203 protein-coding genes, 3 tRNA genes and 3 pseudogenes (2 of these 209 only partly in view) are annotated in these 228,437 nt (G+C 59.0%); 120 read left to right on the top strand and 89 right to left on the bottom strand.

The annotated features are described in order from the left end of the window. From KFS80_RS04915 to KFS80_RS04905, 3 genes are all read right to left on the bottom strand, one after another. Positions 1 to 1,299, bottom strand: the 5' portion of a protein-coding gene (locus tag KFS80_RS04915) for a LutB/LldF family L-lactate oxidation iron-sulfur protein (protein WP_212544107.1). 156 nt of this gene lie to the left of the window's left edge; the window shows 1,299 of its 1,455 coding nt (coding positions 1-1,299); it begins with the start codon at positions 1,297 to 1,299; its stop codon lies beyond the left edge, outside the window. Beyond that, positions 1,296 to 2,120: a (Fe-S)-binding protein gene (locus tag KFS80_RS04910; protein WP_212544106.1), complete on the bottom strand. Its 825-nt coding sequence runs from the start codon at positions 2,118 to 2,120 to the stop codon at positions 1,296 to 1,298. The genes KFS80_RS04915 and KFS80_RS04910 overlap by 4 nt, the downstream gene beginning before the upstream one ends. Before the next feature lie 150 nt (positions 2,121 to 2,270). Continuing rightward, positions 2,271 to 3,965 (bottom strand): lactate permease LctP family transporter, encoded by a 1,695-nt coding sequence (locus KFS80_RS04905; protein ID WP_159812888.1) that lies wholly within the window; start codon positions 3,963 to 3,965, stop codon positions 2,271 to 2,273. Between the two features lie 262 nt (positions 3,966 to 4,227). On the opposite strand from KFS80_RS04905, the gene KFS80_RS04900 reads away from it, so the two are divergent. Continuing rightward, positions 4,228 to 4,995, top strand: coding sequence for an FCD domain-containing protein (locus KFS80_RS04900; RefSeq protein ID WP_212544105.1), 768 nt, complete (start codon positions 4,228 to 4,230; stop codon positions 4,993 to 4,995). Positions 4,996 to 5,114: 119 nt separating this feature from the next. Here KFS80_RS04900 and smpB read toward each other — a convergent pair whose 3' ends face one another. Then, positions 5,115 to 5,597, bottom strand: coding sequence for an SsrA-binding protein SmpB (gene smpB, locus KFS80_RS04895; RefSeq protein ID WP_008088297.1), 483 nt, complete (start codon positions 5,595 to 5,597; stop codon positions 5,115 to 5,117). A gap of 119 nt (positions 5,598 to 5,716) precedes the next feature. On the opposite strand from smpB, the gene KFS80_RS04890 reads away from it, so the two are divergent. From KFS80_RS04890 to KFS80_RS04880, 3 genes are read left to right on the top strand one after another with little or no spacing between them, the layout of a single operon-like run. After that, positions 5,717 to 7,120: a sodium-dependent transporter gene (locus tag KFS80_RS04890; RefSeq protein ID WP_212544104.1), complete on the top strand. Its 1,404-nt coding sequence runs from the start codon at positions 5,717 to 5,719 to the stop codon at positions 7,118 to 7,120. A 7-nt stretch (positions 7,121 to 7,127) separates the two neighbouring features. After that, entirely contained in the window at positions 7,128 to 7,562 is a 435-nt protein-coding gene (locus tag KFS80_RS04885; protein ID WP_007915213.1) for a type II toxin-antitoxin system RatA family toxin, read from the top strand. Continuing rightward, the gene (locus tag KFS80_RS04880) at positions 7,555 to 7,869 is read left to right on the top strand and encodes an RnfH family protein (protein ID WP_212544103.1); all 315 of its coding nucleotides are present in this window, start codon (positions 7,555 to 7,557) and stop codon (positions 7,867 to 7,869) included. Before KFS80_RS04885 ends, KFS80_RS04880 begins: the two co-directional genes overlap by 8 nt. Before the next feature lie 60 nt (positions 7,870 to 7,929). Here the strand turns inward: KFS80_RS04880 and KFS80_RS04875 are convergent, their stop codons facing one another. After that, positions 7,930 to 8,457 carry an outer membrane protein assembly factor BamE gene (locus KFS80_RS04875; RefSeq protein WP_053117016.1) on the bottom strand — a complete coding sequence of 176 codons (528 nt, stop codon included), beginning with the start codon at positions 8,455 to 8,457 and terminating at the stop codon, positions 7,930 to 7,932. 97 nt (positions 8,458 to 8,554) lie between these two features. On the opposite strand from KFS80_RS04875, the gene fur reads away from it, so the two are divergent. Beyond that, on the top strand, positions 8,555 to 8,959 hold the full coding sequence (fur, locus tag KFS80_RS04870; protein ID WP_008088309.1) for a ferric iron uptake transcriptional regulator: 405 nt from the start codon (positions 8,555 to 8,557) through the stop codon (positions 8,957 to 8,959). An 81-nt stretch (positions 8,960 to 9,040) separates the two neighbouring features. Here the strand turns inward: fur and recN are convergent, their stop codons facing one another. Then, on the bottom strand, positions 9,041 to 10,714 hold the full coding sequence (recN, locus tag KFS80_RS04865) for a DNA repair protein RecN (protein ID WP_212544102.1): 1,674 nt from the start codon (positions 10,712 to 10,714) through the stop codon (positions 9,041 to 9,043). A 240-nt stretch (positions 10,715 to 10,954) separates the two neighbouring features. Here recN and grpE point away from each other — a divergent pair, with 240 nt between their 5' ends. From grpE to KFS80_RS04840, 5 genes are all read left to right on the top strand, one after another. Continuing rightward, entirely contained in the window at positions 10,955 to 11,521 is a 567-nt protein-coding gene (gene grpE / locus KFS80_RS04860; RefSeq protein WP_053117018.1) for a nucleotide exchange factor GrpE, read from the top strand. Positions 11,522 to 11,623: 102 nt separating this feature from the next. After that, the gene (gene dnaK / locus KFS80_RS04855) at positions 11,624 to 13,540 is read left to right on the top strand and encodes a molecular chaperone DnaK (RefSeq protein ID WP_158830202.1); all 1,917 of its coding nucleotides are present in this window, start codon (positions 11,624 to 11,626) and stop codon (positions 13,538 to 13,540) included. 296 nt (positions 13,541 to 13,836) lie between these two features. Then, complete coding sequence (gene dnaJ / locus KFS80_RS04850) at positions 13,837 to 14,961, top strand: molecular chaperone DnaJ (protein WP_053117020.1); 1,125 nt, start codon at positions 13,837 to 13,839, stop codon at positions 14,959 to 14,961. A gap of 9 nt (positions 14,962 to 14,970) precedes the next feature. Beyond that, positions 14,971 to 15,777, top strand: a complete 807-nt coding sequence (gene dapB, locus KFS80_RS04845; protein WP_053117021.1) for a 4-hydroxy-tetrahydrodipicolinate reductase — start codon at positions 14,971 to 14,973, stop codon at positions 15,775 to 15,777. Positions 15,778 to 15,855: 78 nt separating this feature from the next. Further along, positions 15,856 to 16,593 carry a PmeII family type II restriction endonuclease gene (locus KFS80_RS04840; protein WP_212544101.1) on the top strand — a complete coding sequence of 246 codons (738 nt, stop codon included), beginning with the start codon at positions 15,856 to 15,858 and terminating at the stop codon, positions 16,591 to 16,593. Positions 16,594 to 16,634: 41 nt separating this feature from the next. Here KFS80_RS04840 and KFS80_RS04835 read toward each other — a convergent pair whose 3' ends face one another. Then, positions 16,635 to 18,050: a DNA cytosine methyltransferase gene (locus tag KFS80_RS04835; protein WP_053117023.1), complete on the bottom strand. Its 1,416-nt coding sequence runs from the start codon at positions 18,048 to 18,050 to the stop codon at positions 16,635 to 16,637. A 288-nt stretch (positions 18,051 to 18,338) separates the two neighbouring features. Between KFS80_RS04835 and carA the strand changes: the two genes are divergently transcribed. From carA to KFS80_RS04815, 4 genes are all read left to right on the top strand, one after another. Continuing rightward, positions 18,339 to 19,475: a glutamine-hydrolyzing carbamoyl-phosphate synthase small subunit gene (carA, locus tag KFS80_RS04830; protein ID WP_053117024.1), complete on the top strand. Its 1,137-nt coding sequence runs from the start codon at positions 18,339 to 18,341 to the stop codon at positions 19,473 to 19,475. A gap of 126 nt (positions 19,476 to 19,601) precedes the next feature. Then, positions 19,602 to 22,823, top strand: coding sequence for a carbamoyl-phosphate synthase large subunit (carB, locus tag KFS80_RS04825; protein ID WP_053117025.1), 3,222 nt, complete (start codon positions 19,602 to 19,604; stop codon positions 22,821 to 22,823). A gap of 2 nt (positions 22,824 to 22,825) precedes the next feature. Further along, complete coding sequence (gene greA, locus KFS80_RS04820; protein WP_053117947.1) at positions 22,826 to 23,302, top strand: transcription elongation factor GreA; 477 nt, start codon at positions 22,826 to 22,828, stop codon at positions 23,300 to 23,302. Positions 23,303 to 23,330: 28 nt separating this feature from the next. Beyond that, positions 23,331 to 23,735: a hypothetical protein gene (locus KFS80_RS04815; RefSeq protein WP_053117026.1), complete on the top strand. Its 405-nt coding sequence runs from the start codon at positions 23,331 to 23,333 to the stop codon at positions 23,733 to 23,735. A 9-nt stretch (positions 23,736 to 23,744) separates the two neighbouring features. Here KFS80_RS04815 and KFS80_RS04810 read toward each other — a convergent pair whose 3' ends face one another. After that, positions 23,745 to 24,053, bottom strand: coding sequence for a YhbY family RNA-binding protein (locus KFS80_RS04810; RefSeq protein ID WP_053117027.1), 309 nt, complete (start codon positions 24,051 to 24,053; stop codon positions 23,745 to 23,747). 101 nt (positions 24,054 to 24,154) lie between these two features. Between KFS80_RS04810 and rlmE the strand changes: the two genes are divergently transcribed. From rlmE to KFS80_RS04725, 17 genes are all read left to right on the top strand, one after another. Then, positions 24,155 to 24,784, top strand: a complete 630-nt coding sequence (rlmE, locus tag KFS80_RS04805; RefSeq protein WP_053117028.1) for a 23S rRNA (uridine(2552)-2'-O)-methyltransferase RlmE — start codon at positions 24,155 to 24,157, stop codon at positions 24,782 to 24,784. A gap of 203 nt (positions 24,785 to 24,987) precedes the next feature. Next, the gene (gene ftsH / locus KFS80_RS04800; RefSeq protein ID WP_053117029.1) at positions 24,988 to 26,898 is read left to right on the top strand and encodes an ATP-dependent zinc metalloprotease FtsH; all 1,911 of its coding nucleotides are present in this window, start codon (positions 24,988 to 24,990) and stop codon (positions 26,896 to 26,898) included. A gap of 8 nt (positions 26,899 to 26,906) precedes the next feature. Then, positions 26,907 to 27,758, top strand: coding sequence for a dihydropteroate synthase (gene folP, locus KFS80_RS04795; RefSeq protein ID WP_212544100.1), 852 nt, complete (start codon positions 26,907 to 26,909; stop codon positions 27,756 to 27,758). 16 nt (positions 27,759 to 27,774) lie between these two features. Continuing rightward, on the top strand, positions 27,775 to 29,112 hold the full coding sequence (gene glmM, locus KFS80_RS04790; protein ID WP_053117031.1) for a phosphoglucosamine mutase: 1,338 nt from the start codon (positions 27,775 to 27,777) through the stop codon (positions 29,110 to 29,112). Between the two features lie 65 nt (positions 29,113 to 29,177). After that, positions 29,178 to 29,933: a triose-phosphate isomerase gene (gene tpiA / locus KFS80_RS04785; protein WP_053117032.1), complete on the top strand. Its 756-nt coding sequence runs from the start codon at positions 29,178 to 29,180 to the stop codon at positions 29,931 to 29,933. A 4-nt stretch (positions 29,934 to 29,937) separates the two neighbouring features. After that, on the top strand, positions 29,938 to 30,324 hold the full coding sequence (gene secG / locus KFS80_RS04780; RefSeq protein WP_016986497.1) for a preprotein translocase subunit SecG: 387 nt from the start codon (positions 29,938 to 29,940) through the stop codon (positions 30,322 to 30,324). A 22-nt stretch (positions 30,325 to 30,346) separates the two neighbouring features. After that, positions 30,347 to 30,432: transfer RNA gene (locus KFS80_RS04775), tRNA-Leu, on the top strand. Positions 30,433 to 30,529: 97 nt separating this feature from the next. Next, positions 30,530 to 30,606, top strand: a tRNA-Met gene (locus tag KFS80_RS04770). Positions 30,607 to 30,745: 139 nt separating this feature from the next. Then, the gene (rimP, locus tag KFS80_RS04765) at positions 30,746 to 31,204 is read left to right on the top strand and encodes a ribosome maturation factor RimP (protein WP_008088338.1); all 459 of its coding nucleotides are present in this window, start codon (positions 30,746 to 30,748) and stop codon (positions 31,202 to 31,204) included. A 47-nt stretch (positions 31,205 to 31,251) separates the two neighbouring features. After that, positions 31,252 to 32,733 carry a transcription termination factor NusA gene (gene nusA / locus KFS80_RS04760; protein WP_053117033.1) on the top strand — a complete coding sequence of 494 codons (1,482 nt, stop codon included), beginning with the start codon at positions 31,252 to 31,254 and terminating at the stop codon, positions 32,731 to 32,733. Positions 32,734 to 32,760: 27 nt separating this feature from the next. Continuing rightward, positions 32,761 to 35,292 carry a translation initiation factor IF-2 gene (infB, locus tag KFS80_RS04755; protein WP_159812897.1) on the top strand — a complete coding sequence of 844 codons (2,532 nt, stop codon included), beginning with the start codon at positions 32,761 to 32,763 and terminating at the stop codon, positions 35,290 to 35,292. A gap of 160 nt (positions 35,293 to 35,452) precedes the next feature. Beyond that, positions 35,453 to 35,854, top strand: coding sequence for a 30S ribosome-binding factor RbfA (gene rbfA / locus KFS80_RS04750; RefSeq protein ID WP_007915259.1), 402 nt, complete (start codon positions 35,453 to 35,455; stop codon positions 35,852 to 35,854). 4 nt (positions 35,855 to 35,858) lie between these two features. Further along, on the top strand, positions 35,859 to 36,776 hold the full coding sequence (truB, locus tag KFS80_RS04745; RefSeq protein ID WP_053117035.1) for a tRNA pseudouridine(55) synthase TruB: 918 nt from the start codon (positions 35,859 to 35,861) through the stop codon (positions 36,774 to 36,776). Between the two features lie 142 nt (positions 36,777 to 36,918). Beyond that, positions 36,919 to 37,188: a 30S ribosomal protein S15 gene (rpsO, locus tag KFS80_RS04740; protein ID WP_003177875.1), complete on the top strand. Its 270-nt coding sequence runs from the start codon at positions 36,919 to 36,921 to the stop codon at positions 37,186 to 37,188. A gap of 193 nt (positions 37,189 to 37,381) precedes the next feature. Continuing rightward, entirely contained in the window at positions 37,382 to 39,487 is a 2,106-nt protein-coding gene (gene pnp, locus KFS80_RS04735) for a polyribonucleotide nucleotidyltransferase (RefSeq protein WP_053117036.1), read from the top strand. A gap of 289 nt (positions 39,488 to 39,776) precedes the next feature. Beyond that, positions 39,777 to 39,852: transfer RNA gene (locus KFS80_RS04730), tRNA-Thr, on the top strand. Between the two features lie 229 nt (positions 39,853 to 40,081). Beyond that, a complete protein-coding gene (locus KFS80_RS04725; protein WP_159812909.1) occupies positions 40,082 to 40,381 on the top strand; it encodes a DUF6388 family protein in 300 nt (99 codons plus the stop codon). Positions 40,382 to 40,476: 95 nt separating this feature from the next. On the opposite strand, the gene nadC is transcribed toward KFS80_RS04725, so the two are convergent. Next, positions 40,477 to 41,325 (bottom strand): carboxylating nicotinate-nucleotide diphosphorylase, encoded by an 849-nt coding sequence (gene nadC, locus KFS80_RS04720; protein ID WP_053117039.1) that lies wholly within the window; start codon positions 41,323 to 41,325, stop codon positions 40,477 to 40,479. Positions 41,326 to 41,711: 386 nt separating this feature from the next. On the opposite strand from nadC, the gene KFS80_RS04715 reads away from it, so the two are divergent. From KFS80_RS04715 to KFS80_RS27245, 5 genes and pseudogenes are all read left to right on the top strand, one after another. Beyond that, positions 41,712 to 43,883: a DUF1631 domain-containing protein gene (locus KFS80_RS04715; RefSeq protein WP_212544099.1), complete on the top strand. Its 2,172-nt coding sequence runs from the start codon at positions 41,712 to 41,714 to the stop codon at positions 43,881 to 43,883. A 64-nt stretch (positions 43,884 to 43,947) separates the two neighbouring features. Beyond that, a complete protein-coding gene (gene ampD, locus KFS80_RS04710; protein WP_053117041.1) occupies positions 43,948 to 44,508 on the top strand; it encodes a 1,6-anhydro-N-acetylmuramyl-L-alanine amidase AmpD in 561 nt (186 codons plus the stop codon). After that, positions 44,505 to 45,344, top strand: coding sequence for a regulatory signaling modulator protein AmpE (ampE, locus tag KFS80_RS04705; RefSeq protein WP_053117042.1), 840 nt, complete (start codon positions 44,505 to 44,507; stop codon positions 45,342 to 45,344). The genes ampD and ampE overlap by 4 nt, the downstream gene beginning before the upstream one ends. 333 nt (positions 45,345 to 45,677) lie before the next feature. Further along, positions 45,678 to 46,796: pseudogene (locus KFS80_RS27250) on the top strand (HAMP domain-containing protein); the annotation flags it as partial. 165 nt (positions 46,797 to 46,961) lie between these two features. Next, positions 46,962 to 47,675 (top strand): methyl-accepting chemotaxis protein, encoded by a 714-nt coding sequence (locus KFS80_RS27245; RefSeq protein ID WP_420851020.1) that lies wholly within the window; start codon positions 46,962 to 46,964, stop codon positions 47,673 to 47,675. A gap of 188 nt (positions 47,676 to 47,863) precedes the next feature. Here KFS80_RS27245 and KFS80_RS04695 read toward each other — a convergent pair whose 3' ends face one another. Together KFS80_RS04695 and cra are read right to left on the bottom strand one after the other, a co-directional pair. After that, positions 47,864 to 48,640, bottom strand: a complete 777-nt coding sequence (locus KFS80_RS04695; protein ID WP_212544097.1) for a TatD family hydrolase — start codon at positions 48,638 to 48,640, stop codon at positions 47,864 to 47,866. A gap of 3 nt (positions 48,641 to 48,643) precedes the next feature. After that, a complete protein-coding gene (gene cra, locus KFS80_RS04690; RefSeq protein WP_212544096.1) occupies positions 48,644 to 49,639 on the bottom strand; it encodes a catabolite repressor/activator in 996 nt (331 codons plus the stop codon). A 305-nt stretch (positions 49,640 to 49,944) separates the two neighbouring features. Between cra and ptsP the strand changes: the two genes are divergently transcribed. The 4 genes from ptsP (at position 49,945) to KFS80_RS04670 (ending at position 57,612) form a co-directional block, all read left to right on the top strand. Beyond that, positions 49,945 to 52,806, top strand: a complete 2,862-nt coding sequence (ptsP, locus tag KFS80_RS04685; RefSeq protein WP_212544095.1) for a phosphoenolpyruvate--protein phosphotransferase — start codon at positions 49,945 to 49,947, stop codon at positions 52,804 to 52,806. Continuing rightward, on the top strand, positions 52,806 to 53,747 hold the full coding sequence (gene pfkB, locus KFS80_RS04680; RefSeq protein ID WP_212544094.1) for a 1-phosphofructokinase: 942 nt from the start codon (positions 52,806 to 52,808) through the stop codon (positions 53,745 to 53,747). Before ptsP ends, pfkB begins: the two co-directional genes overlap by 1 nt. 11 nt (positions 53,748 to 53,758) lie before the next feature. Continuing rightward, entirely contained in the window at positions 53,759 to 55,492 is a 1,734-nt protein-coding gene (locus tag KFS80_RS04675; protein ID WP_212544093.1) for a PTS fructose-like transporter subunit IIB, read from the top strand. Positions 55,493 to 56,070: 578 nt separating this feature from the next. Beyond that, complete coding sequence (locus tag KFS80_RS04670; protein ID WP_212544092.1) at positions 56,071 to 57,612, top strand: alkaline phosphatase D family protein; 1,542 nt, start codon at positions 56,071 to 56,073, stop codon at positions 57,610 to 57,612. Between the two features lie 194 nt (positions 57,613 to 57,806). Here the strand turns inward: KFS80_RS04670 and KFS80_RS04665 are convergent, their stop codons facing one another. After that, positions 57,807 to 60,335, bottom strand: a complete 2,529-nt coding sequence (locus tag KFS80_RS04665; RefSeq protein WP_212544204.1) for a PepSY domain-containing protein — start codon at positions 60,333 to 60,335, stop codon at positions 57,807 to 57,809. A gap of 234 nt (positions 60,336 to 60,569) precedes the next feature. Continuing rightward, the gene (locus KFS80_RS04660; RefSeq protein WP_212544091.1) at positions 60,570 to 62,885 is read right to left on the bottom strand and encodes a TonB-dependent receptor; all 2,316 of its coding nucleotides are present in this window, start codon (positions 62,883 to 62,885) and stop codon (positions 60,570 to 60,572) included. 207 nt (positions 62,886 to 63,092) lie between these two features. Here KFS80_RS04660 and KFS80_RS04655 point away from each other — a divergent pair, with 207 nt between their 5' ends. The 4 genes from KFS80_RS04655 (at position 63,093) to KFS80_RS04640 (ending at position 67,992) form a co-directional block, all read left to right on the top strand. Next, on the top strand, positions 63,093 to 63,773 hold the full coding sequence (locus KFS80_RS04655; protein WP_212544090.1) for a Fe2+-dependent dioxygenase: 681 nt from the start codon (positions 63,093 to 63,095) through the stop codon (positions 63,771 to 63,773). After that, the gene (locus KFS80_RS04650; RefSeq protein WP_212544089.1) at positions 63,770 to 64,522 is read left to right on the top strand and encodes a tetratricopeptide repeat protein; all 753 of its coding nucleotides are present in this window, start codon (positions 63,770 to 63,772) and stop codon (positions 64,520 to 64,522) included. Before KFS80_RS04655 ends, KFS80_RS04650 begins: the two co-directional genes overlap by 4 nt. Positions 64,523 to 64,717: 195 nt before the next feature. Then, on the top strand, positions 64,718 to 66,985 hold the full coding sequence (locus KFS80_RS04645; RefSeq protein ID WP_212544088.1) for an alpha-xenorhabdolysin family binary toxin subunit A: 2,268 nt from the start codon (positions 64,718 to 64,720) through the stop codon (positions 66,983 to 66,985). A gap of 164 nt (positions 66,986 to 67,149) precedes the next feature. Then, the gene (locus tag KFS80_RS04640; protein WP_338109583.1) at positions 67,150 to 67,992 is read left to right on the top strand and encodes a hypothetical protein; all 843 of its coding nucleotides are present in this window, start codon (positions 67,150 to 67,152) and stop codon (positions 67,990 to 67,992) included. Positions 67,993 to 68,043: 51 nt separating this feature from the next. Here the strand turns inward: KFS80_RS04640 and KFS80_RS04635 are convergent, their stop codons facing one another. The 5 genes from KFS80_RS04635 to KFS80_RS04615 form a co-directional block, all read right to left on the bottom strand. Beyond that, positions 68,044 to 69,207 carry a type III PLP-dependent enzyme gene (locus tag KFS80_RS04635; protein WP_053117055.1) on the bottom strand — a complete coding sequence of 388 codons (1,164 nt, stop codon included), beginning with the start codon at positions 69,205 to 69,207 and terminating at the stop codon, positions 68,044 to 68,046. A gap of 647 nt (positions 69,208 to 69,854) precedes the next feature. Beyond that, complete coding sequence (locus KFS80_RS04630; RefSeq protein WP_053117057.1) at positions 69,855 to 71,012, bottom strand: osmoprotectant ABC transporter ATP-binding protein OsmV; 1,158 nt, start codon at positions 71,010 to 71,012, stop codon at positions 69,855 to 69,857. After that, positions 71,009 to 71,662: an ABC transporter permease gene (locus tag KFS80_RS04625; protein ID WP_053117058.1), complete on the bottom strand. Its 654-nt coding sequence runs from the start codon at positions 71,660 to 71,662 to the stop codon at positions 71,009 to 71,011. The genes KFS80_RS04630 and KFS80_RS04625 overlap by 4 nt, the downstream gene beginning before the upstream one ends. Before the next feature lie 13 nt (positions 71,663 to 71,675). After that, positions 71,676 to 72,581, bottom strand: coding sequence for a glycine betaine ABC transporter substrate-binding protein (locus KFS80_RS04620; RefSeq protein ID WP_053117059.1), 906 nt, complete (start codon positions 72,579 to 72,581; stop codon positions 71,676 to 71,678). A 21-nt stretch (positions 72,582 to 72,602) separates the two neighbouring features. Continuing rightward, positions 72,603 to 73,319 (bottom strand): ABC transporter permease, encoded by a 717-nt coding sequence (locus tag KFS80_RS04615; protein ID WP_053117060.1) that lies wholly within the window; start codon positions 73,317 to 73,319, stop codon positions 72,603 to 72,605. Positions 73,320 to 73,739: 420 nt separating this feature from the next. On the opposite strand from KFS80_RS04615, the gene KFS80_RS04610 reads away from it, so the two are divergent. The 3 genes from KFS80_RS04610 to KFS80_RS04600 all read left to right on the top strand — a co-directional run bounded on the left by KFS80_RS04610 (position 73,740) and on the right by KFS80_RS04600 (position 77,208). Then, a complete protein-coding gene (locus KFS80_RS04610; protein ID WP_159815349.1) occupies positions 73,740 to 75,323 on the top strand; it encodes a peptide chain release factor 3 in 1,584 nt (527 codons plus the stop codon). A 904-nt stretch (positions 75,324 to 76,227) separates the two neighbouring features. Next, positions 76,228 to 76,488, top strand: coding sequence for a hypothetical protein (locus KFS80_RS04605; protein ID WP_159815350.1), 261 nt, complete (start codon positions 76,228 to 76,230; stop codon positions 76,486 to 76,488). Positions 76,489 to 76,788: 300 nt separating this feature from the next. Continuing rightward, entirely contained in the window at positions 76,789 to 77,208 is a 420-nt protein-coding gene (locus KFS80_RS04600; RefSeq protein ID WP_212544086.1) for a hypothetical protein, read from the top strand. A 234-nt stretch (positions 77,209 to 77,442) separates the two neighbouring features. Here the strand turns inward: KFS80_RS04600 and KFS80_RS04595 are convergent, their stop codons facing one another. The 8 genes from KFS80_RS04595 to KFS80_RS04560 all read right to left on the bottom strand — a co-directional run bounded on the left by KFS80_RS04595 (position 77,443) and on the right by KFS80_RS04560 (position 88,212). Continuing rightward, positions 77,443 to 78,423, bottom strand: a complete 981-nt coding sequence (locus KFS80_RS04595) for a peptide ABC transporter ATP-binding protein (protein WP_053117064.1) — start codon at positions 78,421 to 78,423, stop codon at positions 77,443 to 77,445. Beyond that, entirely contained in the window at positions 78,423 to 79,391 is a 969-nt protein-coding gene (locus tag KFS80_RS04590) for an ABC transporter ATP-binding protein (RefSeq protein WP_129389065.1), read from the bottom strand. The genes KFS80_RS04595 and KFS80_RS04590 overlap by 1 nt, the downstream gene beginning before the upstream one ends. A gap of 10 nt (positions 79,392 to 79,401) precedes the next feature. Further along, a complete protein-coding gene (locus KFS80_RS04585; RefSeq protein ID WP_212544085.1) occupies positions 79,402 to 80,328 on the bottom strand; it encodes an ABC transporter permease subunit in 927 nt (308 codons plus the stop codon). Between the two features lie 11 nt (positions 80,329 to 80,339). Continuing rightward, positions 80,340 to 81,350 (bottom strand): ABC transporter permease subunit, encoded by a 1,011-nt coding sequence (locus KFS80_RS04580; protein ID WP_053117067.1) that lies wholly within the window; start codon positions 81,348 to 81,350, stop codon positions 80,340 to 80,342. A 73-nt stretch (positions 81,351 to 81,423) separates the two neighbouring features. Beyond that, entirely contained in the window at positions 81,424 to 83,019 is a 1,596-nt protein-coding gene (locus KFS80_RS04575) for an ABC transporter substrate-binding protein (protein WP_212544084.1), read from the bottom strand. 76 nt (positions 83,020 to 83,095) lie between these two features. Next, the gene (locus KFS80_RS04570; RefSeq protein WP_212544083.1) at positions 83,096 to 84,514 is read right to left on the bottom strand and encodes an OprD family porin; all 1,419 of its coding nucleotides are present in this window, start codon (positions 84,512 to 84,514) and stop codon (positions 83,096 to 83,098) included. Between the two features lie 174 nt (positions 84,515 to 84,688). After that, positions 84,689 to 86,287 (bottom strand): ABC transporter substrate-binding protein, encoded by a 1,599-nt coding sequence (locus KFS80_RS04565; protein ID WP_212544082.1) that lies wholly within the window; start codon positions 86,285 to 86,287, stop codon positions 84,689 to 84,691. A 299-nt stretch (positions 86,288 to 86,586) separates the two neighbouring features. Continuing rightward, positions 86,587 to 88,212 (bottom strand): ABC transporter substrate-binding protein, encoded by a 1,626-nt coding sequence (locus tag KFS80_RS04560; protein WP_159815357.1) that lies wholly within the window; start codon positions 88,210 to 88,212, stop codon positions 86,587 to 86,589. Positions 88,213 to 89,349: 1,137 nt separating this feature from the next. Between KFS80_RS04560 and KFS80_RS04555 the strand changes: the two genes are divergently transcribed. Both KFS80_RS04555 and KFS80_RS04550 read left to right on the top strand, forming a co-directional pair. Continuing rightward, the gene (locus KFS80_RS04555; protein WP_212544081.1) at positions 89,350 to 89,538 is read left to right on the top strand and encodes a hypothetical protein; all 189 of its coding nucleotides are present in this window, start codon (positions 89,350 to 89,352) and stop codon (positions 89,536 to 89,538) included. 77 nt (positions 89,539 to 89,615) lie between these two features. Beyond that, a complete protein-coding gene (locus KFS80_RS04550; RefSeq protein WP_212544080.1) occupies positions 89,616 to 89,801 on the top strand; it encodes a hypothetical protein in 186 nt (61 codons plus the stop codon). Between the two features lie 113 nt (positions 89,802 to 89,914). On the opposite strand, the gene KFS80_RS04545 is transcribed toward KFS80_RS04550, so the two are convergent. Further along, positions 89,915 to 90,631, bottom strand: coding sequence for an SIMPL domain-containing protein (locus KFS80_RS04545; protein WP_212544079.1), 717 nt, complete (start codon positions 90,629 to 90,631; stop codon positions 89,915 to 89,917). Positions 90,632 to 91,046: 415 nt separating this feature from the next. Between KFS80_RS04545 and KFS80_RS04540 the strand changes: the two genes are divergently transcribed. The 4 genes from KFS80_RS04540 (at position 91,047) to KFS80_RS04525 (ending at position 96,170) form a co-directional block, all read left to right on the top strand. Beyond that, a complete protein-coding gene (locus KFS80_RS04540; protein ID WP_053117073.1) occupies positions 91,047 to 92,309 on the top strand; it encodes an ATP-binding protein in 1,263 nt (420 codons plus the stop codon). After that, positions 92,302 to 92,862: a response regulator transcription factor gene (locus KFS80_RS04535; RefSeq protein ID WP_003221630.1), complete on the top strand. Its 561-nt coding sequence runs from the start codon at positions 92,302 to 92,304 to the stop codon at positions 92,860 to 92,862. The genes KFS80_RS04540 and KFS80_RS04535 overlap by 8 nt, the downstream gene beginning before the upstream one ends. 659 nt (positions 92,863 to 93,521) lie before the next feature. Continuing rightward, positions 93,522 to 95,249 carry an ABC transporter ATP-binding protein/permease gene (locus KFS80_RS04530; RefSeq protein WP_053117074.1) on the top strand — a complete coding sequence of 576 codons (1,728 nt, stop codon included), beginning with the start codon at positions 93,522 to 93,524 and terminating at the stop codon, positions 95,247 to 95,249. A gap of 174 nt (positions 95,250 to 95,423) precedes the next feature. Continuing rightward, positions 95,424 to 96,170 (top strand): FadR/GntR family transcriptional regulator, encoded by a 747-nt coding sequence (locus KFS80_RS04525; protein ID WP_212544203.1) that lies wholly within the window; start codon positions 95,424 to 95,426, stop codon positions 96,168 to 96,170. A gap of 7 nt (positions 96,171 to 96,177) precedes the next feature. On the opposite strand, the gene KFS80_RS04520 is transcribed toward KFS80_RS04525, so the two are convergent. Then, positions 96,178 to 96,534: a hypothetical protein gene (locus tag KFS80_RS04520; protein WP_212544078.1), complete on the bottom strand. Its 357-nt coding sequence runs from the start codon at positions 96,532 to 96,534 to the stop codon at positions 96,178 to 96,180. A 508-nt stretch (positions 96,535 to 97,042) separates the two neighbouring features. Here KFS80_RS04520 and kdgD point away from each other — a divergent pair. The 5 genes and pseudogenes from kdgD (at position 97,043) to KFS80_RS04495 (ending at position 103,771) form a co-directional block, all read left to right on the top strand. Continuing rightward, positions 97,043 to 97,954, top strand: coding sequence for a 5-dehydro-4-deoxyglucarate dehydratase (gene kdgD / locus KFS80_RS04515; protein WP_093435890.1), 912 nt, complete (start codon positions 97,043 to 97,045; stop codon positions 97,952 to 97,954). Positions 97,955 to 98,016: 62 nt separating this feature from the next. Continuing rightward, entirely contained in the window at positions 98,017 to 99,462 is a 1,446-nt protein-coding gene (locus tag KFS80_RS04510; RefSeq protein WP_159812144.1) for an aldehyde dehydrogenase family protein, read from the top strand. A 157-nt stretch (positions 99,463 to 99,619) separates the two neighbouring features. Further along, positions 99,620 to 101,011, top strand: a pseudogene (locus tag KFS80_RS04505) (MFS transporter); the annotation flags it as partial. A gap of 11 nt (positions 101,012 to 101,022) precedes the next feature. Then, positions 101,023 to 102,576: a galactarate dehydratase gene (gene garD / locus KFS80_RS04500; RefSeq protein ID WP_053117079.1), complete on the top strand. Its 1,554-nt coding sequence runs from the start codon at positions 101,023 to 101,025 to the stop codon at positions 102,574 to 102,576. Positions 102,577 to 102,829: 253 nt separating this feature from the next. After that, complete coding sequence (locus KFS80_RS04495) at positions 102,830 to 103,771, top strand: AEC family transporter (protein ID WP_159812145.1); 942 nt, start codon at positions 102,830 to 102,832, stop codon at positions 103,769 to 103,771. Positions 103,772 to 103,854: 83 nt separating this feature from the next. Here KFS80_RS04495 and KFS80_RS04490 read toward each other — a convergent pair whose 3' ends face one another. From KFS80_RS04490 to gatC, 6 genes are all read right to left on the bottom strand, one after another. Further along, on the bottom strand, positions 103,855 to 104,232 hold the full coding sequence (locus tag KFS80_RS04490; RefSeq protein ID WP_187676762.1) for a carboxymuconolactone decarboxylase family protein: 378 nt from the start codon (positions 104,230 to 104,232) through the stop codon (positions 103,855 to 103,857). Beyond that, positions 104,229 to 105,290 (bottom strand): calcium/sodium antiporter, encoded by a 1,062-nt coding sequence (locus KFS80_RS04485; protein WP_212544077.1) that lies wholly within the window; start codon positions 105,288 to 105,290, stop codon positions 104,229 to 104,231. Before KFS80_RS04485 ends, KFS80_RS04490 begins: the two co-directional genes overlap by 4 nt. 46 nt (positions 105,291 to 105,336) lie before the next feature. Next, positions 105,337 to 105,708, bottom strand: a complete 372-nt coding sequence (locus KFS80_RS04480) for a septal ring lytic transglycosylase RlpA family protein (protein WP_212544076.1) — start codon at positions 105,706 to 105,708, stop codon at positions 105,337 to 105,339. 220 nt (positions 105,709 to 105,928) lie between these two features. Then, positions 105,929 to 107,374 (bottom strand): Asp-tRNA(Asn)/Glu-tRNA(Gln) amidotransferase subunit GatB, encoded by a 1,446-nt coding sequence (gene gatB / locus KFS80_RS04475; protein ID WP_008085412.1) that lies wholly within the window; start codon positions 107,372 to 107,374, stop codon positions 105,929 to 105,931. 10 nt (positions 107,375 to 107,384) lie between these two features. Beyond that, on the bottom strand, positions 107,385 to 108,836 hold the full coding sequence (gatA, locus tag KFS80_RS04470; protein WP_025109475.1) for an Asp-tRNA(Asn)/Glu-tRNA(Gln) amidotransferase subunit GatA: 1,452 nt from the start codon (positions 108,834 to 108,836) through the stop codon (positions 107,385 to 107,387). A gap of 16 nt (positions 108,837 to 108,852) precedes the next feature. Continuing rightward, a complete protein-coding gene (gene gatC, locus KFS80_RS04465) occupies positions 108,853 to 109,140 on the bottom strand; it encodes an Asp-tRNA(Asn)/Glu-tRNA(Gln) amidotransferase subunit GatC (RefSeq protein ID WP_007915356.1) in 288 nt (95 codons plus the stop codon). Positions 109,141 to 109,352: 212 nt separating this feature from the next. Between gatC and mreB the strand changes: the two genes are divergently transcribed. The 8 genes from mreB to tldD all read left to right on the top strand — a co-directional run bounded on the left by mreB (position 109,353) and on the right by tldD (position 120,654). Further along, positions 109,353 to 110,390 carry a rod shape-determining protein MreB gene (gene mreB / locus KFS80_RS04460; RefSeq protein ID WP_002555108.1) on the top strand — a complete coding sequence of 346 codons (1,038 nt, stop codon included), beginning with the start codon at positions 109,353 to 109,355 and terminating at the stop codon, positions 110,388 to 110,390. Between the two features lie 143 nt (positions 110,391 to 110,533). Continuing rightward, positions 110,534 to 111,664 (top strand): rod shape-determining protein MreC, encoded by a 1,131-nt coding sequence (gene mreC / locus KFS80_RS04455; protein ID WP_212544202.1) that lies wholly within the window; start codon positions 110,534 to 110,536, stop codon positions 111,662 to 111,664. Next, positions 111,664 to 112,155, top strand: coding sequence for a rod shape-determining protein MreD (mreD, locus tag KFS80_RS04450; RefSeq protein ID WP_212544075.1), 492 nt, complete (start codon positions 111,664 to 111,666; stop codon positions 112,153 to 112,155). The genes mreC and mreD overlap by 1 nt, the downstream gene beginning before the upstream one ends. An 86-nt stretch (positions 112,156 to 112,241) precedes the next feature. Beyond that, positions 112,242 to 112,838, top strand: a complete 597-nt coding sequence (locus tag KFS80_RS04445) for a Maf family protein (protein ID WP_212544074.1) — start codon at positions 112,242 to 112,244, stop codon at positions 112,836 to 112,838. 58 nt (positions 112,839 to 112,896) lie between these two features. Further along, a complete protein-coding gene (gene rng / locus KFS80_RS04440) occupies positions 112,897 to 114,354 on the top strand; it encodes a ribonuclease G (RefSeq protein ID WP_053117087.1) in 1,458 nt (485 codons plus the stop codon). Positions 114,355 to 114,429: 75 nt separating this feature from the next. Further along, on the top strand, positions 114,430 to 118,233 hold the full coding sequence (locus KFS80_RS04435; RefSeq protein ID WP_212544073.1) for a YhdP family protein: 3,804 nt from the start codon (positions 114,430 to 114,432) through the stop codon (positions 118,231 to 118,233). 113 nt (positions 118,234 to 118,346) lie between these two features. Continuing rightward, positions 118,347 to 119,207 (top strand): carbon-nitrogen hydrolase family protein, encoded by an 861-nt coding sequence (locus tag KFS80_RS04430; protein WP_053117089.1) that lies wholly within the window; start codon positions 118,347 to 118,349, stop codon positions 119,205 to 119,207. 4 nt (positions 119,208 to 119,211) lie between these two features. After that, positions 119,212 to 120,654, top strand: coding sequence for a metalloprotease TldD (tldD, locus tag KFS80_RS04425; RefSeq protein ID WP_159812152.1), 1,443 nt, complete (start codon positions 119,212 to 119,214; stop codon positions 120,652 to 120,654). Positions 120,655 to 120,744: 90 nt separating this feature from the next. Here tldD and yjgA read toward each other — a convergent pair whose 3' ends face one another. Then, positions 120,745 to 121,269 (bottom strand): ribosome biogenesis factor YjgA, encoded by a 525-nt coding sequence (yjgA, locus tag KFS80_RS04420; RefSeq protein ID WP_007915377.1) that lies wholly within the window; start codon positions 121,267 to 121,269, stop codon positions 120,745 to 120,747. 108 nt (positions 121,270 to 121,377) lie between these two features. Between yjgA and pmbA the strand changes: the two genes are divergently transcribed. From pmbA to KFS80_RS04390, 6 genes are all read left to right on the top strand, one after another. Next, entirely contained in the window at positions 121,378 to 122,724 is a 1,347-nt protein-coding gene (pmbA, locus tag KFS80_RS04415; protein ID WP_053117090.1) for a metalloprotease PmbA, read from the top strand. Between the two features lie 217 nt (positions 122,725 to 122,941). Then, positions 122,942 to 123,349: a FagA protein gene (locus KFS80_RS04410; RefSeq protein ID WP_212544072.1), complete on the top strand. Its 408-nt coding sequence runs from the start codon at positions 122,942 to 122,944 to the stop codon at positions 123,347 to 123,349. Further along, positions 123,330 to 124,706: a class II fumarate hydratase gene (locus KFS80_RS04405; protein ID WP_212544071.1), complete on the top strand. Its 1,377-nt coding sequence runs from the start codon at positions 123,330 to 123,332 to the stop codon at positions 124,704 to 124,706. Before KFS80_RS04410 ends, KFS80_RS04405 begins: the two co-directional genes overlap by 20 nt. Positions 124,707 to 124,733: 27 nt before the next feature. Beyond that, positions 124,734 to 125,174, top strand: a complete 441-nt coding sequence (locus KFS80_RS04400) for a hypothetical protein (RefSeq protein ID WP_016984162.1) — start codon at positions 124,734 to 124,736, stop codon at positions 125,172 to 125,174. Position 125,175: 1 nt separating this feature from the next. Further along, positions 125,176 to 125,787: a superoxide dismutase gene (locus tag KFS80_RS04395; RefSeq protein ID WP_053117092.1), complete on the top strand. Its 612-nt coding sequence runs from the start codon at positions 125,176 to 125,178 to the stop codon at positions 125,785 to 125,787. 30 nt (positions 125,788 to 125,817) lie between these two features. Next, a complete protein-coding gene (locus KFS80_RS04390; RefSeq protein ID WP_053117093.1) occupies positions 125,818 to 126,711 on the top strand; it encodes a ZIP family metal transporter in 894 nt (297 codons plus the stop codon). Positions 126,712 to 126,786: 75 nt separating this feature from the next. Here KFS80_RS04390 and KFS80_RS04385 read toward each other — a convergent pair whose 3' ends face one another. From KFS80_RS04385 to KFS80_RS04340, 10 genes are all read right to left on the bottom strand, one after another. Then, positions 126,787 to 127,062, bottom strand: a complete 276-nt coding sequence (locus tag KFS80_RS04385) for an HPr family phosphocarrier protein (protein WP_008085079.1) — start codon at positions 127,060 to 127,062, stop codon at positions 126,787 to 126,789. Between the two features lie 15 nt (positions 127,063 to 127,077). Beyond that, positions 127,078 to 127,935, bottom strand: coding sequence for an RNase adapter RapZ (gene rapZ / locus KFS80_RS04380; RefSeq protein WP_053117094.1), 858 nt, complete (start codon positions 127,933 to 127,935; stop codon positions 127,078 to 127,080). A gap of 2 nt (positions 127,936 to 127,937) precedes the next feature. Then, on the bottom strand, positions 127,938 to 128,402 hold the full coding sequence (gene ptsN / locus KFS80_RS04375) for a PTS IIA-like nitrogen regulatory protein PtsN (RefSeq protein ID WP_053117095.1): 465 nt from the start codon (positions 128,400 to 128,402) through the stop codon (positions 127,938 to 127,940). Positions 128,403 to 128,413: 11 nt separating this feature from the next. Next, positions 128,414 to 128,722: a ribosome hibernation-promoting factor, HPF/YfiA family gene (hpf, locus tag KFS80_RS04370; protein WP_007912419.1), complete on the bottom strand. Its 309-nt coding sequence runs from the start codon at positions 128,720 to 128,722 to the stop codon at positions 128,414 to 128,416. A 73-nt stretch (positions 128,723 to 128,795) separates the two neighbouring features. Further along, complete coding sequence (locus tag KFS80_RS04365; RefSeq protein WP_053117096.1) at positions 128,796 to 130,286, bottom strand: RNA polymerase factor sigma-54; 1,491 nt, start codon at positions 130,284 to 130,286, stop codon at positions 128,796 to 128,798. Positions 130,287 to 130,472: 186 nt separating this feature from the next. Then, positions 130,473 to 131,198 carry an LPS export ABC transporter ATP-binding protein gene (gene lptB / locus KFS80_RS04360; protein ID WP_053117097.1) on the bottom strand — a complete coding sequence of 242 codons (726 nt, stop codon included), beginning with the start codon at positions 131,196 to 131,198 and terminating at the stop codon, positions 130,473 to 130,475. Then, a complete protein-coding gene (gene lptA / locus KFS80_RS04355) occupies positions 131,198 to 131,743 on the bottom strand; it encodes a lipopolysaccharide transport periplasmic protein LptA (protein ID WP_053117099.1) in 546 nt (181 codons plus the stop codon). The genes lptB and lptA overlap by 1 nt, the downstream gene beginning before the upstream one ends. After that, on the bottom strand, positions 131,730 to 132,302 hold the full coding sequence (gene lptC / locus KFS80_RS04350) for an LPS export ABC transporter periplasmic protein LptC (protein WP_053117101.1): 573 nt from the start codon (positions 132,300 to 132,302) through the stop codon (positions 131,730 to 131,732). The genes lptA and lptC overlap by 14 nt, the downstream gene beginning before the upstream one ends. 8 nt (positions 132,303 to 132,310) lie before the next feature. After that, entirely contained in the window at positions 132,311 to 132,835 is a 525-nt protein-coding gene (locus KFS80_RS04345) for a KdsC family phosphatase (RefSeq protein ID WP_212544070.1), read from the bottom strand. Then, complete coding sequence (locus tag KFS80_RS04340) at positions 132,835 to 133,809, bottom strand: KpsF/GutQ family sugar-phosphate isomerase (RefSeq protein ID WP_053117105.1); 975 nt, start codon at positions 133,807 to 133,809, stop codon at positions 132,835 to 132,837. Before KFS80_RS04340 ends, KFS80_RS04345 begins: the two co-directional genes overlap by 1 nt. Positions 133,810 to 134,084: 275 nt before the next feature. Between KFS80_RS04340 and KFS80_RS04335 the strand changes: the two genes are divergently transcribed. From KFS80_RS04335 to hisC, 10 genes are all read left to right on the top strand, one after another. Further along, on the top strand, positions 134,085 to 134,894 hold the full coding sequence (locus KFS80_RS04335; RefSeq protein WP_053117107.1) for an ATP-binding cassette domain-containing protein: 810 nt from the start codon (positions 134,085 to 134,087) through the stop codon (positions 134,892 to 134,894). Next, entirely contained in the window at positions 134,894 to 135,691 is a 798-nt protein-coding gene (mlaE, locus tag KFS80_RS04330; RefSeq protein WP_053117109.1) for a lipid asymmetry maintenance ABC transporter permease subunit MlaE, read from the top strand. Before KFS80_RS04335 ends, mlaE begins: the two co-directional genes overlap by 1 nt. Further along, entirely contained in the window at positions 135,691 to 136,158 is a 468-nt protein-coding gene (gene mlaD, locus KFS80_RS04325; RefSeq protein WP_053117111.1) for an outer membrane lipid asymmetry maintenance protein MlaD, read from the top strand. The genes mlaE and mlaD overlap by 1 nt, the downstream gene beginning before the upstream one ends. Positions 136,159 to 136,168: 10 nt before the next feature. Then, positions 136,169 to 136,816 carry an MlaC/ttg2D family ABC transporter substrate-binding protein gene (locus KFS80_RS04320; protein WP_053117113.1) on the top strand — a complete coding sequence of 216 codons (648 nt, stop codon included), beginning with the start codon at positions 136,169 to 136,171 and terminating at the stop codon, positions 136,814 to 136,816. Then, entirely contained in the window at positions 136,813 to 137,118 is a 306-nt protein-coding gene (locus KFS80_RS04315) for an STAS domain-containing protein (RefSeq protein WP_053117115.1), read from the top strand. Before KFS80_RS04320 ends, KFS80_RS04315 begins: the two co-directional genes overlap by 4 nt. A gap of 115 nt (positions 137,119 to 137,233) precedes the next feature. After that, the gene (locus tag KFS80_RS04310) at positions 137,234 to 137,473 is read left to right on the top strand and encodes a BolA family protein (protein ID WP_007912386.1); all 240 of its coding nucleotides are present in this window, start codon (positions 137,234 to 137,236) and stop codon (positions 137,471 to 137,473) included. Between the two features lie 22 nt (positions 137,474 to 137,495). Next, positions 137,496 to 138,761 (top strand): UDP-N-acetylglucosamine 1-carboxyvinyltransferase, encoded by a 1,266-nt coding sequence (gene murA / locus KFS80_RS04305; protein WP_053117117.1) that lies wholly within the window; start codon positions 137,496 to 137,498, stop codon positions 138,759 to 138,761. A gap of 127 nt (positions 138,762 to 138,888) precedes the next feature. Further along, on the top strand, positions 138,889 to 139,524 hold the full coding sequence (gene hisG, locus KFS80_RS04300) for an ATP phosphoribosyltransferase (RefSeq protein ID WP_053117119.1): 636 nt from the start codon (positions 138,889 to 138,891) through the stop codon (positions 139,522 to 139,524). Positions 139,525 to 139,649: 125 nt separating this feature from the next. Further along, complete coding sequence (gene hisD / locus KFS80_RS04295) at positions 139,650 to 140,975, top strand: histidinol dehydrogenase (RefSeq protein ID WP_212544069.1); 1,326 nt, start codon at positions 139,650 to 139,652, stop codon at positions 140,973 to 140,975. A gap of 2 nt (positions 140,976 to 140,977) precedes the next feature. Further along, positions 140,978 to 142,030: a histidinol-phosphate transaminase gene (gene hisC / locus KFS80_RS04290; RefSeq protein WP_212544068.1), complete on the top strand. Its 1,053-nt coding sequence runs from the start codon at positions 140,978 to 140,980 to the stop codon at positions 142,028 to 142,030. 113 nt (positions 142,031 to 142,143) lie between these two features. Here hisC and KFS80_RS04285 read toward each other — a convergent pair whose 3' ends face one another. From KFS80_RS04285 to algW, 3 genes are all read right to left on the bottom strand, one after another. Then, complete coding sequence (locus tag KFS80_RS04285) at positions 142,144 to 142,863, bottom strand: DUF4198 domain-containing protein (protein ID WP_212544067.1); 720 nt, start codon at positions 142,861 to 142,863, stop codon at positions 142,144 to 142,146. A 12-nt stretch (positions 142,864 to 142,875) separates the two neighbouring features. Further along, positions 142,876 to 144,981: a TonB-dependent siderophore receptor gene (locus KFS80_RS04280; protein WP_212544066.1), complete on the bottom strand. Its 2,106-nt coding sequence runs from the start codon at positions 144,979 to 144,981 to the stop codon at positions 142,876 to 142,878. Between the two features lie 88 nt (positions 144,982 to 145,069). Next, entirely contained in the window at positions 145,070 to 146,227 is a 1,158-nt protein-coding gene (algW, locus tag KFS80_RS04275; RefSeq protein WP_159812161.1) for a Do family serine endopeptidase AlgW, read from the bottom strand. 103 nt (positions 146,228 to 146,330) lie between these two features. Between algW and KFS80_RS04270 the strand changes: the two genes are divergently transcribed. From KFS80_RS04270 to cysN, 3 genes are all read left to right on the top strand, one after another. Beyond that, entirely contained in the window at positions 146,331 to 147,089 is a 759-nt protein-coding gene (locus KFS80_RS04270; protein WP_053117132.1) for a Nif3-like dinuclear metal center hexameric protein, read from the top strand. Between the two features lie 235 nt (positions 147,090 to 147,324). Next, positions 147,325 to 148,242: a sulfate adenylyltransferase subunit CysD gene (gene cysD / locus KFS80_RS04265; RefSeq protein WP_008085033.1), complete on the top strand. Its 918-nt coding sequence runs from the start codon at positions 147,325 to 147,327 to the stop codon at positions 148,240 to 148,242. 9 nt (positions 148,243 to 148,251) lie between these two features. Further along, entirely contained in the window at positions 148,252 to 150,150 is a 1,899-nt protein-coding gene (gene cysN / locus KFS80_RS04260; protein ID WP_212544065.1) for a sulfate adenylyltransferase subunit CysN, read from the top strand. 153 nt (positions 150,151 to 150,303) lie between these two features. On the opposite strand, the gene KFS80_RS04255 is transcribed toward cysN, so the two are convergent. The 3 genes from KFS80_RS04255 to KFS80_RS04245 are packed head-to-tail and all read right to left on the bottom strand — an operon-like array spanning position 150,304 to position 153,693. Further along, on the bottom strand, positions 150,304 to 151,206 hold the full coding sequence (locus tag KFS80_RS04255; RefSeq protein ID WP_212544064.1) for an acyltransferase: 903 nt from the start codon (positions 151,204 to 151,206) through the stop codon (positions 150,304 to 150,306). Then, positions 151,207 to 153,306: a phosphate acetyltransferase gene (pta, locus tag KFS80_RS04250; protein WP_053117139.1), complete on the bottom strand. Its 2,100-nt coding sequence runs from the start codon at positions 153,304 to 153,306 to the stop codon at positions 151,207 to 151,209. Positions 153,307 to 153,366: 60 nt separating this feature from the next. After that, entirely contained in the window at positions 153,367 to 153,693 is a 327-nt protein-coding gene (locus KFS80_RS04245; protein WP_082341397.1) for a DUF3565 domain-containing protein, read from the bottom strand. Between KFS80_RS04245 and KFS80_RS04240 the strand changes: the two genes are divergently transcribed. The 3 genes from KFS80_RS04240 (at position 153,662) to KFS80_RS04230 (ending at position 156,081) form a co-directional block, all read left to right on the top strand. Beyond that, positions 153,662 to 154,147 (top strand): FKBP-type peptidyl-prolyl cis-trans isomerase, encoded by a 486-nt coding sequence (locus KFS80_RS04240; RefSeq protein WP_053117141.1) that lies wholly within the window; start codon positions 153,662 to 153,664, stop codon positions 154,145 to 154,147. The two genes, KFS80_RS04245 and KFS80_RS04240, sit on opposite strands and share 32 nt — an antisense overlap. Before the next feature lie 122 nt (positions 154,148 to 154,269). After that, positions 154,270 to 154,752: a glutathione peroxidase gene (locus KFS80_RS04235; protein ID WP_053117143.1), complete on the top strand. Its 483-nt coding sequence runs from the start codon at positions 154,270 to 154,272 to the stop codon at positions 154,750 to 154,752. Positions 154,753 to 154,977: 225 nt separating this feature from the next. Next, positions 154,978 to 156,081 (top strand): NADH:flavin oxidoreductase, encoded by a 1,104-nt coding sequence (locus KFS80_RS04230; RefSeq protein WP_212544063.1) that lies wholly within the window; start codon positions 154,978 to 154,980, stop codon positions 156,079 to 156,081. 121 nt (positions 156,082 to 156,202) lie between these two features. Here KFS80_RS04230 and KFS80_RS04225 read toward each other — a convergent pair whose 3' ends face one another. Both KFS80_RS04225 and cysZ read right to left on the bottom strand, forming a co-directional pair. Next, positions 156,203 to 157,402 (bottom strand): glycosyltransferase family 4 protein, encoded by a 1,200-nt coding sequence (locus KFS80_RS04225; RefSeq protein WP_212544062.1) that lies wholly within the window; start codon positions 157,400 to 157,402, stop codon positions 156,203 to 156,205. 42 nt (positions 157,403 to 157,444) lie between these two features. Next, positions 157,445 to 158,197, bottom strand: coding sequence for a sulfate transporter CysZ (gene cysZ, locus KFS80_RS04220; RefSeq protein WP_159812166.1), 753 nt, complete (start codon positions 158,195 to 158,197; stop codon positions 157,445 to 157,447). A 312-nt stretch (positions 158,198 to 158,509) separates the two neighbouring features. Between cysZ and trxB the strand changes: the two genes are divergently transcribed. Next, positions 158,510 to 159,472: a thioredoxin-disulfide reductase gene (gene trxB / locus KFS80_RS04215; protein WP_053117174.1), complete on the top strand. Its 963-nt coding sequence runs from the start codon at positions 158,510 to 158,512 to the stop codon at positions 159,470 to 159,472. A gap of 204 nt (positions 159,473 to 159,676) precedes the next feature. On the opposite strand, the gene KFS80_RS04210 is transcribed toward trxB, so the two are convergent. The 6 genes from KFS80_RS04210 to KFS80_RS04185 all read right to left on the bottom strand — a co-directional run bounded on the left by KFS80_RS04210 (position 159,677) and on the right by KFS80_RS04185 (position 162,821). After that, a complete protein-coding gene (locus KFS80_RS04210) occupies positions 159,677 to 160,015 on the bottom strand; it encodes a HopJ type III effector protein (RefSeq protein ID WP_212544061.1) in 339 nt (112 codons plus the stop codon). Then, positions 160,008 to 160,304, bottom strand: coding sequence for a DUF1244 domain-containing protein (locus KFS80_RS04205; RefSeq protein ID WP_053117177.1), 297 nt, complete (start codon positions 160,302 to 160,304; stop codon positions 160,008 to 160,010). The genes KFS80_RS04210 and KFS80_RS04205 overlap by 8 nt, the downstream gene beginning before the upstream one ends. Positions 160,305 to 160,402: 98 nt before the next feature. After that, positions 160,403 to 160,774, bottom strand: coding sequence for a dihydroneopterin triphosphate 2'-epimerase (gene folX / locus KFS80_RS04200; protein ID WP_053117178.1), 372 nt, complete (start codon positions 160,772 to 160,774; stop codon positions 160,403 to 160,405). Continuing rightward, the gene (gene folE / locus KFS80_RS04195; protein WP_053117179.1) at positions 160,775 to 161,335 is read right to left on the bottom strand and encodes a GTP cyclohydrolase I FolE; all 561 of its coding nucleotides are present in this window, start codon (positions 161,333 to 161,335) and stop codon (positions 160,775 to 160,777) included. 21 nt (positions 161,336 to 161,356) lie between these two features. After that, the gene (gene folM / locus KFS80_RS04190) at positions 161,357 to 162,067 is read right to left on the bottom strand and encodes a dihydromonapterin reductase (RefSeq protein ID WP_212544060.1); all 711 of its coding nucleotides are present in this window, start codon (positions 162,065 to 162,067) and stop codon (positions 161,357 to 161,359) included. A gap of 184 nt (positions 162,068 to 162,251) precedes the next feature. After that, a complete protein-coding gene (locus KFS80_RS04185; RefSeq protein ID WP_053117183.1) occupies positions 162,252 to 162,821 on the bottom strand; it encodes an antibiotic biosynthesis monooxygenase in 570 nt (189 codons plus the stop codon). Between the two features lie 210 nt (positions 162,822 to 163,031). Here KFS80_RS04185 and KFS80_RS04180 point away from each other — a divergent pair, with 210 nt between their 5' ends. Then, a complete protein-coding gene (locus KFS80_RS04180; protein WP_212544059.1) occupies positions 163,032 to 163,991 on the top strand; it encodes a MerR family transcriptional regulator in 960 nt (319 codons plus the stop codon). 3 nt (positions 163,992 to 163,994) lie between these two features. Here the strand turns inward: KFS80_RS04180 and KFS80_RS04175 are convergent, their stop codons facing one another. Both KFS80_RS04175 and KFS80_RS04170 read right to left on the bottom strand, forming a co-directional pair. After that, positions 163,995 to 164,600 (bottom strand): hypothetical protein, encoded by a 606-nt coding sequence (locus KFS80_RS04175; protein WP_053117187.1) that lies wholly within the window; start codon positions 164,598 to 164,600, stop codon positions 163,995 to 163,997. A 54-nt stretch (positions 164,601 to 164,654) separates the two neighbouring features. Then, positions 164,655 to 165,131, bottom strand: a complete 477-nt coding sequence (locus KFS80_RS04170; RefSeq protein ID WP_212544058.1) for a PAS domain-containing protein — start codon at positions 165,129 to 165,131, stop codon at positions 164,655 to 164,657. 153 nt (positions 165,132 to 165,284) lie between these two features. On the opposite strand from KFS80_RS04170, the gene KFS80_RS04165 reads away from it, so the two are divergent. After that, the gene (locus KFS80_RS04165; protein WP_212544057.1) at positions 165,285 to 165,740 is read left to right on the top strand and encodes a flavodoxin; all 456 of its coding nucleotides are present in this window, start codon (positions 165,285 to 165,287) and stop codon (positions 165,738 to 165,740) included. On the opposite strand, the gene KFS80_RS04160 is transcribed toward KFS80_RS04165, so the two are convergent. Beyond that, positions 165,730 to 166,617 carry a LysR family transcriptional regulator gene (locus KFS80_RS04160; protein ID WP_212544056.1) on the bottom strand — a complete coding sequence of 296 codons (888 nt, stop codon included), beginning with the start codon at positions 166,615 to 166,617 and terminating at the stop codon, positions 165,730 to 165,732. The genes KFS80_RS04165 and KFS80_RS04160 overlap by 11 nt on opposite strands. 97 nt (positions 166,618 to 166,714) lie before the next feature. On the opposite strand from KFS80_RS04160, the gene KFS80_RS04155 reads away from it, so the two are divergent. The 5 genes from KFS80_RS04155 to KFS80_RS04135 all read left to right on the top strand — a co-directional run bounded on the left by KFS80_RS04155 (position 166,715) and on the right by KFS80_RS04135 (position 170,708). Continuing rightward, positions 166,715 to 167,101 carry a CidA/LrgA family protein gene (locus KFS80_RS04155; RefSeq protein WP_053117196.1) on the top strand — a complete coding sequence of 129 codons (387 nt, stop codon included), beginning with the start codon at positions 166,715 to 166,717 and terminating at the stop codon, positions 167,099 to 167,101. Continuing rightward, the gene (locus tag KFS80_RS04150; RefSeq protein ID WP_150650110.1) at positions 167,091 to 167,777 is read left to right on the top strand and encodes an LrgB family protein; all 687 of its coding nucleotides are present in this window, start codon (positions 167,091 to 167,093) and stop codon (positions 167,775 to 167,777) included. Before KFS80_RS04155 ends, KFS80_RS04150 begins: the two co-directional genes overlap by 11 nt. Positions 167,778 to 167,909: 132 nt before the next feature. Further along, positions 167,910 to 168,692: a class II aldolase/adducin family protein gene (locus KFS80_RS04145; RefSeq protein ID WP_053117200.1), complete on the top strand. Its 783-nt coding sequence runs from the start codon at positions 167,910 to 167,912 to the stop codon at positions 168,690 to 168,692. Beyond that, on the top strand, positions 168,692 to 169,594 hold the full coding sequence (locus tag KFS80_RS04140; protein WP_212544055.1) for an alpha/beta fold hydrolase: 903 nt from the start codon (positions 168,692 to 168,694) through the stop codon (positions 169,592 to 169,594). The genes KFS80_RS04145 and KFS80_RS04140 overlap by 1 nt, the downstream gene beginning before the upstream one ends. 202 nt (positions 169,595 to 169,796) lie before the next feature. Then, entirely contained in the window at positions 169,797 to 170,708 is a 912-nt protein-coding gene (locus KFS80_RS04135) for an SDR family oxidoreductase (RefSeq protein WP_159812177.1), read from the top strand. Between the two features lie 48 nt (positions 170,709 to 170,756). Here the strand turns inward: KFS80_RS04135 and KFS80_RS26850 are convergent, their stop codons facing one another. Together KFS80_RS26850 and KFS80_RS04125 are read right to left on the bottom strand one after the other, a co-directional pair. Continuing rightward, positions 170,757 to 171,380 carry a hypothetical protein gene (locus KFS80_RS26850; protein ID WP_246541611.1) on the bottom strand — a complete coding sequence of 208 codons (624 nt, stop codon included), beginning with the start codon at positions 171,378 to 171,380 and terminating at the stop codon, positions 170,757 to 170,759. A gap of 402 nt (positions 171,381 to 171,782) precedes the next feature. Further along, on the bottom strand, positions 171,783 to 172,043 hold the full coding sequence (locus KFS80_RS04125; RefSeq protein ID WP_212544054.1) for a hypothetical protein: 261 nt from the start codon (positions 172,041 to 172,043) through the stop codon (positions 171,783 to 171,785). A 721-nt stretch (positions 172,044 to 172,764) separates the two neighbouring features. Here KFS80_RS04125 and KFS80_RS04120 point away from each other — a divergent pair. From KFS80_RS04120 to KFS80_RS04105, 4 genes are all read left to right on the top strand, one after another. Further along, positions 172,765 to 174,558 carry a DUF1302 domain-containing protein gene (locus KFS80_RS04120; protein ID WP_212544053.1) on the top strand — a complete coding sequence of 598 codons (1,794 nt, stop codon included), beginning with the start codon at positions 172,765 to 172,767 and terminating at the stop codon, positions 174,556 to 174,558. Positions 174,559 to 174,581: 23 nt separating this feature from the next. Then, positions 174,582 to 175,949: a DUF1329 domain-containing protein gene (locus tag KFS80_RS04115; RefSeq protein WP_053117210.1), complete on the top strand. Its 1,368-nt coding sequence runs from the start codon at positions 174,582 to 174,584 to the stop codon at positions 175,947 to 175,949. Between the two features lie 139 nt (positions 175,950 to 176,088). Continuing rightward, on the top strand, positions 176,089 to 178,650 hold the full coding sequence (locus tag KFS80_RS04110) for a LuxR C-terminal-related transcriptional regulator (protein WP_212544052.1): 2,562 nt from the start codon (positions 176,089 to 176,091) through the stop codon (positions 178,648 to 178,650). A 209-nt stretch (positions 178,651 to 178,859) separates the two neighbouring features. Continuing rightward, positions 178,860 to 179,642, top strand: coding sequence for a hypothetical protein (locus tag KFS80_RS04105; protein WP_212544051.1), 783 nt, complete (start codon positions 178,860 to 178,862; stop codon positions 179,640 to 179,642). Here the strand turns inward: KFS80_RS04105 and KFS80_RS04100 are convergent. Continuing rightward, complete coding sequence (locus tag KFS80_RS04100; RefSeq protein ID WP_212544050.1) at positions 179,618 to 180,412, bottom strand: IclR family transcriptional regulator; 795 nt, start codon at positions 180,410 to 180,412, stop codon at positions 179,618 to 179,620. The genes KFS80_RS04105 and KFS80_RS04100 overlap by 25 nt on opposite strands. Before the next feature lie 164 nt (positions 180,413 to 180,576). On the opposite strand from KFS80_RS04100, the gene hmgA reads away from it, so the two are divergent. The 4 genes from hmgA to KFS80_RS04080 all read left to right on the top strand — a co-directional run bounded on the left by hmgA (position 180,577) and on the right by KFS80_RS04080 (position 185,357). Further along, the gene (gene hmgA / locus KFS80_RS04095; protein ID WP_212544049.1) at positions 180,577 to 181,881 is read left to right on the top strand and encodes a homogentisate 1,2-dioxygenase; all 1,305 of its coding nucleotides are present in this window, start codon (positions 180,577 to 180,579) and stop codon (positions 181,879 to 181,881) included. Positions 181,882 to 181,884: 3 nt separating this feature from the next. Further along, entirely contained in the window at positions 181,885 to 183,189 is a 1,305-nt protein-coding gene (gene fahA, locus KFS80_RS04090; RefSeq protein WP_212544048.1) for a fumarylacetoacetase, read from the top strand. Positions 183,190 to 183,201: 12 nt separating this feature from the next. Further along, positions 183,202 to 183,837 (top strand): maleylacetoacetate isomerase, encoded by a 636-nt coding sequence (gene maiA, locus KFS80_RS04085; RefSeq protein WP_212544047.1) that lies wholly within the window; start codon positions 183,202 to 183,204, stop codon positions 183,835 to 183,837. Positions 183,838 to 184,001: 164 nt separating this feature from the next. Continuing rightward, positions 184,002 to 185,357: an MFS transporter gene (locus tag KFS80_RS04080; protein WP_212544046.1), complete on the top strand. Its 1,356-nt coding sequence runs from the start codon at positions 184,002 to 184,004 to the stop codon at positions 185,355 to 185,357. 79 nt (positions 185,358 to 185,436) lie between these two features. On the opposite strand, the gene KFS80_RS04075 is transcribed toward KFS80_RS04080, so the two are convergent. Continuing rightward, the gene (locus tag KFS80_RS04075; RefSeq protein ID WP_212544045.1) at positions 185,437 to 186,240 is read right to left on the bottom strand and encodes a transglutaminase family protein; all 804 of its coding nucleotides are present in this window, start codon (positions 186,238 to 186,240) and stop codon (positions 185,437 to 185,439) included. 185 nt (positions 186,241 to 186,425) lie between these two features. On the opposite strand from KFS80_RS04075, the gene KFS80_RS04070 reads away from it, so the two are divergent. Continuing rightward, positions 186,426 to 187,445 (top strand): Leu/Phe/Val dehydrogenase, encoded by a 1,020-nt coding sequence (locus KFS80_RS04070; RefSeq protein ID WP_053117228.1) that lies wholly within the window; start codon positions 186,426 to 186,428, stop codon positions 187,443 to 187,445. Positions 187,446 to 187,590: 145 nt separating this feature from the next. On the opposite strand, the pseudogene KFS80_RS04065 reads toward KFS80_RS04070, so the two are convergent. Next, a pseudogene (locus KFS80_RS04065) lies at positions 187,591 to 187,845 on the bottom strand (YebG family protein); the annotation flags it as partial. A gap of 337 nt (positions 187,846 to 188,182) precedes the next feature. On the opposite strand from KFS80_RS04065, the gene KFS80_RS04060 reads away from it, so the two are divergent. Next, positions 188,183 to 188,683 (top strand): phosphate-starvation-inducible protein PsiE, encoded by a 501-nt coding sequence (locus KFS80_RS04060; protein ID WP_053117232.1) that lies wholly within the window; start codon positions 188,183 to 188,185, stop codon positions 188,681 to 188,683. Here KFS80_RS04060 and KFS80_RS04055 read toward each other — a convergent pair. Both KFS80_RS04055 and KFS80_RS04050 read right to left on the bottom strand, forming a co-directional pair. Then, positions 188,680 to 188,997, bottom strand: coding sequence for a DUF3509 domain-containing protein (locus tag KFS80_RS04055; RefSeq protein WP_212544043.1), 318 nt, complete (start codon positions 188,995 to 188,997; stop codon positions 188,680 to 188,682). The genes KFS80_RS04060 and KFS80_RS04055 overlap by 4 nt on opposite strands. Positions 188,998 to 189,328: 331 nt before the next feature. Further along, a complete protein-coding gene (locus tag KFS80_RS04050) occupies positions 189,329 to 190,705 on the bottom strand; it encodes an L-serine ammonia-lyase (protein ID WP_212544042.1) in 1,377 nt (458 codons plus the stop codon). Positions 190,706 to 190,840: 135 nt separating this feature from the next. Here KFS80_RS04050 and KFS80_RS04045 point away from each other — a divergent pair, with 135 nt between their 5' ends. Both KFS80_RS04045 and KFS80_RS04040 read left to right on the top strand, forming a co-directional pair. Then, the gene (locus KFS80_RS04045; protein ID WP_159812191.1) at positions 190,841 to 191,788 is read left to right on the top strand and encodes a LysR substrate-binding domain-containing protein; all 948 of its coding nucleotides are present in this window, start codon (positions 190,841 to 190,843) and stop codon (positions 191,786 to 191,788) included. Between the two features lie 199 nt (positions 191,789 to 191,987). Beyond that, positions 191,988 to 192,395 (top strand): HPF/RaiA family ribosome-associated protein, encoded by a 408-nt coding sequence (locus tag KFS80_RS04040; protein ID WP_053117239.1) that lies wholly within the window; start codon positions 191,988 to 191,990, stop codon positions 192,393 to 192,395. 238 nt (positions 192,396 to 192,633) lie between these two features. Here KFS80_RS04040 and KFS80_RS04035 read toward each other — a convergent pair whose 3' ends face one another. From KFS80_RS04035 to KFS80_RS04020, 4 genes are all read right to left on the bottom strand, one after another. Then, positions 192,634 to 193,002: an endonuclease domain-containing protein gene (locus KFS80_RS04035; protein ID WP_212544041.1), complete on the bottom strand. Its 369-nt coding sequence runs from the start codon at positions 193,000 to 193,002 to the stop codon at positions 192,634 to 192,636. A 207-nt stretch (positions 193,003 to 193,209) separates the two neighbouring features. Further along, the gene (fecA, locus tag KFS80_RS04030) at positions 193,210 to 195,543 is read right to left on the bottom strand and encodes a TonB-dependent Fe(3+) dicitrate receptor FecA (protein WP_212544040.1); all 2,334 of its coding nucleotides are present in this window, start codon (positions 195,541 to 195,543) and stop codon (positions 193,210 to 193,212) included. A 179-nt stretch (positions 195,544 to 195,722) separates the two neighbouring features. Next, entirely contained in the window at positions 195,723 to 196,655 is a 933-nt protein-coding gene (locus tag KFS80_RS04025) for a DUF4880 domain-containing protein (protein ID WP_212544039.1), read from the bottom strand. After that, positions 196,652 to 197,140: a sigma-70 family RNA polymerase sigma factor gene (locus KFS80_RS04020; RefSeq protein WP_212544038.1), complete on the bottom strand. Its 489-nt coding sequence runs from the start codon at positions 197,138 to 197,140 to the stop codon at positions 196,652 to 196,654. The genes KFS80_RS04025 and KFS80_RS04020 overlap by 4 nt, the downstream gene beginning before the upstream one ends. A 186-nt stretch (positions 197,141 to 197,326) precedes the next feature. On the opposite strand from KFS80_RS04020, the gene KFS80_RS04015 reads away from it, so the two are divergent. The 6 genes from KFS80_RS04015 (at position 197,327) to KFS80_RS03990 (ending at position 203,735) form a co-directional block, all read left to right on the top strand. Beyond that, on the top strand, positions 197,327 to 197,632 hold the full coding sequence (locus KFS80_RS04015) for a DUF3649 domain-containing protein (RefSeq protein WP_053117249.1): 306 nt from the start codon (positions 197,327 to 197,329) through the stop codon (positions 197,630 to 197,632). Beyond that, on the top strand, positions 197,629 to 199,215 hold the full coding sequence (locus tag KFS80_RS04010) for a PepSY-associated TM helix domain-containing protein (protein ID WP_212544037.1): 1,587 nt from the start codon (positions 197,629 to 197,631) through the stop codon (positions 199,213 to 199,215). The genes KFS80_RS04015 and KFS80_RS04010 overlap by 4 nt, the downstream gene beginning before the upstream one ends. Continuing rightward, positions 199,215 to 199,541 carry a DUF3325 domain-containing protein gene (locus KFS80_RS04005; RefSeq protein WP_053117253.1) on the top strand — a complete coding sequence of 109 codons (327 nt, stop codon included), beginning with the start codon at positions 199,215 to 199,217 and terminating at the stop codon, positions 199,539 to 199,541. Before KFS80_RS04010 ends, KFS80_RS04005 begins: the two co-directional genes overlap by 1 nt. Before the next feature lies 1 nt (position 199,542). Continuing rightward, positions 199,543 to 200,109 (top strand): RNA polymerase sigma factor, encoded by a 567-nt coding sequence (locus tag KFS80_RS04000; protein WP_123595011.1) that lies wholly within the window; start codon positions 199,543 to 199,545, stop codon positions 200,107 to 200,109. Next, positions 200,106 to 201,095: a FecR family protein gene (locus KFS80_RS03995; RefSeq protein WP_212544036.1), complete on the top strand. Its 990-nt coding sequence runs from the start codon at positions 200,106 to 200,108 to the stop codon at positions 201,093 to 201,095. The genes KFS80_RS04000 and KFS80_RS03995 overlap by 4 nt, the downstream gene beginning before the upstream one ends. 210 nt (positions 201,096 to 201,305) lie before the next feature. Next, positions 201,306 to 203,735, top strand: coding sequence for a TonB-dependent siderophore receptor (locus tag KFS80_RS03990; protein WP_212544035.1), 2,430 nt, complete (start codon positions 201,306 to 201,308; stop codon positions 203,733 to 203,735). A gap of 201 nt (positions 203,736 to 203,936) precedes the next feature. On the opposite strand, the gene KFS80_RS03985 is transcribed toward KFS80_RS03990, so the two are convergent. Beyond that, positions 203,937 to 204,812 (bottom strand): helix-turn-helix domain-containing protein, encoded by an 876-nt coding sequence (locus KFS80_RS03985; RefSeq protein ID WP_212544034.1) that lies wholly within the window; start codon positions 204,810 to 204,812, stop codon positions 203,937 to 203,939. A 139-nt stretch (positions 204,813 to 204,951) separates the two neighbouring features. Here KFS80_RS03985 and KFS80_RS03980 point away from each other — a divergent pair, with 139 nt between their 5' ends. Beyond that, the gene (locus tag KFS80_RS03980) at positions 204,952 to 205,854 is read left to right on the top strand and encodes a DMT family transporter (protein WP_159812200.1); all 903 of its coding nucleotides are present in this window, start codon (positions 204,952 to 204,954) and stop codon (positions 205,852 to 205,854) included. Between the two features lie 19 nt (positions 205,855 to 205,873). Here the strand turns inward: KFS80_RS03980 and KFS80_RS03975 are convergent, their stop codons facing one another. The 4 genes from KFS80_RS03975 to KFS80_RS03960 form a co-directional block, all read right to left on the bottom strand. After that, complete coding sequence (locus tag KFS80_RS03975; protein ID WP_212544033.1) at positions 205,874 to 206,383, bottom strand: DUF2165 domain-containing protein; 510 nt, start codon at positions 206,381 to 206,383, stop codon at positions 205,874 to 205,876. 146 nt (positions 206,384 to 206,529) lie between these two features. Then, positions 206,530 to 207,504, bottom strand: a complete 975-nt coding sequence (locus KFS80_RS03970; RefSeq protein ID WP_212544032.1) for a 2-hydroxyacid dehydrogenase — start codon at positions 207,502 to 207,504, stop codon at positions 206,530 to 206,532. 624 nt (positions 207,505 to 208,128) lie between these two features. Beyond that, entirely contained in the window at positions 208,129 to 208,503 is a 375-nt protein-coding gene (locus tag KFS80_RS03965) for a DUF6124 family protein (RefSeq protein ID WP_159812203.1), read from the bottom strand. 380 nt (positions 208,504 to 208,883) lie between these two features. After that, entirely contained in the window at positions 208,884 to 209,852 is a 969-nt protein-coding gene (locus KFS80_RS03960) for a LysR family transcriptional regulator (RefSeq protein WP_008088899.1), read from the bottom strand. 275 nt (positions 209,853 to 210,127) lie between these two features. Between KFS80_RS03960 and KFS80_RS03955 the strand changes: the two genes are divergently transcribed. From KFS80_RS03955 to KFS80_RS03940, 4 genes are all read left to right on the top strand, one after another. Next, positions 210,128 to 211,627: an efflux transporter outer membrane subunit gene (locus KFS80_RS03955; protein ID WP_212544031.1), complete on the top strand. Its 1,500-nt coding sequence runs from the start codon at positions 210,128 to 210,130 to the stop codon at positions 211,625 to 211,627. A gap of 238 nt (positions 211,628 to 211,865) precedes the next feature. Beyond that, a complete protein-coding gene (locus tag KFS80_RS03950) occupies positions 211,866 to 214,058 on the top strand; it encodes an FUSC family protein (protein ID WP_212544030.1) in 2,193 nt (730 codons plus the stop codon). Continuing rightward, a complete protein-coding gene (locus KFS80_RS03945) occupies positions 214,048 to 214,248 on the top strand; it encodes a DUF1656 domain-containing protein (RefSeq protein ID WP_007914106.1) in 201 nt (66 codons plus the stop codon). The genes KFS80_RS03950 and KFS80_RS03945 overlap by 11 nt, the downstream gene beginning before the upstream one ends. Before the next feature lie 10 nt (positions 214,249 to 214,258). Then, positions 214,259 to 215,125 carry an efflux RND transporter periplasmic adaptor subunit gene (locus KFS80_RS03940; RefSeq protein WP_212544029.1) on the top strand — a complete coding sequence of 289 codons (867 nt, stop codon included), beginning with the start codon at positions 214,259 to 214,261 and terminating at the stop codon, positions 215,123 to 215,125. Between the two features lie 129 nt (positions 215,126 to 215,254). Here KFS80_RS03940 and KFS80_RS03935 read toward each other — a convergent pair whose 3' ends face one another. Then, entirely contained in the window at positions 215,255 to 215,653 is a 399-nt protein-coding gene (locus KFS80_RS03935; RefSeq protein ID WP_212544028.1) for a DUF4440 domain-containing protein, read from the bottom strand. After that, entirely contained in the window at positions 215,650 to 217,017 is a 1,368-nt protein-coding gene (locus tag KFS80_RS03930) for an MFS transporter (RefSeq protein ID WP_212544027.1), read from the bottom strand. Before KFS80_RS03930 ends, KFS80_RS03935 begins: the two co-directional genes overlap by 4 nt. Before the next feature lie 109 nt (positions 217,018 to 217,126). On the opposite strand from KFS80_RS03930, the gene KFS80_RS03925 reads away from it, so the two are divergent. Then, positions 217,127 to 218,008 (top strand): LysR family transcriptional regulator, encoded by an 882-nt coding sequence (locus tag KFS80_RS03925; protein ID WP_212544026.1) that lies wholly within the window; start codon positions 217,127 to 217,129, stop codon positions 218,006 to 218,008. A 106-nt stretch (positions 218,009 to 218,114) separates the two neighbouring features. Here KFS80_RS03925 and KFS80_RS03920 read toward each other — a convergent pair whose 3' ends face one another. From KFS80_RS03920 to algG, 9 genes are all read right to left on the bottom strand, one after another. After that, on the bottom strand, positions 218,115 to 218,939 hold the full coding sequence (locus KFS80_RS03920) for an SDR family oxidoreductase (RefSeq protein ID WP_212544025.1): 825 nt from the start codon (positions 218,937 to 218,939) through the stop codon (positions 218,115 to 218,117). A gap of 36 nt (positions 218,940 to 218,975) precedes the next feature. Beyond that, complete coding sequence (locus KFS80_RS03915; protein ID WP_053117285.1) at positions 218,976 to 219,440, bottom strand: hypothetical protein; 465 nt, start codon at positions 219,438 to 219,440, stop codon at positions 218,976 to 218,978. Between the two features lie 236 nt (positions 219,441 to 219,676). Then, on the bottom strand, positions 219,677 to 221,128 hold the full coding sequence (locus KFS80_RS03910) for a mannose-1-phosphate guanylyltransferase/mannose-6-phosphate isomerase (RefSeq protein ID WP_159812211.1): 1,452 nt from the start codon (positions 221,126 to 221,128) through the stop codon (positions 219,677 to 219,679). Positions 221,129 to 221,335: 207 nt separating this feature from the next. Beyond that, entirely contained in the window at positions 221,336 to 221,992 is a 657-nt protein-coding gene (locus tag KFS80_RS03905; RefSeq protein ID WP_003221835.1) for an alginate O-acetyltransferase AlgF, read from the bottom strand. A 14-nt stretch (positions 221,993 to 222,006) separates the two neighbouring features. Next, positions 222,007 to 223,182, bottom strand: a complete 1,176-nt coding sequence (locus tag KFS80_RS03900) for an alginate O-acetyltransferase (RefSeq protein ID WP_016985189.1) — start codon at positions 223,180 to 223,182, stop codon at positions 222,007 to 222,009. A 10-nt stretch (positions 223,183 to 223,192) separates the two neighbouring features. After that, on the bottom strand, positions 223,193 to 224,758 hold the full coding sequence (locus tag KFS80_RS03895) for an MBOAT family O-acyltransferase (protein WP_212544024.1): 1,566 nt from the start codon (positions 224,756 to 224,758) through the stop codon (positions 223,193 to 223,195). Positions 224,759 to 225,096: 338 nt separating this feature from the next. Then, on the bottom strand, positions 225,097 to 226,221 hold the full coding sequence (locus KFS80_RS03890) for a mannuronate-specific alginate lyase (protein WP_212544023.1): 1,125 nt from the start codon (positions 226,219 to 226,221) through the stop codon (positions 225,097 to 225,099). 8 nt (positions 226,222 to 226,229) lie between these two features. Then, positions 226,230 to 227,690 carry an alginate O-acetyltransferase gene (locus KFS80_RS03885; protein WP_053117297.1) on the bottom strand — a complete coding sequence of 487 codons (1,461 nt, stop codon included), beginning with the start codon at positions 227,688 to 227,690 and terminating at the stop codon, positions 226,230 to 226,232. Between the two features lie 10 nt (positions 227,691 to 227,700). Next, positions 227,701 to 228,437, bottom strand: the final stretch of a protein-coding gene (algG, locus tag KFS80_RS03880) for a mannuronan 5-epimerase AlgG (protein ID WP_053117956.1). The gene runs 850 nt beyond the window's last position; 737 of the gene's 1,587 nt are visible here — the last part of the coding sequence; its start codon lies off the right edge, out of view — the gene reads right to left on this strand; it ends in the stop codon at positions 227,701 to 227,703.

Raw genomic sequence — 228,437 nt, 5'->3', positions numbered from 1 at the left:
GGTTGGCGAGCTATTGAGCCTGGCCCAGGCGTTCCAGATAAAACGTTCCTTGCGCGAATACTTGCTGCCCTGACCGCGCATCACTTGATGGGGACTGTCCGGGGCTTTGACGTTTTCTTCGCGCAAGCGCCGCAGGATTGCCGGGATGGGAATTTTTACCGGGCAGACTTCACCGCAGGCACCGCACAGCGATGACGCGCTCGGGTGATCCGGAACCTTGGCCAGGCCAACCATGTGCGGCGTGATGATTTTGCCAATCGGCCCCGGATACACCTCGCCATAAGTGTGACCACCGACGCGGGTGTATACCGGGCAATGGTTCATGCAGGCGCCACAGCGGATGCAGTTCAAGGTCTGACGCAATTCACTGTCGGCGAATGCCTGGCTGCGACCGTTGTCGAGCAGCACAAGATGCACTTCCTGCGGGCCGTCGAGTTCGTGCTCCTTGCGCGGGCCGGAGATCATGTTGACGTAAGTGGTGATCGGAATGCCCAGCGCCGAGCGTGTCAGCAGCGACAGTAACGGCACCACGTCGCGCAAGTTTTCCACAACCTTTTCGATGCCGGTGACGGCGATGTGCACCGGCGGCACGGTGGTGGTCATACGGCCGTTGCCTTCGTTTTCCACCAGCAGCAGGGTGCCGGTTTCGGCGACGGCGAAGTTGACACCGGAGACGCCGATGTCCGCTTCGAAGAATTTCTGCCGCAGGACTCTGCGACCGATCTGAATGAGTTGGTCAACGTCCTTGGTGTATTCCACGCCAAGTTTGTCGTGGAACAAGGACGCGACCTGACCGGCATTCTTGTGGATCGCCGGCATAATGATGTGTGAAGGCTTCTCGTGGTCGAGCTGGACGATGTATTCCCCCATATCGGACTCCAGGCATTCAATGCCTTGAGCCTCGAGGAAATGGTTCATCTCCATCTCTTCGCTGACCATCGATTTGCCCTTGATCACTTGCCGCGCCTCGTGAGCACGGATGATCGATAAGACGATGCCATTGGCCTCGTCCACCGTTTCCGCCCAGTGCACTGTCACACCGTTGCGGGTCAGGTTTGTTTCCAGTTGCTCGAGCAGGTCGGGCAACTTGGAGAGCGCGCGGGCTCTGATCGAGTTGCCCAGAGCACGCAAGTGTTCTCTTTCGTGGGCATCGCTGAAAGCGGCTGCCCGTTTGGTCATCAATGAATCCATCGCAGTGCGGAAGTTGTTCCGCAACTGCTGATCGCCCAAGGCGTTGTGGGCTCGGGTGCGGAAATCTTCTTCTACGGCGACCGTAGGAATAATCGCGGAAGTGCTCATTGCGCACCTCCGGTTCGTTGCCAAAGAAAGCTGGCGAGATGTTGCCCGCGTAGCGTTTCTTTTTGTTTCTCCAATGCGCCGTTGATGTTCATCAAACAGCCACAGTCGGCGCTCAACACCTGATGCGCGCCGGAATTCTTCAGCGAGCGGGTCTTGTCAACCACCATCGCGCCGGAAATGTCTGGCATACGGACGCTGAATGTTCCGCCGAAGCCACAGCATTCGCTTTCGTGGTCGTGGTTGACCCGTTCCACGTTGCTCAACTGCGCCAACAACTCGCGACCGTGCAGGTGGGTGTTCATTTCGCGGCGTGCCGAACACGAAGTGTGCAGCGCGACTTTGACCGGTTCGCCGCTGTCCTTGAGCTGCACCTTGCAGACGAACAGCAGAAACTCGGCCAGTTCATAGGTGCGGGCCGCGAGGGCCTGAACCTGTTTCAACGTGTCCGGCTCGTCCTTGAACAAGTCGGCGTAATGCTCGCGCAGCATGCCCGCGCAGGAACCCGACGGCACCACCACCGGATAATCGCCGGCAAACAGCGCCAGTTGCGAGCGCGCTACCGTCCGCGCCTGCTCGGTGTAACCCGAGGTGTAGGCGGGTTGGCCGCAGCAGCTCTGCCCTTGCGGGTACTCGACCCGAATCCCTTCGCGCTCCAGCAAGTGGATCGCGTCCATCCCGGCTTCGGGGTAGAACAGATCAACCACGCACGTCCCGAACAGATAAACCCGCGACGGTTTCTCGCTGGGGTATTGCCGAGGTTCGGGCAGTGGCGGTGCCACGCGGGTCGCGTTCGGCACAGCGTTGTAAAAAAGCTCGCTCATCAGGCGTGTCTCCGGGTGAACCCGTTTATCCGTCCGCTGAGGCTGCTGAATATAGAGAGTGTTGCTTTCAGCAGCCTTACAGACCGGGTGGTGAATTGCTGACGCCGGCATCACGAACCGGCGTCGGTTTTTTCCGTGGTTCTTGTAGGTTTAGTGCACCAGCATGCCGGTGAACCAGTAGGCCTGAGCCAGGGTGATCAGACCGACAATCGTTGCAAAGAATAGGCTGTGCTTGAGGGTGAAGCGGAACAGATCCGATTCCTTGCCGACCAAACCGGTCGCGGCGCAGGCCACGGCGATCGATTGGGGCGAGATCATTTTGCCGGTCACGCCGCCGCTGGTGTTCGCTGCGACCAGCAGGACGTCATTGACGCCGATCTGGTGCGCGGTGGTCGCTTGCAGCGAACTGAACAGTGCGTTGGACGATGTATCGGAACCGGTCAAGAACACGCCGAGCCAGCCGAGGAACGGCGAGAAGAACGGGAACGCCGCGCCAGTGCCGGCCAGCACGAGGGCCATGGTCGAGGACATGCCGGAATAATTGGTGACGAAAGCAAACGCCAACACCATGCCGATCGACAGAATAGGCCAGCGCAGTTCGTAGAAAGTCTCTTTCAAAGTGGTCAGACCAGTTTTGAAATTGATCTTCAGCACCAGCATCGAGATCAGCGCCGAGAAGAAAATCGCCGTGCCGGTCGCGGAAATCGGATCGAGTTTGAACACCGCTGGAATCGCGGTTGGCGCAGCAACGATCGGTGCGGTCTTGATCACCAGTTGATCAAGGTGCGGAATTGCGAAGTTGAACACCCAGCTGTACATCGAGCCGCCAGCGGCGAACATCGCTTTGAAAGGCTTCAGCGTCCAGATCGTTACCAGCACGGTGAGGATCAGGAATGGTGACCACGCTTTGAAAATTTCCCCGAGGCTGTAAGGCGAAGCCACGGTGGTGCGCTTCTGGCCGAAACCACCGACGCTGGCGGTAATCGCTGCGCTGGAGGTAGCGCCTGCGATTTGTGCGCCGGCGGTGCGTTTCGGTTGCCAGACTTTGAGGAACAGGGTCAGGGAAATCAGGCTCGCCAGCGCCGAAGTGATGTCTGGCAGTTCCGGGCCGATGAAGTTCGATGTGAAGTATTGGGTGATGGCGAAGCTCAGGCCCGCGACCAATGCAGCCGGCCAGGTTTCACGAACGCCGCGCAGGCCGTCCATCATGAACACCAGCCAGAACGGCACGAACAGCGACAGCAGCGGCAGTTGGCGACCGGTCATGGCGCCGATCTTGAACGCGTCAATTCCGGTCACTTGACCGGCAACGATGATCGGGATCCCCAAGGCGCCGAACGCAACCGGTGCGGTGTTGGCGATCAGGCACAGGCCTGCGGCGTAGAGCGGGTTGAAGCCCAACCCGACAAGTAGCGCGGCGGTAATCGCCACGGGCGCGCCGAAACCGGCGGCACCTTCCAGGAACGCCCCGAAGCAGAAACCGATCAGCAGCACTTGCAGGCGCTGGTCGTCAGTAATCGATAACACCGAACTGCGAATGACCTCGAACTGACCACTTTTCACCGTCAGTTTGTAGAGGAACACCGCCGCGACAATGATCCAGGCAATCGGCCACAAACCGTAGGCGAAACCATAACCGGCGGCGGCGAAAGCCATGTCGACCGGCATTTGAAACGCGAAGATCGCCACGGCAATCGACAGGGCGAGGGTGATGCTCCCGGCCACGTGGCCCTTGAGACGGAACACCGCCAGCGCGAGGAAAAAGAACACGATGGGGATGACGGCCGCGAGTGCGGACACGCCGAGACTGCCGAGCGGGCTGTAGAGCTGTTGCCAGGTTTGCATATGGGGTGGCCCCTAATTGTTGTTGGTCAGGCACTGTCAGCGTTCTTGGTTAATTGGTAAGACCAATTTACAATCGCTGTTCGCTAGGGTAAAAGCCTTGGTGTCGGTGTGTCAATTTGTCGCCCTAAAACTTTTGTCGAACGTGCAGCGCAGATCGCGTCTGATCCGCTTTGACGAAGTGGCGTCTGGTAGGTGTCGGCAAGGCGCCGATAGGCCAGAATAGAGAGCCCGGCGAGCGGTCGGGATCGTGGAGAAGTGAGTTATGGGGTTTGATCAGATACGTCAGCGCCGTTTGTCTGACGATATTGTCGAGCGACTCGAGGGGATGATCCTTGAGGGCACGCTGAAGTCCGGTGAACGGCTTCCGGCGGAGCGCACGCTGGCCGAGCAATTTGGCGTGTCGCGTCCGTCATTGCGTGAGGCGATTCAGAAGCTCGCGGCCAAAGGCTTGCTGGTCAGCCGTCAGGGCGGCGGCAATTATGTGGTGGAAAGCCTGGGCTCGACGTTCAGCGATCCGCTGCTGCATCTGCTCGAAAATAATCCTGAAGCGCAGCGCGACTTGCTCGAGTTTCGCCACACCCTCGAGGCATCGTGTGCGTATTACGCAGCATTGCGCGCGACAGACGTCGATCGTGAACGGCTGACGGCGGCGTTCGATGAGTTGCAGGATTGCTATTCGCGCCACGATGAAGTCAGTCGGGTGGAAGAAGGCGCGGCGGATGCGAAATTCCATCTGGCGATTGCTGAAGCCAGTCATAACGCGGTGTTGCTGCACACCATTCGTGGCTTGTTTGATCTGCTCAAGCGCAACGTGGTGACCAACATTGGCGGCATGTACAAGCAGCGCACGGAAACCCGCGACATGCTGATCACCCAGCATCGGGAATTGTATCTGGCGATTATTGAAGGTCGCGCGGAGCAAGCGCGGGAAGTCTCCAGCCGACACATTCTGTATGTGCAGGAAGTGCTGGAAGAGGTGCGGCAGGAGGTTCAGCGCATGGCTCGGGCGGAGCGGCGCAAGGGCATGTGATTTTTTAAAGCAAAAGATCGCAGCCTGCGGCAGCTCCTACAGGGAAATGCGAATTCCTGTGTAGGAGCTGCCGAAGGCTCGGGCCGCGATCGGACGATCTTTGCTTTCAAAGGCGAAGACTAGTCTTCCTTGCCCTTGTTGCGCACAGCACGCTGCAGCTCACGACCGGCGTCGCGCTCGCGCTCGGTGTCACGCTTGTCGTATTCCTTCTTGCCCTTGCCCAGAGCAATCTCGCACTTGACCATGTGCTTGCTCCAGTACCAGGACAGGCAGACGCAGGCGTAACCCTTTTGCTGCACCATCGCGGCGAGCTTTTCCAGCTCGCGGCGGTTGAGCAGCAATTTGCGTGTGCGCACCGGGTCAGCGATGACGTGGGTACTTGCGGTCATCAGAGGCGTGATGTGGCTACCGAGCAGCCACGCTTCGCCATCCTTGAGCAGGACATAGCTGTCAACCAGCTGTAGCTTGCTTGCCCGCAGACTTTTTACTTCCCAGCCGGCCAGGACCAGACCAGCCTCGAACTTATGCTCGATGAAGTAATCGTGTCGCGCCTTTTTGTTCTGCGCGATGGTCCCTGTTGGGTGTTTCTTCTGTTTAGCCATAGGGGCGGCATTATATGGAGATAAACGGCCGTCGGCTACGGTGATGCTGCGTGCTTGAGCAGGTTGAGTGAATCCCGGACAATGCGGCCTCTTTTTCTAACGCTTGGGCGTGATAAACGATGTCGACAGACAAGGTTTCTGTCCACGGCAGTTGGGCTAGCCGCTGGGTATTCATACTCGCCGCGACCGGTTCGGCCGTGGGACTGGGTAGTATCTGGAAATTCCCCTACATGGTCGGGGTCTACGGCGGCGGTGCGTTTGTACTGATGTTTCTGGCGTGTATCGCCCTGATCGGCATCCCGGTCATGCTCGCTGAAACCCTGATTGGCCGCCGCGCACGGCAGAGTCCGGCGAACGCCTTGAAGGTATTGGCGCTGGAAGCCGGGCACTCGGCCAAATGGTCGTGGGGCGCGTTTGCCGGGATGATCACGGCATTGCTGATCCTGTCTTTCTATAGTGTGGTCGGCGGCTGGTCGCTGGATTACATCGTCGACATGGGGCACGGCGACTTCCAGGGCGCGACGGCCGATCAAGTCGGTGCGTATTTCGGCAATGTCATCGCCGATCCATGGCGCCTGACACTTTGGCACACGATTTTTATGCTGCTGTCCGCCTTCGTCATCGCCAAAGGCGTGGTCGCCGGGCTGGAACGCAGCCTGCGCATCATGATGCCGTTGCTGTTTGTGATGGTGCTGGTGTTGCTCGGTTACAGCATGACCACCGGGCATTTCATGGAAGGCGTGCATTTCATGTTCGACTTCCATCCGGAAAAAGTCCTCGACGGTCTGTTGCCTGCGATGGGCCACGCGTTCTTCTCGCTAAGCGTTGGCGTCGGCTCGATCATGATCTACGGCGCATACATGCCGAAGAACGCGTCGCTGTCCGGCACGGTGGTCGGCGTGGCGCTGCTTGATACCTTTGTCTCGCTGGTCGCCGGTCTGGCGTTGTTCCCGATCGTCTTCGCTGCCGGCCTGAACCCGAGCGAAGGCCCGGGCCTGATGTTCGTCAGCCTGCCATTTGCCTTTGGTAACGTAGCCTTCGGCCAATTGATGGGCGTGGTGTTCTTCGTGCTGGTCGCCGTTGCGGCCTGGAGTTCGGCGATTTCTTTGCTCGAACCGATGGTGGCGTATCTGGTTGAACGCACCAAAGTCAGCCGCGCCTGGGTGACGTTCTGGTTGGCGTTCACCTGCTGGTTCGTCGGTTTGGGCACGGTGTTTTCCTTCAATATCTGGAAGGAAGCCAAATTTTTCGTGAACGAAGACGGTCTGTTCCATCTCTACCAATGGGGTGCGAAGAGCGGTCTGGACTTCTTCGGTGTGATCGATTTCTTCACCTCGCGGATCATGTTACCGCTCGGTGGCCTGTGTTTTGTATTGTTCGCCGGATGGGTGATGGGGCGTGAAGCGGTGCGTGACGAGTTGTCGATCCGCAACCCGAAACTGTTTGCCCTGTCTCTGTTCTTGATGCGCTACGTGGCGCCAATCGGCATTGTTGTAGTGTTTGCCGCTCAGCTCTGGAAGTAACGCTTACATGACGACTCATATTCAACGCTCAGCCCTGTTGCCATACCCGGCGCAATTCCTTTACGACCTGGTCAACGACGTGGCGCGTTACCCGGAATTTCTGCCGTGGTGCTCGGCGGCCGAGGTGCTGGAAAGCTCGCCTGAGCACATGCGCGCCAGTGTTGGCGTGGCGAAGGGCGGGCTGAGTCAGCATTTCGTCACGCGCAATACGCTGGTGCCGGGGCAGTCGATCGAGATGAATCTTGAGGAAGGCCCGTTCAATCAGTTGCACGGCGTCTGGGTATTCAAAGCGTTGAACGAGAAGGCCTGCAAGATCAGCCTGGATTTATCGTTCGATTACGCCGGGCCGCTGGTGCGTGCGACGTTGGGGCCGCTGTTCAATCAGGCTGCCAACACGTTGGTGGATGCGTTCTGCCAGCGCGCCAAGCAGATGCATGGTTAAGCCGGTGATCGAGATAGAAGTGGTGTATGCCGCGGTTGATCGCCAGGTTCTGGGCACGGTCAGCGTGGCAGAGGGCACGACAGTGCGTGCTGCGGTGCTCGCTTCGGGGATTGCTGATGAGTTTCCTGAGCTGAATCTGGCGGAATGTCCGTTGGGGATTTTCGGCAAGGTCGTGCCGGATCCCAATTCGCGGGTGATTCAGGCGGGGGAGCGCATTGAGATTTACCGCCCTCTGCTCGCTGATCCGAAAGAAGTTCGACGCTTGCGTGCAGCCAAAGCGGCTGAGGCAAAAGCCCGAAATCTTTAAGATGCCAAACGCCAGACAATAAAAAACCCGGAATTTCCGGGTTTTTTATTGCGTCGCAAATTATTGCGGCGTGGTGTCCAGCGGCTCTGGTGTCGGAACCGGAACGGTTTCCACACCATCGACGTCCTTCTGGATCTGATCCAGCAAGGAACCTGGCTTGACCGGTTTTTCCGGTGCTGGCTTCTCGGTGTTTTCAGCAGGAGCAGTCACGTTAGTGCCACTGTCCTTACCGAGAATGGCTTCGTCACGGCTGACGCCCGGCATAAAATCACCGGACAAGCTGACAAGCTGGTCGTTAGAATTGAAGATAACGCTGACGCGTTCCTGTTGGCGTTCACCGCCACCCGGTTGCAGGCTATACAGGTAATCCCAGCGATCGGCATGGAACGTGTCGGTCAGCAGGGGGTTACCCATAATAAACCGTACTTGCGGCCGGGTCATTCCCGGGCGTAACTGGTCTATCATATCCTGCGTGACGACATTGCCCTGCTGGATGTCGATTTTGTAAACCCCGGGGAATGAACAACCGGCGAGTGCGAGCAGTCCCACAAAGGTGAAACTGGTTAGCAAGAGCTTGGTGTTTTGCATCGGTGGGCGACTTCCACTATCTTGGCTGGGACAACGTAAACGCCGATCATACCCGCATTAAGAGAAGCTGCGAAGCAGCATCGCGAGAAAGCTGACCATGGTTGAAAATAGCGAACTACGCAAAGCCGGCCTCAAAGTGACCCTGCCACGGGTCAAGATCCTGCAAATGCTCGACTCTACCGAGCAGCGTCACATGAGTGCCGAGGACGTCTACAAGGCGTTGATGGAAGCTGGCGAGGACGTCGGTCTGGCCACGGTTTACCGTGTTCTGACCCAGTTCGAAGCAGCTGGCCTGGTGGTCCGTCACAACTTCGACGGCGGCCACGCGGTATTCGAACTGGCTGACGGTGGCCACCACGACCATATGGTCAACGTGGAAACCGGTGAAGTGATCGAGTTCTTCGACGAAGAAATCGAAAAACTTCAGAAGTCGATCGTCGAGAAGCATGGCTTTGAGATGGTTGATCACAACCTTGTGCTGTACGTCCGCAAGAAAAAGTAAGCATGTCGCGCGAATTCAGGTTCGCGAAACGAGCGAAGGCGACCCAAGGGTCGCCTTCGTGCTTTCTATTGTTTCAAAATCTTAAACTTTCGCGGTAACCACCATTTTTTTCGCGTGAGCCAACGATTCCTTGGTCAGATCGATGCCGCCGAGCATCCGTGCGACTTCTTCTATTCGTTCGGTCTTGCTCAGCTTGGACACAGCTGTGTGGGTTGCCTCATCGCCACGCACCTTGTGCACAAACAGGTGCTGATGACCCTGCGCGGCCACCTGCGGCAAGTGCGTCACCGTCAGTACCTGCCCGCGTTCACCCAAGCGACGTAGCAACTGGCCGACAATTTCAGCCGTCGGGCCACCAATGCCCACGTCCACTTCGTCGAATACCAGCGTTGGCACCCGGGATGTCTGCGCAGTGATCACCTGAATCGCCAGGCTGATCCGCGACAGCTCACCGCCCGAGGCCACTTTCGCCAACGCCTTCAATGGTTGTCCAGGGTTGGCGCTAACCAGCAGCTCAACCTGCTCCAACCCGTTCGGCAGCAGTTCGTCACTGCTGTTGGCGCGCAGCTCGATGGTGAATCGGCCGCCGGGCATGCCCAGACGCTGAATCTCTTGTTCCACTGCACTGGCAAGGCTGCCGGCGGCCTGATGGCGCAAATCGCTCAGCTCGCGGGCCTTCTCTTGATAATGACGGGCGTAGGACGCCAGCTCATCACCCAGACGCTCGATGGATTCATCGTTGGCATTCAGGGTTTCGATTTCATCCAGCAGCTTCTGCTGCATTTCCGCGACTTCAGTCGGCTGGATTCGGTGTTTGCGCGCTAGCGTATAAATAGCGTCGAGGCGTTCTTCCAGATATTGCAGGCGTGCCGGATCGGCATCGAAGTTGTCGAGGAATCGATTGAGTTCGCCCACCGCCTCTTCAACCTGAATCTGCGCGCTGGTCAGCAAGCTGCTGGCTTCGCCCAGAGCACCGACCGAATTATTCACGCTCGACAGGCGATTGAGACTGGCGGTCAGTGCGTTCAGGACATTACCCGAGTCACTTTCGCTGCATTGCTCGACCACTTGCCGGCAAATGCCCAGCAAGGTTTCGGCGTTGGTCAGGTTTTTGTGTTCCTGCTCCAGTTGCTCCAGTTCGTTATCGCCGAGACCGAGGTTTTCCAGTTCTTCGAGCTGATAGCTGAGCAGTTGATGGCGCGCGCGTTGTTCGTCACCGGAATTGGAAAGGCGCTCCAGTTCCTGACGGGTCTGGCGCCAGCGCTGCGCAGCCAGTTGAACCTGACGGGCCAGATCGGTCGCGCCGGCGTATTCGTCGAGCAAACGGCGATGGGTATCGGTTTTCAGCAGCGACTGGTGTTCATGCTGGCTGTGGATATCGATCAGCAATTCGCCAAGGGACTTGAGGTCGCCGAGCGGGCAGGGCGTGCCGTTGATGTAGCCCCGCGAACGGCCTTCGCTGGTGATGACCCGACGGAGGATGCACGGGCCGTCGATGTCCAGATCGCGCTCGGCCAGCCAGGCGCTGGCCTCGGGGATGTCGACCAGATCGAACGTCGCGAGGATGTCGGCCTTGTCGGCGCCCGGGCGAACCACGCCGCTGTCGGCACGATCGCCCAGGGTCAGGCCGAGGGCGTCGAGCATGATCGACTTGCCGGCGCCGGTTTCCCCTGTGATCACGCTCATCCCGCGATCAAGTTCGAGATCGAGATGTTCAACGATGGCGTAGTTATGTACGGACAGGTGCACCAGCATAAAGGCCGCTCCCAGGCTTTAGGTCTGGTTATTTATACAGTGTTTTGTTTCGGCCTGACAATGCCCTCGCTTAGCTCGATTTGCTTGAACCGCAAAACTTCTTAGCGCATCAGGGAATGAGAATGCGGCACTTTTTTGTAGGGTTAATGCTTGAAGGCCCTTGAAGCCTGATTTTGCGGCCCCATATATCGGGACAGAAGCGCGGGTCAGGCTCGCGGAAGAAATTGAAAGGAGAATTCTATGGCTGACGAACAGACAGTAGATACGCAAAACCCAGATGCCCCTCAGGCGCCGGAAGGTTCGAGTGATGACCTGGCGACCCGTGTGCAAGTGCTCGAAGAGCAATTGGCCGCAGCGCAAGATCAATCTCTGCGCGTAGCTGCCGATCTGCAGAACGTCCGCCGCCGTGCCGAACTGGACGTCGAAAAGGCGCACAAATTCGCCCTGGAGAAATTCGCCAGTGACCTGCTGCCGATCGTCGACAGTCTGGAGCGAGGTCTCGAGTTGTCGAACCCGGACGACGAAAGCATCCGTCCGATGCGTGAAGGCATCGAGCTGACGCTGAAAATGTTCCACGACACCCTCAAGCGTTATCAGCTTGAAGCGATCGATCCGCATGGCGAACCGTTCAACGCTGTTTACCATCAGGCGATGGCTGCACAAGAAAGCGCCGACGTAGAACCGAACAGCGTTCTGAAGGTGTTTCAGAAGGGCTACCAGCTCAACGGTCGCCTGTTGCGCCCGGCCATGGTTGTGGTCAGCAAGGCGCCTGCGCCAATTTCGCCTTCGATTGACGAGAAGGCTTGAAATTAGCCGCAAGGCCCCCATTTAGAAGTCAAGCGTTTAAGTGCTACCGCAGTCAGCCACCACTGCTGCGGCATCCAAATCCAAAGTTTCGGGAGAGTTAACATGGGCAAAATTATCGGTATCGACCTGGGGACCACCAACTCCTGCGTCTCCGTGCTGGAAAACGGCAAAGCAAAAGTTATTGAAAACGCTGAAGGCGCGCGTACCACGCCGTCGATCATCGCTTACGCCAACGATGGCGAAATCCTGGTAGGTCAGTCGGCCAAGCGTCAGGCTGTGACCAACCCGCACAACACTCTGTACGCAGTTAAGCGTCTGATCGGTCGTCGTTTCGACGAAGAAGTTGTGCAGAAAGACATTCAGATGGTGCCGTACAAGATCGCCAAGGCTGACAACGGCGACGCTTGGGTTGAAGTGAACGGCCAGAAAATGGCGCCGCCACAAATCTCGGCTGAAATTCTGAAGAAGATGAAGAAGACCGCCGAAGACTACCTCGGCGAGCCAGTGACTGAAGCGGTCATTACCGTTCCGGCCTACTTCAACGACAGCCAGCGTCAGGCGACCAAAGACGCCGGCCGCATCGCGGGTCTGGACGTAAAACGTATCATCAACGAACCAACCGCAGCCGCTCTGGCTTACGGTATGGACAAGGCCAAGGGCGATCACACCGTGATCGTTTATGACCTGGGTGGCGGTACTTTCGACGTCTCCGTGATCGAAATCGCTGAAGTTGACGGCGAGCACCAGTTCGAAGTGTTGGCCACCAACGGTGACACGTTCCTGGGCGGTGAAGACTTTGACATTCGTCTGATCGACTACCTCGTCGACGAATTCAAGAAAGAAAGCGGCATGAACCTCAAAGGTGACCCGCTGGCGATGCAGCGCCTGAAAGAAGCCGCTGAGAAAGCCAAGATCGAACTGTCCTCGAGCCAGTCGACCGACGTTAACCTGCCGTACATCACTGCAGATGCGACCGGTCCTAAGCACCTGAACGTGAAAATCTCGCGTGCCAAGCTTGAAGCACTGGTTGAAGACCTGGTTCAGCGCACCATCGAACCTTGCCGCATCGCCATGAAAGACGCTGGTCTGGACGTTGGCGCGATCAACGACGTGATTCTGGTCGGTGGTCAGACCCGTATGCCGCTGGTACAGAAGCTGGTAACCGATTTCTTCGGTAAAGAAGCACGTAAAGACGTGAACCCGGACGAAGCTGTTGCCATGGGTGCTGCGATTCAGGGCGCTGTTCTGGCCGGTGACGTGAAAGACGTTCTGCTGCTCGACGTCAGCCCGCTGACCCTGGGTATCGAAACCATGGGTGGCGTGATGACCGCGCTGATCGAGAAAAACACCACGATTCCTACCAAGAAATCGCAAGTGTTCTCGACTGCCGACGACAACCAGGGCGCTGTGACCATTCACGTGCTGCAGGGTGAGCGTAAGCAAGCCACTCAGAACAAGTCCTTGGGCAAGTTCGACCTGGCGGACATTCCACCTGCTCCACGTGGCGTGCCACAGATCGAAGTAACCTTCGACATCGACGCCAACGGCATCCTGCACGTCGGCGCGAAAGACAAGGCTACCGGCAAGACTCAGTCGATCGTGATCAAGGCCAACTCCGGTCTGTCCGATGACGAAATTCAGCAAATGATTCGTGATGCTGAAGTCAACGCGGAAGAAGACCGCAAGTTCGAAGAACTGGCCGCTGCCCGTAACCAGGGTGATGCACTGGTTCACTCGACTCGCAAAATGGTTGCTGACGCGGGCGACAAAGTCACCGCCGAAGAGAAGACTGCGATCGAAGCGGCTGTGGTTGCTCTGGAAGCCGCTGTCAAAGGCGACGACAAGGCTGCTATCGAAGCGAAGGTTGAAGAGCTGTCGAAAGTCTCCGCTCCGGTTGCTCAGAAGATGTACGCCGAACAGGCTCAGCCAGCTGATGGCGCAGCCCCGCAAGGCGAATCGGCTGAGAAGGCTGACGACGTTGTCGATGCAGAGTTCGAAGAAGTCAAAGACCACAAGTAAGTTGTTGGTCGGCCGGTTGACTGCCTTCGGGCAGTGACTGGTAGGATGTCGCCGCGCGGGAGCTAGCTCCCGCGTTGGCGTATCTGGAATACGCGAATTTTTACAGCATGCGACAACGTTCGGATGCTGGCGGTATGGCCGGGAATGCTCCTGCTTTTCGCGCCGCAAGTACCGCAGAATCAAAGACCAGGATCGTTGAATTGACGTGAGTTGGGTCCGGGCCTGTATTGGGGCTCAACGAGTTTGGCGATCCTCAGGAGGGGTTTGCCGGACGTCCTCAAGAGTGCAGAAGACTTATGGCAAAGCGTGACTATTACGAAGTGTTGGGTGTTGAGCGTGGCTCAAGCGATGCAGACCTGAAGAAGGCCTACCGTCGTCTGGCGATGAAGCATCACCCGGACCGTAATCCCGATGACAAAGCGTCGGAAGAACTGTTCAAAGAGGCCAACGAGGCCTACGAAGTGCTGTCCGATTCCAGCAAGCGTGCGGCTTACGACCAGTACGGTCATGCCGGCGTTGACCCAAGCATGGGCGGCGGCGGTGCCGGTTTTGGCGGTCAGAACTTCTCTGACATCTTTGGCGATGTCTTCAGTGATTTCTTCGGTGGCGGTCGCGGCGGTGGTCGTGGCGGCGCTCAGCGTGGCAGTGATCTGCGCTACACCCTGGAGCTGAATCTGGAAGAAGCGGTGCGCGGCACGTCGGTGAATATCCGCGTTCCGACACTGGTCAACTGCAAGCCGTGCGACGGTTCGGGTGCCAAGAAAGGCTCCTCGCCATCGACGTGCCCGACCTGCGGCGGCATCGGTCAGGTGCGCATGCAGCAAGGCTTCTTCTCGGTGCAGCAAACCTGCCCGCGTTGCCATGGCCAAGGCAAGATCATTTCCGATCCGTGCGATTCCTGCCACGGTGACGGTCGCGTTGAAGAGTACAAAACCCTGTCGGTCAAAGTACCGGCCGGCGTCGACACCGGCGACCGCATTCGTCTGTCCGGCGAAGGCGAAGCGGGTACGCAGGGCGGCCCGACGGGCGATCTGTACGTGGTCATCAACGTGCGCGAGCACGACATCTTCCAGCGTGACGGCAAGCATCTGTTCTGCGAAGTGCCGATCAGCTTCGTCGACGCAGCATTGGGCGGTGAGCTGGAAATCCCGACCCTCGACGGTCGCGTCAAACTGAAAATCCCTGAAGGCACCCAGACCGGCAAGCAGTTCCGTGTGCGTGGCAAAGGTGTAGCGCCGGTGCGTGGCGGCGGTGCAGGCGATCTGATGTGCCGCGTTGCGGTCGAAACGCCGGTGAATCTGAACCGTCGTCAGCGCGAACTGCTGGAAGAATTCCGCAGCTCGCTGGCCGACGACAACAGCCATTCACCGAAAACCACCGGTTGGTTTGACGGTGTGAAGCGCTTCTTCGGCGATCTGTAAGGAGTCGGCATGCGACGTATAGCTGTGATGGGCGCTGCTGGGCGCATGGGTAAGATTCTGGTCGAAGCCGTGCAGCAGCGCGCGCCGCTGACCGGTTTGACCGCTGCCGTGGTGCGTCCGGGCAGCACGTTGATCGGCGTCGATGCCGGTGAGCTGGCTTCGCTGGGTCGTATTGGCGTGCCGCTGTCCGCTCATATCGAAGCCGTGGCTGAAGAGTTCGATGTATTGATCGACTTCACCCTGCCCGAAGTGATGCTGAAAAATCTGGCGTTCTGCCGCAAGGCAGGCAAAGCCATGGTCATCGGTACCACCGGGCTGGACGCGGCGCAGAAGCAATTGCTGGCCGATGCCGGGAAAGATATCCCGATCGTGTTTGCCGCCAACTTCAGCGTCGGGGTCAACCTGTCGCTGAAATTGCTCGAGATGACCGCGCGGGTGCTGGGCGATGAGGCTGACATCGAGATCATCGAAGCTCATCACCGGCACAAGATCGACGCGCCTTCGGGTACCGCGCTGCGCATGGGCGAAGTGATTGCCGATGCGCTGGATCGTGATCTGCAGAAGGTTGCGGTCTATGGGCGTGAAGGCCACACCGGTGCGCGTGAGCGGGAAACCATCGGTTTTGCCACGGTTCGCGGCGGTGATGTGGTCGGCGATCACACCGTGCTGTTTGCCTGTGAGGGCGAGCGTCTGGAAATCACCCACAAGGCTTCCAGCCGCATGACCTTCGCCAAGGGCGCGGTGCGTGCTGCGCTGTGGCTCGACGGCCGTGAGCCGGGCCTGTATGACATGCAGGATGTGCTCGATCTGAAGTAATTCGATCGTGAAAAAAACAAGGCGCGTAAAGCGCCTTTGTTTTGTCTGAAGTTTCAATTTTTGAAAGGAATGCAACGGATGCAACCATTGGATCTGGCCGATGTGGCCAAGTACGTCGAAGACAATATCGGCACGTTTCACCAGAAGCGCCTCGACAGCCTGTCGCGGTTGAAGCTCAAGAGTGTGCTCAAGCGCAAGAATCCCTACATGTTCAAAGCCAAGGACATGCAGACGGCGGAGCAGATCGTTCGCGGGATTGTTGATGCGCACGTGTCCTCTAACGAGGAAACCCTGTTCGGCGATTGGCTGGAAGGGCTGGCGATCTTCATCAATGGCAAGACCTATGGAGGCTGGAAGTCAGCGGTCGCCGGTGTTGATCTGGAGTTTGATAAAGACGGGCGCCGTCATCTGGTCGCGATCAAGTCCGGGCCGAACTGGGGCAACAGCTCGCAGATCACCCAAATGCGCACCAACTTCAAAACGGCGCAGCGGACATTGCGTACCAGCCAGTCCGGCCTGAACATCGTTGCCGTCAACGGTTGCTGCTACGGGCGTGATAACAATCCGGACAAGGGCGACTACAGCAAACTCTGCGGGCAGCGTTTCTGGGAGTTTATCTCGGGCGACCCGGATCTGTTTGTCGAGCTGATCGGGCCGCTGGGCTTTAAGGCGCACGAGCGTAATGCCCAATTCCAGGACTCGTACACGCAACTGGTCAACCAGTTCACGGAAGAATTCACCCGCGAGTTTTGCAACGATGAGGGTGCGATCCAGTGGGATCGTCTGGTACGCCTCAACTCTTCAAGCGATGAGTGAGGCGTGAGGCTTGAGGGAGCAGACGCTCCCTCGGCAGTGAATCAGGCCAGTTCCAGGTCGAATTGGAGCTTCTTCTTCTGCTGCTCGAACACTTGCAGCCAGTCGTTGTGCGACGTGGCCTGGTAGCGCGAGAAGCGGAAGTCCTGCGGCGGTGCCTGATCGGTGCCGCTGAGCAGGTCGCGAATCAACTTGCCGACCGCATGGCCGAGGCTGACCGGTACGGCGTTGCCGACCTGTTTGTATTGCTCGATCAGCGGGCCGGCCAGTTGCCAATCGTCCGGAAACTCCTGGATGCGTTTGTATTCTTGAATCGACAGCGGGCGATCCTCTTCCGGGTGCGCGAGGTCGGTGGCCGGCATGGCTGGGTGGGTGACCAGCGTCGGCGAGGGTTTTTCCCAATGCAGACGGCGCAGGAAACCGGTTTTGCCGCCGCCGGAGAAATACGACTTACCGAGGGCTTCTTGCTGCAAGTCCGGAGTCAGGCTGCGCCAGTTCTGTCCGGCGGTGAGCATGCGGTAGTACTTGAGGCGTTTTTCCGGGAAGTTCAGGTGCGTGTGCTGATCCAGACCGACCAGTGCGCCGCGCAGCTTGTTCCACACCGGCAGGCCGTGGGAGCCGTCTTCGGAGTGAGTTGGCGTCAAGAACGGCGCTTCTTTGCCATCGCGGGAGCAGACAATGATGACCCGTTCGCGAATTTGCGGCGTGCCGAAATTCGCTGAGTTGTACAGGTTGAACGTGCAGGTGTAGCCGGCACGTCGCAGCACGCTGATGACGAAGTTGAGCGCGCCGCCCTTCATTTCGTCGAGGGACAGATCGGGGAATTCGCTGCCGCGCTGATTGTGCGGGCGATGATCCATCGGGCACGACAACAGCCCGCGCACGTTCTCGATCACGATGAAGCGTGGGCGAATTTCCAGTGCCAGATCGATGTACTTGAGGAAGGCGTTGCCGCGATCATCATTGAACGCCTTGCGCTTGCCGGCGGTGCTGAAGGCCTGGCAGGGCGGGCCGCCGACGATCAGGTCGACGTCTTCGGCGCGCACCTGTGCGGCTTCCAGCACTTGCTCGGCGGTGCAGTCATTGATGTCACCGAGCAGGGCGGTGTTGGGGCGATTCAGGGTGATGGTCTGGCGGCAATGCTTGTTCGATTCGCAGGCCAGGCGGATATCGAAACCGGCCTTTTCCAGGCCGAGATCGAGGCCCATGGCGCCGGAGAAAAAGCTCAGAGCGATAGGTTTGCGCTCGCTCGACGACGTCTGCACGGCGTAAGCAGGGTGATCTTGTGCAATCATATGTGCGGTTCGGAGCCCGTAATTTTTTAAGCTGGCGTGGTCGATGATCCAGGTGTTACCGATCTTTTCGGACTGGAGGTCGCCGTTGCGGCAAAGGGTTCTGACCCGTTGCGTACTGACATTCAGCAGCGTGGCGGCGTCAGCGATGCTGATGTGGGTACTCATTCAGGGTTTCTTGCTCGAAACTTGAGATGGGTACCTATTCTAGAGAGGGGTGAAGGGGTGTCAACCGTGCCATCACCGTGGTCGCGCGTCGCCATGCCTTTATAAGGCGAGTTTGTGTGTGTTTCGCCCTTCCGAAATCGAGGTCTTTCCTGTAAGCTACAGCTTTAGTGTGTCCACTAAAAGCGCGCAGAATAATTCAGTGAAGAAGCGGGGTGACGTGTCCATACGTCACTCCGCTTTTTTACAACCTGCGATTGCCCCTTCATGCTTTATTTACGGGAGGTCTTCTTGACTAAGCCAGCCATACTCGCCCTTGCTGATGGCAGCATTTTTCGCGGCGAAGCCATTGGAGCCGACGGTCAGACCGTTGGTGAGGTGGTGTTCAACACCGCAATGACCGGCTATCAGGAAATCCTTACCGATCCTTCCTACGCCCAACAAATCGTTACCCTGACTTACCCGCACATCGGCAACACCGGCACCACGCCGGAAGACGCCGAGTCCGACCGCGTCTGGTCCGCTGGTCTGGTCATTCGTGACCTGCCGCTGGTAGCGAGCAACTGGCGTAACACGATGTCCCTGTCCGATTACCTGAAAGCCAACAACGTTGTGGCAATCGCCGGTATTGACACCCGCCGCCTGACCCGCATCCTGCGTGAAAAAGGCGCACAGAACGGCTGCATCATGGCCGGCGACAACATCTCCGAAGAAGCTGCGATCGCTGCTGCGCAAGGCTTCCCGGGCCTGAAGGGCATGGATCTGGCGAAAGTCGTCAGCACCAAGAAGCAATACGAATGGCGCTCGACTGTCTGGGATCTGAAGACCGACAGCCACGCGACCATCGAAGCCTCCGAGCTGCCTTACCACGTGGTTGCCTACGATTACGGCGTCAAGGTCAACATCCTGCGCATGCTGGTCGAGCGCGGCTGCCGCGTCACCGTCGTACCTGCCCAGACCCCAGCTGCTGATGTGCTGGCGCTGAAGCCGGACGGCGTGTTCCTGTCCAACGGCCCGGGTGACCCGGAGCCTTGCGACTACGCGATCAAGGCGATCAAGGAAGTCCTGGAAACCGAAATTCCGGTATTCGGCATCTGCCTCGGTCACCAACTGCTGGCTCTGGCCTCCGGCGCCAAGACCCTGAAAATGGGCCACGGCCACCACGGTGCCAACCACCCGGTGCAGGATCTGGACACTGGCGTTGTGATGATCACCAGCCAGAACCACGGTTTCGCGGTAGACGAAGAAACCCTGCCAGCCAACGTGCGTGCGATCCACAAATCGCTGTTCGACGGCACCCTGCAAGGCATCGAGCGCACCGACAAGAGCGCGTTCAGCTTCCAGGGTCACCCTGAAGCGAGCCCGGGCCCGAACGACGTCGCGCCACTGTTCGACCGCTTCATCAACGAGATGGCCAAGCGACGCTAAGCGTTCGCCTTGAGACTGTAGAGAGAAGCCCCTCGAGGGCGGCCCCGGCACCGGCGGCCCCCTCGGGACTTCAGAAATCGATCAAGACGGCTTGCCGACTGACCTGCGGATTTGAGTGACAAACCCATGCCAAAACGTACAGACATTAAAAGCATCCTGATTCTCGGCGCTGGCCCGATCGTTATCGGCCAGGCCTGCGAATTCGACTACTCCGGCGCCCAGGCCTGTAAAGCCCTGCGCGAAGAGGGCTACCGCGTCATCCTGGTGAACTCCAACCCGGCCACCATCATGACCGACCCGGACATGGCCGACGCGACTTACATCGAGCCGATCAAGTGGCAGACCGTTGCCAAGATCATCGAGAAAGAGCGTCCGGACGCCGTGTTGCCAACCATGGGCGGCCAGACTGCTCTGAACTGCGCCCTGGACCTGGAACGCGAAGGCATTCTGGAGAAGTTCGGCGTAGAAATGATCGGCGCCAACGCCGACACCATCGACAAGGCTGAAGACCGTTCGCGTTTCGACAAGGCGATGAAATCCATCGGCCTGGCGTGCCCGCGTTCCGGTATCGCCCACAGCATGGAAGAAGCCAACGCGGTTCTCGAAACCCTCGGCTTCCCGTGCATCATTCGTCCGTCCTTCACCATGGGCGGCACCGGTGGTGGCATCGCCTACAACCGTGAAGAGTTCGAAGAAATCTGCGCCCGCGGTCTCGACCTGTCGCCGACCAAAGAGCTGCTGATCGACGAATCGCTGATCGGCTGGAAAGAATATGAGATGGAAGTTGTCCGCGACAAAAAGGACAACTGCATCATCGTCTGCTCGATCGAAAACTTTGACCCGATGGGCGTGCACACCGGTGACTCGATCACCGTGGCTCCAGCACAAACCCTGACCGACAAGGAATACCAGATCCTGCGTAACGCCTCCCTGGCGGTACTGCGCGAGATCGGCGTCGAGACCGGCGGTTCCAACGTGCAATTCGGTATCTGCCCGGACACTGGCCGTATGGTCGTGATCGAAATGAACCCGCGCGTATCGCGTTCCTCGGCGCTGGCTTCGAAAGCCACCGGTTTCCCGATCGCCAAAGTCGCGGCCAAACTGGCTGTGGGCTACACCCTCGACGAACTGTCGAACGACATCACCGGCGGCAAAACCCCGGCGTCCTTCGAGCCGTCGATCGACTACGTCGTCACCAAGCTGCCGCGCTTCGCCTTCGAAAAATTCGCCAAGGCTGACGCGCGCCTGACCACTCAGATGAAGTCGGTCGGCGAAGTCATGGCCATCGGCCGTACCTTCCAGGAATCCCTGCAGAAAGCTCTGCGCGGTCTGGAAGTAGGCGTTTGCGGTCTGGACGAGAAGCTCGACCTGAGCAACCCGGAAAGCATGAGCGTGCTCAAGCGTGAACTGACCGTGCCGGGCGCCGAGCGCATCTGGTACGTGGCAGACGCTTTCCGCGCCGGCATGACCGTCGAAGAAATCTTCGCGATGAACATGATCGACCCTTGGTTCCTGGTACAGATCGAAGATCTGATCAAGGACGAAGAAAAGGTCAAGACTCTCGGTCTGTCCGCGATCGACCGCGACGTGATGTACAAGCTCAAGCGCAAAGGCTTCTCCGATCAGCGTCTGGCCAAGCTGCTGGGTGTGACCGAGAAGAACCTGCGGACTCACCGTCACAAGCTGGAAGTGTTCCCGGTCTACAAGCGCGTTGACACCTGCGCCGCCGAGTTCGCCACCGACACCGCTTATCTCTATTCGACTTACGAAGAAGAGTGCGAAGCCGCGCCGTCGGGTCGCGACAAGATCATGATTCTGGGCGGTGGCCCGAACCGAATCGGCCAAGGTATCGAGTTCGACTACTGCTGCGTTCACGCTGCCCTCGCACTGCGCGAAGACGGCTACGAAACCATCATGGTCAACTGCAACCCGGAAACTGTTTCCACTGACTACGACACCTCCGACCGTCTGTACTTCGAATCGGTAACCCTCGAAGACGTGCTGGAAATCTGCCGCGTCGAGAAGCCGAAAGGCGTGATCGTCCAGTACGGCGGCCAGACTCCGCTGAAACTGGCTCGCGCTCTGGAAGCCGCCGGCGTGCCAATTATCGGCACCAGCCCGGACGCGATCGACCGTGCCGAAGACCGTGAGCGTTTCCAGCAAATGGTTGAGCGCCTGAACCTGCGTCAGCCGCCAAACGCCACCGTGCGCAGCGAAGACGAAGCAATTCGTGCCGCCAGCAAGATCGGTTACCCGTTGGTCGTACGCCCATCCTATGTACTGGGTGGCCGCGCGATGGAAATCGTTTACGAAGAAGAAGAACTCAAGCGCTACCTGCGTGACGCGGTGAAAGTGTCCAACGACAGCCCGGTGCTGCTCGACCACTTCCTCAACTGCGCCATCGAAATGGACGTGGATGCAGTCTGCGACGGCAAAGACGTCGTCATCGGCGCGATCATGCAGCACATCGAACAGGCTGGCGTTCACTCCGGTGACTCCGCGTGCTCGCTGCCGCCGTACTCGCTGCCTGCGCACATCCAGGACGAGATGCGCGAACAGGTCAAGAAAATGGCCCTGGAACTGGGCGTTGTCGGCCTGATGAACGTACAGTTGGCGCTGCAAGGCGAAGACATCTACGTCATCGAAGTCAACCCGCGCGCTTCCCGTACCGTACCGTTCGTGTCGAAGTGCATCGGTGTTTCCCTGGCCATGATCGCTGCCCGCGTGATGGCTGGTAAAACCCTGAAAGAAATCGGCTTCACCAAAGAAATCATCCCGAACTTCTACAGCGTGAAAGAGGCGGTCTTCCCGTTCGCCAAATTCCCTGGCGTTGACCCGATCCTCGGCCCAGAAATGAAGTCGACCGGTGAAGTGATGGGCGTCGGCGACACCTTCGGTGAAGCATTCGCCAAAGCCCAGATGGGCGCGAGCGAAGTGCTGCCGACCGGCGGTACTGCGTTCATCAGCGTACGTGACGACGACAAGCCATTGGTTGCAGGCGTGGCCCGTGATCTGATCAACTTGGGCTTCGAAGTGGTTGCCACTGCCGGTACTGCCAAGCTGATCGAAGCCGCAGGTCTGAAAGTGCGCCGTGTGAACAAGGTGACCGAGGGTCGTCCGCACGTGGTCGACATGATCAAGAATGACGAAGTCACGCTGATCATCAACACTACCGAAGGTCGTCAGTCGATCGCTGATTCGTACTCCATTCGTCGTAATGCCTTGCAGCACAAGATCTACTGCACCACTACCATTGCTGCTGGCGAAGCTATCTGTGAAGCGCTGAAGTTCGGTCCGGAAAAGACCGTGCGCCGCTTGCAAGATCTACACGCAGGATTGAAGGCATGAGCATAACCAAATACCCAATGACTGTTCAGGGCGCCAAAGCCCTGGAAGAAGAACACACTCACCTGACCAAGGTCGTCCGTCCGAAGCTCAGCCAGGACATCGGTACGGCTCGCGAGCTGGGTGACTTGAAGGAAAACGCTGAATACCATGCCGCGCGCGAACAGCAAGGCATGGTCGAGGCGCGGATTCGTGACATTGAGGGCCGGATTCAGAATCAGGTCATCATTGATGTCACGTCGATCCCGCACACTGGCAAAGTGATTTTCGGCACGACCGTGGAAATCGCCAACGTCGAGACGGATGAGCGCGTTACTTACCACATCGTGGGTGAGGACGAGGCTGACTTCAAACTCGGCAAGATTTCCGTCGGTTCGCCACTGGCTCGCGCCTTGATTGCCAAGGAAGAGGGTGATGTGGTGGCGGTTAAAACGCCTGGTGGCGTGATCGAGTACGAGATTGTCGAAGTCCGTCACATCTGAAAAAGGGCGCCCGCTGCACGCGGGCGCCATGCTTTGGCAACTGACCCAGATGTTATGGGTCGGCGGTCTATGGCTAATTCATCTCGGTTTGCAGCCGGCACTGGGCAAAATTGGCCTGGCGCCGCTGCTGATCGATGAAGTAGCCGCTGCATTTGAAGTGCTGGTGGTGGGATTCGCTGCCGCTTGCGTGATATTTCAGGCTTTGGTGCTGGTACAGGCCGAAGGCCTTGCCAGTCTATGGCGGGATTTTCGCGGGCAGGTGCTGCTGATGGCGTTGTACGCGTGCGCGATGTTTGTCGCAGTGCGTGTCGGCTGGCCGGAGGCGCAGCGCTGGCAGGAATTCAGTTTTCTGATTCTGGGCTTTTCCGGTTTGATACTGGTAATGCAACCGGTGCCGGGGTGGAGTGTCAGGGTGCGCGAAGCACACCCTTGACCCCTGTCATCACTTGAAGCGATGAACGTTCGACAGCTGCTTGTTGGCGCTGAAGTTCTTGCGATACACCAGTGCCATCTTGCCGATGACCTGTACCAGATCCGCTTTGCCGACCTTGCACAGCTCTGCGATTTGCGCCAGGCGCGCTTCGCGATCAAGTATGGTGAGCTTGATCTTGATCAGCTCGTGATCCGCCAATGCACGTTCAAATTCGGCTAACACACCTTCAGTCAAACCATTGTCGGCTACCGTCAAAACGGGTTTCAGATGGTGGCCAATGGATTTGTACTGTTTCTTCTGCTCTTGAGTGAGCGGCATAATCTGACCCTTTCGTCTGGATTCTGTAAAATGGCGGCCATTTTACCCGAGGGCTCGTGGATCCGCCCAATTAATCACGACCCTAATTATCGAGGTGCCCAATGGCGCGTTCCAAGACAAGCCTTGGTTGGCTGAAAAGACATGTTAATGACCCGTATGTGAAGCAGGCCCAGAAGGATGGCTACCGCTCGCGTGCGAGTTACAAGCTTCTGGAAGTCCAGGAGAAGTACAAGCTGATCCGTCCCGGCATGAGCGTTGTCGACCTGGGCGCAGCGCCTGGCGGCTGGTCGCAGGTCACCAGCCGGTTGATCGGCGGTCAGGGGCGTCTGATCGCCTCGGACATTCTGGAAATGGACAGCATTCCGGACGTGACCTTCATTCAAGGTGACTTCACCGAGGATGCGGTGCTCGCGCAGATCCTTGAGGCGGTAGGTAATTCGCAGGTGGACCTTGTGATTTCCGATATGGCCCCCAATATGAGTGGTACGCCCGAAGTGGACATGCCCAAAGCCATGTTTCTTTGTGAACTGGCGCTAGACTTGGCGGAGCGAATCCTCAAGCCGGGCGGTAATTTTGTAATCAAGATTTTTCAGGGTGAAGGGTTCGATACCTACCTGAAGGATGCTCGCAAGAAGTTCGACAAGATCCAGATGATCAAGCCGGACTCTTCTCGAGGCACCTCCCGCGAGCAATACATGCTGGCTTGGGGTTACCGCGGGCGTAGTGAGTAAAACGGAGTTTTTTTGGCGAGGTGATAGGTTTTTCGTATTTCGCCCCGAGCGCATTAGCGAATATTGTGTAGAAAGTGTTTCACAAAGGGTTACAGACGGCGCCTGCCAGAGCCGTAGGTAATGTAGTAAGTTAGGCCGGTGAATATCATGCGAAGCGCGCGCCAGTAGCGGAGCTTGCTTCAGAGGGTAGTTAATTGAACGATATGGCAAAGAATCTGATCCTGTGGTTGATCATCGCGGCTGTCCTGGTGACAGTGATGAACAACTTCTCCAGCCCTAACGAGCCGCAGACCCTCAACTATTCCGACTTCATCCAGCAGGTCAAGGATGGCAAGGTCGAACGCGTAGCGGTTGATGGCTATGTGATTACCGGCAAACGCAATGACGGCGACAGCTTCAAGACCATTCGTCCGGCGATTCAGGACAATGGCCTGATCGGCGATCTGGTCGACAACCACGTTGTGGTTGAAGGCAAGCAGCCTGAACAGCAAAGCATCTGGACCCAGCTTCTGGTGGCCAGCTTCCCGATCCTGGTGATCATCGCGGTGTTCATGTTCTTCATGCGCCAGATGCAGGGCGGTGCCGGCGGCAAGGGCGGGCCGATGAGCTTCGGCAAGAGCAAGGCGCGCCTGCTCTCCGAAGATCAGGTAAAAACCACGTTGGCTGACGTTGCCGGTTGCGACGAAGCCAAGGAAGAAGTGGGCGAGCTGGTTGAATTCCTCCGTGATCCGGGCAAGTTCCAGCGCCTGGGCGGTCGTATTCCTCGCGGTGTGCTGATGGTCGGTCCTCCGGGTACCGGTAAAACCTTGCTGGCCAAGGCGATTGCCGGCGAAGCCAAAGTGCCGTTCTTCACCATTTCCGGTTCTGACTTCGTCGAGATGTTCGTCGGTGTCGGTGCCAGCCGTGTGCGTGACATGTTCGAGCAGGCGAAGAAACACGCGCCTTGCATCATCTTTATCGACGAAATCGACGCCGTCGGCCGCCATCGTGGCGCCGGCATGGGTGGCGGTCACGATGAGCGTGAGCAGACTCTCAACCAGTTGCTGGTTGAGATGGACGGCTTCGAAATGAACGACGGCATCATTGTTATCGCTGCAACCAACCGTCCTGACGTACTCGACCCTGCGCTGCTGCGTCCGGGCCGTTTCGACCGTCAGGTTGTGGTCGGTCTGCCGGATATCCGTGGTCGCGAGCAGATCCTCAAAGTACACATGCGCAAAGTGCCAATGGGTGACGACGTCGCTCCGGCCGTGATCGCACGTGGTACTCCGGGCTTCTCCGGTGCTGACCTGGCTAACCTGGTCAACGAAGCGTCGCTGTTCGCTGCACGTAGCGGCAAGCGCATCGTCGAGATGAAAGAATTCGAACTGGCCAAAGACAAGATCATGATGGGCGCCGAGCGCAAATCGATGGTCATGTCCGAGAAAGAAAAGCAGAACACTGCTTATCACGAAGCGGGCCACGCCATTGTGGGTCGCGTCGTGCCTGAGCATGATCCGGTCTACAAGGTGTCGATCATCCCGCGCGGTCGTGCGCTGGGTGTGACCATGTTCCTGCCGGAAGAAGATCGCTACAGCCTGTCCAAGCGCGCACTGATCAGTCAGATCTGCTCGCTGTACGGCGGCCGTATTGCTGAAGAAATGACCCTGGGCTTCGACGGTGTTACCACCGGTGCTTCCAACGACATCATGCGTGCCAGCCAGATTGCACGGAACATGGTGACGAAATGGGGCCTGTCGGAAAAACTCGGTCCGCTGATGTACGCCGAAGAAGAGGGCGAAGTGTTCCTCGGTCGCGGCGGTGGTGGTCAGGCTGCCAGCTTCTCTGGTGAGACTGCCAAGCTGATTGACTCCGAAGTGCGCAGCATCATTGATCAATGCTACGGCACGGCCAAGCAGATCCTCACGGACAACCGTGACAAGCTCGATGCCATGGCTGACGCTCTGATGAAGTACGAAACGATCGATGCTGAACAGATCGACGACATCATGGCCGGTCGCACACCTCGCGAACCTCGCGACTGGTCGGGTGGCACGGGTACACCGCCGCCGCCTCCGGTTGTTCAGGATGAGCGTCCGGAAACACCGATTGGCGGTCCGGCTGCTGACGTTTAAGGTTTGAAATGACTTTTGCACAGTCCCTGACCCGGTTGCCTTGCGGCAACCGGGTTCTTGATTTGGCCCATACGCATGTCATGGGCATTCTCAATGTCACTCCCGATTCCTTTTCCGATGGCGGCCGATACAGCCAGCTCGACGCGGCCCTGCGCCACGCCGAAGTCATGGTCGCCGCCGGTGCGACGCTGATCGATGTCGGCGGTGAGTCGACCCGACCCGGTGCGCGTGCAGTTTCGCCGCTGGAAGAGCTTGAGCGCGTCGCGCCGATCGTTGAGCTGATCAATCGCGAACTTGATGTAGTTATTTCAGTTGATACCTCGACGCCCGCGGTGATGCGCGAAACGGCTCGTCTCGGTGCTGGCCTGATTAACGATGTCCGTTCATTGCAGCGTGATGGTGCTCTGGATGCGGCAGCGGCAACTGGTTTGCCGGTGTGCCTGATGCATATGCTGGGTGAGCCTGGCGATATGCAGGACAATCCGCACTATCAGGATGTCACTCGGGAAGTCGGTGAGTTTCTCGCCGAGCGCATGACGCAATGTGCGGCTGCCGGTATTCCTGCCGAGCGAATCATTCTCGACCCGGGATTTGGCTTCGCCAAAACCCTGCAGCACAATCTAAGCTTGTTCAAGCACATGGAGGCCCTGCATGCGTTGGGCCGGCCGCTGCTGGTGGGCGTTTCTCGTAAAAGCATGATCGGGCAGGCGCTGAATCGTCCTGTCGGTGAGCGGCTGCACGGCGGTTTGGCACTGGCGGCACTGGCGTCGCTGAAAGGTGCGCGTATATTGCGTGTCCATGATGTGGCCGAAACGGTAGACGTGGTGCGGATGCTCGCGGCCGTGGAATCAGCTGAATAAGAATGATGGAGCACTTATGAGCAAGAAATATTTTGGTACTGACGGCATTCGTGGTCGAGTCGGTGAATACCCGATTACCCCTGACTTCATGCTCAAGCTTGGCTGGGCTGCCGGCATGGCGTTCCGCAAGATGGGTGCCTGCAAGGTGCTGGTCGGCAAGGACACGCGGATTTCCGGCTACATGTTCGAATCGGCGCTTGAAGCCGGCCTGACTTCGGCGGGTGCCGATGTGATGCTGCTGGGCCCGATGCCGACGCCCGCGATCGCTTACCTGTCGCGTACGTTCCAGGCTGAAGCAGGCATCGTGATCAGTGCGTCGCACAATCCACACGACGATAACGGCATCAAGTTCTTCTCCGGCAAAGGCACCAAGCTACCAGATGAGCTGGAGTTGATGATTGAAGAGCTGCTCGATACGCCGATGACGGTGGTTGAGTCGAGCAAGATCGGCAAGGTGTCGCGTATCAACGACGCCTCCGGTCGCTACATCGAATTCTGCAAAAGCAGTGTGCCGACCGGTACCAGCTTCTCCGGGCTGAAAATTGTTATCGACTGCGCCCACGGTGCGACCTACAAGGTAGCGCCTAGCGTGTTCCGCGAGCTGGGTGCTGAAGTGGTGGTGCTGTCGGCGCAACCTAATGGCTTGAACATCAACGACAACTGCGGCTCGACCCATATGGGCCAGTTGCAGGCGGCGGTGCTGGCTGAGCATGCTGATCTGGGTATTGCCTTCGACGGTGACGGTGACCGGGTTCTGATGGTCGATCACACCGGTGCCATCGTTGATGGTGACGAGTTGTTGTTCATCATCGCCCGTGACCTGCATGAGCGCGGCAAGCTGCAGGGCGGCGTAGTCGGTACACTGATGAGCAACCTGGGTCTTGAGTTGGCGCTGGCGGAGCTTTCAATTCCGTTTATCCGTGCCAATGTCGGTGACCGCTATGTGATTGCTGAATTGCTCGAACGCAACTGGCTGGTCGGTGGTGAAAATTCGGGGCACATCGTTTGCTTCAATCACACCACGACCGGTGATGCGATCATCGCGGCGTTGCAAGTGCTGATGGCGCTCAAGACCCGTAACGAAGGTCTGGCGCAAAGCCGTCAGGCGCTGCGCAAGTGCCCTCAAGTGCTGATCAACGTGCGTTTTGGCGGCGGCGATAATCCGCTGGAGCATCCTGCTGTCAAGGAAGCCAGTGCGCGTGTAACCCAGGCAATGGCGGGTCGTGGTCGTGTGCTTTTGCGCAAGTCCGGGACAGAGCCTCTGGTGCGCGTCATGGTCGAAGGCGAGGACGAAACCCAGGTTCGCAGCTACGCCGAAGAACTGGCAAAACTGGTAACTGAAGTTTCTGCCTGATTCGGCTTGCAAGGCATGATTGTGTTGGGTAACATCTGCGCCCACTTTGACCGACGAGGTACAGCATGCGTCGCCCTATGGTAGCTGGTAACTGGAAGATGCACGGTACCCGCGCCAGCGTCGCTGAGCTGATCAACGGCCTTCGTCATCTGGCCTTGCCAAGCGGTGTTGATGTCGCGGTATTCCCGCCTTGCTTGTATATCAACCAAGTGGTTGATGGCTTGAAAGGTAAATCGATTTCGGTCGGTGCGCAGAATTCTGCGGTGGAATCCATGCAAGGTGCATTGACCGGTGAAATTGCACCGAGTCAGTTGGTGGATGCAGGTTGTTCCCTTGTGCTTGTCGGGCACTCCGAACGCCGCCAGATCATGGGCGAGCGAGACGGGATGCTGAATCGCAAGTTCGCAGCGGCACAGGCGTGTGGCTTGATTCCGGTGTTGTGTGTAGGGGAAACCCTCGAGCAGCGCGAAGCCGGTAAAACTCTTGAGGTTGTCGGGCGTCAGCTGGGCAGCATCATCGAGGAGCTGGGTGTTGGTGCTTTTGCAAAAGCAGTCATTGCTTACGAGCCTGTCTGGGCCATTGGCACCGGACTGACTGCAACGCCGCAACAGGCGCAGGATGTGCATAAAGCCATTCGCGAGCAGTTGGCGGCAGAGAATTCTGAAGTCGCACGAGGTGTGCGGCTTCTATACGGCGGCAGCGTGAAGGCGGCCAATGCGGTCGAACTGTTCGGCATGCCGGATATCGATGGGGGGCTCATTGGTGGGGCTTCCCTGAATGCAGATGAGTTCGGTGCGATCTGTCGCGCCGCGGGAAACTGAAAAAATGCTGGAAACAGTCGTAGTCGTTTTTCATCTGCTGGGTGCATTGGGCGTAGTTGCTCTGGTTTTGCTGCAGCAGGGTAAGGGTGCGGACGCTGGCGCGTCTTTCGGAGCAGGTGCTTCAAATACTGTGTTCGGAAGCCAAGGTTCCTCTACCTTTCTTAGTAAGTTTACTGCTATACTTGCCGCCGGTTTCTTCATAACCAGCTTAGGGTTAGGTTACTTTGCTAAAGAGAAAGCTCATCAGCTGACTCAAGCAGGTTTGCCAAACCCGGCAGTGTTGGAAGTACCTAAGCAACAACAACCGGCTTCTGATGATGTCCCGGTGCTTCAAGAGCAAAAGTCGGCTACTCCAGCGACTGACGTACCTCCAGCTCAAGAGCAGAAGTAAGAAGGGTTTCAAACGTAGTTTTGCCGAGGTGGTGGAATTGGTAGACACGCAACCTTGAGGTGGTTGTGCCCATAGGGTGTAGGGGTTCGAGTCCCCTTCTCGGTACCAATTAGTCAGGAGAGCCCGCTGTTGCGGGCTTTCTTGCAGGTGGAAGGTTACATTGACCCTATAAGGGATCGGTCGTATACTTCCGCCCCAGCTTTGTCGCGGGGTGGAGCAGTCTGGTAGCTCGTCGGGCTCATAACCCGAAGGTCGTCGGTTCAAATCCGGCCCCCGCAACCAGTTTAAGGAGCCCCTTTTCAGGGGCTTTTTGTTAGCTGGACACTTTCAACGCCGCTGTTCGACGGCGTTTCAAGGATGGGCGTTTCGCCCATTTTTTTATTTTGCAAAGCATGCACATATCATGCACTAGGGGGTTCAGGTGTCGAGCAAGCTAGAAGAGTTGCAGGCCTTGCTGGCCCCGGTGGTCGTGGCCCTGGGCTATGAATGCTGGGGTATCGAGTTTTCGGCTCAGGGTCGTCACTCGATGTTGCGCGTTTATATCGATAAAGAGGGTGGCGTGCTGGTGGACGATTGCGCCATTGTCAGCCGTCAGATCAGTGGTGTGCTGGATGTTGAAGATCCAATCACCGTTGAATACACCCTTGAAGTTTCCTCGCCTGGCATGGAGCGCCCACTGTTCACTATTGAGCAGTTCGCCCAGTTTGTCGGTGAACAAGTGAAGATCAAGCTGCGCTCGCCTTTTGAAGGTCGACGCAACTTTCAGGGCCTTCTGCGCGGTGTAGAAGAACAGGATGTCGTGGTGCAGGTAGACGACCATGAATTCCTGTTGCCGATCGATATGATCGACAAGGCCAACATTATTCCCAGTTTTGACTGAGACGCGGATCCCGCGGATCCAATGGCTTGCGAAAGGCGAGGCGTACGATGAGCAAAGAAGTACTGCTGGTTGTTGAGTCGGTATCCAATGAAAAGGGCGTACCGGCAAGCGTAATTTTTGAAGCGCTGGAGCTGGCTTTGGCCACTGCTACCAAAAAGCGTTTTGAAGACGAAGTTGACCTGCGTGTGGAAATTAACCGCCACACCGGGGCATACGAAACTTTCCGTCGCTGGACGGTCGTCGAAGAGAATGATCTCGACGATCCGGCCATCGAAACCTGGCCGAGCAAGGTTGCTGAAACGCATCCGGGTGCCAACGTTGGCGACGTCGTCGAAGAAAAGATCGAATCCATCGAGTTCGGCCGCATTGCTGCACAGACTGCCAAGCAAGTCATCGTGCAGAAAGTGCGTGAAGCCGAGCGCGCTCAAGTGGTCGACGCTTATCGCGAGCGCCTGGGAGAAATCATCTCCGGCACCGTGAAAAAAGTCACCCGCGACAACGTGATCGTCGATCTGGGTAACAACGCTGAAGCGTTGCTGGCCCGTGAAGACATCATTTCTCGCGAAACCTTCCGTGTCGGCGTGCGTCTGCGTGCGCTGCTCAAGGAAATCCGCACCGAGAACCGCGGCCCGCAGCTGATCCTGTCGCGTACCGCGCCGGAAATGCTGATCGAGTTGTTCCGCATCGAAGTGCCGGAAATTGCTGAAGGCCTGATCGAAGTAATGGCAGCGTCCCGTGATCCGGGTTCGCGCGCCAAGATCGCCGTCCGCTCCAAGGACAAACGCATTGACCCACAAGGTGCTTGCATCGGTATGCGCGGTTCGCGCGTCCAGGCAGTGTCGGGTGAGTTGGGCGGTGAGCGTGTTGATATCGTTCTTTGGGACGACAACCCGGCTCAGTTCGTGATCAACGCCATGTCCCCGGCTGAGGTTGCGGCAATTATCGTTGACGAAGATGCCCACGCAATGGACATCGCCGTTGGCGCAGACAATCTGGCTCAGGCCATCGGTCGCGGTGGTCAGAACGTGCGTCTGGCCAGCCAGTTGACTGGCTGGACCCTGAACGTGATGACCGAATCGGACATCCAGGCTAAGCAGCAAGCAGAAACCGGCGACATCCTGCGCAACTTCATCGACGAGCTGGAAGTCGACGAAGACCTGGCTCAGGTGCTGGTAGATGAAGGCTTCACCAGCCTGGAAGAGATTGCCTACGTACCGGTGGAAGAAATGCTCAACATCGACGGCTTTGACGAAGATACCGTCAACGAGCTTCGCGCTCGTGCCAAGGATCGTTTGTTGACCAAAGCCATCGCTACTGAGGAAAAGCTGGCAGACGCCCATCCGGCCGAAGACCTGCTCTCGCTTGAGGGTATGGACAAGGATTTGGCGATGGAACTGGCGGTGCGCGGCGTAATTACCCGCGAAGACCTGGCCGAGCAGTCTATTGACGACCTGCTCGACATCGACGGCATTGACGATGATCGTGCCGGCAAGTTGATCATGGCCGCCCGAGCCCACTGGTTCGAGTAATTAGGCGCGGCCTGAGGAGAGAAGTGCATGACGCAAGTCACGGTGAAACAACTGGCCGATGAGGTCAAAACACCGGTAGAGCGCCTGTTGCAGCAGATGCGTGAGGCAGGTCTGCCGCACACCGCCGCCGAAGAAAATGTGACTGACAGTGAGAAGCAGTCCCTGCTGACTCACTTGAAAAGCAGCCACAAGGCGAAAGTGGAAGAACCACGCAAGATCACGCTGCAGCGTAAAACCACCAGCACCCTGCGTGTTGCTGGCAGCAAAAGCATCAGCGTTGAAGTCCGCAAAAAGAAAGTTTTCGTACAGCGCAGCCCGGAAGAAATCGAAGCCGAGCGCAAGCGTGAACTGGATGAGCGTCGCGCAGTAGAAAATGCTGCCCGTCAGAAGGCTGAAGAAGAAGCCAAGCAACGCGCCGAAGTAGAAGCGCGTAACCAGCCTGCTGCTGCGCAGAACGCTAATAGCGCCCCTGCTGCTGCGCCGGTTGCCGCTGCCGAACCTGTACGCGAAAGCGCACCGGTCGCTGCCGCTGCTCCAGCGCCGTCTGCCGAAGTTCGCAACAAGCAGAACGAACAGCGCCGTCCGGACAAGCCACGTGCTGACGATAACAATCGTCGCAGCGGTGGCGGTGATGGCGAGCGCAAAAACGCTCCGCATCGCGCCTCGGTCAAAGAAAAAGCGCCGGCTCCACGTGTGGCGCCACGCACTACCGACGAAGAAAGCGATGGCTTCCGTCGTGGTGGTCGCGGCAAGGCCAAGCTGAAGAAGCGCAACGCTCACGGTTTCCAGAGCCCAACCGGCCCTGTCGTGCGTGATGTGCAGATCGGCGAGACCATCACTGTTGGCGATCTCGCCAATCAGATGTCGGTCAAGGCTGCTGAAATCATCAAGTTCATGTTCAAACTGGGTACCCCAGCGACCATCAACCAGGTGCTTGATCAGGAAACTGCTCAGCTGGTAGCCGAAGAACTGGGCCACAAAGTGACCCTGGTCAGCGACACCGCCCTGGAAGATTCCTTGGCCGAGTCCCTGAAGTTTGAAGGTGAGTCGTTCTCCCGTGCACCAGTCGTGACCGTAATGGGCCACGTTGACCACGGTAAAACGTCCCTGCTCGACTACATCCGTCGTGCCAAGGTAGCTGCTGGCGAAGCCGGTGGTATCACCCAGCACATCGGTGCATACCACGTTGAAACCGAACGCGGCATGGTCACCTTCCTCGACACCCCGGGTCACGCTGCGTTTACCGCAATGCGTGCTCGTGGTGCCAAGGCGACTGACATCGTGATCCTGGTGGTTGCAGCGGACGACGGCGTGATGCCGCAGACCATTGAAGCTGTTCAGCACGCGGTAGCGGCTGGCGTTCCACTGGTTGTAGCGGTGAACAAAATCGACAAGCCGGGCGCCGATCTCGATCGCATCCGTAGCGAACTGTCGGTTCACGGCGTGACCTCCGAAGAGTGGGGCGGTGATACGCCGTTCGTTCCGGTTTCGGCGAAAGTCGGTACTGGCGTGGACGAGCTGCTGGAAGCCGTTCTGCTGCAAGCTGAAGTTCTCGAACTGAAAGCAACTCCATCGGCTCCTGGCCGTGGCGTTGTGGTTGAATCGCGTCTCGACAAAGGTCGTGGCCCGGTTGCAACCGTTCTGGTTCAAGACGGTACCCTGCGCCAAGGCGACATGGTCCTGGTCGGTTCGAACTATGGCCGCGTGCGCGCCATGCTCGACGAGAACGGCAAGCCAATCAAAGAAGCCGGTCCTTCCATCCCTGTCGAGATCCTCGGCCTGGACGGTACCCCGGACGCCGGCGACGAGATGAGCGTTGTTGCTGACGAGAAGAAAGCCCGTGAAGTGGCTCTGTTCCGTCAAGGCAAGTTCCGCGAAGTCAAACTGGCTCGCGCTCACGCCGGCAAGCTGGAAAACATCTTCGAAAACATGGGTCAGGCAGAGAAGAAGACGCTCAACATCGTCCTCAAATCCGACGTCCGTGGTTCGCTGGAAGCGTTGAACGGTGCCTTGAATGGCCTGGGCAACGACGAAGTACAAGTGCGCGTAGTAGGCGGCGGCGTGGGTGGTATCACCGAATCCGACGCTAACCTGGCACTGGCTTCCAACGCTGTTCTGTTCGGCTTCAACGTGCGTGCCGATGCTGGCGCACGGAAGATCGTCGAGCAGGAAGGTCTGGATATGCGTTACTACAACGTGATCTACGACATCATCGAAGACGTCAAGAAAGCCCTGACCGGTATGCTCGGCAGCGATGTTCGCGAGAACATCCTGGGTATCGCCGAAGTGCGTGACGTGTTCCGTTCGCCGAAGTTTGGCGCGATCGCTGGTTGCATGGTGATCGAAGGTGTTGTGCACCGTAACCGTCCAATCCGCGTACTGCGTGAAGACATCGTTATCTTCGAAGGCGAGCTGGAATCCCTGCGCCGCTTCAAGGATGACGCTTCCGAAGTACGTGCCGGCATGGAATGCGGTATCGGCGTTAAGAGCTACAACGACGTTAAAGTCGGCGACAAGATCGAAGTCTTCGAGAAGGTTCAGGTTGCTCGCAGCCTCTGACTCGCGCACTTCAGGAGCCGTGATGGCCGGCCGCACTCAAGGGTGTGGCGCATCACAAGGACTCTAAACGCAACGCCCGGTCTGGCATTTGTCAGGCCGGGCGTTTGCCGCTTTCAGACCTTGCGGGTTTCACCGCAGGGCAGTAACAGGTAACAAAATCATGGCAAAAGAATACAGCCGTACCCAACGTATCGGCGATCAGATGCAGCGCGAGCTGGCCCAACTGATCCGTCGTGAAGTCAAAGATCCACGTGTGGGTCTGGTCACCATTACCGCTGTTGAAGTCAGCCGTGACGTCGGTCACGCGAAGATTTTCATCACCGTGATGGGGCAGGACAACGCTGAAGACATCGCGCAAAGCATCAAGGTGCTGAATGCCGCCGCAGGTTTCCTGCGCATGCAACTGGCCCGTGAAATGAAGCTGCGCAGCGTGCCGCAACTGCACTTCCACTACGACGAATCCGTCGTGCGTGGCGCGCATTTGTCGGCGCTGATCGAGCGTGCCGTTGCTGAAGACAATCAGCACCCGGTCGCTGCTGAACCTGAAGACACCAAGGAGTAATTCGGTGGCTCAGGTCAAACGTATCCGTCGTAACGTCAGCGGCATTATCCTGCTCGACAAGCCGTTGGGGTTCACCTCCAACGCCGCGTTGCAGAAGGTTCGCTGGTTGCTCAACGCCGAGAAGGCCGGTCACACCGGCAGCCTCGACCCGCTGGCCACCGGCGTCTTGCCGTTGTGCTTTGGCGAGGCGACCAAGTTCTCGCAATACCTGCTCGATTCCGACAAGGCCTATGAAACCCTGGCGCAGCTGGGCAAGACCACCACCACGGCCGATGCCGAGGGTGAGGTTTTGCAGGAGCGTCCGGTGACCGTTGGTCGCACCGATGTCGAAGCGGCATTGCCGAAATTTCGTGGGCAAATCAGTCAGATACCGCCGATGTACTCGGCGCTCAAGCGTGATGGCCAGCCGCTGTACAAGCTGGCGCGTGCAGGCGAAGTAGTGGAGCGTGAACCGCGTTCTGTTACTATTGCGCGCTTGGAATTACTGGCCTTCGAAGGCGATACTGCGCGTCTTGCGGTGGATTGCAGCAAGGGCACCTATATCCGCACCCTGGTGGAGGATATCGGTGAGCAACTCGGTTGTGGTGCGTACGTCGCTGAATTGCGCCGTACCCAGGCCGGGCCTTTCACATTGGCGCAGACCGTGACCCTCGAAGAGCTGGAAGCGGTACATGCCGAAGGCGGCAACGAAGCGGTTGATCGCTTCCTGATGCCATCGGACAGCGGCTTGCAGGATTGGCCGCTGCTGCACTTCTCGGAAGCGAGCGCGTTCTACTGGCTCAACGGCCAGCCGGTACGTGCCCCGGATGCTCCGAAATTCGGCATGGTGCGGGTACAGGATCACAATGGTCGCTTCATCGGTATCGGTGAAGTGAGCGAAGACGGGCGCATTGCGCCACGTCGACTGATTCGGTCGGAATGACCGAAACCGGTCTGTGTCAAAGCAGGCTGGCGAGGGTGGCTGTTAACAGGCACGGTCACTACTCATTTATAGATACAGGGATTTGTCCCTGGCCTGTTGAAGCTGTTTCTTTGAAACAGTTTCCTGATAAAAGGATTGCCTCATGGCTCTCGACGTTCAAGAAAAAGCTCAAATCGTTGCTGACTATCAGCAAGCTGTTGGTGACACTGGTTCGCCAGAAGTGCAAGTTGCACTGCTGACCCACAACATCAACAAGCTGCAAGGTCACTTCAAGGCCAACGGTAAAGATCACCACTCCCGTCGTGGTCTGATCCGCATGGTAAACCAGCGTCGCAAGCTGCTGGACTACCTGAAAGGCAAGGATCTGGGTCGTTATCAGACTCTGATCGGTCGCCTGGGTCTGCGTCGCTAATCAGCGATTGCGCTATGAGGTTGGTTGTCTGTCGGACGTCTGCGGTTTACCGCCGGCGGCTTGCAGGCTCCCAGCCTCAAGTTTTATCTGGATACACGTTTTACCCTGGACAGGCGTTGGGCCGATTCCCGACATTGCCCAAGAATTCGCAAGAAACCAGTTCCCCCAAGAGCCACAAAGAAGGTAGGACACCGTGAACCCGGTAATCAAAAAATTCCAGTTCGGTCAATCGACCGTTACCCTCGAGACTGGCCGTATCGCCCGTCAGGCCTCCGGCGCAGTATTGGTCACCGTTGACGACGACGTCAGCGTATTGGTGACTGTAGTCGGTGCAAAACAAGCCGATCCAGGCAAGGGCTTCTTCCCTCTGTCGGTTCACTACCAGGAAAAGACTTACGCTGCCGGTAAGATCCCTGGCGGTTTCTTCAAGCGTGAGGGCCGTCCTTCCGAGAAAGAAACCCTGACTTCCCGACTGATCGACCGTCCGATCCGTCCGCTGTTCCCAGAAGGCTTCATGAACGAAGTGCAGGTTGTCTGCACCGTCGTTTCCACCAGCAAGAAGACCGATCCGGACATCGCTGCGATGATCGGTACCTCGGCTGCCCTGGCCATCTCGGGTATTCCGTTCGACGGCCCGATCGGCGCCGCTCGTGTAGCTTTCCACGAAAGCACCGGCTACCTGCTGAACCCGACTTACGAGCAGCAAGCTGCTTCGAGCCTGGACATGGTCGTTGCCGGTACTTCGGACGCCGTGCTGATGGTTGAATCGGAAGCCAAAGAGCTGACCGAAGACCAGATGCTGGGCGCGGTACTGTTTGCTCACGACGAATTCCAGGTGGTGATCAACGCTGTTAAAGAACTGGCCGCTGAAGCTGCCAAGCCAACCTGGAACTGGGCTCCGGCTCCAGAAGCCACCGAACTGCTGGGCGCTATCCGTGCCGAGTTCGGCGAAGCGATCTCCCAGGCTTACACCATCACCATCAAGGCCGACCGTTACGCTCGCCTGGGTGAGTTGAAGGATCAGGTTGTTGCCAAGCTGTCCGGTGAAGAAGGCCAGCCTTCGTCCAGCGAAGTCAAAGCTGCTTTCGGCGAAATCGAATACCGCACCGTTCGCGAAAACATCGTTAACGGAAAGCCACGTATCGACGGTCGCGACACCAAAACCGTACGTCCGCTGAACATCGAAGTCGGCGTTCTGCCGAAGACTCACGGTTCGGCGCTGTTCACCCGTGGTGAAACCCAGGCTCTGGTAGTCGCGACTCTGGGTACTGCCCGTGACGCACAGCTGCTGGACACCCTGGAAGGCGAGAAAAAAGACCCGTTCATGCTGCACTACAACTTCCCTCCGTTCTCGGTGGGCGAGTGTGGTCGCATGGGTGGTGCTGGTCGTCGTGAAATCGGTCACGGCCGTCTGGCCCGTCGTTCGGTTTCGGCCATGCTGCCAGCCGCTGACGTGTTCCCGTACACCATCCGCGTGGTTTCGGAAATCACCGAATCCAACGGTTCGAGCTCGATGGCTTCCGTTTGCGGTGCTTCCCTGGCTCTGATGGACGCTGGTGTGCCGATGAAGGCGCCAGTTGCCGGTATCGCCATGGGTCTGGTTAAAGAAGGCGAGAAATTCGCCGTTCTGACCGACATCCTCGGTGACGAAGACCACCTGGGCGACATGGACTTCAAAGTAGCCGGTACCGCCAAAGGTGTTACCGCGCTGCAGATGGACATCAAGATCAAAGGCATCACCGAAGAAATCATGGAAATCGCTCTGGGCCAAGCCCTGGAAGCGCGCCTGAATATCCTCGGTCAGATGAACCAGATCATTGGCCAGTCGCGTACCGAACTGTCGGCCAACGCTCCGACCATGATCGCGATGAAAATCGACACCGACAAAATCCGTGACGTTATCGGTAAAGGTGGCGCGACCATCCGTGCGATCTGCGAAGAAACCAAGGCTTCGATCGACATCGAAGACGACGGTTCGATCAAGATCTTCGGCGAAACCAAGGAAGCTGCTGAAGCTGCTCGTCAGCGCGTCCTGGGCATCACTGCAGAAGCCGAGATCGGCAAGATCTACGTGGGCAAGGTTGAGCGCATCGTCGATTTCGGCGCATTCGTCAACATCCTGCCTGGCAAGGATGGTCTGGTACACATCTCGATGCTGAGCGACGCTCGCGTAGAGAAAGTGACCGACATCCTGAAAGAAGGCCAGGAAGTGGAAGTGCTGGTACTGGACGTGGACAACCGCGGCCGTATCAAGCTGTCCATCAAAGACGTGGCAGCTGCCAAGGCTTCGGGCGTTTAATCACCCCCAGGCTTTAGCGCAATAAAAATGCCCCGCCGTGAAAACGGCGGGGCATTTTTTTGTCTGGAATAAAGCAATTGTGGCGAGGGGATTTATCCCCGTTCGGCTGCGCAGCAGTCGTAAAACCAGACACTGCGGACTGCCTGAAACACCGCGGTGCTGGATTCACGGCCGCTGCGCAGCCGAACGGGGATAAATCCCCTCGCCACAAATGGGAGTTTCAAGAGATAACCATCAGGCAACCCACAAATTTGCCGCAGCACACGACCGGTGCTAGGTTTAGCCCACCGCCCGTGTAGCTCAGCCGGTAGAGCAGCGCACTCGTAACGCGAAGGTCGCAGGTTCGATTCCTGTCTCGGGCACCATTTCCCTCATGCCCCCTCGATTTATGTCCCTCAGGTCAAAGTTTTTGTGAGAGAGATGTAAAGACCCGTGTAATTCGTCATGCAAACGTCCTATATTCGGTGCCTGCATGAGCATCGCTTAGCAGTTTTCAGATGATCCCGAATGGTTCCGAAGGCCGGAAAAAACCGCGTCAGAGAGATCCTTGATGATCCAGATCCATCCTCCATTCTTACGATCAGCGAGAACGCCATGACCGAATTAACTCAAGAGCAACGTCACGAACAAGCGCTGGAGAAATACAAACTCGACGCGCCCCAGCTGTTGGAAGAGATCAAGGACTTGAGTCCTGACGATCAGAAAGACCAGATTCAGTGGGCATTCGAAGACGAAGCCGAGGCCCAGGGCCTGCAGCCGTGGGAGCTGACGCTCAAGTACACGAGCACGCCGGAGGAGTTCGAGGCGCAGCGCCTCGTGCTGCACAAAGAGGCGGCTGAAGTGCTGGGTGTCGATTGGGAAGAGTACTGCGAGATGAATAATCTCGTCGTATAAGAGCTGCTGCGAGTTTCAAGCGGCAAGCTACAAGTCGGAGCAAAAGCGCTGTGGCTTGTAGCTTGTAGCTTGTAGCTCGCAGCTTGCCGCTGCTGTTAAAGACTCAAGCGCATCGACAGGTCGACCGCTTTGACATCCTTGGTCATCGCGCCGATCGAGATGTAATCCACTCCGGTTTCGGCGATTGGCAGCAGCGTGCTTTCGTTGATGCCACCGCTGGCTTCCAGTTTCGCCTTGCCGCCGTTCAGGCGCACGGCTTCGCGCATGTCGTCCAGGCTCAGCTCATCGAGCATGATGATGTCGGCGCCGGCTTCCAGCGCTTCTTTCAACTCCTCCAGACTCTCCACTTCGATTTCCACCGGTTTGCCCGGCGCGATCTTGTGCGCGGCCGCGATGGCCTGCGGGATTCCGCCGCTGGCAGCGATGTGGTTTTCCTTGATCAGGAACGCGTCGTAGAGGCCGATGCGATGGTTGTGGCAGCCGCCGCAGGTCACTGCGTATTTCTGCGCCAGACGCAGACCCGGCAGGGTTTTGCGGGTGTCGAGCAGCTTGACCTGAGTCTCGCCGACAAAATCCGCCAGGTACTGCGCCCGCGTCGCCACGCCGGACAGCAGTTGCAGGAAGTTCAGCGCACTGCGCTCGCCGGTCAGCAGTGAACGGGCCGGGCCTTCCAGGTGAAACAGTGGCTGGTTGGGCTTTACCCGCTGGCCATCGACCACTTGCCAATGCACCGCGACGCGCGGGTCGAGCTGACGAAAAACCGTATCAACCCACGCTGTGCCGCAGATGACCGCTTCGTCACGGGTAATGATGGTGGCTTTGGCCAGACGTTCGGCCGGGATCAGTTGCGCGGTGATGTCGCCGCTGCCGACGTCTTCGAGCAACGCACGGCGCACGTTGGCTTCGATTTCGGCGGTCAAATCGGCGAGACGTAGATTCGGCATAACGGGCTCCACAAACAAAGTGATTCGATTATAGGGGCATGGCGCGAGCCAACCCAAGGCGTGAACGTGCGTGGTTGACTGCATCCGGTCGAATTTCTTTGAGCAAAGGTCGGCCGACGTGGTCAATGCAAGGGGCGAGGTATAGGGGAAACCCTGACGGCTATAGCGGCGGTGACACCTTTTGCAAGATAATCCGCCTTGCATTTGACGTCATGGCTTTGACGATTTTGAGCGCGCCGCATCAAAACTGTGGGAGCGGGCTTGCTCGCGAAGAGGGCGTGTCAGCGACATGAATTTTTCTGACCCACCGCTTTCGCGAGCAGGCTCGCTCCCACAAGGGGCTTGCGCAGAAAGTGACCGACGAATCACCGTTTCAGGAGGCTTGGATGCACAACGACGGGAAAGTAGTGCCTTTGCACAAGGCCACTACGGATCAGGCGAACCATTCGCCGCTCGCCCGCCTGCCTGTGATTCTGCTTCAGGTTCGCGACAAGGCTGCGCAGCAACTGCGCCACGGCTTGCAGGAGTTGTTCGATAACGCCGACGACACTCTCTTCGAAATGGCGGATCGCGCACGCAATGACGTCGAACAGAACATCTTTTTCGAAGCCATGCGCGACCTGCGCCTGAAGCGCAAAAACATCGAGCGTGGTTTTCTCGAACTGTTTTTCGAGGCTTTCGTCGGCCTCACTCAATACGACGCCTCACCCAACGCCTTGCCGCCCGCACTGATGTTCGACGAGTCGGCGCCACGCACCGATGACATGGAGCGCAGCGTGGCGATTGAGACCATGGTTGGCCGGGTGCTCAAGCGCGATGGCTTTGCGCTGGATCAATTGAGTGCGCGGCTCAGCGTTTTGCTCGGCAAACCTCTCGACGCGCAGCACAACCCGCTCGCCCCGGCGATGCTCTGTGAGTACTTCTTGCAGGCCGGGCGCAACCTCGGCGTGGAGATCAAGGTCAAGCTGATCCTGCTCAAACTGTTCGAGCGCTATGTCCTCGCCGACACCGAGCAGTTGTATGCCGAAGCCAACCAACTGCTCAGCGTCACCGGCGTACTGCCCGAGCTGAAACCGGCGCCGGCGCGACGGGCGCTTGATCGCGCGATGGCCAACGTGCACAGCGAAGACAGCGACGAACCGCTGCCGGCCGACGAGGGTGTGCAAGAAGTCTTCGCCGCGTTGCAGGAATTGTTACTGCAAGTGCGCGGCAGCGTCGCGCCGACACTCGAGCCCAGCGCCGCTACGCAGCCGATCAGCACCCGCGACCTGCTGCGTCTGCTCTCGCACTTGCAACAATATGTGCCGGCACTCGCGGCGCAGGACGATTTCGATCTGCGCAATCAGCTTGAACAGTTGTTGACGCGGGTCAGCCTCAGAAGTGGCAAATCGCGGATTGTCGAGGGCGCGGACGAAGACGTGATCAACCTGATCGCCATGGTCTTCGAGTGCATTCTGGATGACCGTAATGTGCCGGATTCGCTCAAAGCGCTGATCGCGCGATTGCAGATTCCGATGCTCAAAGTGGCGGTGCTCGACAAGAGTTTCTTCAGCCGCAGCAGCCACCCGGCGCGGCGCCTGCTCAATGAAATCGCCGCTGCCGCAATGGGTTGGGGCGATAGCGACAGCGAAACTCGCGACAACCTTTATGTGCGTATCGAACAAGTGGTGCAGCGCCTGCTCACGGATTTTGTCGATGATCCAGCGATCTTCTCCGAACTGCTGGCCGACTTCCTCGCTTTCACCAGTGACGAACGCCGCCGCAGCGAACTGCTTGAACAGCGTTTGCGCGATGCCGAAGAGGGCCGGGCGAAAACCGAGCTGGCTAGGCGTCGGGTCGAACGGGCGTTGAATCAAGCGCTGTTGGGCAAGGTGTTGCCGCCGGCAGTGGTGACGTTTGTTGAGGATGCCTGGAGCAAAGTGCTGCTGCTGACCTGTCTCAAACATGGCGAGGCTTCCGCCCAGTGGCGTGACGACGTGCAGACCATGGAGCAACTGGTCTGGAGCGTGCAGCGTCACAACGACGCGGAATCCGGTCTGCGTCTGTTGGCTTTGGTGCCCGGTCTGCTCAAATCGCTGCGAGATGGCCTGACTCGTGCGGCATTCGATCCATTTGCCACCAGCGAATTTTTCAGCGAACTCGAAACCCTGCACGTGAGGGTGCTGGAGCCCGCCAGCGAGGCCGATCCGATGATCGAAGTTTCGCAGCAGATTGTTTTGCCTTCCGCCGATGAGGGCGCAATGGTGAAAAACTCTACGCATCTGCCGGACGATGCCGCTGGTCTGCGTCAGGTCGATCAATTGCGTCTGGGCAGTTGGGTGGCGTTTCAGGAAGACGAAGAACACAGCTTGCGCTGCAAACTCGCGGCAATCATCGACGCCACCGACAAATACGTTTTCGTCGACCGCACTGGCATGAAAGTCCTCGAGCGCAGTCGTGCCGCGCTGGCGGTGGAATTCCAGCGTGGCGCCGCGCGAACACTGGACGACACTTTGCTGTTCGACCGGGCGCTGGAATCGGTGCTGGGCAACCTGCGGCGACTCAATCGCTCCAAGTGATCGCGCGCCGGGTGCCGATCACGGCATACTGGACGCCAACACAGTCGGCGCTGAAGGAATCGTTATGCAGCTGGATCCCGCTAGCGGGTGGTGTCACGGGGTGCAGGTGTGCCCATCGCCCAATTTCAATGAACGCCCGGCGGGCGAAGTTTCCCTGTTGGTCATCCACAACATCAGCCTGCCACCGGCGCAATTCGCCACCGGCAAGGTGCAGGAATTTTTCCAGAACCGTCTGGATGTCACCGAACATCCCTACTTTGCAGGGATCGCCGACCTACGCGTCTCGGCGCATTTTCTGATTGAACGTGACGGCAAGGTCACCCAGTTTGTCTCCTGTCTTGAACGGGCGTGGCATGCGGGCGTGTCGATTTTTGACGGTCGCGAAACCTGTAACGATTTTTCCGTGGGCATCGAGCTCGAAGGCACCGATGATCTGCCCTTCACCGATGCGCAGTATCAAGCGCTGACCGTGCTCACCCGTCAGTTGCAAAGAGCATTTCCGGCCATCACCGGCGCCCGTATTTGCGGGCACAGCGACATCGCACCCGGGCGTAAGACCGATCCTGGCCCGGCATTCGACTGGGCGCGTTACCGCGCAGCCCTGGCACAAGAGGAAGGACAATGAGTTTTCTGGTGTTACTGCTGGCCGTCTGGATCGAGAAGTTTTCGGCCCTGCGCCATCGGGTTCAACGCGATGGCGGATGGATCCGCGAACTGAACAAACTCGAAAGCAGCGAGCGCCTGGCGGGTAAACCGTGGCTGGTGCTGACCATTCTGGTGCTGTTTCCGGTTGCGCTGCTGGCGCTGTTGCTGGTGGTGCTGGAACCGGTGGCTTACGGTCTGCTGGCGTTGCCGGTGCATCTGCTGGTGGTGATTTACAGCCTCGGGCGCGGCGATTTGCTCGGCGGGCTCGGGCCGTTCCGCGATGCCTGGCGCCGTGAAGATCTGCAAGCGGCGGCGCATGTCGCCAAACGCGATCTGAATATCTGCGCCGACAGTGGCGAAGAGCTGCTCGATCGGGTGCAGGGGCACTTGCTGTGGGAGGCCTATCAGAGCTTCTTCGCGGTGATCTTCTGGTACTTCGTGCTCGGCCCGGTGGCGGCGTTGGCGTATCGCTTGTTGGCGCTGGCTGAAGAACACGGTACGAACCCGGCGCTGGTTGAGCGCGCCGCGCAATTGCGCCATGCCTTTGATTGGGTACCGGTGCGACTGCTGGCGGCGAGTTTTGCCTTGGTCGGCAATTTCGTTGCGGTTGGCCGGGTGATGTTGCATGAGTTGCTGAACTGGAACATCAGCGCTGCGCAACTGATCAACAAGGTTGGCTTGGCAGCGGGGGAGATCCCGCCCGCTGCGGTCGGGCCGGAAGGCATTACTACCCTCGACAGTCTGTGGGAACTGCTGCTGCGCGCGGCGGTGCTGTGGTATGCCGGGTTTGCGCTGTGGACTGTTCTGATCCACTAAAAAATCAAAGTGAAATTCATTGTGGCGAGGGGATTTATCCCCGATGGGCTGTGTAGCAGCCCCTAAACCATCCACCACGATTTATCAGATACAACGCCTATTCAGCTATTGGGGCCGCTTCGCGCCCCATCGGGGATAAATCCCCTCACCACAATGGCTTTGTGTTGTCCTTGCTTCGTTAACCTTAAGTTACAAAACCTCCCGCCGATTTGAGCTATACAGTGATGGCGCCGGATAGTGGCTATCTGCTGTCGTCCCGCGCCTGCCAATAAAAACAAGAAAAACCAAGGGAGACTTCCAGTGAAGAGCTTGCTCTATCCCGCCGTCTCGCTGATGAACCGTCTGAGCTTCGGCATGAAGTTCAGCTTGATCAGCGTGCTGTTCCTGGTGCCGATGCTGGTGACCAATTTCTATCTGGTGCGCGATTCCTATCGCGAATTCCAGGGCACCCGCGTCGAGCTGCAAAGCCTCGATCTGCTGGGCAGCAGCCTGACCCTGCGCCGGGATCTGGAAACCCTCAACAATCTGGTGCAGATCAACGTCACCCTTGGCCAGTCCGGCAAGGCGGGCAACATCGAATCGAAAATCACCGCCCTTGAACAAGCCGTACTGACGCGCTTGCAAGGTCTGACGGCGATGACCGACGATCCCGAGCAGATCAAGGCTTTCGATGGCAAGCGCGATGAAATGATTGCCGCGTTCAAAGCCCAGCAAGTGGAAAGCTCCCTGCAAAGCAAAAGTGCGCTGATCGGCAAATTACTCGCCAGTGCGCAGATTTTCAGCCAGATCATCACCAGCCAGGCCGGTTTGAGCCGCGACAATCAGGGCGATATTCGTCAGCTCAGCGAGCTGGTCACCCTGATCACCCCCGGCGTCACCCAGACCCTCGGCGAAGGCCGGGCGATCGGTTCGTACTCGCTGGCGCAGGGCTTTCTCAACAGTGCCTCCAGTACGCGGTTCGACGAACTGCTGGTGAAGATCGAAAAACTCCAGGGCGAGTACGGTTTGAAACTGCAGGACGCCCTCGCTTCCAGCAAAGCCGCGCGGGACGACCTCAGCGCCGAGGCCGACAACAGCAAGGCATCGCTGAAGCAAGCCAGCGAATTGTTCGAAGAACAGGTGGTGATGGCCGACACCCTCGATGCGCCGTGGCAGGCGTTTTACGACCAGGTCACCGCGTTGATGGATAAAACCTACGCGCTCAACGAAGCTTCGCTGAAATTTCTCGACAGCCAATTGCAGCAACGTCTGGCGCATAACCGCACGCACATGATCTTGCAGGCGGTGGCGCTGTCGGTGGTGTTTGTGCTGATTTTCTATCTCTATGGCGGTTTCTACGCTTCGACCCGCACCACGCTCAAACGCCTCGGCGCGATGATGGACAAGGTCGCGGCGGGGGACATGACGGTCAACTTCAAGGCCAGTAGCCGCGATGAGTTGGGTGAGTTGGGCGAAGTGTTTAACTGCACGGTGAGGAAGATTCATGACCTGATCGAACGTGTCGGCCAGACAGTTGGCGAAGTCGAGCGTCAGGCTGGGCAGGTAGAAAACGTCTCGGCGCAGAGTAATCAGGCAGTCGCGGGGCAACGCACGCAGATCGAGCAAGTGGCGACGGCGATGAACCAGATGTCGGCGACCTCGCTGGAAGTCGCGCGCAGTGCCGCAGCGGCCGTGAACAGCGCCCACAGCGTCAACAACGAGACCCTCAGCGGTCGCGGTCTGGTCGAGTCGCAGCAGGGCAGCATTGCTGCGCTGGCCAGCGAGATCGATCAGTCGGTGCTGGTAATCAATCAACTGGCGAGCGACAGCCAGTCGATCAGCCGCATATTGGAAGTGATCAAAAGCATCGCCGAACAGACCAATTTGCTGGCGCTCAACGCCGCAATCGAAGCCGCGCGGGCTGGCGAGCAGGGCCGCGGTTTTGCGGTAGTGGCGGACGAAGTGCGCACCTTGGCTAAACGCACTCAGCAATCGACCGAAGAGATCGAGCAGATGATCGCCAAGTTGCATGGCGGTGTCGGCGCGGCGGTGAAGGCCATGGGCGTCAGCCATCAGATGGCCAATGGCACGGTCGGGCAGTCGGAAAAAGTACAGCAGGCCTTGGAAAACATCCTCGGCGCTGTGGGCATGATCGTCGATCAGAACCAGCAGATTGCGGCGGCAGTGGAGCAGCAAACGGCGGTGGCCCATGACATTGACCAGAACATCGTCGAGATCAATCGTGCCGGCGAACGCACGGCGCAAGGCGCGCACCAGACCGAAGACGCCAGTCGCGCGCTGTCTGCCCAGGTCGTCGAGCTAAAACAACTGATCAGCGCCTTCCGCGTCTGAGCCGTATCTTAAAACCTTGTGCGAACCTTTGTGGCGAGGGGATTTATCCCCGCTGGGCTGCGAAGCAGCCCCAAAATCTGATATCGAGTATCTATCTGATACACCGGGTGAAAGAATTTGCGACTGCTGCGCAGCCGAACGGGGATAAATCCCCTCGCCACAAGGTTTTGTTTCAACAGGGAGATGTGTTACCAGCCGAACACTTCGCAGCTGTTGGCGGTGCTGGCGGCGGCGAGTTGTTGTGGGGTGATCTTCATCAATTCAGCCAATGCCGCGCAAATCGCCGGCAAGTGCGCCGGTGTATTGCGGACACCTGGGAACATCGCCGGCGCCATGTCCGGTGAATCGGTTTCCAGCACGATCGAGTCCAGCGGCAAGTCCGCCAATACCCGATGCATACGCAACGCCTGCGGCCACGTCGGCGCGCCGCCCAGACCCAGTTTGAAACCGAGTTTGATGTACTCCCGAGCCTCTTCACGGCTGCCGGCAAAGGCGTGGATGATCCCCGCGCGTTTGAGCTTGAAGCGTTTGAGCGTAGCGATCACCGCCGCGTGGCTGCGGCGCACGTGGATCAACGCCGGCAATTGAAAATCCGCCGCCAGTTGCAACTGTGCTTCGAACAGCGACTGTTGGCGCTCGCGATCCAGCGTTTCGATGAAGTAATCCAGACCGATCTCGCCGACCGCGCACAACTGTCGATGACCCTTTAATCGGGTCAGCCAATCACCGAGTGCCGTCAAATCTTCAGGACGATGTTGATCGAGATACACCGGGTGCAAGCCGAACGCCGCGTGCAAATCAGCATCGCTCTGCACCAGATCCCACACCCGTTGCCAGTTGCCCTCGTACACGCCCAACACCACCATCCGCCGCACCCCGAGGGCGCGGCTCTCGGCGAGCAAGGCCGGGCGATCGGCGTCGAAGTCGGGGAAGTCGAGGTGGGTGTGGCTGTCGATCAGCTCCACGGCTCAGTCCCGGTGAATACGCTGCTTGAAGGTACGCGCAATGGCCTGCACGCCGGGCTTGTATTCCGATTGCTCGACGGCAGCGAGCGCCAGTTCCAGCGCCTTGTCGGCGATCAATTGGTGCTGCTGGGCCATGGCGTTGACCGGCAACGGCAGGAAATCCAGCAACTGCGTGTCGCCAAAGGTGCCGAGGCGCAGCGGCCGCGATTTCAACGGGAAGTCATGCAGCGCATCGAACACGCCCTGCAACAGCACGTAGGAAGTTGTCACCAACGCGTCGGGCAAATGCCCCAGACGTTGCAGGAGTTCTTCCATCAATTGCTTGCCGCACTCACGGCTGAAGGCTTCGGCGTGCTCCACGAGCACTTCGCCTTTGAAATCGGCCAAGGCTTGTTTGAAACCGGCGGCACGCTCCTGGCTGATGCTCAGCTCCGGCCGCGCGCCGAGCAGCACGATTTGCTTGAGCTGCGGTTCGAGCAGGCTTTGCGTCAGGTGCTGACTGGCCTCGCGGTCGTCACTGATCACCGAGCAGAAATGCTCCGGCTCCATGACCCGGTCGATGGCGATGATCGGCGTGCCCTTGGCCTGCAACTGCCGATAACTGTCATCACCGGCCGGCAGGCAACTGGCGACGATCAGCGCATCGCAACGACGCGCGCGGAACAGTTGCAGCAACTGGCGCTCGCTGTCTGGCGCATCGTCGGAGCTGGCGATCAGCAACTGATAGCCGCGCGCCCGCGCCCCTTGTTCCAGCAGTTTGGCGATCCGCGCGTAACTGGGGTTTTCCAGATCCGGCAGGATAAAACCCAGCGTGCGCGTATGCCGACTGCGCAGCCCGGCCGCTTGAGGATTGGGTGTAAAGCCATGCAGATCGACCACCGCCCGCACACGTTCGACGGTGGCGGTACTGATGCGCTGCTGTTCGGCCTTGCCGTTGATGACGTAGCTGGCGGTGGTCACGGACACTCCGGCCAACCGCGCGATATCACTGAGTTTCAACCCGGGATTTCCTTGTTTTTTCGAGCTTGCCGCAACATTTTCGCCAATCCTACCCGATTAGGGCAGACGACTATTGTCGCAACGCATCCGACAAGTTGGACTTCAAGGATGGGACATTATCGAGTAACGTGCCGATCAATCTAGATTAAACGTTTCAGCAAGCGTATTTTCTACGTTTTAGACGCCTTTGGCCGGTTCTGCCGTGAAACCGCCAAAACTGCCGCTGAAAAGCGAAGCAATCCAGCGCCTAAGCTGTGACCATTCAAAACAATACCTGGCGCATCCAGCGTCAAAAAGGAGATTGCATGCTCGAGCTCACTATAGAGCAGATATCCATGGGCCAATCGGCTGTGGATAAACCCGCTGCCTTGCAACTGCTGGCCGATCATCTGGTGGCGGATGGTCTGGTCGCTGACGGTTACCTCGCCGGTTTGCAGGCCCGGGAAGCGCAGGGCTCGACCTTTCTCGGTCAAGGTATTGCCATTCCCCACGGCACCCCGGAAACCCGCGATCAGGTGTTCGCCACGGGCGTGCGCCTGATGCAATTCCCTGAGGGTGTGGATTGGGGCGATGGCCAGATCGTTTATCTGGCGATCGGCATCGCGGCCAAATCCGACGAACATTTACGTCTGCTGCAATTGCTGACCCGCGCCCTCGGCGAGACCGATCTGGGCCAAGCCCTGCGTCGCGCCAGTTCGCCTGAAGCGTTGCTGAAACTGCTGCAAGGCGCGCCGCAGGAACTGGCGCTGGATGCACAGATGATCGGCCTCGGCGTGTCGGCTGACGATTTCGAAGAACTGGTCTGGCGAGGCGCGCGTTTGCTGCGTCAGGCCGATTGTGTGAGCAACGGTTTCTCGGCGGTGCTGCAACAAGTTGAAGCGCTGCCGTTGGGTGACGGTCTGTGGTGGTTGCACAGCGAGCAAACGGTGAAGCGTCCAGGCCTGGCGTTCGTCACCCCAGATAAACCGATGCGCTACCTCGGCCAGCCGCTCAGTGGTTTGTTCTGTCTGGCCAGCCTTGGCGAAGCGCACCAAGCGCTGCTCGAACGTTTGTGTGCGTTGCTGATCGAAGGTCGCGGCCATGAATTGGGCCGCGCCACCAGCAGCCGTAAAGTCCTCGAAGTGCTCGGCGGTGAATTGCCCGCCGACTGGCCAAGCGCACGCATTGCGCTGGCCAACGCCCACGGCTTGCACGCGCGCCCGGCGAAAATCCTCGCGCAATTGGCGAAGAGTTTTGACGGTGAGATTCGTGTGCGCATCGTCGACGGTCAGGACAGTGCCGTGTCGGTGAAGAGTTTGAGCAAACTGCTCAGCCTCGGCGCCCGTCGTGGTCAGGTGCTGGAGTTGATCGCCGAACCGAGCATCGCAGGCGACGCCTTGCCGGCATTGCTCGCCGCTATCGAGGAAGGCCTCGGCGAAGAAGTCGAGCCGCTGCCCGCCATCAGCGAGCACCGCGAAGTCTTTGCCGACATCGCCGAAGTGGTGATTGCCCCGGCGTCCGGCACTCAGTTGCAAGCCATCCCCGCCGCGCCCGGCATCGCCATTGGCCCGGCGCACATTCAAGTGCAGCAAACCATCGATTACCCGATGCGTGGCGAGTCCGCCGCGATCGAACGCGAGCGCCTCAAACAAGCGCTCAGCGACGTGCGCAACGACATTCAAGGTCTGATCGAACGCAGCAAGGCCAAAGCCATCCGCGAGATTTTCATCACCCATCAGGAGATGCTCGACGACCCGGAACTCACCGACGAAGTCGACACCCGCCTCAAGCAAGGCGAAAGCGCCGAAGCGGCGTGGATGGCGGTGATCGAAGCAGCGGCCAAACAACAGGAATCGCTGCAAGACGCGTTGCTCGCCGAACGTGCGGCGGATCTGCGTGACATCGGCCGCCGCGTGCTGGCGCAACTGTGTGGCGTGCAGACGCCGAGCGAGCCTGAGCAACCGTACATTCTGGTGATGGACGAGGTCGGCCCGTCCGACGTCGCGCGGCTGGATCCGGCGCGTGTGGCGGGGATTCTCACCGCGCGCGGCGGCGCCACCGCGCACAGTGCAATCGTTGCGCGAGCGCTCGGGATTCCGGCGCTGGTCGGTGCCGGCGCCGCAGTGTTGTTGCTGGCGCCGGGCACACCGTTGCTGCTCGATGGCCAGCGCGGTCGCCTGCACGTCGACGCGGATGCGGCGACTCTGCAACGCGCCACCGAAGAACGCGACACCCGCGAACAACGCTTGAAGATTGCCGCCGAACAGCGCTACCAACCGGCACACACCACTGACGGTCACGCCGTCGAAGTGTTCGCCAACATCGGTGAAAGCGCGGGCGTAATCAGCGCGGTAGAGCAGGGCGCCGAAGGCATCGGTCTGCTGCGCACCGAACTGATTTTCATGGCCCACCCGCAAGCGCCGGACGAGGCGACGCAAGAAGCTGAATACCGCCGCGTTCTCGACGGTCTGGCCGGTCGTCCGCTGGTGGTGCGCACGCTGGATGTCGGCGGCGACAAACCGCTGCCGTATTGGCCGATCGCCAAAGAAGAAAATCCGTTCCTCGGCGTGCGCGGCATTCGCCTGACCTTGCAGCGTCCGCAGATCATGGAAGCGCAATTGCGCGCCTTGCTGCGTTCGGCGGACAACCGTCCGCTGCGGATCATGTTCCCGATGGTCGGCAGCGTTGAAGAGTGGCGTCAGGCCCGCGACATGACCGAGCGTCTGCGTCTGGAAATCCCGGTCGCCGATCTGCAACTGGGGATCATGATCGAAGTGCCGTCCGCCGCGTTGCTCGCGCCGGTGCTGGCCAAGGAAGTCGACTTCTTCAGCGTCGGCACCAACGACCTCACGCAATACACCCTGGCCATCGACCGCGGTCACCCGACCCTGTCGGCGCAGGCGGATGGCTTGCACCCGGCGGTGCTGCAATTAATCGACATCACCGTGCGCGCGGCCCATGCCCATGGCAAATGGGTCGGCGTTTGCGGTGAGCTGGCGGCGGATCCGCTGGCGGTGCCGGTGCTGGTTGGTCTCGGTGTCGATGAACTCAGCGTGTCCGGGCGCAGCATTGCCGAAGTCAAGGCGCGCATCCGCGAACTCAGCCTGACCCAGGCGCAAACCCTTGCTCAACACGCCCTGGCCGTGGGCAGCGCCAACGAAGTGCGCGCATTAGTGGAGGCCCTGTAATGGCCAAGATTCTTACCCTGACCCTCAACCCGGCGCTCGACCTCACCGTCGAACTGCCACGGCTGGACGCCGGTCAGGTCAACCGCAGCGACGAGATGCACACCCACGCTGCGGGCAAAGGCGTGAACGTCGCGCAGGTGCTCGCCGACCTCGGGCATCAACTGACGGTCAGTGGCTTCCTCGGCGAAGACAACCTGCAAGCGTTCGAAACCCTGTTCGCCAAGCGCGGTTTTGTCGACGCGTTTATCCGCGTGCCGGGCGAGACGCGCAGCAACATCAAAGTCGCTGAACAGGACGGGCGCATCACCGACATCAACGGCCCGGGGCCGGTGGTCGATGCTGCCGCGCAGCAGGCGTTGCTTGATCGTTTGGTGCAGATTGCACCGGGTCATGACGCGGTGGTGGTCGCCGGCAGTTTGCCGCGTGGCGTCACGGCGCAGTGGTTGCGTGAGCTGATCGAACGGCTCAATCAGCTCGGCTTGAAAGTCGCCCTTGATTCCAGCGGCGAAGCGTTGCGCGCAGCGTTGAAAGCCAGTCCATGGCTGATCAAACCGAACACTGAAGAACTCGCTGACGCGCTCGGTTGCGAGGTGGTTTCGCACACGGCGGAAGCGCAGGCAGCGGCGCGTTTGCATGCGCAAGGCATCGAGCACGTGGTGATCTCCCACGGTGCTGACGGCGTGAACTGGTTCAGCGTCGGTTCGGCACTGCACGCCACGCCGCCGAAAGTCAGCGTCGCCAGCACGGTCGGTGCCGGTGATTCATTGCTGGCCGGCATGCTCCACGGTTTGCTCAGCGCCGACACGCCTGAACAAACCCTGCGCACAGCCACTGCGATTGCTGCGATGGCGGTGACCCAGATCGGTTTCGGCATCAACGACCGTGCGCAACTGGCGCAGCTCGAACAGGGCGTGCGCGTGCGCCCCCTGACAGAACAATAAGAGGGTTTGTCATGAAATTAGCCATTGTTACGGCTTGCCCGAACGGCATGGTCACCAGTGTGCTCTGCGCGCGATTGCTCGATGCGGCGGCGCAGCGTCAGGGCTGGAGCACCAGCGTTGAAGTGGTCGACGCGGCGCATCCGGAACGCGAATTGTCGGCGGCGACGATTGCCGCGGCGGAGTGGGTTTTGTTGGTCGCCACGGGGGCGGTCGACATGACGCGTTTTGTCGGCAAGCGGGTTTTCCAGATTGCTCCGGCACAGGCGCTACAGGATGTCGAAGCGGTGCTGCGTCGTGGTGCTGAAGAGGCATCAGTCTACGTTGCCAGCGCGGCTGAACCGGTTGCTGATGCGTCGCGTGTGCCACGCATCGTCGCCATCACCGCGTGCCCGACTGGTGTCGCCCATACCTTTATGGCCGCCGAAGCGTTGCAGCAAACTGCCAAGCGTTTGGGCTATGAGCTGCAAGTCGAAACCCAAGGCTCAGTGGGCGCAAAAACCCCGTTGAGCGCAGCGGCGATTGCTGAGGCAGACGTGGTGTTGCTGGCGGCGGACATCGAAGTCGCCACCGAGCGTTTCGCTGGTAAGAAAATCTATCGTTGCGGCACTGGCATCGCGTTGAAGCAGTCCGAAGCCACGCTGAAAAAAGCCTTGGCCGAAGGGGCTGTGGAAAGCGCGGCGAGTGACGGCAAAGCACCGGCCAGGCAAGAGAAAACCGGCGTCTATAAACACCTGCTGACCGGCGTGTCGTTCATGCTGCCGATGGTCGTGGCCGGCGGTTTGATGATCGCGCTGTCGTTCGTGTTCGGCATCACCGCGTTCAAGGAAGAGGGCACGCTGGCGGCTGCGCTGATGCAGATCGGTGGCGAGACCGCGTTCAAACTGATGGTGCCGCTGCTGGCGGGTTACATCGCTTATTCGATTGCTGACCGTCCGGGCCTGGCGCCGGGGATGATTGGCGGCTTGCTCGCGAGTACGTTGGGCGCCGGGTTTATCGGTGGCATCGTCGCCGGTTTTATCGCCGGTTATGCGGCGAAGGCGATCAGCCGTTATGTCGCGTTGCCGCAGAGTCTTGAAGCGCTGAAACCGATTCTGATCATTCCGTTGTTCGCTAGTTTGTTTACCGGGCTGGTGATGATTTACGTGGTCGGCAAACCGGTCGCCGGGATGCTGTTGGCGCTGACGAGTTTTCTCGACAGCATGGGCACCACCAACGCGATCCTGCTCGGCGTGGTGCTTGGCGGCATGATGTGCGTCGACCTCGGCGGGCCGATCAACAAAGCCGCGTACGCGTTCTCGGTGGGGCTGCTGGCGTCGCAGAGTTATGCACCGATGGCGGCAACGATGGCAGCGGGGATGGTGCCACCGATCGGGCTCGGAATCGCCACGTTTATTGCGCGGCGCAAGTTTGCTCAGACCGAACGCGAGGCGGGTAAAGCGGCGCTGGTATTGGGGTTGTGCTTTATCTCTGAAGGGGCGATTCCGTTTGCCGCGAAAGACCCGTTGCGAGTGATCCCGGCGAGCATTGCCGGTGGTGCGTTGACCGGTGCGTTGTCGATGTATTTCGGCTGCAAGTTGATGGCGCCGCACGGTGGCTTGTTTGTGTTGGCGATCCCGAATGCGATCAACCATGCGCTGTTGTATCTGCTGGCGATTGTCGCCGGTAGTTTGTTGACCGCTGTCGTCTACGCCACAGTCAAACGCCCCGAAGCCGTCGAACTGGCCCTCGAACCTGCCAAGGCTTAACTAACACCGCGAAACCTTTGTAGGAGCTGAGCTTGCTCGCGAAAGCGGTCTGGCATTCACCGAAGATGTCGACTGACATGGCCTCTTCGCGAGCAAGCTCGGCTCCTACAAAAGCAGGTGTCATTTTCGGGTCATGTGGGCGTGCTCAAGTTTTCCTTTTTTCAGGGAGAACGGCATGAGCGAGTTCATGCCAGGGCCTGACTGACACCACAAAACCTCTGTAGGAGCTGAGCTTGCTCGCGAAAGCGGTATCGCATTCAACGATGATGTTGACTGACATGGCCCCTTCGCGAGCAAGCTCGGCTCCTACAAAAGCAGGTGTCATTTTCGGGTCATGTGGGCGTGCTCAAGTTTTCCTTTTCTCAGGGAGAATGGCATGAGCGAGTTCAACGCCAAGGCCTGACTGACACCACAAAACCTCTGTAGGAGCTGAGCTTGCTCGCGAAAGCGGTCTGGCATTCACCGAAGATGTCGACTGACATGGCCTCTTCGCGAGCAAGCTCGGCTCCTACAAGGGCGGGTGTCATGTCTGTTTCATGTGGGCGTGCTTAAGTTTCCCTTTTTCCAGGGAGAACCCCATGAGCGATTTCAATCTCGGTCGCCGGCGTGTCATGCAGGGGATCGGCGCCGGGCTGTTGCTGCCGGGGCTGGCGCCGGCGGTGATTGCTTCGGTCAAGGATCGTCCGCAGTTGACCGATGGCGTGCAGTCCGGTGACCTGCTCGGCGATCGCGCGATGATCTGGAGTCGCAGCGATCGCCCCGCGCGCATGGTGGTCGAGTGGGACACCCGCAGCCTGTTCGGCAACCCGCGTAAATTCATCTCGCCACTGGCCGACGCGCGTACTGATTTCACCGCCCGCGTCGAGCTCACCGGGCTGCCCGCCAATCAGGCGATTTTCTATCGCGTGTATTTCGAAGACGCCCAGACCGGCGTCGCCAGCGAACCGTGGTTCGGCCATTTACGCAGCGTGCCGACGGCCAGACGCGATATCCGTTTTGTCTGGAGCGGCGACACTGTCGGCCAGGGCTTCGGCATCAACCCGGACATCGGCGGCATGCGCATCTACGAAGCCATGCGCCTGCGCCTGCCGGACTTCTTTATCCACAGCGGCGACACCATCTACGCCGACGGCCCGGTGCCCGCGCAACTCACCACCGAAGGCGGGCGCATCTGGCGCAACCTCACCACCGAAGCCAAGAGCAAAGTCGCGCAAACCCTTGACGATTATCGCGGCAACTATCGCTACAACCTGATGGACGAAAACATCCGCCGCTTCAACGCCGAAGTGCCGCAGATCTGGCAGTGGGACGACCATGAAGTGGTCAACAACTGGTCGCCGGGCAAGCAACTGGATGAGCGTTATCAGGAAAAAGATATCCACACCTTGGTGGGGCGCGCGCGGCAGGCGTGGCTGGAAAATGCGCCGATGCGTTTGCAGACCGCCGACGGTGGCGGACGGATTTATCGCAAACTCAGTTACGGGCCGATGCTTGATGTGTTTGTGCTGGATATGCGCAGTTATCGCGAGGCGAATGACGACAATCTGGGCGCGGAAAAACCGTTTCTCGGGCGTGAACAACTGGACTGGCTCAAGCGTGAATTGAAGGCGTCGAAGGCACAGTGGAAAGTCATTGCTGCGGACATGCCGATCGGGCTTGGCGTGCCGGACGGTGAAGTCAGTCCGGGTGTTGGGCGCTGGGAAGCGGTGGCTAACGGCGACCCGGGCCCGGCGCAGGGGCGTGAACTGGAAATCGCCGAATTGCTCGGATTCCTGCGCGCGCAGCAGGTGCGCAACTTCGTCTTCCTGACGGCGGACGTGCATTACTGCGCGGCGCATCACTATCACCCGGATCGGGCGGCGTTTCAGGATTTCGAGCCGTTCTGGGAATTTGTCGCGGGGCCGTTGAATGCCGGGAGTTTCGGGCCGAATCCGCTGGATAAAACCTTTGGGCCACAGGTGGTGTTCGAGAAGGCCCCGGCGGTGCAGAACACCTCGCCGTTTGCCGGGTTTCAGTTTTTTGGTGAGGTGAATATTGAAGGGCAGAGCGGGGAGATGAGTGTGGTGTTGCGGGATCTGGATGGGGTGGCGGTTTTCGAGCAAAAGTTGCAGCCGGTTTGAAGATCAAGCGCTTACCCTCACCCCAGCCCTCTCCCAGAGGGAGAGGGGGCCGACCGAGTTGTGTTGCGTCATACATCGACCTGAAAGATCGAGTCGATTATGGATTCGATGTAGCGCGTTCAGGTCGGCGTACTTCTCAAGCATCCCCCAATCAGTCCCCTCTCCCTCTGGGAGAGGGTTAGGGTGAGGGGCTCTTAATAAACGTCGCGCCGGTAGCGGCCCTGTTCGATCAGGCGCTCGACTTCAGCGCTGCCGAGAATGTCCTTGAGTACCTGATCCACGCCTGTGGCCATGCCCTGAAGGCTGCCGCAGATGTAGATGACAGCCCCATCCGCCAGCCACTTCTTCAATTCACCCGCCGACTCACGCAAGCGATCCTGCACATAAACCTTCTCCGCCTGATCCCGCGAAAACGCCAGATCCAGCCGTTCCAGATCGCCATTGATCAACCACTCTTCCAGCTCCGCACGACAGAGGAAATCGTGTTCACGATTACGCTCGCCAAACAGCAACCACTGGCGCTGCTGACCGTCGGCAATCCGTGCTTTGAGCAAGCTGCGCAGGCCAGCCAGACCGGTGCCGTTGCCCAGTAGAATCATCGGCACCGGCTCGTTCGGCAGGTGGAATCCGCTGTTGCGACGCACGCGCAGGCTGATGCTGCCACCGACCGGCGCATGCTCGGTCAACCAGCCAGAACCAATGCCCAGCGTGCCATCGGCGTGTTGTTCCTGACGCACGATCAGCTCCAGCACACCGTCGGCGGCAATCGAGGCGATCGAGTATTCGCGCATGGCCAGCGGCACCATCGCATCGACCAGCGACTGCGCATGCAAACCGATCAGATGCGCGCGATGCTCCGGCAATTGACGCGAAGCCAGTGCGACTTCCAGCGGCTCGTCGAGGCCGTTGATTTTCACCATGGTCTCGCCACGAATACCGAGGCCGTCGAGGAAATGTTCGATGACCCACGGGCAGTTGCGCGGCAGCACTTCGACCAGATCACCAGCCAGCCAACTGCTGGTGTTCGGTGCGCTCAGGCCCAACAGATAAACCGGCGAACCGCTGCTGTCCGGGTTCATCAGTTCGCGGCGGGTCAGCGTCCAGTTGTCGTAGCTCGGTGCTTGCCAGGTATCGACCGGCGCTTGTCCAGTGAGCAGACCAAGTTGCGTCTGCCAGTGACGCAGCGCATAAGGATCGCCGCTGTCGACTTCCACCGGCGCAAACAGTGTCTTGCCGCCGTGCTCGCCGAGCCACTGATGCAGACGTTTGGCAAAGCCGCAGAAGTGTTGGTACTGACGATCGCCGAGACCGAGTACCGCGTAGTTCAGGCTTTCCAGTGTCGAAGCTTTGCCCAGCACTTTGCGCTCGAAACCACGGGCGCTGTCCGGTGCTTCGCCGTCGCCGAACGTGCTGACGACGAACAGCGCGTTGTTCGATTCACGCAGATCCTGCTCGCTGACATTCGCCAGCGGCTGCACCCTCACCGGCAATCCGGCGGCTTGCAATTGCCCGGCGGTTTGCCACGCCAGTTGCTCGGCGAAACCGCTTTGACTGGCAAAACCGATCAGCCACGCCGACGCATCGCCGGCCGGTTGCTCGAGACCTTTGCGCGCGTCCTTGATCTGCTTTTTCTTGCGCCGACGATCGAGGTACAGCAGCCATCCAGTGATGAAAAACAGCGGCATGCATACCGCCGCGAGGGTGACGATGATCCGCCCGATCAGACCGAAATAGCTGCCGACGTGCAGTGCATAAATGCTGGTCAGCAGTTGCGCCTTGAAGCTCTTGTCGGCGTAGCGGTCGACGCGTTTGACGATGCCGGTGGCCGGGTCGAGAGTGATCTGGTTGAGCGCGCGCTCATGCGGCGAGTTTTCCAGCAGATAAAACACGGTCGCCGGTTGGCCGGCCACGGGCGGCATACGAATGTTGTAGGCAGACAGGCCAGGGCCGGCGGCGCTGTAGATGCTGCTCCACATCGCTGCGTAGTCGGCAGTCGGCGCCGGGCCCTCCGGTGCCGGGCCACGACCACCGCGCACGCGTTCGTTTTGCGGCGCATCGGAAAGCAGTTTGGTCAGGCCTTTGTTGTACCACTCGTACGACCAAGACAACCCGGTCAGCGCCAGCAGCAAATAGACCAACAGGCACCATGTACCCGCCACCGAGTGCAGATCCCAATTGAAGGCGCGGCCCTTTTTCTTCCAGTCGAGGGTCAACCATACACGCCAGCTGTTCCACTGACGCGGCCAGCGCAGGTATAGACCGGAGAGGCAGAAAAACAGCAGGATCAGCGTGCAGGCGCCGGTGATGTTGCGGCCGGTATCGCCCATCGCGAGGAAGCGGTGCAACTGCAGCATCAGGCCGAAGAAATCCTGGCCGACGGCATCGCCCATGAACTCGCCGGTGTACGGATCGAAGTAGCGCATCTCGCCGCGACGTTCACCCTTGGGCGGGGTGAAAAACACTTTCGCTGCGCTGCCGCTGTCGGTCTCGACCGAGAGCATCGAGACTTTTTTGCCGGACGCGGCTTCGATGCGCTCGACCAGTTCGACCGGTGGCAAGACGCCGGCGACTTGTTTTTCCACTTGCAGGACGGAGGGATTGATCGCCCGCAGGATTTCGTCCTGAAACGAATAAGTCGCGCCGGTGATGCCCATCAACGCCAGCACCAGGCCTGCGGTGATGCCAAAAAACCAGTGCAACTGGAACAGGGTTTTCTTCAACACGTCACTCGCCGTCCGTTCGGAAATTGTCATCACGGCGCGCATTATGCCGTGGGTTATCGAGAAGCGTTCTTTATTACGCAGAAAAGCCCCGTTCAATTGAATGAACGGGGCCAAGCCTTACGGCGCATTCCTTGTGGGAGGGGGCTTGCTCCCGAATGCATCGTGTCAGTCGATATCTATTTCTCTGACACACCGCTTTCGCGAGCAAGCCCGCTCCCACATTTACAGCATCAATCAGAAGTGGAAATTGGTGCTCAACAATGCCGTACGGCCCGCCGCCTGGTTGGCGAAATGGGTCGAGAAGGCTTTGTCGTAGTAGGTTTCGTTGGTCAGGTTCTGCACGTTGAGTTGCAGGTCGACGTTCTTGGTCAGCTTGTACGCCGCCATCGCGTCGTAACGCACATACGAATCGACCATGGTCGTATTAGCCACGCTGCCGTAAACGTCGTCGACATAGAACGCGCCACCACCGAGGGTCAGCTTCGGAGTGACCTGATAAGTAGTCCACAGGCTGGCGCTGTTTTTCGGCGTGTTAGGCAGTTCGTTGCCGTCGGTGGCGCGGTTCAGCGGGCCGCCATCAACTTGCTCGCTGTCCATGAACGCGTAACCGGCGAACACTTGCCATTTCTCGGTGATCTTGCCGCTGGCCGACAGTTCGAAACCTTGCACGCGGGTCTTGCCGGCGTTTTCGTACGAAGTGGTGTCGACTTGTACCCGAGCGTTTTCTTTCTCGGTGCGGAAGATGTCAGCGGTCAGCGACAGACGATCGTTGAGCAGATCCCATTTGGTACCGATTTCGTAGTTCTTGGTGGTTTCCGGCTCCATGTCGCTGCTCAGCAGGTTACCGGCACGGTCAGTGCTGCCGCCCAACGGGTTGCCTTCCTGACCTTCGCCCAGGGTGTTGCCCGGTGGAGTGGCCGAGGTCGCGTAAGACGCATAGATGCTGCCGTTTTCCGCTGGCTTATAAACCACGCCGAACTGACCGGTGACGAACTCGCTGGTGTCAGCACCCTTCGAAGTGGTGGTGCCGGCGTTGGTGTAAGTCTTGTAGCCGGTTTCGAAGTGGTCGTAACGCAGGCCCATATTCACCAGCCACTGCTCGGACAACTCCAGGGTGTCGAACGCATACAGCGCGTACGTATCGGACTGGGTATCAGTGCCGGCGTAGTTGCGCGAGATCGCGCCGTTCCACGGATCGTTCGGGTTCGGGTTGGACAGCGAGGTGCAGTTGTAGCCACTGGCTGCGCCGATCAGCCCCGGGTTGCAGTTAGTGGTCGCGGCGGTGGTGCGCGGCGTGGTGTCAGTGTTGACGTTGTACGAGGACTTCTGGCTCTCCTCACGGGTGTATTCCACACCGGTAGAGAAACTGTTCTTGAAGCCAGCAACGTAGAAGTTACCGAACAGATCAGTCTGGTTGGTGGTGGTTTCGGTGTTGCTCACCCGAGTGTTCGCACGACGCCAGACCGTACCGTTGTTGACGTTGCCCTTGCTGTCGTCCGGTTGGGTCAGGATGTAATCCTGCATGCTGGTGCCGTGACGCAGGGTGTTCTTGATGGTCAGCGAGTCGCTCAAATCGTGTTCGATGGCGAAGGTCGCGGTGTCGGTGCGGCCCTTGCGGAAATCGCGATCCAGACCGTAGAAGTTGCTGTGGTCGCCACCCGAGTACGGCTTGTCCGGATTGGATTTGCTGCGTGCCGCCGAGCCGCCGAGCGGAATGGTGTACGGCACGCCGGAGTCCGGAGTGTCGTTGCTTTCCAGATGGTAGTAATCGAGGTTGACGCGGGTGTCGGTACCCAGGCCAAACGCCAGGGACGGGGCGATACCCCAACGGTCGTAATCGACCTTGTCACGGCCGGCGACGTTGCTTTCGTGGCTCATCAGATTCAGACGGCCGGCGGCGGTGTCGCTGAACTGGTAGTTGCCGTCGAGGGTGTAACGCTGGGTCTGGTCGGAACCCCAGGTGAAACCACCGTCGAACGAGTTGCCGAGGTGGGCTTTCTTGCTCACCAGGTTGATGCTGCCGCCCGCTGCGCCACGACCGCCGATGGCGGAGTTCGGGCCCTTGCTGACTTCAATGTTTTCCACGGCGAAAATTTCGCGGCTCTGCGAACCGGTGTCACGGACGCCGTCGAGGTAGGTGTCGCCCTGAGCGTCGAAACCACGAATGAACGGACGGTCGCCCTGTGGGTTGCCGCCTTCACCGGCACCGAAAGTGATGCCCGGCACGGTGCGCAGCGCGTCCTGCATGTTCAGGGCGCCGGTGTCTTTGAGTACTTGTTGCGGGATCACGGTGACCGAGCGCGGCGTGTCGACCAGCGGCGCGGTGTACTTGGGCGAGGAGGCTTTTTCGACCTGGTAGGACGTCGAGTCCTGCGCTTCGCCGGTGATGGCGGTGGCGTCCAGAGCGATGGCATTGCCGGACGCTTTGCTGTCGGTTTTCTCAGCAGCGAACACCATCTGGCCAGCGGAGCCGGCGGTAATTGCGACGCCGATTGCAGAGGCGAGCAGACGTGGTGAACTGACCGGTAATTGTGCGTGTTGACGTGCCATTTTTATTCCCCTCCCCAAGGATTTGAGGCGGCGGAATATAGGGTAAACAGGTATTCGTATCAATTGCGAAACATTGTTATTCGTACTGAATTTACATTCTTTACAATTTAACCTTACGGTTTCTGCCAGTTCATTCGTCTCCCGGGTTTTACATAGACAATAAGAATCAATACCATTGCCGCCTCTTTGCCATCAGGTGACATCGCCATGCTGCTGCACATCCCCGCACTGTTCGCGAAAGACGAGGTGCAGCGCATTCGCGAGGCTTTGCAGCAGGCTGACTGGGCCGATGGCAAGATCACCGCCGGCTTCCAGTCCGCCAAGGCCAAGCACAATCTGCAACTGCCCGAAGGCCATCCGCTGGCCAAGGAAATCGGCGCGGCGATGCTCGAGCGGCTGTGGAAAAATCCGCTGTTCATGTCGGCCGCATTGCCGCACAAAGTCTTCCCACCGTTGGTGAACTGTTACACGGCCGGTGGCAGCTTCGATTTCCACATCGACAACGCCGTGCGCCAACCCAAGGGCAGCATCGAGCGCGTGCGCACCGATCTGTCGGCGACGCTGTTTTTCAGTGAGCCCGAGGATTACGACGGCGGCGAACTGGAAATCCAGGACACCTACGGCACGCAACAAGTGAAACTGCCCGCCGGCGACATGGTGTTGTACCCCGGCACCAGCCTGCACAAGGTCAACGCGGTCACTCGCGGCGCCCGCTATGCGTCGTTCTTCTGGACGCAAAGCCTGGTGCGCGAAGACAGCCAGCGCGCGCTGCTGTTCGAGATGGACGGGGCAATCCAGGAACTCACTCAAGACATGCCCGATCACCCTTCGCTGATTCGCTTAACCGGCACCTATCACAACCTGCTGCGTCGCTGGGTCGAGGTATGAGTTTTCTATTGCGTCGCGAGGAAGTCCTCAACGGCGAACAACTCAGCGCCATGCTCACTGAAAGTCCGGCCCGTGCGGCCCAAGCCATTTTGCTGGCAGCGGGCGAGGGCGAGGTTGAAGCGCAGGCGTTGCTCGGGCAGATTCTTCTGGACGGCCAAGGCATCGCCAAGGATCAAGCGCTGGCGCTGCGCTGGTTCGGCATCGCCGCCGGACGCGGGCACCTGATGGCGCGCAACATGCTCGGGCGTTGTCATGAGCATGGCTGGGGGTGTGCCGCCGATGCCGGGGTTGCCGCGCAGCATTATCGAGTCGCGGCGCAGGCAGGCCTGGATTGGGCGATGTACAACCTGGCAAATCTATTGGCGACCGGGCGCGGCGTGGCGGTCGATCAGCCGCAAGCATTGGCGCTTTATCGCCAGGCCGCCGAGTCCGGACACGCCAAGTCGATGAACCTGCTCGGGCGTTATCTTGAAGAGGGACGCCATTGTCGCGCGGACCCTGCCGCAGCCTTCGACTGGTATCGCTGCTCGGCGCAGGCCGGCGACTTCCGTGGCCAGTTCAGTTATGCCAGCGTGCTGGCCGAGCGCTCACAGATTGAAGAGGCGTCAGGCTGGTACCGCAAGGCAATGTTCGGGGGGCATGCTGCGTTTCTCGGCGTGGCTGCCCAGACTTTGGAGAGCGCAGCACACACGGCCATTCAGGCATTGGCTCAAGAGTATAAAGAGCGCGCAGGGCACATCAGCGTCTAGTTGAGTTCAAGGCGCTGTTCGCAAGTATCGAGTCGTATGTCCAGTTGTTAGTATTCTTTATAAATATATTGAAGGCATGAAACGCTTTTTTTAAGTGCGGCTTTTATGTTTAAGTCTGTCTGGCAAGTTTAAGTTCTTACGGGTTCTGAATTGTTTTTGATTTTACTTGACTTAAAACTGATTAAAGGAATGATCATGTCTTCTTCCAGCTTATGGGGCGATGCCCTGAATAATGCCTCGCCTGAACAAGTTATGCAGGTGGCGGCAGCGGCGCCAAAGTTACTAAGTGACGCATCGACGTCGGATGGCGATGATGTAGTACGCGACAGAGGGTTGCTCCTCACTAAAAAACAGATCATTGATTTGCGTAAATATGAAGCAGCCGGCCTGGCGCTGCCGCATACCCTGAAGGATGTCGAAGATTATCTGCGCTATGGCGCAGGGCAGAACGGCGGCCCAGGGTTAAATCCGACAGATTTCCTCTCGACCTTTGTAAACACCCGCAACCACGCAAGACGCTGGTCGCCGCTGCGTGAACGCATCATGATGACCGGGCAGGGGCTGAAGAGCTTTGCCAGCAGCATGCTCAATTATGGCAAGGCGATTCAGGAAGTCTTGAGCGACGATGATTCGGTCGCGTTCCTCAAGAAAAACAAGATTAAAACACTTGCCCAGCTTAAAACACTCGAAATTGAATTGGGTGACAAGTTTCCGGATATTGAAGTTGATCCGGATACCGTCGCGACGTTGGGTTACTACCTGCAGCGAATATTCGAGCGGATCAATAAAAACCTCAGCGATGTGCAAGCCATCAAGAATGACCTGGACCTGTTTGGTTATGATCTGCGCGAGCATGTTCTGCCCAATATCAAACTCAGGGTCGGTTTGATCGACAGCAGTTCGTTGGCTGCAGATATCAAAGTATTGAAGAATGACATCGATAATCGTGCCAAAGAAATCGATATCAAAAACACTGAATACAAGGCCGCTGTTCAGGAGGCATTGAAGTCTGCCGCCGGGATGAACATCGTGGGCCTGGCCATGGCTATCTACATGGGGGTGGAGGCGGAAAATATTCGTGCGGCACGCAAAGCGTTGTATGCCGAACAGGAACGGGATATCCAGGTGTTGGCGAGCAAGAACCAGACACTCGGTTCCCTTGCCCGCGTCAAACATGACCTGCAAAGTCTGATGATCGTAGCCATCGATGCCGACATCGCCACGCAGAACCTGATGCATGTCTGGAAAAGCCTCTACCTGCACATTTCCAACTCGGTCGCTGCGATGGGCCGCGTCAACGACGCCTTGAGCCTGCGGGTTTTCGGTACCGAGTTCGAAGAAGTCGTGCTGCCATGGAAAGCCATCGAGACCGACTCGGACAAGCTTATTGAGGTCTTCAAAGAGGCCGATGAAGAATACGAGCGCAACTATTCGTTCAGCACGCGAACCTCGCGTGTGATCAGTCTCAGCGCGACAGTGAGCTATCTGCCTGTGGACATGGCCACTTTGGCCTCCACTGTCGAACAGATGCGTGAAGCTCGCACTCAGGCAGAAGTCTTGAAGACTAAACTGGGTTACCTGCCTGATCTGTTTGACCGCTTCAAGCGCACTGTGAGTGGCATGGGGCAATGCCAAAACCAATTGCAGGATTCGGCCCAGACCGGAGTGAATGATCTGCAAAACTGCCTGCGACGTCTCGCCCGCAACGAGAAGGATCGGTTGAAAGAAACCGATCCTGAGGTCATTGAAGAAATCGACGATGAGCGCAAGGACATTTTGCGTTCGATTTCCTCTGCCATGACCAAGCAGGCAACTCTGGTGCGTAACGCCTTGCGCAATATTGATGCACGGTTTGATATGCGTCTGACGCAGGCTTACATCGCCGATTTCCAGCGCGACGCGCTCGTGGCCGATGCAGAAATTGCACAGCTGGACAGCAAACTTGCAGAGCTTGCGACTGATCGAAAGGTCATCATTAACGGGGTCAATCTGCTGGAAAAAAGCGGTATCGAGAATCTGGGCAAGGACGTTGAGCTGACCATCGCCAAGATCACCGAACTTGGCCTGGCTCCGCCGGAAATCAAACTGGTGATGGCGGCCATCGACCAACTGAAGCGAACCCTTATTGGCATTCGTGAGTCTGTGCGCTTCCTGGACATGGTGCGTGAGAGCGACAAGCTGAAGCTGAAAATCGATGGCGTGCAGGCCGAGATTGAACGCGCGCGCGCGGGTATCCGTGATTCGCAAGGCAAGGTCACTTACCTGAAGGCCATTCACGCCATGGAAGACTGTCGCGCCGAATATGCCGCCACCTACCGTCCTGCCGTGAATGCTTTTGAGCAGTTGCGCGATGCAATCGATGTCGAAGTGTCGGACGACTGTGATGCACTCAGTGCCGCGTTGAAACAGCATGCGCCACTGTTTATCGCTTTCCTTAATCCGCTGTCCGTTCCGCAGCGCTGAGTCTGCCGGTAGGCGTGCTCTGCATTTGTGTGTGATATCAGAGTCCGGCGCAGGATTGCCGATGGGCACGGTTCCATCGGCAATGAAAGTACGATCAGACTAAGGAGAGGCTGATGCTTGAATATTTACTGGCAGAAAAAAACTTCGCTGCATTGAAGCAGTACGTGAAGTTTCTGCAGGATCTACCCCCTGCCCTGCAGGAAATGACCGAGTTTACCGGGATCTTCGAACGGCAAAAGCACATCATGGTGCCGCCGCCGAATGTTCAAAGCCTGAGGCAGGCTGCACAAACCAGTGAAATGTGTTGGCGGGCGATACAGGTGGCCACACCGGTGCTTGGCAGCCGTTCTGCGCAGGTGTTGCGTGAGATTTTTGCCTTTATCGAAGAGTTTCAGGCAGTCGTTTCAAAGGCCGACAATCGCCGAAAGACGATCGTCACGATCGATCCGCGGCATTTTTCACTGGTGAGGTCGCCTGCCTGGGGCAATACACCTGCCGAAAGCATCATCGATGTGCTGCGCGAAATGGATCGCCGGCTTGAGCAATACCGGGGCATGGTGCTCAATTTCAAAACCCGGGTGATCGGACTGGCCGAGTCGATCCACGGCATCTTCGTGCGTTTCATCGAGTGCCTGACGATGCCGATATGCACGTGCGATAAACCGATCCCCAAGATCGAGGCCTATTACAGTCTGGGTAAAATCGGTCTGCCCGGCACGACTTATGAGCCAGACCGGTTGTATTCGCAGGAGGAGCGAATCGCGCAGTCCAAAGAACATGTCGAGTTTCTGTTCAACCTGCGCCGACGCGCTGCCAGTGCGGCGAACAACCTCAGCGATTTCTGCCATCGGATGTCGTGCATGCTGGATGAAGCGCAACAGATGCTTCGAAACCATTATCCGGCGATGACGATGGCGCGGGCGAAATCTGCGCTGCCGATGCTCAAGGGGCCGTTGAACGATGTGCAAAGCATGTCGGACCAACTGGGCAAATTGACCCGGCTGTAACGCAAAAAGCCCATGACAGGTCATGGGCTTTTTGCGTTACGGGTAAGACGCTTACACGTAATACGACTTCAGCGGTGGAAAGCCGTTGAACTCAACCGCGCTGTAACTGGTGGTGTAAGCACCAGTCGACAACCAGTACAACCGGTCACCAATCGCCAGGTTCAGCGGCAGACCGTACTTGTAGTTCTCGTACATGATGTCGGCGCTGTCGCAAGTCGGGCCGGCGATGACCACTTCTTCCATCTCGCCTTTCTTCTCGGTCCAGATCGGGAACTTGATCGCTTCGTCCATGGTTTCGATCAGGCCGGAGAACTTGCCCACATCGGTGTACACCCAGCGTTCAACAGCCGTTCGCGACTTGCGTGCGACCAGTACCACTTCGCTGACCAGAATACCGGCGTTGGCGATCAACGAACGGCCTGGCTCCAGAATGATTTCCGGCAGGTCATCACCAAAATCTTCCTTGAGGAAGCGGATGATTTCTTCGGCGTAGGTTTCCAGGCTGTTGGTGCGGGTGATGTAGTTGGCCGGGAAGCCACCGCCCATGTTGATCAGCTTGAGGTGAATGCCGTCTTCTTCTTTCAGACGCTCGAAGATCACTTTGACCTTGGCGATCGCTGCGTCCCAGACGCTGATGTCGCGCTGCTGCGAACCAACGTGGAAGGAGATGCCGTAAGGCACCAGGCCGAGGTCGCGAGCGAGGATCAGCAGATCCATGGCCATGTCGGTCTGGCAGCCGAATTTGCGCGACAGTGGCCAGTCAGCCGTGGTCGAGCCTTCGGTGAGGATTCGCACATAGACTTTCGAGCCCGGTGCAGCCTTGGCGATGTTGCGCAGGTCAGCTTCGGAGTCGGTGGAGAACAGACGCACGCCCTTCTCGTAGAAGTAGCGGATGTCCTTGGATTTCTTGATGGTGTTGCCGTAGCTGATACGGTCGGCGCTGACGCCGCGATCCATCACTTTGTCCAGCTCGTAGATCGAGGCGATGTCGAAGCTCGAACCCTTCTCTTTGAGCAGGTCGATGATCTCGACGGCCGGGTTGGCCTTGACCGCGTAGTAGACCTTGGCGAATTCGAAACCGGCGCGCAGGTCATCGTAGGCCTGGCTGATCATCGCGGTGTCGATCACCACGAACGGGGTTTCCTGTTTGTCGGCAAACGCCTTCATTTTGTCAAAAGTGGCGCGCGCGAAATAGTCTTCGACATTGATCGACATGCTGGGAACTCCTACTGGCAAACTGAATTAAACAATGGGTGCAAATGAACGTCCTCCGTATCCCCACTTTGGTTCGCCTACTTCCCAAGGCATGTCGCCGAAAGCAAAAAGGCCACGGGCGGATTTGCCCTTGGCCTTGCTGTCTCGTCGTCAGTACTTGAGCCGGATGGATCGTTTCCAGCATGGACGTTCGGCGCGAACTTTAGGGCGTGAGGGGCCTGAGATCAACTAAAAATGTCGCGTTTTTGCACGCTTCTGACGTGCGTCGCTTTGATCACTCTTTGTAGCCGACCGAGATGACGGACAGATGTTCCCCGAGAATTTCGAAGTGTTAAAAATACCTGCACGTTCGCGGATTATGTCGGCGAAGTCGTGGATAAGTGTGATGGCGGCAACATCGGCGACGTTGGCGGCGAGGGGAGGGTGTGAGGGGGAATTTGGCTGTTTCGCAGGTCGTTTTAGACAGGCTGTGCGGTTATGCAGTGTTGAGATTAATTTCCGCATGACGAATGAAGAAAAAATCACCCGGATCCTGTGGGAGCGAGTTTGCTCGCGAAGGCTTTTTCACAGTCGACATCGTTGTTGACTGATCTTGCGCTTTCGCGAGCAAGCTCGCTCTCACAGGGTTTTGTGTATTTACCGATTCATCAGGCGACTACGGCCTCAGCTGGCGAGACGATGCTGGTCTTGCCGCCGCGGGATTTGCCGGAGCTCAGATACTCGGCAATCGACTCCTGCGTCACCTCACCGAGGAACACTCGCTCGGCGTCCATCACCGGCAGCCACGAACGGTTGAACTCGTACATGCGCGACAACAGGATGCGCAGATGCTCGTCGTACGCGGCGGTGGCGTTGAATTCACGCAGGAACTGCGCGCAAGTGCCGGTCTGACGGTGCAGATCACGACGACGCACATAGCCCAGTGCCTTGTTGTCGGCGCAGGTAACCACCACGTAGCGACGGTCATGTTCGTCCATCAATTCCAGCGCATCGGCCACTGGCGTTTCCGGGCTCACCGATGGCGCGTTGTCCGCCGCATCTTCCGCTTTGACCAACAGCAGACGCTTGAGTGTGCTGTCCTGGCCGACGAAGTTGCTGACAAAGTCGTCCGCCGGGTGCGCGAGCAGCGTGTCCGGGTGATCGATCTGCAGCAGTTTGCCGGCGCGGAAAATCGCGATCTTGTCGCCGAGTTTGATCGCTTCGTCGATGTCGTGGCTGACCATGATCACGGTCTTGTTCAGCGCGCGCTGCATCTCGAAGAATTCGTTCTGGATCATCTCGCGGTTGATCGGGTCAACCGCACCGAACGGCTCGTCCATCAGCAGCAGCGGCGCATCCGCCGCCAGTGCGCGGATCACGCCGATGCGCTGTTGCTGGCCACCGGACAATTCACGCGGATAACGATGCAGATACTGCTTGGGCTCAAGCTTGATCATGCTCATCAACTCGCGGGCGCGGTCGTGGCATTTCTGTTTGTCCCAGCCCAGCAGTTTCGGCACGACAACGATGTTCTCTTCGATGGTCATGTTCGGGAACAGACCGATCTGCTGGATCACGTAACCGATGTTGCGACGCAGGGTCACTTCGTCGAGATCGGTGGTGTCTTCACCATTAATAAGGATCTTGCCCGAGGTCGGTTTGATCAGGCGGTTGATCATCTTCAGCGTGGTGCTTTTGCCGCAACCCGATGGCCCGAGGAACACACAGATCTCGCCTTCATTGACGGTCAGGCTCACCGAATCCACGGCTTTGACGTCTTTGCCGTTGCTTTGGAAAGTTTTGCTGAGGTTTTGAAGTTCGATCATTTGAGGAGTCCTTTTGGAGTCAACGAGCGTTGCAGCCATTGGAGAAACAGGTCAGCGAAAATGGCCAGAAGACTGACCAGCAGCGCGCCGACGATCAGCATCGACATGTCACTGCGGCTGATGGACGCGAGGATCAACACACCGAGACCGCCGGCGCCGATGGTCGCGGCGATGGTCATCACGCCGATGTTCATCACCACGGCGGTGCGCACGCCGGCGAGGATGACCGGCACCGCGATTGGCAGTTCGACCATGCGCAGGCGCTGGCCGAAGGTCATGCCGATGCCGCGTGCGGCTTCACGTATGCCGGGTTCGACGCCGGTGAGGGCGAGGTAGGTGTTGCGCATGATCGGCAGCAGTGAATAGAGGAACACGGCGGTGATCGCCGGCATCGGGCCGAGGCCCTGACCGAACTTCGAGTAGAACGGCAGCAGCAAACCGAACAGCGCAATCGACGGCACGGTCAGCAGCACCGTGGCGCTGGCCTGCAGCGGGCCGGCGAGGCTCGGGAAGCGCGTCATCAAAATGCCCAGCGGCACGCCGACGACAATCGCCAACGTTACAGCGATGCCGACCAGGGTGATGTGCTGCCAGGTCAGGTGCATCACCTGTTGCCAGTCGAGATGGGAAAAGGCGTTGAAGAATTCCATGACTTTTCCTCCTTTAATTCAGCGGATGTTGGCGCAGGAAATCGGCGGCAACGGACGATGGGCTTTCATGATCGACATCGACCCGCGCGTTGAGCTGGCGCATGGTTTCGTCGTCGAACAGTTCGGCCAGCGGCTTGAGTTGCTCGGCCAGTTTCGGGTTGGCGTCCAGTGTTGCCTGGCGCACTACCGGTGCGGCGGTGTAGTCGGGGAAGTAATGTTTGTCGTCTTCCAGTAGTTTCAGGCCAAAGGCGCTGAGGCGACCGTCGGTGGTGTAGACCAGACCGGCGAACACCTGACCGTTGCGCAACGCCGTGTAAACCAGCCCGGCATCCATCTGGCGGATGTTCTTGCGGGTCAGGTTCATGCCGTAGAGGTCGACCATGCCGATCAGGCCGTCGGAGCGGTTGGCGAACTCGGTGTCCAGCGCCACCAGATGATTGGTCTTGGCTTCAGCGCGCAGCACCTCGTTCAACTGGCTGATGTTGGTGATCTGCGGATATTCCTCAGCCACTTTTTTCGGCAGCGCGAGGGCGTAGGTGTTGCTGAATTTCGACGGCGTCAGCCAGATCAGGCCTTTTTTGGCGTCGAGTTCTTTCACCCGGGCGTAGGACTGTGCGCTGTCGAGTTTCTCGGTGACATGGTTGTAAGCCACCAGCGACACACCGGTGTACTCCCAGAGCAAATCCAGTTGCCCGCTTTCGTGAGCGCTGCGGGCGAGGTTGCTGCCCAGACCGCCAGTGATCTGCGCGTCGTAGCCTTTACTGCGCAGGTATTGCGCGGTGATTTCCGCGAGCAGGGTTTGCTCGGTGAAGACCCGGGCGCCGAGGCGAATCACCGGTTTGTCAGCGGCTTGCGCGATGCCGGCGAACAGCAGGGCGCTGCTCAGCATCAGGCTTAGAATCAAGCTAAATCGTTTCATAGGTATTCCTTCGCAAAAGCCTTAAGACGTGCGCAAACCGCGTTCCAGCCAGAGACGGCTGGCAAGCGTGACGACGCCATCGAGCAGCAACGCGAGCAGTGCGGTGCACGCAGCGCCGAGTACCAGTTGCGGCTGATTGTTCAGGGCGATGCCGGGGAAGATCAGACTGCCGAGGCTGTTGGCGCCGATCAGGAATGCCAGCGGCGCGGTGCCGACGTTGATCGCCAGGGCCACACGCACACCGCCGACAATGATCGGCACGGCGTTGGGCAATTCGACTTTCCACAGCACTTGGCGCGGCGTCATGCCGATGCCGACGGCCGCTTCTTTAAGCGATCCCTGAACGTTTTTAAGGCCTTCGTAGGTGTTGCGCACAATCGGCAACAAGGAGGCGAGGAATAAAGCGAAGATCGCCGGGCCACTGCCGATGCCGAGGACGCCCAAGGCAATCGCGAGCACGGCCAGCGGCGGCACGGTGTTACCGATATTGAAGATTTGCATGAAGCGTTCGGCGCGTCCGACCATGGTCGGGCGACTGAGGAAGATGCCGGCGGGGATGCCCACGACAAGGGCGGCCAGCATTGAAGCGAGGACGAGAATCAGATGAGCTTGCAGGTAAAACAACAAATCGTCGCGGTAGTGTTCGATCGTGTTGATGCCGATCCAGTGGACCAGCAGGGCCAGGAGCGCGATCACCACCGCACCTCCAATCAGCCCTTTGCCATAGCGGATAGCCACAGGCGGACTCCTTTTTTTGTAGTCGGCAAACGCTCTCCCGTGTGGCATGCCATACATGGCTGCCGGGAATAAACGTTCGCGAGAAGCAGCTCCTTCAGCACCGGAAAAGCGGTCTGAAAGCGAGCCATGAGCGCAGCCTCGTCAGGCTAACTTGCTGATTTTTCAGCCCCTGACGAAAATTCGTAACAGGGGATGGACGTCTCCGAGCGCTGAAAGGTTCCCACATAAGATGCCATCTGGCCACCTGTAGGAGCTGCCGAAGGCTGCGATCTTTTGACTTTGTTCTAGCGCAACAGAGCAAAAGATCGCAGCCTGCGGCAGCTCCTACAGGGTTTTGCGGGCCCGAGGGACGGTGGTTCGGCGGTTACTTTTTAAGCTATACTCGCCGCCCTTTTTTGAATCACCGCCAGGCGATTTCCCATGACCAACCAGGCCGCCGAAGTCGCGAAACGCCGCACTTTCGCCATTATTTCCCACCCCGATGCCGGTAAAACCACGATCACCGAAAAGCTCCTGTTGATGGGCAAGGCGATTGCAGTGGCCGGTACGGTGAAATCCCGTAAATCCGATCGCCATGCGACATCCGACTGGATGGAGATGGAAAAGCAGCGGGGTATTTCCATTACCACGTCGGTCATGCAGTTCCCGTATCGCGAACACATGATCAACCTGCTCGACACCCCGGGCCACGAAGACTTCTCTGAAGATACTTATCGCACCCTGACGGCGGTCGACTCGGCGCTGATGGTGCTCGACGGCGGTAAAGGTGTTGAGCCGCGTACCATTGCGCTGATGGACGTCTGCCGTCTGCGTGACACGCCGATCGTCAGCTTCATCAACAAACTCGACCGTGACATCCGCGACCCGATCGAACTGCTCGACGAAATCGAAGCCGTTCTGAAGATCAAAGCCGCGCCGATCACCTGGCCGATCGGTTGCTACCGCGACTTCAAAGGCGTGTACCACCTGGCCGATGACTACATCATTGTTTACACCGCCGGTCATGGTCACGAACGCACCGAAACCAAGATCATCGAGAAACTCGACTCCGACGAAGCCCGCGCACACCTGGGTGACGAGTACGACCGTTTCATCGATCAACTGGAGCTGGTTCAGGGCGCCTGCCATGAATTCAACCAGCAGGAATTCCTCGACGGTCAACTGACCCCGGTGTTCTTCGGTACAGCTTTGGGCAACTTCGGTGTTGACCACGTACTCGACGCCGTTGTCGATTGGGCGCCGCGTCCATTGGCCCGTGTCGCCAACGAACGTACCGTTGAGCCGGTCGAAGAGAAGTTCTCCGGCTTCATCTTCAAGATCCAGGCGAACATGGACCCGAAGCACCGCGACCGTATCGCGTTCATGCGTATCTGCTCCGGCAAGTACGAGAAAGGCATGAAGATGCGCCACGTGCGCACCGGCAAGGACGTGCGCATCGGCGACGCCCTGACGTTCTTCTCCTCCGAGCGTGAGCAGCTGGAAGAAGCCTTTGCCGGCGACATCATCGGTCTGCACAACCACGGCACCATCCAGATCGGCGACACCTTCAGCGAAGGCGAAACCCTCGGTTTCACCGGCATCCCGCACTTTGCGCCGGAACTGTTCCGTCGTGTGCGTCTGCGTGATCCGCTGAAGTCCAAGCAGTTGCGTCAGGGTCTGCAGCAGTTGGCCGAAGAGGGTGCAACGCAGGTGTTCTTCCCGGAGCGCAGCAACGACATCATTCTTGGCGCCGTGGGTGTGCTGCAGTTTGATGTGGTCGCCAGCCGTTTGAAGGAGGAATACAAGGTTGAGTGCTCGTATGAGCCGATCACTGTGTATTCCGCGCGCTGGATTGAGTGCAGCGACAAGAAGAAGCTTGAGGAGTTTTCCAACAAGGCTGTGGAGAACCTGGCGGTCGACGGTGGTGGGCATTTGACCTACCTCGCTCCGACTCGGGTTAACCTGGCGTTGATGGAAGAGCGCTGGCCGGACGTGAAATTCCGGGCGACGCGTGAGCATCACTAAGTTCTGAACTGTTTTGTCCGAAGCCCCCAAGGTGTATGCCTTGGGGGTTTTTTATTGCCTTGGGTTTGGGGGTATATCCGTTTCTGCGGGAGTTTCTGATTACGGTTTCGCCCTTACGGCGACTCACTTTTTTTACAAACGCCTAAAAAAAGTAAGCAAAAAAACGCTTGCTCCTACGTACGGCCCGCTCGCTGGAGCTCGGGGTTCCTTCGCTGCGGGATCGATCCGGGCGCAGCGCCTACGGTTTGCTTCGCTGCACCTCCTCTCGCTGTGTTTGGCTTCGCCAAACGGTCGCTGCGCTCCCACGCCCGGATCAATCCCTCCACTCAGCCTTCCGATGTCGCCTGTGGATCAAGATCAAGAGCAGGCGAGCTGACACTCGGCCTATTGAGTGGTGAGGAGCACGGGTTTCGACTTTGGATTTGTGGTTTTTTTGCCCCTCATCGGAACGCCGCCCGCCCAGGCCTCTCCAGAGGGAGTGGGAGCCGATTTGTGAGCCTTTCAGAATCTGGGCTCGACTCGGTATCCCACGTCGGCCTACCTCTCCCAATCACCTCAGATCAGTCCCCTCTCCCTCCGGGAGAGGGTTAGGGTGAGGGGCTTTTGATCTCAAGTCGGTTTTTTGTAATCTCTCGATGTACTTGGCCACAACGTTTGGCTGGCCAGTACGGTGCTTGTGCTGTTTTAAATTCCGTTGACCCGCCAAGCCACTCGTTCGTCCACCCCGCACAACCCTTCACTTAGGTGATTCAGCTATCAGTGTTATTCAAAAGCAATCTGTCCTTCGAGGGCATTTCCACTCCGCCTTTAGCGTCCTATCTGGTGAACACGGCTGATCGGAACTAGATTTCACACAGCGCCAATCAGGCACGTATGTCTCACCTGGAAAAGGATGGAGTCGGCTATGAAGAGCAGATTGCTACGCGTTTTATTGCTATTGAAAGTAATGGTGATGCTGTCCCTCGGCACCGCGACGGCCTGGGCCGAGTGCGAGGATCATGATTCTCAGGCCTTCAACGGGCAGGTGGGGCACAGCGGCTTGATGCTCGCCAAGTCCGAATCCGAGCCGGGCGATCAGGGGCAGGGCGGTGCCGCCGACGATGACGACTCGACCACTGACGAGCCGGACACTGATGATCCGGATGAGGGCGATAGCCAGACGTAGATCAAAGATCAAATAAACCCCTGGTTGCGATATCCCTGTAGGAGCTGCGGCACGCTGCGATCTTTTGATCTGGATTTTATCAATCAGAATCTAAAGATCGCAGCGTGCCGCAGCTCCTATAGTTTTAACAACGTATTGTCCGGATCGAGCAAGATCGACTTTTCGTCAGGAACCGTTTGTCAGATTATCAGGATTATGTAGAGATACCTGTCAGATATGACAGTAGACGGCTTGTTATGCGGTCATTACAAATACATCCGCAAACGGGTGTTTTTCTAAATGACCAAAAGGAATTGCATGATGAGCGCTAACGAAAGAAAAAAGACGACCGGGAAGTTACAGGCGAAGGGTACTACCGTGGAGGGATTTTCGACCAAGGATGTTCTGGTACATCAAAGCCTGTCCGATCAGGGTTTTAGTTTTGAGGGACGCAATGACAAAAACGAGTGGTTAACTTTCTTTGTGCGTACGCTGGATATTAGAACCGGTGAAAGTTACAAGATTGAGCAGTTTGGTTCTGCGGGGACGGCGACAGCGCATTATCAGGCTTCCGCAGACGTTAAATATGACGGTATTACTGGCTTTATCAAGTTTGTGAAGTTCGATAAGTTGACCCAGGAAGCCATCATCGAAGCTGAAGCAACGATCGCCAGAGTAAATGGCGAGGAGAAGAAGATCGTGGTCAAGGGGGAGTTTTCTGGTTTTGAGGGCAGTAACTAACAATGGCTAATCATCAGCTCTGAACCATCACTAAATAAACCTCCTGCTGTCTCGAATTATGCACATTCGAGACAGAAGGGGTTTTATCAATACTTGACTCTGTTTGAAACGCAATCCCTGTGGGAGCGGGCTTGCTCGCGAAGGCGGCGTGTCAGTCAACGATTAAAGTGACTGATACGACGCTTTCGTGAGCAAGCCCACTCCCACAGTTTTTGCCTCATCCTTCAGATTTGCTTACGCCGCGCCGTCGAGGAATTGCTCGGCGTAGTGGCAAGCCACCTGCCGGTTATCCAGCGGACGCAGTGCCGGTTCTTCGGTGCTGCAACGCTCGGTCGCGTACGGGCAGCGCTTGTGGAAAGCGCAGCCCGGTGGCGGGTTCAGCGGGTTAGGCAGTTCGCCGACGATTTTGATTTTCGGCTTGTTCGGATCCGGGTGAATGGTCGGGGTCGCCGACAGCAGCGCCTGGGTGTACGGGTGCAGCGGGCGTTCGTAGATGTCGTTCTTCGGGCCCATTTCCACCGGGCGGCCGAGGTACATCACCATCACGTCATCGGCGACGTGTTGCACCACCGCCAGGTTGTGCGAGATGAACACGTAAGCGGTGTTGAACTCCTGCTGCAGATCCATGAACAGGTTGAGCACCTGCGCCTGAATCGATACGTCGAGTGCCGAGGTCGGTTCGTCCGCCACCAGCACTTTCGGTTGCAGCATCATCGCGCGCGCCAGGGCGATACGCTGACGCTGGCCGCCGGAGAACATGTGCGGATAACGCTGATAGTGCTCAGGACGCAAGCCGACCTGCTTCATCATCGCCTGGACTTTCTCGCGACGTTCGGCGGCGGAGAGGTTGGTGTTGATCAGCAGCGGTTCGCCGAGCTGGTCACCGACTTTCTGCCGTGGATTCAACGAGGCGTACGGGCTCTGGAACACCATCTGCACGTCTTTGCGCAGTTGCTTGCGCTGAGCCTTGTCGGCGCCGGCGACTTCCTGTCCGGCGATTTTCAGCGAGCCGGACGAAGGCTCTTCAATCAGCGTCAACGCACGGGCGAGGGTGGATTTGCCGCAACCCGACTCGCCTACAACAGCGAGGGTCTTGCCGGCTTCCAGTTCGAACGACACGCCGTTGAGGGCGCGCACGGTCGCGTGGCCCTTGAACAGGCCACGGGAGACTTCGTAGTGACGGGTGAGGTCGCGGGCGGTAAGTACGACGGCCATTACGCCACCTCCTGGTTCAGCGGGTAGAAGCAGCGGGCGAGGCTGTGGGCTTTCGGATCAAGGCCTGGACGCTGCGCGCGGCAGCTGTCCTGCACGTACGGGCAACGCGGCGACAGCAGGCAACCCTGCGGACGGTCGTAACGGCCCGGGACGATGCCCGGCAGGGTCGACAGACGTGAGGCGCCGAGGCTGTGCTCGGGAATCGCCTTGAGCAACGCTTCGCTGTACGGGTGCGCCGGGATGTCGAACAGTTGCGGCACTTGGCCGACTTCCACGGCTTGCCCGGCGTACATCACGCAGACGCGCTGGGCGGTTTCAGCCACGACCGCGAGGTCGTGGGTGATCAGCACCAAGCCCATGTTCTGTTCTTTCTGCAGCGCCAGCAGCAGATCCATGATCTGCGCTTGAATCGTCACGTCCAGAGCCGTGGTCGGTTCGTCGGCGATCAGCAGTTTCGGCTCGCCGGCAATCGCCATGGCGATCGCGACGCGCTGGCTCATACCGCCGGACAGTTGATGCGGGTAGGCGTCCATACGGCTGGCAGCGCCCGGGATTTCGACTTTTTCCAGCAGTTCGATCGCACGTTTGCGCGCTTGCTTGCCGGACATTTTCAGGTGCAGACGCAGCACTTCTTCGATCTGGAAACCGACGGTGTAGCTCGGGTTCAGCGCGGTCATCGGATCCTGAAAAACCATCGACAAGTCTTTGCCGACGATCTGCCGACGCTGACGGTTGCTCAGCTTGAGCATGTCTTTGCCGTCGAAATTGAGCGAGTCGGCGGTGACGATGCCGGGATGCTCGATCAGGCCCATCAGCGCCATCATGGTCACGGATTTACCCGAACCCGATTCGCCGACGATGGCCAGTACTTCGCCTTTGTCGACTTTCAGGTCGAGGCCATCGACCACCGGGGTCGCGGTCTTGTCGCCGAAGCGAACGTTGAGATTCTTGATTTCTAGCAGTGACATGGGAATCTCCTCAGGCGGCGTTCTTGAGTTTCGGGTCGAGCGCATCGCGCAGACCGTCGCCCATCAAGTTGATTGCCAGCACGCTGAGCAAAATGGTCAAACCAGGCAGGCTCACCACCCACCAGGCGCGTTCGATGTAGTCGCGGGCCGAAGCCAGCATGGTGCCCCACTCAGGGGTTGGCGGTTGTACGCCAAGGCCGAGGAAGCCCAACGCAGCGGCATCGAGAATCGCCGAGGAGAAGCTCAGGGTTGCCTGAACGATCAGCGGTGCCATGCAGTTCGGCAGCACGGTGATGAACATCAGGCGTGGCAGACCGGCACCAGCGAGGCGCGCAGCGGTCACGTAGTCGCGGTTCAGTTCGCCCATCACGGCCGCACGAGTCAGACGCACGTAGGACGGCAGGGAAACTACTGCAATGGCGATCACGGTGTTGATCAGGCCAGGGCCGAGGATGGCGACAATCGCCACAGCCAGCAGCAATGACGGCAGGGCCAGCATGATGTCCATCAGACGCATGATGGTCGGGCCAATCATCTTCGGGAAGAAACCGGCGAACAGACCGAGGAGGATCCCCGGAATCAGCGACATCACCACCGAAGACAAACCGATCAGCAGCGACAGGCGCGAGCCCTGAATCAGACGCGACAGCAAATCACGGCCGAGTTCATCGGTGCCGAGCAGGAACTGAATCTGCCCGCCTTCAAGCCACGCCGGCGGCGTCAGCAGGAAGTCGCGGTATTGCTCGCTCGGGTTGTGCGGGGCGACCCACGGCGCGAATAGCGCGCAGAAAATCACCAGCAACATGAACATCAGGCCGGCAACCGCGCCTTTGTTCTTGGAGAAGGCTTGCCAGAATTCTTTGTACGGAGACGGGTACAGCAGGCTTTGATCCGCGGTGGTGGCGGACGTCGCTACTGAGGAAGTTGGAGTGCTCATTGAATTGGACCTCAGCGCTGATGACGGATGCGTGGGTTGGCAAAGCCGTAGAGGATGTCCACTACGAAGTTGACCAGAATCACCAGGCAGGCGATTAACAGGATGCCGTTTTGCACAACCGGGTAGTCCCGGGCGCCGATGGCTTCGATCAGCCATTTACCGATGCCGGGCCAGGAGAAAATGGTTTCAGTCAGGACTGCACCGGCCAGCAGCGTGCCGACTTGCAGGCCGACCACGGTGAGTACCGGAATCAGCGCGTTGCGCAGACCGTGGACGAACACCACGCGCGACGGCGACAGGCCTTTGGCCTTGGCGGTGCGGATGTAGTCTTCACGCAGCACTTCGAGCATCGACGAACGGGTCATCCGCGCGATCACCGCCAGCGGAATGGTGCCGAGCACGATGGCCGGCAGGATCAGGTGATGCAGCGCGTCGAAGAACGCCCCGACGTCATCGGCCAGCAGCGTGTCGATCAGCATGAAGCCGGTGCGCGGTTCGATGTCGTAGAGCAGGTCGATCCGCCCGGAAACCGGCGTCCAGCCCAGGCTCACCGAGAAGAACATGATGAGGATCAGGCCCCACCAGAAGATCGGCATCGAATACCCCGCGAGGGAGATGCCCATCACCCCATGGTCGAACAGGGATCCTCGCTTGAGTGCCGCAATCACCCCGGCCAGAAGCCCGAGAATGCCGGCGAACAGCAGGGCGGCCATGGACAGTTCCAGGGTCGCCGGGAATAGAGAGGAGAACTCGGTCCATACGCTGGTTCGCGTGCGCAGGGATTCACCGAGATCGCCTTGAGCCAGTTTGCCGATGTAGTCCAGATACTGGGCATACAACGGTTTGTTCAGACCTAGGCGTTCCATTGCCTGAGCGTGCATTTCGGGGTCGACCCGACGTTCGCCCATCATCACTTCCACGGGGTCGCCAGGGATCATGCGAATCAACGCGAAGGTCAGCAAGGTGATGCCGAAAAACGTGGGGATCAATAACCCCAGTCGGCGGGCAATAAAACTAAACATCTTGTGTAGTACCTCATCAGCCGGTTAGGCGTGCCCGGCGTCCCTGGGGTCAGGGACGCGGGGAGTTTCTTATCTACTTCACCTGGGTGGTGGCGAAGTTATTGGTTGTGAGAGGGCTGATTTGATAACCCTCTACGTTGTTGCGCATTGCCGTGAACATCCTGGTGTGGGCCATGCTGATCCATGGCTGATCCTGATTAAACAGCACTTGCGCCTGTTCGTAGAGCGCGGCGCGTTCGGCCGGATCTACTTTAGCCCGTGCTTCATCCAGCAGTGCCTGGAATTTCTCGTTGCACCAACGTGCATAGTTTTCGCCGTTCTTGGCCGCTTCACAACTGAGCATAGGCGTCAGGAAGTTATCCGGGTCGCCGTTGTCACCCGCCCATCCGGCAGACACCATGTCGTGCTCGCCGTTCTTGGCGCGTTTAAGCATTTCGCCCCATTCCATCACACGGATGTCGATTTTGATCCCGACTTTCGCCAGATCAGCCTGCATCATTTGCGCGCCGAGCATCGGGTTCGGGTTGGTCGGGCCGCCGCCGTTACGGGTAAACAGAGTAAACACGGTGCCTTCCGGTACTCCGGCTTCCTTGAGCAGGGCGCGGGCCTTGTCCAGATCGCGTGGTGGGTTCTTCAGGTCGTGGTTGTAGCCGAGCAAGGTCGGCGGGTAAGGGTTGACCGCTACGGTAGCGTTGCCCTTGCCGAACAGCGCGTTGACGTAGGCTTCCTTGTCGAAGGCGATGTCGATGGCCTTACGCACGCGCACGTCGCTCATGTATTTGTGGGTGGTGTTCATGGCGATGTACGAGACGGTCATCGCGTCGAGTTCTTCGACTTTCAGGTTGCTGTCTTTCTTGATGCTCGGGATGTCATCCGGCTTCGGATACAGCGCGACCTGGCACTCGTTGGCCTTGAGCTTTTGCAGGCGCACGTTGTTGTCGGTGGCGATCGCCAGAATCAGTGCTTCGGCTGGCGGCTTGCCACGGAAGTAGTCCGGATTGGCCTTGAAACGAACCTGCGCATCTTTGGCGTAACGCTGGAAGATGAACGGGCCGGTGCCGATCGGCTTGCTGTTCAGGTCGCCGGTCTTGTTGGCCTTGAGCAACTGGTCGGCGTATTCGGCCGGGTAGATCGAGGAGAACGCCATCGCGATGTCGGCCAGGAATGGCGCTTCGCGGCGGGTCAGGGTGAACTTGACCGTGTTGTCGTCGACTTTTTCTACGCTTTTCAGCAGTTCTTTGAAGCCCATGCTTTCAAAGTACGGGAAGCCCACGCTCGACAGTTTGTGCCACGGGTGATTCGGATCCAGCTGACGCTGGAAGCTCCAGACCACATCGTCGGCGTTCATGTCGCGGGTCGGCTTGAAGTATTCGGTGGTGTGAAATTTGACGCCTTTGCGCAGATGGAAGGTGTACGTCAGACCGTCTTCGCTGATGTCCCAGGATTCGGCGAGCGCCGGGATCACTTCAGTGCTGCCGGGTTTGAAATCGGCCAGGCGGTTGAAGATGGTTTCGGCCACAGCGTCTGCCGTGACTGCAGTTGTGTACTGAACCATATCGAAGCCTTCCGGGCTGGCTTCGGTGCAGACGACCAAGGGTTTGGCCGAGACGCCAACAGCGACACTCAGCAACGCAGCCGCGATGGCCGCACGTAGGGGAAGCATTTTCATCGATAACCCTCTGCAATCGGTTGAAGACAAAAAGCCGAACGGCCGACTCATCATGAGTCAGCCGTCGGCAGGCGTTTTACAGAATGTTGAACGGAATGGTGGTCACCAGACGGAACTCGTTAATGCTGCCGTCAGCCTGGTTTTCGCTGGCACGGTGAGCGGTGTAAGTGCCGCGAACCGTGGTGGCTTTGAGCGGGCCACTCTGTACCGCGTAGGTTGCACCGATGCCGTATTCATAGTGGGTTTCGCCGTCCATCGCCTGCACGCCGTCGTAGCCGCCACCCTTGTAGTGAGTGCCGTCGATGCCCCAGCCGCGCGCCTGGTAGATGTTGAACTTCAGGCCTGGCACGCCGTATTCGGCCATGTTGATGCCGTAGGAAACCTGGAAGGATTTCTCGTTCGGGCCGTTGAAGTCGGACAGCAGGGAGTTGGCCAGGTAGATGCCGTTGGTTTCGTGCAGGTAGTCGAAGTACTCGTTACCGTTCACTTCCTGATACGAGAAAGTCAGGGTGTGGGCCAAGTGAGTCAGGCCGAACGACAGCGAGTAGGTGTCGTTGTCGATTTCGCCGAGCAGCTTTTTGCCTTCGTCGACGGTTTTGTAGTAGTTCAGGCCGGTGGTCAGGCTCAGTACCGAGCTGTCGCCCAATACGTGCGTGGCGCCGAAGTAGTACTGGTTCCAGATGTCTTCGGCTTGTGTGCCCCAGAGGCTGGTGGTCAGGCTGGCGAATGGCTGGTAGGAAATACCGGCGGTGTTGACGTGATCGGATTCCATCCGGCCGTTACCGTACTCGGTGCGGAATTTTTGCAGGCTCTGCTCCGAACGTGGCGAGACGCGGTCGAAGGTCGCCACGTCGAACGCCAGGTTGTTGAATTCTTCGCTGTGGATCGCGACACCTTCGAAGCTCGAAGGCAGGGCACGGTTACCGATCACGTCGACTTGCGGGCTGCTGAAGTTCATGCGGCCGGCGGTCAGGGTGGTGTTGGAAACACGCGCCTTGATGTTGGCCAGGCCCAGTTTGCTCCACTGATCAACGGCGTCGCCGTTGTCTTTGTGGGTCAGGGTACGGTTGTTACCGGAGGCCGGGCCGGTTTTCGGCGCGCCACCGTTACCGGAGGCCAGGTTCTCGCGATCACGCTCCAGCGCGAGGGCGTTGTAGGCCGCGATTTCAGTGCTGAAACCGACAGTACCTTCGGTGAAGCCCGAGTTGTACTTGACGATGGTGCCCTGAACCCAGTTGATCCGGCGGTCGGTCTCAGCCAGTTGACCGTCCTTTTTGTAGGCGAACTTGGCGCCACGCTTCAGTTGCTCGTTGGCGTACCAGTTACGGGTCGAACCGCTGATCGATTGACCTTCGACGAAACCGGTGGCTTCCGCCTGGGCGCTCTTGTCGTTGATCGTCACCGGGGTGAACGCCTGGCTCTGGGTTTCCGCATAAGCGGTTGCGGTGATGCTGCTTATGGCCAAGGCCAGTATCGCGGTGCTGCTCAGTTTCATGGGTGAAGCTCCTTTACTTTCTTTTTATGCCGGCTTTTTTGGGTTGGCCGGTTATTGGTTTAGAACTCATTCACACATCGCAAACGTTTGCCAAATGCCTGATTGGCGAATTTCGGCAAAGCGCTTGCGTGAGGGGCTAGACGGGCCCCTCAGCGTTGCGGCTAATCGGTTGGGTTAATCGATGCTGACACCCGAGAAAACGTTGCGTCCGAAGGGGCTCACCTTGAACCCTTCGATTTTCGTGCTCAGCGGCTGGTTGACCGTCGAGTGGGCGACAGGCGTGATCGGCACTTGCTGTTTCAGCAACTGCTGAGCCTGTTTATAGAGAACGGTGCGCTGGTCGCGGTCGGTGACGACCTTGGCCTGTTTGATCAGCTTGTCGTACGCCGGATCGCACCACATGGAGTAGTTGTTGCCGCCAATGGCGTCGCAGCTGTACAGCGTGCCGAGCCAGTTGTCGGGATCACCGTTGTCGCCGGTCCAGCCAATCAGGCTGATGTCGTGCTCGCCATTCTTGGTGCGCTTGATGTACTCGCCCCATTCGTAGCTGACGATCTTCACTTTCAGACCGATCTTGGCCCAGTCAGCCTGGAGCATTTCGGCCATCAGTTTGGCGTTCGGGTTGTACGGACGCTGCACCGGCATCGCCCACAGGGTAATCTCGGTGCCTTCCTTGACGCCCGCAGCCTTGAGCAGCTCTTTGGCTTTTTCCGGGTCGTAGGCGGCGTCTTTGATGCTGTCGTCGTAAGACCACTGGGTGGGTGGCATGGCGTTGACGGCCAATTGGCCGGCGCCTTGATAAACAGCGTTGAGAATCCCTTGTTTATTCACCGCCATGTCCAATGCCTGACGCACTTCGAGCTGATCGAACGGCTTGTGGCGGACGTTGTAGGCGATGTAACCGAGGTTGAAACCCGGTTTGGAGATCAGTTGCAGTTTCGGATCGTTCTTCAGCGCGTCGACATCGGCCGGACGCGGATGCAGGGTGATCTGGCACTCGTCAGCCTTGAGCTTCTGCACGCGCACGGAGGCGTCGGTGTTGATCGCGAAAATCAGGTTGTCGAGTTTGACCCGGCTCGGATCCCAGTACTGCTTGTTGCCGGTGAAGCGGATGTTCGAGTCTTTCTGATAGCTCTTGAACACGAACGGCCCGGTGCCGATCGGCTTCTGGTTGATGTCGCTCGGTTTGCCGTCGGCCAGCAGTTTGTCGGCGTATTCGGCGGACAGAACGGCGGCGAAGCTCATGGCGAGGTTCTGGATGAACGCGGCGTCGACGCTGTTGAGCGTGAACTCCACGGTCAGCGGCCCGGTCTTCTCGACCTTGGCGATGTTCTTGTTCAGGCTCATCCCGTTGAAATACGGGAACTCGGTCGGATAAGCCTTACGGAATGGCTGCTGTGGATCAAGCATGCGATTAAACGTGAACAGCACGTCGTCGGCATTGAAGTCGCGGGTCGGCTTGAAGTACGGCGTTGTATGAAATTTCACACCTTCACGTAAGTGAAACGTGTACTTGAGACCATCCTCGGAAATGTCCCACTTGGTGGCCAGACCCGGTACGACATTGGTCGCGCCTTTTTCGAACTCGACCAGACGGTTGTAGATAGGTTCGGCGGCATCGTTATCGGTGGCCGTGGTGTATTGCGCGGTGTCGAAACCCGCGGGGCTGCCTTCAGAGCAGAACACCAGACTTTTGCTGGCGGCGAAACTCGCGGACGTGGCGGCCATCAGGCCGGCGCCCAGCAATGCGGAAAAAACCAAGGTATGGCGCATGACGCTCCCTCTTTTTTAGTGTTGTGCAATGCGCCGCGTCTCGTCCTGAAACGTTGTGGTCGCATTGAGCTCAATCCAATACGTACGGCAAACCGGTGGCCCACACAGAAACTGGTCAGAACCCGACGGTATTTGCCGTGGGCCTGGCAGTAAATGCGTAAAAGCCTGAAAACCTCGTAGGAAAAGGCGACGCGGCCTCGCCACTGCAAGTCTCTGCAGCGGAATCAGCTGTAGGCAAATTCCTAACTTCCCGGCAGGTAAAACAGCGGCGACGTCATAAACGTCGCCGCTGCAGTGCCTTATTTGCTGACGCTGACGCCGTAGAAGGAATTCAAGCCGAATGGGCTGATCTTGAAGTCCTGCACGTTGGCGCGCATGGGTTGGTACACCGTCGAGTGAGCGATAGGTGTCATTGGGACTGCATCTTTGAGGACGTGTTGTGCCTCTTTGTACAGTTCGGTGCGCTTACCTTGGTCGGTTGTGCGCTTGGCTTCTTTGACGAGGCCGTCGAACTTCTTGTCGCACCACTTGGAGAAGTTGTTGCCGCTGAGCGAGTCACAGCCGAACAGCACGTTCAGCCAGTTGTCCGGATCACCATTGTCACCGCTCCAGCCAATGATCATGGCCTGGTTCTCGCCACCTTTGGAGCGCTTGATGTACTCGCCCCACTCGTAGCTGGTGATCTTCACTTTCAAGCCGATCTTGGCCCAGTCGGACTGGAGCATTTCGGCCATCAGTTTGGCGTTCGGGTTGTATGGACGCTGAACCGGCATCGCCCACAGAACGATCTCGGTACCTTCCTTGACGCCGGCTTCCTTGAGCAGCTGTTTGGCTTTCTCAGGATCGTACTTGGCATCTTTGATGGTGGTGTCGTAAGACCACTGGGTCGGCGGCATGGCGTTGACGGCCAGTTGGCCCGCGCCCTGGTAAACCGAATCGATGATCTGTGGCTTGTTCACAGCCATGTCCAGCGCCTGACGCACACGCAGGTCAGCCAGCGGGTTGGCCTCGTTGCTGCCTTTGACCTTGTCCATCACGTTGTAGGCGATGTAACCCAGGTTGAAACCCGCCTGGTCAGGCATCTTCAGTGCTGGATCTTCTTTCAGCGCTTTCAGGTCGGCCGGACGCGGGAACAGGGTGACCTGGCACTCGTTCTTTTTCAGCTTCTGAATACGTACCGACGGGTCGGTGGTGATGGCGAAGATCAGGTTGTCGATCTTCACGTCTTCAGGCTTCCAGTAGTCCTTGTTCCCGGTGTAGCGGATGTTGGAGTCTTTCTGGTAGCTCTTGAACACGAACGGGCCAGTGCCGATCGGCTTCTGGTTGATGTCGGCGGCTTTGCCTTCCTTGAGCAGCTGGGCAGCGTACTCGGCGGATTGCACCGACGCGAAGCTCATGGCCATGTTCTGGATGAACGCGGCGTCGACTTCTTTCAGGGTGAACTTGACGGTGTGGTCGTCGACTTTATCGATCTTGGTGATGTTGGTGTCCATCCCCATGTCGGTGAAGTACGGGAATTCGGTCGGGTACGCCTTACGGAACGGGTCATCCTTGTTAATCATGCGATTAAAGGTGAACAGCACGTCGTCGGCGTTGAACTCACGAGTCGGCTTGAAATACGGGGTGGTGTGGAACTTGACGCCTTCACGCAGGTGGAAGGTGTAAGTCAGGCCATCGTCGGAGATGTCCCACTTGGTCGCCAGACCAGGAATCACAGCGGTGCCGCCGCGTTCGAACTGGGTCAGACGGTTGAACATGGTTTCAGCTGAGGCGTCGAAGTCGGTTCCGGTGGTGTACTGGCCCGGGTCGAAACCGGCCGGGCTGCCTTCGGAGCAGAACACCAGGTTAGTCGCAGCGGATGCGAAAGGTGCGGAGGCTAACAAGCCTGCGCCGACTAGAAACGGAATGACCGCGTGTTTAAGCATGTTGGCCTCATGATTTGTTGTCATTTTTTAGTAGTGAGGTACGACCTCGTGAGTCGTGCCTGCGGATACTTATGCAGGGGCCATACCCATTGCAAGATCCAGAGTGTGTGCGAGCGTTAAACGGTGGCACGTACGTACCTTAATGTCGCATCTGTGTAAGTTTTGACGCATTTGACCGTTTGCGCGGGTTTTTTACGGTGCAAATGGAGCCCCAAAACGGTGCATTGGTCACGTTGTGTGCGCCGGGGTGGGGCTGGGTGTTACTTATTTATACTGTTGGTTTTTGTAGGATTTTTCTGAGATTTGGGTGGGGGCTTGGTGGGGGGTTGGGTTGTGGATTTTTTTCGAGGTTGTACTGGGTGCAACTGGGGTGCTTCTTTTGGTAGCGCCTTGGGTGAATATCCGGTTTTTCGGGTGTTGCGGATTATGGTTCCGCCCTTACGGCGGGTCACTTTGGCAAACGCCCCAAAGTAACCAAAGGTCTATGCCCTGACGTCCGGCCCTCGCTAAGGCTCGGGTTCCTTCGCTTCGGGTTCATCCGGGGGCATCGCCTACGGTTTGCTTCGCTGCACCTCCTCTCGATGCTTTCCCCGTATGAATCCCTCCACTCAGCCTCCCGACGGGCCTTGAGATCAAGATCAAACGCTTTGTCGAGCTTGCGCTCATCCTGTGTAGGAGCTGCCGAAGGCTGCGATCTTTTGATCTTCGTTGGAATCGCCCCTCACCCCAGCCCTCTCCCGAGGGAGAGGGGGCCGATTGGTGGGCTTTTCAAAATTTGTGTTCGACTCGGTACCCCACGTCGGCGTACCTCACCCAAACACCCCGATCAGTCCCCTCTCCCTCAGGGAGAGGGCTAGGGTGAGGGTTTGCTTTTGGCTCTTTTAAATTTGTATCCGCGCTTCCGGGGGACTTCAGACTCTATTGCACTGGCAGGACTAACTTTCGCTCACTGTTTTTAAATATAAAACGGAAGATATTTATTTCGAATAGTTCTCCGAACTTTACGTATTACGACGGCTACCTGTTACTTCTGACAGTAGACGGATTTTCTGATGTTGGGTTGAATGCCACTGCTCCTGTGCGTTTTTTCTTTTACGGGCATCGATGGATTGCAGAACATCTACAGGAAGGGATGATATGAGTTACCCAATTGTAACTGACTATAAAGGCTTCAAGATTCACGAAAATAACCCAAGCGATGCAGGGGATCATTTTCAAGGGTTTTACGCGGACGGTCGGCAATTTACCGGCCTTTGCAAATCCAGATCCGAGGTTGAGCACCTGATTGATGCCAGCCGAGCATACATCGGCCGTGCAGGCGAGTAACTGTCTTGTAAACCAGACGGATCACTGATGCATAGTGATAAAGAGTGTTTACCACTTTTTTGCACGGAGTGATGGTTATGAACTATCCAAAAATTATCGAGTACAAAGGGTGTTTGATTAAAGAATATGACCCGCAGTATCAGGCTAACTCTTTTCAAGTGTGTTACATGAACGGGGAACCTATGGGAGGGCTGGAGAAAACCTTAGCTGATGCGAAAGCGCAAATCGATGACATGGATGTTAGTTATCACGATGAAAGTTGAGTCGATGGGGAATGTTAATTAGTTCATAGTCAGATCTGGCCAATCTGCTCTGCAAGTCACAAAAAACCGGCAATCACTGCTGATCGCCGGTTTTTCATTCAGCCAAAATCAAATCACTGCATCAATACTTCAATCGCGCCATCGGCCGTCATGCTCACCTGGCTTGTACCCGCTTCAACTTCAGGCGTCACCGGCGCTGCATCCATCGCCGCCGCTTTCATCATCATCGGGGCGCGCAGGTACGGTTGTGGATAACCGTTGCTGTTGAGGTTCAGGTTGACGATTTTGTAGCCCTTGCCGCCGAGTGCGTCGGTGGCCAGTTGGGCGCGGTTTTTGAACGCGGTGACAGCTTCTTTTAGGAGTTTGTCTTCGCTGGCCTTGCGGGTCGGGTCGGCGATGGCGAAGTCCATGCCGCCCATTTTCAGGTCGCCCAGCAGTTCGCCGGTGAGTTTGGAGAGGGCGGCGAAGTCGGAGCTTTCCAGGCGCAGTTCGGCGCGTTCACGCCAGCCGGTGATCTTTTGGCCTTTGGTGTCGTAGATCGGGTAGCTGTTGCGGCTGCCCTGGCGCAGGGTGATGTCTTTGACTTGTTTGGCCTGGCCGAGGGCCTTGTTCATGGCGGTGCTGATGTCGGCGGCGAGTTTGGCCGGGTCGGTGTTTTGTTCTTCGGTGTAGAGGGTGACGATCATCAGGTCGCGGGCGACTTCCGTGCTGACTTCGGCGCGCAGGGAAATCTGGTTGTAATGCAGCTCATCGGCGGCCAGGGCCGGGAGGCTGGCGACGCTGCCGACGGTCAGGGCGAGAAGGGCGGCGCTGCGGCGAAATGTGTGCATGAAAGCTCCTTGATGAGGGCGCAGGTGATGGTTCGGGGGCCTGCGTGAAACCATCAGACTCTAGCTTTTATGATCCGGTTCGCCCAGTTACAACTTCTATACAGATACCGCGGATCCCAAGTTCAGAGAGCTTTTGTGGCGAGGGGATTTATCCCCGTTCGGCTGCGCAGCAGTCGCAAATCAGGCTGATGCGGTATGTCTGGTTGAATGAGGTCGCATGATTTGGGGCGGCTTCGCCACCCAGCGGGGATAAATCCCCTCGCCACAATTGATCTCCGATAGCCCCTGGAATTTTCTTCAACTCAGATGAATTCTCCATCGTCGCCATGTGGTCGTTTGCCGCACTTTCGCCTCTCAAGCCCGTGGCTTGGTTATACTCCGTGCGATCCGCCTGGAGCGCTCATCAGGAGAGCTCATGCTCGCCCCCGTACAACTGACTTCCGCCACTCGCCAGAACCTCTGGCGGTTGACGTTCATCCGCACCTTGGTGCTCGCCGCGCAGGCTGGCTCCGTAGGCCTGGCTTATTGGCTGCAACTGTTGCCGTTGCCGTGGGTGCAACTGGCGATGACCCTCGGCTGCTCGACGCTACTTTGCGTGTTCACCGCCGTGCGCCTGCGCACCTCGTGGCCGGTGACCGAGCTTGAATACGCGCTGCAACTGGCCTGTGATCTGGTGATCCACAGTGCGCTGCTGTATTTCTCCGGCGGTTCGACCAACCCGTTCGTTTCCTATTATCTGGTGCCGCTGACCATCGCTGCGGTGACGCTGCCATGGCGCTATTCGGTGGTGCTGTCGGGCATCGCGCTGGCCCTGTACACGGTGATGCTGACGCGGTTCTATCCGCTGGAAACTCTGCCGATCGCCCGCGAGAATCTGCAGGTCTACGGCATGTGGCTGAGCTTCGCGCTCGCTGCCGCCGTCATCACCTTCTTCGCTGCGCGCATGGCCGAAGAGCTGCGTCGTCAGGAAGAGTTGCGGGCGATTCGCCGTGAAGAAGGTCTGCGTGATCAACAGTTGCTCGCCGTCGCCACTCAAGCCGCTGGCGCTGCCCATGAGCTCGGCACGCCGCTGGCGACCATGAGTGTTTTGCTCAAAGAGATGCAGCAGGATCACCCCGATCCGCTGCTGCAGGACGATCTGAAAGTGCTGCAAGATCAGGTCAAACTCTGCAAGGAAACCCTGCAGCAACTGGTGCGCGCCGCCGAAGCCAATCGTCGTCTGGCGATCGATATGCAGGACGTCACCGACTGGCTCGATGAGGCGCTTAATCGCTGGCACCTGATGCGTCCCGAGGCAAGTTACCGTTTCCATCGTCTCGGCCAAGGCACGGTGCCGCGCATGGCGCCGCCGCCGGATCTGACCCAGGCGCTGCTCAATCTGCTGAACAACGCCGCCGACGCCTGCCCGGAAAACCTTCAGGTAACCCTGGATTGGGATGCCGAAGACGTCACCATCAGCATTCGTGATCACGGCGCCGGTGTGCCGCTGGCCATCGCCGAGCAGATCGGCAAACCGTTTTTTACCACCAAGGGCAAAGGTTTCGGCCTGGGCCTGTTTTTGAGCAAGGCCAGCGTGACACGCGCCGGCGGCTCAGTGAAACTCTATAGTCATGAGGAAGGCGGCACGCTCACCGAGCTGCGCCTGCCTCACGGCGCCCGAGGAGACCAACATGAGTGACGAAATCCAAGTCGAAGGCGAAGAACTGCCGCATTTGCTGCTGGTCGATGACGACGCAACATTCACCCGCGTCATGGCCCGCGCCATGGCCCGTCGTGGCTTTCGCGTCAGCACCGCCGGTTCCGCCGAAGAAGGCCTGACCATCGCCCAGGCCGATCTGCCGGACTACGCCGCGCTCGACCTGAAAATGGACGGCGACTCCGGTCTGGTGCTGCTGCCCAAGCTGCTGGAGCTGGATCCGGAAATGCGCGTGGTGATCCTCACCGGTTATTCGAGCATTGCCACCGCGGTCGAAGCGATCAAGCGCGGCGCCTGCAACTACCTGTGCAAACCGGCCGACGCCGACGACGTATTGGCCGCGCTGCTCTCCGAGCACGCCGACCTCGACAGTCTGGTGCCGGAAAACCCGATGTCGGTTGACCGCCTGCAGTGGGAACACATCCAGCGCGTGCTCACCGAACACGAAGGCAACATCTCCGCCACTGCCCGCGCCCTGGGCATGCACCGCCGCACCCTGCAGCGCAAACTGCAGAAGCGCCCGGTTCGTCGCTGAAGTCTGATTTCACCGGCTCGACTTCACAAGGGAGCAACCCGGCTTCGCAGGTTGCTCCCTTGTCGTCACTGTTCGACTAGAAAGGTGGTTTTAGGCGAAGAGAAGTGTCTGCCACTGCCGTCATTCAGAAAAACGTCATATTGGACGTACATTGATCTGCCTAAATAGGGCTCCATGTCCTCTTTCCGCCACTTCACATCAGCGTCCAATAGCGGCGAGATTTGTTCGGGGGCCTGATCGGATTTTGATGGGGTAGCGTAGTTAATCCAAAAGGATCTGAGCGATGTGTTCGGGTATTCGGAAAACACCTTGAAGTAAAAAAACGGCCCTTCTATTGCGCTAAGTTTCAGTATTCCGTTTTTGATGTGTTCACATGTGGGAGCCTGGATCGGGTCTCGAGTGTCTACCATGATGAATTCCCTTTGACGTTCAGGTTGGCTCTGCGCAGCGCAAGAGGTCAACGCAGTCGATCACAGCTGAATTTTGCCTTCTACTGTCAACTCTGACAGTCGTGACGAGCGGTATGTGCTCTGTTTGCCTGGCCGAAACTCCTCTGAATCTGAACAATCCCTGAATGAGCCTGTCCCACCCTCGCGATAAACCGCCCCGATCTACTATGATCGGAGCGTGTCTGTTCTTTTCTATATCGAGCCTTTTCCATGAATCAGAACGCTGAATATTCCGCGGTCAACGATGCTGTGCGCGGGCAGTTTTTTCGCAAGGTGTGGGCGATCATCACGCCGTATTGGCGCAGTGAAGAGAAGGGCAAGGCCTGGACGCTGTTGATTGCCGTGATCGCGCTCTCGCTGCTTAGCGTGGGCATCTCGGTGTGGTTCAACACCTGGTACAAAGACTTTTACAACGCGCTGCAAAAGAAAGACGAGGCAGCGTTTTGGCAGTTGATTCTGTACTTCTGCGGCATTGCCGCCGTGGCGATTATCGGCGCGGTGTATCGGCTGTATCTGACGCAGATGCTGACGATTCGCTGGCGGGCGTGGCTCACCGAGAAGCATTTTTCACGTTGGCTTTCCGACAAGAATTACTACCAGCTGGAGCAGGGCGGTTATACCGATAACCCGGATCAGCGGATTTCCGAAGACCTCAATAACTTCACTTCCAACACCCTCGAGCTGGGTATCGGCCTGCTGCGTAATATTGTCAGTTTGGTGTCTTTTTCTATTATTTTGTGGGGCGTGTCGGGCAGTATCGAAGTCTATGGCGTGACCATTCCCGGCTACATGTTCTGGTGCGTGCTGGTTTACGCGATCGTCGGCAGTTGGCTGACGCATTTGATCGGGCGTCGCTTGATCGGCCTGAACAACCAACAACAACGCTTCGAAGCCGACCTGCGTTTTTCCATGGTGCGGATTCGTGAGAATGCTGAAAGCATCGCGTTGTACAACGGCGAACCGAATGAAAATCGTCGCTTGAGCGGGCGCTTCGGCAATGTCTGGCATAACTTCTGGGACATCATGAAAGTGTCCAAGCGCCTGACCTTTTTCACCGCCGGTTACAGCCAGGCGGCGATTATTTTCCCGTTTATTGTCGCTTCGCCGCGTTACCTTGCCGGCAAGATCGAGCTCGGTGAGCTGATGCAGATCAGCTCGGCGTTCGGCAACGTTCAAGAGAGTTTCAGCTGGTTCATCAGTGCCTATCAGAGCCTCGCGTCGTGGCGCGCCACGTGTGATCGTCTGCTGAGTTTCCGTCAGGCGATGACCGATAACGAAGAGCGCAAGCCTGCGATCGATGTGCAGAATCAGGGCAGCGAATTGAAGGTGCACAACCTCGGTCTGGATCTGGCCGACGGTCGTCATCTGCTGACCAGCGCCGACATGACCGTTGAACCGGGTGATCGAGTGATGCTCAGCGGGCGTTCCGGCAGTGGTAAATCGACACTGCTGCGGGCGATGGGGCATTTGTGGCCAGCGGGGCACGGCAACATTCGTCTGCCGGCGGCGCGTTACCTGTTCTTGCCACAAAAACCGTATCTGCCAATCGGCACCTTGCGCGAAGCATTGAGTTATCCACAACCGAGCGAGACCTACGCGCCTGAGCGTTATGCCGAGGTGCTGGAAACCTGCCGCTTGCCACATCTGGTGGCGCGACTGGACGAAGCCAATCACTGGCAGCGCATGCTGTCGCCGGGTGAGCAGCAACGACTGGCCTTCGCCCGCGCGCTGCTTTACGCACCGCATTGGCTGTACATGGACGAAGCCACATCGGCGATGGATGAAGAGGATGAGGCGACGTTGTATCAGGCGTTGATCGATCAGTTGCCGGGGTTGAGCATCGTCAGCGTCGGACACCGCAGCAGTTTGAAACGCTTCCACCCTAGACATGTACGCATCGACAGCGGCCATCTCGTCGAGCAACCCGTAACCGCCTGACCCCCGGAGCCCTTGTAGGAGCTGCCGGAGGCTGCGATCTTTTGATCTTGATCCATAAAATCAAAAGATCGCAGCCTTCGGCAGCTCCTACAAGGAGGTCGCGTTGACAGTGATCGTACAACCCGCTTGAGCTATGATGGCCTCAAGCCGAATTTTCGAGACAAAATGCAGACCATGGAAAACCTGATCGACACCCCACGCTTCCCGCGCAAGCGCCGCAGCCTGGCACAGGAACTGGTGACGGTGCTGACCGAGCAGATCCGTGACGGCCTGCTCAAACGGGGCGATAAGCTCCCCACTGAATCGGCGATCATGCAGGAGCACGGCGTCAGCCGCACCGTGGTGCGCGAGGCGATCTCCCGTCTGCAAGCCGCCGGGCAAGTGGAAACCCGCCACGGCATCGGCACGTTTGTCCTCGACACACCGAGCCCGAGCGGCTTTCGCATCGATCCGGCCACCGTCGTCACCTTGCGTGACGTATTGGCGATTCTCGAATTGCGCATCAGCCTCGAAGTCGAGTCCGCCGGCCTCGCCGCGCAACGCCGCAGCCCCGAGCAACTGGTAACCATGCGCGCCGCCCTCGATGCACTGAACGACAGCGTCGCCCACGCCAGCGATGCCGTCGCGTCCGATTTCGCCTTCCACTTGGAAATCGCGCTGTCGACCGGCAACCGCTACTTCACCGACATCATGACCCACCTCGGCACCAGCATCATTCCGCGCACGCGGCTGAATTCAGCGCGTCTGGCCCATGACGATCAGCAGCACTACATGAATCGCGTCAGCCGCGAGCATGAAGAGATTTATCAGGCGATTGCGCGGCAGGATTCCGATGCGGCGCGGGCGGCGATGCGACTGCATCTGACGAATAGTCGCGAGAGGCTGCGCCAGGCGCATGAAGAGGCGCAGGCGCAGGGGTGACGGTTGCTTAGTATTTGACGTAAACACTAAGTACAGCGGATTTGTAGACAATTTTTTCGCGCGTCACCGTATAAACGAGATCGGCAGTGGCGCCGGGATCAGGTTTTTCTCCAAACACTGATTTAGGGATCTGGAATACGAAAGGGTCGAGAGAGGGCGTTACTACAAGTATGTCTCGCCATAGCCGGCCTGCCGAAGTGGTGACCGTAAATTCGATCACATCTCCCGCCGCAGCATTTACATAAGGCTCGACGTCGCCGTGGGCCGGGTCGTTCAGATTGTGGACATAAAGAACGGTGTCACTGCCCACAATCAGCGCCTCCCGGAGCACGGGGGCAGCGAGTGCGTTGTCTTGAAAATTCATGATTCAAAATCCTTTTGTTTAGCCAATCAAACCATTGAAGCAGCCATGAGTCTGCGTTTCGGAGTCGGTTTGTTCTCTCCTGACGGCATTAGGGCAGGAGTGGCAGAAGCCGGGCACCTGTAAGAATTACCAGTTTCGACGAACGGTTATCCATTTCCGGTGCTTTCCATCGTCCTGAAATCGCCATCGCGAGCAGGCTCACTCCTACCTTGAAATGCGTTCCACTGTGGGAGTGAGCCTGCTCGCGATGGGGTCAATCCGGGCTGCTTGATTTTCAGTCCTAGGACAACATCCCTCAAAACGCCCACTGAACAAGCCTTCCACTCAGGTCGGGCGAAGGCTCTACAGCGCCATCGAATAGCTGAAGAAACAATTTTGTCGGACAAAAACCACCCGCAACGATGAAATGCAGTTGACGGTTATCTTTTAAGTTGTACGATGACCTACAACTTCGGCGAAGGCTGAACGTGACAATCACAACAATATTGCTACCCAGGGTGTTCGAATAATGAATCCACAAGAACTGAAGTCCATCCTCTCTGCCGGCCTGCTGTCCTTCCCGGTTACCGATTTCAACGCGCAGGGTGATTTCAACCGTGCGGGCTATATCAAGCGTCTGGAATGGCTGGCCCCGTACGGCGCTTCGGCTCTGTTCGCAGCGGGCGGCACCGGTGAATTCTTCTCCCTGGCCGCCAGCGAATATTCGGAAATCATCAAGACTGCCGTCGACACTTGCGAAACCAGCGTGCCGATTCTCGCCGGTGTCGGCGGTTCGACCCGTCAGGCCATCGAATACGCACAGGAAGCCGAGCGTCTGGGCGCCAAAGGCTTGCTGTTGCTGCCGCACTACCTGACCGAAGCCAGTCAGGACGGCGTTGCCGCTCACGTTGAAGCCGTGTGCAAATCGGTCAACATCGGCGTGGTCGTCTACAACCGCAACGTTTGCCGCCTCAACGCGCCGCTGCTGGAACGTCTGGCCGAGCGCTGCCCGAACCTGATCGGTTACAAGGACGGTCTGGGCGATATCGAGTTGATGGTGTCGATCCGTCGCCGCCTCGGTGATCGCTTCAGCTACCTCGGTGGCTTGCCGACCGCCGAAGTCTACGCCGCTGCCTACAAGGCGCTGGGCGTGCCGGTTTACTCCTCGGCGGTGTTCAACTTCATTCCGAAAACCGCGATGGATTTCTACCACGCGATCGCTCGCGAAGATCACGCCACCGTCGGCAAGATCATCGACGACTTCTTCCTGCCGTACCTCGACATCCGCAACCGCAAAGCCGGTTACGCCGTGAGCATCGTCAAGGCCGGCGCCAAAATCGCTGGCTATGACGCCGGCCCGGTGCGCGCACCGCTGACCGACCTGACCGGCGAAGAGTACGAAATGCTCGCCGCGCTGATCGACAAGCAAGGTGCGCAATAACCCCCGAACAAACCGAGGCCGCTGAGCAATCAGCGGCTTTTGCGTCGAGAGGAGAAAAGGCTGTGACTGATTCCAAGCGTTACGACAATTACATCAACGGTGAATGGGTTGCCGGTGCCGATTACTCGGCCAACATCAACCCGTCCGAGTTGAGCGACACCATCGGCGACTACGCCAAGGCTGATCTGACTCAGGTTCATGCCGCCATCGACGCGGCGCGCGCTGCGTTCCCGAACTGGTCGACATCGGGCATTCAGGCCCGTCACGATTCGCTGGATAAAGTCGGCACGGAAATCCTCGCTCGTCGCGAAGAACTCGGCACCTTGCTGGCGCGGGAAGAGGGCAAGACCCTGCCCGAAGCCATCGGCGAAGTAACGCGCGCCGGCAACATTTTCAAATTTTTCGCCGGTGAATGCCTGCGTCTGTCTGGCGACTACGTGCCGTCGGTGCGCCCGGGCGTCAACGTCGAAGTCACCCGCGAAGCGCTGGGTGTGGTCGGTCTGATCACCCCGTGGAACTTCCCGATCGCGATTCCGGCGTGGAAGATTGCTCCGGCGCTGGCCTACGGCAACTGCGTGGTGCTGAAACCGGCCGATCTGGTGCCGGGTTGCGCTTGGGCACTGGCCGAAATCATCTCCCGCGCGGGCTTCCCGGCCGGCGTGTTCAACCTGGTGATGGGCAGCGGTCGAGTGGTTGGCGACGCGCTGGTGCAGAGCCCGAAAGTCGACGGCATCAGCTTTACCGGTTCGGTGGGCGTGGGTCGTCAGATCGCTGTTAACTGCGTGTCGCGCCAGGCGAAAGTGCAGCTGGAAATGGGCGGCAAAAACCCGCAGATCATTCTCGACGACGCCGACCTTAAGCAAGCGGTCGAGCTGTCGGTACAAAGCGCGTTTTACTCCACCGGTCAGCGTTGCACCGCGTCGAGCCGCTTGATCGTCACCGCCGGGATTCACGACAAATTTGTCGAAGCGATGGCCGAGCGCATGAAGTCGATCAAAGTCGGTCACGCGCTGAAATCCGGCACCGACATCGGTCCAGTGGTTTCGCAAGCACAGCTTGAACAGGACATGAAGTACATCGACATCGGTCAGTCCGAAGGTGCGCGTCTGGTCAGCGGCGGTGGTCTGGTGACGTGTGACACCGAAGGCTACTTTCTTGCGCCAACGCTGTTTGCCGACAGCGAAGCGTCGATGCGCATCAGCCGTGAAGAAATCTTCGGCCCGGTGGCCAACATTGTTCGCGTGGCGGATTACGACGCGGCGCTGGCGATGGCCAACGACACCGAGTTCGGTCTGTCGGCGGGTATCGCGACGACGTCGCTGAAGTACGCCAACCACTTCAAACGTCACTCGCAGGCCGGGATGGTGATGGTCAACTTGCCGACCGCCGGCGTCGATTACCACGTTCCGTTCGGTGGCCGTAAAGGTTCATCCTATGGCTCACGTGAGCAAGGCCGCTATGCCCAGGAGTTCTACACCGTGGTGAAAACCAGCTACATCGGCTCCTGAATGCAGCACGCGGTGTCGACCCTGACACCGCAATCCCTGTAGGAGCTGCCGCAGGCTGCGATCTTTTGATCCTGATCTTAAAAACAAGATCAAAAGATCGCAGCCTTCGGCAGCTCCTACAGGGAATAAAAGCAACGCCAAAGAAGATTCACCCGCGCATAAAAATAATCAGTGGGAGTACATCTACATGCAATCGTCCAAGCCGACTCACGTCCGCTATTTGATCTTGCTCATGCTGTTCCTCGTGACCACGATCAACTACGCCGACCGTGCCACGATCGCAATTGCCGGCTCCAGCCTGCAAAAAGATCTGGGCATCGACGCAGTCACCCTCGGCTACATCTTCTCTGCATTCGGTTGGGCCTACGTGGCCGGGCAAATTCCCGGTGGCTGGCTGCTCGATCGTTTCGGCTCGAAAAAAGTTTACGCCCTGAGCATTTTCACCTGGTCGCTGTTCACCGTGCTGCAAGGCTTTGTCGGTGAATTCGGCATGTCCACGGCGATCGTTGCGTTGTTTATGCTGCGCTTCCTCGTTGGTCTGGCTGAAGCGCCATCTTTCCCGGGCAACGCACGCATCGTAGCGGCGTGGTTCCCGACCGCTGAGCGCGGTACCGCGTCGGCGATCTTCAACTCGGCACAATATTTTGCCACCGTGTTGTTCGCGCCGCTGATGGGCTGGATCGTGTACTCCTTCGGTTGGGAACACGTGTTTATCGTCATGGGTATTCTCGGGATTGTGTTCTCGCTGGTCTGGCTGAAAGTGATCTACAGCCCGCGTGAGCACCCGCGCATCAACGAAGCCGAGTTCAAGCACATCGCTGAAAACGGCGGCATGGTCGACATGGATCAGACGGGCAAAAAGTCCGACGGCCCGAAATGGGATTACATCCGTCAGTTGCTGACCAATCGCATGATGCTCGGCGTGTATCTGGGTCAATACTGCATCAACGGCATCACCTATTTCTTCCTGACCTGGTTCCCGGTGTACCTGGTGCAAGAGCGTGGCATGACCATTCTCAAGGCCGGTTTCATCGCTTCGTTGCCGGCGATCTGCGGCTTCATTGGCGGCGTGCTTGGCGGGGTGATTTCTGATTACCTGCTGCGCAAGGGCCACTCGCTGACCTTCGCCCGTAAAGCACCGATCATCGCTGGTTTGCTGGTGTCCAGCAGCATCGTCGCCTGCAACTATGTTGATGTGGAATGGATGGTCGTCGGCTTCATGGCCCTGGCCTTCTTCGGCAAAGGCGTTGGCGCACTGGGTTGGGCGGTGGTCTCCGACACCTCACCAAAACAGATTGCCGGTCTGAGCGGCGGCCTGTTCAACACCTTCGGCAACATTGCTTCGATTACCACACCGATCGTGATTGGCTACATCATCAGCTCCACCGGTTCGTTCAAATGGGCGCTGGTGTTCGTCGGTGCCAACGCACTGGTGGCGGTGTTCAGCTATCTGGTCATCGTTGGCCCGATCAAACGTGTGGTACTCAAAGAGCCGCCAACCAACGGCGGTGTTGAAGCCAGCGGTAAATTGTCTCAAGCGCATTCCTGAGGAGCGGCGTCATGCAGTTGATTGAACATTCCGACTCGCCGCGCCACATCCGCCTGCACGAGCGGGACAATGTGGTGGTCGTGGTCAATGACCAGGGCGCACCGGCCGGCACTGAATTTGCCGATGGTCTGGTGACCGTGGAATTCGTGCCGCAGAGCCACAAGATCACTCTGGAAGACATTGCCGAGGGCGGTCAGGTGATTCGCTACGGTCAGGTCATTGGCTACGCGTTGCAGCCGATCCGCCGGGGCAGTTGGGTCAAGGAAGATCAACTGCGTATGCCGACCGCGCCGCCACTGGACAGCTTGCCGCTGTCCACCGACGTGCCGGACGCGCAGGCACCGCTGGAAGGCTTCACCTTCGAAGGTTATCGCAATGCTGACGGCACCGTCGGCACGCGCAATATTCTCGGCATTACTACGACCGTGCAGTGCGTCACCGGCGTGCTCGATCACGCGGTGAAACGCATCAAGGATGAGCTGCTGCCGAAGTATCCGCACGTCGATGACGTGGTGGCGCTGACCCACAGTTACGGCTGCGGCGTGGCGATCACCGCCACCGACGCCTACATCCCGATTCGCACCGTGCGCAATCTGGCGCGCAACCCGAACCTCGGCGGCGAGGCGTTGGTGATCAGTCTGGGCTGCGAGAAATTGCAGGCCGGGCAGGTGATGCACGAGGACGATGCGTCGGTCGATCTCAGCGATCCGTGGCTGTATCGCTTGCAGGATTCCAGTCACGGTTTCACCGAGATGATCGAGCAGATCATGCAACTGGCTGAAGTCCGTTTGAAGAAACTCGACCAGCGCCGCCGCGAAACCGTGCCGGCGTCCGAGCTGATCCTCGGCATGCAGTGCGGCGGCAGCGATGCGTTCTCCGGGATCACCGCCAACCCGGCGCTGGGCTATGCCTCGGACTTGCTGTTGCGCGCGGGAGCCACGGTGATGTTTTCCGAAGTCACCGAAGTGCGCGATGCGATTTACCTGCTGACTTCGCGTGCCGAGACCAAGACCGTCGCCGAGGAACTGGTGCGCGAGATGGACTGGTACGACCGTTACCTGGCCAAGGGCGAGGCGGATCGCAGCGCCAACACCACGCCGGGCAACAAGAAGGGCGGGTTGTCGAACATCGTCGAGAAGTCGCTGGGTTCGATCGTCAAATCCGGCAGCAGCGCGATCAATGGCGTGCTTGGCCCGGGCGAGCGTTTCAAGCAGAAGGGGCTGATTTTCTGCGCGACGCCGGCGAGTGATTTTGTCTGCGGGACGCTGCAGTTGGCGGCCGGGATGAATTTGCATGTGTTCACCACCGGGCGGGGTACGCCGTACGGTTTGGCGATGGCGCCGGTGGTGAAAGTGTCGACGCGCACCGAGCTGGCGCAGCGTTGGCCGGATCTGATTGATATCGACGCCGGGCGGATTGCCACCGGGCGGGCGACGATTGAGGAATTGGGTTGGGAGTTGTTTCACTACTATCTGGATGTTGCGAGCGGCAAGCAGCAGACGTGGGCGGAGAAGCACAAGCTGCATAACGACATTACGTTGTTTAACCCGGCGCCGATTACCTGATGGTTTTGGGGTAGGGCAAAAGCTACCCTCACCCCAGCCCTCTCCCGGAGGGAGAGGGGGCCGACCGAGTTGTCTTGCGCAATACATCGACCTGAAATACCGAGTTGATTATGGATTCAACGAAGTCATTTCAGGTCGGCGGATTTTTTGAATATCCCCCGGTCAGTCCCCTCTCCCTCCGGGAGAGGGCTAGGGTGAGGGGCTTTTGCTTTATCATTGCCACCTAACGACGCTCACCCAAGGCTCCCTCGGCATGCTGGCAATTTTCCTCGAAACCCTGAACATCACCGCGCCGGTGTTTGCCATGCTGTTTCTTGGTGTGTTGCTCAAGCGCATCGACTGGATCAACGACAACTTCATCCACACCGCCTCCGCGCTGGTGTTCAACGTGACCATGCCGGCGCTGTTGTTCCTCGGCATTCTGCACGCCGACCTGCACGCCGCGTTGCAACCAGCGCTGCTGATCTACTTCTCCGTCGCCACGCTCGTCTGTTTTGCCATCGCCTGGGGCTGGGCGATTTTCAAGTGCCCGCGTGAAGATCGCGGCATCTACACCCAGGGTGCGTTTCGCGGTAATAACGGCGTGATCGGTCTGGCGCTGGCGGCGAGCATGTACGGCGATTACGGCATCTCCCTCGGGGCGATTCTCGCGGCGTTGGTGATCCTGTTTTACAACACGCTATCGACGATTGTGCTGGCGGTGTACAGCCCGGTGATCAAGTCCGATCCGTGGAGCATCTGCAAAAGCGTGTTCAGCAATCCGCTGATCATCAGCGTGATAGCGGCGGCGCCGTTTGCTTATTTCAAGATCGGTTTGCCGGGGTGGCTGGAGACTTCCGGTCAGTATCTGGCGCAGACCACGTTGCCGCTGGCGCTGATCTGCATCGGCGGCACGCTATCGCTGGCGGCGTTGCGCAAGAGCGGCAACATGGCGCTCAGTTCGAGTCTGGTGAAGATGATCGGTTTGCCGGTGCTGGCGACGCTCGGGGCGTGGTTGTGCGGCTTTCGTGGGGCGGAGTTGGGGATTCTGTTTCTGTACTTTGGCAGCCCGACGGCGGCAGCGAGTTTTGTCATGGCGCGGGCGGCGCAAGGCAATCATGAGTTGGCGGCGGCGATTATTGTGCTGACCACGTTGATGGCGGCGATTACCACCAATGTCGGGATCTTCGTTTTGCAGTGGGGTGGGTGGATCTAAAGGGCAACATCAAAAGATCGCAGCCTGCGGCAGCTCCTACATGGGCATGCGTTCCTGTAGGAGCTGCCGAAGGCTGCGATCTTTTAGCTTTTCTGGTAGGTATCGATCACTTCCTGCGCCGCGCGAAACGCATCTATCGCCGCCGGCACGCCGGCATACACCGCGCAATGCAGCAGCGCCTCACGAATCTCGTCCACCGTGCAGCCGTTGTTCAGCGCCCCACGCACATGCCCCTTCAACTCTTGCGGACACTTCAGCGCCGTCAGCGCGGCCAGGGTAATCAAGCTGCGCGTCTTCAGCGGCAAACCTTCGCGATTCCACACGCCGCCCCAGGCATGTTCATTAACGAAATCCTGCAGCGGCTGGGTGAACTCGGTGGCGTTGCCCAACGCGCGATCGACAAACGCATCGCCCATTACCTGGCGGCGAACTTCTACCCCGGACTTCTTCGATTCGGTCATGGCATATCACTCTTGTGGTGTTGGCGGCGCCAGGCGCGGATGGACGTAAACAACAAATACCCCAGCAGCGGCGGCAGAACGTAAAACAGCATCAGCCGCTCCAGTTTGCCGGCCAGCGGCATGCCGGTGGTGAACGACACCACGTGCAGCCCGTAGACCAGATACAAACCGAGCAGCAACAAACCTTCGGCGCGGGTCACGCGGTAGCCGGAATAGAACACCGGCAGGCACAGCGCGGCGACGCCGAGCATCACCGGCAGATCGAAATCCAGTGCGTTCGGCGATACCGACAATGGTGTCGGCGCGATCAAAGCGGTGAGGCCGAGCACGCCGAGCAGGTTGAACAGATTGGCGCCGATCACGTTGCCCACAGCGATGTCGCGTTGCCCGCGCAGGGCGGCGATCAGCGAGGTCGCCAGTTCCGGCAGCGACGTGCCGACAGCGACCACGGTCAAACCGATCACCCGTTCCGAGAAGCCCAGATCCGTCGCCACCACCACAGCGGCGCCGAGCAGCAGATGCCCGGCGAATACCAGCATCGCCAGCCCGACGATGATCATCAAAACGCTGGCAAGCCATGAGGTTTTTACCGCGTCGGGTTGCGCGGAATGCGGTCGCGCCGAGTGTCGTGACTGACGCAACAGCAAGCCGAGATACAACGCCAAAGCGCCGAGCAAGAGAATGCCGTCGAAGCGGCTGATTTCCTCGTTCCACGCCAACACGAACACCAGCAGACTGGCGCCGATCATCAGCGGAATGTCGAGACGCACCAGTTGCCGCGACACGCGCAGCGGAATGATCAGCGCCGACAGGCCAAGAGTTACAAGGATGTTGAAGATGCTGCTGCCGACCACACTGCTGACGGCGATGTCGGGGTTGTGCCCCAGCGCGGCTTGCACGCTGACGGCCATCTGCGGCGCACTGCTGCCGAGCGCAACAATGGTCAGGCCGATGATCAGTGGACGCACATGCAGACGCTCGGCCAGACGCACCGCCGCGCGCACCATCAGTTCGGCGCCAAAGATCAGCAGGCACAGGCCGGCGAGCAATTCGATCACGCTGATCAGCGGTAAATCGGTCAGTCCGAAAATGGTCAGCGCTCCATCAGTCGAGGGCCTGCACGCGAACCCGCGCGGTACCGCTGCTGAGCATACCGAGTTGTTTGGCGGCTTCGCGTGAAACATCAATCAGGCGTCCACGCGTATGCGGGCCACGATCGTTAATGCGCACCACAACGGACTCATCGTTTTTCAGGTTGGTGACCTTCACCCGCGTGCCAAAGGGTAGCTGGCGGTGGGCGGCGGTCAGGGAATTCTGGTTGAACGCTTCGCCACTGGCGGTGCGTTTACCGTGGTGCTTGGCACCGTAATAAGAAGCGACGCCGGTCTGGTCGTAACCGTGCGGGTCGATGGTGTCGGTACTGGCACAACCGGCCAGCAAAGAGAGCAGGGCGCAGCTGATGAACAAACGCTTCATTCAAAGGTTTCCCGAAACTAGTGCAGGGTGAGCTTTTGTGGCGAGGGGATTTATCCCCGTTGGACTGCGCAGCAGTCCCAAAATCTGAGAGCTCGGTTTATCTGGTGTAAATCAAGCTCGGCATTTGGGGCCGCTTCGCAGCCCAACGGGGATAAATCCCCTCGCCACAGATCACTCCCACAGGAGATGGAGCCAGGCTTTGAGTCTGGCTCCATTTGCATCAGCCTTCGAGCTTGCTTTTCAGCAGTTCGTTCACTTGCTGCGGGTTGGCTTTGCCTTTCGACGCTTTCATCGCCTGGCCGACAAAGAAGCCGAACATCTTGCCGCGTTTGGCTTCATCCGCCGCACGATACTGTTCAACTTGCTCGGCGTTGGCCGCAAGCATTTCGTCGAGCACCGCCGAGATCGCGCCGCTGTCGGTCACTTGTTTCAGGCCGCGTTTTTCGATGATCTCGTCTGCGCTGCCTTCACCGTTGGCCATCGCTTCAAACACCACCTTGGCGATCTTGCCGGAGATGGTGTTGTCCTTGATGCGCAGCAGCATGCCGCCCAACAGTTCCGCCGACACCGGCGACTCGTCGATGTCCAGGCCTTGCTTGTTGAGCAGGCTGCCCAACTCGACCATCACCCAGTTCGCCGCCAGTTTGGCGTCGCCGCCGATGCTCGCGACTTTCTCGAAGTAATCGGCTTGCTCGCGGCTGGTGGCCAGCACGCTGGCGTCGTAGACCGACAGACCGAATTGCTCTTGGAAGCGCTCGCGTTTCTGCGGAGGCAGTTCCGGCAGGGTGGCGCGCACCTCGCCGAGGAACGACTCTTCGATGACCACCGGCAGCAGATCCGGATCGGGGAAGTAACGGTAGTCGTTGGCTTCCTCTTTCGAACGCATCGGACGGGTCTCGTCCTTGTTCGGATCGTACAGACGGGTCTGCTGGATCACTTTGCCGCCGTCTTCGATCAGCTCGATCTGACGCTGGATCTCGGAGTTGATCGCCTTCTCGATGAAACGGAACGAGTTGACGTTCTTGATCTCGCAACGCGTGCCGAACTCAACCTGACCTTTCGGACGGATCGACACGTTGCAGTCGCAACGCAGCGAGCCTTCGGCCATGTTGCCGTCGCAGATGCCCAGATAACGCACCAGCGCGTGGATCGCCTTGACGTAAGCCACGGCTTCCTTGGCGCTGCGCATGTCCGGCTCGGAAACGATTTCCAGCAGCGGCGTGCCGGCGCGGTTCAGGTCGATGCCGGTGGCACCGTTGAACTCTTCGTGCAGGCTCTTGCCGGCGTCTTCTTCCAGGTGCGCGCGGGTGATGCCGACACGTTTGACGGTGCCGTCTTCCAGCGCGATGTCCAGGTGGCCCTTGCCAACGATCGGCAATTCCATCTGGCTGATCTGGTAGCCCTTCGGCAGATCCGGGTAGAAGTAGTTTTTACGGGCGAACACGTTGTGCTGACCGATCTCGGCGTCAATCGCCAGACCGAACATCACCGCCATGCGCACCGCTTCCTGGTTCAGCACCGGAAGAACGCCGGGCATGCCCAGGTCGATCAGGCTGGCCTGGGTGTTCGGCTCGGAACCGAATGTGGTGGAACTACCGGAAAAGATTTTCGACCGGGTGGTGAGCTGAGTGTGAATCTCCAGCCCGATCACGACTTCCCATTGCATGTGTGTCTCCTCAGAAGCCGGTTGGGGTGCGGGTGTGCCAGTCAGTGTTGAGCTGATACTGGTGCGCAACATTGAGCAAACGGCCTTCCTGGAAATACGGCGCAAGCAACTGCACGCCCACCGGCAGACCGTCGACAAAACCGGCCGGCATCGACAGGCCCGGCAGGCCCGCGAGGTTGGCGGTGATTGTGTAGACGTCTTCCAGATAAGCAGCGACCGGGTCGCTGTTCTTCGCGCCAAGCTTCCAGGCCGGGTTCGGCGTGGTTGGGCCGAGGATGATGTCGACTTCATTAAAGGCAGCCATGAAGTCGTTCTTCACCAGACGACGGATCTTCTGCGCTTTCAGGTAGTAGGCGTCGTAGTAACCGGCGGACAGCGCATAGGCACCGACCATGATCCGGCGCTGGACTTCCGGGCCGAAGCCTTCGCCACGCGAGCGCTTGTAAAGGTCGATCAGGTCTTTCGGTTGTTCGCAGCGATGACCGAAACGCACGCCGTCGAAACGCGACAGGTTCGAGGAGGCCTCTGCCGGCGCGATCACGTAGTACGCCGGAATCGCGTGCTGCATGTTCGGCAGGCTGATTTCCTTGATCACGGCACCGAGCTTCTGCAGCTCTTTAATGCTGTTCTGGATCAGCTCAGCGATGCGCGGGTCGAGACCGGCGCTGAAGTATTCCTTCGGCACGCCGATGCGCAGGCCTTGCAGCGAATCGCCCAGGCTTGCGGAGTAATCCGGAACCGGCTCGTCGATGCTGGTGGAGTCGTTCTGATCGAAGCCAGCCATACCTTGCAACAAAATTGCGCAGTCTTCGGCCGTGCGCGCCAACGGGCCGCCCTGATCGAGACTGGAGGCGTAAGCGATCATGCCCCAGCGCGAAACGCGACCGTACGTCGGTTTCAGGCCGGTGAGATTGGTGAACGCTGCTGGCTGACGAATCGAACCGCCGGTATCGGTGGCCGTCGCCGCTGGCAACAGACGAGCGGCAACTGCGGCCGCCGAACCGCCGGACGAACCGCCCGGTACGTGTTCCAGGTTCCACGGGTTTTTCACCGCGCCGTACCAGCTCGACTCGTTGGCCGAACCCATGGCGAATTCGTCCATGTTGGTCTTGCCCAGGGTCACGGCGCCGGCAGCGGCCAGTTTCGCGACCACGGTGGCGTCGTACGGGGCCTTGAAGTTGTCGAGCATCTTCGAGCCGCAGCTGGTGCGAATGCCCTGAGTGCAGAACAAGTCTTTGTGGGCGATCGGCGCACCGAGCAGGGCGCCGCTCTCACCGTTGGCGCGGCGTGCATCGGCGGCTTTCGCCTGCTCGAGGGCCAGCTCTTCGGTGAGGCTGATGAAACTGTTGAGCTGCGGATCGAGCTGGGTAATACGCGCCAGCAGGACTTTGGTCAGCTCTTCGGAGGAAAACTTTTTATCGGCGAGACCGCGGGCGATCTCGGCCAGAGTCATTTGATGCATTGCAGGCTCTTTCCCTTTAGTCGATGACTTTCGGAACCAGATACAGGCCGTTTTCGACCGCTGGTGCGATGGACTGGTAGGCCTCGCGGTGATTGCTCTCGGTCACGACGTCGGCACGCAGGCGCTGACTGGCTTCCAGCGGGTGGGCCAGAGGCTCGATTCCGTCGGTATTAACAGCCTGCATTTCGTCGACCAGCCCGAGAATGCTGTTGAGGGCGGAAGTAATGTGTGGAAGATCAGCATCATTGAGGCCAAGGCAGGCCAGATGAGCAATCTTTTCCACGTCGGAGCGTTCTAGCGCCATCGGGATTCTCCAGTGGAAAACAGAACACACGGCGTCCGTGTGTTAGATTGTTCGGAACACTACCGCACTTCTACGGTCATAAGGCCGCGATTGTGGGGCTTGGTGCACAGAAAAGCGGCCAATTTAACATATTGGCGCCTTGCCCAAAATCCCTGTCGTTGTTAGAGTTTGCCGCACTTTTTTACCCACGCGTTGCCTAGGGTCCCTTTCCCATGTTCAAGAAACTGCGTGGCATGTTTTCCAGCGATCTTTCCATTGACCTGGGCACTGCCAACACCCTTATTTACGTGCGCGAGCGCGGTATCGTCCTGAATGAGCCATCGGTTGTGGCTATTCGGACACACGGTAATCAGAAAAGTGTCGTCGCTGTCGGCACCGAAGCCAAGCGCATGCTCGGTCGTACGCCGGGCAACATTGCTGCCATTCGTCCGATGAAAGACGGCGTGATCGCCGATTTCAGCGTCTGCGAAAAGATGCTGCAATACTTTATTAACAAAGTTCACGAAAACAGCTTTCTGCAGCCTAGCCCTCGTGTGCTGATCTGCGTTCCATGCAAATCCACCCAGGTTGAGCGTCGCGCCATCCGTGAATCGGCCCTCGGTGCCGGTGCCCGTGAAGTGTTCCTGATCGAAGAGCCAATGGCTGCTGCGATCGGTGCCGGCCTGCCGGTCGAAGAAGCGCGCGGTTCGATGGTCGTGGATATCGGTGGTGGTACCACTGAAATCGCACTGATCTCCCTGAACGGTGTGGTCTATGCCGAATCCGTACGCGTTGGCGGCGACCGCTTCGACGAAGCGATCATCACCTACGTGCGCCGTAACTACGGCAGCCTGATCGGTGAATCCACCGCTGAGCGCATCAAACAGGAAATCGGTACTGCCTACCCGGGCGGCGAAGTTCGCGAAGTCGATGTTCGCGGTCGCAACCTGGCCGAAGGCGTTCCACGCGCATTCACCCTGAACTCCAACGAAGTGCTGGAAGCTCTGCAAGAGTCCCTGGCAACCATCGTTCAGGCCGTGAAAAGCGCGCTAGAGCAATCGCCGCCGGAACTGGCTTCCGATATCGCCGAGCGTGGCCTGGTGCTGACCGGTGGTGGCGCGTTGCTGCGTGACCTCGACAAGTTGCTGGCGCAGGAAACCGGTCTGCCGGTAATCGTTGCCGAAGATCCGCTGACCTGTGTTGCTCGCGGCGGTGGCCGTGCATTGGAAATGATGGATAAGCACACCATGGATCTGCTCTCCAGCGAATAAGTGCTGGGTTGCAATACGTGGGTGAGCGCGCGCAGGCAGCACTTTGCAGTGCTGCCTGTTGGCGTTTATCTTCTGTCAGTCTTCATCCAGGCCGGTTTGATGCCGTATGAATAAACAGAACATTTGCCTGGGAGGAGCGGCTTATTAAACCGCTTTTCGCCAAAGGCCCTTCGTTGGGTGTGCGCCTGTTGGTGCTGGCCGTGCTGTCGGTCGCGCTGATGGTCGTCGATGCCCGCTTCAGTCTGCTCAAGCCTGCACGCAGCCAGATGTCGCTGGTGCTGATGGATGCCTACTGGATCACTGACCTGCCCGGACGTTTATGGGAAGGCGTGGCCAGTCAATTCGGCAGCCGTACCGAGCTTGTCGCCGAAAATGAAAAACTCAAGACCGAAAACCTGCTGCTGCAGGGTCGCATGCAAAAGCTTGCCGCCCTCACCGAGCAGAACGTTCGGCTGCGCGAGTTGCTGAATTCTTCCGCACTGGTCAACGAAAAGGTCGAAGTGGCCGAGTTGATCGGCATGGATCCCAATCCCTTCACCCATCGCATCATCATCAATAAAGGTGAGCGCGACGGCGTGGTGCTCGGTCAACCGGTGCTCGATGCGCGCGGCTTGATGGGCCAGGTGGTCGAGTTGATGCCTTACACCTCACGTGTATTGCTGTTGACCGACACCACTCACAGCATTCCTGTGCAGGTGAACCGTAACGGTCTGCGTGCGATTGCCAGCGGCACCGGTAACCCGGAACGTCTGGAATTGCGCCACGTTGCCGACACCGCCGACATCAAAGAAGGCGATCTGCTGGTCAGTTCGGGTCTCGGCCAGCGTTTCCCGGCCGGTTACCCGGTGGCGACCGTCAAGGAAGTGATCCACGATTCCGGTCAGCCCTTCGCCATCGTCCGCGCCGTGCCGACGGCAGCCCTGAATCGCAGCCGCTATATGCTGCTGGTGTTCAGCGACACCCGCACGCCGGAAGAGCGCGCCAATGACGCCGCGCAAGCCCAGGAAAATCTCGACGCGCAGGGCGGTGGCCCGGTGATCCCGGCCACTGTGCCGAAAACCGTCACGCCACCTGCCGCCGCTGCGGCGACTCCAGCAGCAACGCCCGCCGCACCGGCCGCTGCCGCTGTGACACCGGCCAAGCCGGCTGCGAGCAAACCGCCAGCGGCGTCGAAACCGCCCGCCGCCAGTAAACCTCCGGCCGCTCAGCCGGCTGCACGGCCAGCGGCGAAACCGCCGGTGACTGCGCCCGCCACCACCGGGAGACAAGAATAATGGTCGGAGCGACTGCCTCGCGTAACGGCTGGATCGTCTGGCTGACCTTTGCCATCGGCCTGCTGCTCAGTGTTTCGCCGTTGCCGCAATTCATGGAAATCCTCCGCCCGCTGTGGCTGGCGCTGCTCCTGACATTCTGGGCGCTGTACATGCCGCAAACGGTCGGCATGGTCACCGCGTTTTGTCTGGGTCTGGCTGAAGACGTGCTCTACGGCACGCTGCTGGGGCAGAACGCCTTGATCCTGACGCTGATTACTTTCCTCGTCCTCTCGTTGCAGCAGCGCTTGCGCATGTTCCCGATGTGGCAGCAGTGCCTGGTGATTCTGGTGATCTTCGGCCTCGCCCAGCTCGTGCAGCTGTGGCTCAGCGCGTTGACCGGTAACCGTCAACCGACGCTGGCGCTGGTATTGCCGGCACTGGTCAGTGCTTTGCTCTGGCCGTGGGTCAGTTTCGCTTTGCGTGGATTGCGCCGCCGCTACAAGATCAATTGAGTCGACCAGGCATGTGCCCGCACCGGTGACGCCGCCAACAGGGAAGAGTATTTGTGAGGCAGGGCACTAAACAGGGAGATGTCGTGATGAAGTCGCTTTACCTTGCCTCAGGTTCGCCGCGTCGGCGTGAATTGCTCACGCAGATCGGCGTGCCGTTCACCGCCATCAGCGCGGACATCGATGAAACCCCTTTTACCAACGAATCCCCTTCGGCCTACGTCGAGCGTCTGGCGCGCGGCAAAGCCGAGGCCGGGCGACGCACGCTCGTGTCCGCCGAACAGCATTGTGTGCTGGGCGCGGATACCGCTGTGGTGCTCGACGGTAAAATTCTCGGCAAACCGGTGGACGAAGCCGACGCATGCGCCATGCTGATGATGTTGTCCGGCAAGGAGCATGAAGTGCTGACGGCAATCGCCGTGCTCGACGACGAGCGTTGCGAGTCGCGCGTGGTGCGCAGTCTGGTGCGGTTCCGCCCGATCAGTCGTGAAGAAGCCGCGGCCTACTGGGCCAGCGGTGAACCCCGCGACAAGGCCGGTGGCTATGGCATTCAGGGCCTCGGCGCAGTGTTTGTCGCCGGGCTCAATGGCAGTTACTCGGCGGTGGTCGGGTTGCCTGTTTGCGAAACCGCAGAACTGCTGGGCCATTTCGGCATACCCTGTTGGCAAAACCTAAGCGCGCAATGAGCGTCGTACGAAACCAGATGCGGCCATTATCGTGAAAATGTCTGAACGAGATCCTGCCATGAGTGAAGAGATTCTGATCAACATCACGCCGATGGAATCGCGCGTGGCGGTGGTCGAAAACGGTGTGCTGCAAGAAGTCCATGTCGAGCGCACGCAAAAACGCGGGATCGTCGGCAACATCTATAAAGGCAAGATTGTCCGGGTACTGCCGGGCATGCAGGCAGCATTCGTCGACATCGGTCTGGATCGCGCCGCGTTCATTCATGCCTCGGAAATTTCCCTGCGCGAAGGCTCCTCCGTTGAAAGCATCAGCGCGCTGGTGCACGAAGGCCAGAGCCTGGTGGTGCAAGTCACCAAAGACCCGATCGGCTCGAAAGGCGCACGCCTGACCACACAATTGTCGATCCCGTCGCGCTATCTGGTGTACATGCCGCGCACCGCCCACGTCGGCATTTCCCTGAAAATCGAAGACGAAGCCGAGCGCGAACGCCTGAAAAAGGTGGTCAGCGATTGCGTGGCCAAAGAAGGCATTCAGGAGGCGGGCGGCTTCATTCTGCGCACCGCGGCCGAAGGCGCCGGCGCTGAAGAAATCCTTATGGACATTCGTTATCTGCGCCGTTTGTGGGATCAGATCAACGAACAAATCAAAACCATCGGCGCGCCGAGCGTGATCTACGAAGACCTCGGTCTGGCCTTGCGCACCCTGCGCGATCTGGTCAGCCCGAAGATCGAGAAGATCCGCATCGACTCACGGGAAACCTTCCAGAAAACCACGCAGTTCGTCGCCGAGCTGATGCCGGAGATCGCCGATCGTCTGGAACATTACCCGGGCGAGCGGCCGATTTTCGATCTGTATGGCGTCGAAGATGAGATCCAGCGCGCCCTTGAGCGCAAAGTCCCGTTGAAATCCGGCGGCTATTTGGTGATCGATCCGGCGGAAGCCATGACCACCATCGACGTCAACACTGGCGCGTTCGTCGGTCATCGCAACCTTGAAGAAACCATTTTCAAGACCAACCTCGAAGCCGCCACCGCGATTGCCCGGCAGATGCGCCTGCGTAATCTGGGCGGGATCATCATCATCGACTTCATCGACATGGAAGATGAAGAGCACCAGCGTCAGGTGCTGCGCACGCTGGAGAAACAGCTGGAGCGCGATCACGCCAAGACCAACATTATCGGCATCACCGAGTTGGGCCTGGTGCAGATGACCCGCAAGCGCACCCGCGAAAGTCTTGAACAAGTGCTGTGCGAGCCGTGCAGCAGTTGTCAGGGCCGTGGCAAATTGAAGACTCCGGAAACCATCTGTTACGAGATTTTCCGCGAGATTCTGCGTGAGGCCCGTGCCTATCAGGCCGAGGGTTATCGCGTACTGGCCAACCAGAAAGTGGTTGATCGACTGCTCGATGAAGAATCGGGTAACGTCGCCGAACTTGAAGGGTTTATCGGTCGCACCATTCGCTTCCAGGTGGAAACCATGTATTCCCAGGAACAATACGACGTGGTGCTGCTCTGATCCCCTGCGTCACATTTTTTCTACCGCGGCTGGCCTCAGCTTTTCGCAGTTTTATTGCCATGGGAGCCATCTGACATGGAGCGTCTGACACGCATTCTGGCCGCACTCACCCGTTGGGGGCTGGGCCTGTGCGCGTTGGTTCTGGTGTTGATGGCGTTGTACGTCAGCCTCGGCCGCGAGCTGACCCCGCTGGTCGCCGAATACCGCACCGACATCGAAGACAAGGCCAGCGCCGCCCTTGGCATGCCGTTGCAGATCGGCGAGCTGGAAGGTAACTGGAGCGGCTTCGCCCCGATCCTGCTGGCACGCGATGTGATGGTCGGCAGCGGCGCCAATGCGTTGCGTCTGGATCAAGTGCGCGCCGTGCCTGATCTCTGGGCCAGTCTGTTGGCCCGTGAAGTGCGCATTGCCCATCTGGAACTCAATGGCCTGAAGATCAGCCTCAAGGAAGCCGAGGACGGCAGTTGGGCGCTGGAAGGTCTGCCAGTGCAGAACGATCAACCGCTGGATGCGCAGCAGTTGTTCAATCGTTCGCAAATGATTCAGCAACTCTCGGTGCTCGACAGTCAGGTGACCCTGCAGCCGCAGGATCACGCGCCGATGACCCTCACCTATGTCGGCATCAACCTGAAAACCGGCGCCAGTCGCCAACGTCTCGATGCCCGTTTGACTCTGCCGGACGGCCAGCCCGTGGCGATCAACCTGCGCACGCGCCTGCGTCCGGAGCAATGGCAGGACAGCACGGTCGAGGGCTACGCCAGTCTGCCGCAAAGCGATTGGGCGAAATGGTTGCCCGAACGCCTGACCCAACAATGGAATTTCTCCGAGATCAAGGCTGGTGGTGAGGTCTGGATCGATTGGGCCAAGGGCACGCTGCAAAGCGCCTCTGTTCGCTTGAACGCGCCGCAAGTCACCGGCGCCTATGGCGAGCGCAAGCCTATCCAGATCAACAACCTCGCCATCAACGCGTACTACCGCGACGGTGGCGACGGCGCGGCGGTGACGTTTGATTCGCTGGCGATGAATTTCGGCGAAACCCGATGGGAATCCCGCGTTCAACTGCAACAGACCCGCGCCACCGACAAAGTGGAAGAGCTCTGGCATCTGCAGGCTGATCGTCTGGATCTGACGCCGATCACGCCACTGCTCAACGCGCTCGGGCCGTTACCGAAAGGTTTCGCCGAAGTGGTCGATCACCTGAAAGTGACCGGTGGCCTGCGTAACGTGCTGCTGGATTTCCGTCCGGCGGCCACTGACGGCACAAAATTCAGCTTCGCCGCCAACCTCGACAAGGTCGGCTTCGATGCCTATCACGGCGCCCCGGCTGCACGAAATGTCAGCGGCAGCCTCAACGGTAACCTCGACGGCGGCGAACTGCGCATGGACAGCAAGGATTTCGTCCTGCACCTCGATCCGATTTTCGCCAAGCCATGGCAATACATTCAGGCCAACGCGCGCCTGACCTGGAAACTCGATAAAGACGGTTTCACCCTGATCGCGCCGTACCTCAAAGTGCTCGGCGAAGAGGGCAAAATTGCCGGCGACTTCCTGATCCGCCTGCATTTCGATCACAGCCAGGAAGACTACATGGACTTGCGCGTCGGTCTGGTCGACGGCGACGGTCGCTACACCGCCAAGTACCTGCCGGAAGTCCTGAGCCCGGCGCTCGACGAATGGCTGCGCACGGCGATCCTCAAAGGCGCGGTGGATGAAGGTTTCTTCCAGTATCAGGGCTCGCTGAGCAAGGACGCCAAAGAAGCCGACCGCAGCATCAGTCTGTTCTTCAAGGTGCATGACGCTGAACTCGCATTCCAGCCGGGCTGGCCGCACGTCAGCAAGGTCAGCGGTGATGTGTTTATCGAGGACAGCGGCGTACGCATTCTGGCGAAAAAGGGTCAGTTGCTCGACACCCAGGTCAGCGATGTCTCGGTCAATATTCCGCATGTGCCGTCCGGGCAGAACTCGCACTTGCTGCTGGACGGCACGTTCGCCGGTGGTCTTGGCGATGGCTTGAAGATTCTGCAGGATGCGCCGATCGGCACGGGCGAAACCTTCGCCGGTTGGGAAGGCTCAGGGGATCTTCGTGGCAAGCTCAAACTCGACGTGCCGCTGGGAAAAGGCGAGGAGCCGAAAATTCTCGTCGATTTCAAAACCGCCAATGCGAAGTTGAAACTGGCCGAGCCGAAGTTGGAACTGAGCCAACTCAAGGGTGATTTCCGCTTCGACAGCGCCAAAGGCCTCAGCGGGCAGAACATCAGCGCACGGGCCTTCGACAAACCGGTGACCGCGCAGATTTTTGCTGACGGCAGTCCGGGCAAGCTGAAAACTCGTGTAGCGGCGACAGGGCAGGTCGAAGTCAAGAAGCTCACCGACTGGCTGGCGGTGACGCAACCGTTGCCGGTGTCCGGGACGATTCCGTATCAACTGCAATTGAATCTGGACGGCGCCGACAGCCAATTAATGGTCAGCTCCAACCTCAAGGGCGTGGCGGTGGATCTGCCGGCACCGTTCGGCATGGCGGCGGATGTCGGGCGCGACACGGTGTTCCGCATGACCTTGCAAGGGCCGGAACGACGTTACTGGGTCAACTACGATCAACTGGCCAACTTCACCTATGCCGCGCCATCGAGCGGTTTTGCTGACGGTCGCGGTGAGTTGTTCCTCGGGGCGGGCGAGGCGGTGTTGCCGGGCGCCAAGGGTTTGCGCATCCGCGGTGTGCTGTCGGAGCTGGACGTCGCGCCGTGGCAGGATCTGGTCAACAAGTACGCCGGGCAGGATCCGGGCGGCAGCGCCAACAAATTGCTCAACAGCGCGGATATCAAAGTCGGCAAGCTGACAGCGTTCGGCACCACGCTGGATCAGGCGTCGGTGCAGCTCAATCGCAAACCTGGCGCGTGGGCGTTGGCCCTCGACAGTCAGCAGGCTAAAGGCGCCGCCAGCCTGCCCGACGCCAAGGGCGTGCCGATTGCGGTCAACATGCAATACGTGAAGCTGCCGGCGGCGGATCCGAATGTGCAGACCGACGAGAACGCCCCCGATCCTTTGGCCTCGGTCGATCCGACGAAGATTCCCGCGCTGGATATCACCATCAATCAATTGTTCCAGGGCCAGGATCTGGTCGGTGGCTGGTCGCTGAAAATTCGCCCGACTGCCAAAGGCATTGCCTTGAACAACCTCGACATGGGCCTCAAAGGTATCCTCTTGCAGGGCAACGGCGGCTGGGAAGGCGCGGCGGGCTCGAGCAACAGCTGGTTCAAAGGGCGGATCAGCGGCAAGAACCTCGCCGATGTGCTCAAGGGCTGGGGTTATGCGCCGAGCGTGACCAGCGAAGATTTCCACATGGACGTCGATGGCCGCTGGCCGGGCTCGCCGGCGTGGCTGGCGACCAAGCGCTTCTCCGGCACCCTCGATGCCTCGCTGAACAAAGGTCAATTTATTGAAGTGGATGGCGGCGCGCAGGCGTTGCGCGTGTTCGGTCTGCTCAACTTCAACTCGATTGGTCGTCGCTTGCGCCTGGACTTCTCCGACCTGTTCGGCAAAGGCCTGAGCTACGATCGGGTCAAAGGCCTGCTGGTAGCGACCAACGGTGTTTACGACACCAAGGAGCCGATTCGCCTGACCGGGCCATCGAGCAATATCGAACTCAACGGCAAACTGGACATGGTTGCGGAACAGGTCGACGCCAAGTTGATGGTGACATTGCCGGTGACCAACAACCTGCCGATTGCCGCGCTGATCGTCGGTGCCCCGGCGATTGGCGGTGCTTTGTTCCTGATCGACAAGCTGATCGGCGACCAGGTGGCGCGCTTCGCCAGCGTCAAATACACCGTCAAAGGCCCGTGGAAAGAGCCGAAAATCACTTTCGACAAGCCTTTTTAACTAGCAGACACTACCCCCTGCAGGAGCTGCCGAAGGCTGCGATCTTTTAAGATCAAAAGATCGCAGCCTGCGGCAGCTCCTACACCGTCATATGCAGATTTCGAGGAGCGGCCATGTCTTTTGCGGTGATTCAAATGGTCAGCCAGAGTGACGTGCTGGCCAATCTGGCTCAGGCCCGGCGCCTGCTCGAACAGGCTGCCGCCGGGGGCGCGAAGCTCGCGGTGCTGCCGGAAAACTTCGCCGCCATGGGCCGCCGCGACGTCGCTGATATCGGCCGCGCCGAGGCATTAGGCGACGGCCCGATCCTGCCATGGTTGAAACAGACCGCCCGCGACCTCAAGTTATGGATAGTGGCCGGCACATTGCCGCTGCCGCCGGTGGATCAACCGACGGCGAAGGCCAATGCCTGTTCGCTGCTGGTCAACGAACACGGCGAAATCGTTGCACGCTATGACAAGCTGCACCTGTTCGATGTCGATGTCGCCGACAATCGCGGCCGTTACCGCGAATCCGATGACTATGCTTATGGCAGTGGCGTGGTGGTGGCGGACACGCCGGTGGGCAAATTGGGCCTGACCGTGTGTTACGACCTGCGCTTCCCGGAGCTGTACAGCGAATTGCGCGCGGCCGGTGCTGAATTGATTACCGCACCGTCGGCGTTTACCGCGGTGACCGGCGCAGCGCATTGGGACGTACTGATTCGCGCGCGGGCCATCGAAACCCAGTGTTATGTGTTGGCGGCAGCGCAGGGTGGAACCCATCCGGGGCCGCGCGAAACTTTTGGCCATGCGGCGATTGTCGACCCGTGGGGCCGCGTGCTGGCGCAACAGGATCAAGGCGAAGCGGTGTTGTTGGCCGAACGCGATAGCAGTGAACAAGCGTCCATCAGGGCGCGGATGCCGGTGACGAGTCATCGGCGGTTTTTCTCGCAGGGCGCACAGCGACCTGCTTCAGAACATGAATTTAAGGCGTAAACCTATGAGCGAGTTGTTGTCCTCAGTCAGTGATCACCTGTTGGCACCGGGCGGCGTGACCATCGAGAGCCTGCAAGGCGTACTCGGCGATCTGGCCGGCCCGGGCATCGATGCCGCCGACCTGTATTTCCAGGGACAGATCTCCGAGTCCTGGGCGCTGGAAGATGGCATCGTCAAGGAAGGCAGCTTCAACCTCGATCAGGGCGTTGGCGTGCGCGCGCAATCCGGTGAGAAAACCGGTTTCGCCTACAGCAACGCGATCACCCTCGAAGCCCTCGGCGCAGCGGCTCGCGCAGCACGTTCGATCTCCCGTGCCGGGCAAAACGGCACGGTGCAGGCGTTCACCACTCAAGACGTCGCTCAGTTGTACGCGCCGGATAACCCGCTGGAAGTGCTGAGCCGCGCCGAGAAAGTCGAGCTGCTCAAGAGCATCGATGTCGCGACCCGCGCGCTCGACCCGCGTATCCAGCAAGTCAGCGTGAGCATGGCCGGTGTCTGGGAACGGATTCTGGTCGCGTCCACCGACGGCGGTCTGGCGGCGGATGTGCGCCCTTTGGTGCGTTTCAACGTCAGCGTGATCGTTGAGCAGAATGGTCGTCGCGAGCGCGGCGGGCATGGCGGCGGCGGGCGTACCGACTACCGTTATTTCCTCGCCGAAGACCGCGCCATGGGCTACGCCCGTGAAGCGTTGCGTCAGGCGCTGGTGAATCTGGAAGCGATCCCTGCGCCGGCCGGTACTTTTCCAGTGGTGTTGGGTTCGGGTTGGTCTGGCGTGCTGTTGCACGAAGCCGTCGGCCACGGTCTGGAAGGCGATTTCAACCGCAAGGGCAGTTCGGCTTACAGCGGGCGCATGGGCGAAATGGTTGCCTCGAAGCTTTGCACCATCGTCGATGACGGCACCTTGAGCGGCCGTCGCGGTTCGCTGAGTGTCGACGACGAAGGTACGCCGACCGAGTGCACCACGCTGATCGAAAACGGCGTGCTCAAGGGTTACATGCAGGATAAGCTCAATGCGCGTCTGATGGGCGTGGCCCGTACCGGTAATGGTCGTCGTGAATCTTACGCACACTTGCCGATGCCGCGGATGACCAACACCTACATGCTCGGTGGCGAAAGCGATCCGGCGGAAATCATCGCGTCGGTGAAGAAGGGCATCTACTGCGCCAACCTCGGCGGCGGTCAGGTCGACATCACCAGCGGCAAGTTTGTGTTCTCCACCAGCGAGGCGTATCTGATCGAAGACGGCAAGATCACTGCGCCGGTCAAAGGCGCGACGTTGATCGGCAACGGCCCTGAGGCGATGAGCCGGGTGTCGATGGTCGGTAACGATCTGGCGCTGGACAGCGGTGTGGGGACGTGCGGCAAGGATGGGCAGTCGGTGCCGGTGGGCGTGGGTCAGCCGACGCTGAAAATCGATGCGATCACCGTCGGTGGCACGGGCGCATAAGAAACGTGTGTAGGAGCTGCCGCAGGCTGCGATCTTTTGATCTTTAAAAAGCAAAGATCGCAGCCTTCGGCAGCTCCTACAAGGATGAGATCAACGCAGGCCGCGTTGAGTCTCGTCCAGCTCACGGATGTACTTGAAGATCTTGCGGCTGGAAGCAGGAGGTTTGTTTTGCGCAACCTCGTGCTGAGCCTGACGGATCAAGGAACGCAATTGCTGGCGATCGGCGTCCGGGTACTCGACGACGAATTTTTCCAGCACGGCATCGTCGCCCGCGATCAGGCGATCGCGCCAGCGTTCCAGGTTATGGAAACGCTCGTTGTATTGGCGAGTGGAGGCATCGAGTTGATCGAGCAAGGTCAGAATCGCGTCAGTGTCCTGGTCGCGCATCAGTTTGCCGATGAACTGCAAATGCCGTTTCCGCGCGATATTCGCGGTGTGCTTGGGCGCATCGGCCAAGGCCCGGCGCATGGCGTCGGTCAGTGGCAGTTTTGCGATCAAGTCAGGCTTGAGTGTTGTAAGGCGCTCGCCAAGGTCAACCAGAGCATGCAGCTCGCGTTTGACCTGAGATTTGCTTTTTTCTCCCGTATCGAGGGAGTCGTCGTAAGAATCAACCATGGTGGCAGTCCGCAAAGAAACGCCGCCATGATAACCAGTCGGGGGCCGCTTGTCCGGCCCGGTCGCTCGATGGCCCCAGCCGAAAGCAGAATTTGAGTGGAGATGAGCATGAGTGCAGTTGAAAGCGTCGGCCCGCAGGCATTGCCGGCACTGCAGGAACAGGTCGAGCAGATCATCGCCGAAGCCAAACGTCAGGGCGCCAGCGCCTGTGAAGTCGCGGTGTCGCTGGAGCAAGGCCTGTCCACTTCCGTGCGTCAGCGCGAAGTCGAAACAGTCGAATTCAACCGCGATCAGGGGTTTGGCATCACGCTGTACGTCGGCCAGCGCAAAGGCTCGGCCAGCACGTCAGCCACCGGGCCTGAAGCGATTCGCGAAACCGTCGCGGCGGCGCTGGCGATTGCCAAGCACACCTCTGAAGACGAAGCCTCGGGCCTGGCCGATGCCGCGCTGATGGCCAAGGATCTGAAGGATTTTGATCTGTTCCACGAATGGGACATCACCCCGGAACAGGCGATCGAGAAGGCGTTGATCTGCGAAGCGGCGGCGTTCGATGCCGACGCGCGGATCAAGAATGCCGATGGCACCACCCTCAGCACCCACCAAGGCTGCCGCGTTTATGGCAACAGCCACGGTTTTATTGGTGGTTACGCGTCGACCCGACACAGTCTGAGCTGCGTGATGATCGCTGAGGCCGACGGCCAGATGCAGCGCGATTATTGGTATGACGTCAGCCGTCAGGGCAGTCTGCTGGCGGATCCGGTGAGCATTGGTCAGCGCGCTGCGCAACGGGCGGCGAGCCGTCTGGGCGCGCGTCCGGTGCCGACCTGTGAAGTGCCGGTGCTGTTCTCCGCCGAACTGGCCGGTGGCTTGTTCGGCAGTTTCCTCTCGGCGATTTCCGGCGGCAGCCTGTATCGCAAATCGTCGTTCCTCGAAGGCACGCTGGGGCAGAAGCTGTTCCCGGAATGGCTGACCATCGATGAGCGTCCACACCTGATGCGCGCCATGGGCAGTTCGGCCTATGACGGCGATGGTCTGGCGACGTACGCCAAACCGTTCGTCGAAAAGGGCGAATTGGTCTCGTACATCCTCGGCACGTATTCCGGGCGCAAACTCGGCATGCCGAGCACCGCTAACGCGGGCGGCGTGCACAACCTGTTCGTCACCCATGGCGACGAAGACCAGGCGGCGCTGTTGAAGCGCATGGGCCGTGGTTTGCTCGTCACCGAATTGATGGGCCATGGCTTGAACATGGTCACCGGCGACTATTCACGCGGCGCGGCGGGTTTCTGGGTCGAGAACGGCGAAATCCAGTTCGCGGTGCAGGAAGTGACCATCGCCGGCAACATGCGCGACATGTTCAAACAGATCGTTGCGGTCGGTAATGACCTGGAACTGCGTAGCAACATTCGCACGGGTTCGGTGTTGATCGAACGGATGACTGTCGCGGGCAGCTAAACCGCAACCGTCACAAAAAAAGGCGCGCCATCCACCCGGATGGCGCGCCTTTTTCATGCCTGCCCTGTAGGAGCTGCCGAAGGCTGCGATCTTTTGATTTTGCTTTGAAAGACAAGATCAAAAGATCGCAGCCTTCGGCAGCTCCTACACAGGCGCTCTTGTTTTGGTTCTCATTATCATCTAATAATAAATCTCATTATCGGATGAGCCCCGGATCATGAGTTCTGCCTTGCACGAGCAGCCGTACCTCGAAAGCTGGCGCTGGATGAGTCGCCAGATCCGTTGCGCGATGGATCCTGACGAACCGCGCCTGATCGAACATTACCTGGCCGAGGGCCGGTACCTGTCTTGTTGCACCGCGACCTCACCCTGGACGGTCGCCGAAACCTCCTTCCGTTTGCTGCTCGACACGGCCACCGACATCGCGCTGCCGTGGCACTGGCGCAGCCTCTGTCTCGACCAAGCCTGGCGCCCGCTGCGTGAAATGGAGCGCCTGTCCCTGTGCAAATGCCGGCTCAAACGCTGGCAGCGCTACACCTGGCAGCTCGCCACTTGCGAGTTGCTTCCCTCGATTCCTCTCATTGAATTAGTCCAAGGATTTACCGATGACCAAGACACGTATTGAGCGCGACAGCATGGGCGAACTGCAGGTGCCGGTGGACGCTCTCTACGGCGCGCAGACCCAGCGCGCAGTGGATAACTTCCCGATCAGCGGCAAACCGATGCCGACGCAATTCATTCGCGCGCTGATCCTCGCCAAAGCCGCCGCCGCCCGCGCCAACGTTGAGTTGAACCAGATCAGCGCCGCTCAAGGCAAAGCCATCAGCGACGCCGCCCAAGGTTTGCTTGAAGGCGATTTCATGCAGCATTTTCCGGTGGATATTTTCCAGACCGGTTCCGGCACCAGCTCCAACATGAACGCCAATGAAGTGATCGCCACCCTGGCCAGCCGCCTGCTCGACGAGCCGGTGAACGCCAATGATCACGTCAACTGCGGCCAGAGCAGCAACGACATCATCCCGACCACCATCCACGTCAGCGCCGCGTTGGCCCTGCACGAACAACTGCTGCCAGCGCTGCTGCACCTGGTGCAGGTGATCGAGCGCAAAGCCGAGCAAGTGCATCACCACGTCAAAACCGGCCGCACGCATTTGATGGACGCAATGCCGGTGCGCATGAGCCAGGTACTCAACGGCTGGGCGCAGCAGCTCAAGGCCAACATCGCTCATCTGCAGGATCTGTTGCCGAGCCTGCAATCCCTCGCGCAGGGCGGCACAGCGGTCGGCACCGGGATCAACGCGCACCCTGAGTTCGCCGCGCGTTTCAGCCGCCAGTTGAGCCAATTGACCGACGTGCAATTCACCCCGGGCAAAGACTTGTTCGCGCTGATCGGTTCGCAAGACACCGCCGTCGCCGTCTCCGGCCAACTCAAAGCCATCGCCGTCACTTTGATGAAAGTCGCCAACGACCTGCGCTGGATGAACTCCGGCCCGCTTGCCGGCCTTGGTGAAATCGAACTGGAAGCCCTGCAACCGGGCTCGTCGATCATGCCGGGCAAGGTCAATCCGGTGATTCCGGAAGCCACCGCCATGGTCGCCGCGCAAGTGATCGGCAACGATTCGGTGATCACCATCGCCGGCCAGTCGGGCAACTTCGAATTGAACGTGATGCTGCCGATCATCGCGCAGAACCTGTTGAGCAGCATCGAACTGCTGGCCAATTCCAGCCGCCTGCTCGGCGACAAAGCCATCGCCAGCTTCAAGGTCAACGAATCGCGCTTGAAAGAAGCGTTGTCGCGCAACCCGATTCTGGTCACTGCACTCAACCCGATCATCGGTTACCAGAAAGCCGCCGAAATCGCCAAGCAGGCCTACAAAGAAGGCCGTGCGGTGATCGACGTCGCCCTGGAACACACCGATCTGTCACGCAGCCAACTGGAAGAGTTACTCAATCCCGAGAAACTCACCGCCGGCGGCGTGTAAACCCCGCAACCGCTTTGGAGGCTCACCATGGAGCACTGGAAACGCACGATCGAACGGGCCAATCGCTGCTTCATGCTGGGCGAACTGATCGACGCCCGTGAGGCTTACCTGCAAGCCCTGGCCTTGGCGCAAGTGTTGTTCGAACGCTGGGCGGACGCCGACGAAGCGGTGGCGGCCTGCGTCATCTCGCACCACAACCTCGCGGATTTGCACCTGCGCCTGAATCAGCCGGAGGAGAGCGCCGAATACCTCTGCGCCATCCATCAACGGCTGTTGCAAACCATGCAGGACGAACGCCAGCGCCTGGCATTGCGTGAAGCGGCGCTGCGCCAGAGCAGCAAGACCTACGTCGAGCTGCTGAATTTCATCAGCGAACACGGCGAATACCCGCGCACTCAACGCCTGCTGCATCCGGATACCGGCAATGCGCGCCGCGCGCCTGCCCCACATCACCATGGAGTCCATTGAAATGGCTTTTACCTTGCCCGCTTTGCCTTACGCCTACGATGCCTTGGAACCGCATATCGATGCGCAGACCATGGAGATTCACTACACCAAGCATCACCAGACCTATATCAACAACCTCAACGCGGCGGTAGAAGGCACTGAATACGCCGAGTGGCCGGTGGAAAAACTGGTCGCCAGCGTTAAGGATCTGCCGGAAAAACTTCGCGCGGCGGTGATCAATCAGGGCGGCGGTCACGCCAACCACTCGCTGTTCTGGGAAGTGATGGTGCCAAGCGGTGGCGGCAAACCGGATGGCGCGCTGGCCAAGGCGATTGATGAGCAATTGGGGGGCCTCGACAGTTTCAAGGAGGCCTTCACCAAAGCCGCCCTGACCCGTTTCGGCAGCGGCTGGGCCTGGCTCAGCGTGACCCCGGAGAAAAAACTGATCGTGGAAAGCAGCGGCAACCAGGACAGCCCGTTGATGAACGGCAACACGCCGATTCTCGGTCTCGACGTCTGGGAGCACGCCTACTACCTGCGTTACCAGAACCGTCGCCCGGAATACATCAACGCGTTCTACAACGTGATCAATTGGCCTGAAGTTGCTGCGCGCTATCAGGCCGCACTGGTTTAAGTCATCTATAAAAACAATCCAAGGCTGACTATGGGCACTGAAACACTGGCGATCGGAAGTGGGCGTATGTTTCGTTACGCAGTGGGATCGCTATTGCTGTTGGCGGGCATGACCTTGCTGGTTGCCCACGGACTGGCGTGGCTGAACCTCGAACCGAGGCTATTGCGGGCGTTGCAGGGTGGTGCGATCTGCGCGCTCGGCACGGCGCTTGGTGCGGTGCCGGTGCTGGTGATTCGGCGCATGCCGCAGGCACTCAGCGATACGTTGCTGGGGTTTGGTGCCGGGGTGATGCTGGCGGCGACGGCGTTTTCGCTGATCGTGCCGGGCATCGCCGCTGCTGAGAGTCTTGGCCTGACGCCGTGGGGCGCCAGTGGCCTGATCTGCTTTGGCATCATGCTCGGTGCGTTCGGGTTGTATCTGGTTGATCTAAAGGTCTCGGGCGCGTCCCCGGAAATGCTCGTCGGCACTGTCGATCGCCCGGTGATTCCGCCACGGATCTGGTTGTTTGTGTTCGCCATCATTGCCCATAACATCCCTGAAGGCATGGCCGTCGGTGTGTCTGCCGGTGGCGGCATGCCGGACGCGGACAGCCTGGCCATGGGCATCGCTTTGCAGGATGTGCCGGAAGGTCTGGTGATTGCGTTGGTATTGGCCGGGGCGGGGATGTCGCGGGTCAAAGCGTTTTTGATCGGCGCGGCGTCAGGTCTGGTCGAGCCGGTGTTTGCGCTGTTGTGCGCGTGGCTGGTCAGTCTTGCGCAGGTGTTGTTGCCGTTAGGCTTGGCGCTGGCGGCCGGGGCGATGTTGCTGGTGGTGACCCACGAAGTGATCCCCGAGTCGCGACGCAATGGTCATGACAAACTGGCCAGTCTTGGCTTGTTGAGCGGGTTTTGTTTGATGATGGTGATGGATACCGCATTAGGTTGACGATCAAGAGATCGCAGCCTTCGGCAACGTTCACTGTAGGAGCTGCCGAAGGCTGCGATCTTTTGACTTTGGCGGTCAACCACCTTCATCGAAGTAGTTGTTGATCAACGCCACCAGCGCATCCAGCGCTTCCTGTTCCTGATGCCCTTCAGTACTCAGATAGATCTTGGTGCCCTTGCCAGCCGCCAGCATCATCATCGCCATGATGCTTTTGCCATCAACCGTGGTCTCTGGTGTGCGACCCACTCTGATCGTGCAATCCGGATACTGCCCGGCCACGCCAACGAACTTGGCCGATGCGCGGGCATGCAGGCCCAGTTTGTTGATGATTTCGATTTCCAGAGCAGGCATCGCGGTGTGAATCCTTTAAGTGAGGTCGCGGTGGCGAACCTGGACGTTCTTCAGGGTTTTCTGCAGGGCCTGACCCAGACGTTCGGTCAGGTAGACGGAGCGGTGATGCCCGCCGGTGCAGCCAATGGCAATCGTGACGTAGGCGCGGTTGCTCGCTGCGAAGCGCGGCAGCCATTTGTGCAGATAGGTGAAGATGTCCTGAAACATTTCTTCGACGTCAGGTTGTGCCGCCAGATACTCCGCCACCGGCGCATCGAGCCCTGATTGCGCACGCAGTTCCGGCTTCCAGTAAGGATTGGGCAAGCAGCGCACATCAAACACCAGATCGGCATCCACCGGCATGCCGCGCTTGAAGCCGAATGACTCAACCAGATACGCCGTACCCGGCTCCGGCTGGTTCAGCAGGCGCAGCTTGATGGTGTCGCGCAACTGGTACAGGTTCAGACTGGTGGTGTTGATCTTCAGATCAGCCAGGTCGGCGATCGGGCCGAGCAGGGCGGTTTCATCCTGAATCGCCTCGGCCAGCGAGCGATTGGCATTGCTCAGCGGGTGGCGGCGGCGGGTTTCCGAGAAACGCTTGAGCAGGGTTTCCTCGTCGGCATCCAGGTACAACACATCGCATTGAATGTGCCGGCTACGGACGACTTCGAGCAATTCGGGAAAGCGTGACAAATGGCTTGGCAGGTTGCGCGCATCAATCGATACGGCGACCAGCGGTTGCGCCAGTTCGGTGTGAATCAGCGCGCGTTCGGCCAGTTCCGGCAGTAAACCCGCCGGCAGGTTGTCGATGCAGTAATAACCGTTGTCCTCAAGGACATCCAGTGCGGTGCTTTTACCCGAGCCGGAACGGCCACTGACGATGATCAAACGCATGATTACTGCCCGTTTTGCTCGTCCAGTACGACCTGGTACAAGGCTTCGTTGCTCGGAGCGCTGCGCAGTTTATCGCGCACATCCTTGCGATCCAGCATGCTGGCGATCTGGCGCAGTAATTCCAGGTGCGCATCGGTGGCGGCTTCCGGGACCAGCAGAACAAACAGCAGGTCAACCGGCGCGCCGTCGATGGCGTCGAAATCGATAGGGGCTTGAAGGTGCATCAACGCGCTGATTGGCGTTACACAACCTTTCAGGCGGCAATGGGGAATGGCGATGCCGTTGCCAAAACCGGTCGAGCCGAGTTTTTCACGGGCAATCAGAGCCTCGAAGACATCTTGCATCTCCAGATCCGGCACTTCGCGGGCGATCAGGTTGGCAATTTGTTCGAGGGCTTTCTTTTTACTGCCGCCCGGCACGTTCACGAGGGAACGGCCGGGGGTCAGGATACTTTCAAGTCGGATCATGGAATGGGGGGTTATCGACCGGTCGCGCCCTGGAGGAGGCTCTGGGTCTTTTCCTTATGCTTTTTGAGTTGGCGATCCAGCTTGTCGGTCAGTGAGTCGATCGCAGCATACATATCAGTATCTTCTGCGTTGGCGACCACTTCGCTGCCGGGAATATGCAAGGTGGCTTCGATTTTCTGCTTCAGCTTTTCGACACACATCGTGACTTGCACGTTGGTTATCTTGTCGAAATGTCGCTCCAGTCGTTGGAGTTTTTCCTCGATGTAGGAACGCAGAGGTTGGGTCACTTCCAGTTGGTGTCCACTGATGTTGACTTGCATACAGCTTCTCCTTCGTTGCCAGTGCATAAAGCGGCAGGCTGGATAGCCTGCCACTGGAACGCTGTAACGTGGCTTACATCAACCGCTTGCGTTCGCTCGAAGGCGCGATCCCGAGGGATTCGCGGTACTTGGCGACGGTGCGGCGAGCCACCTGAATGCCTTGTGCCTCCAGTAAACCAGCGATCTTGCTGTCACTCAACGGCTTTTTCTGATTTTCCGCGGCAACCAGTTTTTTGATGATCGCGCGGATCGCCGTGGACGAGCATTCACCGCCTTCAGAGGTGCTGACGTGGCTGGAGAAAAAGTATTTCAGTTCATAAATACCGCGCGGGGTATGCATGAATTTCTGCGTGGTCACCCGGGAAATCGTTGATTCGTGCATGCCGACTGCTTCGGCGATGTCGTGCAGCACCAACGGCTTCATCGCTTCGTCGCCGTACTCCAGAAAACCGCGCTGATGCTCGACGATCTGGGTGGCAACTTTCATCAGGGTTTCGTTGCGGCTCTGCAGGCTCTTGATGAACCAGCGGGCTTCCTGCAACTGATTGCGCATGAAAGTGTTGTCGGCGCTGGTGTCGGCGCGACGGACGAAACCGGCGTACTGCGCGTTGACGCGCAGGCGTGGCATCGATTCCTGATTCAGCTCGACCAGCCAGCGCTCGTTGTCCTTGCGCACGATGACGTCAGGGACGACGTATTCAGCTTCGGTCGATTCGATCTGCGAGCCCGGACGCGGATTGAGGCTTTGTACCAGTTCGATGACCTGGCGCAGCTCGTCTTCCTTGAGCTTCATACGGCGCATCAACTGGCTGTAATCACGGCTGCCGAGCAGATCGATGTAATCGCTGACCAGACGTTTGGCTTCCGCCAGCCAAGGCGTCTTGGCCGACAGCTGACGCAATTGCAGCAGCAGGCATTCGCTGAGGTTGCGCGCGCCGATACCGGCCGGTTCAAATTGTTGAATGCGGTGCAGGACGGCTTCGATCTCGTCCAGTTCGATGTCCAGTTCCGGATCGAACGCCTCGAGAATTTCTTCGAGGGTTTCGTCCAGGTAGCCCTGATTGTTGATGCAATCGATCAGGGTCACGGCGATCAGGCGATCGGTGTCGGACATCGGTGCGAGGTTGAGTTGCCACAGCAAGTGGCTTTGCAGGCTTTCGCCGGCGGAGGTGCGGGTGGTGAAATCCCACTCGTCATCATCGCTGCTGGGCAGGCTGCTGGCGCTGGTCTGGTAAACGTCTTCCCAGGCAGTGTCGACCGGAAGTTCGTTGGGGATGCGTTCGTTCCATTCGCCGTCTTCGAGGTTATCGACGGTCGGTGCGGCTTCCTGATAGGAAGGTTCCTGGATCTCGGTGGGCTTCTGTTCGGCGTTGTCGGCCATGGGATCCGAGTTGTCGAAGTCGTCGCCTTCTTCCTGGCGTTCGAGCATCGGATTGGATTCCAGAGCCTCCTGGATTTCCTGTTGCAGATCCAGGGTCGACAATTGGAGCAGGCGGATGGCCTGTTGCAGCTGCGGTGTCATCGTCAGCTGCTGGCCCATTCTCAAGACTAGCGATGGTTTCATGGCAGGGGCTTAACACCTTATTCGCCGGCGCTATGCGCCATCCACTACAGGGCGCCGAAGCGCCAAACTTAAGCAAATTATATGCCTGAAACTGAAGTGTTTGCCTAGAGCGCTGTAACAATTAAGCGTATTAAATCCAGCTTGAATCGATACAGCACTCCGGCTGCGCACCGGGCACTGTGACGCTTACAGGCGGAACTCGTGACCCAGATACACTTCCTTGACCAGTTCGTTGGCCAGGATGGTCTCGGCGTCACCTTCGGCGATCAGTTGACCGTCGTTGACGATGTAAGCGGTTTCGCAGATATCCAGCGTCTCGCGGACGTTGTGGTCGGTGATCAGAACACCGATGCCCTTGGCCTTGAGGTGGTGGATGATCTGCTTGATGTCGCCGACCGAGATCGGGTCGACACCGGCGAACGGTTCGTCGAGCAGGATGAATTTTGGTGCGGTGGCCAGTGCGCGAGCGATTTCCACCCGGCGGCGTTCACCACCGGACAGGCTCATGCCGAGGTTGTCGCGGATGTGCGTGATGTGGAATTCCTGCAGCAGGCTTTCCAGCTCTTTGCGGCGACCGGCCTTGTCGAGTTCCTGACGGGTCTCGAGAATGGCCATGATGTTGTCGGCCACCGACAGTTTGCGGAAGATCGACGCTTCTTGCGGCAGATAGCCGATACCGGCCTTGGCACGACCGTGCATTGGCTGGTGGCTGACGTCCAGATCGTCGATCAGCACACGGCCCTGATCGGCCTGTACCAAACCCACGATCATGTAGAAGCAGGTGGTTTTACCGGCACCGTTCGGGCCGAGCAAACCAACAATCTGGCCGCTGTCGATCGACAGGCTGACATCACGCACGACCTGGCGGCTTTTATAGGCCTTGGCCAGGTGCTGAGCTTTCAGAGTTGCCATTACTGGGTCTTCTCGTCAGTTTTCTTCTTCGGCTGGATCACCATGTCGATACGCGGACGCGATTCGGTGACTTTGCTGCCGGTAGCGCGACCGGCGCTGGCCAGTTTCTTCACGGTGTCATAGACGATTTTCTCGCCCTGAGTCGTGTTGTTGTCCTTGTCGACGACCTTGGCCTTGTCGATCAGCACGACGCGGTTTTGCGCGGCGTGGTACTGAATCGTCACGCCCCAGCCCTGTACAGGCTTGGCGTCACCCTGGGTTTGCAGTTGCTCGAAGTAGGCAAGGTTACCCACCGACGTCACTACGTCGATATCGCCAGCCGGCGTTCGGGTGATAGTCACCGTATTGCCTTTAACGATCATCGAACCCTGGGTGATGATCACATCACCTTTATAGGTGGCGATGCCGTTCTTGTCGTCCAGTTGGGCGTCGTCGGCCTGAATACGGATAGGTTGCTGCTGATCGTTCGGCAGAGCCCAGGCGCTCACGCTTCCCAGTGCTGCGCCCAGACTGAGCAAAATAGGGAGGGTTTTAACGAGCCTCATACTGTCCTCTTACGTTCGATAGCAGGTGTATCCTGCTTTCCTTCAGGTACGCTTTCATGCCAACGCCGGTTGATACACCGCCAGCGCCGTCGATTCTAACGGGTTGCTCGGTCTGCGCATATTGCTCCTGAGGGAACACGGTCATGCGCGTGGAAGTGACCAGCAGGTCGCGGTTTTGTTCGTCAGTGCGTTTGATACGCACCGAGTCAATCAATTCTACTTGTGTACCGCCCGGATTCACTTCGCCGCGCTCGCTGGTCACGTGCCACGGAAAGTCAGTACCGCGGTACATGTTCAGGTCGGGTTTGGTGACCAGAACAATGTCGGTTGCCTTGACGTGCTCGGCTTTGTCCGACGTCATTTCATACTGCACGCCGCCATCCGGCAGGTACTGCAGAGTGTGCGTGTTGGTCGCGTACCAGTCGATCGGGTTTTCCTCGGTCGTCACTGGCGGCTTGTCGAGAAAGCGTTCCGGGCTGATGTTCCAGTAGCCGACCGCAGCAAACAGCGCAGCGATGCAGCCAAAAAGCAGGAAGGTGCGAAATTTTTTGCTGAACATGGTTTGGCTCACAGGTACGCGGCGTTGGCCGCATCGAGGCGGCCCTGGGCGCGCAGGATCAATTCGCAGAATTCGCGGGCAGCGCCTTCGCCGCCTCGGGCCCGGGTCACGCCATGGGCGTGTTCGCGGACGAAATCAGCAGCGTTGGCAACCGCCATGCCCAGGCCTACGCGGCGGATCACCGGCAGGTCAGGAAGGTCGTCACCGAGGTAGGCGACCTGTTCATAGCTTAGGCCCAGTTGTTCAAGTAAACCGTCGAGAACGACCAATTTGTCTTCACGCCCCTGAAAAAGGTGCGGGATGCCCAGATTTTTCGCCCGACGTTCAACCACTGGTGTCTTTCGACCGCTGATGATGGCGGTTTGCACGCCAGCGTTCATCAACATTTTGATGCCTTGGCCGTCGAGTGTATTGAAAGTCTTGAATTCGCTGCCGTCTTCAAGGAAGTACAGGCGGCCATCGGTGAGGACGCCATCGACGTCGAACACCGCCAGTTTGATCGCTTTGCCGCGTTGCAGCAGATTGTTGCTCATTACATGACTCCTGCGCGCAGCAGATCGGAGAGGTTGAAGGCGCCAATCGGGCGATCATCCTCATCGACGACTACCAATGCGTTGATTCGGTGGTCTTCCATGATTTTCAGCGCTTCGGCGGCGAGCATGTCGGGCCGGGCGGTTTTGCCGTGAGCGGTCATCACCTGGTCGATGGTCGCGCTGCGGATATCGATGCTGCGATCCAGCGTACGGCGCAAATCGCCGTCGGTGAAGATCCCGGCGAGTTTACCGTCGGCTTCAACAATGGCGGTCATGCCCAGACCCTTGCGGGTCATTTCCATCAAGGCATCTTTGAGCAGGGTGCCGCGTTGTACTTGCGGCAGCTCCTGACCGGCGTGCATGACGTTTTCGACTTTCAGCAACAGACGACGGCCCAATGCACCACCGGGATGGGAAAACGCGAAATCTTCAGCGGTAAAACCGCGAGCTTCGAGCAGCGCCACCGCCAGGGCATCGCCCATGACCAGTGCAGCCGTCGTCGACGAGGTCGGTGCCAGGTTGAGCGGGCAGGCTTCGTGCTCGACGTGAACGTTGAGATTGACCTCGGCAGCCTTGGCCAGCGGCGATTGTGGATTGCCGGTGACGCTGATCAACTGGATGCCCAGACGTTTGATCAACGGCAGCAGGGTGACGATTTCGTTGGTCGAGCCGGAGTTCGACAGGGCCAGAATCACGTCATCACGAGTGATCATGCCCATGTCGCCGTGGCTGGCTTCGGCCGGGTGTACGAAGAATGCAGGGGTGCCGGTGCTGGCCAGGGTGGCGGCAATCTTGTTGCCGATGTGCCCGGATTTGCCCATGCCGACCACGACTACACGGCCCTTACTGGCCAGAATCATCTCGCAAGCGCGTACGAAATCGGCGTCGATATGGGGCAGCAAGCCTTGAACGGCTTCCACTTCGAGGCGGATGGTGCGTTGTGCCGATTGAATCAGGTCGCTGGTTTGGCTCATGTCAGAAATCGTATAGCCCGATGAAAAGGCGGCGATTATAGCGGTTATGTGGCAAAGCCTCACGCAAGTTCGTCGTGCTTTGTCATTCGCCGTAACTAAAAGCCCGAAAAAGCGTCTGTAACCCTGTCATATCGTTGAACACGGCCCGGCACAAGCCTTGGGCGCGCGCCCTTTGCAGTGATATAGTTCGCCGCCAGTTCGGCCTGCCCGGGATGTATGTGCTTTTCCAGGAAAGCCTGGCGTCCGAGTGAGAGGCTGCATCGCAAGGAGTTTAGATGAGTGCCGATAACGCCTACGCGGTCGAGCTGAAGGGAGTCTCCTTCAAGCGCGGTGCGCGCAGCATTTTCAATAACGTCGATATCCGTATCCCGCGCGGCAAGGTCACCGGCATCATGGGGCCTTCCGGGTGTGGCAAGACCACGCTGCTGCGGTTGATGGGCGCACAATTGCGTCCCTCCAGCGGTGAGGTCTGGGTCAACGGTCAGAACCTGCCGAAGCTTTCGCGCAGCGATCTGTTCGACGCGCGCAAGCACATGGGTGTGCTGTTTCAGAGCGGAGCGCTGTTCACCGATCTCGATGTTTTCGAGAACGTCGCTTTCCCCCTGCGCGTTCATACCGAGTTGCCGGAAGAAATGATCCGCGACATCGTCCTGCTCAAATTGCAGGCGGTGGGGTTGCGCGGCGCCATCGAGCTGATGCCCGATGAGCTGTCCGGTGGCATGAAACGTCGTGTTGCATTGGCCCGCGCCATTGCCCTCGATCCACAGATTCTCATGTATGACGAACCGTTCGTCGGTCAGGATCCAATCGCCATGGGCGTGTTGGTGCGCCTGATCCGTCTGCTTAACGATGCGCTGGGGATCACCAGTATCGTGGTTTCCCACGATCTGGCCGAGACCGCGAGCATCGCCGACTACATTTATGTCGTCGGTGATGGTCAGGTGTTGGGGCAGGGCACGCCGGACGAGTTGATGAACTCGGACGAGCCGCGTATCCGTCAATTCATGACCGGCAACCCGGATGGCCCGGTGGCGTACCACTTTCCAGCGACGGATTACCGCGCAGATCTTCTGGGGAAGCGTTGATGCGCAGACTTTCATTAATAGAACGCGTACGCCGTTTCGGCGCAGCTGCGATCGACGCCATCGCGGTGTTCGGTCGGGCAACGTTGTTCCTGTTTCATGCCTTGCTGGGGCGTGGCGGTATCAGCGGCGGCTTCGGCCTGCTGGTCAAACAGCTGCATTCAGTCGGCGTGATGTCGCTGGTGATCATTGTTGTTTCCGGGATTTTCATCGGCATGGTGCTGGCGCTGCAGGGCTTCAGCATTCTGTCGAGCTACGGTTCGGAGCAGGCGGTCGGGCAGATGGTTGCGCTGACGTTGCTGCGTGAACTCGGCCCGGTCGTCACTGCTCTACTGTTCGCCGGGCGTGCCGGTTCTGCGCTGACTGCAGAAATCGGCAACATGAAGTCCACCGAACAGCTGTCCAGCCTTGAAATGATCGGCGTCGACCCACTCAAGTACATCATTGCCCCGCGCCTGTGGGCCGGTTTCATTTCCCTGCCGGTGCTGGCGATGATTTTCAGCGTGGTGGGTATCTGGGGCGGTTCGTGGGTGGCTGTCGACTGGTTGGGCGTGTATGAAGGTTCCTACTGGGCGAACATGCAAAACAGCGTCAACTTCACCAGCGATGTGCTCAATGGCGTCATCAAGAGTGTAGTTTTTGCCTTTGTCGTCACCTGGATCGCCGTATTCCAAGGCTATGACTGCGAGCCCACTTCCGAGGGGATCAGTCGTGCCACCACCAAGACCGTGGTATTTGCCTCGCTGGCAGTGCTCGGCCTGGACTTTATTCTGACCGCTTTGATGTTTGGAGATTTCTGATGCAAAACCGCACCCTGGAAATCGGTGTCGGCCTGTTCCTGCTGGCAGGGATCCTGGCTTTGCTGCTGCTTGCACTGCGCGTCAGTGGTCTGTCTCCGACATCGACCACCGACACGTATAAACTTTATGCCTACTTTGACAATATCGCCGGTTTGACGGTCAGAGCCAAAGTGACCATGGCCGGTGTAACCATCGGCAAGGTCACGGCGATCGATCTGGATCGCGACAGCTTCACCGGTCGGGTGACCCTGCAAGTGGATAAAAAGGTCGACAACCTGCCGACTGACTCCACAGCGTCTATCCTGACCGCGGGTCTGCTGGGCGAGAAGTACATCGGTATCAGCGTCGGTGGCGAAGACAAGCCGCTGACAGATGGTGGAACCATCCACGACACGCAGTCGTCTCTGGTACTGGAAGACCTGATCGGTAAATTCCTGCTCAATACCGTTAGCAAAGATGCCAAATGAGGAGCTTTGAATGATCTCTATCTTGCGACGCAGTCTGTTGGTATTACTCGCGGCCCTGCCGTTGATGGGTAATGCCGTTGCTGCTGCGACTTCGGCACATGATCTGGTTCAGGACACAACCACCCGGTTGCTGGCCGACCTGGCTGCCAACAAAGAAAAGTACAAGCAGGATCCGAGCGATTTCTACACCGCGCTCAACACCATCGTCGGGCCGGTAGTGGACGCCGAGGGCATCTCCAAAAGCATCATGACGGTCAAGTATTCGCGCAAGGCCACCCCTGCGCAGATGAAGACCTTCGAAGAAAACTTCAAGAAAGGTCTGTTCCAGTTCTACGGCAACGCTCTGCTTGAATACAACAACCAGGGCATTACCGTCGATCCTGCCAAGGATGAGTCGGGCGATCGCACCAGTGTTGGCATGGTTGTAAAAGGCAGCAGCGGCGCGATCTATCCAGTGCAATACACGCTGGAGAAGATCAACGGCGAGTGGAAACTGCGCAACGTGATCATCAACGGCATCAACATTGGCAAACTGTTCCGTGACCAGTTCGCTGACGCGATGCAGCGCAATGGCAACGACCTCGACAAGACCATCAACGGTTGGGCGGGTGAAGTGGCCAAGGCCAAGGAATCCACCGAAAAGAACCCAGCGCAATGAATGAGGCAGCAGTTCGTATGAGTGATGTCGACGAGCTATTGCTCAGCGGAGTGCTGGATTACCGCACCGGCCCTGACTTGCGAAAGGAAGGGCAGGCGTTGATCAAGTCCAGCAAGGCGTCATCGCTGGTCATCGATTGTTCGGCAGTGAAGAAGTCCAGCAGCGTCGGCCTGTCGTTGCTGCTGTGCTTCATGCGCGATGCGCAAGCGGCCGGCAAGGCTGTGAGCATCCGCGCAATGCCCGAAGACATGCGCGAAATCGCTCAGGTCAGCGAACTGACCGAGCTGTTGGCGCATCCCTGAACCCGCATCTATAAAGAAGCCCCCCGTCAGAGTCCTGCCATGCGGGGTTCGCAGGCGCGGGGCTTTTTTGTATGATGTCCGACCCGTGCGCACAGGGCGCCGATTGAGGTTGAGCATGCAGGCCGTAGAAGTGAAGAGCTTCCTTGAAGGAAAGCTGCCCGGAACGTTGGTAGAAGTTGAGGGCGAAGGCTGCAATTTCCAGCTGAACGTGATTAGCGATGAACTGGCGGCGTTGAGCCCGGTGAAGCGTCAGCAGCAGATCTATGCCCATTTGAACCCATGGATCACCGATGGCAGCATCCATGCGGTCACTATGAAATTTTTCAGCAGCGCGGCCTGGGCCGAGCGCACCTGAGCCTAAGGGCGTCGAGATTCTTATGGATAAATTGATTATTACCGGTGGCGCTCGTCTTGATGGCGAGATCCGCATTTCCGGGGCAAAGAACTCTGCCCTGCCGATCCTGGCTGCCACGCTGCTGTGCGATGGCCCGGTGACCGTTGGCAACCTGCCGCATCTGCACGACATCACCACCATGATCGAGCTGTTCGGTCGCATGGGCATTGAGCCGGTGATCGACGAGAAACTCAGCGTCGAAATCGACCCGCGCACCATCAAGACCCTGATCGCCCCGTACGAACTGGTGAAAACCATGCGTGCGTCGATCCTGGTACTGGGCCCGATGGTTGCCCGTTTCGGTGAAGCCGAAGTCGCATTGCCTGGCGGTTGCGCCATCGGTTCGCGTCCGGTCGACCTGCACATCCGTGGTCTTGAAGCCATGGGCGCGGTCATCGACGTCGAAGGCGGCTACATCAAGGCCAAGGCGCCTGAAGGTGGCCTGCGCGGTGCAAGCTTCTTCTTCGATACCGTCAGTGTGACCGGTACCGAGAACATCATGATGGCCGCTGCTCTGGCCAAGGGCCGCAGCGTGTTGCAGAACGCCGCTCGCGAACCTGAAGTGGTTGACCTGGCGAACTTCCTCAACGCCATGGGCGCCAAGGTTTCCGGCGCCGGCACCGACACCATCACCATTGATGGCGTCGAGCGTCTGGGTTCGTGCTTCTACAAAGTGATGCCTGACCGTATCGAAACCGGCACCTACCTGGTCGCTGCTGCCGTGACCGGTGGCCGCGTCAAGGTCAAGGACACCGATCCGACCATCCTCGAAGCCGTTCTGGATAAACTCCGTGAAGCCGGCGCAGAAATCACCTGCGGTGAAGACTGGATCGAGCTGAACATGCACGGCAAACGTCCGAAAGCCGTGAACGTGCGCACCGCGCCGTACCCGGCTTTCCCGACTGACATGCAGGCACAGTTCATCTCGCTCAACGCCATTGCCGAAGGCACCGGTGCGGTGATCGAGACGATCTTCGAAAACCGTTTCATGCACGTATACGAACTGCACCGCATGGGCGCCAAGATCCAGGTCGAAGGCAACACTGCCATCGTTACCGGTACTGAAGTCCTCAAAGGCGCGCCAGTCATGGCCACCGACCTGCGTGCTTCGGCCAGCCTGGTGATCTCGGCTCTGGTTGCTGAAGGCGACACCCTGATCGACCGCATCTACCACATAGACCGTGGTTACGAGTGCATCGAAGAAAAACTGCAGATGCTGGGCGCCAAGATCCGTCGCGTTCCGGGCTGATTGCTGCACGTGGACACAGGGACGTGTCCGTTGAATTCGTTTTGAGTCGAGCCGGTTTCCGGCTCGATGTGTGTCCGGCGCCGATTGCGACCGGGCATGAGTACCTTGATAAGGACTGACGTTTCCCATGTTGACCATCGCACTGTCCAAGGGCCGCATCCTTGACGACACCCTGCCGCTTCTCGCCGAAGCGGGCATCGTGCCGACCGAGAATCCGGACAAGAGCCGCAAGCTGATTATTCCTACGACTCAGCCAGACGTACGTCTGCTGATCGTGCGCGCCACTGACGTGCCGACCTATGTCGAGCATGGCGCGGCCGACCTCGGCGTCGCCGGTAAAGACGTGTTGATGGAATACACCGGCCAGGGCCTGTACGAGCCACTGGATCTGCAAATCGCGCAGTGCAAACTGATGACCGCCGGCAAGATCGGTGCGCCAGAGCCCAAGGGCCGTCTGCGCGTGGCGACCAAGTTCGTCAACGTCGCCAAGCGTTACTACGCCGAGCAGGGCCGTCAGGTCGACATCATCAAGCTTTACGGCTCGATGGAGCTGGCACCGCTGATTGGTCTCGCCGACAAGATCATCGACGTCGTCGACACCGGCAACACCCTGCGCGCCAACGGTCTGGAACCTCAGGAACTGATCGCCACGATCAGTTCGCGCCTGGTGGTCAACAAGGCTTCGATGAAAATGCAACACGCCCGAATCCAGGCGTTGATCGACACCCTGCGCAATGCAGTGGAGTCTCGACACCGCGGCTGATTCACCTGCGCGACGTTAAGTCGCGCCCGTCTATCCGCCTCATAGCCAGAATCTCAGGTGCCCAAGCGGAAACGACTGCTAAGTTAGGGCGCCTGAGTTTTTGCCATTCCTATGAGGCTCTCGCTATGACCGCAACGACTGCAATTCGCCGACTCAACGCTGCTGACCCGGATTTCGCGCATCATCTGGATCATCTGCTGAGCTGGGAAAGTGTGTCTGACGACTCGGTCAATCAGCGCGTGCTGGACATCATCAAAGCTGTGCGCGAGCGCGGTGACGCGGCGCTGGTCGAGTTCACCCAGAAGTTCGACGGCCTCGAAGTCGCGTCGATGGCCGACCTGATCCTGCCGCGCGAGCGTCTGGAACTGGCGCTGACGCGCATCACCGTGCCGCAGCGCGAAGCACTGGAAAAAGCCGCCGCCCGCGTGCGCAGCTACCACGAAAAACAGAAGCAGGATTCCTGGAGCTACACCGAGGCTGACGGCACCGTGCTGGGCCAGAAGGTCACGCCGCTGGATCGCGCCGGTCTGTACGTGCCGGGTGGCAAGGCGTCGTACCCATCCTCTGTATTGATGAACGCGATTCCGGCCAAAGTCGCTGGCGTGACCGAAGTGGTCATGGTCGTGCCGACCCCGCGTGGTGAAATCAACGAACTTGTGCTGGCGGCGGCGTGCATCGCTGGCGTCGACCGCGTGTTCACCATCGGTGGCGCACAAGCCGTTGCCGCGTTGGCGTACGGCACCGAAAGCGTGCCGAAAGTCGACAAGGTGGTTGGCCCGGGCAACATCTATGTCGCCACGGCCAAGCGCCACGTGTTCGGTCAGGTTGGCATCGACATGATTGCCGGCCCTTCGGAAATTCTCGTGGTGTGCGACGGCCAGACCGATCCGGACTGGATCGCCATGGACCTGTTCTCGCAAGCCGAGCACGACGAAGACGCGCAGGCGATTCTGGTCAGCCCGGACGCCGAGTTCCTCGACAAGGTCGCCGCCAGCATCGACAAACTGCTGCCGACCATGGATCGCGCGACCATCATCGAAACCTCGATCAATGGCCGTGGTGCGTTGATTCACGTGAAGGACATGGCCCAAGCCATCGAAGTCGCCAACCGCATCGCCCCGGAACACTTGGAGTTGTCGGTCGCTGATCCGCAAGCCTGGTTGCCGCAGATCCGCCACGCTGGCGCGATCTTTATGGGCCGTCACACCTCCGAAGCGCTGGGCGATTACTGCGCGGGCCCGAACCACGTATTGCCGACCTCCGGCACCGCGCGGTTTTCGTCGCCGCTGGGTGTGTATGACTTCCAGAAACGTTCGTCGATCATCTTCTGCTCCGAGGCCGGTGCCTCTGAACTGGGCAAGACTGCGTCGATTCTGGCCCGTGGCGAATCGCTGAGCGCCCACGCGCGCAGCGCCGAATACCGCATCAAAGACGAATCGAAGGGGAACTGAACATGAGTAAATTCTGGAGCCCGTTCGTTAAAGATCTGGTGCCGTACGTGCCGGGCGAACAACCGAAGCTGACCAAACTGGTCAAGCTCAACACCAACGAAAACCCGTACGGGCCATCGCCAAAAGCCTTGGCGGCCATGCAGGTCGAGCTGAATGACAACCTGCGTCTGTACCCGGATCCGAACAGCGATCTGCTGAAAACCGCAGTCGCCAACTACTACGGCGTACAGAGCAATCAGGTGTTCCTCGGCAACGGTTCGGATGAAGTGCTCGCGCACATTTTCCACGGTCTGCTGCAACACGATCAGCCGCTGCTGTTCCCGGACATCAGCTACAGCTTCTATCCGGTTTACTGCGGTTTGTACGGCATCCAGTTTGATGCGGTGCCGCTGGACGCGCAGTTCCAGATCGACCCGGCTGACTATGCCAAGCCGAACGGCGGGATCATTTTCCCTAACCCGAACGCCCCGACCGGTTGCCTGCTGGCGCTGGAAGCGGTCGAGCAAATCCTCAAGGCCAGCCCGGATTCGGTAGTGGTTGTTGATGAGGCGTATATCGACTTCGGCGGCGAGACGGCGATCAGTCTGGTCGATCGTTATCCGAACTTGCTGGTGACGCAGACCCTGTCCAAATCGCGCTCGCTGGCCGGTTTGCGCGTGGGTCTGGCGGTGGGGCATCCGGACTTGATCGAGGCGCTGGAGCGGATCAAGAACAGCTTCAACTCCTATCCGCTGGATCGTCTGGCGATTGTCGGTGCTGCTGCCGCGTTCGAAGATCGCGAGTATTTCGACAAGACCTGCCGGTTGGTGATCGAGAGCCGCGAGTGGGTGATCGCTCAGTTGCAGGCCAAAGGTTTTGAGGTGTTGCCGTCGGCGGCGAACTTCATCTTTGCGCGGCATCCGCAGCATGATGCGGCGGGGCTGGCGGCTAAATTGCGCGAGCAGGGCGTGATTGTGCGGCACTTCAAGCAGGAGCGGATTGCGCAGTTCCTGCGGATTTCGATTGGCACGCCGGAGCAGAATCAGGCGCTGATCGACGGCCTGGGCGAGCTCTAAACCGCCTTCGCGAGCAAGCCCGCTCCCACATTTAGCCGCGCCTCTTCAGATAGAACGCGGTCGAATGTGGGAGCGGGCTTGCTCGCGAATGGAGCGCCACCAATATCAATTTCCTACTCGTGATGTGGCTCGCCGAGGAATGTCAGCGAACTAAACAACCCACGACTATTCACATCAGCACTGTCCTTCACCGGCACCTCAACCTGCGCCGCAATCACATTCAGCCCTTCATTTCTCACCAATACCTGCGCCCGGCCATCCTTATCCGTCTCGGCGCTCAACGTGTTCGGCGCATTGCGATAGTCGCCAATCAACTTCACCCCCGCCGCCGGTTTGCCATCCAGCAACACCCGCACCGGCAATGATTTCCCCGGCCCCACAGTCAACGGGTCAACCTCCGGCAAAATCAGCAGCTTGATCTGATCCAGCTTCGGCAACTTCGCCCCCGGCTGATAAATCGCCAGACTGTATTTAAACGTCTCCGTCGCCTCGACAGCGCCCGGTACTTTCCTGCGGCCTTCATTGACCCACTTTTTGTCAGCGGTCTGCGACCACATGCCGTTATTCAGCGCCACGGCCATCACCGCAGGCGACTTCAGCGGTTTCAAACGTGCGTGATCAGCGAGCCGTTCAACGCTGACCGGAATCATCTTGCCGCCCGCGTCATAAGCCCAGGCGCCGCTGATTTTCTGCGCCTTGAACGCATTGTCTTCAGCGCCGTGGCCGTAGATCACTTCGATATTGCCGCGCCGTTGTTCGATCCACAGGCCATGAGCCGAGACTTGGCCGGCGAACAGGGCGGCGATGAGCACGAGGGTTTTGCCGTATTGCATGGTGACGTCCTTTTACAGATTGAGTGTCAGGCTGACGGTGAAATTGCGCGGCTCGCCGGGGTTGACCCAGTAATTGCTGTACGAGCGCTCGTAGTATTTTTCGTCGAAAACATTGTTCAGGTTCAGGCCGACGGTGACGTTGTCGCTGGCCTTGTAGTGGGCCAGCAGGTCGACGGTGTGATAGGCCGGCAATTCAAAATCGCTGCCGGATTCACCGGAGCGGTCGCCGACATAAGTGAACGCCGCGCCGACGTCCGAGCCGCGCAAACGGCCATCCTGAAACTCATACACCCCGAGCAGACTGCCGCTGCGTTTGGCCACGCCGAGGATGCGGCTGCCGGTGGGAATCACCGCGTCACCCTGGGTGACTTCGGCGTCGATATAGGCGAAGGCGCCGATCACCCGCACCGCATCGGTGACTTGCCCGGTGACTTGCCAATCGAAGCCGCGACTGCGCGCCTTGCCCATCGCGCGGCTAGTGTCGGTGGCCGGGTCGAGGGCGAGGACGTTTTCCTTGTCGATGTGGAAGAAGGCGAGGGTGCTGCTCAGGCGCTCGTCGAACAGCTCGTTCTTGATGCCGACTTCGTAGCCGACGCCTTCTTCCGGGTCGAAGGATTTGCCGGACGCGTCGAGGCCATTGTTCGGTTTGAACGAGGTCGAGGCGTTGGCGAACAGACCGGTTTCCGGCGTCAGTTGATAGAGCAGGCCGGCGCGTTGGGTGAGGGCGTCATGCCGTTGGTTGCTCGTGGCGTTGCGGCTGTGATCGTCGATGTGTTGATCGAAATGTTCGAAACGCGCACCGATCATCCCGCGCAGTTTGTCGGTGAGGATGATTTGATCCTGCAGGTTCAGCGCATGGCTTTCGACGTGTTCGAAAGTATCCGTGCCCGAACGTGCACCGTTGGGTTTCGGCTGGCCGTAGATCGGGTTGTAGATGTCGATCGCGTAGGGGCCGCCAGCAATCGTGGTGACGCGCTCGTTCTTGCGGAAGTTCTCGTACTCGCTGCCGATCAGCAGTTCGTGCTGCCAAGGGCCGAGGTCGAACAGACCACGCAGCTCCAGTTGGGTGATGCTGTCGTGCCAGTTGGTGTCGCGCTCGCGATAGCGGCGGTTGACGGTGTGGCCGTCGGCGTTCAGCGGACGCGCTTCCGAGGCGAAGCCCCAGAGTTTGCCGTCCTTGTAATGGCTGGCCAGGCGCAACTTCCAGCTGTCGTTGAGGTGATGTTCGAGGGTCGCTTGCAGCAGGTTGTTATGGTTGTCGATGTTGCCGTCGTTGGGTTCACCGAGGAAGGTCGAGCGCGACACGCCGCTCCATGTGTTGTTCGGCGCAACGATGCCGCGATCAAACGTGGAGCTGTGGCGGACGATTTCGCTTTCCACCAACAGCGACGTGTCCGGGTTCAATTGCCAACTGATCGAAGGCGCGACGAACACGCGCTTGCTATCGACGTGATCGCGAAAACTGTTGTTGTCCTCGACCGCGAGGTTGATCCGCGAGAGCACATCGCCCTGATCATCCAGCGGCGTGTTGACGTCCAGCGCAGTGCGATAGCGATCCCAACTGCCGGCGCTGGTTTGCAGCGTGGTAAAGGCTTCGGGCTGTGGTTTCTTGGTGACGATGTTCACCGTGCCGCCCGGATCGCCTCGACCGTACAGGCTGGCCGCCGGGCCTTTGAGCACCTCAATGCGCTCGATGTTGGCCGCATCCGGTGTGCTCGGGTAACCGCGATTGGCGCTGAAACCGTCCTTGTAGAACTCCGAGGTGGTGAAGCCGCGCACGCTGTATTCGTACAGTGTCAGGCCACCGAAGTTGTTCTGCTTCGACACGCCGCCAGCAAAATCCAATGCGCGCTCGACGCTGCTGCTGCCCAGATCCTTGAGCACGCTGGCGGGTACTACGCTGATCGCCTGCGGGATATCACGAATCGCGGTGTCGGTTTTGGTCGCACTGGACGAGCGCGTGGCGCGATAACCCTTGAGCGGGCCGGTCGGCGATTCGTAATCGGAGATGACGCTGATGGCGTCGAGTTCGAGGGGTTGCGGTTCTTCGGCGAAGGCTGGATCAACCAGCAAACCGAGGCTCAGGCCGAGCAGGGAGGCCTTTGTACGAGACGACATGTTATGTTGTTCCAATTTCTAGAATTGAAACAATATAACATGCCTTTTGAGAATGTCTTTTATTCGCGCGCCTGGCGCGAAAAAAGTTTTACTCTTCTTTTTCCTGCACTGGCGCTGGTGGTGGACGCAGACCAATTTCGGCGGTGAGCTTCAACTCTTTACCGTTACGCATCACCTGAATGGTCACCTTGTCAGTCGGCTTGATCCGCGCAACCTGGTTCATCGAGCGACGACCATCCCCGGCCGGCTCGCCATCAATGCTCAGGATCACGTCACCCAATTGCAGGCCGGCCTTCTGTGCCGGGCCATCGCGGAAGATCCCCGCCACGACAATCCCCGGACGTCCGGACAAGCCAAACGACTCGGCCAGTTCTTGGGTCAGCGGCTGCACTTCAATGCCCAGCCAGCCACGGATCACCTGGCCGTGCTCGATGATCGACTTCATCACTTCCATCGCCAGTTTCACCGGAATTGCAAAACCGATGCCCTGCGAGCCGCCGGACTTGGAGAAGATCGCGGTGTTGATGCCGGTGAGGTTGCCGTTGGCGTCGACCAGTGCGCCGCCGGAGTTGCCCGGGTTGATCGCCGCGTCGGTCTGGATGAAGTCTTCGTAGTTGTTCAGGCCCAACTGGTTGCGGCCAGTGGCGCTGATGATGCCCATGGTCACGGTCTGGCCGACTCCGAACGGGTTGCCGATGGCCAGCGCGACATCGCCGATACGGATGTTGTCAGAGCGGCCGACGGTGATCGCCGGCAGGTTTTTCAAATCGATCTTGAGGACGGCGAGGTCGGTTTCCGGGTCGCTGCCGATGACGCGGGCGAGGGTTTCACGACCGTCCTTCAACGCCACGACGATCTGATCGGCGCCGCTGGTGACGTGGTTGTTGGTGAGGATGTAGCCTTCCGGGCTCATGATCACGCCGGAACCGAGGCTCGATTCCATACGCTTCTGCTTCGGCGAGTTGTCACCGAAGAAGCGGCGGAACTGCGGATCCTCAAACAGCGGATGGTTCGGCTTGTTGATGACTTTGGTGGTGTACAGGTTGACCACCGACGGCGCCGCGATGGTCACCGCGTCGGCATAGGACACCGGGCCCTGCTGCACGCTGGTGGTTTGCGGGGCCTGTTGCAGGTTGACGTCGAGGCTCGGCAGCCCGACCCATTGCGGGTAACGCTGAATAATCAACAGAGCGATAAGCACACCGGCCAACAGCGGCCAGCCCATAAAACGCAGCGCCTTGAACATTAAGCACGTCCTGGAAAAGTTGCAGGCGGGGTCAGACCGCCCATAATGTCGCGCATTATACGAGGCCGCGCGTGCCTCTGAACGGGATATTTAGGAGTCTTTCATGGCCGTTGCCCTCAGCACCCTCGTCGAAGAAGCCGACCGTTACCTTGGCAGTGCGAAAATCGCCGATTATTGCCCCAATGGCTTGCAGGTCGAAGGCCGGCCGCAGGTGATGCGTATTGTCAGCGGCGTCACTGCCAGTCAGGCCTTGCTCGACGCTGCCGTTGAGGCCGGGGCGGATCTGGTGCTGGTGCATCACGGTTACTTCTGGAAGGGCGAAAACCCGTGCATCACCGGTATGAAACAGCGCCGGTTGAAGACGCTGCTCAAGCACGACATCAGCTTGCTCGCCTATCACTTGCCGCTGGATCTGCACCCGGACGTGGGCAATAACGTGCAACTGGCGCGTCAGTTGGACATCACGGTGGAAGGGCCGCTGGATCCGGATAATCTGAAAATCGTTGGCCTGGTCGGCTCGTTGAAAGACCCGATGACCGCCCGCGACTTCGCCCGCAAAGTGCAGGAAGTCATGGGCCGTGAGCCGCTGCTGATTGAAGGCAACCCGATGATTCGCCGGGTCGGCTGGTGCACTGGCGGTGGCCAAGGCTACATCGATCACGGCGTCGCGGCGGGCGTCGATTTGTTCCTCAGTGGCGAAGCGTCCGAGCAGACTTTCCACAGTGCTCGCGAAAACGACATCAGCTTCATCGCCGCCGGCCACCACGCCACCGAACGCTACGGCGTGCAGGCACTGGGCGATTACCTGGCAAAACGCTTCGCCCTCGAACACATCTTCATCGACATCCCCAACCCGATCTGACTGACACGACCTCTGTAGGAGCTGCCGAAGGCTGCGATCTTTGATTTTTAAAAACAAGATCAAAAGATCGCAGCCTTCGGCAGCTCCTACAGGGGCGGGTTGGCCGAACTGGTGGGCATATTCATATGCCCTTTCGTTCTAGCCCGCGTCCTGATTAGAAGAAGGTCGCTGTGCTAGGATTCCCCGCTCGAACACGGCCCGCTGGCCGTTCATAAGAAAGTTTTCGTGAGTAGCCATGGTCGACAAACTGACGCATCTGAAACAGCTGGAGGCGGAAAGCATCCACATCATCCGCGAGGTGGCCGCCGAGTTCGATAACCCGGTGATGCTGTACTCCATCGGTAAAGACTCCGCCGTGATGCTGCATCTGGCACGCAAGGCGTTCTTCCCGGGCAAGCTGCCGTTTCCGGTGATGCACGTCGACACCCGCTGGAAATTCCAGGAGATGTACAAGTTCCGCGACAAGATGGTCGAAGAACTGGGCCTGGACTTGATCACCCACATCAACCCCGATGGCGTGGCGCAGAACATCAACCCATTCACCCACGGCAGCGCCAAGCACACCGACATCATGAAAACCGAAGGCCTGAAACAGGCACTCGACAAGCATGGTTTCGACGCAGCCTTCGGCGGCGCCCGTCGCGATGAAGAGAAATCCCGCGCCAAAGAGCGCGTGTACTCGTTCCGCGACAGCAAGCATCGCTGGGATCCGAAAAATCAGCGTCCAGAACTGTGGAACGTCTACAACGGCAAGGTCAACAAGGGCGAATCCATCCGTGTATTCCCTCTGTCGAACTGGACCGAACTGGACATCTGGCAGTACATCTACCTCGAAGGCATCCCGATTGTGCCGCTGTACTTCGCCGCCGAACGCGAAGTGATCGAGAAGAACGGCACGCTGATCATGATCGACGACGAGCGCATCCTCGAGCACCTGTCCGATGAAGACAAAGCGCGCATCGTCAAAAAGAAAGTGCGTTTCCGCACCCTTGGCTGCTACCCGTTGACGGGCGCCGTGGAGTCCGAAGCCGAAACGCTGACGGACATCATTCAAGAAATGCTCCTGACGCGAACTTCCGAGCGCCAGGGCCGTGTCATCGACCACGATGGCGCCGGCTCGATGGAAGACAAAAAACGTCAGGGTTATTTCTAAGGGGTTGTCATGTCGCACGTATCTGATTTGATCAGCGAGGACATCCTCGCCTACCTGGGCCAGCACGAACGTAAAGAGCTGCTGCGCTTTTTGACTTGCGGTAACGTCGATGACGGCAAGAGCACCCTGATTGGGCGCCTGCTGCACGACTCGAAAATGATCTACGAAGATCACCTCGAAGCGATTACCCGCGATTCGAAGAAAGTCGGCACCACCGGTGATGACATCGACCTGGCATTGCTGGTTGACGGTCTGCAGGCCGAGCGGGAGCAGGGCATCACCATCGATGTTGCTTACCGCTATTTCTCCACCGCCAAACGCAAATTCATCATCGCCGACACCCCCGGCCATGAGCAGTACACCCGCAACATGGCCACCGGTGCCTCTACCTGTGACCTGGCGATCATCCTGGTCGACGCGCGTTACGGCGTGCAGACCCAGACCCGTCGCCACAGCTTCATTGCTTCCCTGTTGGGGATCAAACACATCGTCGTCGCCATCAACAAGATGGACTTGAAGGGCTTCGATGAAGGCGTGTTCGAGTCGATCAAGGCCGACTACCTGAAGTTCGCCGAAGGCTTGAAGATGAAGCCGACCAGCATGCACTTCGTGCCGATGTCTGCCCTTAAGGGCGACAACGTGGTCAACAAGTCCGAGCGCTCGCCTTGGTACAAAGGCCAGTCGCTGATGGAAATCCTCGAGACCGTGGAAGTGGCGGGCGACCGCAACTTCACCGATCTGCGTTTCCCGGTGCAGTACGTCAACCGTCCGAACCTGAACTTCCGTGGTTTCGCCGGTACGCTGGCCAGCGGCATCGTCAAGAAAGGCGACGAAGTCGTGGTGTTGCCGTCGGGCAAGAGCAGCCGCGTGAAATCCATTGTCACCTTCGAAGGTGAGCTGGAACACGCCGGTCCAGGTCAGGCAGTGACGCTGACCATGGAAGACGAAATCGACATCTCCCGTGGCGACCTGTTGGTGCATGCCGACAACGTCCCGCCAGTCACCGACAGCTTCGAAGCGATGCTGGTGTGGATGGCTGAAGAGCCGATGCTGCCGGGCAAGAAATACGACATCAAACGCGCCACCAGTTACGTGCCAGGCTCGATTGCCAGCATCGTTAACAAGGTCGACGTGAACACCCTGGAAGAAGGCCCGGCGAGCGCGTTGCAGCTCAACGAAATCGGCAAGGTGAAGATCGCGCTCGATGCGCCGATTGCCCTCGACGGTTACGAAAGCAACCGCACCACCGGCGCGTTCATCATCATCGACCGCTTGACCAACGGCACCGTCGGCGCCGGCATGATCGTCGCGCAGCCAGTGACCCATGGCACTGCCACGCACCACGGCAAACTGGCGCATGTTGCGACTGAAGAACGTGCTCAGCGCTTCGGCCAGCAACCGGCCACCGTGCTGTTCAGCGGTCTGTCGGGCGCGGGCAAAAGCACGCTGGCCTACGCGGTCGAGCGCAAGCTGTTCGACATGGGCCGTGCGGTGTTTGTGCTGGATGGTCAGAACCTGCGTCAGGATCTCAACAAAGGTCTGCCACAGGATCGTATCGGCCGTACCGAGAACTGGCGTCGTGCTGCACACGTGGCGCGTCAGTTCAACGAAGCGGGTCTGCTGACCTTGGCTTCGTTCGTGGCGCCAAGTGCCGAAGGGCGTGAACAGGCCAAGGATCTGATCGGCAAGGATCGTCTGCTGACGGTCTACGTACAGGCCTCGCCGGCCGTGTGCGCCGAGCGTGATCCGCAAGGTCTGTATGCCGCCGGTGGCGACAACATCCCGGGCGAATCCTTCCCGTACGACGTGCCGCTGAATGCCGATCTGGTGATCGACACGCAGACGCTGAGTCTGGAAGAAAGCGTCAAGCAAGTGCTGGATCTGCTGCGTCAGCGTGGCGCGATCTAAGCGTTAGCGGAAAGCAAAAAGCCCGCCGATGAGTGATCATCGGCGGGCTTTTTTTGTGACCTTTAAAAGTCAAAAGATCGCAGCCTTCGGCAGCTCCTACAGGATGTACGCCGATCCAGTGTAGGAGCTGCCGAAGGCTGCGATCTTTTGATCTTAATGCTTCGGATATTCGCGGTGCATCTGTTCCAGCAGCGCATCCTTGTCCAGCCACAGCTGATTGATCCAGCCCTGAAACTGCAAACGATACTCGCCGTCCTGGTCGTAATTCTTGCCAATGAATTGCTGCGGAATTTTCAGCTCTTCAAAGTGCACCACCACGTCGCGCACATTGCCGCAGAGCAAATCCCAAAACCCTGGACGCCCGGCCGGGTAGTGAATCGTCACGTTAACGATCGACTCCAGTTGCTCGCCCATCGCATCCAGCACAAACGCAATCCCGCCAGCCTTCGGCTTCAGCAGATATTTGAACGGCGATTGCTGCTGTGCATGTTTGCCTTCGGTAAACCGCGTGCCCTCGACGAAGTTGAAAATCCCCACCGGATTATTGCGAAATTTCGCGCAGGTTTTACGCGTGGTTTCGAGGTCTTTGCCTTTCTTCTCCGGGTGCTTGGCCAGGTACGCCTTGGAGTAGCGCTTCATGAACGGAAAGCCCAGCGCCCACCACGCCAGACCAATCACCGGCACCCAGATCAGCTCCTGCTTGAGGAAGAATTTTAGCGGCTGAATCCGGCGATTGAGCACGTATTGCAGCACCAGAATATCGACCCAGCTCTGGTGGTTACTGGTGATCAGATACGAGTGCTGATAATCGAGGCTTTGCAAGCCGCTGAGGTGCCAGCGCGTGCGGCGCACCAGGTTCATCCAGCCTTTGTTGTTGCTGATCCACGCTTCATGGGTGTGGCTCATCAGCCAACCGGCGATGCGCTGGGTGAAGGCAAACGGCAACGCCTTGACCAGCGCCACGCAGAACAGAAACGAGCAAAGCAGAATCGTGTTGAGCGCCAACAGCAGCGAAGCGATCACACCGCGCACGGGTGCAGGTAGAAAATCCAGCATTTACACATCCATAGGTCGGTTGGCGGCTTGAATCGCGGTGAGGGCGATGGTGTAGACGATGTCATCGACTTGCGCGCCGCGCGGCAAGTCGTTCACCGGTTTGCGCAGGCCTTGCAGCATCGGCCCGAGGCTGACGCAATCGGCGCTGCGTTGCACGGCTTTGTGCGTGGTGTTGCCGGTGTTCAGATCCGGGAAGACGAACACCGTGGCGCGACCGGCGACCTGACTGTTCGGCGCCAGTTGCCGGGCGACTTCAGCGTTGGCCGCAGCATCGTATTGCAGCGGGCCGTCGATCAGCAGCGAGTGCTGTTGTTCGTGGGCGAGCAAGGTGGCCTCGCGGACTTTTTCGACTTCCTCGCCAGTGGCCGATTCGCCGCTGGAATAACTGATCATCGCCACACGCGGGGTGATGCCGAACGCCGCAGCCGAATCGGCGCTTTGCAAAGCAATCTCGGCCAGCTCGGTGGCACTTGGGTGCGGGTTCATCACGCAGTCGCCGTAGACCAGCACTTCCTCCGGGAAGAGCATGAAGAACACCGACGACACCAGCGTGCAGCCCGGTGCCGTTTTGATCAGCTGCAACGCAGGGCGGATGGTGTTGGCGGTGGTGTTGATCACGCCCGAGACCAAGCCGTCGACTTCATCCAGCGCCAACATCATGGTACCGATCACCACGGTGTCTTCCAGTTGCTGCTCGGCCATCGGCGCATTAAGGCTTTTGGTTTTGCGCAGGGCCACCATCGGCTCGACGTAGCGTTCGCGGATCAGATCCGGATCAAGAATCTCCAGCCCGGGCGGCAATGTGATGCCTTGGGCGCGGGCGACGGCTTCGACGTCTTCCGGTTTCGCCAGCAACACGCAACGGGCGATCCCGCGTTCCTGACAGATCGCCGCCGCTTGTACGGTGAACGGCTCGCTGCCTTCAGGCAGGACGATGCGCTTGTTCGCTGCCTGCGCACGCTGAATCAATTGATAACGGAACACCGCTGGCGACAGGCGCATTTCCCGAGGCGTGCCGCAGCGCTGGTGCAGCCATTTCGCGTCGAGGTGGCTGGCGACGAAATCAGTGATGATCTCCGCACGCTCGCGGTCATCAATGGGGATTTCCTTGTTCAGACCGTTGAGCAGATTGGCGGTGTCGTAGGAGCCAGTGCTCACCGACAACACCGGCAAACCGGCCTGCAACGCGCCACGGCAGAGGTCCATGATGCGCGGATCGGGCAGGGTGTCGCTGGTCAGCAACAGGCCCGCCAGCGGCACGCCGTTGATCGCCGCGAGGCTGACGGCGAGGATGATGTCGTCGCGATCGCCTGGCGTCACCACCAGCACACCGGGCTTGAGCAGCTCGACGGTGTTGCGCATGGTACGCGCGCAAATGATGATTTTGGTCATCCGCCGGGTTTCGTAATCACCGGCGTTGAGCACCTGCGCGCCCATCAGATCGGCGACGTCGCGGGTGCGCGGGGCGTTGAGTTCTGGTTGATACGGAATGCAGCCGAGCAAGCGGAAATCACCGCTGCGCAGCAATGGCGAATGTTCTTTAAGACGCGCGGCGAAGGCGTCCATGCTTTCGTCGGTTTTGACCTTGTTGAGGATCACCCCAAGGACTTTCGGGTCTTTCGGCCCGCCGAACAATTGCGCCTGCAGTTCGACGCGCCCGGAGAGTTCGGCGAGCACTTCGTTTTCCGGCGCGGAGACCAGAATCACTTCGGCATCGAGGCTCTTGGCCAAATGCAGATTGACCCGTGCGGCATAACTGGCGCTGCGGGTCGGCACCATGCCTTCGACCACCAGCACGTCTTTGCCGATGGCGGCTTGCTGGTAAAGCGTGATGATTTCTTCGAGCAACTCATCAAGCTGACCGTCGCCGAGCATCCGCTCAACGTGAGCGAGGCCCAGCGGTTGCGGCGGTTTCAGGCCGTGGGTGCGCGCCACCAGTTCGGTGGAACGCTCAGGGCCGGTGTCGCCCGGGTGCGGCTGGGCAATTGGTTTGAAGAACCCGACTTTCAGGCCCGCTCGCTCCAGCGTGCGCACCAGCCCGAGGCTGATGGAGGTCAGACCCACGCCAAAATCGGTGGGTGCGATAAAAAAAGTTTGCATGCGAATTCTCTAAAGTTGCATGGCAATGGTGTCAGCTTATGTCTGGCTGACTACCGAAATTCAGTCGCCAAGGTTATCGCTAACCGAGCCTTGTGCGCACCAACCGCAGGCAAAGGGTTGGCCTATTTTTTCAATACGTTGCGCCGGGTCGAGTACCCACGCCCGGGTTTGCCAGGGCGGCTGATGGCGCAGGTGCTGGGTGTGGCCACAGGAAAGCTCGGCCACCCAATGGCCCTCTTCGTCTTGATGGAAGCCTGTGATCGTTGAAACCCGTTTGTCCGGGTTGTGTTCGCTTTCGCGCGATTGCTTCGCTAAACTTGGCCTTTCTATATTCTTATGCAAAAGGTCTCGCCCCATGCTGATCGCCGCCAATAAGGCTGTCTCCATCGACTATACCCTGACCAACGACGCTGGTGAGGTCATCGACAGCTCCGCCGGCGGCGCTCCGCTGGTCTACCTGCAAGGCGCAGGCAACATCATCCCGGGCCTGGAAAAAGCTCTGGAAGGCAAAACCGTTGGTGACGAACTGGACGTTTCCGTTGAACCGGAAGACGCTTACGGCGAATACGCCGCCGAGCTGGTCAGCACCCTGAGCCGCAGCATGTTCGAAGGCGTTGACGAGCTGGAAGTCGGCATGCAGTTCCACGCTTCGGCGCCGGACGGCCAGATGCAAATCGTCACCATCCGTGACCTCGACGGCGACGACGTGACCGTTGACGGCAACCACCCTTTGGCCGGCCAGCGTCTGAACTTCAAAGTGAAGATCGTTGACATCCGTGATGCCAGCCAGGAAGAAATCGCTCATGGTCACGTCCATGGCGAAGGTGGCCATCACCACTGATTTCTGCGCTAAGCTTCGAGTACTGGAGAGGCGCCTGCGGGCGCCTTTTTAGTCCGCGGCTGTCCTTGGTGGTCTCGCCAAGTGGCTGTTTCGAGTAGAACACGGGAATCTTGGAGTTCGTCATGAGTGCTTTTCACGACCTTAAGTTGACAGCCCTGGATGGTCAGGAGCTACCGCTGGCGCCTTTCAAGGGCCAAGTCGTGCTGGTGGTCAACGTCGCCTCCAAATGCGGCTTGACCCCCCAGTATGCGGCGCTGGAAAACCTCTATCAGCAGTTCAAAGGCAAAGGCTTCAGCGTGCTGGGCCTGCCGTGCAACCAGTTTGCCGGTCAGGAACCCGGTTCTGAAAAGGACATTCAGGATTTCTGCAGCCTCAACTATGGCGTGACGTTTCCGTTGTCGAGCAAGCTCGAAGTCAACGGTCACGAACGGCATCAGCTCTACCGTCTGCTGGCGGGCGAGGGCGCGGAGTTTCCCGGTGACATCACCTGGAATTTCGAGAAGTTTCTGCTCGGCAAGGACGGCCGGGTGCTGGCGCGGTTCTCGCCACGCACGGCGCCGGATGATCCGACCATTGTTCATGCGATTGAAAAAGCGCTGAGTTGATAAAGCAAGATCAAAAGATCGCAGCCTTCGGCAGCTCCTACAGGGGACTGACGGGGCTGCGATTTTTTTTGTTGCAATCGCATCCGATCATGTAGGAGCTGCCGAAGGCTGCGATCTTTTGCTTTGCGTCTTTTAATCCTTAATCACCGAAATCAATAATGCTGTTCAAAGGCTTCGACTCTCCATATTATCGCCGTCATAAAGCCATTTCTGTGGAGCCTCTCGATGCCCGTTCAAGCCTTGTTCAAACCGTTCCACCTCGGTGCCCTCGAACTGCCGACCCGCGTGGTCATGGCGCCGATGACCCGTTCTTTCTCCCCGGGTGGCGTGCCGAATTCGAAAGTCATCGAGTACTACCGCCGTCGTGCGGCCGCCGGTGTTGGCCTGATCATTACCGAAGGCACCACCGTTGGCCACGTTGCCTCGAACGGTTACCCGAACGTGCCGCAGTTCTTTGGTGAAGCGCCGTTGGCCGGCTGGAAAAAAGTCGTCGACGCCGTTCACGCTGAAGGTGGCAAGATCGTTCCGCAACTGTGGCACGTGGGCAGCGTGCGCCGCATCGGCACCGAACCGGACGCCAGCGTGCCGGGTTACGGCCCGTCGGAAAAACTCAAGGACGGCCAGGTCGTGGTGCACGGCATGACCAAACAAGACATTCAGGACGTGATCGCAGCCTTCGCCCAAGCGGCCAAGGATGCACAAAGCATCGGCATGGACGGCGTGGAAATCCACGGCGCCCACGGTTACCTGGTCGACCAGTTCTTCTGGGAAGGCAGCAACCAGCGCACCGACGAATACGGCGGCAGCCTGGCCAACCGTTCGCGTTTTGCCATTGAGTTGATTCAAGCCGTGCGTGCTGCGGTCGGCGAAGGCTTCCCGATCATCTTCCGCTTCTCGCAGTGGAAGCAGCAGGATTACACCGCGCGTCTGGTGCAGACCCCGGAAGCGCTGGGTGGATTCCTCAAGCCGTTGTCCGACGCTGGCGTGGATATTTTCCACTGCTCGACACGGCGTTTCTGGGAGCCTGAGTTCGATGGCTCTGACCTGAACCTCGCTGGCTGGACGCGCAAGCTGACCGGCAAACCGACTATCACCGTTGGCAGCGTTGGTCTGGATGGCGAGTTCCTGCAGTTCATGGTCAACACCGACAAGGTCGCGCAACCGGCCAGTCTGGAGAACTTGCTGGAGCGTCTGAACAAAGAGGAATTCGATCTGGTGGCGGTGGGGCGTGCGCTGCTGGTTGACCCGGACTGGGCGCTGAAAGTCCGCGAAGGGCGTGAGCAGGATATCCTGCCGTTCAGCCGTGAGGCGTTGATGTCGCTGGTTTAAGCGGCGCTATCACTGACCTCTTCGCGGGCAAGCCTTGCTCCTACAAGATCAACGGCATTTCGCCACGTGTCTTGTAGGAGCAAAGCTTGCTCGCGAAGGCGGTTTCAAAGGCAACAACAATTCAGGGCAGTGTCTGAGCCTCAGGCACCACCAACTCCCCCAAACACGCCCCACGCAAATGCCCTTCAAACTGCTCGATAATCGCCGCCCATCCCTGGCGACTCGCATGCTGCCGCGCATTCAGGCGCACGCAACGCAAGCGCTCATCCTCTTCCAATAACCACACCGCCGCCTCGCAAAACGCCTCTTCGTCCCCGGGCATCGCCAGCACGCCGCTGTAGCCATGGCGAATATGCTGCGCCGCCGCAGCCTGATCGTAAGCCACCACCCCCAACCCTGACGCCAACGCCTCCAGCACCACATTGCCAAAGGTTTCGGTCAGGCTCGGAAACAAAAACACATCCCCCGACGCATAGTGCGCCGCCAACGCTTCGCCACGCTGGGCACCGCAAAAAATCGCCTCAGGCAGTTCCTTTTCCAGCGCCACTCGCTGCGGCCCGTCGCCGACCACGATAAGTTTCAGATTGCGCTGTGGATAAGCGCTGCGCAGTGCTTCGAAGCTGCGCTTGAGCAGGCCCAGATTTTTCTCCGGCGCGAGGCGTCCTACGTGAATCACGGCAACGTCGCGCTCGCCGAGTCCCCATTGCTCACGCAAGGCGTTCAGGCGTTTGCTCGGGTGAAACAACTGGCTGTCGACACCGCGCGACAACAACGCCAAACGCTCGAAATGTCGACGCTCCAGTTCCAGACGTTGACTGGGACTGGGCACCAGCGTCATCGCCGAGCGATTGTGAAACCAGCGCAGATAGTGCGTGAGCATCCGCGTCAGCAAGCCGAGGCCGTACTGACTGGTGTATTGCTGAAAATTTGTGTGAAAGCCGCTGACCACCGAAATCCCCAGGCGTCGCGCCGCGCGCAAAGCCGATAAACCCAGCGGGCCTTCCGTGGCGATGTACAGCACATCCGGGCGCTGGCGTTTCCAGCGGCGCAGCAATTTGTGCATCGACGACTGGCCCCATTGCAGCCCCGGATAGCCCGGCAGCGGCCAGCCCCGGCACAACAGCAGCGCGTCGTCATCGCTGCGCTGCGGATCGCCGGCCTGACGCGGGCGCACCAGATCCACTTGATGCCCGCGCGCGCGCAGTCCATCGCACAAGCGGCCAAGGGTATTGGCCACGCCGTTGATTTCCGGTGGGAAGGTTTCGCTGATGAGGGTGATATGCAGAGCTGTCGTCATGACCTCAGTGTCGGCTGAGGCCATGTCGTCGTTGTGACGTTCGGATGATGGATTTGTGACGCCGCGTTAGCGTTGAGTCACGAGGTTCTCGGCGCCACGCTCACGCACCCAGAACAGCGTCGCACCGGCGACGGCGGCCGGCATCATCAAAATGTTCACCACTGGAATCAGCAGCACCAGATAGACGATCCCGCCAAAACTCATGCTCTGCCAGCGCTTCTGCCGCAGCCAGGCGAGCATCTCGTTCCAGCCGAGTTTGTGGTTGTCTGCCGGGTAGTCGATGTACTGGATCGCCATCATCCACACGCCGAACAACAGCCACAGCGGCGCGGCGATGATGTTCACCACCGGGATAAACGAAAGAATGAACAGACCGATCGCGCGGGGCAGGAAATAGCCGAGTTTGCGCATTTCCCGGGCGAGGGTGCGCGGCACCATCTCGATCAGTTCGCCCCAACTGAAGGCCGGGAAGTCATCGGTGCCGCGCACCACCACTTCGACTTTTTCCGCGAGGAAACCGTTGAACGGTGCGGCGATCACGTTGGCGAGCATGGTGAACGTGAAAAACACCATCAGCGCCACCAACACGACGAACAGCGGCCAGAGGATGTAGCTGAGAAAGCTCAGCCATTCCGGCAGCGACGGCATCAGCGTGTCGACCCAGAGGCTGAACTGGTGGCCGGCCAGATAGATCAATCCGACGAACAGCACGAGGTTGATCGCCAGCGGCAGCAACACGAACAAGCGCAGGCCAGGGCTGAGAACCAGTTTGAGGCCTTCGCGCAGGTATTGCGGGCCGGACAGAACAGGGGCGGGCATAAGGTGCTCCGAGCAAGGGAAAACGCGCCGACCTTACCGACTTTGCAACGGCGGCGAAAGCACGGTAGAGCGATCGACATTCACTGTAACAAAGACGTCCATCTCGTCAGTGTGTCGGCATAGAGACCACCTATGAGCTGGATTGTTAATCCGTATTTCCTTAATCTTGCCCCCCTCGATACGCTGCACCCAACTTTTTACAGGACTGTCGAGCTCAAGCCTTCCCCAAGGTTTTCCACGGTCCTTTTTTATTTCCGCCGGCAGTCCGGCGATCCGTGCCAGTTTTTTCGGCCCGGTCAACAGGAGCAGGTCATGTCTGAAGTCCGTCATTCGCGAGTGATTATTCTCGGTTCCGGCCCTGCCGGTTACAGCGCTGCGGTATACGCGGCCCGTGCCAACCTCAAGCCACTGCTGATCACCGGCATGCAGGCCGGCGGTCAACTGACCACCACCACCGAAGTCGACAACTGGCCGGGCGACGTTCACGGCCTGACCGGTCCAGCCCTGATGGAGCGCATGCGCGAGCACGCCGAGCGTTTTGAAACCGAGATCGTTTTCGATCACATCAACGCTGTGGATTTCGCTGCCAAGCCTTACACCCTGACCGGCGACAGCGCGGTTTACACCTGCGACGCCCTGATCATCGCCACCGGCGCCAGCGCTCGTTACCTGGGCCTGCCGTCGGAAGAAGCGTTCATGGGCAAAGGCGTTTCGGCCTGCGCAACCTGCGACGGTTTCTTCTACCGCAACAAGCCAGTCGCTGTGGTCGGCGGCGGCAACACCGCAGTTGAAGAAGCGCTGTACCTGGCCAACATCGCCAGCACCGTGACCCTGATTCACCGTCGCGAAACCTTCCGCGCCGAGAAGATCCTGATCGACAAGCTCAACGCTCGCGTCGCTGAAGGCAAGATCATCCTCAAGTTGAACGCCACTCTCGACGAAGTCCTGGGCGACAACATGGGCGTGACCGGTGCGCGTCTGAAGAACAACGATGGCAGCTTCGACGAAATCACCGTCGACGGCGTGTTCATCGCCATCGGCCATACCCCGAACACCTCGCTGTTCGAAGGCCAGTTGACCCTGAAAGACGGTTACCTGGTGGTGCACGGCGGCCGTGAAGGCAATGCGACTGCGACCAGCGTCGAAGGCATCTTCGCCGCCGGTGACGTGGCTGACCACGTTTACCGTCAGGCCATCACCTCGGCCGGCGCCGGCTGCATGGCGGCACTGGACACCGAGCGTTACCTGGACGGTCTGCAGAACGCATCGTTCTAAGATCGCAGGCATAAAAAAACCGGCCAGATTGGCCGGTTTTTTTGTGCCCGGAGTTTCAGCCACGTGATGATCGTTCCCACGCTCTGCGTGGGAATGCCTCATATGGACGCTCTGCGTCCGATGGGACGCGGAGCGTCCCCGGCTGCATTCCCACGCGGAGCGTGGGAACGATCACGGTGCCGAAGGCTGCGATCTTTTGCTTGATCAGCGGCGGGTCAGGGGTTGGGCGCTGAACTTGACGCCGGCCAGACCGTGTTTGATCAACGCACGGATGTTGCCGTGATCGCTGCCCTCAGGCGTCGCCACCACCGAGCGATAATGCTCGCCAAACGCCAGCAGCGCTTCTTCATCGCTCAGGCCTTCCAGCAGCGCCAGACCCAAGGTCTTGCACGAACCTTCGTTCTGCCCGGCGGCGTTTTCCACGCCACCGTTGTTGAAGGCTTGCGGCTGGTAGTCGTAACCGGCAGCAATGAAAGCCAGGGTGTCGGCGAAAGCGTGCTCGCCGCTTTTCAGGCTGGCGCGCAGGGTGTTCAGGTCACTCATGGGTTTTTCCTTTGGCGAACGCCGCTTGCTGGTCGGCGCTGGCTTCTTGCTGATATTGGGCTTTCCACTCGGCGTACGGCATGCCGTAAACCACTTCGCGGGCGTCATCGAGGCTGACGTCGATCTGGCGCTCGTCGGCTTCGGCCTTGTACCACTTCGACAGGCAATTGCGGCAGAACCCGGCGAGGTTCATCAGGTCGATGTTCTGCACGTCCTTGCGGCTGTCCAGATGGGCGACCAGCCGGCGGAAGGCGGCGGCTTCGAGTTCGAGGCGTTGTTGCTCGTTCATGGAGGTCTCTTCGAGACAGCTTCAAGCGGCGAGCTTCAAGCTGCAAGTTTGGATTGTGGGTGGCGGTAGCTTAACGCTTGCAGCTCGAAGCTTGAAGCTCAGCGGCTTGCCGCGAGGGTGATCGATACCGATTCGGCAAATCGCAGCGCATGCGGCTTGTCGACTTCGACTTCGGCGTACAGCACCGAGCCGTTGCTCATCACCAGATCGAGCAGTTCCTGCGTCAGACGTTCGAGCAACGCAAAACGGTTGCCCTCGACGTGAGCGATGATCGCTTTGGTGATCGTGCGGTAGTTCAGCGCGTGATCGATGTCGTTGTCACGCACCGCTTCCTGCGCGGCATACAGAATGGTGACGTTGATCAGCACATCCTGCTTGTTGAGGATCTCGTCCTCGTTGATCCCGATAAAGGTGCGCAAGCGCAGATCCTTGACCCGGATGCGCGCCATTCCCGGTTGAAGTTGTGGCATTTACTTGCTCCGTCCAATCAATTGCAGGAACTCCTGACGGGTGTTGCTCGACTCGCGGAAGGCGCCGAGCATGACCGAGGTGTTCATCGTCGAATTCTGTTTTTCCACGCCGCGCATCATCATGCACATGTGTTTGGCTTCGATGACCACGGCGACGCCAGCGGCATCGGTGACCTGTTGCACCGCGTCGGCGATTTGCCGGGTGAGGTTTTCCTGAATCTGCAGGCGTCGGGCGAACATGTCGACCAGCCGCGCGATTTTCGATAACCCCAGCACCTTGCCCGTCGGAATATAAGCCACATGGGCCTTGCCGATGAAGGGCAGCAGGTGATGTTCGCACAACGAGTACAACTCGATGTCGGCGACGATCACCATCTCGTCACTGTCCGAAGCAAACAGCGCGCCGTTGACGATTTGCTCGACGCTCTGATCGTAACCGTGACACAGGTATTGCATGGCTTTGGCCGCGCGCACCGGGGTGTCGAGCAACCCTTCGCGGTCGGGATTTTCGCCGAGACCGATGAGGATTTCACGGTAGTTTTCGGGCAGGGAAAGGCTCATGGACATCCTCGCAGCTAGGCGTTATTTGACGTGCCGCCCGCCGTTGACGGTCAGGGTCGTACCGGTGACATAAGGGTTGTCGAGCAGATAGCGCAGGCTCTGGTAGATCACTTCGCTGCCGGGCTCGATGCCCAGCGCCGATTTGGCCAGCGCTTTGATGCGGTACGCCGCGTCGTCGTCGGGATTGAACAATAGCAGGGCCGGCGCGATGCCGTTGACCTTGATTGCTGGCGCAAAGCGCGCGGCGAAGGACAGCGTCAGGCTGTCGAGCCCGGCTTTGCTGGCGCAATAGCCGATGTGTTTGCTGCTGCCCTTGCGCGTGACGTCGTCGCTGATGTGGATGATGTCGGCGGGTGTCGAGCGTTGCAACAAATCGGCGCAGTGCAGGTTGATCAGGTAAGGCGCGAGCATGTGCAGATTGATCATGCGGGTGAAGGCTTCGGCCTCGCTGCCCGGGGTTTCGGCCAGCCACTCGGAGGCGTTGTGCACAATGGCGCGCAGGCTGTCGGTGTGGTTTTTCAGTTCGCTGATAAAGGCGAGAATCCCGGCTTCGCTGGAGAAGTCGGCGAACAGGCCGATGGCGCCCAAATCGCGCAGTGTTTGTACGCCGGGACGTTCGGTGCGGTAGGTGAAGATGACGCGATGACCGTCTTCAAGCAAACGCTGCGCGCAATGCAGACCGACACGCTGGCCGGCGCCGGTGATGAGGATCGGGGCTGCGGAAGTGGACATGAACGGCTCGCATCGCGGTGGGAGCAAAAACTATAACAGCGACACGGCTTGCCCACCTATTGCAGAGCGGGCTTTGCGTTTTGCTTTGGGTGGGAGCGGGCTTGCTCGCGAAGGCGTCGTGTCAGGCAATAATTTTGCTGACTGACACACCGCTTTCGCGAGCAAGCCCGCTCCCACAGGTTATTCAGCGATTTTGGGATACTGGCTCGGCTGGTACACGTCGAACTGGCGCGCTGTTCAACCAATTCGCCAGTAACCGCGTCGACAACGGAATAAAGAAGTAAACCATCAATGGCGTCAGGCACAGCGTGCTGATAAACACCCGCGGCAGCAGACTCATTTCGCCGAGCAACGGGCCCAGCACGAAGTTGAACAGCATTGACACCGGAAAGAACGCCAGCCAGATCGCCACCGCCTGCTTCCAGCGTGGCGGACGCTGACCCGCCGCGCCGAACCAACCTTCGATGCCGCTGACGCGATGTTCCTTCGGATGGGCAAACAGATCGCTGCCCCGATCCAGCCATGCCGTACGCGAGGCGGAGTGCTCCCACGCATGCAAAGTCTGTTCATCGACGAAGCGGAAGATGATTTGAAACTCGTTATCACCGGGCGGCGGAGCGAGCACGCCAGAGCCGAGATAACCGGGAAAGTCGGTGGCCAGTTGTTCGCCTTCGCGCAACCAGGCAATCAGATCCTGATAGCGACCATCGGCGACGCGACGCGCGACCATCAGCGTGACGGGGGAAGTAGACATTGTGTATCTCCGTATTTCGTTCGCGGCACTCCGGGTAGGAGTTTCGCCAGACGCGCGCCGGGGTAGAGGCCCGCGTTTATTGCCAAGCAAGGATTATTCCTGAATTTCGCGATTTAACCAGAGACTTTCGTCGCAGTTCATCGCTTTTACCTTTAGCGGGCATTGCAGCTAGAATGGATCCAATCACTTTACAAGGACGTTGAGCGCACTATGCCTGTCATCACGGAGCTGAGCCCTGTTTCACGGGCGTCTGACGCGCTCGAGCGCGAAGACCTCTTTCCCATTCGTGAAGTGTCCCGACTCACCGGGGTCAACCCGGTCACGCTGCGTGCCTGGGAGCGACGTTACGGTTTGATCGAACCGACGCGCACCGAAAGTGGGCATCGGCTGTATTCAATGACCGAAATCGAGCGCGTTCGCAGCATTGTCGAGTGGATCGATCGTGGCGTCTCCGTGAGCAAGGTCGGCAAAATCCTCGCTAAAACCGAACCGCTAAAAGCACTGTCGCATATCATTTCCGATGATCAGGTGCAGGCTGATTACCAGCAGTGGCAGCATCAGGTAAAGCGTGCGGTCAGCGCCTTCGACGATCTTGAACTGGATCGAGTCTACGGCCAGATTTTTTCTTCTTATTCGCTGCCCGTGGTTTTTCAGGACATCCTGCTGCCGCTGTGGCGGCAATTGCTGCTGGGGCAGGACGCCTTCGGACACACCAGCGAATGGCTGTTCTACGACGGCTACCTCAGAACCCGCGTACTGCAACGAATCATCGCGTTACGCACCACGCAGCCCCGCAAGATTCTCGTCAGCGCATTGGCCGGTCAGTGCCGTGAACTGGAATTGCTGGTGGCCGCGCTGTTTTTGAGTAGCAGCGACGCCGGTGTGCGAGTGCTGACGACCGGTCAGCCATTCGATGAATTGACGCTGGTCTGCGAAAAGATCAAACCGCAGGCACTGGTGCTGTTTTCCAATCACGCACCGGCCGTCGAACTGCCACGGCGTTTGAACCGTTTGGCATTGAGTCTGGATTGTCAGGTGTTGCTGGCGGGGGATGCAGCGGATCTGGCAGAGGATACTCTGGCCGGATCGTCAATCGGTTGTCTGGGCAATGAAGGCGCGACCATGCGTCAGCGGCTGACGCAATATCTCGCGGGCAAACTCGATACCTGAGACTCAGGTGTGCAGGGCAGGGTGGGTCAGGCGATGTTGTTGCAGAATGAACTGGCGCAGGCGCTCGGTTTCATCGGCATCGGTCTGGCTCAGTTCGTAGGCGAAGAAACCTTTGTCGGTCTCACGCTCGAAATTGCCGCGCAGGGAAATTCGCTCATAGCCTGAAGGGCTGAACCACAGGGCGAAATGCTTCGGTGGTTTGGTCTTGTTGCGCACTTCCAGCAACACGCCTTTGTGCGACACCTCATGTACCCACAACGTCCCCGGTTGGCCATTGGCGTTTTCCAGCGCCACCGGCTCGTCCAGCGCCAGGCGCCATGGCCGCACCATCGGGCCGTCTTCGTAAATGCTCGGCACGCCGAGGCGCAAATGCAGCGCGTGGAACTCGTCTTCCACCAGGTGCAGCGGGAAAGTCATCTGTTGATTTTCGAAGTTGGCCTGAATGGTCACTTGTTCGTGAGCGGCCAGGCGCGTGAGCAAATCACGGATCTGCGAACCGCCATTAACCAGCAGACTCGACGTCGCATCCCGCACATTCAGCTGCGGGTTGTGCTGCATGGTCTGGATGAAATCCAGCTCATCCTGAGTGAGGAGGGCGTCGCGTTGCATGGCTAGCTCGAAAGATATAGTTACAAAGTCATTGGTGATTGTAGTTAATGACAATTAGTTCGCTGATTTGTTTGCGCCGTTCGTCGCTTTCAGTTCTGCCAGTTGTGCTTTCAGTGTCGCGACCTCGTCTTCGAGTTGCGCAACACGTTGCTGAGCCTTGACCTGAATCGTTACATCTTTCTGCACGCCGACGAAATAAGTCAGCCCGTCGTCAGCGCTTTTTACCGTTGAAAGCGACAGTTCGTTCCAGAACGGTGTGCCGTCCTTGCGATAGTTACGCAGGATTTCCCGGCACGATCCATTGTTGCGCAGCATCTCGCGAACCCGCTCCAGACTGGCTTGATCACGGTCACCAGCCTGCAGAAAGCGGCAGTCCTGATAGAGAATCTCTTCACTGCTGTAGCCGGTCAGCCGTTCGAACGCGGGGTTGACGTAAATCAGGATGGTGTCCTGATCGCCTTCCTTTTCCGCTACCACGATTCCATCGTTGGAGGCGTTGATCACCATTTGCAGCAGGCTGGCGTTGATCATCTGTGAGTCCGTTCAGAATGGCCGAGGGTTCGCATTCTAGATAAACCGTCAGCGCTGTCTACTGGCCATTATCGCCAGTTGAGATCCAATCGCAGCTTTGCGGCTCGGGCTGCTACTATCGCCGCTCATTTTTTCAGTTTCAGGATCAGATTGATGAAAGTCGCCATCCTCTCCGGTTCGGTTTACGGCACCGCCGAAGAAGTCGCCCGCCATGCCCAGAACCTGTTGAAAGCCGCTGGCTTTGAAACCTTCTACAACTCGCGCGCCAGCCTGGCGGACATTCAAGCGTTCGGCCCGGAAGCGTTCCTCGCGATAACCTCGACCACTGGCATGGGCGAGTTGCCGGACAACCTGCAACCGTTGTATTCGACCATTCGCGATCAACTGCCAGCCGCGTGGCGCGGTTTGCCCGGCGCGGTTATCGCCTTGGGCGACGCCAGTTATGGCGACACCTTCTGCGGCGGCGGCGAGCAAATGCGCGAACTGTTCGGCGAACTGGGTGTGCGTGAAGTGCTGGAGATGCTGCGCATCGACGCCAGCGAAAGCGTGACCCCGGAAACCGACGCCGAACCTTGGCTGGCGCAATTGATCGACGCGCTCAAGGGCTGATCGGCCGCTCGCGCAGGAGTGCCAGCCACGCCTGCGCGGCATTCGACAAATAGGCGCCCTGACGCCAGATAAACGCGATGTCCCAGCGCAGATAGTCCGGCGCACGCAAGGTCAGGCGCACCACGCCTGGCCGCACCAGCCCGCGCGCCACCACGCTGGGCAACAACACCACGCCTTGCCCGGCGGCCACCAGCGCCGCAAGAAAATCCGCCTGACCGCTGCGCCCGCCCTCCTTCGGTGTGAAGCCCATTTGCTGGCACGCCTGCAGCAAACGATCGTTGAGCACGAAGCTGCGCTGATAAAGCAGGAACGGCGTATCGGCGAGCTCCTCCAATCCGATCTCGCCGCGATCCGCCAACGGGTGATCGACCGGTAGCAGCGCATCGAGCTTCTCATCGCAAAACGGCTGACAGTCGAACTGCGGATCCTTCGGCAACAAACTGCCACCCAATTCCAATTCCCCGTTGAGCACGGCTTGCTCGATGTTGCGGCTGCCGCCCTCGAGTAATTGCACGCTGATGTTTGGGTAGCGCCGGCGATATTCAGCAAACAGCCCGGCGAACAAAGCATCGCTGCCCAACAGCGGCAGACCGAGGCGCAACTCGCCACGGGCCAGATGGCTGAGATCGTCCAGTTCGACCAGCAATTCGTTGCGTAAACGCAGCATGCCTTCGGCCCGTTGCAAGACCACGCTGCCGGCGGCGGTCAGGCGCAACTGGGAACCGAGTCGCTCAAGCAGCGGTATGCCGAGGCTCTGTTCCAGTTGTGCGACTTGCTTGCTCACCGCCGACTGGCTGATGTGCAGGGTTTTCGCCGCTTGGGTGAAACCGCCCTGATGCATGACTTCGACAAAACTGCGCAGCTGTTTGAATTCCATCTGCCTGATTCCTTTTTGGAATGGCTTTGAGTCTAACAATTCGCTTCGGGGATGGCAGGCCACTTCGTAAAATAGGCTTCTGTAAGGAGCCAATCTCATGAACGCCGCCCGCTTCAAACACCTTTCACGTCTCTTCGTCGAACTCGCCGTGTTGCTCGGTCTCTACCTGCTCGGCTGCCAACTTGCCGCGTGGCTGGCCTGGCCGATTCCTGGCGGCGTGATCGGCATGGCGCTGTTGCTGCTGGCCTTCGCATTCGGTTGGGTCAAACCGGCGGCGCTGCAATTGGGCGCGGGTTTGTTGATGGCCGAGATGCTGTTGTTCTTTATCCCGGCGCTGATGAGCCTGCTCGATTACGGCACGTTGCTGCGCAATGACGGCTGGCGGATTTTGCTGGTGATCGCCGCCAGCACCTTGATGGTGATGCTGGTGACCGCATTCACCGTGGAATTGGCCGTGCGCGCGAGGCGTTCCCATGAAGCTTGAATGGATGCCGATGTTCTGGCTCGCCTTCACTTTGTTGGCGTACCTGTTCAGCCGCTGGATTTATCGGCGCACCGGGCGCTATGTGTTGTCGCCGCTGATTTTGGTGCCGGCGCTGCTGCTGGCACTCGCCGTGCCGCTGCACACCGCCTATGCCGAGTATTCCAGCAACACCCATTGGCTGCTGTTGGTGCTCGGCCCGGTGACCGTCGCGTTCGCTGTGCCGATCTGGCAGCAACGCCGATTGCTGATGCGGCACTGGTCGGCGCTGATGCTCGGCATGGTGGCGGGCAGTGCGGCATCGATCGGCACCTCGTTCGGCTTGGCCAAGGCATTGGCACTCGACAGTTCGGTGACGATGTCGCTGGTACCGCGTTCGATCACCACGCCGTTCGCCATGCCGCTCGCGCAAAACCTCGGCGGTGTGCCGGAGCTGACCGCGGTGTTTGTGATGTTCACCGGCGTGTTCGGCGCGATGCTCGGCGGCGTGCTGTTGAAGTGGTTGCCGCTGCGCAGTGCCCTGGCGCGTGGCGCGTTGTTCGGCGTTGGCGCGCACGGTGCCGGCGTGAGTCGCGCGCATGAAGTGGGCGGTGAAGAAGGCTCTGTCGCCGGGCTGGTGATGGTGCTCACCGGGTTGCTCAATCTGTTTGCCGCACCTTTGTTGGCGTCGTTGCTTTGACATGGATCCAAGCTGTTTGCACGACTGACCCGGTCAGTCATCAAGCTGGCTGCCAATGCAACTACGTGATTGCCTGCACCTGACTAGACTGCTCACACGTTGCAGAACAATAAGAACGCAGAGGTGCATACAGTGAGCGTAGCCCCCGTCCAATCGTCCCTTAACGTCAAAGACCAGGTCAGTGCTGCGGAATGGCAGACCCGTGTCGATCTCGCCGCTTGTTATCGTCTGGTCGCCGCCCATGGCTGGGACGATCTGATCTTCACGCATATTTCCGCCAAGGTGCCGGGCACCGAAGATTTTCTGATCAATCCGTTTGGTCTGATGTTTCATGAGATCACCGCGTCGAGCCTGGTGAAGGTCGATCAGGCCGGCAACAAACTCATGGACAGCCCGTACGAAATCAATCCTGCCGGCTATACCATCCACAGCGCCGTGCACGAAGTACGGCACGATGTGGTTTGTGTGCTGCACACGCACACCGCCTCGGGTGTCGCGGTGTCGGCGCAAAAGCAGGGCGTGTTGCCGATCAGCCAACAATCGTTGTTCGTGCTGTCGAGCCTCGCCTATCACGGCTATGAAGGCGTGGCGCTGAACCACGAAGAGAAGGCGCGTTTGCAGGCCGACCTCGGCGAAAACAATTTCCTCATGCTGCACAACCACGGTCTGCTGACCTGTGGCAGCACCATCGCCGACACCTTTTTGATGATGTTCACTTTCCAACGCGCTTGCGACATTCAGGTGATGGCGCAAACCGGTGGCGCTGAACTCATCGCTATCGAACCGCAAATTCTGGCAGGCGCCAAAGCGATGATCGCCGGCGTCACCAAAAGTGCTCAAGGCATGGGTGGCGCGCTGGCCTGGCCAGCGCTGCTGCGCAAACTCGATAAACAAGACCCCGGATATAAACTCTAATGCCACTTGCCGAGATTCCTCTGTGTGTCTGGCGTAAACGCAGCCGGACGTTTGTCTTTCGTGGTCAGCCGATTCGTTACTGGACGGCGGGGCAGGGCGAGCCGCTGCTGCTGATCCACGGCTTCCCGACCGCCAGTTGGGACTGGCATTACCTGTGGCAGCCACTGGCCCAGCGTTATCGGGTGATTGCCTGCGACATGCTCGGTTTCGGCGATTCGGCCAAGCCGATCAACCACACCTACAGCTTGCTGGAACAGGCTGATTTGCAGCAGGCATTGCTCGCGCATCTGCAGGTCGAGCAACCGGTGCATGTGCTGGCGCACGATTACGGCGACAGCGTTGCGCAAGAACTGCTGGCCCGGCATTACGAAGATCGCCTCGAAATCGCCAGTTGCGTGTTCCTCAACGGTGGCCTGTTTCCGGAAACCCATCGGCCGGTGTTGATGCAGAAACTGCTGCTCAGCCCATTGGGCTGGATGATTGGCCGCGCGTTTACCCGCGATGCGCTGGTGAAAAGTTTTCGGCAGATCTTTGGGCCGAACACCCGGCCGACAGAGAGCGAACTGGATGATTTCTGGAGCTTGGTCGAGACCAATCGTGGGCCACGGATCATGCACAAACTGATCAGCTATATTCCGGAGCGTCGGGTGCAGCGTGATCGTTGGGTCGCGGCGATGCAGCGCGGTGAAATTCCTCTGCGGGTGATTGATGGCGAAGTCGACCCGATCTCTGGTGCACACATGGTGCAGCGTTATTGCGAGTTGATTGCTGATGCCGACGCTGTGCTGTTGCCGGGCATTGGTCACTACCCGCAAACCGAAGCACCGGTGCAGGTGCTTAAGCACTATCTGGAATTTCGCGAGCGTCAGGTGCTGCCACCGCGCAAAGTGGCCTGTTCCTGAAGATCAAAAGATCGCAGCCTTCGGCAGCTCCTACACTGATCCCCTGTAGGAGCTGCCGAAGGCTGCGATCTTGTGCTTTTCAAACCTGACTATCCCCCAACCTTATCGCACACCATTCAGCCCCAGCCCTGTTCGTTGTGACACCACGCCCCGTGCCTGACACTCGGGATCAATGTCCCATTGGCCTGCTGGAGTTGCCTCGATGAATGAGTCTGTGCGTTTCGAAGATAAAGTCGTGATCGTCACCGGAGCCGGTGGTGGCCTTGGCCGCGCCCACGCACTGCTATTCGCCAAACAGGGCGCGAAAGTGCTGGTCAACGACCTCGGCGGCTCGGCTCAGGGTGAAGGCGCCAATGCCTCCGCTGCCGACCGCGTCGTCGCTGAAATCCGTGAAGCCGGCGGCACCGCCGAAGCCAACCATGACTCGGTCACCGACGGCGACAAACTCGTGCAAAACGCCCTCGACGTCTTCGGCCGCGTCGACGTGGTGGTCAACAACGCCGGCATCCTGCGCGACAAGACCTTCCACAAAATGGACGACGCCGACTGGGATCTGGTTTACCGCGTCCACGTCGAAGGCGCCTACAAAGTCACCCGCGCCGCATGGCCACACCTGCGTGAGCAAAACTACGGTCGCGTGATCTTCACCGCTTCAACCTCCGGCATCTACGGCAACTTCGGCCAGTCCAACTACGGCATGGCCAAACTCGGCCTCTACGGCCTGACCCGCACCCTGGCCATCGAAGGCCGCAAAAACAACATCCTCGTCAACGCCATCGCCCCAACTGGCGGCACGCGCATGACCGAAGGCCTGATCCCGCCGCAAGTGTTCGAACAACTCAAACCGGAACTGGTCAGCCCGCTGGTGGTGTACCTGGCGAGCGAGCAATGCCAGGAGACTTCAGGACTGTTCGAAGTTGGTGGCGGCTGGATGGGCAAAGTGCGTTGGGAGCGCAGTTTGGGCGCCGGGTTTGATCCGCGAGTGGGTTTCTCGCCGGAAGATGTCGCGGCGCATTGGCAGCAGATTTGTGATTTCGAAGGGGCGGCGCATCCGAAGGACAATATTGAAGCGCTGAAGGAAATGATGGCGAATTTGCAGAAGTATTCGCTGTAAGGGACGTTTTAGCCTCGCTGCGTTCTCGACGTGGCGAGGCTCTTTCTTTTATTCCTCGTACCGTTTATCAATTATGAATTCCGGGAGTTTCCAATTTGGGCCCGAAATGGCGACAGCCTCTGTGCCCTCAGCCAATACGCCCTCATGAAATAATTCCTCGTATGTTTTACACAGTTCACCGCGCGCAATGACTTCAAATCGATAACGCCCGAACAGTGTATCGAGGGCGGGAAATGCCAAACCGATTGCCAACACTGATAACAAATCCCTGAGATTTTCTTGCCTGACAGCCTGCTCGAGTTTTGCAGGCGAACTCTTGATTCTGCTGATGCATTCAAATGCTTCCAGCTCCTGCTTTTTCGCAGCGTCAATCGCCTCGGCGGTGTAGCGCAATGCCTCATCGTCACCCAGTTTGAAATCTTCAAGTGTGGCCGAATGGACGTTATTCCAAAGCGACGGATTGCTTTTGGGAATGTAGTCGTCAGCAAGCCCCATCGCTCTGAATCGCTCCATCATTCGAATCGCATGCGCATAGTACCGGCGATCGGTGTCGGTCATCGCAAGCTTGCACTCCAGGATGGCATCAAGACGCGCAAGCATGATGAGGTCGGCAGCAGATCCTTTTCTTTCGATTTTTGTCTCTGCGGCTTTAACAGAATCTTGTTCCAACATTCGTTTTACTCGCTGCAAGTTTTTCGGATTTTCGGAGCGATTAACCTACATCAGCTTTTGAACGGACATATCTGCATCGTTCGTCAGTAATGACGCGCGTATTTGTATGAATAATCTTTAGCCCCGACTAAAAGCTTGGCATCAGCGGGTCAAAAAGAGATTTCCTACAACTGATGGGAAAACTTCCTGATGAATGCAGGAGAGGTGGGCAAAACGGCGCCCATAAAAAAGGCCGCTGCAAACGCAGCGGCCAAGGTAAGACGTTGGATCAAGGAGCTAAAAATCAAAAGTCAGTGAGCGCATCTTTGAGATAAATATGGAGGCGCTTGGACAATTGATGGCGCATTTACAGAAGTCTTCGTTCTGAGAAAAGAACCATCAAACTCAGGCTTGATGGTCCGGTTAGGAGTATCTGTTTTCTATCATGAATTTTGGGGCTTTCCAGTTTGGGCCTTTGGCTGCCAAGCCTTTGTCGCCGTGTGCCAATACACCAGCAGCAAGAAGGCGCGCGTATGCCATTTCCAAAGCTCCGTATTCGGAGATCAGCTCTCGGTTATAACGTCTGATCATCATGTCCAGATGCGGATTCGCGTTGAACAGCGAGAATACGGTGACGATGTCATCCAAAGATTCATTTTTTACGATTTGCTCAATGGTGTTCATTACCACATCTCCTTGAGTAATTTCTGATATTCGCGCTCTTGCTGTAGGTCGAAAGATGACATCCCTGTCAACCGCCATTGCTTGATACGTTTCAAGTTACAACAGAGTTTGATCGGATGTTTCCGATAAGGTCGTAAGTCAAGTTGTGCGGAGTCGAGTGAGATTTCGCTATTTAGGAAATTCGCCGGTTAATTCGTTACACGCAGAAAGAAATTTCCGATGTCCCTTTCGGAAACTTCGCGTAGGGCGGGGGCAGAAACTTTATTCGAGGCATAAAAAAGGCCGCTGCAAACGCAGCGGCCAAGGTAAGACGTTGGATCAAGGAGCTACAAATCAACGTCAGTGAACACCGGGGCGATAAACCGACCTATCGATTCATCTGAAATCTGTCAGCAATGGCCAGCGTTGCTCATGGCCAGTGCTTCGGCGCTTTTCGGCGTATCCCGTGAAAGCCCGCTCAGAATAAGCAGTTCGGCCTTTAGGAAAAATAGCGATTCCGGACATGCACTGTTGCGGAGCATGCAACAGTCGCTGTGTCCCGGCATGCACCATGCGCTGCGCTGATGATCGTCCATCCAGCTCACTCATGGATCGCGCAAAGCCCCGTGCTGTGCGGGCATTCATCCTTTCGAGCGACAGCGTGAATACCTCCTTGGTGCGCTTATCGTCCGGTGGTGGCGGCAGTAGGGTGGGGCCTTCTGTCACTCACCGGGGAAGACGCATGACAAAAACAACAATGCGCGCCATCTTCACACCGCAAGCGCTGGCCGCTGCGGTGGCTCTGGGTTGCTGTGCCCAGGCGCAGGCGGTTTCGTTCAACATCGGCGAAATCGAAGGGACGTTCGACTCGTCCTTGTCGATCGGGGCGAGCTGGGGCATGCGCGATGCCGACAAGTCGCTGGTCGGCACGGTCAACGGCGGTACCGGGCAATCTTCCACGGGTGATGACGGGCGCCTGAACTTCAAGAAAGGCGAGACCTTTTCGAAAATCTTCAAAGGCATTCACGACCTCGAACTGAAGTACGGCGACACCGGTGTGTTTGTGCGCGGCAAGTATTGGTACGACTTCGAGCTGAAGGACGAAGACCGCGAGTTCAAACAGATCAGCGACAGCGGTCGCAAGGAAGGCGCCAAGTCTTCCGGCGCGCAGATTCTCGATGCCTTCGTCTATCACAACTATTCCATCGCTGATTTGCCCGGCACTGTGCGCGCCGGTAAGCAGGTGGTGAGTTGGGGCGAAAGTACCTTCATCGGCAACTCGATCAACAGCATCAACCCGGTCGACGTTTCCGCGTTTCGCCGTCCCGGTGCCGAGATCAAGGAAGGCCTGATTCCGGTGAACATGTTGTTCGGTTCGCAAGGTCTGACCGATCAACTGACGGTTGAAGGCTTTTACCAACTGGAGTGGGATCAGACCGTTCTCGACAACTGCGGCACGTTCTTCGGTGTCGACGTGGCGGCGGATGGTTGCAACAACGGCTACACCGTCGGCAGTCCAGCGATTGCACCGTTTGTGCCGTTGACCCAGGCATTCGGTCAGGGCATTCAGGTCACTCGCGAAGGGGTGGTGATTCCCCGTGGCGGCGACCGCGATGCGCGGGATTCCGGGCAGTGGGGCACGGCGCTGCGCTGGCTCGGCGACGATACCGAGTACGGCCTCTACTTCATGAATTACCACAGCCGCACGCCAACGGTGGGCACCACCACGGCGGGGCTTTCGACGCTGGCGGCATTGCCGGGCATGGTCGGGATTGCCAACGGTCTGGCGCCGGGCAGCGGTGCGGGTCTGGCACAGAGTGTGATGCTCGGACGCGGTCAGTACTACCTTGAATACCCGGAAGACATTCGCCTGTACGGCGCTAGTTTCTCCACCACTTTGCCCACCGGTACCGCGTGGACTGGCGAGATCAGTTACCGGCCCAACGCGCCGGTGCAGGTCAACACCAACGACTTGACGCTGGCGCTGCTCAACCCGATTGCCGGCGGTGCGGCCTCGCCACTGGCGACGTCGCCGGGCGCGGACAACAAAGGTTATCGCCGTAAAGAAGTGACGCAAGTGCAGAGCACCCTCACGCACTTCTTCGATCAGGTGTTGGGCGCTGAACGTCTGACCGTAGTCGGCGAAGCGGCGGTGGTGCACGTCGGTGGTCTGGAGTCGCGCAGTCAGCTGCGTTATGGCCGCGATTCGGTGTACGGCCAGTACGGTTTCGGCGGCGACACCGACGGCTTTGTCACATCGACGTCGTGGGGCTACCGCGCCCGGGCGATCCTCGATTACGCCAACGTGGTCGGCGGGATCAACTTCAAACCCAATCTGTCGTGGTCGCATGACGTTGCCGGTTACGGGCCCAACGGCCTGTTCAACGAAGGCGCGAAAGCGATCAGCGTCGGCGTCGATGCCGACTACCGCAACACCTACACCGCGAGCCTCAGTTACACCGACTTCTTTGGCGGTGACTACAACGTCCTCGAAGACCGTGACTTCGTGGCCCTGAGCTTCGGCGTGAACTTCTGATCTGCCCGAGAAGGATGAATGCAATGCGCAAAATGATTCTGCAATGTGGTGTGCTGGCCCTGAGTGTGCTGGCGGCCAACGTCATGGCGGCGGTGTCGCCGGATGAAGCGAACAAACTCGGCACCAGCCTGACCCCGCTCGGTGCTGAAAAGGCCGGCAACGCCGATGGCTCGATTCCGGCGTGGACCGGCGGTATCCCGAAAAACGCCGCCGCGGTGGACAGCAAAGGTTTCCTCGCCGACCCGTTCGCCAACGAGAAACCGTTGTTCACCATCACCCCGGCCAACGTCGACAAGTACAAAGACAAGCTGTCCGAAGGCCAGGTGGCGATGTTCAAGCGTTACCCTGAAACCTACAAAATTCCGGTCTACACCACTCACCGCACCGTCGCCGTGCCGCCGGAAATCTACGAGTCGGCCAAGCGCAGTGCGCTCAACGTCACCACCATCAACGATGGCAATGGCCTGGCCAATTTCACCGGCAACCGCTACTACGCCTTCCCGATTCCGAAGAACGGCGTCGAGGTGTTGTGGAACCACATCACCCGTTATCACGGTGGCAACGTCAAACGCATCATCACTCAGGTGACCCCGCAGACTAACGGCAGCTTCACGCCGATCCGCTTCGAAGAAGAGATCGCCGTGCCGCAACTGATCAAGGATATCGACCCGGAAAAAGCCGCCAACGTGCTGACCTTTTTCAAACAGTCAGTGACCGCGCCGGCGCGTTTGGCCGGCAACGTACTGCTGGTGCACGAAACCCTCGATCAGGTGAAGGAGCCGCGTCTAGCGTGGATTTACAACGCCGGCCAGCGTCGGGTTCGCCGCGCGCCGCAAGTGGCGTATGACGGCCCGGGCACGGCGGCTGATGGCCTGCGTACTTCGGACAACTTCGACATGTTTTCCGGCGCACCGGATCGCTACGACTGGAAACTGGTCGGCAAAAAGGAAATGTACATCCCGTACAACAGCTACAAACTCGATTCGCCGAGCCTGAAATACGACGACATCGTCAAGGCCGGGCACATCAATCAGGATCTGACCCGTTACGAACTGCACCGTGTCTGGGAGGTGATCGGTACGGTGAAACCGAACGAGCGGCACATCTACGCCAAGCGCCACATGTACATCGATGAGGACAGCTGGCAAGTCGCACTGGTCGATCACTATGACGGTCGCGGTCAACTGTGGCGCGTGGCCGAAGGTCACTCTGAATATCACTACGAGCATCAGGCCCAGGCTTACACCCTCGAAGCGCTCTACGACATCATTGCCGGTCGCTACATTGCCCTGGGCATGAAGAACGAAGAGAAACACAGTTACGAATTCGGCTTCGAAGCCAAGGCGGCGGATTACACGCCATCGGCCTTGCGCGCCGAGGGCGTTCGGTAACGGTCTGGATACATCGGCAAGGCAAAAGGCGACCACTCGGTCGCCTTTTTTATGGGCCGCAATCAGCGCGCTGAATACTCGTCAACAAGGTGCCCGGAGCGGGCTAGGGTGAGTGCACAACGATAAGAAGGCTCACTCGATGACCGCCATGACGCCCTGCCTGGATCGCCGCGGATTTCTGCCCAGGCTTTCTTCCCATCATCAGTCGCGTACGCGTTTGAGCGCGCCATTGCTCGAATCCGTGGCGCGGGTGCGGCTGGTGTGCGCGCCGGCCGGCAGCGGCAAAAGTGCATTGCTTGCTGAATGTCTGTTTCAGGCGCCGCCCGCGTGCGAGGTGCGGTGGTTGCCTTTGGCTGGCGCAACGCTCAGTCCCGCCGACTTCTGCCAGCGTCTGGCGCAGACCTTGGGACTGCCCGAGCGGGTGGATGAGGCGCGGTTGATCGCGACGCTGGCACGTTGGGCTGAGCCGACCTGGTTGTTTATCGACGATTACTGTCGTCTGCCCGATCCGGCGCTGGATGCGTTGCTTGATCGCTTGCTGGCGGTCAGCAGTCCGGCACTCACGTGGTGGATCGGCACGCGCCGACGTCCGCAATGCAACTGGCCACGCCTGTTACTCGACGACGAGTTGTACGAATCTGAAAGCGCGACGCTGGCCCTGAGCCAAGACGAAATCGCCTGTGCGTTGACGCATTTGACGGCAGAGCAGGCCCACAGTGTGGCCGGGCGAATTGTCCAGCGCACCGGCGGCTGGTGCGCCGGGGTGCGCATGGCGCTGCTGCAAAAGTGCGACTGGACGCAAAGTCTACAACCGCAACAACGGGTCGATACGCTGCTCGATTATCTGCAACACGAACTCTTCAGCAGCCTTACGCCGGAGCTGGCCGAGGCCTGGCGGGTGTTGGCGCATCTGCCGCGATTCAATGCCGAACTGTGCGAGCACTTGTTCGGTGCCGGCGAGGGTGCGCAACTCTTGCGCACGCTGCAAACGCTGGGCTGCTTTATCGAGCCGTGGCACGAATCGGCTGAATGGCTGCAAGTGTTCCCGCCGCTCGCGCAAGTCATGCGCGAAGAGCAATGGCCGGCGAGCCGTTCCTGGCATCGGCGTGCCTGTCAGTTTTTTACCGTCGGCAAGGATTGGCGTTCGGCCTTCGAGCAAGCGCTGCTCGCCGAAGAATTCGAAGTGGCGGTCAGCCTGTTGCAGCACTTCAGTTTTGAGCATCTTTTTGAAGAGCAGACCGTGGTGTTGTTGCTGCAATTGCACGAGCAACAGGGCGAAGAATTGATTTTGAGTTCGCCGCAATTGGTTGGGCTGTTTACCGGGGCGCTGTTGTTTGCCGGACGATTTGAACAAGCAGAACAATGCATTGCGCATATGACGCGATTCCTGCCACAACCGTCAGCGCAATCCGAGCGGCAGTTAATTGCCCGTTGGCAGGCGCAACAGGGTTGGCTCCTGCATTTGCAAGGGCAGATGCAGCCTGCGCAGGAACACTTTCAGCAGGCGCTGGCCGAGCTGGCCCCCGAGACGTGGCCAACCCGGCTGCTGTGCCTGTCGGGGCTGACTCAGCAGGCATTTCTGCGCGGTGAACTCGACGTGGCGCAGGCGTTCAACCGGCAAGCGCTTTGCCTGGCGCGGGCGCATGATTCATTGGTCTTCGAAGGCCTGCTCGAACTTGATCATGCGCACCTGCTCGAACAGCGCGGTGCGAGTGCGCGGGCCGAGGCGTTACTGAGCAACATGGATGAATTGCTTCGCGAACACACTGTGCGGCTGACGCCTTTGCACGGCAGGATCGCGCTGCTGCGCGGGCGCCTCGCACTCAATCAGGGGCTGGACGAACGCGCGGCGGCACTGTTTCAAAGTGGCCTGAATGATTGCCTGCGCAGCCACGACAAACGAGTGCTGTACGGCTATTTGGGACAGGCGCAATTGGCGGCCAATCAGCGTGATTTTGAGCTGGCCTTCAATCGGCTCCGGGCGGCTGAACGCTTGATGCAGCAGCGGCAGATTCCCGACACGGTCTATCGCGGTGTGCTGCTGCAGGTCAGCAGCCATTTCTGGTTGCAACAGCAACGTCAGGATCTCGCTTGTGAAGCGCTGAGCCGCGTGTTGCGCCATTACCAAGGAGCTCAAGCTGTGCAGGCTCCGCCAGCAACCGTGTTGCTGATTCCGAGAATTGAATACCTGCTGATCCTTGCTCGCGCTGCCGGTTCGCCGATGGACGCTGAGCACCTGGCGCAGTTGCAGCGCAGGATGAACCAGGCCCAATCCAGCGCGATGAACGCCTTGCACACGGAATTGCAGCTGGTCATCGCCGAGCTTTTGTGGCTCGCCGGCCGCAAGGATGAAGCCGATAAAGCCTTGCGACAGGGGCTGCGGCTGGCGGCGGATTTTCAGTGCCGTCAGGCGTTGCAAGAGTTGAGTCTGCGCAGGGCCGAGATGCTGCAAACGGTGGCGCTGCCATCGGCTCATCATGCGGATTTTGAAAACTCCGCCAGTTTGCCTTTGTTGAGTCAGCGCGAACTGAAAGTTTTAAAGCTGATTGCCCTCGGTTATTCGAATCAACAGATTGCCGATGAAATGTTTATCTCGTTACACACGGTAAAGACTCACGCTCGACGTATTAACGTAAAGCTCTGCGTAGAGCGCCGCACTCAGGCGGTCGCGAAGGCAAAGTTGTTAGGCCTGCTGAGTTAAAAATAAAGCGTGCTAACAGCACGTTGAAGTCATTGAGACGTTTTGCATGCTTTGCCCATATTTTGAAGTGCTTGTCGGTTTTTTTGTTTTCGCCAACTGAAGTAATTTTTGCCCGTTGACCTGCCATTCGGCTGGTTGTGTTCTGAAATAACTCAGGGGCATTGAATTAACTTGTTTGATAAGCGAATTTTGGCGAACCTGCAAAGTGGTTGGGAAATGCCGAGGGTGATAAGCAGCTCGAGTTTGCGCAGTTAGAACAACAGCTTGTTGCCAGTCGACTGCATCTCGAACGACAACTGGAGCACCTGACCGATCTCCAGTCGTATGCGCGCTTTGTCATTGCTGGTTCGATCAGGCTCGATTTTGGTACGGTATTGAATCCTGATCAAGTCACCGTTCGTTCACAATATGTTTTCAAAGTACGCCCGCACACTATTCAGCAGGACAACTCACGGAGTCTGACCGAGTTTGCGCTGTATGGGCTGCACGACAAATCGTCACGCGCCCGACTCGAATGCGTGAGCGAAATTATTTTCGGGCTGGTTTTTGATGGCGTTGTCACGGCGGTCACTGCACTGAGTTTCGTCTTTCCGCCGGCGGGCATTGCTCTGAGTGTTGTGTTGTTCACCAAAGAAACGTTATCCGGCCTTGATGCACTTGTTCAGGGGGATCGGGCGAAAGCGCTGAAGCATTTTGTGGAAGCAATTGCGGAACTGGCCTCGTTGGGCAAGGCTGCCGCGGGTAAGCGCGCTGCGTCGAAAATGCAAAGTAGCTTCGGTTCACTCATCGGTGACGTTTATAAGATCGAGAGTTTTTACAGGCAGGCAACAGGACACCCTGGTCTGCCCGGTCTGGCAAAAGATGCCATTCAGGAGCTCTTGGATGACCCACAAGCCTTGACCAGTAAAACCACGGTTATCTGCCCAGTCCCGTGCCATGCCACAGCGTCGCACACTAATGGCGCTGCTCAGCGACTGACCTCATCGCTTTGAAAGCCCATTCGCCAGCTCACGGCCCGCGTCGCCGCCAACAAGCGCTGCGCCGCCGGGCCGTTTTCGTCTGCATGGAACAGCGAGGTCGGGCCGACAATCGTGAGCACCGCCGCGACTTGGCCAACCGCATTGAACACCGGCGCGGACAACGCATCCACGCCGGGCATCAGCAAGCCGTGAACATGGTGCAGACCGCGTTCGCGGATCTGTTCGCACAGGGTTGTGTAAGTCTTTTCGTCTTTGAGCGGGTGATCGGCAACGGCGATTTCCTGCTCGCGCAGATCATCGGTTTCCCGATGCGGCAGAAACGCGCTGAACACCAGTCCCGTTGAAGAACTGAGCAGCGGCAGCACCGAGCCCAACTGCGTCACCACCGTCACCGCACGCACCGCCGGTTCGATGTGCACCACGGTTGCACCCTGATTGCCCCACACCGCCAAAAAACAGGTCTCGTTGAGTTCGTCGCGCAGTTCGGCCAACGGCAGAGCGGCGACTTTCAGCACGTCCATACTGTTGAGTGCAGCCAAACCCACGCGCAGTGCTTCGCGACCGAGACCGTAATGGTTGGTAGCGGCGTTCTGCTCGGCGAAACCCGAGGCGATCAACGCTTGCAGGTAGCGATGCACCTTGCTTGCCGGCATCTGCACGTGCTCGGCCAGCCGCGACAGCGAGGTCGACGGTGACAACTCGGCCAAAGCCTTGAGGATGTCGGTGCCGACTTCGGCGGAGCGGACTTTCTGTTTGCCGTTACTGTCGCTGGTTTTGTCCATGGTGCGGCCGGGTTCCGATACGAATGGGCGTCTTTATAGCTTGACGCTGGATAGCGAGCAAATTACGTTATGCGTAATCGAATTACGATAATAACAACCCCGGCGTGCCGAAACCTCTGAGCCAGAGCGATGGGCCACTGCCGACTCCCTGTTCAGGAGGCTCCATGAACCTCGATTCAACCGCTCAGGCGCTGGCGTATCAGTCCGGTTTCGGCAACGAATTCAGCACTGAAGCGTTGCCCGGCGCGCTGCCCGTCGGCCAAAATTCCCCGCAAAAAGCCCCTTACGGCCTCTACACCGAATTGTTTTCCGGCACCGCGTTCACCATGGCCCGCAGCGAAGCGCGGCGCACCTGGATGTACCGGATTCAGCCGTCGGCCAATCACCCGGCGTTCGTCAAACTGGAACGGCAACTGGCCGGTGGGCCGTTGGGCGATGTGACACCGAATCGCCTGCGTTGGAATCCGCTGGAGATCCCGGCCGAGCCGACTGATTTCATCGATGGTCTGGTGAGCATGGTGGCCAACTCCGCCGCCGAAAAACCGTCCGGCATCAGCATTTACAACTACGCCGCCAATCGTTCGATGGAACGCGTGTTCTTCAATGCCGACGGCGAACTGCTGCTAGTGCCGCAACTCGGCCGTCTGCGCATCGCCACCGAGCTGGGCGTGCTGGAAGTGGCGCCGCTGGAAATCGTCGTGCTGCCGCGCGGCTTGAAATTCCGCGTTGAACTGCTTGACCCGCAAGCACGCGGTTACGTCGCCGAGAACCATGGCGCGCCGTTGCGTCTGCCGGATCTGGGGCCGATTGGCAGCAACGGCCTGGCCAATCCGCGCGACTTCCTGACGCCGGTCGCTGCTTACGAAAATCTGCAGCAGCCAACCACGCTGGTGCAGAAATTCCTCGGCCAGTTGTGGGCCACTGAACTCAATCACTCGCCGCTCAACGTGGTCGCCTGGCACGGCAATAACGTGCCGTACAAATACGACCTGCGCCGTTTCAACACCATCGGTACGGTCAGTTTCGATCACCCGGATCCGTCGATCTTCACCGTGCTGACGTCGCCGACCAGCGTGCACGGTCTGGCCAACCTCGACTTCGTGATCTTCCCGCCGCGCTGGATGGTCGCCGAAAACACCTTCCGGCCACCGTGGTTCCACCGCAACCTGATGAACGAATTCATGGGTCTGATCCAGGGCGAATACGACGCCAAGGCTGAAGGCTTCGTGCCCGGCGGCGCGTCGCTGCACAGCTGCATGAGCGCCCACGGCCCGGACGGCGAGACCTGCACCAAAGCGATCAACGCCGAGCTCAAACCGGCGAAAATCGACAACACCATGGCCTTCATGTTCGAGACCAGTCAGGTGCTGCGCCCAAGCCGTTTCGCCCTCGACTGCCCGCAACTGCAATCCACTTACGACGCTTGCTGGGCCACGCTGCCCGCCACGTTCGACCCGACCCGGAGATAACCCATGACGCAGAATTCCATCACCCGCAGCTGGGTCGCTTCAGCCAACGGTCACGCAGATTTCCCGCTGCAGAACTTGCCGCTCGGTGTGTTCAGTATCGACGGTTCGGCGCCGCGCGCAGGCGTGGCGATTGGCGAACAGATTTTTGATCTGCAAGTCGCGCTGGAAGCAGGGCTGTTCGACGGCGCCGCGCGCAGTGCCGTCGAAGCCATGCACGGCGGCCACTTGAACGCGTTTTTTGAACTCGGTCGCGACGCTCGTGTGGCTCTGCGCGAACGCTTGCTGGAACTGTTCAGCGAAGGCAGCACGCACCGTGGCAGCATCGAAGCGCAAGGTGCAAAACTGCTGCCACTGGCCAGCGATTGCCAACTGCACCTGCCGGCACGCATCAGCGATTACACCGACTTCTACGTCGGCATCGAACACGCGCAAAACGTCGGCAAACTTTTCCGTCCGGATAACCCGTTGCTGCCGAACTACAAGCACGTGCCGATCGGTTACCACGGTCGCGCCTCCACCGTGCGCGCCTCCGGTACCGATGTGCGTCGTCCTAAAGGTCAGACCTTGCCGGCCGGTCAGACTGAGCCGACCTTCGGCCCGTGCGCGCGACTGGATTACGAACTGGAACTGGGCATCTGGATCGGTCAGGGCAACGAGATGGGCGACTCGATCGCCATCGGCGATGCCGCTGATCACATCGCCGGTTTTTGCCTGCTCAACGATTGGTCGGCGCGCGATATCCAGGCGTGGGAATACCAACCGCTGGGCCCGTTCCTGTCGAAGAGCTTCATCACCAGCGTTTCTCCGTGGGTCGTAACAGCAGAAGCGCTGGCGCCATTCCGCACCACACAACCGAAACGACCTGAGGGTGATCCGCAGCCGCTGCCGTACCTGTTCGATCAACGCGATCAGGACGGCGGTGCTTTCGACATCGAACTGGAAGTGCTGCTGCTCACCGAAGCCATGCGCGAACAGAATCTGCCAGCCCATCGCCTGACCCTGAGCAATACCCGCTACATGTACTGGACAGTCGCGCAAATGGTCGCGCACCACAGCGTCAACGGTTGCCAGTTGCAGGCCGGTGATCTGTTCGGTTCGGGCACCTTGTCCGGCCCGGAAAACGGTCAGTTCGGCAGCCTGCTGGAAATCACCGAGGGCGGTAAAAAACCGATCGAACTGGCCTCCGGCGAAGTGCGCAAATTCCTTGAAGACGGTGACGAAATCATCCTGCGCGCACGTTGCGCCCGTGATGGTTTCGCCTCGATCGGCTTCGGCGAATGCCGTGGCAAAGTGTTGGCGGCGCGCTGACAGGAGCGGTTTATGGATCTCTATACCTACTACCGTTCGACCTCGTCGTATCGCGTGCGGATCGCGCTGGCATTGAAGGGCCTCGACTATCAGGCGTTGCCGGTCAATCTGATTGCGCCGGCCGGCGGCGAGCATCGGCAGGCGGCGTATCTGGCGATCAATCCACAAGGTCGGGTGCCGGCCTTGCGCACTGACGAGGGTGAGTTGTTGATCCAGTCGCCGGCGATCATCGAGTACCTGGAGGAACGTTATCCACAGGTGCCGTTGTTGCCGGAAGACCTCGCGGCCCGCGCCCATGTGCGTGCTGTCGCGGCGGTGATCGGTTGCGACGTGCATCCGCTGCACAACGTCAGCGTGCTCAATCGTCTGCGCCAGTTGGGGCAGGAAGAGCCGCAGGTGGTGGAGTGGATCAGCCACTGGATCGGCCAAGGCTTGGCGACGGTGGAGCAGTTGATTGGTGATAGCGGTTTCTGTTTCGGCGAGTGGCCGTGTGTGGCGGATGTTTACCTGATTCCGCAGTTGTATGCGGCTGAGCGGTTCAATGTTTCGTTGGAGGCTTATCCGCGAATCTGCCGAGTGGCGGCGCTGGCGGCAGACCATCCAGCGTTCATCAAAGCCCATCCCGCGAATCAACCTGACACCCCGTAACCAAAATTGTGACTGATCGTTCCCACGCTCTGCGTGGGAACGCATCCCGTGACGCTCTGCGTCACAGTGGACGCAGAGCGTCCCCGGCGGCATTCCCACGCGGAGCGTGGGAACGATCCGGTTGCCACAGCAAAAAACCATAAAAACAAAACAGGTACCTTGCGATGCACAACCAGATTGCCAGCTTCCGCGCAGCACTCGACGCCCGTCCGGTGTCCCGTTATCAGTGGTTGCTCCTGATCCTGCTCGCCTTGCTGCTCGTCACCGACGGCTACGACGCGCAGGTGCTCGGTTACGTTGTCCCGGCACTGGCTCAGGATTGGGGGCTGGAAAAAGCCGCATTCGGACCTGTTTTCAGCGCCAACCTGCTCGGTTTGACCATTGGTTCGCTGGTGGTCACGCCATTGGCCGACCGCTTCGGCGTGCGACGGATTCTGCTTGCTTGCGTGCTGATCTACGCCACGCTCACCGTGTTGATGGTGTTCGCCGATTCCCTGAATACGCTGATGTTCGCGCGTTTCATCTGCGGTATCGGCATGGGCGGCGCGATGCCCAGTGCGATGGCGTTGATGTCGGAATATTCGCCACCGCGCTTGCGCACCTTGATGGTGACGCTGGCGGCGTGCGGTTTTTCGTTCGGTGGGGCGGCGGGTGGTTTTGTCGCGGCCGGATTTATCGATCAGTTCGGCTGGCAAGCAGTGTTCCTCGCTGGCGGCGTGACGCCGTTGCTGCTGTTTCCGTTCCTCTGGTGGATGCTGCCGGAGTCGCTGCCGCGTTTGCTGCGTGACGCGCCGCCGTATGCGCGCCTGCGTAAAGTCACCGCGCGAATGTTGCCGGACTGGCAACCGCCAGTGGCGAGCGTCGAGCAGAACGAGCGCGAGCAGGGCAGCAAACTGACCGTGGTTGAATTGTTCCGCAACGGTTACGCGCGACCGACGCTGCTGATTTGGGCGACGTTTTTTGTCAGCCTGATTCTTCTGTATTTCATGATCAGCTGGCTGCCGACGTTGCTGCTGGAAAGTGGCCTGACACTCAACGAAGCCAATCTGGTGACGTCGATGTTTCTGTTCGCCGGCACCCTCGGCGCGATTTGCATGGCGTGGTTTGCCGACCGTTTAAAGCGCAAGGTGCGGCTGTTGTCTGGCGTGTTGGCCGGCGCAGCGCTGTGTACGATTTTGCTCGGCCTTAATCACGACAACCCGCGTTATCTGGTGGCTTGCGTGTTTGCGGCGGGGTTCTGCATCATCGGCGGGCAGCTGACGCTGAATGCGTTCGCGAGTAATTTTTATCCGGCGCACGTTCGCGCCACGGGTACTGGTTGGGCATTGGGTGTAGGGCGTTTTGGTTCGATTCTCGGGCCATTGTTCGGCAGTCTGCTGTTGGCGATGCACATTCCGGTGGAACAGATTTTCTTCTTCTGCGCGATTCCGGCGGTCATTGCGGCGCTGCTGATCATCCAGGTGCGTTCGCCTTCCGAGGGTGGTTCGGTTGTGGGTGTTGCGGTGCCTTTTAAATCTTGAAGATCAAAAGATCGCAGCCTTCGGCAGCTCCTACATGAGATCACCTGTAGGAGCTGCCGCAGGCTGCGATCTTTTGCTTTTAATGGACGACGGAATTAGGCGGCAGGTGGCTGAGCCGGTCGGTCAGGCGCAGCCGCTGGATCGGATCATCACTTAGCAACAACGCACGCTCCAGATCGAAGCGCTCGGCATTCGGGCAATCCAGCCGCTGATACAAACTCGCCCGCGCCAGATAATCAGCGGCAGCGGCGTCGCCCAGTTCGAGTACCCGTTCTGCGTCGATCAGCGAGGCAATGTAGTCCTCATGGGTCAGATGCAATTGCCGCAAGTTGCGCGACAAACGTTGCAGCATCTGCACCGGCGAGGCGGTCAGCAAATGCTCGGCGTTGAGTTTCATGTTCGGCCCGTACTGGCGCTGCAACAACTCGCGACAATCATTCGGATACAGGCGTCGACCGCCGCAGGGATCAAGCAGGTGATCGGCCCCCGGTACTCGCAGCAGGAAGTGCCCGGGGAAGTTGACCCCGACCAGCGGAATCTCCAGACCTTGCGCCAGCTCAAGCGCAATCAACGCCAGCGCCAAAGGCTGACCGCGACGGGTGTGCATGACTTTGGGCAGCATCGCCGCCTGCGGTCGTAACGGTAGAAAATCATCCTGAGCGAAACCCAGATCGGTCATCCGCCGCAGCAACGGTTGCGCCAGTTCACTGACCGGCAGCATCGGCAGCCCATAGCTCACCCGCTGTTGCAGCTCTTTGAAGTCGTGCAGCAGCGCCGCCGGGTCGACGTCTTTTTCGTGCTCGGCAGCAATCCACAACGCGGCTTCTAACAGCGCGGGCGGTGAACGGTGCAGGCACTCGAAAAATCGTTGACGCGGACTCATCGCAATCTCCCTCGAATGCCTCGTTTTAGCCCCGTCAGTGCTATTCGTCCAGTGGCGGATTTTGCAGCGATTGAGTTATGCCGCAAAACATCTGTCTTCGAGGCCGCTTATTCCGGTGCGCTCCAGCAATTTTCAGGCGCAAGCCTATACTGGCGTTCTACAAGAAGTGATTCGGGAGCCCAACAATGTTTGCGCTCATGCAAAGCACTCGCCTGGATTCGCTGCACCTTAGCGTCGACCCGGTTTCAGGGTTGAAGGCGGTCATTGCCATCCATAACAGTCGCCTCGGGCCAGCCTTGGGCGGGTGTCGTTACCTTGCCTATCCGAATGATGAATCAGCCATCGAGGATGCCATTCGCCTGGCTCAGGGTATGAGCTACAAAGCCGCGCTGGCGGGATTGCCGCAGGGCGGTGGCGTTGCGGTGATCGTGCGGCCGGCGCATGTGGAAAATCGTGCGGCGCTGTTCGAGGCGTTCGGTCGCTGCATTGATCAGCTTGATGGCCGTTACATTACCGCCATCGACAGCGGCACCTCAGTGGCGGACATGGATTGCATCGCTCAACAAACCCAACACGTCACCAGCACCACCTCGGCGGGCGATCCGGCCCCGCATGCGGCAATGGGCGTATTCGCCGGCATTCGCGCGACCGCCATGGCGCGGCTGGGCAGCGATAATCTTGAAGGTTTGCGCGTGGCGATTCAGGGTTTGGGCAATGTCGGGTATGCGCTGGCGGAGCAACTACACGCGGCGGGTGCCGAATTGCTGGTCAGCGATATCGACCACGGCAAGGTGCAACTGGCGATGGAGCAACTCAACGCGCATCCGATTGCCAACGATGCGTTGCTCAGTACGCCGTGCGACATTCTTGCGCCGTGTGGGCTGGGCGGGGTGCTCAACAGTCACACCGTCACACAATTGCGTTGCTCGGCGGTGGCGGGCTCGGCGAACAATCAACTGACGCATCTGGACGTGGCTGATCAATTGGAACGGCGCGGGATTCTCTATGCGCCGGATTATGTGATCAATGCCGGTGGGCTGATTTATGTTTCGCTGAAGCATCGCGGCGAAGAGTTGCCGACAATTACCGCGCATTTGTCGAAAATCAGTTCGCGACTGACGGAAGTGTTTGCTCATGCGCAGGCGGAGAAGCGTTCGCCGGCGCGGGTGGCGGACGAGTTGGCGGAGCGGGTTTTGTATCGGTGATGGGGGGAAGATCAAAAGATCGCAGCCTTCGGCAGCTCCTACAGGGGCTGCGATCCTTTGTTGATTACTTTGCAGCTTTTGCCGCTTTCGCAGGCTTGGCCGGCGCTTCAGCGACTTCCACCACTTCAGCGTTCTCGACAGGCTCGGCCGGTGCGTTGATCAGCTCCGACAGCGCGTCAGGCTGGCTCTTGAACGCCCGGGCGAACACATCGCGATTCTTCGCCATGTAGATCCCGGCTTCTTCCACTTGCTGTTCAGTCAGGGACGGAACGGCTTTTTGCAGGACATCGGCCAGATATTCGGCCAGTTCGAGCATTTTGTCATGACGGTCAGCTTCGGCTTTATCCATGAACAAGCGCTCCAGATCTCGGCTGCTGCGGTATACCACTTCGACGGCCATTCACCACCTCACATGCCTTCACATTAAGTTGTCTTGACGACTACTGTATCCATATACAGCGAAAAGGATAAGCGAATCCCTGCGCCATGGGTAGTGGGATTTTAATGTAGACCGGATTTAGGGTTTGTCAGTGGGATCGTGTTGGGGCCATTCGCGAGCAGGCTCGCTCCCACAGGGATCGTGCAAACCCGAGGCCTGCGACCAAACGCCACGGCGCGGGTTTGGTGATGGCTCGCCATGATGGCGTGGCCTCTTTTCTGCATGAAAACCGTTACGTGCAGAAAACCGTCACGTCCAACGCGCATCATCCGCTCGCATCGAGCTAAGGAACATCATCGTGAAAATAAACTGGGCCGAGAAACTGCGGCAAAACGTGCATCAACTGGCCGAGTCCCTGGGCAACCTGTTCGTCGAAACCTTTCACTATCTGGCGCTGTTTGCCATCGGTGCGGTGACGGCATACGCGGCGGTGATGGAGTTTCTCGGGATGCTCGAGGAAGGCCACATCAAGATCGATGACATTCTGTTGCTGTTCATCTATCTCGAATTGGGCGCGATGGTCGGGATTTACTTCAAGACCAATCACATGCCGGTGCGCTTCCTGATCTACGTGGCGATCACCGCGCTGACGCGCCTGCTGATCTCCAACGTCTCGCACCACAACCCGCCGGACATGGGCATCATCTACCTGTGCGGCGGGATTCTGCTGCTGGCGCTGGCGATTCTGGTGGTGCGTTACGCCTCGTCACAATTTCCCTCGGTGAAAATCGAGAAACCACAGCGCACCCTCGGTACAGGTTCCAGCGAGCATCCCGAGGTCGAGAAGGGCGAGCTTTAAAGTCCGGCCGCTGGTCGGGGCTGATCAATGATTTTTTGCGGTGGCGGGGTCAGTCCGTCGCCGCTGGTCATCGATTCGAGGATCGCCATGGCGCTGTGGCCCTGTTCGATGGCGATGCCGAATTGAATGCTCTGCACCAAGCGTTTAAGGCGCACGGGATCGTTGCGTTGTTCGGCGCTGATCATGCGTTTGGCCACGATCCGGCCGTTGTTGGACAAGGTCAGCATGATGCTGCCGTCCAGCCCTTGAATGCTCAGGTTGATCTGATAGTCCGGCGCAAAGGCATCGGTAATGATCTGAAATGGATTGTCCATGATGCGTCACCGCCTGATTGAACGTGCAGTTGTTGACCGGCCGTGATCGGGTTGGTTCGCCAGACCTGATCACCGGCCATTCCGTGGCCATTCGCGAATTGCTCGTGTAGGAGCTGCCGCAGGCTGCGATCTTTTGACGTTGTTTTTTAAGATCGACATCAAAAGATCGCAGCCTGCGGCAGCTCCTACGGGGAGTTTGCAAGGGACATGCCGGAAAAATTGTCGAACAATGAACACGGCGATAAAAAAGGCGAGCCACGGGGCTCGCCTTTTTTTATCGCGCGGTTTCAGGGCAGAACTGCGCAGATGACCGCTGACAGTGCAATCGGGATCAGCACTCCACCCAGTTCACCGCCAGGCCGCCGCGCGACGTTTCCTTGTACTTGTCGTGCATGTCGGCGCCGGTATCGCGCATGGTGCGGATGACCCGATCGAGTGAGATGAAGTGATTGCCATCGCCGCGCAGGGCCATTTGCGTGGCATTGATCGCTTTCACCGCCGCGATCGCGTTGCGCTCGATGCACGGCACTTGCACCAGCCCGCCGACCGGGTCGCAGGTCAGGCCGAGGTTGTGTTCCAGACCGATTTCGGCGGCGTTTTCCAATTGCTCCGGAGTGGCGCCGAGCACGTCAGCCAGACCCGCAGCGGCCATTGCGCAGGCCGAGCCGACTTCGCCCTGACAACCGACTTCGGCACCGGAGATCGAGGCATTTTTCTTACACAAAATACCGACGGCGGCCGCGCCGAGAAAGAACGCGACAACATCGTCGTCAGACGCGTCCGGATTGAATTTCATGTAGTAGTGCAGAACCGCCGGAATAATCCCCGCAGCGCCGTTGGTCGGCGCAGTGACCATGCGCCCGCCCGCCGCGTTTTCTTCGTTCACCGCGAGGGCGAACAGATTCACCCATTCCATTGCCGACAAGGTCGAGCTGATCACATTCGGTTTGCCGATTTCCAACAGGCTGCGGTGCAATTTCGCCGCACGACGCGGCACATTGAGACCGCCGGGCAGAATGCCTTCATGGCGCAAACCTTGTTCGACGCACTCCCGCATCACCGACCAGATATGCAGCAGGCCCTGACGGATTTCGGCGTCGCTGCGCCAGGCGCGCTCGTTGGCCATCATCAACTCGGACACCCGCAAGCCATGCTTTTTGCACAACGACAGCAGTTCGGCGGCGCTGGAAAAATCGTACGGCAGCACCACGTCGCCGGCCGGGGCTACACCCGACTCGGCTTCCGCCGCTTCGACGATGAAACCACCACCGACCGAGTAGTACGTTTGCTCAAGCAGCACGCCGGTTTCGCCGAAGGCTGTCAGCGACATGGCGTTGGGGTGGTAGGGCAGGCTCTCGTCAAGCAGTAGGAGATCTTTCTGCCAGTTGAAGGCAATCGCGCGTTGACCGGCGAGGGACAGTTGGCCGGACTCACGCAATTGCTGGATGCGCGGGTCGATGGTCGACGGATCAATGCTGTCTGGCCATTCGCCCATCAGGCCCATGACCGTGGCACGATCGGTGGCGTGACCGACGCCAGTAGCGGAAAGCGAGCCGTACAGACGGATTTCCACGCGCCGCACATCATTGAGTAACCGCTGGTCGATCAGCGCCTGAGCGAAGGTCGCGGCGGCGCGCATCGGGCCGACGGTGTGGGAACTGGACGGGCCGATGCCGACTTTGAAAAGATCGAAAACACTGATAGCCATACTAAAGCCTTGCAAGTCATGGAGTAGGAATCGCCGCCATTTTTTGTAGGCCAAGCGCAATGTCGGCGATACTGCCTCTCTCGGTCTGACGTGACCAACGAAACTTCCTAAGACAGCCTTTAGCAGGACTAAACGATGAGTCGTCAATTGCACGCACAGACCTATGTCTGGCTGCAGGTGTTTTCCTGTGCCGCGCGGCACCTGTCGTTCACCCGGTGCGCGGAAGAACTGCACATCACCCCGGGCGCGGTCAGCCAGCAAATCCGCCAACTGGAAGAGCGCCTTGGCTTTCGCCTGTTTCATCGGCGTGCGCGGGGTGTGGAACTGAGCGCGGAAGGGCAGCGGCTGGCGATCACGGTCAACGAGGCGTACGGCAGCATCGATGCGGAATTGCGTCGACTCGATGCCGGGATGATCAGCGGCACGCTGCGGGTGCGCTCGATTCCATCGTTTCTGAGCAAATGGCTGACGCCACGCTTGCCGCGCCTGCAACAGCGTTTTCCGGATATTCAGTTGCGACTGGTGGCGGAGGACAGCAGCGTGCCGTTGCACGAAGGCGACTTCGATCTGGCGATCGATCTCAACGACGGCAGCTATCCGGGATTGTTATCCACAGCCTTGCTCGATGAGCAGATTTTCCCGGTGTGCGCGCCGAGCCTGCTACGCGGTCGCCCACCGCTGCACGGGCCGGCGGATCTGGGGCATTTCCCGCTGCTGCACGACATCACCGCCTGGCGCGGCAGTTATGAATATGCGGAGTGGGAGTTTTATCTCAACGCGATCGGCTTCGAAGGCGCCGACGTACGGCGCGGGCACACCTTCAACCGCAATCACCTGACCATCGAAGCGGCGATTGCCGGCATGGGCGTGGCGATTGCCCGGCGCACGTTGCTTAACGATGAACTGGAGCGGGGTGCGTTGATCGTGCCGTTCGGCTTGTCGGTGCCCAATCACAAACGTTACGTGTTGCTCTATGCGCCAGGGGCGCTGAGCCATCCGGGCGTGCGTGCGGTGCATGATTGGCTGGTCGAAGAGGCGGGGATTTTTCGCAGCTTGCACCCGTTGAACGACGGGCAATTGTGAGCAGATTTTGCCGGGTTGCGAGGCGACCCAACTCCCGACCTTACCAGCGCTTTACTCGGTTGTCCGGCTTTTTTTGCGAATGAATATTTATCTTTTCTCAGGGGTTGAAATGTTCGGCAGTCGGGCCGATTGTTGTAACCAAGGGGTCAGGAAATTCAATTCAGGCCCCTCGCGAGCTAGCTGAAATAAGGGATGAACTATGCAAATCCAAGTCAACAGCGATAACCATGTTCAAGGCAGTAAACGACTGGAGGAGTGGGTACGTACAACCATTGAGAGCACGCTCGACCGTTATGAGGAAGACCTGACCCGTGTCGAAGTCCATCTGAGCGACGAGAACGGTGACAAACCAGGACCGCATGACATGCGCTGCCAACTGGAAGCGCGGCCAAAAGGCCATCAACCGATTTCCGTGACCCACAAAGCCGATTCGCTGGAACAGGCGATCGACGGCGCTGCCGAAAAACTCGAGCACGCCCTGGAGCACCTCTTCGGCAAACTGCGAGGTAAACCACGCGCCGCTGTAGTGCCCTTCACCGGCAAGGCTAACGACAAGCTGTTGGCGGAAGAATTTGACGAGAATGAACAGGCAGCGATCAACAGTTGATGCGCTGATTTTATAAGCCAACCTGATGAGAACGGGCCTGCGAATGCAGGCCCGTTTTTTTGTAGCAGGACAGCCCCTCACCCCAGCCCTCTCCCAGAGGGAGAGGGGGCCTACCGAGGTGTCTTGCGGGGTACATCGACCTGAAAGACCGCGTTGATTATGGATTCGGCAAAGCAGAATCAGGTCGGCGTGACTCGCAAGCATCCCCCAATCAGTCCCCTCTCCCTCCGGCAGAGGGTTAGGGTGAGGGCAATTTTCGAGCTGCCGCTATTCGTATGATCTGCTCCAGTACGGCATCCATCTGCTGGAGGACCTCCAGATTGCTGAACCGTACGACCTCAATGCCCTGTTGATACAAGTAGAGAGTTCGGCGCTGATCATGAATCAATCCCGACGTTTCAAAGTGCTGCCCACCGTCCAGCTCAATCGCCAATTTCAGCTCAGCACAGTAAAAATCCAGCACGTAAGGCGGGCAGGGAAACTGTCGGCGGAATTTAAGATTGGCGATCTGGCGGGAGCGTAATCTCTGCCAGAGCAGGAGTTCGCAGTCGGTTTGGTCAGCGCCTAACTGGCGGGAGAACTGGACGAGGGTGGGGCGAGTTTGCATGCTTCACGATCCTTGTGAAGTTGATTTGATATTTCACTGTAGCCGAGAACCCTCACCCCAGCCCTCTCCCAGAGGGAGAGGGGGCCGATTTGTGTGCTTTTCAAACGCAAGCTCGACTCGATATCTCAGGTCGGCGTAATTCGCAAAACAACGCGGTCAGTCCCCTCTCCCTCCGGGAGAGGGTTAGGGTGAGGGGCTCTTCAATCCTCAGAACGCTACCGAAGTCTGCACATAAACCGTCCGCGGTTCCCCCACATACTTGCCTTTGTTGTTGTCATCAAACGAGCGCGTGAAGTACTGCGTGTTAAAAATGTTCTTCACCCCAACAGCCACATTCAGATCCGACAACTGCGGCCCAAAGTCATACCCCGCGCGACTGCTGAACAGCATGTAACCCGGGATCTTGCCGTTACTGCCATCCGCACTTTCCTTTGATGTGTTGGCATTATCAGCAAACTGGTCACTCTGGAAACTGCTGTCCAGATTCAACTTCCACGCCCCTTCGGTGTAACCCATACCAATCGTGCCTTTGTGCTTCGACGAGAATGGCACCCGATTACCTTTATTCGGCCCATCTTCACGAATGGTCGCGTCAACGAAGGCGTAAGTCGCGTAAACATCGAAACCCGCCAGCGCCGGGCTCAAGTCATCCAGCGCGTAGTTGACGCTGGTCTCGATGCCCTGATGACGAGTTTCACCCCGGGCGATCACCGAATCATTGGTCTGATTACTTTCATACTGATTGTCGAAGTTGATCAAGAACGCACCAATTTCCGCGCGCAACGCGCCATTGTCATAGCGAGTACCAAGCTCCCAGGTGCGGGCCTTTTCCGGTTTCACTTCACCGCTGCTGACACGGTTGGGCATCTGGCTGTACTGCACGCTGCCGAACGAGCCTTCGGTGTTGGCGTACAGATTCCAGCTGTCGGTCAGGTGATACAGCACGTTCAACGCCGGCAGCGCGGTGTTGTAGTCGCCTTCATATTTGACGTTGGTCAGGTTGTTGGTTTGCTGCGAGTCGATCATCTCGTAGCGCACGCCCGGGGTGATTGTCCATTTGCCGATGTCGATGCGGTCGTCGACGAAGAACGCATTGGCTTCGGTGCCGCCACGGGTGTCGCGGTCGTTGCGGCTGTTGGTGGTCGGGTATTCGTTGCTGGCGATCGGCGTGCGATAGCGCAGTTCGTGGCCGGCCTCGTTGATGTAGCGATAGCCGATGCCGACTTCATGGCTGGTCGGGCCGAGGTCGAAGCCTCGGGCGAAACGGGTTTCCAGACCGCGCACCCAGTATTCGCGTGGCGACAGCGAGAGGAAGCTGCCCTGATCCAGATAACCGCTGCGCAGGGTTTTGGTGAAGAAAGTATTGGCGGTGAATTCGCGGCGATCTTCCTGATAGCGATAACCGAAGTTGAACATGGTGCGACGGCCCCAGAACTGGTCTTTCGGGCGGGTTGACTGATACGGATCGGCATCGTAATCGGCGACGTTCAGACCGCCCGGCATGTCAGCCTTGCCTTCGTAATACTGCGCCATGGCGTTGAAGCTGTTGGCCTCGTCGAGCTGGTATTTGCCCTTGAGGATCAGGTCGTCGATTTCGCTGTCGCTGTGTTCGCGCCAATCACCGCCGCGCGTGCCGGAGTAGAGCAATGCGCCGCCGAGACCGTTGGCGTTGGTGCCGCCAGCCAGCAGGTTGGCGCTGGTCTTGAAGCCGTCGTGGCTCGACGAAGGGCTGGTTTCAGTCTGGAAACCGCCCTTGACCGTTGGCTCGTCAGGAATCGCGCGGGTAACGAAGTTGACCACGCCGCCGACGTTCTGCGGGCCGTAACGCACCGCGCCGCCGCCGCGCACCACGTCCACCGCATCCATGTTGCCCATGCTGATCGGCGCGAACGAAAGCTGCGGTTGGCCGTAAGGGGCGAACGGCACGGGAATGCCGTCCATCAACACGGTCGAGCGTGCGGCCAGACGCGGATTCAAACCGCGAATGCCGAAGTTCAGCGCCATGTCGTGGCTGCCGGTGCCGTTGTTTTCCGGGGCGTTGACGCCGGGGATGCGGTTGAGCACATCGCGCGCTTGAGTTGCGCCTTGGCGTTCGAATTCTTCGCGGCGGATCACATCGCGCGCGCCGGGGTGTTCGAAGACGTTGATCTGCGCGGCATCGCCGAGCCAGTCGCCGACGACTTTCGAGGTGTCCAGCTCCAGCGCGGCATCGGCGATCGGTTGCAGGCTGAACGCGTTGTTACCTTCGGCGCGTGCTTGCAGACCGGTGCCTTCGAGCAATGCGTTGAGGCCTTGCTCGGGCGTGTAGCTGCCTTCCAGACCACGGCTTTGCACGCCGCTGGTGACTTGCGAACCAAACGAAATCAGCACTCCCGCTTCACGGCCAAACTGGTTGAGGGCGTTTTCCAGCGACGACGGTGCGATGTGGTAAGCCTTGGCGTCGGCCGCCATCGCGGCGGGCAGGGCGCTGAAGCTCAGGCTGGCGCCGAGGACAAGATTGCGCAGGCTGCGGGCCAGTGGCGTGAGGCGGGTGGGGTGCATGGTGGATGATCCTGAGAAGGTTGAATCAAGGGGGCTTTCCTTCTCTGTCACGCCAGATCTGAAAAACGGCTCATTTATTTTTCAAGGATCAAAAGATCGCAGCCTGCGGCAGCTCCTACATCTGGAATGCATACCTCCTGTAGGCGCTGCCGAAGGCTGCGATCCTTTGATCTTGCTCCTTACACCCGCGCCTCAACGGTCACCCAATACCGGGTAAAGCGCTTCACCTTCACCGGCAAACTGATTTCCAGCAGATCAAGAATCCGCTCACTGTCGTCCAGTGGATACGTCCCGGAGATCAACAAATCAGCAACCTTCCTGTCGCAATTAAGCTGCCCGCGACGATAGCGACCGAGCTCATCGAGGAAATCCCCCAGACGCATATGCGCCGCCACCAACATGCCATCGACCCAGGCGCCACTGTTGGCATCCAGCGCTTGCGCGTCACCAACAATCGTCGAGGTAAAACTCAGTTGCCGAGCCACCGGCAGCAGCATCGGGGCACGCCCATCGGCGCTTAGTTCGACCCGCCCTTCAAACAAAGCCACCTGCGTGCGATCAGCTAATTGCCGCACATTAAGACGCGCGCCCTGGGTTTTCAGAACGCCCTGCGCCGTGCGCACTTCAAACCCGTGCGACGCGGTCAGGAGCATTTCGCCCTCAAGCAAACGAATCAGACGCTGATCAATCCGCACGTCAGCCGCACTCGCCGTGTTGAGGTGCAACTGATCGCCCGCACCCAACGCCACCTTGCGCCGCTGGCCAACCGGGCTGCGGTAATCGGCAAGCAGCGACGGCAGCGGATTGTGCTCGCGCATGCCCCAAGTGGCAGCGGAACCAGCGCCAAGAATCAGCAACAATTTCAGCGCCTGACGCCGACTGCCCGACTTCGGCCCGTTCAACGCCGCATGCGCCAGCGGTGAAGACACACCGCGCAACCGCTGATTGACCCGCTGAATGTGTTCCCACGCCCGCCGATGTTCGCTGTGCGCCTCCAGCCATTGCTGCATCGCCATCTGCTGGCGCGGGCTCAGGGCGCCTTGCTGCATTTCCATCAGCCAGTGCACAGCCTGTTCGGCGACCTGCGAAGAAAAATCCGGCGCGCGATTCATAGGGCGAAGTAGCAGCGCATCGCCGCTTTGTTCAGATGACGTTTGACCGTGGCCACAGAAATGCCGAGCTCGGCGGCGATCTGTGGATAAGTCAGGCCATCGATCTGCGCCAGCAAAAACGCGCGTTTGACCTGGCGCGGCAAACCGTCGAGCAACTCATCCAGCTCCATCAGGGTTTGCAGGATGATCGCTTTGTGTTCTTCCGACGGCGCGAGCATTTCCGGCATCTGCGCGAGAGTGTCGAGATAGGCGCGCTCCAGATCCTGCCGGCGGTAATGATTGAACAACACGCGCTTGGCGAGGGTGGTGAGGAACGCGCGCGGCTCGATGATCACCGGCGGTTCGCGAGCGGTCAGCACTTTGATGAAGGTGTCCTGCGCCAGATCCGCCGCGCTGTCCGGGCAGCCGAGTTTGCGCCGCAGCCAGCCGGTCAGCCAGTTGTGGTGGGCCTGATAGAGCGATTCGACGGGATGGGCGGACGACAACGGTGACTCCGGGCGTTTTGTTGACGCGGTAGAGAGGTGCGTTAGAGAACAAGAACTGTTCGCATTGTAGGGTGCGCTGACGGTGTCCGGCAATCAGATGCTTTTGCGTATGAGAATATTTATCATTAATATTGCTCGACTGTTGTTCGGCTTGTCGGCCGGACGTTTTCGTTTCAGGGTCGAAACATGAAAGCCAAACTCGCCACACTTCCCATGTCCTATCGTCTGGCCGTTACCTCGCGGGTGCTGGCGGCGGTGTTTGGCGGCTATCTGGTCGCGGCGCTGGCCAGTGTCACCCTGACCATGTGGTTGCCGCTCAACCGCGCCGAAGCCGTTGTCACCGGCATGACTGTTTCGTTTCTGGTCTATCTGGTGGCGGTGTTGTGGTGCTTTGCCTGCCGCACGGCGTGGTCGGCGTGGGTCGGTTTGCTGGTGCCGAGCGTGATTCTGGCGACCATCTCCGGCGCTGCTCGCGGGTTGGGCTTTGCATGAAAGAGGGTTTTCGCCAGGCCATGGCCTGGTTGCACACGTGGGTCGGGCTGGTGTTCGGCTGGTTGCTGTTCGCGATTTTTCTGACCGGCACGCTGGCCTATTTCAATGATGAAACCACGCACTGGATGCAGCCGGAAATTCCCTCGCGACCGTTGAATGCCGAGGCGAGCCTGACGCTGGCGCAAAATTATCTACAGCAACATGCCGCCGGCGCCTCGCGCTGGTTGATCGACTTGCCCGACGCCCGTGATCCCGGCCTGACCGTGCGCTGGCAGCAGTCGCCGGGCAAACCCGGCGAGCGCGGCCGCTTCGAATCGAAAACCCTCGACGCGCAAACCGGCAGCGAAGTGCAGGGCCGCGAAAGCATGGGCGGCGAGTTCTTCTACCGCTTCCACTTTCAGCTGCAAATGCCCTATCCGTGGGGGCGCTGGCTGGCGACAATCGCCGCGATGGTGATGTTCGTTGCGCTGATCACCGGGATCATCACCCACAAAAAAATCTTCAAAGACTTCTTCACCTTCCGTCCGCGCAAAGGCCAGCGTTCCTGGCTCGACGGGCATAACGCGGTCGGCGTGCTGGTGCTGCCGTTTCACCTGATGATCACCTACAGCAGCCTGGTGATTTTCATGTCGATGGTCATGCCGGCGAGCATTTTGGCGTCGTACGGCAGCGACGTGAACAAGTTTTACGATGAAGTATTCCCTGCCTCCAATACCCCGGAGCGCGCCAACATTGCGCAGGCGCTGGCGCCCATGGCACCGCTGTTGGCCAAGGCCAGCGAGCAATGGTCGGGCGGCCACACGGCGCGACTGTCGGTGAACAATCCGGGCGACGCCAATGCGACGGTGGTGCTGTCGCGTGCCGGCGACGGCGTGGTGCACGATTTCGGCCGTGCGGTGACGTTCAACGGGGTCAGCGGACAGATGCTCGGCAGCACACCGAATCAGCCGATGGCCATGGCGGTCGGCGGCGCTTTCTATGGTTTGCACATGGGCCACTTCGCCGGGCCGGTGTTGCGTTGGCTGTACTTTATTTGCGGATTGGCTGGTACGGCGATGATCGGCACCGGGCTGGTGATCTGGCTCGGCAAGCGTCAACTGAAACATGCGAAGAGCGGCGTGATGCCGTTCGAACTGCGGCTGGTTGAAGTGCTGAACATCGCCAGCATGGCCGGGCTGGTGACGGCGATCGCGGTGTTTTTCCTGGCCAATCGTCTGCTGCCGACAGGTCTGGCCGGACGTGCGGATTGGGAAGTGAATGCGTTCTTTATCGCCTGGGGTCTGAGCGTGGTGCACGCGCTGTTGCGGCCGGGGCGCAAGGCCTGGGTCGAGCAGCTTGCGTGCGGCGCGTTGCTGTTTACTGCCGTGCCGGTGATCAATGCGCTGACCACGCCGTGGAATCTCGCAGCGACCCTTACGCAAGGCGATTGGACGCTCGCCGGTTTCGATCTGACCTGCCTCGCCACCGGCGTGTTTCTGGCGTGGGCCGCATGGAAAATGCAACGCGCCGCCGGCACCGTCAGCGTGAAAAATCCTCGTCGCGAAAAGGCCCGGGCGATCACCCTTGAGCAGGGAGCGAACTAATGTTGCTGGCGCTGCTGCTGTGCTATGCCGGGTTCACCGCGTTGTGTCTGTCGATGCCGCGACATCACGATGAATTGCTCGGCCACAAACCTTCGGCCTCGCGTCGTCAGGCGCTGAAAATCGGCGGATGGTTGTTGCTGTGTTTATCGCTGTGGGCGGCAGTGACGGTGAACGGCTGGAGCTTTGGCCTGGTCGACTGGTTCGCCGTGCTGATGCTCAGCGCATTGACGCTGGTGTTGCTGATGCCGTATCGCCCGCGTCTGGCGTTGGCGCTCGCCGGGCTGAGTCTGTTGGCCAGCCCGGTGGCGGCATGGGCGCAGTGCTGAGGTGTTGATCGGTCTCCCTCCGGAATCCCGCGACGACGAACCGCGCGGGGCGCGTGCGCACTTTCTCCAGGTGTTTCTGTCCCAGCGTTCGCAGATGGAAGCGCTGGTGAATCGGCGCGTCGGCTGCCGGGCGACAGCGGCGGATCTGGTGCAGGATCTGTTTCTGCGCTTCTGGCGGCGGCCGCTGGTGCAGGTCGAAGAACTCAGTACCTATCTTTTGCGCTGCGCCGGCAACATCGCCATCGACCATTTACGCAGCGAAGGCACGCGTACACGGGTCAACGAAGGCTGGCAGCCGGACGCGCCGGACAGCCACGGCAGCGAACCGCAAGCCGCGCTCGAAGCGGGCAATGATCTGCGCCACGTCGAAGCCGCGTTGCGTGCATTGCCCGAGCGCACCCGACAAATCTTTTTGCTCAATCGCATCCACGGCCGCAAATACGCCGACATCGCCAAAGCCATGGGCCTGTCCCAAAGTGCCGTGGAAAAACATATGATGCGCGCCCTCGAGGCCTGCAAGGCCAGCCTGCGCGAACCCGCGCCACGTCTGCCAGGGAAAGCACCGTGAAGCCAACCGATTACGTCACCCCGACACCGGCTCAGGAGCAGGCTGCATTCGCCTGGCTGAGCCTGTTGCATGATCGGCCAAGCGCGGGCGATCAACTCACCTTCAGCCAATGGCTACGCGCCGATCCGGCGCACGCCGAGGCTTATGCGCAGGCGCAAGTGGTCTGGGAGCTGAGCGAAGGCCCGGCGCGAACATTGGCCGATGAAGACGCTTTGGCGCTGCAGGATTATCTCGATGCGATGGATCGACCGCGTCGTCCGCAACTCTTGCGGTGGTCGGGTGCGCTGGCGATGGCCGCGTGTCTGTTGCTGATGATAAGCCTCGGCACCGGGTGGCAGCCGCAGCGTTGGATCGATGATCTGGGGGCGGATTACGTTTCCGCACCGGGGGAAGTTCGCACGGTGACGTTGGCCGATCAATCGCAAGTCACCCTCGATGCTGACAGTGCGATTGCGGTGGATTTCAGCCGGGGTGAGCGGCATGTGCAGTTGCGCCGTGGCGCTGGATTTTTCACGGTTACGCACACTGGTGAACCGTTTGTGGTCGAGGCCGAGAAGGGCCAGGCGCGGGTGCTTGGGACGCAATTCGAGGTGCGACTGCAAGCGCATGGCGCGCAGGTGACGGTGTTGTCCGGGCGTGTCGGGGTGACGGCGGATCGTGATGGCGAACAGCAGATTCTCACGGCCGGGCAGCAAGTCGCTTACGGAGCGGGATCGGCGGAAAAACTGCATGCCGTGGACAGCGAGGCGCAACTGGCCTGGCGGCAGGGTTGGCTGACGTATTACAAGTCGACACTGGGGGACGTGGTGGAGGATTTGCGCCGGTATTATCCGGGGCGGATTGTGCTGCTCAATGATGAGTTGGCGGCGCGCAAGGTCAGTGGCAGTTTTCCGAGTAAGGATCCGCAGGCGGTGTTGAATTCTTTGCAGGGGGTGTTGGGGTTTGAGCAGCATCAGGTGCTTGGGCATCTGATTATTTTGCGTTAAAGCGACTGGCCTCTTCGCGAGCAAGCCCGCTCCCACATTTTGGAATGCGTTCCCCTGTGGGAGCGGGCTTGCTCGCGAAGGCGTCGGCCCCGACAACACACCTGCAAAAATATTTTCAAATTGTGATGAGGTAAACCCAAGCCCCATCCGTGTAGTGACTGAAACTGCGAGTCATTCGCATCCGTTGCGTTTCTACACAGGTCATGAGTCATGAAGTCCAGGGCAAAATCGGGTTCGGTCAAACAGTGGTTAGGCGTGTCGGCGTTGAGCTTTTCGGCGTTGGCGCTGTTGCCGATGAGTGTGGCACTCGCCGCTGAAACCGTCAGCAGCCAGCCGCAAAAGCAGTTCACGTTCAGCCTGGCCGCCAAACCGCTGCCGCAAGCCTTGAGCGATTTCAGCCGGGTCACCGGGCAGAGCGTGGTCTACACCGACGAAGCGCCGTACGGACTCACCGCCCCGGCGGTCAACGGCCAGATGAGCGCGGAACAGGCCCTGCAAAAGTTGCTCACAGGTTCCGGCCTGAGTTTCCGCCGCACCGACAGCCACACCCTGGCACTGGAGCCGCAGCCCACCGCAGGCGCACTGAACCTCGGCGCCACCACCATCACTTCGATGCGCGACGATTCGTTGAGTTATCAGCCGCCGGAAACCAGTTCGGTGATGCGCTCGTCGGCCTCGCTGCAAGAAGTCCCGCAGACCGTCAACGTCATCCCGGCGCAGGTCATCCGCGATCAGGCACCGCGCAATCTCGACGACGCACTGGCCAACGTCAGCGGCATCACTCAGGGCAACACCTTGGGCAGCACGCAGGACTCGGTGATGACCCGCGGCTTCGGCGATAACCGCAACGGTTCGATCATGCGCGACGGCATGCCAATCGTGCAGGGCCGAGGCATGAACGCCACGGTCGATCGCGTCGAAGTGCTCAAAGGCCCGGCGTCGTTGCTCTACGGGATTCAAGACCCCGGCGGCGTGGTCAACATGGTCAGCAAGAAGCCGGAACTGACGCCGTACAACGCCCTGACCCTGAGCGGCTCGACCTACGGCGACGGTAAGAATGGCAGCGGCGGCACTTTCGACAGCACCGGTGCGCTGGGCGATTCCGGGGTGGCCTATCGCATGGTGCTCGATCACGAAGACGAAGATTACTGGCGCAATTTCGGCACGCTCCGCCAAACCCTGATCGCACCGTCGCTGGCCTGGTACGGCGAAAGCACCAAGCTGTTGTTCGCCTACGAGCATCGCGAATTTCTCACGCCGTTCGACCGTGGCACGCTGATCGATCCGCGCACCAATCATCCACTGGATATCTCGCGCAACGAGCGCCTCGACGAGCCGTTCAACAACATGGAAGGGCGTTCGGATCTCTATCACTTCGAAGCCGACCACGAACTCAACGACGACTGGAAAGCCCATTTCGGCTACAGCTGGAACCGCGAAACCTACGACGCCAGCCAAGTACGCGTCACCGCCATCGACACCAAAAAAGGCACGCTGACCCGCAGCATGGACGGCACACAAAACGCGATCAGCACCGACCGTTTCACCACCGCCAGCCTCGAAGGCAAGGTCAACGTGTTGGGCATGCAGCATGACCTGGTGTTCGGCGTCGACGATGAGTACCGCAAGATCTACCGCGCCGACCTGATCCGTCAGAAAAGCCTGAGCACCTTCAGCTACGTCAATCCGGTGTATGGCCGTGAAGTCGAAGGCACCACGGTCAGTGCCGCCGACAGCGCGCAGACCGATGAACTGCGCAGCGATTCGATCTTTATGCAGGACTCGATTCACCTCACAGATCAATGGATTCTGGTCGCCGGCGGGCGCTTTCAGGAGTACGACCAGTACGCCGGCAAAGGCGTGCCCTTCAAGGCCAACACCGACAGTAACGGGCAGAAATGGGTGCCGCGCGCGGGGCTGGTGTATCGCTACACCGACGCTTTGTCGTTCTACGGCAGCTACACCGAATCGTTCAAACCCAACTCGACCATCGCCCCGCTGAGCGGCAGCAGCACCGTGCTCGACGGCAGCATCGCGCCGGAAGAAGCCAAGTCGTGGGAGCTGGGCGCGCGCCTCGATCTGCCAGGACAAGTCACCGGCAACATTGCATTGTTCGACATCAAAAAGCGCAACGTTTTGGTCGCCAATGCTGAAGGCCCAACGACGATTTACAGCGCCGCCGGCGAAGTGCGGTCGCGCGGTCTGGAACTGGATTTGAGCGGTCAGTTGAGCGAGCGCTGGAGCATGATCGGCAGCTACGCCTACACCGATGCCGAAGTCACGGAAGACCCGGACTACAAAGGCAAGCGCCTGCAAAACGTGGCGAAGAATAGCGGCTCATTGTCGGCGGTGTATGACTTCGGCAGCTTGATCGGTGGCGATCAATTGCGCGTCGGTGCCGGGGCGCGGTATGTCGGTGAACGGGCGGGTAACGCGGTGAATGATTTTGATCTGCCGAGCTATACCGTGGCGGATGCGTTTGCGACTTACGACACCCAGGTTGAAGGGCAGAAGGTCAAGTTTCAGCTGAATGTGAAGAACCTGTTTGATCGCACTTATTACACGTCGGCGGCGAGCCGGTTCTTCGTGTCGATGGGGGATTCGCGGCAGGTTTCGTTGTCCAGCACGTTGGAGTTTTAAGTCAAAATCAAAAGCCCCTCACCCTAACCCTCTCCCGGAGGGAGAGGGGACTGATTGGGGAATATTGGAGAACCTCGCCGACGTGATCGATCTTTACCGAATCCACAATCGACTCGGTTATACAGGTCGATGTACAACGCCAGACACCTCGGTCGGCTCCCTCTCCCTCCGGGAGAGGGCTGGGGTGAGGGGAACCAGGCCTCAACGCAAAAACGCCTGCCGATACTGCCCCGGCGTCCCGCCCAACACCTGCTTGAATCGATTGGTAAAGTGGCTCGCACTGGCAAACCCGCAAGCCAAAGCAATCTCCCCCAACGGCAACGCCGTACCGCGCAACAACTCCCGCGCCCGATCCAAGCGTCGCGCCAGCACGTACTGATGCGGCGGCAAGCCAAAGCTCATCCGAAACATCCGCGCAAAGTGATATTCCGACAGTGCACATAATCCGGCCAACTGCCCAAGGCTGATCGGCTCGGCCAACTGGCTGTCGATGAACTCCACCAATTGCCGACGCTGATGCGGCGCCAGCCCACCCTTCAAACGCAAACCCTGACGCGCGCCGACTTGGCTGAGCAAGGTGTGGCTGATCAATTCGTGAGCAATGCTACTGGTCAGCAAGCGCTCGGCAGGCTCGTCCCAGTTCAACGTCAGCAGTTGCCGAAAGCGCTGTGCCTGTTGCGGATCTTCCAGAAAAGTCTGCTCGCGCAATTGCATCTCACGCGGCTCACGATCAAGCAGCGTGACGCAACCGAGGGCGAATTGTTCAGCGCTGAAATACAGGTGCGCCAAACGAATATCACCGTTGATCACCCAGCCCGATTCGTGATCGGCGGGCAGGATGCACAGCTTGTCCGGCCCGCCTTTTTGCCCCGGCTGGCCGCGACGAAAAGTGCCGGTGCCGCCAGCGATGTAGCAGGACAGCGTGTGGTGGCTCGGCGCTTCGTATTCCTGCGCGTCGTGGTGGTTGGTCCACAAAGCTGCAGACAAGCCGTCACCGAGCTCGGCGCTGTGCACAAGGCGTGCGTTCGGCGAGCGGTTGAGGGCTTGAAAGACTTGCAGGTTATCGATTGCGGCCATGATCGGTTCTCTCCAACGCCTTGCATCCTACTCCGTAGACTTCGCGCTGCCAGCCCACTGCCGGACAAAAGCGCAAGAATCTGCAAGCGCCCAGGGCAAGCCTCGGCAGACACTCAAGGCCTATTGAGGAGTAAGCGCCATGAACCTGTCGTTGTATTTGCTGACCGTGCTGATCTGGGGCACCACCTGGATTGCCTTGAAATGGCAGTTGGGGGTGGTGGCGATTCCGGTGTCGATTGTTTATCGATTTGGCCTCGCGGCGCTGGTGCTGTTTGTGTTGTTGCTGCTCAGCCGTCGGTTGCAACCGATGAATCGTCGCGGTCATTTGATTTGTGTGGCGCAGGGCTTGTGCCTGTTTTGTGTGAACTTCATGTGTTTTCTGACGGCGAGCCAGTGGATCCCCAGCGGTCTGGTGGCGGTGGTTTTTTCCACCGCAACGTTGTGGAATGCGTTGAATGCGCGGGTGTTCTTTGGGCAGCGCATCGCGCGCAATGTATTGATGGGCGGGGCGCTGGGACTGTTCGGTCTGGGCATGCTGTTCTGGCCTGAACTGGCCGGGCATCAGGCCAGTCCGCAAACCTTGTTGGGACTGGGTCTGGCGTTGTGCGGCACCTTGTGTTTTTCGGCGGGCAACATGCTGTCGAGCCTGCAGCAGAAGGCGGGCCTCAAGCCGCTGACCACCAATGCCTGGGGCATGGCGTATGGCGCGGCGATGCTGTCGGTGTGGTGCCTGGTCAAAGGCATTCCGTTCGACATGGACTGGTCGCCGCGTTACGTCGGCGCGCTGCTCTACCTTGTCATTCCAGGCTCGGTGATCGGCTTTACCGCTTACCTGACGCTGGTCGGCCGCATGGGCCCGGAGCGTGCGGCGTATTGCACGGTGCTGTTCCCGGTGGTCGCGCTTAATGTTTCGGCGTTTGCCGAAGGTTATCAGTGGACGGCGCCGGCGCTGGTCGGGCTGGTGTTGGTGATGTTGGGTAACGTGTTGGTGTTTCGTAAACCGAAAACAGTCTTGGTTCCGCCGCACGGTAAGTTGGCTTGATCTGAAAGAGCGCTGTTGATCAGCGCTCGACTTTCAAGGTGATGTAAATCATTACCGGGAAGATGAAATCAACAATGTGCCGAGCCCAGTCTTTTGCATTCCATGATTGCGAAGTGTCCATGTCGAACCATTCAACGCCGACGGTTTGCAGGCAGACGTAATAGATGAAGATGGCAACCAGTATGCCCATGATCGAGAACTTCTTGGCTTCATGGAAAGCGTCCGCCGAGTCATTGACCTTACGGTACAAGTGATAGGTGCCCATCAGGCAGAGCACGGTGTACGTGACCTCCATCGTAATGATGAACCAGTAGATCCGGTGGTGCAGATACGGTGAGTCGATCGCCCGGTACAGAATGTTTTCGTTGGCGGTGGTGGTGTCCATGCTCAGGATGTGAGCAACGTATTCGTAGTTTGAATTGTAGTCGGAAAAGTTATGGGTGATCACTAACAGACCAAAGAAGCTGATGTAGGCCATCAAGATAACTTTGCTGTAGCGGATAAGTTTTTCGGTGGTCATGTTGTTCAAGGTGTTCGCTCTCCATAGCGCGTTATCGTTAATTCGATAGTGTGGAGAGCTTATAGCGCTTGACTTTTATTAGGGCTAAAGTTGAATTTCAAGTTATGTAGTCAAGTTGTGGCGGGCAAGTGCAAGTTTTGCACTTGCCCGTTTTTTTATCCGCGCCAGACTTGTGGGTTGACCAGATCCTGCGGGCGTTCGCCGAGCAGGGCGCTGCGCAGGTTGGCGAGGGCACGGTTGGCCATGGCTTCGCGGGTTTCGTTGGTTGCGGAGCCAATGTGCGGCAGGGTCACGGCGTTTTTCAGCTGGAACAGCGGCGATTCCGCCAGCGGTTCTTTTTCGTAGACGTCCAGACCGGCGCCGCGAATGCGGTTGTTCTGCAGGGCTTCGATCAGCGCGGGTTCGTCGACGACCGGGCCACGGGAGATGTTGACGAGGATGGCGCTTGGTTTCATCAGGGCCAGTTCGCGGTGGCTGATGAGGTGGCGGGTTTTGTCGCTGAGCGGCACCACCAGGCAGACGAAGTCGGCTTCGGCCAGCAGTTGGTCGAGGCTGCGAAATTGGGCGCCGAGTTGTTCTTCGAGTTCGGTCTTGCGGCTGTTGCCGCTGTAGATGATCGGCATGTTGAAGCCGAGGTGGCCACGGCGGGCGATGGCGGCACCGATGTTGCCCATGCCGACGATGCCGAGGGTTTTGCCGTGCACGTCAGAGCCGAACAGCGGGGCGCCGACGCTGGCTTGCCATTGGCCGGCCTTGGTCCAGGCGTCGAGTTCGGCGACGCGGCGGGCGCTGCTCATGATCAGTGCGAAGGCGAGATCCGCAGTGCTTTCGGTGAGGACGTCGGGGGTGTTGGTGAGCATGATGCCGCGTTGGTTGAAGTAGTCGAGGTCGTAGTTGTCGTAGCCGACGGAGACGCTGGAGACGACTTCGAGTTTGGTCGCGGTTTCGAGTTGGGCCTGGCCGAGTTTGCGGCCGACGCCGATGAGACCGTGGGCGTGGGGCAGGGCTTCGTTGAATTGGGCGTTGATGTCGCCGGTTTTTGGGTTGGGGACGATGACGTCGAACTCTTGTTGCAGGCGTTCGATCATTGGCGGGGTGATGCGGCTGAAGGCCAGGACAGTCTTTTTCATTGCTGAGGGCTCGACGGGCTTGATTGCAAGCAAGCTAACATTTTCTCGCTTTGATTGTCTCGGGGGGCTTGGCGGCCTTTGGGCCGACCATGTTCTTGGGGGTTTGGGTGTATATCCGTTTTTTTTGTGATGGCGGATTACGGTTCCGCCCTTACGGCGGGTCACCTTTTCCAAACGCCGAAAAGGTAACCGAAAAGGCTTTGCTCCTGCGTTCGGCCCGCTCGCTGGGGCTCGGGGTTCCTTCGCTGCGGGATTGATCCGGGCGCAGCGCCTCCGGTTTGCTTCGCTGCACCTCCTCTCGCTGTGTTTGGCTGCGCCAAACGGTCGCTGCGCTCCCTCCCCCGGATCAATCCCTCCACTCAGCCTTCCGACGTCGCCCGTGGATCAAGATCAAGAGCAGGCGAGCTGACACTCGGCCTATTGAGTGGTGAATAGCTTGGTGCGCTTGGCTTTGGATTTGTGGTGTTCTTGCCCCTCACCCCAGCCCTCTCCCGAGGGAGAGGGGGCCGGTTTTTGGGCTTTTCAGAATGTGAGTTCGGCTCGGTATTGCACGTCGGCGTGTCTATCCCAAACACCTCGGTCAGTCCCCTCTCCCTCTGGGAGAGGGTTAGGGTGAGGGGCTTTTCAGTTGTGTGCTGGGGTTTGGGCTATTTCGTGGTTATCCAGCGCCCGATTCACGGCCAGTTCGGCGAGCATGATGATTTGCTGGATCGCCAGAATCGTTCTTCGCTGCGGGAGTTCGATGTAGGCGGCGATGTCGCTGGTCATAAGGCTGGCTTGGGCCAGTGATTCGCAGGCGTGAACCAGCAGGCTTTCGCTGTCCTGATCCGGGGCGACCTGGAACATGGTGCTGGGTTTGTGGAAGCGCAGGGTGAGTGCGTTGGGTTTGAGGTAGTGGTCGAGGGCGCGTTCGGCGGCTTCGTGGAATCTTTTTGAGCCGGGGAATTCGTAGGGGGTGGTGTCGTCGAGCTCGGGGGGATTCGGTGTTGGTTTGATCATGGTGAAGCTCCATTCGGGAAGTGGAGTTCGCCAAGCACTGCGACCAAGCAATAGGGTGGCGAACCGTACGCGGGTTGGTCGACCAGGGAATGGAAACCCGGCAGAGCCGAAGCTCTCCCACGCACGGCTCGCCATTAAGCAAGCTTGATAAGTGCGCCATTCTAAACCCGAGCGACCAAGCCCGGTCGCTGATTCGTCAGCGACACCCAAAGCCTATCCACCTCGCTTCCGACGGACAACCGACGCGTCCTGTCGGAAACATCCGCGAAATCCCCGTTCTGTAGGAGCTGCCGTAGGCTGCGATCTTTTGATTTTTAAACGGCAAGATCAAAAGATCGCAGCCTGCGGCAGCTCCTACAGGGGCGTGGTGTGTTTAAAGGTCAGTTGGCGACTCGGGCGCCGGCGAGGGTGCCGCTGAGTTCGTAGGCGGCCAGTTCGGCTTGGTGCGCGGCGAGGATTTCTGGCAACGACCCGCGCAGGTATTCGACCCACGTTTTGATCTTCGCATCCAGGTACTGCCGCGACGGGTAGATCGCATACAGGTTCAATTCCTGCGAGCGGTAGTTCGGCATCACCCGCACCAGCGTGCCGTTGCGCAAGCCTTCAATCGCCGCATACACCGGCAGCACACCCAGGCCCATGCCGCTGATGATCGCGGTTTTCATCGCGTCGGCGGAGTTCACCAGAAACGGTGAGCTGTTGATGGTGACCACTTCCTGGCCTTCCGGGCCGTCGAACGCCCATTTTTCCAAGGGGATCACCGGGCTGACCAGGCGCAGGCAGGCGTGGTTGAGCAGGTCGCTGGGCTTTTGCGCGGCGCCGTTGGCTTTCACATAGGCCGGCGAGGCGCAGACGATGCTGTAGGTGATGCCCAGTCGCTGCGAAACAAAACCGGAATCGGGCAGTTCGCTGGCGAGCACGATGGAGACGTCGTAGCCCTCGTCGAGCAGGTCCGGCACGCGGTTGGCCAGGGTCAGGTCGAAGGTCACGTCCGGGTGGGTTTTGCGGTAGCGGGCGATCGCGTCGATGACAAAGTGCTGACCGATGCCGGTCATGGTGTGCACTTTCAACTGCCCGGCCGGGCGCGCGTGGGCGTCGCTGGCTTCGGCTTCGGCCTCTTCGACGTAGGCGAGGATCTGTTCGCAGCGCAGCAGGTAGCGCTTGCCCGCTTCGGTGAGGGCGATGCGGCGGGTGGTGCGGTTGAGCAAGCGGGTTTGCAGATGGGCTTCCAGGTTGGAGACCGCGCGCGAGACGTTGGCGGTGGTGGTGTCGAGTTGCACGGCGGCGGCGGTGAAGCTGCCGGCTTCGGCGACGCAACTGAAGGCGCGCATGTTTTGCAAAGTGTCCATGGGGTGCTCTCAAGGGAGATGGCAAATTGTGACACGAAGTTTCGGGGGCTGAGACCCCCGACCAAGGGATTATCTCGTTAACCGTAACAAAGATTCACAGAAATCCCAGCTTATCGCCGCACAGGGCCTTCCATAGAATTGCGCCGATCCCTGTAGGAGCTGCCGCAGGCTGCGATCTTTTGATTTTGGTTTAAGGGAATCAAGGTCAAAAGATCGCAGCCTGCGGCAGCTCCTACAGAAGAAGTATCGATCCCCTCTCTCAGGAATTCGCAGCTGTGCCGCGTCGCATCAACAGAGCGCTTTTGCCGCTCAGTGTTCTGGCTTTTACCCTGGGTCTCGGCGGCTGCATCTCAACCGAAGGCATTGCTCCGCAAGGCAACGCGTTGGACGCCAATACACTGGCCACCGACGACGCCATCGCCCACGCCGCCCGTGACGCCAACTGGCCCACCGCGCAATGGTGGCAAGCCTACGGTGACCCGCAACTCAATCGCTGGATCGACCTCGCCGTGCAAGGCAGCCCGAGCATGGCCATGGCCGCTGCGCGAGTGCGCCAGGCGAAAGCCATGGCCGGTGTCGCTGAGGCGGCCGAGTCGTTGCAGATCAATGGCGAGTCGACGTTAAAACGCCACAATTGGCCGACCGATCAGTTCTACGGCCCCGGCGATCTGGCCAACACCACGACCTGGGACAACAACGCCGCGCTGGGTTTCAGCTACGCCCTCGACCTCTGGGGCCGCGAAAGCAATAGCAGCGAGCGCGCGGTGGATCTGGCGCACATGAGCGCGGCCGAAGCGCGATTGGCGCAGCTGGAATTGCAGAACAACATCGTTCGCGCCTACATCGAACTGTCGCTGCATTACGCGCAGCGCGACATTGTTGACGCGACGCTCAAGCAGCAACAGCAGATTCTCGATCTGGCGCAGAAGCGTTTGAACGGCGGGATCGGCACGCATTTCGAAGTCAGTCAGGCCGAAACACCGTTGCCGGAAACCCATCGGCAAATTGATGCACTGGATGAAGAGATCGCCCTCAGTCGCAATCAACTTGCCGCGCTGGCGGGTAAAGGGCCGGGGGAGGGCGCGCAGTTGCAGCGCCCGACTTTGTCCCTTGGCGCTGAGTTGAAACTGCCGTCGGCGTTGCCGGCCGAATTGCTCGGTCAGCGGCCGGATGTGGTCGCCAGTCGCTGGCAAGTGGCGGCGCAGGCGCGTGGAATCGATGTGGCGCATGCCGGGTTTTATCCCAATGTCGATTTGGTCGGCAGCCTCGGTTACATGGCCACGGGTGGCGGCGCGCTGGAGTTTTTGACCGGCAAGAAACTCAACTACAACGTCGGCCCGGCGATCTCGCTGCCGATCTTTGACGGTGGGCGTTTGCGTGCCGAACTCGGTGAAGCGTCGGCCGGTTACGACATCGCCGTGGCGCATTACAACCAGACGCTGGTGAATGCGCTGAAGAACATTTCCGACCAGTTGATCCGCCGCGAATCGATGGACAAGCAGCAAGGTTTTGCCGCCGAGTCGGTGGCGACCGCGCAGAAAACGTACGACATCGCGATGATCGCTTATCAGCGTGGGCTTACTGATTACCTCAACGTGCTCAATGCGCAGACGTTGCTGTTCAAGCAACAGCAAGTGCAGCAGCAGGTGCAGGCGGCGCGTCTGAGTGCGCATGCCGAACTGGTGACTGCGTTGGGTGGTGGTCTTGGCGCCGGCAACGACGTACCGACGGCCGAAAAAACCCAGGCCCCGAAAACCCCGGCACTGCTGCGGTGAACCCAAAATCTCTGCTGGAAATTTCCTGCTTTGGAGTTGACCCCAAACCCTGTGGCGAGGGGATTTATCCCCGTTCGGCGGCGCAGCCGTCGCAAAGCCAGTGCACGCAGTGTGACTGTGGGAATCGGGTCGCAGGTTTTGGGGCCGCTTCGCAGCCCAACGGGGATAAATCCCCTCGCCACAGGGGCTGTGTACGCCGTAGCAAACTCTTCAGTTCTCGAACATTGAGCAGAATTTAATGACTCCCTTGCCCGCACCATTGCGCTGGCTCTACTCCCTGGAATGGCGCCGTGGATTTTTCGACTGGGCGCGCAGCGATGGCGTGACCTGGGTTTACATCTTCAAGGTGTTGCTCGCCGCATTTCTCACGCTGTGGCTGGCCATGCGCCTGGAACTGCCGCAACCGCGTACGGCGATGATCACCGTGTTCATCGTCATGCAGCCGCAGAGCGGCCAGGTGTTTGCCAAGAGTTTCTATCGCTTCCTCGGCACATTGGCCGGGTCGGCGATGATGGTCACGCTGATCGCCTTGTTCGCGCAAAACACTGAACTGTTTCTCGGCTCATTGGCAATCTGGGTCGGTATCTGTTCGGCCGGCGCCGCGCGTTGCCGTAACTTCCGCGCCTACGGTTTTGTCCTTGCCGGTTACACCGCCGCGATGGTCGGTTTGCCCGCGCTGGCGCACCCGGACGGCGCGTTCATGGCCGCCGTATGGCGAGTGCTGGAAATCTCGCTGGGCATCCTTTGCGCGACCGTGATCAGCGCCGCGATCCTGCCGCAAACCGCCAGTGCCGCCATGCGCAACGCCTTGTATCAGCGCTTCGGCGTGTTCGCATTGTTCGTCACCGATGGCCTGCGCGGACGCAGCAAAGCCGAGTCTTTCGAAGCGAGCAACGTGCGCTTTATCGCCGAAGCCGTGGGCCTCGAAGGCTTGCGCAGCGTGACGGTTTTCGAAGACCCGCACATGCGCCGACGCAACGGTCGCCTGAGCCGTTTGAACAGCGAATTCATGGGCATCACCACGCGCTTTAACGCCTTACATCAGTTGCTCGAACGCCTGCGCGTCAACGGCGAAGAACACGTGGTCGCGGCGATCAGACCGGGCCTGCAGGATCTCGCCGAAGTGCTCGATGGCTTCAGCGGCCGTGCCCTCACCAGCCCCGATGCCGCCCGTTTGGCAACGGCGCTGGCAACCTACAAAGAAGGTTTGCCGACACGCGTGCGAACCTTGCGCGCGATCTTTCAAGACACCGACCCCAGTGAAGCCGAGCAGCTGGATTTCCACACCGCGTACGAACTGCTTTATCGCTTCGTCGACGACCTGCACAGTTATGCACAGACCCACGCGTCACTCGCTGATCACCGTCACGAACGCGAGCGCTGGGATGAACCGTTCACCCCGCAAACCAACTGGTGGGCTGCTGCTGCATCGGGCATTCGCGCCTCGTTCATTCTGGTGGTGCTCGGCAGCTACTGGGTCGCCACCGCGTGGCCAAGCGGCGCGACGATGACCCTGATCGCCGCCGCCACCGTGGGCCTTTCAGCTGCCACACCTAACCCGAAACGCATGGCGTTCCAGATGGCCTGCGGCACCTTCCTCGGCGCATTGATCGGCTTCGTCGAGATGTTTTTCATCTTCCCTTGGATCGACGGTTTTCCATTGCTGTGCGTGATGCTCGCGCCAGTGATCGTGCTCGGTTCGTTTCTCACATCGCGGCCGCAATACGGCGGTGTCGGCCTCGGTCTGCTGATCTTCTTCAGCACCGGTTCGGTGCCGGATAACCTGACGATCTACAACCCCTACACCTTCATCAACGACTACATCGCCATGGTCATGGGCATGCTGGTCTGTGCCGCTGCGGGGGCGATTATTCTGCCGCCGAACAGTCGCTGGCTGTGGAAACGTCTGGAGCAGGATCTGCGCGGCCAAGTGGTTTACGCAATCAGCGGCAAACTAAAAGGTCTGGCCTCGAGTTTCGAGAGCCGCACCCGCGATTTGCTGCATCAGGCCTACGGTCTCGCCGCTGGTGAGCCGAAGGTGCAAAAGAATCTGCTGCGCTGGATGTTCGTGGTGCTCGAAGTCGGCCACGCGATCATCGAGTTGCGCAAGGAACAGGCGATCCTGCCGGTGCACCCGGCCTATGCCGAATCGCAGCCGTGGCGGCAGGCAATTCGCGTGATGGGGCGCGCGTTGGTGCGGCTGTTTCTGCAACCCAACTCCAGCAATCTTGAACGCGCACTGGTCGCTGTCGATCATGCCATCAGCCGTGTCGCGGCCACCGATGAGCCGTTCGCGCCGCATTTCGACACCTCCGCGTTACGCCGGGTGAAGAGCTATTTGCACTTCATCCGCACCTCGTTGCTCGACCCGCAATCACCGCTCGCTGCCTACGCCGTCGCCAAGCCCGAAGGACTTGCCCATGCCTCGTGAAATCGCTTTCCACGGCGTGTACATGCCGACCATGACCCTGATGTTTTTCATCGCTGCGGCACTGGCCTGGGCGGTGGATCGGTTCCTGTCCGGGTTCGACCTGTACCGTTTTTTCTGGCACCCGGCGCTGCTGCGTCTGAGTCTGTTTACTTGTCTGTTCGGCGCCATGGCGCTGACTGTCTACCGTTGAGAACGTCCCCATGAAAAAGTTTTTCAGCCTGCTCGCGACCCTGCTGGTGCTGGCCCTGGCGCTGTGGATCGGCCGCACGTTGTGGGAGCACTACATGAACACGCCGTGGACCCGCGACGGCCGCGTGCGCGCCGACATCATCAACGTCGCCGCCGACGTTACCGGCGAAGTGATCGACGTGCCGGTGCGTGACAACCAACTGGTGAAGAAGGGCGATTTGCTCATGCAGATCGACCCCGAGCACTACCGCATCGCCGTCAAACAAGCGCAGTCGCTGGTCGCTTCGCGCAAGTCGACCTGGGAGATGCGCAAGGTCAACGCCCACCGCCGCGCCGATCTCGACAACCTGGTCATTTCCAAGGAAAACCGCGACGACGCCAGCAACATCGCTGACGCCGCGCTCGCCGATTACCAACACGCGCAGGCGCAACTGGAAGCCGCCGAACTCAACCTCAAACGCACCGAAGTGCGTGCGGCGGTCGACGGTTACGTGACCAACCTCAACGTGCATCGCGGTGATTACGCCCGTATCGGCGAAGCGAAAATGGCCGTGGTCGACATGAACTCGTTCTGGGTTTACGGCTTCTTCGAAGAGACCAAACTGCCCCACGTTCGCGTCGGAGATAAAGCCGACATGCAATTGATGAGCGGCGAAGTGCTCAAGGGCCACGTGGAAAGTATTTCGCGCGGCATCTACGACCGCGACAACCCGGAAAGCCGCGAGTTGATTGCGGATGTGAATCCGACGTTCAACTGGGTACGCCTGGCCCAGCGCGTGCCAGTGCGGATTCACATTGATGAAGTGCCGGAGGGGGTTCTGTTGGCGGCGGGGATTACTTGCACCGTTGTGGTGAATCAAAGCGTTGTGGATAACTGACAGACCGTATCGCTCAATTCGCGAGCAAGCTCGCTCCCACATTGGATCTGCGGCGCAACCAAGATCCCTTGTGGGAGCGAGCTTGCTCGCGAAGAGGGCAGCTCGGTATCCCAGGAGAGTGCCAAGTCATTACTCAGCGCAAAACGTCTCCTGCAAATGCCGCCAAATCACTCGCCCGCACTCAAGTTTTTCAAACACCACAGTCGAACGCCGATCCGTATGCAATCCGCTCGCATCCGTCTGCTGCTCGCGGTAACTCACCGTCGCACCGCGCTCGTGTAATGCAATCCCGCACAGCTCGCTGAGCTCGATTTTGAACCCGCGCTTCTTACCTCCAGCCATCCGAAACAACCCGCTCAACGCCTCGAAATCCAACACCCGGCCCAACGGCGAAACCATAGAGAATTCAGGCGAAAACCGCGCTAGCAGTCGCTCCAGTTCAGCGTCGTCTCCCTCCACGGCAAACCATCGTTCAATGGCCTCATGTGCCTGAATCACTTCTTCAAAGTATTCGCTGTAGTCGGTCATGTAGATTTTTCCTTGGGTAATTGTGAAGTCAGCGCGAGCACTGCCGTCGAATCGAACCGCAAAACACTGACCATCGGCAGCATCGTCAGCAACACGGCAGCGAGGAAGCAGTAGCGAAAACCCTCACCACCCAAAGCCCCCAACAAGGAGCTGAGCAACGCCGCGCCGAGGCAAAAACCGAGCTGACGATTGATATTCCACAGCGCACTGGAGTGGCCCATTTTTTCTGGCACGATGCCGACGAATGCCAAGGTCTGCGCAGTGACGCTGCACAGGCTGCCGCCCAGGCCCATCAGACCGTAGGCGATGATCAGCGGCGTGCTGGCGGGTTGTTCGATGCGCATCAGCAAGACGATACCGAGGCATTGCAGGAGCATGCCAGCGCTCAACAGCGGCTTGGGCCCGAGGCGATTGAAACAGCGTTTACCGAACATGATCGCCACGCCCGAACCCAGCGCCCACGGCAGCATCAACGCGCCGGTTTGCGCCGCGCCTAAGCCAAGGATGTGCAGGTACAACACGGCGATCATGTGGGTGCCGGTGAAGACACCGGGCACGCACAGGTAGATCAGCATCGCCAGGCGCAGCGACGGATTCTTGATCAGTTGCAGGTCGAGAATGGCGTTGGGTTTACGCCAGCCGTCACGCAGATAAATGCACAGGGTCAGGACGCTGAGCACGAAGACAAAGAGACCGAGGATGCGGGTGTCTGTTTCGCTCACCATGCTGACGGCGATCAACAACAAACTCAGCGCAGTCGCCGCCAATAGCAAGCCGCGCGCATCCAGCGTCGGGCGTTCACTCGAAGGCTGATCGGCTTTCAGCCAGAACAGTCCAAGGCCAATAGCGAGCAGCGCCACCGGCAAATTGAGGTAGAAAATCCACCGCCACGACAACGCCTGAACAATCAATCCGCCCGCCGCCGGCGACAGTGCCGGCACCATCAGCGCCACCAGCAACACCACGCCGGTGAAATGCGCGCGCTGCGATGGCGGAAACTGTCGATACGCCAACGCCTGACCGACCGGCAGCAACAACCCGCCACCGAGCCCTTGCAGCAGGCGCCAGCCAATCAAGCTTTCGATCGATGCCGCTTGCGCCACCAGCGCCGAGCCAATCCCGAACAACAGCAGCGAGGCGAGAATCAGCCGTCGTTCGCCGATCCGTGCCGCCAGCCACACGCTCAGCGGAATGATCAGCGTCAGCCCGAGCATGTAGGCGTTGGTGATCCACGCCAGTTGCGTCACCGAGGCGTGCAATTGTTGGGCGATGTCGGGGTAGGCAATGCTGGCGACAAACATGTTCAGCAAGTCGAGGGCGAAGCCCAACAAATACACCAGCGCGACTTTCGAGCGATAAGCCATGGCAGCTTCCCTGTGATGAGACGTGCAGGGTAGGGCGCTTCTGGTGATAGGAAAACGCTGGTTTGGCTGCTAGTTTGTCAAAATTATTTTGACAAGGAGCACCGTGGCCATGGTCAGTCTGGATCGATTCGACACCTTCAAAGCCGTGGTCGAGGCCGGTTCGTTGACCGCAGCCGCTGACACATTGGGCCAGACTCGCGCGGTGGTGAGCTTCAATCTCAAGCGGCTGGAAGAGGAATTGGGCGTGACCTTGCTCACGCGCAACACCCGGCAACTGGCGCTGACCGACGCCGGCGAGCGTTTTTATCGACGCTGTTTGCGCACGCTGGATGAAGCGCGACTGGCCATTGAGGAAGCGCGCTCGGAGCATTCACAGCTCAAGGGCACGTTGCGGATTACCACGACGGTGGAGTTCGCGCTGGCGCAAGTGGTGCCGGCGCTGGAGGTGTTTCGTCAACAGCAACCGCAGTTGAATATTCACCTGTCGACGTCTTCGACGCATGCCGATCTGATCTCTGAACGGTTTGATATGGCGATCCGTTTGGGGCGCATGCACGACTCCAATCTGCGAGCGGTGCAGTTGTCGACATTCGAGGTGTTTGCGGTGGCAGCGCCGGGATTGGTCGAGCGCTTTGCGCCGGTTGATACGCTGGCGGCGCTGGAGTCGATGCCGACGTTGGGGCACGGGCGGGTGCCGGAGATGACGGTGACTGATCCGCACGGTGCTGAACATTTCTACCAGCCGAAACCGGGAACCACTGCGATTGTTGCGGACAACTCGGCGACGCTCAGGGCCTTTGCGTTGACCGAGCAGGGCGTGGCGATTTTGCCGCAATGGTTGATTCAGGAAGATTTGGAAGCGGGACGGTTACAACGGTTGTTGGCGGATTATCGTTTTGCCCAGCAAGGGGTGTACGCGCTGTACCCGGACACCCGGCATTTGCCGCTGAAGGTGCGGGCGTTTATTGATTTCATGAAGGGTTGGGGCTGAGGATTTTCTGTGTAGTGTCTGGCCTCTCCGCGAGCAAGCCCGCTCCCACATTTGGAATGCATTCTCCTGTGGGAGCGGGCTTGCTCGCGAAGGCGTCAACCCGGTCTCAGAGCTGCCTCTGCAACCCGAACCGCCTCATCAACACCGACTCCAGCAACCCCTTCGGCAACAACGCCGCCAACAGCGGCAACGCCCGGCTGCCGTTACCAATGCGGATCAAGCGCGGCGGGTTGCTCTGCTGCACAGCCTTGAGCAAATCAGCGGCAAACTCAGCAGCCGGCGTCGGCTTATCCTGTGAAGCCTTGGCCCGCGCGCGAATGCCTTCACGCAACGGAAACCACGGCGATTGGTCATTGATCAATTGCTCGGCCTCATGCCCGGCATTCTTGGCGAAGCTCGACTGAATCGCCCCCGGCTGCACTTCCATCACACGAATGCCGAACGGTGCCAACTCCATGCGCAAGGCATCGGTCAATGCGTGCACCGCCGCTTTCGAGGCGCAGTAAGCACCGGCAAACGGCGTGACCAAAACCCCTGACACGCTGCCGATATTCACCACCAGTCCCTTGCCCCGCCGCAGCACCGGAAACAACGCGCGGGTAACGCCGACTATGGAAAACACATTGGTTTCGAACTGCCGCTGCATCGCCGGCACACCGCCGTCGAGCAACGGCCCCATCGCGCCATAACCGGCGTTGTTGATCAGCACGTCGAGGCCGCCATGCTCCTGACTGATTCGCTCGCCGAGTTGCGCCAGCGCCGCGCCGTCGTTGACATCCAGTTGCACGGCGGTAAAACCGGCCGCATTCAATGCAGCGACATCGTCAGCCTTGCGCGCACTGGCCCAGACTTCGTAGCCCGCGGTTTTAAACGCATCGGCGAGCGCGCGGCCGATGCCGCTGGAACAACCGGTAATCAACGCAACGGGCATGGCGCATTCCTTGTGCAAAAAAGTTGGGAAGGGGGATCAGTCGGAGAAACTACCCTGCAAATGCTCGGCGCGGAACTCCAGAGTTTGCGGGCGATAACCGGGACGCAGTGGCGGCAATGGCAAACAGTCTTCCCATGTCGAACCGGCCTGCAATTCGCCGGGGCCACGGTAGCGCGGTGCGGTGTATTGGTTGTCGGCCAGGTTGACCGTGTCACCCGGCGCGTAGGCTGCAATGCGCCAGCGCAGTTCGGTCAGCGGCACACTGTTGCCGTTGTTCATCTTCAGTTGCAGCGGACGATCGGCCGGGCATTGCTCCGGCGCGTAGCTGATGCGCAACTCGAGGCGCGCGAGTTGCTTGATCTCGCGGTTGTCCAGCCACACCACCCACATCGCTACCAGACCGAGGCCGATAGCGGCTGCCACTGACACCGGCAAGGCTTTGGCCGGATAGCGCAGCAACAGGATCAGCCAGGTGATGACCAGCAAAATGCCGATGAACATGTGTACGACCTCTAGGAGAGAGAGGGTCATCCTACCTAAGCGTAGGTGAGGTTGGCGATGGGAAGGGCAAAGTCAAAAGATCGCAGCCTGCGGCAGCTCCTACAGTTGGAACGCGTTTGCCCTGTAGGAGCTGCCGCAGGCTGCGATCTTTCGCTTCTAAAAAAAAGCCCCCGCCCAACCCGCTGCGGATAGGGAACGCAACGGGCTGGACGAGGGCTTCTTGTTTTGCCGATCAGTTACTGCGCGATGGTTTTCACCGACACGCCGCGTTCGATCGGGGTGGAGCGGCCGTAAATGTCTTCGAAGCGTTCGATGTCGTCTTCGCCCAAGTACGAGCCCGACTGGACTTCGATGATTTCCAGCGGGATCTTGCCCGGGTTGCGCAGGCGATGCACCGAGGCGATCGGGATGTAGGTCGACTGGTTTTCGCAGAGCAGGAACACGTTTTCATCGCAGGTCACTTCGGCGGTGCCGCTGACCACGATCCAGTGTTCGGCGCGGTGGTGGTGCATCTGCAGCGACAGGCATGCACCCGGTTTCACCGAAATGTGCTTGACCTGGAAACGCCCGCCCATGTCCACCGAGTCATACGAACCCCACGGACGATAAACCTCGCAATGGTTCTGGGTTTCGCTGCGGCCCTGCTCGTTGAGCGTGTTGACCATTTGCTTGACGCCCTGAACCTTGTCTTTGTGGGCGATCATCATGGCGTCTTTGGTTTCGACCACGACGATGTTTTCCAGACCGATCACCGACACCAGTTTGCCGTTGCCGTGGATCATGCAGTTCTTGCTGTCCTGGATGACCACGTCGCCTTTGGTAACGTTGCCGTTGGCGTCTTTCTCGTTGACTTCCCACAGGGACGACCAGCAACCGACATCGCTCCAGCCAGCGGTCAGCGGCACCACGCAGGCGCGCTGGGTTTTTTCCATCACGGAGTAGTCGATGGAGTTGTCCGGGCAGCAGGCGAAGGTGGCTTCGTCCAGCGTCACGGTGTCGGCATCCTGCTCGCTGCGCTCAAGGGTCAGCAGGCAGGTGTCGTAGATGTCCGGGTCGTGCTTTTTCAGCTCTTCGAGGAAGCGGCTGGCGCGGAACAGGAACATGCCGCTGTTCCAGTAGTAACCGCCGGACTGCACGTACTCGGTGGCGCGTTTGACGTCAGGTTTTTCGACGAAGTGCGAGACGCGGCTGACGCCTTCGGGCAGCAGCGAATCTGCAGTGGATTTGATGTAGCCGTAACCGGTTTCCGGTTTGGTCGCCGGCACGCCGAACAACACCATTTCGCCGTTTTCCGCAGCGACGGTGGCCAGGGCGAGGGCGCGTTGCAGGGCTTTCTGGTCTTCGAGGACGTGGTCAGCCGGCAGCACCAGCATCAGTTCGTCGCGACCTTCATTGACCAGCATCATCGCGGTCAACGCCACGGCTGGCGCGGTGTTGCGGCCGAACGGTTCCATCAGGATGCGCTGGCATTCCAGATTGCGATTGCTCAACTGCTCGTTGACGATGAAGCGGTGATCCTTGTTACAGACCACGATAGGGGTGTCCATGCCTTCGAACACCAGGCGCTCGAGGGTCTGCTGGAACAGCGTGTGTTCGCCGGTCAGGGCGAGGAATTGCTTAGGGAACTGCTTACGCGAAAGCGGCCAAAGACGTGAACCGCTACCACCTGACAAGATCACCGGAATCATATTGTTTACTCCATAAAATCGATTGGTTAGAGGCACGAACGCTGTGTCGTTTCACTCTTTTTTTTGTTTCGTACCGAAAGGCCGCCGCATTCCCTTGTAGGAGTTGCCGAAGGCTGCGATCTGTTGATCTTGATCTTCATAAACAGAGTCAAAAGATCGCAGCGTGCCGCAGCTCCTACAGGGGTCAGCGTCTCATCGGGAAATTTGTTAGCGAGTCGATACCGGGCGTTTCACCCAGACTGGCGACAGGCTGCTGCCGCTGCCGGTGACGTACAGCACCGCCGCTTCACCGCGCTCCAGGGCAACCGGTTTTACGTCACCGACTTTCTTGTCACCTTCGTACAGCGCCAGGCTGACTTTCACCGGGTTGATTTCACGTTCGCCACGGCCCTTGGCGGCCACGTTCGGCACCACGTCGGTCTTGCCGTCGGCGGTCTTCAGGGTCAGCGGTTTGTCGCTGAGGTTCTGCACGCGTACCAGGGATTTCTGCTTGTTCTTGAACGGCGGCTCTTCAATCAGTTGCGGCGCGCCGGAAGCGTTGTTGACCAGGGTGTAGTAGTGGTCACCGGCGAGTTTCACCGGCAGGGTCTGGCTGCCGACTTTGGCGCTGTAATCACCGCCCGGCATGAAGCTGAAGTCGCTGCTGGCCAGTGGTGCAACGTCGCTCAGGTTGGTGCTGCCAACGGTGGCGCTGACTTCAGCGTTGCTGGCGTTATAGACACGCACAAAGGTCGAGCCTTTCGGTGCAGTCGGGCCATAAAGTGCGGCGTCACCACCGGCGAAAGCTTGAACCGACAACACGCTCAGACCTGCAACCAGTGCAATGCGTTTTGCGAGACGACGAGGAGTAGTAGTGAAAGTCATGGTGTACCTCTCTTTCAGTTTTGCGCCCGATCGGGCGTCTCGGATTTAGTGTTGATTGCTACGTTTTGTTGGCGCGCGCCGGCTTGTTTAAGCTCTGCGACCCACTGCGGGTCGGCGTCGCCGATTTCGTTGTTCACAGGCAGATATCGTTCAGGAAACTCCCAGATCAGCACCTGTGGCGGGCTGTTCTTGAAGTCATCGCTTTTCAGGTAGCTGAGCATCGGCAGGATCGGGCCGTGGCCGTCTTCGGCGTAGCTCACCACGTCGCTGTGCAGCGCTTGTTTCAGGGCACCGACGAAGTTCCAGTTGGGGTTGGCGCTGTAGCTGGTGCCGACCAGTGCCACCGGCACTTCATTGCTGGCGAACAGCGCGTCGTCACCGGCAGGCTGATCACCAGCCGCGACGGTGTTGCGCTTTTGCAGCGGCTCTTGCGCCGGCATCAGGTTTTCAAACAGCGGATCGAGCGGCAGGAACAGACGCAGATCGCCCTTGTGCGTGACCTTCTCCGCCGGGGTGGTGACGAAGCGCTGCGGCTCGCCGCTGAGCGGGAACTTGTCGGCGATGGTTTTCGCCAGGGTGTTCGCCGCGATCTCCGCGCCTTCCGGCGTCCAGTGCGTATCGGTGCGCAGGAACACTTGCTGACCGCTTTGCTTGGCCTGTTGGAACGGCTTGAGCAAGTCAGGGGCGAGGATCTTGTCGGCGGCTACACGAGCATGGAAATCCTGATAGAGATTTTCGTGGATGCTCGCCGGTTTCACTTCACCCAGATGCTCCGGGTACAGACGAACCTTGGCCGGCACGATCGCCATCACCAGTTTCACGCCTTTCTCTTTGAGGGTCTGGCGCACGCCTTCGACCAGCGCGTAGTTGCCTTGCAGGTTCAGCTCTTCGTTGACGATCGGGTTGAATTCTTCATCGCTGTACAACCACTGATCGCGACCGAGCACCACGCCCGGACGACCTTCGTTGAACAGTTTGAAATCCAGCGCGGCCCAGAGGTTGGTGCCCAGACGCTTGATCGGGAATTCATCGTCGTAGTGCGTTTCCACAGCCTTGGTCCAGCGACCGTTGAGCACTGTCGCATCGGCATTGGTGCTGAAGCCGAAGAAGCTGCGAACCGACCACAGACCCAAGACCAACAGGGTCACCAGGAACAGGGCGATGTAGAAGATGCGTAATGAGCGGGTCATGTCAGATCCCTCAGAACTGGAAGTAAAGGAACGGCGAGAAGCTTTGCGCCGAGAGTTTGAGAATCGAGGCGATGAACAGCAGCAGGATCAGGCCGCGCATCACGTAGCGCGACCAGTCCGCGCTCCAGTAGGCCGGTTGCACCTGAGCTTCGACGCCGACGGTGTAGCCAGGCTCATGGATGCTCGCCGGGTTTTCGCCAGGGGCTGCCTTGATCATTCCCGGAGTCGCCGTCGCTGGGCCGTTGGCCTCGACGTTGACTTCAGGTTTGCTCTTGGCCGGCGGCTGGTTGGTGTACAGATCACGCAGGCCGAAGAAGGCCAGCGTCACGTACGCCACAACCAAAGTTGCCACTTGCAGACCGGTGAGGCTGGCCTGATTGAGTTCCGACAACGACCATTCACCGAAGCTGAACATGGCGCCGTACATACGGCCGGCGACATGCAGGTTCTCGGCGCGGAAGATCACCCAGCCCATCACCACGAGCAGGAAGGTCAGCGCCCAGCGGATCGGGTTGAGGCTGCGTGGCGAAGTGTTCAGGCCCAGCGCTTTTTCAATCGCCAGCCACATGCCGTGCCAGGCGCCCCAGACGATGTAGGTGATGTTCGCGCCGTGCCACAGACCACCGAGGAGCATGGTCAGGAACAGGTTGCGATAGGTCATCAGCGTGCCTTTACGGTTACCGCCGAGGGTGATGTACAGGTAGTCACGCAGCCAGGTCGACAGGCTAATGTGCCAGCGACGCCAGAACTCGGTAATCGACTGGCTGATGTACGGCTGTTTGAAGTTTTCCATGAAGCGGAAACCCATCATCAAGCCCAGACCAATCGCCATGTCGCTGTAACCGGAGAAGTCGAAATACAGCTGCGCGGTGTAGGCCAGTGCGCCGAGCCAGGCATCGCCGGTGGTCGGGTTTTGCAGGGCGAAGCAATGGTCAGCGACCACCGCGAGGGTGTCGGCGATGAAGACTTTCTTGATGAAACCCTGCATGAACCGCGTGCAGCCCTCGGAGAATTTATCGAGGGTGTGCGTGCGGTTGTTGAACTGGTCGGCGAGGTCGCGGAAACGCAACACCGGGCCGGCAATCAAGTGCGGGAAGATCGCTACGAAGGCGGCGAAGTCGATCAGGTTGCGCGTGGCCGGGGTGTCGCCGCGATACACGTCGATGATGTAGCTGATCGATTCGAAGATGTAGAACGAGATACCGATCGGCAGCAGCACGTGGGTGAGGATGAACGGCGACAGACCGACCGACGTCATCATCGCGTTGATGCTGTCGACGCCGAAGTTGGCGTACTTGAAGTAGCCGAGGATGCACAAATCGACTGCGACACCGAGCAGCAGCCAGCGCTGCGCCGGTTTGGTTCTGACACCGGCGGCACCGACTTTGAGGCCGATCCAGTAGTTCCACAATGTGACGGCAGCGAACAGCGCGAGGAAGTCCACACGCCACCAGGCGTAGAACACGTAGCTGGCGATCAGCAGCAGCAAATTGCGATAGCGTTGCCCGCTCAAGTAGTACAAGCCGAGAAAGATCGGCAAGAACAGAAACAGGAACACGTTGGATGAAAATACCATCCCGATCTCTCCATGTTTGAACCAACAGTCAAGGGCCAAAGCCCCCCCAAACCCCCCGTGGTAGTGGAGGGGTGACACAGTGCTTGCTTGAGGTCGGAGCTGGCCGTCAGACCGCGCCCCTCACCCCCCGCCCTCTCCCGGTGGGAGAGGGAGCCTGATCTCCATGGTTTTCAGAAATGGAGATCGACTCGGTATTTCTGTGCAGCCTGATCTCGGTTGTTTTTCAACACCTGAGATCGATTCGATGTATCAGGTCGGCGGATTTCTCAAAAACACCTCGGTCAGTTCCCTCTCCCTCTGGGAGAGGGTTAGGGTGAGGGGCTTTCGCTTTTCGCCTTTCAAGTACCTTTGTTGCCCTTTTCATGGGACGGGTCGTAGACCTTGGTCAGGTCGCCGCCGAGGCGGAAGGTTTTGAACGGCTGCATGCCGCGCTTCTTCTCGATGACATCCGGCGCACAGGTGTAGAGCGTGCAGAACGGTTCGAGCCAGGCGAATTTCATGTCCTCTTTCAAGTCGGTCATGTCCTGCTCTTTGCCGTTCTTCTTCTCGAATTCGTCCGGATCTTTCACCCCCGACAACACCCGATCACCCAGACGCTTCAGCGCACCGTTGTTTTCCTGGCGCAAATCGACCCCGTTGACCTGAGCGAAACTGGCGATCATTGCCAGCGGCGGCAGGGCGTAGTTGTGATAGGCGAGGGCGCGTTGCTGGCGCTTGAGTTCGTTCGGCAGGTAACCGTCAGCATCGACTTGATTGGCGCCGACCTTGTATTCCTTCACCGCCCAGTCAAACAGGTCGCGGCGGTTGGTCGCGACCGAGGTCGCCATCACCGACCATGCGGCCCAGTACGAGTGATTGTTGGTTTTTTCCAGCGGCAGGTTGTCCCAGTCGCTGACCACCTGATCGGCCATTTTGCTGAACCACGCCTCGATCACCTGCGCTTCCTGCTGATGCTGCGCCAGCGGATGCGAGTCGGAGAACTTCAGGCGAATGTACGAAGAGGCCATGCTGCCCAACGCCCATTTGCGCATCGACTTGCCGGTGTGGTTGAAGTCTTTCGACATCAACGCGTCGGCCTTGGCCCACGCGGTCAGCCAGTTCAGCGTGCAGTCGAGCTGTTCCGGACGACCGTCGCGCATGAACTGCATCACCCGTTTGGCGGTGCCGCGTTCCAGCGTGGTGATGTCTTTGGTGGTGTCGCGAAAAGCTTTTTCCGACTGCACATTCAGCGTCGAACGGGCCTTGTCCGAGCCTTCGTATTTGCTGCGAAATTGCAGCGGCCCGGTGTACGGCGTCGGCATGGCGTCGCAGCCTTCGCTGTTGTCGCCGGTCTTGAATTTATCCACAGGCGCGAAATAGCCCTGCGGTGGACGCAGTGGCGCGGCGGCCTGAGTCGCCCCGGCGAACATCGCCAGGCTCAGCAGCGTCGGTGCCAACAGATTTTTGAGTTTCGGATTTCGCATAGCAGACCTCATTGCCCGACCTGAGCGGTTTGTTGCCCAGCGCCCGGGAATACGTTGCGTTTGCAGATTTTCGCTTCGACTTTTTGTGGCGCGGTGCCCGCTTCCGGGCCCTGAACTTCGACCGCCAGCAGGTTCTGCGTGGCCCAGTCTTCGTCCGTGCGCAACTCAAAGGCGAAACGACCGTCGGTGTCGGAGGTTTCCGGTTTCTCGATCTTGATGTCCTCGTGGCGACCGTTCATGTACCAGAGGGTGGCTTGCAGGGTTTTCACCGAAGGGTCGGCGAAGCGGATGTCGACCTGATGGCTGCTGTTTTGCAGGTTCAGGTTCTTGCTGTTGACCAGCAGTTCTTGTTTGCCGCCCGGCTTGAGCGTGGTGCTCGCGGACATCTGTGCGTCTTTGCCTTCGCAGCCGTTGTCGAGCAGGGACATCATCTGGCGATAGATGGTTTCCTGGTCGAGGCGGTACAGAGGCGAGAATTCCCAGATGAGGATTTTCGGCGGGGTCTTCTGGAATTCGTCGCTGCCGAGGTACTGCAGCATCGAACCTTCCAGACCACCGCCGGGGAACGCGACGTTGAGAATGTCGGCGCCGATGGCTTCTTCGAGGAAGCCGGCGAAGTTGTAGTTCTTGCCGCTGTGCGAAGTACCGACGAGGGTGATTTGCGGGTTGCCGGAATCACCGAACAGGTCGCCATCACCGGCCTCGCCTTTCGGCTCGGTGGTGAACTGATCCATGTACTGGATCGCGTAACTGGTGCCGCACAGTTGCCCGGCCATGTTGTGCAGGGTGCCGGTCTTGCCCATGCGCCCGGAGCGTTTGGTTTCGAATTCACGCTTGGGCACGTCGGCGAAGGCCGGGATCTGCTTGACCTTCTCGGCGACGATTTTCGCCGTGCGCTGTGCACCGTATGGCGTCCAGTGTTGGTCGCCGCGGAAGTAGAAGTCGTGGGCGGGCAGGGTGTCCGGCAGCGATTCGTTGGTCAGCGGCGACAGATCCGGCACGACGTAACCCATCTTGGCGAAACGACCGAGCATGGTCTTGTAGTTGCCCAGCGCTTTCTCGTAATCGAACGCGGCTTTTTCCTGCGGGTTGAGCTTGTTGCGGTTCACCAGGCCACGGGTTGGCTGGTAAACGATCACCAGCTCGACGCCTTTGGCCTTGAACGCATCGTGCAGCTGTTGCAGGCGTTTGTAGCCGGCCGGGGTGGTGTTGAACTCGGTGCGCAAATCTTCCTGAGTGCGGAACAGCCAGTCGCCTTGCGCCTGCACCAGCGTGGTGAAGTTCTGCTGATAACGCGTGGTGTAGTTTTTCGCGTCATGCGCCGCCGGGCACAGGTTGCAGCACGGTTCGGCGCTGAACTTCGGCGGCGTGGCGGCGGCGCCTTCATCGGCGCGGGCGCCGTTGCTGGCCGCGAGAATGCCCACGGTCAGGGCCGACAGGCTGAGTAATTTGATCAAGTGTGGGTGCATAAAATTATCCTCAGTCCTGCATTTCGGTCTGGCGTTCGACAGGGTCGATCAGCACGGCTTTCTGCTGGCGCACCAGCAGGTCGAGAATTTCATCCTGGCGCTCGCCGAGGATGCCGTTGAAGCTGATGCCGCTGGATTTGGTCGGCGCCAGCATCGACACGCGATACAGCTCGACACTCAAAGGCGAATCGATCGACAGCGGGCCGCTGCCATTGGCCGCCAGCTCACCGCCGACGACGATCAGCGACACCTGCGCATCGAACGGGTCGAGCTTGATGTCACGGTCGGTGTCACTCAGATCCTTGATGTGGCCGTAAACGCCGGTCAGGCCGTTGGCCATGGCGACGTTTTCGTAGAGGCGGATGTTCACGCTGTTACGAATACGGATGCCGTGGCGTTTGTTGCTGATGACTTTGTTGCCCCACAGCAAATTATCGGCGGACTCGTAGAGGGTGATGCCGTCGGTGTGGTTCTTGTAGATCTCGTTGTAGGCAATGATGTTGTTGACGCTGTTACGGTCGATCACCAGGCCCGAGAGGTGGTTGTCGAAGCTCTTGTTGTTGAAGATGAAGCTGTCGTTGACCTCACGGGAAATAATGATCCCGTGCTTCTTCTTCGTGCCGTGCACAGTGTTCTCGGCAATGATCAGGCCGTGGGAACGGTCGTGCGGGTCGATGCCGTAAACGATGTTGTCTTTGTAGGTGTTGCCCTTGACCACGAAGTCGCGGGTTTCGTAGCAGTAGAAGC

This window comes from Pseudomonas rustica (assembly GCF_018336155.1).
GTDB lineage: Bacteria > Pseudomonadota > Gammaproteobacteria > Pseudomonadales > Pseudomonadaceae > Aquipseudomonas > Aquipseudomonas rustica.
This window is presented reverse-complemented; position numbering and strand designations above follow the sequence as displayed.

What these genes read in the sequence shown, in the direction of transcription:
- KFS80_RS04910 (WP_212544106.1), bottom strand. Translation starts at nt 2,120, where the DNA reads ATGAGCGAGCTTTTTTACAACGCTGTGCCGAACGCGACCCGCGTGGCA.
- KFS80_RS04905 (WP_159812888.1), bottom strand. Translation starts at nt 3,965, where the DNA reads ATGCAAACCTGGCAACAGCTCTACAGCCCGCTCGGCAGTCTCGGCGTG.
- KFS80_RS04900 (WP_212544105.1), top strand. Translation starts at nt 4,228, where the DNA reads ATGGGGTTTGATCAGATACGTCAGCGCCGTTTGTCTGACGATATTGTC.
- smpB (WP_008088297.1), bottom strand. Translation starts at nt 5,597, where the DNA reads ATGGCTAAACAGAAGAAACACCCAACAGGGACCATCGCGCAGAACAAA.
- KFS80_RS04890 (WP_212544104.1), top strand. Translation starts at nt 5,717, where the DNA reads ATGTCGACAGACAAGGTTTCTGTCCACGGCAGTTGGGCTAGCCGCTGG.
- KFS80_RS04885 (WP_007915213.1), top strand. Translation starts at nt 7,128, where the DNA reads ATGACGACTCATATTCAACGCTCAGCCCTGTTGCCATACCCGGCGCAA.
- KFS80_RS04880 (WP_212544103.1), top strand. Translation starts at nt 7,555, where the DNA reads ATGGTTAAGCCGGTGATCGAGATAGAAGTGGTGTATGCCGCGGTTGAT.
- KFS80_RS04875 (WP_053117016.1), bottom strand. Translation starts at nt 8,457, where the DNA reads ATGCAAAACACCAAGCTCTTGCTAACCAGTTTCACCTTTGTGGGACTG.
- fur (WP_008088309.1), top strand. Translation starts at nt 8,555, where the DNA reads ATGGTTGAAAATAGCGAACTACGCAAAGCCGGCCTCAAAGTGACCCTG.
- recN (WP_212544102.1), bottom strand. Translation starts at nt 10,714, where the DNA reads ATGCTGGTGCACCTGTCCGTACATAACTACGCCATCGTTGAACATCTC.
- grpE (WP_053117018.1), top strand. Translation starts at nt 10,955, where the DNA reads ATGGCTGACGAACAGACAGTAGATACGCAAAACCCAGATGCCCCTCAG.
- dnaK (WP_158830202.1), top strand. Translation starts at nt 11,624, where the DNA reads ATGGGCAAAATTATCGGTATCGACCTGGGGACCACCAACTCCTGCGTC.
- dnaJ (WP_053117020.1), top strand. Translation starts at nt 13,837, where the DNA reads ATGGCAAAGCGTGACTATTACGAAGTGTTGGGTGTTGAGCGTGGCTCA.
- dapB (WP_053117021.1), top strand. Translation starts at nt 14,971, where the DNA reads ATGCGACGTATAGCTGTGATGGGCGCTGCTGGGCGCATGGGTAAGATT.
- KFS80_RS04840 (WP_212544101.1), top strand. Translation starts at nt 15,856, where the DNA reads ATGCAACCATTGGATCTGGCCGATGTGGCCAAGTACGTCGAAGACAAT.
- KFS80_RS04835 (WP_053117023.1), bottom strand. Translation starts at nt 18,050, where the DNA reads ATGAGTACCCACATCAGCATCGCTGACGCCGCCACGCTGCTGAATGTC.
- carB (WP_053117025.1), top strand. Translation starts at nt 19,602, where the DNA reads ATGCCAAAACGTACAGACATTAAAAGCATCCTGATTCTCGGCGCTGGC.
- KFS80_RS04815 (WP_053117026.1), top strand. Translation starts at nt 23,331, where the DNA reads ATGCTTTGGCAACTGACCCAGATGTTATGGGTCGGCGGTCTATGGCTA.
- KFS80_RS04810 (WP_053117027.1), bottom strand. Translation starts at nt 24,053, where the DNA reads ATGCCGCTCACTCAAGAGCAGAAGAAACAGTACAAATCCATTGGCCAC.
- rlmE (WP_053117028.1), top strand. Translation starts at nt 24,155, where the DNA reads ATGGCGCGTTCCAAGACAAGCCTTGGTTGGCTGAAAAGACATGTTAAT.
- ftsH (WP_053117029.1), top strand. Translation starts at nt 24,988, where the DNA reads ATGGCAAAGAATCTGATCCTGTGGTTGATCATCGCGGCTGTCCTGGTG.
- folP (WP_212544100.1), top strand. Translation starts at nt 26,907, where the DNA reads ATGACTTTTGCACAGTCCCTGACCCGGTTGCCTTGCGGCAACCGGGTT.
- glmM (WP_053117031.1), top strand. Translation starts at nt 27,775, where the DNA reads ATGAGCAAGAAATATTTTGGTACTGACGGCATTCGTGGTCGAGTCGGT.
- tpiA (WP_053117032.1), top strand. Translation starts at nt 29,178, where the DNA reads ATGCGTCGCCCTATGGTAGCTGGTAACTGGAAGATGCACGGTACCCGC.
- secG (WP_016986497.1), top strand. Translation starts at nt 29,938, where the DNA reads ATGCTGGAAACAGTCGTAGTCGTTTTTCATCTGCTGGGTGCATTGGGC.
- nusA (WP_053117033.1), top strand. Translation starts at nt 31,252, where the DNA reads ATGAGCAAAGAAGTACTGCTGGTTGTTGAGTCGGTATCCAATGAAAAG.
- infB (WP_159812897.1), top strand. Translation starts at nt 32,761, where the DNA reads ATGACGCAAGTCACGGTGAAACAACTGGCCGATGAGGTCAAAACACCG.
- rbfA (WP_007915259.1), top strand. Translation starts at nt 35,453, where the DNA reads ATGGCAAAAGAATACAGCCGTACCCAACGTATCGGCGATCAGATGCAG.
- rpsO (WP_003177875.1), top strand. Translation starts at nt 36,919, where the DNA reads ATGGCTCTCGACGTTCAAGAAAAAGCTCAAATCGTTGCTGACTATCAG.
- KFS80_RS04725 (WP_159812909.1), top strand. Translation starts at nt 40,082, where the DNA reads ATGACCGAATTAACTCAAGAGCAACGTCACGAACAAGCGCTGGAGAAA.
- nadC (WP_053117039.1), bottom strand. Translation starts at nt 41,325, where the DNA reads ATGCCGAATCTACGTCTCGCCGATTTGACCGCCGAAATCGAAGCCAAC.
- KFS80_RS04715 (WP_212544099.1), top strand. Translation starts at nt 41,712, where the DNA reads ATGCACAACGACGGGAAAGTAGTGCCTTTGCACAAGGCCACTACGGAT.
- ampD (WP_053117041.1), top strand. Translation starts at nt 43,948, where the DNA reads ATGCAGCTGGATCCCGCTAGCGGGTGGTGTCACGGGGTGCAGGTGTGC.
- ampE (WP_053117042.1), top strand. Translation starts at nt 44,505, where the DNA reads ATGAGTTTTCTGGTGTTACTGCTGGCCGTCTGGATCGAGAAGTTTTCG.
- KFS80_RS27245 (WP_420851020.1), top strand. Translation starts at nt 46,962, where the DNA reads ATGAACCAGATGTCGGCGACCTCGCTGGAAGTCGCGCGCAGTGCCGCA.
- ptsP (WP_212544095.1), top strand. Translation starts at nt 49,945, where the DNA reads ATGCTCGAGCTCACTATAGAGCAGATATCCATGGGCCAATCGGCTGTG.
- pfkB (WP_212544094.1), top strand. Translation starts at nt 52,806, where the DNA reads ATGGCCAAGATTCTTACCCTGACCCTCAACCCGGCGCTCGACCTCACC.
- KFS80_RS04675 (WP_212544093.1), top strand. Translation starts at nt 53,759, where the DNA reads ATGAAATTAGCCATTGTTACGGCTTGCCCGAACGGCATGGTCACCAGT.
- KFS80_RS04670 (WP_212544092.1), top strand. Translation starts at nt 56,071, where the DNA reads ATGAGCGATTTCAATCTCGGTCGCCGGCGTGTCATGCAGGGGATCGGC.
- KFS80_RS04660 (WP_212544091.1), bottom strand. Translation starts at nt 62,885, where the DNA reads ATGGCACGTCAACACGCACAATTACCGGTCAGTTCACCACGTCTGCTC.
- KFS80_RS04655 (WP_212544090.1), top strand. Translation starts at nt 63,093, where the DNA reads ATGCTGCTGCACATCCCCGCACTGTTCGCGAAAGACGAGGTGCAGCGC.
- KFS80_RS04650 (WP_212544089.1), top strand. Translation starts at nt 63,770, where the DNA reads ATGAGTTTTCTATTGCGTCGCGAGGAAGTCCTCAACGGCGAACAACTC.
- KFS80_RS04645 (WP_212544088.1), top strand. Translation starts at nt 64,718, where the DNA reads ATGTCTTCTTCCAGCTTATGGGGCGATGCCCTGAATAATGCCTCGCCT.
- KFS80_RS04635 (WP_053117055.1), bottom strand. Translation starts at nt 69,207, where the DNA reads ATGTCGATCAATGTCGAAGACTATTTCGCGCGCGCCACTTTTGACAAA.
- KFS80_RS04630 (WP_053117057.1), bottom strand. Translation starts at nt 71,012, where the DNA reads ATGATCGAACTTCAAAACCTCAGCAAAACTTTCCAAAGCAACGGCAAA.
- KFS80_RS04625 (WP_053117058.1), bottom strand. Translation starts at nt 71,662, where the DNA reads ATGGAATTCTTCAACGCCTTTTCCCATCTCGACTGGCAACAGGTGATG.
- KFS80_RS04620 (WP_053117059.1), bottom strand. Translation starts at nt 72,581, where the DNA reads ATGAAACGATTTAGCTTGATTCTAAGCCTGATGCTGAGCAGCGCCCTG.
- KFS80_RS04610 (WP_159815349.1), top strand. Translation starts at nt 73,740, where the DNA reads ATGACCAACCAGGCCGCCGAAGTCGCGAAACGCCGCACTTTCGCCATT.
- KFS80_RS04605 (WP_159815350.1), top strand. Translation starts at nt 76,228, where the DNA reads ATGAAGAGCAGATTGCTACGCGTTTTATTGCTATTGAAAGTAATGGTG.
- KFS80_RS04600 (WP_212544086.1), top strand. Translation starts at nt 76,789, where the DNA reads ATGAGCGCTAACGAAAGAAAAAAGACGACCGGGAAGTTACAGGCGAAG.
- KFS80_RS04595 (WP_053117064.1), bottom strand. Translation starts at nt 78,423, where the DNA reads ATGGCCGTCGTACTTACCGCCCGCGACCTCACCCGTCACTACGAAGTC.
- KFS80_RS04590 (WP_129389065.1), bottom strand. Translation starts at nt 79,391, where the DNA reads ATGTCACTGCTAGAAATCAAGAATCTCAACGTTCGCTTCGGCGACAAG.
- KFS80_RS04585 (WP_212544085.1), bottom strand. Translation starts at nt 80,328, where the DNA reads ATGAGCACTCCAACTTCCTCAGTAGCGACGTCCGCCACCACCGCGGAT.
- KFS80_RS04580 (WP_053117067.1), bottom strand. Translation starts at nt 81,350, where the DNA reads ATGTTTAGTTTTATTGCCCGCCGACTGGGGTTATTGATCCCCACGTTT.
- KFS80_RS04575 (WP_212544084.1), bottom strand. Translation starts at nt 83,019, where the DNA reads ATGAAAATGCTTCCCCTACGTGCGGCCATCGCGGCTGCGTTGCTGAGT.
- KFS80_RS04570 (WP_212544083.1), bottom strand. Translation starts at nt 84,514, where the DNA reads ATGAAACTGAGCAGCACCGCGATACTGGCCTTGGCCATAAGCAGCATC.
- KFS80_RS04565 (WP_212544082.1), bottom strand. Translation starts at nt 86,287, where the DNA reads ATGCGCCATACCTTGGTTTTTTCCGCATTGCTGGGCGCCGGCCTGATG.
- KFS80_RS04560 (WP_159815357.1), bottom strand. Translation starts at nt 88,212, where the DNA reads ATGCTTAAACACGCGGTCATTCCGTTTCTAGTCGGCGCAGGCTTGTTA.
- KFS80_RS04555 (WP_212544081.1), top strand. Translation starts at nt 89,350, where the DNA reads ATGAGTTACCCAATTGTAACTGACTATAAAGGCTTCAAGATTCACGAA.
- KFS80_RS04550 (WP_212544080.1), top strand. Translation starts at nt 89,616, where the DNA reads ATGAACTATCCAAAAATTATCGAGTACAAAGGGTGTTTGATTAAAGAA.
- KFS80_RS04545 (WP_212544079.1), bottom strand. Translation starts at nt 90,631, where the DNA reads ATGCACACATTTCGCCGCAGCGCCGCCCTTCTCGCCCTGACCGTCGGC.
- KFS80_RS04540 (WP_053117073.1), top strand. Translation starts at nt 91,047, where the DNA reads ATGCTCGCCCCCGTACAACTGACTTCCGCCACTCGCCAGAACCTCTGG.
- KFS80_RS04535 (WP_003221630.1), top strand. Translation starts at nt 92,302, where the DNA reads ATGAGTGACGAAATCCAAGTCGAAGGCGAAGAACTGCCGCATTTGCTG.
- KFS80_RS04530 (WP_053117074.1), top strand. Translation starts at nt 93,522, where the DNA reads ATGAATCAGAACGCTGAATATTCCGCGGTCAACGATGCTGTGCGCGGG.
- KFS80_RS04525 (WP_212544203.1), top strand. Translation starts at nt 95,424, where the DNA reads ATGGAAAACCTGATCGACACCCCACGCTTCCCGCGCAAGCGCCGCAGC.
- KFS80_RS04520 (WP_212544078.1), bottom strand. Translation starts at nt 96,534, where the DNA reads ATGAATTTTCAAGACAACGCACTCGCTGCCCCCGTGCTCCGGGAGGCG.
- kdgD (WP_093435890.1), top strand. Translation starts at nt 97,043, where the DNA reads ATGAATCCACAAGAACTGAAGTCCATCCTCTCTGCCGGCCTGCTGTCC.
- garD (WP_053117079.1), top strand. Translation starts at nt 101,023, where the DNA reads ATGCAGTTGATTGAACATTCCGACTCGCCGCGCCACATCCGCCTGCAC.
- KFS80_RS04495 (WP_159812145.1), top strand. Translation starts at nt 102,830, where the DNA reads ATGCTGGCAATTTTCCTCGAAACCCTGAACATCACCGCGCCGGTGTTT.
- KFS80_RS04490 (WP_187676762.1), bottom strand. Translation starts at nt 104,232, where the DNA reads ATGACCGAATCGAAGAAGTCCGGGGTAGAAGTTCGCCGCCAGGTAATG.
- KFS80_RS04480 (WP_212544076.1), bottom strand. Translation starts at nt 105,708, where the DNA reads ATGAAGCGTTTGTTCATCAGCTGCGCCCTGCTCTCTTTGCTGGCCGGT.
- gatB (WP_008085412.1), bottom strand. Translation starts at nt 107,374, where the DNA reads ATGCAATGGGAAGTCGTGATCGGGCTGGAGATTCACACTCAGCTCACC.
- gatA (WP_025109475.1), bottom strand. Translation starts at nt 108,836, where the DNA reads ATGCATCAAATGACTCTGGCCGAGATCGCCCGCGGTCTCGCCGATAAA.
- gatC (WP_007915356.1), bottom strand. Translation starts at nt 109,140, where the DNA reads ATGGCGCTAGAACGCTCCGACGTGGAAAAGATTGCTCATCTGGCCTGC.
- mreB (WP_002555108.1), top strand. Translation starts at nt 109,353, where the DNA reads ATGTTCAAGAAACTGCGTGGCATGTTTTCCAGCGATCTTTCCATTGAC.
- mreD (WP_212544075.1), top strand. Translation starts at nt 111,664, where the DNA reads ATGGTCGGAGCGACTGCCTCGCGTAACGGCTGGATCGTCTGGCTGACC.
- KFS80_RS04445 (WP_212544074.1), top strand. Translation starts at nt 112,242, where the DNA reads ATGAAGTCGCTTTACCTTGCCTCAGGTTCGCCGCGTCGGCGTGAATTG.
- rng (WP_053117087.1), top strand. Translation starts at nt 112,897, where the DNA reads ATGAGTGAAGAGATTCTGATCAACATCACGCCGATGGAATCGCGCGTG.
- KFS80_RS04435 (WP_212544073.1), top strand. Translation starts at nt 114,430, where the DNA reads ATGGAGCGTCTGACACGCATTCTGGCCGCACTCACCCGTTGGGGGCTG.
- KFS80_RS04430 (WP_053117089.1), top strand. Translation starts at nt 118,347, where the DNA reads ATGTCTTTTGCGGTGATTCAAATGGTCAGCCAGAGTGACGTGCTGGCC.
- tldD (WP_159812152.1), top strand. Translation starts at nt 119,212, where the DNA reads ATGAGCGAGTTGTTGTCCTCAGTCAGTGATCACCTGTTGGCACCGGGC.
- yjgA (WP_007915377.1), bottom strand. Translation starts at nt 121,269, where the DNA reads ATGGTTGATTCTTACGACGACTCCCTCGATACGGGAGAAAAAAGCAAA.
- pmbA (WP_053117090.1), top strand. Translation starts at nt 121,378, where the DNA reads ATGAGTGCAGTTGAAAGCGTCGGCCCGCAGGCATTGCCGGCACTGCAG.
- KFS80_RS04410 (WP_212544072.1), top strand. Translation starts at nt 122,942, where the DNA reads ATGAGTTCTGCCTTGCACGAGCAGCCGTACCTCGAAAGCTGGCGCTGG.
- KFS80_RS04405 (WP_212544071.1), top strand. Translation starts at nt 123,330, where the DNA reads ATGACCAAGACACGTATTGAGCGCGACAGCATGGGCGAACTGCAGGTG.
- KFS80_RS04400 (WP_016984162.1), top strand. Translation starts at nt 124,734, where the DNA reads ATGGAGCACTGGAAACGCACGATCGAACGGGCCAATCGCTGCTTCATG.
- KFS80_RS04395 (WP_053117092.1), top strand. Translation starts at nt 125,176, where the DNA reads ATGGCTTTTACCTTGCCCGCTTTGCCTTACGCCTACGATGCCTTGGAA.
- KFS80_RS04390 (WP_053117093.1), top strand. Translation starts at nt 125,818, where the DNA reads ATGGGCACTGAAACACTGGCGATCGGAAGTGGGCGTATGTTTCGTTAC.
- KFS80_RS04385 (WP_008085079.1), bottom strand. Translation starts at nt 127,062, where the DNA reads ATGCCTGCTCTGGAAATCGAAATCATCAACAAACTGGGCCTGCATGCC.
- rapZ (WP_053117094.1), bottom strand. Translation starts at nt 127,935, where the DNA reads ATGCGTTTGATCATCGTCAGTGGCCGTTCCGGCTCGGGTAAAAGCACC.
- ptsN (WP_053117095.1), bottom strand. Translation starts at nt 128,402, where the DNA reads ATGATCCGACTTGAAAGTATCCTGACCCCCGGCCGTTCCCTCGTGAAC.
- hpf (WP_007912419.1), bottom strand. Translation starts at nt 128,722, where the DNA reads ATGCAAGTCAACATCAGTGGACACCAACTGGAAGTGACCCAACCTCTG.
- KFS80_RS04365 (WP_053117096.1), bottom strand. Translation starts at nt 130,286, where the DNA reads ATGAAACCATCGCTAGTCTTGAGAATGGGCCAGCAGCTGACGATGACA.
- lptB (WP_053117097.1), bottom strand. Translation starts at nt 131,198, where the DNA reads ATGGCAACTCTGAAAGCTCAGCACCTGGCCAAGGCCTATAAAAGCCGC.
- lptA (WP_053117099.1), bottom strand. Translation starts at nt 131,743, where the DNA reads ATGAGGCTCGTTAAAACCCTCCCTATTTTGCTCAGTCTGGGCGCAGCA.
- lptC (WP_053117101.1), bottom strand. Translation starts at nt 132,302, where the DNA reads ATGTTCAGCAAAAAATTTCGCACCTTCCTGCTTTTTGGCTGCATCGCT.
- KFS80_RS04345 (WP_212544070.1), bottom strand. Translation starts at nt 132,835, where the DNA reads ATGAGCAACAATCTGCTGCAACGCGGCAAAGCGATCAAACTGGCGGTG.
- KFS80_RS04340 (WP_053117105.1), bottom strand. Translation starts at nt 133,809, where the DNA reads ATGAGCCAAACCAGCGACCTGATTCAATCGGCACAACGCACCATCCGC.
- KFS80_RS04335 (WP_053117107.1), top strand. Translation starts at nt 134,085, where the DNA reads ATGAGTGCCGATAACGCCTACGCGGTCGAGCTGAAGGGAGTCTCCTTC.
- mlaE (WP_053117109.1), top strand. Translation starts at nt 134,894, where the DNA reads ATGCGCAGACTTTCATTAATAGAACGCGTACGCCGTTTCGGCGCAGCT.
- mlaD (WP_053117111.1), top strand. Translation starts at nt 135,691, where the DNA reads ATGCAAAACCGCACCCTGGAAATCGGTGTCGGCCTGTTCCTGCTGGCA.
- KFS80_RS04320 (WP_053117113.1), top strand. Translation starts at nt 136,169, where the DNA reads ATGATCTCTATCTTGCGACGCAGTCTGTTGGTATTACTCGCGGCCCTG.
- KFS80_RS04315 (WP_053117115.1), top strand. Translation starts at nt 136,813, where the DNA reads ATGAATGAGGCAGCAGTTCGTATGAGTGATGTCGACGAGCTATTGCTC.
- KFS80_RS04310 (WP_007912386.1), top strand. Translation starts at nt 137,234, where the DNA reads ATGCAGGCCGTAGAAGTGAAGAGCTTCCTTGAAGGAAAGCTGCCCGGA.
- murA (WP_053117117.1), top strand. Translation starts at nt 137,496, where the DNA reads ATGGATAAATTGATTATTACCGGTGGCGCTCGTCTTGATGGCGAGATC.
- hisG (WP_053117119.1), top strand. Translation starts at nt 138,889, where the DNA reads ATGTTGACCATCGCACTGTCCAAGGGCCGCATCCTTGACGACACCCTG.
- hisD (WP_212544069.1), top strand. Translation starts at nt 139,650, where the DNA reads ATGACCGCAACGACTGCAATTCGCCGACTCAACGCTGCTGACCCGGAT.
- hisC (WP_212544068.1), top strand. Translation starts at nt 140,978, where the DNA reads ATGAGTAAATTCTGGAGCCCGTTCGTTAAAGATCTGGTGCCGTACGTG.
- KFS80_RS04285 (WP_212544067.1), bottom strand. Translation starts at nt 142,863, where the DNA reads ATGCAATACGGCAAAACCCTCGTGCTCATCGCCGCCCTGTTCGCCGGC.
- KFS80_RS04280 (WP_212544066.1), bottom strand. Translation starts at nt 144,981, where the DNA reads ATGTCGTCTCGTACAAAGGCCTCCCTGCTCGGCCTGAGCCTCGGTTTG.
- algW (WP_159812161.1), bottom strand. Translation starts at nt 146,227, where the DNA reads ATGTTCAAGGCGCTGCGTTTTATGGGCTGGCCGCTGTTGGCCGGTGTG.
- KFS80_RS04270 (WP_053117132.1), top strand. Translation starts at nt 146,331, where the DNA reads ATGGCCGTTGCCCTCAGCACCCTCGTCGAAGAAGCCGACCGTTACCTT.
- cysD (WP_008085033.1), top strand. Translation starts at nt 147,325, where the DNA reads ATGGTCGACAAACTGACGCATCTGAAACAGCTGGAGGCGGAAAGCATC.
- cysN (WP_212544065.1), top strand. Translation starts at nt 148,252, where the DNA reads ATGTCGCACGTATCTGATTTGATCAGCGAGGACATCCTCGCCTACCTG.
- KFS80_RS04255 (WP_212544064.1), bottom strand. Translation starts at nt 151,206, where the DNA reads ATGCTGGATTTTCTACCTGCACCCGTGCGCGGTGTGATCGCTTCGCTG.
- pta (WP_053117139.1), bottom strand. Translation starts at nt 153,306, where the DNA reads ATGCAAACTTTTTTTATCGCACCCACCGATTTTGGCGTGGGTCTGACC.
- KFS80_RS04240 (WP_053117141.1), top strand. Translation starts at nt 153,662, where the DNA reads ATGCTGATCGCCGCCAATAAGGCTGTCTCCATCGACTATACCCTGACC.
- KFS80_RS04245 (WP_082341397.1), bottom strand. Translation starts at nt 153,693, where the DNA reads ATGGAGACAGCCTTATTGGCGGCGATCAGCATGGGGCGAGACCTTTTG.
- KFS80_RS04235 (WP_053117143.1), top strand. Translation starts at nt 154,270, where the DNA reads ATGAGTGCTTTTCACGACCTTAAGTTGACAGCCCTGGATGGTCAGGAG.
- KFS80_RS04230 (WP_212544063.1), top strand. Translation starts at nt 154,978, where the DNA reads ATGCCCGTTCAAGCCTTGTTCAAACCGTTCCACCTCGGTGCCCTCGAA.
- KFS80_RS04225 (WP_212544062.1), bottom strand. Translation starts at nt 157,402, where the DNA reads ATGGCCTCAGCCGACACTGAGGTCATGACGACAGCTCTGCATATCACC.
- cysZ (WP_159812166.1), bottom strand. Translation starts at nt 158,197, where the DNA reads ATGCCCGCCCCTGTTCTGTCCGGCCCGCAATACCTGCGCGAAGGCCTC.
- trxB (WP_053117174.1), top strand. Translation starts at nt 158,510, where the DNA reads ATGTCTGAAGTCCGTCATTCGCGAGTGATTATTCTCGGTTCCGGCCCT.
- KFS80_RS04210 (WP_212544061.1), bottom strand. Translation starts at nt 160,015, where the DNA reads ATGAGTGACCTGAACACCCTGCGCGCCAGCCTGAAAAGCGGCGAGCAC.
- KFS80_RS04205 (WP_053117177.1), bottom strand. Translation starts at nt 160,304, where the DNA reads ATGAACGAGCAACAACGCCTCGAACTCGAAGCCGCCGCCTTCCGCCGG.
- folX (WP_053117178.1), bottom strand. Translation starts at nt 160,774, where the DNA reads ATGCCACAACTTCAACCGGGAATGGCGCGCATCCGGGTCAAGGATCTG.
- folE (WP_053117179.1), bottom strand. Translation starts at nt 161,335, where the DNA reads ATGAGCCTTTCCCTGCCCGAAAACTACCGTGAAATCCTCATCGGTCTC.
- folM (WP_212544060.1), bottom strand. Translation starts at nt 162,067, where the DNA reads ATGTCCACTTCCGCAGCCCCGATCCTCATCACCGGCGCCGGCCAGCGT.
- KFS80_RS04185 (WP_053117183.1), bottom strand. Translation starts at nt 162,821, where the DNA reads ATGTCTACTTCCCCCGTCACGCTGATGGTCGCGCGTCGCGTCGCCGAT.
- KFS80_RS04180 (WP_212544059.1), top strand. Translation starts at nt 163,032, where the DNA reads ATGCCTGTCATCACGGAGCTGAGCCCTGTTTCACGGGCGTCTGACGCG.
- KFS80_RS04175 (WP_053117187.1), bottom strand. Translation starts at nt 164,600, where the DNA reads ATGCAACGCGACGCCCTCCTCACTCAGGATGAGCTGGATTTCATCCAG.
- KFS80_RS04170 (WP_212544058.1), bottom strand. Translation starts at nt 165,131, where the DNA reads ATGATCAACGCCAGCCTGCTGCAAATGGTGATCAACGCCTCCAACGAT.
- KFS80_RS04165 (WP_212544057.1), top strand. Translation starts at nt 165,285, where the DNA reads ATGAAAGTCGCCATCCTCTCCGGTTCGGTTTACGGCACCGCCGAAGAA.
- KFS80_RS04160 (WP_212544056.1), bottom strand. Translation starts at nt 166,617, where the DNA reads ATGGAATTCAAACAGCTGCGCAGTTTTGTCGAAGTCATGCATCAGGGC.
- KFS80_RS04155 (WP_053117196.1), top strand. Translation starts at nt 166,715, where the DNA reads ATGAACGCCGCCCGCTTCAAACACCTTTCACGTCTCTTCGTCGAACTC.
- KFS80_RS04150 (WP_150650110.1), top strand. Translation starts at nt 167,091, where the DNA reads ATGAAGCTTGAATGGATGCCGATGTTCTGGCTCGCCTTCACTTTGTTG.
- KFS80_RS04140 (WP_212544055.1), top strand. Translation starts at nt 168,692, where the DNA reads ATGCCACTTGCCGAGATTCCTCTGTGTGTCTGGCGTAAACGCAGCCGG.
- KFS80_RS04135 (WP_159812177.1), top strand. Translation starts at nt 169,797, where the DNA reads ATGAATGAGTCTGTGCGTTTCGAAGATAAAGTCGTGATCGTCACCGGA.
- KFS80_RS26850 (WP_246541611.1), bottom strand. Translation starts at nt 171,380, where the DNA reads ATGTTGGAACAAGATTCTGTTAAAGCCGCAGAGACAAAAATCGAAAGA.
- KFS80_RS04125 (WP_212544054.1), bottom strand. Translation starts at nt 172,043, where the DNA reads ATGAACACCATTGAGCAAATCGTAAAAAATGAATCTTTGGATGACATC.
- KFS80_RS04120 (WP_212544053.1), top strand. Translation starts at nt 172,765, where the DNA reads ATGACAAAAACAACAATGCGCGCCATCTTCACACCGCAAGCGCTGGCC.
- KFS80_RS04115 (WP_053117210.1), top strand. Translation starts at nt 174,582, where the DNA reads ATGCGCAAAATGATTCTGCAATGTGGTGTGCTGGCCCTGAGTGTGCTG.
- KFS80_RS04110 (WP_212544052.1), top strand. Translation starts at nt 176,089, where the DNA reads ATGACCGCCATGACGCCCTGCCTGGATCGCCGCGGATTTCTGCCCAGG.
- KFS80_RS04100 (WP_212544050.1), bottom strand. Translation starts at nt 180,412, where the DNA reads ATGGACAAAACCAGCGACAGTAACGGCAAACAGAAAGTCCGCTCCGCC.
- hmgA (WP_212544049.1), top strand. Translation starts at nt 180,577, where the DNA reads ATGAACCTCGATTCAACCGCTCAGGCGCTGGCGTATCAGTCCGGTTTC.
- fahA (WP_212544048.1), top strand. Translation starts at nt 181,885, where the DNA reads ATGACGCAGAATTCCATCACCCGCAGCTGGGTCGCTTCAGCCAACGGT.
- maiA (WP_212544047.1), top strand. Translation starts at nt 183,202, where the DNA reads ATGGATCTCTATACCTACTACCGTTCGACCTCGTCGTATCGCGTGCGG.
- KFS80_RS04080 (WP_212544046.1), top strand. Translation starts at nt 184,002, where the DNA reads ATGCACAACCAGATTGCCAGCTTCCGCGCAGCACTCGACGCCCGTCCG.
- KFS80_RS04075 (WP_212544045.1), bottom strand. Translation starts at nt 186,240, where the DNA reads ATGAGTCCGCGTCAACGATTTTTCGAGTGCCTGCACCGTTCACCGCCC.
- KFS80_RS04070 (WP_053117228.1), top strand. Translation starts at nt 186,426, where the DNA reads ATGTTTGCGCTCATGCAAAGCACTCGCCTGGATTCGCTGCACCTTAGC.
- KFS80_RS04055 (WP_212544043.1), bottom strand. Translation starts at nt 188,997, where the DNA reads ATGGACAATCCATTTCAGATCATTACCGATGCCTTTGCGCCGGACTAT.
- KFS80_RS04050 (WP_212544042.1), bottom strand. Translation starts at nt 190,705, where the DNA reads ATGGCTATCAGTGTTTTCGATCTTTTCAAAGTCGGCATCGGCCCGTCC.
- KFS80_RS04045 (WP_159812191.1), top strand. Translation starts at nt 190,841, where the DNA reads ATGAGTCGTCAATTGCACGCACAGACCTATGTCTGGCTGCAGGTGTTT.
- KFS80_RS04040 (WP_053117239.1), top strand. Translation starts at nt 191,988, where the DNA reads ATGCAAATCCAAGTCAACAGCGATAACCATGTTCAAGGCAGTAAACGA.
- KFS80_RS04035 (WP_212544041.1), bottom strand. Translation starts at nt 193,002, where the DNA reads ATGCAAACTCGCCCCACCCTCGTCCAGTTCTCCCGCCAGTTAGGCGCT.
- fecA (WP_212544040.1), bottom strand. Translation starts at nt 195,543, where the DNA reads ATGCACCCCACCCGCCTCACGCCACTGGCCCGCAGCCTGCGCAATCTT.
- KFS80_RS04025 (WP_212544039.1), bottom strand. Translation starts at nt 196,655, where the DNA reads ATGAATCGCGCGCCGGATTTTTCTTCGCAGGTCGCCGAACAGGCTGTG.
- KFS80_RS04015 (WP_053117249.1), top strand. Translation starts at nt 197,327, where the DNA reads ATGAAAGCCAAACTCGCCACACTTCCCATGTCCTATCGTCTGGCCGTT.
- KFS80_RS04010 (WP_212544037.1), top strand. Translation starts at nt 197,629, where the DNA reads ATGAAAGAGGGTTTTCGCCAGGCCATGGCCTGGTTGCACACGTGGGTC.
- KFS80_RS04005 (WP_053117253.1), top strand. Translation starts at nt 199,215, where the DNA reads ATGTTGCTGGCGCTGCTGCTGTGCTATGCCGGGTTCACCGCGTTGTGT.
- KFS80_RS03990 (WP_212544035.1), top strand. Translation starts at nt 201,306, where the DNA reads ATGAAGTCCAGGGCAAAATCGGGTTCGGTCAAACAGTGGTTAGGCGTG.
- KFS80_RS03985 (WP_212544034.1), bottom strand. Translation starts at nt 204,812, where the DNA reads ATGGCCGCAATCGATAACCTGCAAGTCTTTCAAGCCCTCAACCGCTCG.
- KFS80_RS03980 (WP_159812200.1), top strand. Translation starts at nt 204,952, where the DNA reads ATGAACCTGTCGTTGTATTTGCTGACCGTGCTGATCTGGGGCACCACC.
- KFS80_RS03970 (WP_212544032.1), bottom strand. Translation starts at nt 207,504, where the DNA reads ATGAAAAAGACTGTCCTGGCCTTCAGCCGCATCACCCCGCCAATGATC.
- KFS80_RS03965 (WP_159812203.1), bottom strand. Translation starts at nt 208,503, where the DNA reads ATGATCAAACCAACACCGAATCCCCCCGAGCTCGACGACACCACCCCC.
- KFS80_RS03960 (WP_008088899.1), bottom strand. Translation starts at nt 209,852, where the DNA reads ATGGACACTTTGCAAAACATGCGCGCCTTCAGTTGCGTCGCCGAAGCC.
- KFS80_RS03950 (WP_212544030.1), top strand. Translation starts at nt 211,866, where the DNA reads ATGACTCCCTTGCCCGCACCATTGCGCTGGCTCTACTCCCTGGAATGG.
- KFS80_RS03945 (WP_007914106.1), top strand. Translation starts at nt 214,048, where the DNA reads ATGCCTCGTGAAATCGCTTTCCACGGCGTGTACATGCCGACCATGACC.
- KFS80_RS03940 (WP_212544029.1), top strand. Translation starts at nt 214,259, where the DNA reads ATGAAAAAGTTTTTCAGCCTGCTCGCGACCCTGCTGGTGCTGGCCCTG.
- KFS80_RS03935 (WP_212544028.1), bottom strand. Translation starts at nt 215,653, where the DNA reads ATGACCGACTACAGCGAATACTTTGAAGAAGTGATTCAGGCACATGAG.
- KFS80_RS03930 (WP_212544027.1), bottom strand. Translation starts at nt 217,017, where the DNA reads ATGGCTTATCGCTCGAAAGTCGCGCTGGTGTATTTGTTGGGCTTCGCC.
- KFS80_RS03925 (WP_212544026.1), top strand. Translation starts at nt 217,127, where the DNA reads ATGGTCAGTCTGGATCGATTCGACACCTTCAAAGCCGTGGTCGAGGCC.
- KFS80_RS03920 (WP_212544025.1), bottom strand. Translation starts at nt 218,939, where the DNA reads ATGCCCGTTGCGTTGATTACCGGTTGTTCCAGCGGCATCGGCCGCGCG.
- KFS80_RS03915 (WP_053117285.1), bottom strand. Translation starts at nt 219,440, where the DNA reads ATGTTCATCGGCATTTTGCTGGTCATCACCTGGCTGATCCTGTTGCTG.
- KFS80_RS03910 (WP_159812211.1), bottom strand. Translation starts at nt 221,128, where the DNA reads ATGATTCCGGTGATCTTGTCAGGTGGTAGCGGTTCACGTCTTTGGCCG.
- KFS80_RS03905 (WP_003221835.1), bottom strand. Translation starts at nt 221,992, where the DNA reads ATGACTTTCACTACTACTCCTCGTCGTCTCGCAAAACGCATTGCACTG.
- KFS80_RS03900 (WP_016985189.1), bottom strand. Translation starts at nt 223,182, where the DNA reads ATGACCCGCTCATTACGCATCTTCTACATCGCCCTGTTCCTGGTGACC.
- KFS80_RS03895 (WP_212544024.1), bottom strand. Translation starts at nt 224,758, where the DNA reads ATGGTATTTTCATCCAACGTGTTCCTGTTTCTGTTCTTGCCGATCTTT.
- KFS80_RS03890 (WP_212544023.1), bottom strand. Translation starts at nt 226,221, where the DNA reads ATGCGAAATCCGAAACTCAAAAATCTGTTGGCACCGACGCTGCTGAGC.
- KFS80_RS03885 (WP_053117297.1), bottom strand. Translation starts at nt 227,690, where the DNA reads ATGCACCCACACTTGATCAAATTACTCAGCCTGTCGGCCCTGACCGTG.